Genomic DNA, 182,714 nt, shown 5'->3' with positions numbered 1-182,714 from the left:
CGGGTCGAGCGAGGTCAGCGTGTCCGGCGCGCAATCGGAGAAGATCGGCTCCACGAAGACGCTCCTCGTCGGGGATCGGACCACGATCGTCTGCGGCGCGGCCACGATCCTCGTCGAGAGCTCGGGCAAGATCACGCTGAGCGGCACCGAGATCAACATTTCTTCGTCCGGCGCCGTTTCCATTGCCGGAACGGAGATCACCCTTCGTGGCACGACCGTGGGCGTCTCTGCCTCGGGCCCCGTCGAGGTCGCGGGCGCGTCCGTCAGGGTGTCCGGTGATCCCGTCGACCTCAATTCGTGAGGGAGGGGCGTGCCATGAAGACGTGCAACAAGACGCCGCTCGCTCTTTCGACGTTTTCCAGCGTTGACCTCGAAGACGAACCCTTCCAGGTCGTCATCGCCAAGGGCGTCTTCGATATCGTGCCCGGCGCGCCGCTCGCGCTCGCGTCCACGCAGGAGGTGATCGCGCTCGACGAGGCCGTCCCTTTCAAGATCGGGACCGATATCCTCTGCCAGGCGACCGCGTACGCCCCGGGGGGTGTGCCGGTGCCCTCCTTTCGCGTCGGATGGGCTGTGGGAGCGTCCACGAGACACCATACCGTCACCGGTCCGCGCGCCCGCGTGTATACGCCGCTCCTCGGCTGGTCGCTCTCGCCGATCGTACCGGTGCGGCGGGCGCCGCTCGGCGACGCGCTCGCGCGCGAGGGCGAGGGATATCGATACCTGCGCGGCGACGAGGAGGTGATCCTCGAAAACCTGCACCCGGAGTATCCACGGCTCACGTTCCGCTTGCCGAACTTGCTCGTGGCGACGGCCCTGGTGGATCGCGTCGGCTTCCGGTATGGCAGTCCGCTCCGCCTCGATACGCTTTCCATCGACGTCGAGCGCATGCGCGCCGTCCTCGTCTGGCGCGCGAGCCCGCCCCTGTACAAAGACGGAGTGGCCCGTGTCGACCTCGCCATGCAAAGGAGGGCATCATGAGCCGCGAGCTCGCGCGCGCCTGCCCCGAGGCGGTCGTCTATTGCATCGCGCCGGACGTGTGCCTGACGCCGGCGCCGGGGGGCGGCATGGTGCCGGTCCCGTACATGATCCTCGCGCGCTTGGAGCTTGCGGAGAACACGGACCCGAAGCACCGCATCAACGGGTATCCGGCGTTCACGATGAAGAGCCGGATCCCCCACGTGGAAGGCAATGAGGCGGGGACGGGTGGCGGAGTCGTGTCCGGCGTGAACCGCGGGTATTGCCGGCCGGTCGAGCATTCGACGACCTACAAGGCCGGCGGGGAGTGGATCGTCCGCGAGGGCGATCTCTTCGCGATGAATTGCGCGGGGCCCGAGGGCGAGCCGAATACCTACGGGCGCCTGGTCATCATGAACCAGGTGGCCGCGGCGCCGAGCGTGTCCATTTCCAGGACGGAGAAGACCGTCGTGGATCAAGCGACGGGGCAGACCGTCACCGAAACGGAGGAGGTGACGCGAAACCCGATCACGGGCGCGGAGACCGTGACGCAGCAGCGGACGGTGGTCGATCCGAAGACGGGCCGCGTGGAGTCGCAACGTGTCGATATCACGACGCATCCCGACGGCCGGCGGACGTACGCGGCGAACGCGGGACTCTTCGATCCGGAGACGAAGACCTACGGGTACAAGACGACGGCGGGCGAGCTGCCGGCGGACGTGGGGGAGGTCGATCCGGAGGGTCTGTCCGTGGACGAGGATGGACGGCTCTACCTGGGCATGGCGGAGGACGAGGGGTCGTTCGTCCCGTCGAAGGCGCTTTACGGGAATGCGGAGATTTCGGATGATGACCCCGAGGTCCTGAAGGACCCGGAGGTGAAAGCGGCGCTCGAAGAGCAAGCGGCGGCGGAGGCGGAGCTCGCCGCATTGGAGCAGGAAATCACGTGGGAAGGCGTGAAGCTCGGCGTGGACGCGGCCGGGCTCATGGATCCGACGCCGGTGGCGGATCTCGCGGGCGCGGGGATGGCGCTCTTGGATGGAGATTGGGCGGGCGCCGGGCTCAGCGTGGTGTCGGCGGCGGTGCCGTTCGTCGGGGATGCGATCGCAAAACCGTTCAAGGGGACGCGGGCGGCGGCGAGGTTGGCGGCGCTTCACCAGAAGATGGTAAAGCTCGTCGGGAAGCGGGCGAAGATCGCGGATTCATTACGGAGGACGCGGCAGCGGATCAAGGAGGCGATCAAGAAGCGGAGGGCAGGCGGGGCGGGTGCGGTCGACCCGCCGAAGCCGAAGAGCCCGGGGGATGGTGGGTTTGCGCCGAAGAAGGTGGTGAATCCGGACTATACGCTGCCAACCGGGAAGAGCGGAGGGAAGCCGAGGGGGAGTCCGCATACGGTACGGCGGAACGCAAAGGAGGTCGAACAGTTGGCTTTCCGTCGCGAGCGGGAGACCGCCGATACTCTTGCCGCCAAGGGTTACGACGTGGAACAATCCCCGGCGTCGCCGCCGGGGTCGGACAAGAAACCAGACTTCAAAATCGAGGGCAGGTACTTCGATAACTACGCTCCAAACGAAGCAGAGATGATCAGAATCGCCAATGGCAAGAATCCACCAGAGGTAAAAACGCCCACCGACATGCTCTTTAGCATCCGGCGCACTATCGCAAAAAGGTCGAGAAGGCGCAGGCCGATCGGTTTACAATCAACCTGGATGACATGCCCAGCATCAGCATCTCCGACGTCAAGCAGAAGTTCGCGGATGTGCCCGTGGACGGCCTAAAGGAGATCATCGCCGTGAAGGGCGGGCAGGTTGTACACATTTTTCCCTAGGTCGACGTGCGGAGGAAGGGAATACTAGCATCATGGCCATTGAATATGATCTCATCATGTTTCGGCGAACGGGTCCACTATCGGTGAATGATGTCCGCGCCAAACTATTCGCACACCTCGGTGTGGTGACGGATGATGTCGATAAGCGCATATCGGTGCTCTACAAGGACGTCCTGACAGTTTCTGTCATTGCGACGGCAACAGACGACATGAAGGCTTTGGGATTCGCATACCCGGGCGTAAACGTCGGTTTTCGGTTGTACTGGCTGGAGGCAGACGAACCCGATCCGAATGTCGAGATGGTGCGCATCTTGGACTGGCTCCTACATAACGTGGACGCCGACGCTCATTTCAGCCATGATGTGGCGCCGGACACCGCGATACTCTTCAAGTCTGGGAAACGAATCGTGGCGCTCAAGGACAGAGACTTCTGGACAACGGGAGCCCCCTCCTTACCGTATCTCTCGCCTGGATATGAGTACCGGAAGGTGAGTCGTGGCTTCCGCCTCGATGTGAAGCTCCGCGATCCACGGGTCCATCCCCTGACCATTCGAGGAGCGCTGGTCGCTCAGTTCCAGTTCGGCCTCGACCCGGAGAACATCAACACAGCCGTGGCCGATGCCTTCAAGGTCGAGGTCTCACGGTTCACCAAAGACGCCGCGACGGGCGAGCTCGACGAGGATCCCTCGGGGGACTGGTTGAGCCTCTACTTCTACATCGACATTTTCGAATACGATCGCGCCATCGACGGCATGCTCCAAGTGGTTCGTTACGTGCTCCAGCAGAAGTACGCAGGCGATGCGAAGTTCGATGGGTTCAATGGCCCACCGCAACTGGAACGTACGGGCAGCACGCTCACGCTCCTCGACGAACCCGACTTCTGGACCCCTGCCCGCAAAGCCCTCTTCGAGCCGAAACCCTGATTCGCCCTGGAGTCAGCCGCCATGCCCGACACCTGGATCCCCCCCACCGCCGCCGACACCCCGACCCTCTACCCGCCGGAACCCGAGCCCGACGCGTCCTCGTGGCTCACGTGGATCCCCGCGCCCGAATCCTGGAACGCCGCGCCCACGATGCTCCTGCCGCCACCGAAGCTGGGGCCGCCCATTCCAATCCCGGAAGGCGTCTTCCTCATCCCGACGGAGCTCCTGCCGCCGCCGATGATGGAGCCGGCCGCGCCGCGCGAGCCCTCGGCCATCCCGCCCCCGCCGCGCGTCGGCCCGATAGCCGCATCCGCCCCCGCTCCCGCTCCCGCGTGCGCTTCCGCTTCCGCTTCCGCCTCGGTTCCGACCCCGCTTCCACTCGACCTCTTCCCCGTCGAACGCGTTGCCCGCCTCGACGCGGCGCTTGCACTCGCCCCCGAGAACGCGCCTCGCATCCTGGACACGCATCAACTCGATCCCGCCACCTGGATCGCTCTCCGCCAGCACTGCCAGACCGCCCTCCGCGCCGCCCTCCGCGATGGCGATCCCGCCCCGCTCCGCGCCTACGACGTAGCCTTCGTCGCGGAGCTGGAGCGCGTGCGCGGCCCCATCGCCGCGAGCCAGCACGCCGAGCTTGTCCAGGCCGCCGCGCGCGGCCGGCGCTCCGAAGCGTTCGCGCGCCTGGGTCTCCCCCATCTCGCTGCGCTCGCCATCGAGCGCGTCATGGTGCAACGGGCCTGCGCCACCCGTTGATATTCCAGGAACGTCGCGGTCCGCTCGATATCCTCGCCCGCGAGCGGCCCTTCGTGTGCCTTGCTATTCATCGCCGCGGACGCCCGCAATTCCCCAAAACAAGCTTCAATCGGCGGCCGCCGCGACCGCGTCGAGCAGACCCAGGACCTCGTCGGGGTGGGCCGGCTTCACGAGGTGCTCCGTGAAGCCGGCTGCCGCGGCCAGCCGGCGGTCCGACTCCTGGCCATACCCGGTCAATGCGACGAGCTCGGCCGGGCCATGCCCCGAGGCGCGCAGGCGCCGGGCGACCTCGTATCCATCCATGCCGGGCAATCCGATGTCGAGGAACACGACCTCGGGGTGCTGCTCCTCCGCTTCCGCGAGCGCGCCAAGCCCGTCGTGGACGACCCGCACGTCGTGCCCGTGCTCGCGCACGAGCTCGGCGATCATCGCCGCGGCGTCGACATTGTCATCCACCACGAGGACACGGAGCCTCCGGCCTGCAGGGGAAGGGGTTGTCGCGCCAATCCTTGCCGGGGCCGCTCGTTCGGTCGTGATGCGCGCCGGCTCTTCCGGCGCGAGGGGCAGCCACACGAAGAACGTGCTTCCCTGGCCGAGACCCGGGCTCTGCGCCTCCACCGTCCCGCCGTGCATCTCGACCAGGTGCCGCACGATGGAGAGCCCGATCCCGAGCCCACCCTGGGCCCGATCGAGCGTACGCTCTGCTTGCTCGAAGATGTGCCACACCCGATCGAGCATGTGCGGCGCGATCCCTACGCCGTCGTCGTGCACGTAGATCTCCACCTGCGCCCCGACCCTCGTGGCATGCAGGGTGATGTGCCCGCCCGGATCGGTGTATTTCGCCGCGTTCGTGAGCAGATTGACGAGGATCTGCTCCAGGCGAACGGCGTCCGCGAAGACGGTCACGGGCGCGGCTGGAAGCTCGACCGTGAGCGTGTGGTGCCGCCCCTCGATGAGCCCGCGCGTCGCGTCGACGGCGCGCGTGACCACGGTGGCGATGTCGAGCCGCTCCTTGCGCAGCTCGATTTTGCCTCGGGTCAGGCGCGAGACGTCGAGCAGGTCGTCGACGAGGCGCGCGAGGTTGTCGGTCTGGCGCTCCAGGATTTGAAGGTGCCGATCCGTCGCCGCGTTCGCTTGCCGCGCCCGGATGATGTGCAGCGCCATCCGCATCGGCGCGAGGGGGTTTCGGAGCTCGTGCGCGAGCATGGCCAGAAATTCGTCTTTGCGGCGGTCCGCCTCGGCTTGCATCTGTTCGGCCAGCTTGCGCTCGGTGATGTCCGTGCACGAGCCGATGTGGCCGAGGTAGCCCCGGTCCTCGCCGCGCCGCGGGACGCCGTAATCGAGGAACCACCGATACGAGCCGTCCACGATCCGCAGGCGATACTCGAAGTTGAAGGGCTCGTGGCGGGCCACGGCAGCCCGGAAGATCTGCCCGACGCGCGGGCGATCTTCGGGGTGGATCGGATCGAGCCAGCCCACGCCATGCGCGTCCTCCGGCGATTGCCCCGTGATCCGCTCCCAGGTCGCGTTGATGTAATGACACGCTCCGGTCGCGTCGGTCAGCCAGATGATGACCGGCGCATTGTCGGCGAGCGTGCGGAAGCGTTTCTCGCTCTCGCGCAGGCGCTCGGTCTCCTGCGCCACCTGCCGGCGCAGCCGCGACAGCTCGATCCGCGCGTCGACCCGCGCCAGCAATTCGCGCGGCGAGAAGGGTTTGACCAGGTAATCGTCGGCGCCGAACTCGGCCCCCTCCACCCGCGCCGACTCGCTCGCGCGCGCCGAGAGCATCACCACGGGCACGGTCTGCGTGCGCGGGTCGGTGCGTAGCGCGCGGACGAGGGCGAAGCCGTCCATGCCCGGCATCATCACGTCCGTGAGGATCAGATCGGGCACACGGGCGCGGGCGCGGGCGAGCGCTTCGATCCCGTCGCCGACCACCTCGACGTCGTGGTGGTGTTCGAGCAGGCGGCTGATGTAGCGCTGCATGTCGGCGTTGTCCTCGGCGAGCAGGATGTGGGCGCGGATGCCCGCGGGCGCCGGGCGCGAGGGCGGTGGGCGCTCGGTCTCGACCCGCGCGGGCGCATCGATCCAGTGCGCCGCTTCCTCCACGAACGCGGCGGCGTTCGTCGCCGAGAGCCCGAGCTCGCGCTCGACGCCAATGCGCTCGGCGGGCAGGTGCGCCGCGCCGACCGGAAGGCTGACCGTGAACGTGCTGCCCTGCCCGACCGTGCTCGTGACGGAGACCGTGCCTTTGTGAAACCCCACGAGCTCGCGGACGAGCGCGAGGCCGATGCCGGAGCCTTCGAAGGTGCGCCCGCGCGCGCGCTGCACACGATGAAACCGCTCGAAGAGCCGCGGCAGCTCCTCCTCGGCGATGCCCGTGCCGGTGTCGCGGACCGAGAGCTTCACGCAATCGCCCGCCCAGCGCAGCGAGACCTCGATCGCCCCCTCGAACGTGAATTTGAAGGCGTTCGAGATCAGGTTGAGGACGATCTTCTCCCACATCTCGCGGTCGACATAGACCGGCTCCGGGAGCGGCGGGCAATCGACGTCGTACACGAGCCCCGCGCGCTCGACGACCGAGCGGAACGTATTCGCGAGCTCCGCGGTGAGGACCGCAAGATCGGTCGGCTCGTAGGCCACCTGCAGGCGCGCCGCCTCGATCCGGGAGAAATCGAGCAATGTATTGACGAGCTTGAGCAGGCGCCGCGCATTGCGCCGAACGACCTCGATTTCGCGTCGCTGCTCGTCGGGCAGCGAGCCGTGCCCGCCGTGGAGGAGCTCCTCGACCGGGCCGAGCATCAGCGTGAGCGGCGTGCGGAACTCGTGGCTCACGTTGGAGAAGAAGCGGGTCTTGAGCTCGTCCAATCGGTTGAGTTTTTCGTTCGCGACACGTAGCTGCTCGTTTGCCTGCTGGATCTCCTGCGCGCGGTGGTAGAGCTCCGACTCCATCCGGTCCGCGCGCGTCCGCTCCTCCTCCACGATCCGGCTCTGCTCGCCGCCGAGCTTCTTCAGGAGCATGAACTCGGTCACGTCCTCGCCGCGGTGCACGACGTGCGTGACGTTTCCCTTCTCGTCGAAGACCGGGGTATTCGTCGGGCTGTAGTATCGCTCCGTGAAGCCCCCGCCCTCCGAGGCAGGCCGGCGAATGTCGTACTTCTGCACGGCCATCGTCTCGGGGACCCCCATCGCGAAGACGCGCTCGAGCGAGGCGCGGAGGTTACGGGTCCCCGTGGCGTTCGGATCGTCCGGGTTATCGGGAAAGACTTCGAACAGGTTGCGCCTGAGGATCGCCTCGCGCGAGACCAGCCTCGTGCGCAGGAAAGCGTCGCTCGCGGCGACGACGGTGAAGCTCGGGTCGACCACGAGGTAACACTCGGGCGCGGACTCGAAGAGCGCGCGAAAATCGGGCTCGCCCGCTCGGGAAGCCGTTTCCCCAGAGGCCCTCCCGCCCCTCCCGTCGGCGCCCGCTCGCGGGGGCTGCCTTCGCTCCTGGTGCTTGGATCGCGCGAACATGGTGCAGTTTCGCGACGCTCGTGATTCGTCGCTCGGCGGCCCCGTGCGCGCTGGGTACGAACATTGCGCGCGGGGCCGGCGATTCAGCCTTGTTGCATGAACCCTTCCACTTGGATCGAGGGATCCGTGGAGCCCTGGGAGAACTCGACACCCGCATGACCATCTGCCAGAGTCCCGGCGGCCGCCTGTAAGTTGGGCGGTCGTTCGGCGTTATCTTCTTCGTGAGGAGGATCTTTCGTATGCGCTTCGGTTCCGTGCTCGCGTTCGTCTTGCTCGTCCCCGCCTCGTTCGGGCTCATCGGCTGTGGTGGCTCCCATCACGGCGGCTGGGGCGCGCGCGGCGCCTCTCAGGAGGCGGTCCGTCACATCACGGTCGTCGGCCATGGCGAGGCCATGGGCAAACCCGACATCGCGCGGACGAGCCTCGGCGTCGAAGCCTCGGCGCCGACGGTCGAAGAGGCGATGAACCAGACGAGCGCGCGGATGAAGGCGATCCTCGATGCGCTGAAGAAGCTCGGGGTCGAGGACAAGGACGTCCAGACGGCGAATTTCTCGATCCAGGTCGAGCGGCCCTTCATCGACGGTCCGATGCCCGTGCCCATGCCCGAGCCGCTTCCCGCGCCCGCGCCGGTGAAGGGCGGGAAGGCCGCCGCGGCTTCGGCGCCGGCTTCGGCGCCCGTCGCGTTGCCGCCTCCGCCGGCCGTGAAATACCGGGTGAGCAACACCGTGGAAGTGACGATCCGCGACGTGTCGAAGGCGAGCCGCGTCGTGCAGGCGGCGGTCGACGCGGGGGCGAACAACGTGTGGAACGTGAGCTTCGGGATCGACGAAACGAAGGCGCTCGAAGCGACGGCGCGGGAGAAAGCGGTCGCGGACGCGAAGGCGCGCGCCGAGGTGCTGGCAAAGCTCTCGGGGGTCGAGCTCGGGCCGGTGATCAGCGTGAGCGAGGTCGTCGGGCGCGGGCCGATCGGCCCGATGCCGATGATGGCCACGGCCGAGGCGAAATGGGGCGGCGGCGGCCCGCCGCTCGCGATGGGCGAGGTGACGTATTCGACCTCGATCGAGGTCATCTTCGGCATCAAGAGGGCGCCCGAGCCGCCGCCCCCGGCCGAGTGATTTCAATCGGCGCCGCGCGGCGGACCGAGCAGGGCCCCGAGCAGAATCGCGCGACGCACGTCGCCAGGTTTTTCCAAAAGAACCGGTGACGTGCGCCGCTGGCGGCGCGGCGCGGCGGGCGCCGCTTCGAGCGTGCTCGGGATCGCGGGGAGCGCGTCTTCGAGGGAGACCGGGCGCGCGGGGATTTCTTCCAGCGATTGATATTCCACCGGCGAGCGACGGTCGGGGCGAGGGGGTGACGGCGGCGCCCTTCCCAAAAGCGCTCGCCGGTGCGCTGCGAGTTCCCTCGCGGCGCGCTCCTGCGCTTTGTGGGAGGCCCGTGCGAGGAGCGCCGGCAGCACCGGCATCATCAAAAACACGAGCACGACGAGCAGCGAGACGAGCCCCTCCACGGCCTCACCCTCGTCCTTGTCCGATCGCCGGCCTCACGTTGGAGGGCACGTCGTTCGCCACTGAATGCCGCATGGCCGTGTCCGCTTCGAGGTTCCGCATTCGATAATAATCGAAGATGCCGAGGTTGCCCGACCGGAACGCCTCGGCCATCGCGCGTGGCACGTCCGCCTCCGACTCCACGACCCGCGCGCGCATCTCCTGCTCCAGCGCCACGGCCATCGCGCGGCGCTCCTCCGCCTTCGCCTGCGCGATCTGTTTGTCCGCGTTCGCCTGGTCGATCTGGAGCTTCGCCCCGATGTTCGCGCCGACGTCGACGTCCGCGATGTCGATCGAGAGGATCTCGAACGCCGTGCCCGCGTCGAGCCCGCGCGCGAGGATGTTCTTCGAGATGTGATCGGGGTTCTCCAGCACCGCCTTGTGCGTCGCGGCCGAGCCGATCGTGCTCACCATTCCCTCGCCGACACGCGCGATGACCGTCTCCTCGCCGGCGCCGCCGACGAGCCGGTCGAGGTTCGTTCGCACCGTCACGCGCGCGATCGCGATGAGCTGGATGCCGTCCTTCGCCACCGCGGCGACCCGCGGCGTCTCGATCACCCTGGGCAACACGGACATTTTGACCGCGTCGAGCACGTCCCGCCCGGCGAGGTCGATCGCCGCGGCGCGCTTGAGCGGGAGGTGGATGTTCGCCTTGTCGGCCGAGATCAGCGCATTGACCACGCGCGTCACGTTGCCGCCCGCGAGGTAATGCGCTTCGAGGTCGTTCGTCGACACGTCGAGCCCGGCCTTCACCGCGCTGATCCGCCCATTCACGATGACGCCGGGCGGCACCCTCCGAAAGCGCATGCCCACGAGCGACGACAGCCCCACGTACGCCCCCGAGGCCCACGCCGCGATCCAGAGCGGCAGGGGGATCAGATACAGGACGACGAAGAGGCCCACGAGGACGAGGCCGACGATCCCGAGGATCCCGAGCTCCACGCCGAACATGGTCATTCACCTGTTTCTTTCTCGCCGACGCGCCGCACGACCACGTAGCTCCGCTCCACGCGAAGCACCTCGAGCGGCGTGCCGGCCGGAATGTATTCGCCCTCGGAGAGAGCATTGACCCGCGCGCCCGTGATTTCCGCGACGCCCGAAGGCCGCAGTGGCGAGGCCGCCTTGCCGAGGTCGCCGGGCAAAATCGCGTCGAGGGGCGAGGCCGGGAAGGGGAGCGCGCGTTCGGGATGCCCCGTTTCGAGGACGAGCCTGCGGCCGAAAGGCAATCGAGGGAGAAACCGCAAAAGGAGGGCGGCCCCGCCGAGCATGATCGCGAGCGCGAGGGCGACCTCGGTCGCGGCTCGCACGGCGCCCTCCGCGGTCACGCCCGGCCCGACGAAGCTCATCCCGAGCCCCGCGAGGATGGCCGCGACGCCGAGGATGCCTGCCAGGCCAAACCCCGGGATCACGAAAATCTCCAGCAAAAGGAGCGCGATTCCACCGCCCACGAGCGCGAGCTCCTCCCAGCCCACGAGCGCGAGGATCGCGTGCGACCAGAAGAACAGCGCCAGGCAAACGAGCCCGACGATGCCTGGCACGCCAAACCCGGGCGTGCGGATCTCCACGAAGAGCCCCATCAACCCGAACCCGAGCAGGAGCGAGCTGACCAAGGGCGACGTCGAGAATCGCACGAGGCTCTCGGCCCAGTTCGGCGCGAGCGTGCGAATCTCCGCGCCGGACAAACCTCGTTTCGCCAGGATCTCGTCGAGGGAGTCGGCGCGATACGACGCGGCGCCGAGCGCGAGCGCCTCCTCGGTCGTCAGCGTGAGCAGCTTGCCTTTCGCCACGACGTCCGGGATCTCCACATCGGAATCGACCATGGCCTCGAAGAGCGCAGGCGGCCGGCCGCGCGCCTCGGCCGTGGCGCGAAACTCCTTGCGTACGAACGACGTCGCCTTTTCCCCGGCGGGCTCCGTTTGCCCCTGGGGCCCGGCGACGACGGGCGCGGCGGCGCCGATCGTCGCGCCCTTGGCCATCGCGATGTCCTCGGCCGCGAGCGCGATGAGCGCGCCCGCGGAGATCGCACGCGGGTCGACGAACGCGACCGTGGGGACGCGCGCGTCGAGCAGCGCATCCCGAATGACGAGGGCCGCGTCGACACGCCCGCCGAGGGTATCGATGGGCAAGACGAGCGCGGCAGCGCCGGCCTGATCGGCCTCGCGCACGGCGCGCTGCACGTAAGGCGCGAGGCCATTGTCGATTTCACCCCGAAGGGGCGCGACGTACACGATGGGCCGCGCCGTCGCCTGGCCGCGCGCGGACGCGCCGAACAGGAGGGCCCAAAGAGCGAGCACGAGGACGCCTATGCGACGTCGAGACGAGGCGCGATTCGCCACACGAAAACCCCCACGAGAAGGCTAGGGCTCCCGGGGCGAGGCGGAAGGGGGATCTCTCAGCGCGTGGGCTCGGGAGATGCCGGGCGATCGTCCAGGTGCACGACGTCCTTCGTGGCCGCGTCGAGCCAGGTCCGCAGGCCCGTCTCGTCCGCGGGGAGGTCGTCGCCCCAGAGCCGCACCGTTCGATCCTGGCCCGTCGAGACGAGCGCCCGACTGTCGGGCGAAAAAGCGATCGATGCAACGCCGCCCGCGTGCCCGGCGAGCGGTCGATCTTCGTGGCTCTCCAGGTCCCAGATGCGGGCGCTGCCGTCGAGGCTCGCCGAGGCGATACGTTTTCCGTCGGAGGAGACGGAAATGCTCACGACGGTTTTTCCGTGCCCGCGCAGGATCTCGCGGGGTTTGCCCGTGGCCGTCTCCCAAAGCCGCACCGAGGGCTCCGAGCCGAGCGAGGCAAACGTGGCGCCGTCCGGGAAAAACACGATCTGCGTGACGCCATTGCCGCTCGCGTCGATCACCCGCCCCTGGCCGGTTGCGAGGTCCCAAAGCCCGATGGTATGGTCGGCGCTGCCCGAGGCGAGCGTCTTTCCATCCGGCGAAAATGCGACGGCGCGGACCGCGCGCTCGTAGGTGCCCAGCGTCTTTGCTTCTTTCGTAGCGAATCGATAAATGCGCACGGTCTTGTCGGCGCTGCCCGTGGCGAGGACCGCGCCGTCCGGCGAGAACGCGAGCGTCTCGACGGGTTTTTCGTGCTCGAAGAGGACCTCGGCTTGTCCAGAGGCGACGTCCCAAAGCCGGATTTTCTTGTCGGCGCCGCCGGAGGCGAGGTGTTTTCCGTCGGGCGCGATGGCGATCCGCGCGACGCGCCCCGCATGGCCGCGAAGCACCTTGGGGGGCTCGCCCGAGAGCGAGGCGATACGCACGGCGCCGTCCTCGCCAGACGAGGCGATCGCGGTTCCATTCGGAAATACCCGCAAATCGCTGACCTTGCTGCCATGCCGATCGACGATCTGCGGCGCGCCCGAGGCGAGGTCGAAGAGGCGTACCGTGCCGTCGTCCGCGGCCGAAACGACGCGTTTTCCGTCGGGGAGGAAGGCCGCGGTCGTGGCCGCGCCGTCGTGCTCGCCGACCACCCGATCGATCTGCGTGCCGAGCTCCCATACGCGCATCGTCTGGTCGAAGCCCGCGGCGGCGAGGCGCTTTCCATCCGGCGAGAACGTGACGCCGTGGAGCCCGAGCCAATCCTGGAAGCCGCCGAGCGTGCGGCGCTGGCCATTGCCGACATCCCACAAGACCACGTTGCGGTCCTGCCCCACCGCGGCGACGCGGCTGCCGTCGGGGGAGAGCGCGAGCGTCTTGATCTCGCCGCCGTACTGGCCGAGCAGCCGGGTGGCGCCGTTCGAGAGATCAGCATAACGAACCGCGCGGTCCTTCGAGCCGGAGACGAACGCGGTGCCATTCGGCAAGAACGCGAGCGCCGTGACCTCCTTCGTGTGGCCGGGGAACGTGCGGAGCGCCCCTTTCGAGGTGTTCCACAGCCGGATCGAGCCGTCGACGCCGCCCGTAACCACGAACATGCCGTCGCGCGAGACCGCGATGCTGGAGCAAACCGAGGTCTGGCCGGAGAAACTCTGGCTCTTGTCGGTCGCGACGTCCCAGACGACGAGTTTTCCCTTTTCGACGAGGACGAGCGTGCGGCCGTCCCCCGAAAAGACCGCGCCGCGGCTCAATTCGACGCCCGTGTTTTCCGCGACCCGTTTTCCCGTGCCCGCCGCGACGTTCCAGAGGAAGACGCCGTCGCCGAAGCCCTGCGAGGTGAGCCATTGGCCGTTCGCCGAGAAGCGGATGCTCGTCACCCATTGCTCGTGGCCCGCGAGGACACGCGAGGTGCCCGACGCGAGGTCCCAGATCCGCACGGATTTGTCCTTGCCGCCCGTGGCGAGGAGCTTTCCGTCGGGCGAAAACGCCGCGGTCCAGACCTCGTCGCCGTGCCCCGCGAGGACCTTGTGCGTGCCGGTTTCGAGGTCCCACACCCACACGGTTCGATCGTCGCTCGCGGTCGCGACGGTATTGCCGTCGGGCGCGAACGCGACCGCGTTGATGCCGCCGCCGTGCCCCCGGAAGACCTTTCCGATGCCACGCGCGAGCGCGTCGGCGGCGAGCGTGCGCGCGGCGGGGAAACGCGGGCTGTTCGGCGAGAGCGTCTTCAGCCAAGCGATGGCCTGGCTCGGGTCCCGCTCCATGAGGCCGCGGGCCTGCGAGATCGTGAGCTCGTCGGCGCGCTTCGTGGCCTCGGATTGCTTTTGCTGGGCTTCGAGGCGCTGCGCCTGGGCCTCGGCCTTTTGCCTTTGCGCCTCGACCTCGTTCGCCTGCGCCCGATTGCGCTCCTGGATGATGCGCGTGAGGCTCAAGATGCCGACGACCGAGAGGGCCACGACGCCCACCAGGCCCACGAGGAGCGGCGTGCGGCGGCGCTTGATGAAGCGGCGGACGATCTCGCCGCGCGAATACGTGTGTGCCGCGACGAACTGGCCCATCTGGAAGCGGCGCAGGTCGTCCGCCAACTCCTTCGCTGTCGGATATCGCTTCGACGCGTCGCGGGCCATCGCTTTCTCCACGATGGCGAGCAGGTCCTCGGGGATCCCTTTTTGCCGCTCGGCGAGCGGCACGGGCGGCGCCTCGAGGACCTTGAGGGCCACGTCGATCACGTCCCCGCCCGGGACGTCGTACGGGGCCACGCCGGAGAGCGCGCGATAGAGCAGCGCGCCGATCGCATACACGTCCGCGCGCTCATCCACGGGTTTGGCCATGGCCTGCTCCGGGGGCATGTACGCGGGCGTGCCCATGATCGCGCCGACGGACGTCAAATGCGCGCTCCTGCTGACCGATTTTTCCTCGGACGCCAGCGGCCGGGGTTTGCCGGAGAGCGGCTCGGCGAGTTCGTCGTTCAGGTCCTTCGCGAGGCCCCAATCGATGACCACGGTCTCGCCAAACCGACCGACGAGGACGTTCGCCGGCTTGAGGTCGCGATGGACGATCCGCTGGCTATGCGCATACGCCATCGCGTCGGCGACGGCGAGCAGGTGCGGGAGCAAGGCGAGGCGCTCTTCGAGCGTGTGCGCCTCGTTCATCGCGTCGCCGAGGGGTTTGCCCGTGATGAGCTTCATCGCGTAGAACGGCTCGCCCGTCGGCCAGCGGCCGGCCTCGTGCACGGGGACGATCGAGGGGTGCTGGAGGCGCGCCGTGATGATCGCCTCGTACACGAAGCGCTCGGCCTCGGCCGCGTCCGTGGAGAGCAGCTCCTTGATGGCGACCGTGCGGTCGAGCCGCGTATCACGCGCCTTCAGGATGCGACCGATCCCGCCTTCCGCGAAGACGCCGCTGACGGCGTAGGCCGTGCGCTGGACGAGCGGGAGCGACGCGGGGGTGAGCGCGGGGCGCGCCGCGGGCGGCGGAGGCGGCGGCGCGTCACGGAAGGAGGCGATCTCCGCGTCCGAGATCTCGAGCTCGTCGATGGAGGGCCTGTCGAGGGGAGGGCTTGCCGGCACGCGGGCAGACTATCCGATTTGCGTTTGGCCGGCACAGGGGAGCGGAGCGGCGTGGTCGTGCTTTTTCGTCGCGCCCGTCGATCCCGGACGTACGGGTCAGGACGGATCGGCGCGCTCCTTGAGGCTCCGGAGCGGTTGGCCGTCCATGACGCGCTGGAGGAGGACCGGCCAGTCCTTCCATTCCGTGCCGCAGAGTCGATCCATGATCGAGGACTGGAAGCTGTAATGGCCTGTCCAGCGGGCGTGATGGAGCGCGTGATAGACGAAGGGGTTCGCGCTGATGGAGCGCCACCGGATGCCCGTCACCGAGCGCGTGAGCTCCACGTTCGCGTGCCCGACGATGTTGCCGCCGATGTTGACCACGAGATAAGCGGCCCAGCCCCAGAAGCCGATCGGCGCGACGTACGACATCACGAGCGGCATCCCCGCATACCCGATCATCCAGGCGCACGACTCGACGAAGCTCATCGATTGCCCCGTGAGCGGCGTCGTCACGTGGGAGCGATGATGCCATCGGTGAAATCGCACGAGCGCGCGGTGGTGCATGGCCCGGTGCAGGAAGTAATAATACACCTGAAAGCCCGCGAGCATCACGAAGAACGTGAGGCCGTCCCGCAGGAGCGAGGTCTCGCCGAAGCGCACGAGGCCCGAGGAGAGCACGGCCGTAAACGTCGTCACGGCGACCGCGAGAAAGACGAGGTTGCCCACGAGCTCGAAGCGATACTGGCCCTGCGCGAGGGGCACGTCGAAAATGCGGCGGCGCGGGAGCAGGCGCTCGAGCGCGAACCCGATCGGGACGTTGAAGAGCGTCAAACCCAGGAAGAAGGCGAGCACGATCAAGGCCAGCTCGGGCAAGGAGGCCTGGATAAGGAGGTCGGGCATGTTCCACCCGTAGCGGCGAAAAGCTGCGCATTCAAGAGATCCCGCGGCTGGGCTCGCTCGATTCTTCCGCGCTCGCCGACGCCTCGCGCCGTCCGTCCGTTACATCCCGTGCCGTCCCGCGCGGTCCGCCCTTGGCGCCTCGATTGCACCGCGGACGCGGCATGAAGAAGCCCCGCACCCGATACGCTCCCGCTCTTCTGTTCGTCGTCCTCGGCACCGGCGTCGCGCTCGGCGCCTGCAGCCGCGAGAACCGCGCCCTGGGCGAGTCGCCCCGCGGCGACGTCGCCCGCGCCCTGCAATCGCTGGCCGACGCGCGCTGCGACCGCGCCGTGCGCTGCAACCAGATCGGCGCCGGGCAGCGCTGGTCGAGCCGCGACGCGTGTATCCAGTCCGTGCGCCAAGCCGAGCGCGAGGACATCAACCTGTACGAATGCACCGGGGGCATCGATCAGAAGGAGCTCTCGGAGTGCCTGAACGAGATCAACACGGCCCAATGTGACTCCGCCTTCGACGCCCTCGCCCAGATGGCCGCCTGTCGCTCCAGCGACATGTGCCTCCACTGAGGACGTCGTCGCCGGGGTCCGCGCTCACGAGACCACCTCGGCGAAAAATTTACCGGGCGGGTTCAAAGTTCCATGGGGGATGTGCGTCCAATCTTTGCGCGCGACGTGATGGCCGCCCTCGGCGGTGCCCGTCGATGACGTGATCCTTTGCCCTATCGGGAGGCATTCCCCCATGTCCGCCACGCGAGACAACTCCGTCCTTTTTTCGCTGAACCAGCTCCTTTCTCTGCACGAGCAGACCGTGCGCGAGGAAGAAGAGGCCGCGCAGGCGCGGATCGAGGCCGCGCGAATCGCCCGAGAAGAGGCGGCCCGGCGCGAGGCCGAGGCTCTGCAGCAAAAGGCGCAGGCCGAGGCCGAGCGGATCGCCCGGGAAGAGGCTGCCCGGCGCGAGGAGGCGGCGCGGCTCGAAGCGCTGCGGCTCGCGGAGGTGGAGCGCGCGCGGGCCGAGGTCGAGGCCCAGGCCCGCATGGAGATGATGCGCAAGGCCGACGAGCACGAGCGGGCGCTCGCAGCGCTGCGTGAGGATGAAAAGAAAAAGAAGCTGAAGCGCGCCCTGGTCTCGAGCGTGCTCGGCGCCGCGGCGCTGATCGGTAGCGGAATGGGCCTGTATTTCGGCAAGATCAAGCCGGACCAGGACGCGTCGCTGGCCAATCAGTCAGCCGAGGTCGAGGCGACGCGCGAGGAGGCGGCGCGGCTGCGCGCGAAGCTCGACGCGAATGGAAAGCGGCTCGACGAGACCGCGGCGCGCCTCGAAGAGGAGAAGCGCCGGGCGCGCGAGCTCGAAGAGGCGAAGAGCGCAGCAAACGAGGCCCCGGCGCGACCCGTGCAAAAGGGGCCGTTGCCCAAGCAGCACGAGGGCCCGAAGACGGGCGGCAAGTGCCTGCCCGGCGAGCCCGGCTGCGATCTCGACGGAAACCGCCTGTTCTAGCCGGTATTTCGCATTCCCGCGGCGATCCCGTTGATGGAGAGCAGGATGGCCCGGTCGCAGCACGCATCCCCCGCCCGCTTCCGCCGAAGCAACGCCACCTGCAAGAACGACATCGGGTCCACGTAGGGATTGCGGAGGTCGATCGACCTCTGGAGCGTGGGGTTTCCGTCGAGCAATCGTTTCACCCCGAAGAGGCGTTTGATCCACGCCACCGTGCGCGCGTGTTCGTCCTTGATGGGCGGCCAGACGGCCTTGCGGGTCGCAGGCGAGGCGAGGGCGGCATACCGGGCGGCGATCTCCATGTCGCTTTTCGCGAGCACCATTTGCACGTTGTCGAGCACGGTGCGGAAGAACGGCCACCGGTTCGTCATTTCGACGAGCAGCTCGGCGCCGCCCTCGCGCCGGGCGAACGCGTCGAGCGCGCTGCCGACGCCATACCAGCCGGGAAGGATGGCGCGGTTCTGCGTCCAGCCGAAGACCCAGGGGATCGCGCGGAGCGCTTCGAGGCCGCCGACCTTGCGTTTGCTCGGGCGTGAGCCGATCGGCAATCGCGCGATTTCGTCGACCGGGGTCGCCGTGGTGAAGAAATCGACGAAGCGAGGGTTTTCCCAGACGAGCGCGCGATAGACGCGCAGCCCCTCCTCGGCGAGCTCCTCGAAGGCCTGCGCATAACGATGCTCGTCCTCCTCGGAGGGCCGCTCCTCGGCGCCGAGGGTATGCAAGAGGGCGCCGCCGACCATGAGCTCGAGCGTGCGCAGGGCGAGCTCGGGGCGCGCATATTTGTGGTCGAGCGCCTCGCCCTGTTCGGTCGCCTTGTACCGCCCGGCCACGCTCCCCGCGGGGAGCGCCAAAATGGCTTGCTGCGCCGGCCCTCCGCCGCGCGCGACGGATTCGCCGCGGCCGTGAAACACCCGGAGCGCGATGCCCGCCTCGCGCGAGACCTTCGTCAGCTCGGATTGCGCTTTGCGGAGCGCGAACGCCGCCGCCAAGAGCCCCACCTCCTTGCCGGAATCGCTGTAGCCGACCATGACCTCCTGCACGCCGCGCGCCATGAGGTGGCGCCGATACTCGGGGTGCGCGAGCAGCGTGCGCAGAATGGTCGGCGCGGAGACGAGCGCGTCGTGCGTCTCGAAGAGCGGGACGATGTCGATCGTGACGGCCTGTTTGTCGACGTCGTACAATCCCGCGGCCCGCGCCAGCGTGAGCGCCGCGAGGAGGTCCTCCGCGCGCTGCGTCATGGAGAGGATCAACGTACGCGCCGAGCGCTCGCCATACTGGCGCTGCGCCTCGGAGAGCTTGCGAAGCGCGGCGAGCAAGCGCGCGGCGCCGGGCGTCTCCTCGCCGCCGCCCGCGAGCCACGCCGCCGCGGCCGTCGCGTCCTCCGCGGGCGCGCGGAGCTCGAGCTCAGCGATCGACAGGCCGAGGACACGCACCCGCTCGGCGAGCGCGCGCGCCCGCATCTCTCCTGCGTTCGAAGCGTTCGCCTTGTGCAAGGTGTCGGCGACGAGCAGGAGGTCGCGATGAAGCTCGTCGCTCGTGCGGTACGCGACGCCGAGCTCGGCGTGACTGCCGATCGCGCTCGCGGGAGCCCGCGCCGGCGGCGGCACGCTGCCGACCCGCGGTGCGCGCTGCCGCGCCACCTGGCGCTCGGTCTCCACGGCTTCGAGCGCCGCCGCGAGCCGCGCCTCGACGAAGCGCAGCTTGCGCCGCCACGGCTCGCCCTCGGTCTGCGCGCTCTCCTGCGCGGCCACGCCCGGCATGGCCACCGCGTCGTCCGCGAGCGATGCGCTCAGCGCCTCGGGCACGCGCACGTGCCGCGCCGACTGCGAGAGCGATCCGCCGAGCTCACGCACGGCCCCGAGCAAGCGACGCAGGCCGCGCGCGCGATACGCGCGGATCGCGTCCTCGACGACCTCGGGCGTGACGTTCGGGTTGCCGTCCATGTCGCCGCCGGGCCAGGCGTGGATCCGGAGCGGCATCGGCTGCGCGGCGAGCGGCTCGCCGTACGCACGTTCGAACGCGCGCCCGAGCTCCAGCGGCAGCTCGGGCAGGAGGTCCCAGAGGATCTCCTCGACGTACCAGAGGACGTTTTTGACCTCGTCGCCGACGGTCGGTTTTTCTCGACGCACCTCGTCGGTCTGCCAGAGGACGGTGATCTCTTCGCGGATCGCCGCGCGTGCTTCTTCTTCCTCGCGCGGGAGCAGCCGGCATCGGTCGCGCTCTTCGAGGCGCCGCGCGATGCGGTAGAGCTTTTCGAGCACCGTGCGCCGCGCTGCCTCCGTCGGATGCGCCGTGAGCGTGAGCGTGACTTCGAGCCGCGCGAGCGCCTCGCGCATGGCCTCGGCCGAGACGCCTGCCTTCTTCGCGGTGATCATCGCGGCCGCGAGTGAGCCCCGCTGCGGCGGTTCGTCCGGGTTGCTCGCGTGGGCGCGCGCGCGTCGGATGCGGTGGTGCTGCTCGGCAATGTTGACGAGGCGGAAGTACATCGCGAAGGCACGCAGCACGGGCTCGGCCTGCTCGATCGGCAGCGCTTCGAGCTGCCGCACGAGCTCCTTCTGCGCTTCGGCCCTGCCCGTGCGAGGCCCTCGACGTCTGCGGATCGAGAGCTTGCGGATCACCTCTTCCACGGAGAAGAGCGTCTCGCCCTCTTGCTCGACGAGCACTTCGCCGAGCAGGCGACCGAGGAAACGTACGTCGGAGCGGAGCGGAGCGTCGACCTCGCGGCTCATGGCGCGGAGTGTACGCCGAGCCGAAGACGAAGATGACGATGAACGGGCGAATCCGTTTTCCCCCGGGAATCCGTGCCAAACAGAGCGAACGAGTCCGGCGCGGATCGCCTTGCCGTCGAGCTTGATCGGCTCGAAGTGCTGGCGGCCGGCGCGCATGCGCGTGCGCCGCCCACGTCGATACCGGGGCGCGGGCCCCAGGGGAGGATTCCATGAAAAGGACGTTGACTCGGGTGTTGTTCGGGCTCGGGCTCTCGGCGCTCGTCGCGCCCGCCGTCGCGAAGGCGGAGACGCCGCCCGAGGTCTCTCTCCGCTCGGTCACGGCCCTCGGCACCGGATGCCCGTCAGGTTCGGTGCGGGCGATCGTCGCGAGCGACCGTCAGTACATCGCGCTCGTCGACGGCGCGCTCGCGGCCTCCGCGGGGCCCGGCGTGCCGCCCTCGGAGCAACGCGTGTTTTGCCAGGTGATCCTCGATCTCGATCACACACCCGGCTACTCGTACGCCGTGACGAACGCGTACGGATATCGCGGCTCCGCCGAGCTCGACGCGGGGGTCACCGCGACGGTCGGCGTCGAGCGGTACTTCACGGGAGAGCTCGGCGAGAACCCGGTGCAGACGACGCTGCGCGGGCCGTTCGCGGAGCGCTTCGTGGTGCGCGAGCCGGCCGACGCCGTGGGTCCGTTTTCGCCGTGCGGGGCTTCGCGGCCGCTCAACATCCGCACCGCCGTGAACGTGAGCGTGCTCGGAAACCCCGCGGGCGCGGGCCGCATCCGGCTCACGCCGGCGTGGGGCATCGAGGTCCTCCGGCTGCACTGGAGACGCTGCGGCTAGCAGGCTGCTGCCGGCGCGCCACGCGCGCGGCGCCTACTTGGCCTTCGACTTGGCCTTGATGGGCAGCCGCGCCGTGGCGAGCGTCGCGCCGCCGTCGTCGAGCACGCGCACTTCGAGCTCGCCGGTGTCGCCGGCTTGCATCGTGTTGTAGCCCCACGTGCGGAACGACCACGAAGGTTCGACGGTGAGGTCGAGCGGCGTGCGGAGCTTGCCGTTCACGAGGAAGTCGACGTGCACCTTGCGCTTGTCCTGCGAGCGGTTGCGCAGCTTGAGGTGCGCGTAGACGCGCGTCCCCGGAGGCGCGACGTCGAGCGTGTCGACGGGGTCTTTTTTCTGCACGTCGGACGTGAGCGTGAGCTGAAGCAACTCGATCGAGGCACGCTCGCTGCTCGGCTCGGCAGGCGGCGACGACGGCGTGGACGACGACGCATGCCAAGGCGTCGTGCTCTGTGCGTCCGAGGCACCTGCGTCGACGGGCGGTCCTGCGTCGGGGTTTTGCGCGACGGCGGAGCCCTCGGGACAACCCGCGAGGGTGAGCATCAGAGCGGCGAGCGTGGGGAGATGAGAAGCGCGGGTCACTGCGCGCGATCCTCGTACGGGTTGTGCAGCTCCACGGGCGCCTGCTTGCGCACGCGCAGCTTCATGTTGATGAGCTCGACGCCGAGCGAGAAGGCCATGGCGAAGTAGACGTAGCCCTTGTTGATGTGCTGGCGCATGCCCTCGGCCACGAGCAGCACGCCGATGAGCAGGAGGAAGCTCAACGCGAGGATGCGCATGCTCGGGTGACGGTTGACGAAGCGGCCGATCGCCCCGGCGAAGAGGAGCATCACGAAGACGGCGATCACCACGGCCGTGGCCATGATGCTCAGGTGCTGCGCCATGCCGACCGCGGTGATGACCGAGTCGAGCGAGAAGACGATGTCGAGCAGGACGATCTGCGCGACCGCGAAGCCGAACGAGATGTGCTTGACGGGCTTGCCGTCCTTGTCGCCCTCGACCTCCAGGCGTTCGAACATCTCGTGCGTGCTCTTCGCGATCAGGAAGAGGCCGCCGCCGAGCAGGATGAGGTCGCGCGTGGAGAACGCGTGGCCGAGGAGCGAGAAGAGATCACTCGTCAAGCTCATCACCCACGTCAGCCCGAAGAGCAGGCCGAGGCGCATGAACAGCGCGAGCGCGAGGCCGAGCGAACGCGCCGCGGGCTGCTGCTTCGCCGGCAGTTTGTTCGTCGTGAGCGTGAGGAAGACGATGTTGTCGATCCCGAGCACGACCTCGAGACCCGTGAGCGTCGCGAGGCTCGCCCAACTGTCGGCATGCTTGAAGACTTCGAGGCCGCTGCTCATGAGGCGCTCGCTCTAGCACGACCGCCGTTCGGCTGCCGAACGACCTCGTGCACAGCTCGTTCGTTCACGAACAAGCCGAAGGCGCGAGCCGCGCGCGCTCCTCGATCTCCAAGTGGAAGGCGCGGAAGATCGATTCCTCCGGCCAGGGCGGCGCACCAGCGAGCAGGCGTGTGGCCTTGTCGTTGTCACCGCGGTCGATGGCGATGACGGCGGCCGCGTACCGCATGGCCCAGAAGACGAGCGGGCTGTTCTCGCTCGCCCGTTCGAGCAGCTCGTCGTCGCCGGGTTCGCTCTGGTGCGCGAAGGCGCGGGCGAGCGCGAACGCCGCGGAGCGCAAAGCGAGGACACGATCCCGCAACACGCTCGCGCCACGCGGCAGGGGCAAACGCACGAGGCGGCGGGCTTTTTCGAGCGCGGCGTCGCGGTCGCCCTCGAACGTGAGGAGGAGCGTGTCGAGGAAGAGGCGATGCTCGATCGCCGCCTCCCACACGGGCCCTCGCTCGGCGGCGGCGAGCGCGGCGCGCGCCTTGTCGATCCAGCCGCACGCGGCGAACGCCGTGGCCGCCATGAGCGGGCCCATCGTGGCCGGATAGGGGATCCGTTCGAGCGCGCCCGCCCAGCTCCGCAGGACCGCGATCACGTCGCCCGAGCGCAGCACGCGCCGAAGCCGCCTGCGCGAGAGCCACCGGCCGAGCCACGCCGCCAGGACGATGCCGATCACGGCGCCGGCGACGAGCGGCTCGTGCAGGGCAAACCGCAGGCCCGCTGCGACGAGGGCGGCGGACGCGATGAACGCGACCCACCGGAACACCCGGCCCTCGCGCGGCTCGTCGTTGCCCGGGGACAGAAAATCCACGACGACCGTAGCGTACGGCCAGGCGTCGGGAGAGCAACCCTCGCGGGATGTCCGAGGACAAAAAGGGAAAAGGGCCCGCCACACCCGCTTCCTGCTACCGTTGCTCCCTTCCGGGCCTGGCGGGGTTCACAGTGCGCTGTCGGCGGACCCACAACGGGACGAATCCCGAACGGCCACAGTCGTACTTCATCGAAACGCGCCTGTCGAGCGCCCGACCGAAAAAAGTTCGGGGTGCGTCTCGGGCGCGGGCGCATGTCCCTGATCGCTTTGGCGCGCGGGGTCACTTTTCGTTCGCGCGAGGTCGGGGCGCGTGGTAGCCGGCGCACCGTGAATCAGCGGGCTTCCGGATCGGAGCGGTCGTCGGGGCGGCGGGTGCTCGTGCTCGGCTCGGGCGCACGAGAGCACGCCCTGGCCAGAGCGATTTCGCGGTCGAGCACGACGGCCGAGGTCGTCGTGGCGCCGGGCAATGCGGGCACCATGGACGAAGGCGGGGCGGACGCCGCGCCGATCCGTTCAATCGAGGGCGCGCGGCTCGACCCTGCGGATGTGGTCGCGCTCGCGCAGCGCGAAGCCGTGGACCTCGTGGTCGTGGGCCCCGAAGGGCCGCTCTGCGCGGGCGTCGCGGACGCGCTCGGCGCGGCGGGGATCCGGGTCTTCGGTCCGAGCGCGGAGGCTTCGCAGCTCGAAGGGTCGAAGGCGTTCATGAAGCAGTTCGCCGCGCGGCACCGGATCCCCACGGCGGACTTCGAGATCGTGACGGACATGGTCGCCGCCGAGGCGGAAATCCGGCGGCGCGGCGCGCCCGTGGTGGTGAAGGCCGACGGCCTCTGCGCGGGCAAGGGCGTCGTCGTGGCGCAGACCGAGGCGGAGGCGATCGAGGCGGCGCACGCGATGCTCGTCGAGCGTCGTTTCGGGGACGCGGGGCGCGTGGTCGTGATCGAAGAGGCCCTCGTCGGCGAGGAGGCGAGCGTCCTCGCGGTCACCGATGGCACGTCGCTGCTCGTGCTCCCCGTTGCGCGGGATCACAAGCGTGTCTTCGACGGCGACCGAGGCCCGAACACGGGCGGCATGGGCGTGTTCGCTCCGTCGCCGCACGTCGGCCCCGAGCTGCTCGCGCGGATCGAGCGGGAAATCTTGCGGCCGACGATCGACGGCATGCGCGCCGAGGGCCGGCCCTTCCGGGGCGTGCTCTTCGCGGGGCTCATGATCACCCCGGCGGGGGATCCGCTCTTGCTCGAACACAACGTCCGCTTCGGGGATCCCGAGTGCGAGGCGCTCGTCGCGCTGCTCGACGGCGACCTCGCCGCGATGTGCGCGTCGGTCGCGCACGGCAAGCTCGATCCGACGGCCGTGCGGGTCGCGCCGGGGCGGAGCGCGGTCGTCGTGGTGCTCGCGGCGGCCGGATATCCGGGCACGCCGCGCGCGGGGGACGTGATCCGCGGGCTCGACGAGGCGGCGAAGGTGCCCGGCGTGGTGGTGCATCACGCGGGCACGAAGCGGTCGGCCGAGGGGATCGTCACGGCGGGCGGGCGCGTGCTTGCCGTCACGGCTGTGGGGGCTTCGATCCTGGAAGCCCGCGAGCGCGCGTACGAGGCGGCGCGGCGCATCTCCTTTGCGGGCGGGCACTTCCGGACCGACATCGGCGCCTCGGTGATCGCCGCTGCGCGGTAGCGCTCGACCGCGCGGCGCGCCTTCGTCATGCTCCTCTCACCGGGCGCATGGTCCGGGACGAGCGGCACCGTGGACCCGATCATCGATCTCGCCGAAGGCACGGAAGAAAACACCCTCGCGATCCTGCTCGCCGACCGGATCCGGCAAAACGTCGCCCATTCCGCTCGAAAAATGCAGGACTTTCGGGCGCTTCGAGGCTCCGTGCTCGTCGTGGCGCAGGACACGACGCAGACGCTGACGATGCGCTTCGATCACGGGCGGTTGACGATCCACGACGGCACCGTGGGCATCCCCTCCGTGACTCTCTGTGGTGACGAAGCCGTCCTCCGGCGCCTCGCAAACGTCGGTCTTTCCCGCTGGTTGCGTCTGCCGAAGGTGTTCACGCGTACGCCGGAGGGCGGTGCGACCTTGTGGGACGTCGCGCGTGCGATGGCTGACGAGAAGCTCACGATGTACGGGCTCCTCTCGCATCCGCGGCTGCTCCTCTTCCTCCTCCGGGTTCTGTCCGAGGAAGGCCCGGGCCGGGCGTGGCCCGGGTTTCGGTGGGTCGGCCGGCCGGACCGAAAAGAGCCGCTTTGACGGCGTTCTACGCCATTGGTATGGCTCGAACATGGCGGTCCGACTGCGGTATCTGTCGCACGAGCTCGAAGTGCCGCTGGGCCAGTTCGTGATCGGCCGCAGCGCCGACTGCCAGCTCGCCCTCGATGATCCGCTGGTGTCACGCAGGCACGCGCTTCTCACGGTGCGCGGCGACAGCGTGACGATCGAGGACCTCGGCAGCCGCAACGGCGTGAGCCTGAACGGCACGAAGATCGAAGGACCGCAGAAGCTCGCGCACGGGGATCACATCACCATCGGCGGTCAGGAGATGGTGCTCGAGAACATCCCCGAGGAGGGCCTCTCGAGCGTGCCCGAGTCGATCGCGTTCGGCCATCCGCGCAGCGCCGCGCGCTCGGCCCGCATGCCCACCGTGGCGGGCCACGAGGGCTTCGAGACGCGCGAGGACTTCTGGAGCGACTACACGACGCCCGGCGTCGCGTCGCAGCAGAACACGTCCCCGACGCCGAGCGTGAACAGCGCGAACATCGTGGCGGCCGCGAACGTGCAGCCCGATCGGCACGTCAACGCGCTCTCGCTCATCGGGAGCGTCGCGGACAAAGCGCTCGCGATGGGCCGCGCCGAGGAGGCGGAGCGCATCCTCCTGCGCTCGCTGAACGACGTGCTGCAGAAGGCGCGCGACGGGAAAGAGCCTCCGCTCGACCTCGCGTCGACGGCCGCCATCTATGCGGCGAAGCTCGCCTCGGCGACGGGCAGGGGCCTCTGGATCGACTACATCTTCGAGCTCTACACGCGCATCGATCAGCTCGTACCGGGTACGGTCGTCGACGAGCTCTACTCCGCGGTGCGCAAGGTCAAGACGCTCGACATGGGCAAGATGCGGGCGTACACCGAGTCGTTGCGGAGCCGGTCTTCGAGCTTCGGTCCCAGCGAGCGGTTCGTGCAGCAACGAATCGAGGGCCTCGAGCGCCTCGGTGGGCTCAAGTGAGGTTCGGACATGCCGTTCAGGATCCGTTACCTCGCGCATGACCTCGAGCTCCCGTTCGGGGAGTTCGTCGTCGGGCGCGGGCCCGAGTGCCAGCTCGCGGTCGATGATCCGCTCGTGTCGCGCAAGCACGCCGCGCTCGTCGTGGGCTCGAACGGCGTCGTCGCGAAGGACCTCGGCAGCCGCAACGGCGTGCTCGTCAACGGCGTGCGCATCGAGGGTCCGCGCGAGCTCGTGCCGGGCGACAAGATCCGCATCGGCAACCAGGAGATCATCATCTACAAGACCGACGAGCCGCGCTCGAGCCCGCTCGCGGACGAGGAGCACCGCCGCGCGATGCAGACGATCGGCGGCATGCAGGTCGCCGAGATCCATGCCTCCATCGAGGCCGCGGCGATCGACTCGAAGGGCGACGTCGACATCCGGCTCGGCGGTCGATCGGAGACGTCGCGACGTTTCCAGTCGGTGCGCCTGCTCTGCGGCGTCGCGGACAAGGCGCTCGCGATGGGCCGCGCCGACGAGGCCGAGCGCATCCTCGCCTCGCTCCTGCAGGGCATCTTGAAGCGCGCCAAGACGGGCCAGCGTCCGAAGGGCGGCGTCGCCGAGTACGCCGCGCTCTACGCCGCGCGCCTCGCCGCGGCGACGACGAAGGGCTCGTGGATCGACTACGTCTTCGATCTCTACACGACGATCAGCGCGCCGCTGCCTGGCTCCGTGATCGACGAGCTCTACACGATCGTGCGCAAGGCCAAGGGCTACGACATCAAGATGATCCGCGCGTACGTCGCGGAGCTGCAGAAGATTGCGCCCCAGCTCGGTCCTGCGGAGCGCTTCCTGGTGCAGCGGGTCGAGGGCCTCGAGCGGCTCGCGTCGTCGTAGCCGTCTCCGCTTCGGGCGCGCGCGCGGCACGCTCGTCCTTCTCGACACGCGCTTCGGGCGCGGCGGTCCTCTTGCGGCTCGTGCGCATGCGTTGCCAGCCGAGGTTCTTCGCCGCTGCGCGTCGGATCGCCTCGCGCAACGCTTCATCCGCCACGTGTTCGATCTCCGCGGCGAGCACCTCGGGCAGCTTCACGGCCGGCGGCGCCGTGCGCACGTCGTTCCGCGTCGTCGCGCGTTCGGGCGGGTCCACGGGGCCCACGCGGAAGCGCAGCGACTCGACCGCGACGCCGCGCGCCTTGAGCTGCTCCAGGATCGGCTCGCACAGCATCGAGAGCTCCTGCGCCCACGTCGCGCTCGCCGCGCGCACGTGCAGCACGCCGCGCTCCAGCTTGACCGGCCGCGCGCGCGCCGCGATGCGCGAGCCGACAGCAGCCTCCCAGTCTCGTGCGCGCACCGGAGAACGCGACGCGTCCGACGGCGGCGTGATCCCGCGCTCGCGGGCGAGCACCGCGAAGAGCGGCTCTATCCCCGAACGCCCTCTTCCCCGCTTCAACGTTGCCTCTTCGCGCTGGCCTGCCTGCTACGCAGCGACGAACTCGGTACCGAAGGTGGGACTCGAACCCACAAGCCCGTGAGGACAGTGGATTTTGAATCCACCGCGTTTGCCATTCCGCCACTTCGGCTCGTCTTGGACCCGGACTCTACCCACCCTGGCGGCGATCTGCAACGCCCGAGGCGGCATCGATGGCCACGCGTCCCTCCATGCTATAGGCACCCTCGATCGTTGCCGAGGTCTCGATGAGCAAGTCGAAAGTCGCGATCCTGCGGACATCCCCCGGGACCGTCCTCGAGGACTACCACCGCTTGATGAACCTGGCGGGCTACCAGGACGTCGTCGCCAAGGACGCGGACACGGCCCTCAAGGTCAACATCTCCTGGCATTTCTTCTTTCCGGGCTCGTCCACCGTGCCCTGGCAGCTCGAGGGCGTCATCCGCGCGATGCAGCGGGATGGCTACACGAAGGATCTGATCCACGCCTGCCACAACCGCACCGTCGTGATCGATGCGCACCTCGGCGAGCGCGAGAACAAGCAGATCGACGTCGTCCAGGCCCACGGCCTGCGCAACGTCCACCTCTACGAGGGCGAAGCGTGGATCGACGTGCGCGACGCCGTCGGGGATCTGACGAAGAAGTTCCTCTGCTTGAACGAGGTCTACCCGAAGGGCTTCAGCATCCCGAAGCGCTTCCTCGGGGAGAACATCATCCACCTGCCCACGGTGAAGACGCACATCTTCACGACGACGACGGGCGCGATGAAGAACGCGTTCGGCGGCCTCTTGAACGAGCACCGCCACTGGACGCACCCGGTCATCCACGAGACGCTCGTCGATCTTCTGATGATCCAGAAGAAGATCCACCGCGGCGTCTTCGCCGTGATGGACGGGACCTTCGCCGGCGACGGCCCGGGGCCGCGCTGCATGATCCCGCACGTGAAGAACGTGATCCTCGCGTCGGCCGATCAGGTCGCGATCGACGCGGTCGCGGGCAAGCTCATGGGCTTCGACCCGCTGCGTGACCTCAAGTTCGTCCGCCTCGCGCACGACCTCGGCCTCGGCTGCGGCGACGTGCGCGACATCGAGATCGTCGGCGACGTCGATGCTTTGAACGACAAGTGGGACTTCCAGGGACCGTTCAAGGAGATGACCTTCGCCTCGCGCAACCAGCACCGGATCTACTGGGGCCCGCTGAAGAAGCCGGTCGAGTGGTCGCTGAAGACGTGGCTCGCGCCGTGGGCGTACGTCGCGTCCGTCGCGTACCACGACGCGTTCTGGTACCCGATGTACGCGCAGAAGAACGTGCAGCGCGTCCTCGCGAGCGAGTGGGGCCGCCTCTTCGCGAACTGGGGCCGCGTGCAACCCGACGCCGAGGGCCGCGGTTATCCCGACGTCGGCGAGGTCAGCCCCGAGCTCATTCGCATCGGCCTCAAGCACTTCCTCGAAGCTTTCCGCCTCATCGGCATGGCCGTCGCCGAGTCGCCCGAGCTCAAGCACCGCCGCATGCGCCAGGAGCGCGAGGCGGCGCGCAGCTCGCATCCCTGAATCAGATCAGCGGCGACCCGCCCCCGGTCGCCGCATTCCCTCCCGGCGGCCCGCCCGTCAGGTCGATCGTCTCGGCCATCGAATTCGGGCCGCCCCTGCCGCCAATCGTATCTCCACCCGCGCGACGCACGAGTTCGAACGCTTCGAGGGGCTCGCTCGTCGCTGGGTGGACGGGCACGCAATCGAACGAATCTTTCGCCACGTCGAACGCGCCTCGATTCATGAGGATCTGGTTCTTCGTGGCCGCGGCCTGGAGCATCGCCGCCGCGCGCGGCACCTCGCCGACGATCGTGTAATCGAGTCGGCCAAACGCCTTCGATCCGATCTCGCCGGACAACATGTCCCCCGTCGCCACGCCGATCGACACCCCGAGCGCGAACGGCGAATCCTGCCCGGCGCGTAATGCCAGCGTGCGGAGCTGCATTCGCACGTCGAGGCTCGCTTCGAGCGCGCGCGTCACGTGATGATCGCCCCGGAACGTCGCCATCACGGCGTCGCCGAGGAACTTGTCGACCACGCCGCCGCGGTTCGTCACGGCTGGCACGATCACCTCGAAATTCGCGTTCAGCGTCCGCACGCGCTCATTGGGCTCTTGCGACTTCGAACTCGCGTGGAAGCCCGCGACGTCGATGAACACCACCGTGCCTTGCCAGGTATCGATCGCGCCGAACGACGACGCCGACCGGAGCCTGTCGACCAGGCTCGGGCTCACGAACATGCGCAGCACGCTGTTTTCTTCGCTCGAACGGGCGTTCGTCCGGAGCTCCGTCACGTGCTTCAGCGTCTTTTCGATCGTGACCTCGAGATCCTTGAAATCGATCGGTTTGACCAGGAAATCGAACGCGCCGCGGTTCATCGCGGTGCGGATGTTGCTCATGTCGCCGTAGGCCGAGACGATGATCGTCCGCACGAGCGGGTTCACATCGCCCACGCGCGAGAGGAACGTGAGCCCATCCATGCCGGGCATGTTGATGTCGGTCAGGACGACGTCGATGTCCCCGTGCTTGCGCAGCTCTTCGAGTGCGCTCTCGCCGTTCGTCGCGAAGACGAAGGTATACACCTCTTTCTTGATCTGCTGGCGAAATCGCTGCTTGATGAGGTGCGGGACGTCGGGCTCGTCGTCGACGACGAGGATCTTCGCTGTCCCTGGCTGGTTGTGCTCGGCGAGCGCCGCGAATGCGCTGGCGAACTCCCGCGCCGAGCGAAAGCGCTTGTCCGGGTCCTTCGCCAGCGCGCGCTCGAAGAAACGATCCACCTCCGGCGTAAGCTCCTTCAAATAGGTCGAAGGCGGCGGGAACGGATCGGTGCAAATGCGCACCATCAGCATCCCCAGCCATTGCCCGGGGAACGGGTGCTGCCCCGTCAGGGCGCGGTAGGCGAGCACCGCGAGTGACCAGAGATCGCTCCGCAGATCCACGGCGCCGCAGCGGATCTGCTCGGGGCTCATGTAGAGCGGCGTCCCGACGATGCTGCCTGCGTGGGTGAGCTGAAGCTCGTCCTCCGTCGCGTCCTCTTCGCTCGTCAGCATCGAGACGACGCCGAAATCGAGGATCTTGACCGTCTCGTTGGCCTCGCCGCGCGACATGAACACGTTCGCCGGCTTGAAATCGCGGTGCACGATGCCCTTCGCGTGCGCGGCCGCGAGCCCGAGCGCCGCTTGCGTCACGATTGGCACGAGCGCGCTGAGCGGCAGACGCTCGATCCGTTCGAGCCGGCTCTCGAAGTCCTCGCCCTCCAGGAGCTCCATCACGATGTACGGCGAACCCTCGTCAATGCCGTAATCGTAAATCTGCACCACGTGCTGATTCCGGAGCTGCGCAATCGCCTTCGCTTCCCGGTCGAAGCGGGTCCGCGCGGTGGTCGAGGCCACGTGGTCCGGGGACATGAGCTTGAGGGCCACCCGCCGACGCAGATGGAGATCGAGCCCCTCCCAGATGTAGCCCATGGCCCCACGCCCGATCTGCCGCACGAGCTCGTATTTCCCGGCGATGAGGCGGTGGGACATGAGGATTTTCCCGACTCTAGCCGATGGTCCCTCGCGCCGTCAACGCGCCGTTCGTGGCTCCGTGACGGAAGGTCTGTCGTTCCTCCCGCACCAGAGGTTCGCCGCAGTGCTACGCTCGGCTCCGTGCCCGTCCTCGTCGCGCAGGAGTTAACGAAGTCGTTTGGTGAGAGGCGCATCCTCGATGGCGTCTCGCTTTCCATCCACAGCGGAGAACACGTCGGGCTCGTGGGAGCCAATGGGAGCGGCAAGAGCACGCTCGCGCGTATCCTCGCGGGCCTCGACAAGCCCGACACGGGCACGGTCGCGCAGCGGCGCGGCGCCGACGTCGCGTATCTCGCGCAGGAGCCCGCGCTCGATCCGGTGAAAACAGGCCGCGAGCTGGTCGTCGAGGGCCTCGGCCCGTGGGCCGCGGCGAAGTCGCGATACGACGCGATCTCGGCGCGTCTCGGCCACGGCGACGGGGATCAGGATGCCCTCCTCGCCGAGCAGGCGGAGGTGGCTGCGCAGATCGAGCGGCTCGGCGGCTGGGATCAGCTCCACAAGGTCGATGAGATCCTCGGCCACGTCGGCGTCACGCGCCCCGACGCGCCCACGGCCGAGCTCTCGGGCGGGGACAAACGGCGCGTCGCGCTCGCCTGTCTGCTCATCGCGCCGCCTGCGCTGCTCGTGCTCGACGAACCTTCGAACCACCTCGACACCGAGACGATCGACTGGCTCGAACGCTGGCTCGTCGAGGAGTACAAGGGCGCGCTGCTCATCGTCACGCACGATCGGTATTTGCTCGACCGCGTCGTCGATCGGACGATCGAGCTGCACCGCGGCAAGGTGTATTCGTACGAGGGCGGCTACGAGGACTACCTCGAAGCGAAGGCGGAGCGGCTCGCGCTCGAAGCGCGCACCGAGCAGAACCGGCAGAATCTGCTCCGGACCGAGCTCGAATGGCTCCGGCGCCAGCCGAAGGCGCGCACGACCAAGCAAAAGGCGCGCATCCAGCGGGCCGAGGCCGCAAAGGCGGCCACCCCCGCGCGCGCCGAGCAGACGACGAAGCTCCTGGCGGAGTCGAGTTTTACAGGGAAAACCGTCCTCGAACTACGCAAGCTCACGCTGGAGATGGCGGGCCGCACGCTCGTGAAGGATTTCGACTTCGTGCTCGCGGCCGGCGAGCGCGTGGGGATCGTGGGCCGGAACGGTACGGGGAAGACCACGCTCCTCCGGTCGATCCTGGGCGACGTCATGCCGGCACGTGGCGAGGTGGTGGTCGGGAAAAACACCCGGGTCGGGTATTTCGATCAGCACCGGAGCGGGCTCGACGAGGACAAATCGATCTACGACAACGTCGCCGCGGCGGGGAACAAGATCGAGCTCGGCGGCCAGCCGATCGAGGTCCGCTCGTTCCTCGAACGGTTCCTCTTCGACGGCCACGCGCAGCGGCAGCCCGTGAAATCGCTCTCCGGCGGCGAACGGGCGCGCGTCGTCCTGGCGAAGATGCTCTCGCAGAGCCATAGCCTGCTCATCCTGGACGAACCCACGAACGACCTCGATTTGCCCACGCTCTCGGCGCTGGAGGAGATGCTCACCGAATACGGCGGCAGCGCGCTCGTCGTGACGCACGACCGGTGGTTCCTCGATCGGGTCGCGACCTCGCTCCTCGTGTTCGAGGGCGACGGCCGCGTCGTGCGGTATGCCGGCGGGCACCAGGATTATCTCGTCCAAAAAGCGGCCGCGGAGGCGGCGAAGGAAGAGGCGACGAAGGCCGCTGCGGCCGCCGCGAAAGTGACCAGCAAGGACAAACCCGCCGCGGCGAAGCCGACCGCGCCGAAATCGAAGGGGCTCACCTGGTCCGAGCAGCGCGAGCTCGAAGGGATCATGGGCCGGATCGAGGACGCGGAGGGCGAGGTCGCGTCCCTCGAAAAGGAGCTCGCGGATCCGACGCTGTATTCGTCACGCGGGGCGGAGGTCCCGGTGCTCGGGCGGCGCCTCGACGAGGCCAAGGCCCGCGCCGCGACGTTGATTGCGCGGTGGGAAGAGCTGGAGCAAAAACAAGCCGGCGCTTAGCGGCTCACTCCTTCACGATATTGCACGTGAGCTCCTCGGAGACGAGCTCGGTGCCGCCCCTGCCCTCGCGCAGCGAGACCACGAGGATCTTGCCGTCGGGCAGCGGGAGCAGGCGCACCTCCGAGGCCAGGCTCTTGTCGTCGAGCACCGAGAAGCGCTTGCCGATCGCCTGGAACTTCTCGTCGACCGGCACGAGCTCGAGGTCGCCGCTGCCGCGCTTGCCCTCGATGAACGCGAGCCAGCGCCGCCCCTGCGTGTCGCGCAGGAAGGTCGGATCCGTCTCGGAATGGTCGTGGTGGTCCGCCTCGTCGTCGTGCCCGTGCGCGTGGTCGTGGCCCGCGTCGCCCATGTGCGTATCGATCGCGACGAGCTTCTTCGGCAGCTCGTAGCTCTTCGGCACCCGCAGCGCGCGCAGCGCGAATTGCCCCTTTTCCTTGGCCACGGACGTGACGATCACGAGATCCTCGCCGTCCTTCGTGGCGTGCGGGATCGTCGGGAAGCCCGGATAACTCGCGAGCTTGCTTTTCAGGCGCTTGTTTTTCCCGAGGATCCCCACGCGGAGCGTCGAGCTGAATCGCGTCGCGAGCAGGAGCGAGCCGTCGTCGAACGCGTGCGAGATCGGCACCTCGAACGAGGCGAGCGCGGGCGGATCTCCCTTGAGCACAATTTCGTGCAGGTGGACCTCGTTGTCCTTGTTGCCCGTGTCCACCATCAGCGTGCTCTTCCATTCGAGCGCGCCTTCGGCCTTCTCGTCCGCTTCGAGTTCGGAGCCCACGATCCACGCATGGCCGCCGCCGTCCGAGAACGTGCGGCAATCACGCAGCTCGTGATACCCTTTCTCGTCCTCGGCCTCGTCGACCTTGGCCTTCGCGTCGTCCTCGGCGTGGCCCCGCTCGTACTCGTGACCCTTCAGGAGCTTCGCCCGCTCTTCGCCGGTCGGTTTTTCCGGACGATCGAGCCAGGGCGTCCCGTCGAAATGGTTCCAGGCGTCGCTCGTATCGGCCGGGCCGCAGGCGACGCGGCGCTTTTTGTCCTTGTATTCGTCGTGGTAATCGACGAACGCGTAGACCTTCTCGCCGTCGACCTTCGACGGCGTCACGCGCATGACCTTGCGCGTCCCTTCCTCGGCCTTCGGCGGCTTCGCGAGGTGCGAGCCTTTGCCCACGGCGACCTTCACGAGCCGGCCCTCGCCCGACTTCTCGACGACGAGCACGTAGGGATCGTAGCCCATCGCCAGGCCCACGCCGTGCCGGCCTTCGCCGAGATCCACGACCGAAAGGCCCGTCAGCTTGTTCGCGCCCGAGCCCCACACCTTCTTTTCGCCAGCCTTGCACGCGGGCGGCCCCTCCGGGGGTTTGATCGGTGCGGCCGTGCTGGGCGCGGCAGCGACGGCGGGCGTGATGGATCCAGCCGAGGATGTCCCCGAGGCCGTGACAGCGGCCGAGGGGATGGGCGAGGGCGTGATGTCGCTCGACCCGCGGTCACACGCGGCGACGAGGAGGAGCGGAAGGAGCGGAAGGAGCGGGGCGACGCGGCGGAAGTCGTGCACGCGGCGATGAGAAAACGAATTGCCCCCGCCCGTCAATCTCATTCGATGCGCGGCGGCTCGTACTTGCGGTCGGGATCGAGCACCTCGGCGTACGTGCCGCCGAACCCGTCCTCGAAGATGCGCGCGAGCTGCCCGGCGATCGCCTTGCCGTCGATGAACAGCCCGACGTTTCGGCTCACCGTGAAATAGTCGCCCTCCCAGTTGCTCGTGCCGATCCAGGCGCTCTTGCCGTCGACGACCATGTATTTCGCGTGGGCCACGCGGGCGAACGGGATGAAGCCGGACGAGCTCTGCGGGATCACGAGGAACCGGATGGAGATCCCAGGCACGCGCGAAAGCTCGCGCAGCCCTTCGAGCGACGCCTCGCGTTTGCTCCAATCCGCGACGAGCAAACGCACGCGCACGCCGCGTTTTGCCGCTCTTCGGAGCGCGTCGTCGAGGTCCGGCCACGGCGTGCCGTTTCGCATCTTCGTGCGGTACGTCAGGACTTGCACGTCGAGCGTGCGCTCGGCGCCGTCGATCCGCGCGAGCAGCTCGGGAAGCTCCCACGGCACGCCCGCGGGCAGGAGATCCTTGGGGCTCGCCGTGGGCAGGATTCGCACCTCCTCGGCGCCGAACGTGAAGCGCGCGGGAATCGTGAGCGGCTTCGTCTCCGGCGACTCGGCAGCGACCTGCCCGCCGGCGATCCACCAATCCTGCGCGAACACCCTTGCGTACGCCGCGACGACCTCCGGCACGCGCACGCGTGCGCCGATTTCCTGGATGTGTTCGAGCGAGCGGTAATCCATGTTCTGGCTGCCGACGTACGCGTCCCCGTCGTCGACGACCATGTATTTCGCGTGCTGCACGCCGTCGCGCGCCCGGAGGTCCACCTTGCGGACGAGGACCCCGTGCGAGGCCAGCCGATCGACGGATTCGGGGTATCGCAGGTAAAACTTGATGTCGGCGAGGAGCCGCACGCGCACGCCGCGCGCCGCGGCCTCCTCGATCGCCGCGAGCACCGGTTCGAGTTTTCCGCCGGGCGCATTGCTGATATAAAAATGCTCGATGTCGATCGACCGCTTCGCGCCCTGGATCATCGCGAGCCACACCTCGGCGGCGTTTTGCACGTCGGGATGATCGAGCGTGGTCTCGACCGGCGGCGTTTCGACGATCTCGAGGGGCATCACCGCGGCGGATGGCTCCCCGGGCGTGGGCGCGGGCGCGGGGGTTTGCGGGGCCGGTTCGTGGGAACAGCCGGCGAGGGCGAGGAGCGAGGCGGCGAGGGGGAGGGCGAGGCGCGACATCGGAGAGCCGCGCCAGAATAGGAGGATCGAGGGCGTTCGTCGAGGTCCCGGCGTGCTTTTTCAGCGCGCCACGGCCGGCCCCTGATTGCCCGTCGCGAGCTTCTCCGCGCGGTGCACGAGGCTCACGAACTCCTGCTGATCGGATTGCGTCGTCGCGGCCTGATCGGCGAGCCGGGCGATGTCCTTCATCGACCAATCGCGCGCGTGCGGGCTCTGCCGCAGCACCTCGGCGAACGCAGCGACCGTCGCGGCGAACCGGAAATCGCGCCCCGCCGCGTCGAACGAGGCCGCGATCGCCCCCGGATCCATCTTGAACTCGCTCTCCGTCGCCGTATCGCCCGCGAGCGGCTGCTTGTGTCGGAGGCGGAGCACGATCGGCGAGGACTTCGTGTCCTTGAGGACCACGTCGTAGATCGCCGTCACCGCGTGGCCGTTGCCGATCTCGCCCGCGTCGACCTTGTCATTGCGGAAATCCTTGTCCGCGATGTCCCGGTTCTCGTAGCCGATGAGCCGGTATTCCTTCACCACCTTCGGGTCGAACTCCACCTGAATCTTCACGTCGCGCGCGATGACCTCCAGCATGCCGGAGAGCTGGTCCTGGAACACGCGCTTCGCCTGGACCTCGCTGTCGATGTACGCGTAGTTGCCGTCGCCCTTGTCGGCGAGGCGCTCCATCATCGTGTCCTTGTAATTGCCGGTCCCGAAGCCCACCGTGCTCAGCGTGATGCCCTTCTCCTTGTGGCGGCCGATCATATCGAGGATCTGCTCGTGCGACGTCGGCCCCACGTTCGCGTCGCCGTCCGAGAGCACGATGACGCGATTGACGTGGCCCTTCACCAGCGTCCGCTCGGCGAGCTTGTACGCGAGCTCGATTCCGCTCGCCATCGCGGTCGATCCCGAGGCCGAGAGGTCGTCGATCGCGCGGAAGATTTTGTCCTTCTCCTCGATTCCGGTCGGCGCGAGCACCTCGCGCACGTTGCCGGCGTAGGTGCAGAGCGCCACGGTGTCACCCTTCTTCAGCGAACTCGTCAGGAGCTTCAGGCTGCGCTTGGCGAGCGGGATCTTGTCGGCCGCTTCCATCGAGCCGCTCGTGTCGACGAGGTACACGAGGTGCACGGGCTTGCGCGCGCTCTCCGGCACGCGCTTGCCTTGCACGGCGACGCGCACGAGGTGATGGCCCTTCGTGAACGGCGACGGCGCAGCGGCGAAGTGCACCGCAAACGGCCCGCTCTTCGGCGCCTCGTAGCTGTAATCGAAGTAGTTCAAAAACTCCTCGGCGCGGATGGAGGCGAACGGAGGGAGCGTGCCCTCCATGATCTTCCGGCGCGCGATCGAATACGACGCGGTGTCGACATCAATGGCGAACGTCGAGAGCCGATCCTTCTGCGGATCGACGACCGGGTTCACGCCGTAATCCTTGTAATCCTCGGTGCCTTTCGGCTCGGGCGGCGCGACGGCGATTGGGGCGGGCTGCGGCGCCGGCTTTTGCGTGGCGACGGCGACCTTGCGCTCGGCCTCGGCCTTTTTCATGGGCTGCGTGGGCACGATCGGGGGCGGCGCGGGCGGAGGCGGCGCCATCATCGTGGGCGAAGGATTCACGGGCTGCTGCGCCATCGGTGCGGCCGCCCCGGCTGCCACGGGCGCGGCCTCGTCCGCGGCCGGCGCGTCCGTCTCGGCGGCCGTGTATTGCTGCGGGTAGGAGGACGCATCGCCGCTGACCGCCGTCGCGGTCCTCGGCTCGGCGGCGCCTCCCGACGAGGAGGGTGCGGCGCCGCAACCGGCGAGGGTCTGGGCGAGCGTGACGAGGGCGACGAGGGCGACGACGGGGCGAGAGCGCAACATGGCAGAAGTCCTCCGGGTGGCGTTTCGCCCGAGGAAACGGCGGCGCCCGGCGAACCTTACAGCCGCTCGTCGCGATCGTGCGGGAGGGTGTCCGTGGCGCCGGGGCGGCGGATCTGGGCCCCGAGGGGAGTGTGAACGAAACGACGGTGCCGCCCCTGCGCAAATCGAGCAGCCGTGGCGCAACCGAGGCCTCGATGGCCTGCGCGCGCCGACGAATGCACGTTGGCCTTCCCCTTGCAATGCGGCGGGACGAACCCTTTCGCGGAGTCAAAACGCGTGCGATCCTCGCTTGCTTTCCTTTTTCTTGCCTCGTTCCTTCCTGCCTGCTCGGGCGGCCCCGGGCCCAGCGAGCCTCCTCCGGTGGATGGTCCCGACAAACCCGACGAGGCCGTCGCCCTCGTCTGTGACCTCATGCGTGCCGCGTGCGAGCGGCAGGTCGCGTGCGGGCATCCCTTCATCAACAACACGCCGGGCGACGTCGACGCTTGCCTCGAAGCGCAACGCTGCGAAACGGTCGCCGACGTGCTCACGTCGCCCGACGTCGTGGTCGACCCTGCCGCTGTCGCGAACTGCGTCGCGGCGATCGAGGTTGCGAGCTGCGGGGCGCTCGCCGCGCAGGGCCTCGGTATCGATCCCTCTTGCGCGCATTACGTCGTCGGCACGCGCGCCGAGGGCGAGAGCTGCCGCGGCGGCACCGTCTCCGATTGCGCGGCGGGCCTCTCCTGCGCGTTCGAGGGCGACACGTGCCCAGGCACCTGCACGCGCGCGCCCGAGCGTTGCAGCGAGGGCTCGTGCGGCGCGAACGCGTTCTGCGCCTCCGACGGCACCTGCAAAGACCGCGCGGCCATCGGCGAAGCGTGTGACGAGACGCTCCTCGATTTCGAAAACCTCCGCGACGACCCTTGCGTGGCCGGCGCCCATTGCGAGGCCTTCGTCTGCGTGGCCAACCTCGACGCGGGCGCGGCGTGCGCCGGGGCGAACCTCCACGCCTGCGGCGAAGGCGCGGCCTGCCTCTGCGCAGACCCTGCGAATTGCGCGAGCGATGCTGATTATGCTTGCCGCCCCGCGCGTGCCGAGGGCGAGCCGTGCAACATGGCGCTCGATTGCAACGAGGGCCTTTACTGCAACTTCGGCGACGAAGGCCGCTGCGCGAAGCGCGGCGGACCCGGCACGGCGTGCGGGGATTCGTACGGCGCTTGCCAGCACCCGCTCACGTGCGTCGATGGAGCATGTGCCGGCGAGGAGCCGCTCATCGCCGACCTCCCACTGCTCGAAGAAGGCCAGAGCTGCGTCGAGAGCGGCGCTTGCCCGCTCGGCATGGCCTGCACCTGCGACAACGAGGGTTGCACCGAAAAACGCTGCCTGCCCGCGCCGGGCCTCGGCGCGAGCTGCCAGGAGCAAATGCTCGCGAACATCACGCCGTTCGCCTGCGCCGAGGGCCTTTGCGACCTCCTCGCCGGGTATACCTGCGTGTTGCCTGCGGCCGCCGGCGAGCCTTGCCCCGTCGACGGCCTGACCCTCGCCTGCGCCTCGCTCGTCTGCATCGGCGGCAAATGCGCCTCCGCGGAGCAGACGCGCTGCGAGGAATGACGCGCGCTGCGATTGTCGCGGAACACGTTCCGGCAAGCCGGGGGGGCGAGGCTTGCGACGCGCCTCGCCCCCTCGATCATGCCGCCTTCCCGGAGGAAGCCTTCTCCATCTCCGCGGCGAAGCGGAGCAGGCCCTCGCCCCAGCCGCCGAGGATGTACGTACGGTCGTAGAACTCCGGCACGAGCGTGTCCTTGTAGCCGGCGATCTGCACCAAGAACACCTTTACGTTCGGGTTCACGCGCTTGCGATACGTCGACACGAGCTTCGCTACGTCGATGTATTGCCCGCCCGAACCCCAGCCGTACTCGCGATACTGCGCCTTGTTCGTACCGTACAGGCCGCCGTGGCCCGCCTGCATGTCGCTCATCACGAAGATCGAGTCCCAGTGCTCCTTCATCCGGATCGCCCGGTCGAAGAAGAGCCAGATTCCATTCTCCGTCGACTGACCGATGTGCTTCGCGAGCGCCTCGGCGCGCTTCAATTGATCGAAGATCGACGCGCCCTTTCGGATCGCGAACGTCTCCAGCTCGTCCCCGAACACGCCGAGGTGACCCTCGTCCGCGCGCATCCCCGCGAGCACGCCCGTCAGGTTGCCGATCGTCGAGACCTTCATCGTGCCCATCGCGCTCGTCGCCGTCCCCTGCGCCGAGCCGCTGTTGTCCGCGAGCACCATCACGCGCCCGCGGAAATACGGCAGCTCGCCGAGCGACGTGACGAGGCACGTCTCGATCGCGTCGAGCAGCGCCCCCGACGCCTTCTCCTCCACGGCCTTGTAGGCCGAGAAGTAACGGAAGGGCAATTGCTTGCCGTCCTTCGCGCCCGCGAGCAAGGACGGGACGATCTCCTCCGCCTTGAGACCCGCCTCCAGCATGTTGCGGAGGTTGCGCAGCGTGGCCATGTGGCCCATGACCGCCATGGCCTTCTTCCACGACGTCCGATTCGACCCGCGCGCGCTCACGATCGCCTCCCACGTGCGCCCCGTGTTCTTCGCCTCGCCCTTCACGAGCTTGTGCACCGCCTCGCTCTTCGGGTGCACGAGGTTCACGACGTCCACGGTCTTCGCCGCGTGATCCTCGAGCCGGTACTTCGCGAGCCCGTACGTATCGAAGCGCGTGATCGCGTCACGCCACGCCTTCTTCAGCGCATTCGGGATCGGCTTGCCATAACGAAACATCTGATACGCCAGGCCCACCGCCGGCTCGTCCGCGCGCTTCACGATTCGCGGCGCATACTTGCGCACGAGGCCCGTCCCCTTCACGGCGCGATGGTTCGCCGCGCGCACGAGGATGACCTGCGGCGTCGTGCGGATGTGCTCGTCGTTCCGCAGCCGCGCCGCCTCTTCCAGCGTCGCCTCCGCGTCGTGGTCGAGCGCCTCGTCGATTGCGCTCTCGATGAGCTCCGCGGGCGACATCTTGCGCCACGCCTGCGGATCGACCGCGTCGAGCGTCGCGCGGAGGTAATCAACCTCCTTGTTCGAGAGCCCGCACGGGCTCGCGGCCTTCACGGGCCGCGCGTCCTTCTCGTCACGGTGATAATACATGGGCTCGCCGAAGAAGCACGTCGACGCCGCGAGGCGGAGGCGCAGGACCGGCGACGAGAGGTCGTACGAGACGCCGCCCATGAAATTCAGGTGTCCCGAGGCCGGGGGCGTCTGAACCGCCGCCTTCGCGCGAGCCTTCTCCTTCTTGATGAAGCTGAAAAACGCCATGACGAACCTACCGATTCCCCGCGCAGCACGCGCCGCGCGGATAAAAAAACACCCGAGGAGCCCGGGAGAACCATCGGCCGCGGTTTTTTTCGTGGAAATCGAAGGAACCGCTGCCTTCACTGCCCGGGGCTCGGGGGAGCGGCCCTCGCGAGGAGGGTGCTCGGCGAGGAGGCATTGCAGCGGGCGTGCCAGCGCCCCGTGGGACCTCAAAACGCAGGCGTTTTCGCGGATGGTTCGAAAATCCGGCCGCGCGGGGGCGGAACTGGCGCGTGTGACGTAGATGTTTGTATAAATAATTATCCAGGAGGAGCGCCGAGCTTTCCTTCGAGCTCGACCTCGAGGCCGCCGTACTTCGACGGCCGGAGCGTCAGGCGGTAGCCGTGCAGCTCGGCGGCGCGGTGCGTGATGTGCAGCCCGAGCCCCTGTCCGTCCGGCGCACGTGAGCGCGCCTCATTGCCGCGAAAGCCGCGCTCCGCGAGCCGCGAAAGCTCGGCCTCCGGGATGCCCGGGCCGTCGTCGACCACGCGGAGACGGAAAACGGCCTCCTTCGCGACGCGCTCCAGGATGACCGCGACGTGACCGCCGGATCGATTGTAACGAACGGCGTTGTACGTGACGTTGCTGATCGCCTGTTCGAGGAGCGTCACGTCGGCCGAGACGGTCACGGGCTCCCCGGGTACGGCCGTCTCGATCGACACCCCGAGCTGCTTCGCGATGGGCTTGTGCCGCCCGACCACCCTCTTCACGAGCGTTTCGAGATCCACCTCGCTCCGCTGGAGGTTTACGTCGGCCGCTTCGAGCCGAGCCGTCGCCGCGAGGTTGTGCACGAGCGACGCCATGTAATGGGCCTCGTCCATCGCCGAGACGAGCGCGCCGACGTCGACGGGTTTCCCCGCTGCCGCGTCCTCGCGCAGCGTCGCGAGGTGGCCTTGCAGCACCGTGAGCGGGATCATCACGTCGTGCGTCGTGTTCGCCAGGAAATGGCGGAGCGCCTGCTCGCGCTGGTCCTTTTCTTCGAGCTGCGATCGGATCTCGCGCCCCGCGGCATTGAAGGAGCGCGCGAGCACGCCGATCTCGTCGTCGCCCTCGATCAGGACGGCGTCCGCGTAGGTGGCCGAGGCCGAGCGCTGCACGGCCTCGGTGAGCTTGCGAATACGCCGTACCACGGGGCCCAGGGCGAGGAGCATCGCCGCGAAGACGGCGACCGTGGGCAGCAGCCATATGTTGGATTCGGGCAGCACCGCGCCCCACGTCGGATCCGTCGTCCCGCGGGCGAGCACGTACGCGCACGGGCCCGTGCCCCAGGGCATTCGCGCCAGGATCTCGACCGACGAGGTCGGCAAGACGTGCGACGTAATGGCGACGTCTTGCTCCTCCATGGCGCGGGCGAGCGCCTCGGGGACGGCGGGCGCATCGGGATTTTCCGAATGGAACGTTTCGTCGTACGCGTGCACGACCGCGGGCCTCGCCGCGCGGGGCCGCGGGGGCCTCGGCAGCGGCTCTCCATGCGGTGGCCCTCCGTGCGGCGGCCCTCCGTGCGGCGGCTCCCCGCGCGGCGGCTCTTCAGGCGGAGGACGATGGCTATGTGGAGGCCCCAGCGCTCGGCTCGGCCGCAGCTCGCCGCCGAACGACGAAGGCGCCGCCTCGCACGCCTCCCGCGCCACGGGCATTTGCCCAAAAACGAATTCCGTGAGGTTCTGCTCCGCGGCCCGATGCCTCGCCGACGCGTCGTACCAGAACAGCGCGAATGTCATCGGGAGCATCACCGCAATGGTGGCGACCGCGAGTCGCGCGCGGAGCTTCATTCCTCGCGCCCATCGCCCAGCCGATACCCGATTCCCCACACGGTCTCGACGAACGCGCCGCGCCCGAGCTTTTTGCGCAACCTCGATACGTGCACGTCGAGCGTCCGCTCGGTCCCGTCGCGCTCCGGATCGAGCACGCGCTCGGCGAGCGAGCTCCGCGTCATGGCCTCGCCCGGCCGCTCGGCGAGCGCCGCGAGGAACTCGAACTCGAGCCGCGTGACCTCGACGCGCTCGCCGCGCACGGAGACCTCGCGCCGCCCGCGATCGATCCGCAGCGCGCCGACCTCGACGACGTCCCCGCGCCCGAGCGTGGGCCTGCGGAGGCGCGCGCGTACGCGCTCGACGAGCTCCTCGGGCCAGAAGGGTTTCGTCATGTAGTCGTCGGCGCCGAGCCGCAGCGCGCGGACCTTGTCCGCCGTGTCGTTGCGCGCGCTGAGCACGAGCACCGGCACCTCGGAGAACACGCGCAGATCCTTGAGGATGTCCATTCCGTACGTACCGGGCAGCATCAGATCGAGCACGACGAGTTCGACGTCGGGCAAGGTCTCTCGGGACAAACGCCGCCCTTCCTTCCACCAGGTGGGCTCGTAGCCGGCGTCGCGGAGGCGCTTGACGATCTGCGCGCCGAGCTCCTGATCATCCTCGATGACGAGCACCTTTTTTCCCATGGTCCCTTTTCTGGAGCGGCGAAACGCGCGGCGCGAGCCCCATCGTAGCCGAGGACGGAACGCATGTCCCGGCACGTAAGGAAGTCGTAAGATTTCCGATCTACATACGAGTCCAGGAGGAACGCGCATGCCTCGCCACTCGAAAAAGGATCGCTCCCAGGAAACCATCACGCGCCGATCCGTTCTCCGCGGCATTGGCACGGCCCTTTGCGCCGCGCCGCTCGCGGCATTCATCGGTTGCGGAGGAACCAACGAAAACACCGGGTCCGGCGGCGCAGGCGGCAGCGGCGGCAGCGGCGGTTCGGGCGGAAGCGGCGGCAGCGGCGGCACCGGCGGCGCCGGAAACGGCGAATGGGCCACGGGCGGCACCGCCTCGATGTCCGGCGATTACGCGGACCCGTTCACCGACGACCCGGGCGCGACGTGCGCGCTCGTTTGCGCCATGACGCTCGGCCCGTGTTATGCCAAGACGATCGTCCGGAAAGACATCAGCGAGGAATCACCCGGCCTGCCGATGCGCCTCGCGCTGCGCGTCGTCGACGAGACGTGCAAGCCGATCGAGGGCGCAGAAGTCGACGTCTGGCACACAGCCGCCTCGGGCCTCTATTCGGGCGACGACTCCGTGGAGATGTGCACGGGCAACGACGCCGAGGCGCTCGCGGCCCGGTGGTTCCGCGGCGTGCAGACCACCGACGCGAACGGGCGCGTCGATTTCGATTCGTGTTTCCCGGGCTGGTATTCGAGCCGGACGATCCACATCCACTTCACGGTGCGCGTCGGCGGGGACGAATACGTCACGTCCCAGCTCTTCTTCCCGGACGAGTTGAGCGACGACATCATCGCGACGCAGCCCATTTACAAGGACCGCGGCGAGCGCGACACGACGAACGAAAACGACACGGTGATCTCGGCCGACGCCGCCGCAGATTACACGCTGCAGGCGAAGAAGATGTCGGACGGCGCGCTGCTCGCGTGGAAGACACTCGTCATTCGCTCCTCGCTCGCGGATACGTTGTGCCAGGCGCCGGGTGGAATGGGCGGCCCGGGCGGCGGACCGCCTCCGATGCCGTGACCGGCGCGCGTTCCTGAACTCGCTCGGTCGACGAGCGGCCTGCCCGCCATTCCATCGCTCGGGCCGCCTCACGCGCGGCGACCTGCTTGACACCCACCGAGAGGGGCACCCTGTTCCGTGCAGGAAAAGGAGGGTACCCTCATGATGCAGCCTCCGGAAGCGCCGATCGACACGACCCGCATAACGGTGGTCGGGCAGATCGAGGACGTCGTACGGAAAAACCGCGGCTGGTTTTACGGGCTCGGCGCCGCTTTCATGGTGCTCGGCGTTCTCTTGCTCCTCATGCCCCTGATCGCCTCCCTGGTCACGGCGCTCGTGATCGGTTTCGTCATGGTGATCGCCGGCATCTTCCAGGCGTTTCACGCGGTCAAGGCCCGTGGCTGGAGAGGCGGAGCCTGGTCGCTCGTGGGCGCGGTGCTGCTCGTGATCGCCGGCGCGCTCGTGGCAGCCTTCCCCGTCACGGGCACGCTAACGCTGACGCTCACGCTGTCGGCATTTTTCATCGCGAGCGGCCTGGTGAAGCTCATTCGGGCCGTGCAGAACCGCCATATCGCCGCCTGGGGCTGGCTCTTTTTCGACGGCATCGTCTCTCTGGCGCTCGGCGTGCTCATCTTTGCCGGCTGGCCGAGCACGGCCGCCTGGGCGCTCGGCTTGCTCGTCGGAATCGATTTGCTCCTCGGCGGGACGTCGATGATCCTGATCGGGCTCGGCGCGGGAAGCATGCGCGGACCGATCCTCACGACGCGGCCGTAACGGCGTCGGGGCACAAAGCCTCGCTCGACACATCCCCGCGGCTCGCTTGGCTTGCCGAACCCATCCCACGACGTAGTATCGTGCGGCATGGTTCCGCCTGCGGCCGAAGTGACCATTCGCCCCCTACGAATCGAGAACGAGGCCGAGCGCGCGCTCGTGCTCGCGCTCTTCGAGCGCTCGACGAGTGTCGGCTTTCCTGCCTGGTTCACGCTCCAAGAGCTCATCGCCCGCCAGCGCGAGAGCGCGGCGGCGCTGCTCGAACGGCAGGCCTTGCCCGAGCCGCCGTCGAAGACGCCGATGGGCGAGGTCGTGCTGATCGCGGAGACGGCTGGGGCGTTGATCGGCTTCGTATGGGTGAGGACGGCGGTGGACCATTTCACCCAGCAGCCGGTGGGCCACGTCGAAGACCTCGCGACGGTGCCAGGGCATGAGGGCAAGGGCGTGGGGAGCGCGCTCCTGGCTGCCACGGAGGCATGGGCGCGGGACCGCGGGCTGTCGGCGTTGACGCTCCACGTGTGGCCCGCGAACACGCGCGCCCGTGCGCTCTACGCACGGCAGGGCTTCGGTGAGGAGATGATTCGAATGCGGAAGACGCTCTGAGGCGTCCTCTATACGAAACGGCAAAGCCCGATCCCCATGGAGGGGATCGGGCAGAAAGCTCCTTCCGAGCCTTCCAAGCGCCAGGAGCGGGACTCGAACCCGCGACCTCGCCGTTGACAGCGGAGTAACCCTCGTCATCACTGCCGTCGCCGGAGAATAGCGACCAAGGTGTTTTTACGCGCTCTACCTCTGAGCTATCCTGGCTTCTATCGTCTCGTATCCGTCCATCTCACTTTGAAAAACGCTCGCTCCTCGGGAGAAAACCGGCCGCGGGGTCTTTTTCGTATCCAAAACGAAGGAACCGCGTGCCTCACTGCCCGGGAGCTTGCGCGCAAAGGGAACGAGGGGGAACCCGAACCCTTCGCGGTACCAGGAGCGGGATTCGAACCCGCGACCACGTCCTTTAATGGAAGTAACCCTGGCCATCACTGCCGTTGCCGGAGAAAACCGGCCAAGGTTTTTTTTTACGTGCTCTACCTCTGAGCTATCCTGGCGTCTTCGTGTTCCCCCTTGAAGCAGGCGCCGTGCCAAGCCGGCCAGGACCCCGCCACGGCGCGTTTGGGGCCGGATTTGGTGGTCTGTTTCGCAAAGGACGAGGAGGCGTCTGGAAAATCGACTATCTCATCGGATAAATTTTATCCCATCGGCTCGATGATCGATGCCACGCGCATGCTGGTACGCGTGGACGATGTGGTTCACGATCGCTTCGACCCCGACGTCCTTCGTCGCTTGCGTGAAGACCATGGGACCGCCGCCACGAATCGCCTTGGCGTCCCGCTCCATCACGCCAAGGTCGGCGCCCACCGCGCCCGCGAGGTCCGTCTTGTTGATGACCAGGAGGTCCGATTGGGTGATCCCGGGCCCGCCCTTGCGCGGGACCTTGTCGCCGCCGGCCACGTCGATCACGTAGATGATGTAATCGGCGAGCTCCCGGCTGAAGTTCGCCGCGAGGTTGTCACCGCCGGACTCGATGAGGAGCATCTCCGGCCGGTGCTGCGCCGAGAGCTCTTCGAGCGCGAGCAGGTTCGCGGTGATGTCCTCGCGGATCGCCGCGTGCGGGCAGCCGCCCGTCTCCACGGCGCGAATGCGATCCGAGGGCAGGGCCTTGTTCCGGATGAGAAACTCGCCGTCCTCGCGGGTAAAGATGTCGTTCGTGACGACCGCCAGGCTCATGCGTTCCCGCAGGCTCCGGCAGAGCGCGAGCACGAGCGCTGTTTTGCCGCTGCCCACCGGCCCGCCGATGCCGACCGTGAAGGCGCGCTCGTCGAAGGCGCGCGCGAGCGGCCGAGCACGCTCCTCGAAGCGCCCCGGGTGCTCCATGTGCTCGTGCGTGTGCCCGTGATCGTGCCCATGTTCGTGAGAATGGCCGTGCATGCTTCTCTCCGGAATTCAGCTCGAAAACAGACGCGAATAAAGCCGGTCCTGGTGGCCCTGGAAAAGATCGACGAGCGGCGCGGTCGTCGCGAGGTCCTCCGCCCCGCGCATTTCGTGCCGGGCGAGGACCGCGAGGACCGCGCCCGTGAGTTGGTATTGCAGCGCCTGCGCCTCCAGCGGCCCAAGGAGGCTCAAGCGCACGGCGCTGGAGACGAGGCCGCGGAGGTGCAAGAACAGAAAGAGCCGCTGCGCCTCGCCGCGCGCGAGCCCGAGCCGCGCGGCGATGGCGCCGAAGAGCGGCGCGAAATGCCCGCAGAACGATTCGTCCTCGCGCGAGCGCGCGCGAAGCTCGCGCAGGGACGCGATTCCGAACGAATGCGAGGCCGCCGCGAGCCACGCCCGTCCTTGCGCGCGGCTCGCCCGGTTCGCCACGTGGTTCGTCAGGAACGCATCCTGACGTCGATCGAGCGCGGGGAACCTCTCGGGGGCGGCGTGGGCGGCCGTGACCATCGGCAAGGCGCCGGCGCCGGCTTGCTCCAGGTTGTGCAGGAGGAATCGTTCGAGGCTCGAAGGCCCCGTGATTTCGCCGAGCTGCGCCGCCGCTTCGAGCCCGCCGGAATGCGCGAATCCCCCCGTCGGAAAGGCCGAATCGGCGAGCTGGAGCAGGAGGAGCGAGAGGGCCATGGCGAGACGATCAGAACAAGAAAAACCTTTGCGCGAGGGGTAAGACCTTCGCGGGCTCGCACGTGAGGCGCACGCCGTCCGCCGTCACCGCGTACGTCTCCGGATCCACGGTGATGCGAGGCAAGGTGTCGTTCAGCCGCATGTCCTTTTTCCCGAGCGCGCGGCACCCGCGCGCGGCCTCGATCCGTTTGCCGAGGCCATACGAGGCTGCCACGCCGGATGCGATCGACGCGCCGCTCACGAACGCGATCGAGGCTCGCCCCGGCGCGCGGCCGAAGCTCGCGAACATCGGACGCATGCGGACCGGCTGCGGCGTCGGGATCGATGCATTTGGATCGCCCATCTGCGCCCATGCGATGACGCCGCCCTTGATCACGATCTCGGGTTTGGCCCCGAAAAATGCCGGGCGCCACAGGACGAGGTCTGCAAGCTTGCCGACCTCGACCGAGCCAATGAGGTGCGAGGCGCCGTGCGCGACGGCGGGGTTGATGGTGTATTTCGCGACGTAACGGCGCACGCGGAGGTTGTCGTGGTCGCCGCGCTCGTCCGCGAGCCGCCCGCGCTGCTTGCGCATCTTGTCGGCCGTTTGCCAGGTGCGTGTGATGGACTCGCCGACCCGGCCCATCGCCTGCGAATCCGAGGAAATGATCGAGATCGCGCCCATGTCGTGCAGGATGTCTTCCGCTGCGATCGTCTCGCCGCGAATGCGCGACTCCGCGAATGCGACGTCCTCGGGGATGCTCCGGTCGAGGTGGTGACAGACCATGAGCATGTCGAGGTGCTCGTCGAGCGTGTTCACCGTGAAGGGGCGCGTGGGGTTCGTCGACGAGGGGAGCACGTTGGGCTCGCCGCAAACACGGAGAATGTCGGGCGCGTGGCCGCCGCCCGCGCCCTCGCTGTGGTACGCGTGGATCGAGCGGCCCTTGAACGATGCAATCGAATGCTCGACGGCCGCGCTCTCGTTCAGGGTGTCGGTGTGAATCGTCACCTGTACGTCGTATTGCTCGGCCACGGAGAGGCAGCAATCGATGGCCGCGGGCGTCGTGCCCCAGTCCTCATGTAGCTTGAGCCCGATCGCACCGGCCTGGATTTGCTCGTGCAGGCCTTCGGGTTTGGACGAATTGCCTTTCCCGGTGAAGCCAAAGTTGAGCGGCAGCCCGTCGGTCGCTTCCAGCATCATGCGGAGGTGGTGGGCGCCCGGGGTGCACGTCGTCGCGTTCGTCCCTGTCGCCGGGCCGGTGCCGCCGCCGATCATCGTGGTGATCCCCGAGGCGATCGCCTCGTCGCATTGCTGCGGGCAGATGAAATGGATGTGCGTGTCGACCCCGCCCGCCGTCACGATCAGCCCCTCGCCCGCGATGGCCTCGGTCGTCGGGCCAACCACCATTCCTGGCGTGACGCCGGCCATGACGTCGGGGTTGCCCGCTTTTCCGATCCCCGTGATGAGGCCGTCCTTGATGCCGATGTCGGCCTTGTAGATGCCGGTCCAGTCGACGACGACGACGTTCGTGATCACGCAATCGAGGGCATCCCGCTGGGCCGCGCCCGCGCGCTGGCCCATTCCATCCCGGAGAACCTTGCCCCCGCCGAATTTGCACTCGTCGCCGTACACCGTAAAATCTTTTTCGATCTCGATGATCAGATCGGTGTCGCCGAGCCGGACCCGGTCTCGGGTGGTCGGGCCGAAGATCTCGGCATAGGTGCGTCGGTCGATGATGCGGGACATGGCGTCCTCCGATCGAAATCGAGTCAGGGTTCGGTTTCGTGGGCGAAGCCGAGCGCGCGGACGCGCTCCATCGCGCGGGCGAGGCCATCGGGGCCGACGGGGCCGTCGGCGAGGGCATTGCCGCCGCGGATGATCCGCTCGCCGGCGATCTCCACGAGCGAGACCGTCTTCGTCTCGCCAGGCTCGAAGCGCACGGCCGTGCCCGCCGGAATGTCGAGCCGCCGGCCATAGGCTTTCTCGCGGTCGAAGCGCAGGTACGGGTTCGCCTCGATGAAATGGTAGTGGCTGCCCACCTGGATCGGGCGGTCGGCCAGGTTCGTGACACGGAGCGAGATCGAGGCGCGTCCCTCGTTCAGCACGAGCGTCCCCTCCGCGGGCAGAATTTCCCCCGGCATGGGCCCGCTCGGCGCTTCGGCGAAGAACGAACGATCGGGTACAGGGAGGAAGCTCCCGTAAAGGGCGAGGCCGAGATCGCCGTGCTCGGCCGCAATGGGGTGGTGGACCGTGACGAGCTTCGTTCCATCGGGGAACGTGCCCTCGACCTGCACTTCGGTCACGAGCTCCGGTACGCCCTCCAGGACCTGATTGCGTCCGAGCAGCTTACGTCCGAGGTCCATGAGCTCCTCGACGCGCCGCCCATCCCGAATGAATTCGAGGAGCTGCGTGGCGATGAGCGCGACGCTCTCCGGCACGTTGAGCCGCACCCCGCGGGCGAGGCGCTTCTGCGCCAGAAAGCCAGCATTGTGAAGGAGCAGCTTATCCAGCTCGCGAGGAGAGAGATGCATGGCCTCACCGGGAGCCCCCCGCCCAGCTCTCGATTACACCACATCGACGCGTCGCGTCAAGACCGTTTTTCGAGCGCTACCATTTTCTCGCCCAGGGGTCGTCGCCGAGGAGCGGGGCGAGGAAGGCAAGGGAGGTGCGGAGAAAGGCCGCGACGGCTTCCGGCTCCTCGCTCGCCACGCGCAGCACGGCGCCTCCGGGGAGGGGGCTGGCGGTCGCGAGCAGCGGGTTTCGTGCGTGATCCGGCGAGCGGAGGGGCTGGCGCGCGAGGGATTCGACGAGGGCGGCCGCGGCCGTCTCGATCCGAGGGCCGACGAGGACGGCCGTCGCGAACCCATCGAACCGCCCCATACGTTCGGCAATGTTGGATTCGGCGGTATTTTCGAGCGTGAGCGCATCGAGCACGAGGAGGCGGTTCTCCTGGACGACCTCGGTGACGGTCCGGTACGAGGTGAAGGCATACCGCTCCCCGCGCGCCGCGCGGCCCGAGACGAGGCCATCGACGAGGACGAGGGTGGCGCCGGGCGCGAGCTCGACGCGCTGGCGCTGCTGATAGACGGCGCCGGCAAAAGGACAAACCGGATCCGGGAGCAGCGCAAAAAGGGCGCTCTCGCCGACCGTCGCCGACAAGGTTTGGCAGGCCAACTTCCCGTGTTCGCTCTTGTAGACCTTCGTGGACGCCTGCGTGGCGCAGAGCGCCGACGCGCCGGGGCCGACGCGGACCTCGAGATCGATGGAGTCGCCAGCCAGCAAGCCGCCGCCGAAGGTCGCCGCATACACCCACGCGGATGCGCCGCGCGGGCGCGGGACGAGGAGCTTGAGCGGCGCGGACGCGCGCGCGGTGAGGACCGTGGACGCGGAGGCGACACGTTCGACGACGATCGATCCGGCACCGGGCACGGTGGCAGAGGCAGGCAGGATGGATTCGGGCCGGTGCATGGAGAGGACAACGATTGCACAGCGAGAGGGGCCGGGCGTCAAGGCGGGATTGCAGGCGCGCAAGGAGCAAGACGATTGCCGCACCTCGTCATCTTCCGGCGACGGGATTGACGTCCTGGGCGTGACCTGTACCATCGGCGCTCGGAGGCGATTCTGATGCAGGCGAGGCGGCTTCTGCTCAAGGACGGAGTACAAACGGAGACGGTCCGGCAGTTCGCCGCGGGAAACTGGTTCCTGTGGAACCGGATCGAGCCGCTCGACCATCAGCCGCTCGTCTACGAGTGGGCCACACCCGCGAGCGACTGCCGCATCCGATACGTGGACGATCATCGGCTCGGGCTCAAGTGGTTCGACGTGGAAGGGCCGCGGAGCGAGCACACGATCGAGGTCATCCGGCGGAGCCTCCCGGTGTACGAGCGCGCCGAGATCCTCACGCTTTGCAGCGAAGCGCGGACCGAGGCCGAGGGAATCTGGGCGGCGTACAAGCTCGCGGTGACGGCCGGGCCCACGTTCGACGCGGAGCTCTTCGGCTGCTTCGGGGATCTCGCGAATCATCGCGACGCAGGCGTGCGACGAGCGGCGATTTACGCGATGGAGCAGGCGCGATGGCGCGAATTCGCAGGGATCGCCGAGCCGATGGCGGAGGACGATCCGAACGACGACGTGCGAGCGCGGGCCGCGGCGCTCGTGCGGGCTTTGCAATGAAGTGCATTGCGCCCGGGCAGGTGGTCATCGGGGGCCCGCCGAGGCGCCCTGATCAACGGAAGAAGGCGGCCCGGAAAAACCAGGCCGTCATGGCGAAGCCTAGCACCACGATCGCTCGACGCAGTTTGTCAGGGTCGATGCGTTGCGAGAGGCGTGCCGAGAAATAGCCGCCTGCGATGGCGCCGGCCATGACGGAGAATCCGGGGACGAGCCAGAGCAGGCCCTCGCGGAGGAAAAACATCGAGGCGACGAGGTTGATCGCCACGCCGAGCCAGGCCTTCATGGCATTGAGCTCGTGCAGTGTCCCCTCGATGAAGAGGCCAAAGACGGCGAGCATGACGATGCCCATCCCAGCCCCGAAGTATCCGCCGTAGACGCTGACCAGGAATTGCAAGAAGATCCCGAGCGCTACGGGGACGCGCGCCTTTTGGCCGAGGGCGGCCTTGCGGATCCGCGCCTGGAAGGCGAGGAGGAGCGTGGCGAGGAGGACGAGGAGCGGGACGACGAAATCGAAGAGGCGCTCGGGCGTGTGCGTGAGCAGCCATGCGCCGAGGAGCGCGCCGGTGATCGTCGGGAGCGTGAGGTATCGCAAATGGGGCTTCGTGCGCGCGAGCTGGTCGCGGAAGCCGTACGCGCTCGCGAGCGAGCCGGGCCAGAGGGCGACCGCGTTCGTGGCATTCGCGGCGAGCGGAGGGACGCCGAATGCGACGAGGAGCGGGAAGGAGAGGAGGGATCCGCCGCCGGCGACGGCGTTGATCGACGAGGCCACGAAGCCCACGGCGAAGAGGGCCACGAGGGCGAGCGGGTTCTGACTGGAAAAACCGAGGTCCTGGGAGACGAGCGGCATGGGGGGCCTCGGTCCGAATCAGGTGGAGCGTCCGCTCGCGGTTTGCCAGTCGAGGCCGAAGCGGGCGAGGTATTTGCGTAATCGATCGGCGTCGTTGACCGTGGTGCGCTCCTTGCGCGATTCGGCGAAGAGCGTGCGGCCGGCCTCGCTGAGGGTGCGCGAGGCGCGGCAGACCCGTAAGACCTCTTCGAGCTGGGCGCGGTCGAATCGATCGAGCTTTGTGGAGGCCTCGGCGCCGAGGACCTCGGCGAGGATTTTGCCGCCGCCGGCGGAGCTGCCATTTGGCAGGTGAATGCGTCCGCTCGCCCAGGCGAGTTCCAATCGTTCGATCTCCTCGGCGACGTTTTCCTTCGTGATGCGGCCGCCGTGCGCGAGCGTGGCCATGCGGGTGACGCAGGCGTTGAGGTCCCGAAAATTGCCGCTCCAGAGGGCACGCGGGGAGGCAGCAAAATCGAGGAAGGCCTCGCGCGCGGCGCGGTTCATGGTGACGTTGACGCCGAGGAGGCGCGAGGCAAGCTCGAGTTCGTAATCGAGGTTCGGCTCGATGTCCTCGGGGCGCTCGCGCAGGGCCGGGAGGCGGAAGGTCCAGAGGTTGATACGGGCGTATAGGTCCTCGCGAAAATCGCCGCGCGCCGCCCGGGCCCCGAGGTCGCGGTTCGTGCCGGCGATGAGGAGGAAATCACTCTTGACCTCCTGGTCCGCGCCGACCGGATAAAACGCCTTTTGCTCGATCGCGCGGAGGAGCATGGCCTGCTCGTCGAGGCCGAGCTCGCCGATCTCATCGAGGAAGAGGAGTCCGCCATCGGCCTTGCGCAAGAGGCCCGGGCGATCGGCGACGGCGCCGGTGTACGCGCCCTTTTTATGGCCGAAGAGCGTGGCCATGGCCGCGTCGCCGCGGAGCGTGGCGCAGTTGACCGGGACGAAATCGCCCTGGATCTGGCGTCGCGCTTTCTTGAGCTCGTAAATGCGCGCGGCGAGCTGGCTCTTGCCGGCGCCCGTGGGGCCCATGAGGAGCATCGGGGCGCGCGAGGCCTTGGCGACCTCTTCGACGCGCTCGATCAGGCGATTGAACGAGGCATTCTTGGTGTCGATGCCAGCCTTGAGGAAGCTTTGGCCCTCGTGGCGCTCGCGGGAGAAGCGCGAAGCAATGCGGTCATAGCGGGAGAGGTCGAGGTCGACGATCGTGTACGCGCCCGGTCCGCCGCGGGTCTCCTTGCGGGGCGGCGAGGTCTGGATGACGCGGCCGGGGAAATAACGGGCCTCGGTCAGGAGGAAGAGGCAGATCTGCGCGACGTGGGTGCCCGTCGTGAGGTGGATAAGATAATCCTCGCGCTCGGGTTTCCACGGATAGGCGCGCGCGATGTCGTGGAGGCCGGCATAAACCTCCTCGAAATCCCAGGCGTCCTTCCAGGTGACCGCGATTCGCTCGACGATTGTGTCGGGCGAGGCGTGGCGGACGTCCTCTTCGATCTGCGTGGCGAGATCGCCGAATCTGGGCTCCGCGAGCAAGACGAGGCGGCTCACGAGCAGGTCCTCGTGCTGGCAAAGCGAGACCGTGGGCCGCCACTTCTCCCAGCGCGCTGGGCCTTTGCCCGCGTCGAGCGAGGTGCCGAGGATGCCGAACACGACGAGGGGTCGAGAGGACATGGTAAGGTCGACGACAGAATAGCACGTTCTTCGTCCCCTGTATCGGACTTTATCCAGGTGTCTATGCGCGGACGCGAAAAAGGGCCCCGGGAGCCAGGCACGCGGCGTGCTCTTCCGGTCCGCGTCCACCCGTGACGTGAAAGGCTAGGCGACCATGAAGGAGACGACGACCCACCTGACGTTCGAGACCGACGGCGTGCCCATCAAGGCCTGGACGCGCGGCGTGCCGTTCGAGAGCGAGGCGGAGACGCAGGTGCGGCGCCTGGCGAGCCTGCCGTTCCTCCACAAGTGGGTCGCCGTGATGCCCGACGTACACGCCGGGAAGGGAGCGACGGTCGGGAGCGTGATCGCGACGCGCGGCGCGATCATCCCCGCGGCGGTGGGCGTGGACATCGGCTGCGGGATGATCGCCGTCGAGACGTCGCTGACGGCGTCGCAGTTGCCTGACGATCTGAAGGGGATCCGCAGCGTGATCGAGGCGGCCGTGCCGCACGGTCGCACGAACAACGGCGGGCCCGGCGACCGCGGCGCGTGGGGCGAGGCACCCGAGCGCGTGCAGAAGGCGTGGGCAGAGCTCGCGCCGGGCTACGAGGCGATCGTGAAGGAGAACCCGTCGATCGGGCGCGGGACGTCGTTCGGGCACCTCGGGACGCTCGGGACGGGGAACCATTTCATCGAGGTCTGCCTCGATGAGCGCGACCACGTGTGGTTCATGCTGCACTCGGGTTCGCGCGGCGTGGGAAACCGCATCGGGAGCCACTTCATCGACCTCGCGAAGAAGGACATGAAGCGGTGGTTCATCAACTTGCCGGACGCGGACCTCGCCTACATCCCGGATGGGAGCGAGACGTTTGGCGCGTACTGGCGCGCGCTCGCCTGGGCGCAGGAGTTCGCGCGGACGAACCGCGCGCTGATGATGGAGGCGACGATCATGGCGGTGCGAACGTCGGGGCTTCTGCCGCCGTTCGAGCTGATGAACGAGGCGGTGAACTGCCACCACAACTACGTGTCGAAGGAGCACCACTACGGCAAGGACGTGTGGGTGACGCGCAAGGGCGCGGTGCGCGCAGGCGAGGGCGAGCTCGGGATCATCCCCGGCAGCATGGGCGCGAAGAGTTTTATCGTGCGCGGGCTCGGGAACCAGGAGTCGTTCTGCTCGTGCAGCCACGGCGCGGGTCGGAAGATGTCGCGCTCGGCGGCGAAGCGGGCGTTCTCGCTCGAGGACCACGCGCGCATGACGGCCGGGATCGAGTGCCGCAAGGACGAGGACGTGATCGACGAGACGCCCGGCGCGTACAAGTCGATCGACGATGTGATGCAAGCGCAGCGCGACCTCGTCGAGGTCGTGCGCACGCTGCGGCAAGTGGTGTGCGTGAAGGGGTGAGGCGATGCTGACGCTGGATGGAGCAACGGGCGAGGGCGGAGGGCAGATCCTGCGCTCCTCCCTGGCCTTGTCGATGGTGACGGGTCAGGCGTTCCGGGTGCACTCGATCCGCGCGAGGCGGTCGAAGCCGGGGCTCATGCGTCAGCACCTCGCGGCCGTGCGCGCGGCCGCGGAGGTGAGCGGCGCGGCGCTCGAAGGCGACGTGATCAATTCGCGCGAGCTCGTGTTCAGGCCGAGCGCCGTGAAGCACGGGTCGTATCGGTTCGCGATCGGGAGCGCGGGGAGCGCGACGCTCGTGCTGCAGACGGTGCTGCCGGCGCTGCTCGCGACGGCCGGCAGCTCGTCGCTCGTGTTCGAGGGCGGGACGCACAACCCGATGGCGCCGCCCTACGATTTCGTGGAGCGCGCGTTTTTGCCGATCGTGCGTCGCATGGGCGCGAGCATCTCGGCGCAGATCGTGTCGTACGGGTTTTACCCGGCCGGCGGGGGCCGCGTGGAGGTGACCGTGGAGGGCTGCCCGCGGCTCGCGGCTCTCGCGCTGCTCAATCGAGGCGAGGTGCGAAGGACGCAGCTTCGCGCGCTCGTGTCGCAGATCCCAGGCACGGTCGGGCTGCGCGAGGTGGACGCGTTCCTCGCGGAGGTGCCGTGGGATCGCGCGTGCGCGCGGCCCGAGGTCGTGAAGAACAGCCCGGGGCCGGGCAACGCGCTTGTGGCCGACGTGGAGAGCGAGCACGTGACGGAGATCTTCACGTCGTTCGGCGAGCGCGGAGTGCGCGCGGAGGCCGTGGCAGAGAAGCTCGCGAAGGAGGTGAAGCGATATCTCGTCGCTGGCGTGCCCGTCGGCGAGCACCTCGCCGATCAACTGCTCTTGCCGATGGCGCTCGGCGAGGGCGGGGCCTTTCGCACGCTCGCACCGTCGGGGCACACGCGGACGCAAGTCGAGGTGATCCGGACCTTCCTGGGAACGGAGGTGCGGATGGACGAGCGTGGCGCGGAGGAATGCGTGATCGAGGTCAAAGGAATGCGGCGGTAGGAGCGAGCGGGCAGGCGCTCGGGCTCGGCATGCAAGGGAACGCTCGACAACGCGGCCGACCCCGGGCATGACGGGCACGTGCTGCGTCTGCTCGTGTCCCCCCGAAGCGAGGAGCGGCTCCGGGCCGCGGAGGTTTTCCTCGGGGAGGGGAACGCCGACGCGGTCGCGCTCCTGGTGGGGCCGTCCCGCGGGGCAGCGCTCGATCTCGCGGCGCGGGTGGGTTCGTCGCGAGGCGCGATCTTCGGGCTGCATCGTCTGACGCTCGGGCAACTCGCGGCGCGCCTCGCAGCGCCGGAGCTCGCGCGGCGGAGGCTCGCGCCGGCCACGCCGCTCGGCGTGGAGGCGGTGGTGGCGCGCGCCGTGGCGAGCGCGCTCGAAGCGGGCGCGCTGGGATATTTCGCGCCAGTCGCGCGGACGCCGAGCTTCGCGAGCACGCTCGCGGCGACGCTCAGCGAGCTGCGGGTGGAGGGCGTCGGGCCGGCGGAGATCCGAGGGGACGATCCGAGGAGCCGGGATCTGCGGGAGCTCGCGCGTCGCTACGACGAGCAGCGAGAGCGAGCGCGGATCGCCGATCGCGCGGAGGTGCTCGCGGCGGCGACGGTGGCCGTGCGCGAGGCGAGCGAGATACGAAGGGCGCGGCTCGTGCTTCTCGACGTGCCGATCGCGTCGCGGCTCGAAGAGAGGTTCGTCGCGGAGCTCGTCGCCGCGGCGGAGGTCACGTTCGCGACGGCGCCGACAGGGGACGATCGCGCGGTGGAGGCGCTCGCAGCGCTCGCTTCGGAGGTCGTGACGGATCGGAGCGAGCGGTCGCATTCGTCGCTCTCGCGGCTGCATCAATACCTGTTCGCCGCCGCGGAGCTGCCGGCCGCGGAGGCGGGGGAGGACGTGTCGTTTTTCTCGGCGCCGGGCGAGGGGCGCGAGTGCGTGGAGATCACGCGTCGGATCCTCGCGGAGGCGCGGCGCGGCGTGCCGTTCGACGACATCGCGGTGTTCCTGCGCGCGCCCGACACGTACGCGGCGTTGCTCGAGAGCGCGCTGCGCCGCGCGAAGATTCCCGCGCATTTTGCGATAGGCGCCGCGCGGCCGGATCCCTCGGGACGCGCGTTCCTCGCGCTGCTCGCCTGTCGCGCCGAAGACCTCTCACCGCGGCGGTTCGCCGAGTACCTGTCGCTCGCGCCGATGCCGAAGGAGAACGTCGCGGCAGAGGCAGCGCCGCGGCCGTTGATGCCGCGGGCCGATCTTTTCGGCGCGCTGCTCGAAGGCGAGCCGACGGCGAAACGGATGCGTCGCGAGCAGGTGAGCGAGGGTGCGCGTGTGCCTGTGCGGTCCGCGCCGATCGGATGGGAGCGTCTGCTCACGAAGGCCTCGATCGTCGGGCGCAAGGAGCGCTGGGCCGAGCGGCTCGCGGCCCTCGGAAAGGCCTTCGAACGGGAGCTTGCGTTGCTCCGGCGGCGGGATCCGAGCTCGCCGCGGATCGAGACGGTGGAGCGCGAGATCGAGGCGCTCTCGGAGCTCACGCGGTTCGCGCTTCCGCTCGTCGATACGCTCGCGTCGCTGCCCGAGCACGGGAGCTGGGGTGTGTGGATCGAGGAGCTCGGCAAGCTCGCGCGGATGGCGCTGGAAGAGCCGGAGGACGTGCTCTCCGCGCTGTTCGAGCTCGCGCCGATGGCGGAGCTGCCGGCGGTGTCGTTCGACGAAGTTCGGCGCGTGCTCGAAGGCCGGCTCGGGTCCCGCGTGACGCCGCCGTCGGGGAGACGATACGGCGCGGTGTTCGTGGGGACGCCGGAGCTCGCGCGAGGTCGATCGTTCGCGGTGGTGTTCGTCCCCGGGCTTGCCGAGCGGCTGTTCCCGGAGGCGCCGCGCGAGGATCCGATCCTGCTCGACGGAGACCGGCGCGCGATCTCGAAGGCGTTGCGGACGCAGGCAGATCGGAGCCGCAATGAGCGGTTGCTTCTGCGTTTGTCCGTGGGGGCTGCGCGAGAGCGGGTGCATCTCTCGTATCCGCGCGTCGAGGTGGCGGCGGGACGGCCGCGGGTGCCTTCGTTTTATGGGCTCGACGTGCGACGCGCGACGACGGGGACGTTGCCCGATCACGACGCGCTGGAGCGAGACGCGGCGAGCGCGTCGGGCGCGCGGCTCGCGTGGCCCGCGCCCGCCGAGCCCGAGGACGCGATCGACGACGCCGAGCATGACCTCGCGATGCTGGGGCGGCTCTTGCACGGAGGCGAGGAGGCCGAGGCGGCAGGGCGCGCGCAGTACTTGCTGGATTTGAATCCGCACCTCGCGCGATCGTTGCGTACACGGTCGGCGCGCTGGGACAAACCCGTGACGCATCATGACGGCATCGTGCGCAAGACCGCGGCGACGGCGGCGGTGCTCGCGGCGAGCCGGCTGCGCGTGCGGCCGTATGCAGTGACGGCGCTCGAGAAGTTCGCGGCGTGCCCGTATCGATTCTTGCTGGCGGCGATCCACCGGCTGCCGGCGCGCGAGCGGCGCGGTTCGCCCGATAGGCTCGATCCGATCTCGCGCGGCGTGCTCTTTCACCGTGTGCAAGCCGAGACGCTCGCAAAGCTGGAGCGAGAAGGGGCGCTGCCGTTCGGCCCGGATGGTTTGTCGCGGGCCGAGGCCGTGCTCGATGAGCGGCTCGACGCGGCGGCGCGCGAGCACGAGGAGCGTACGCTGCCGCCGGTGGAGAGCGTGTTCCGCGACGAGATCGAGCGCGCGCGGGTGGAGCTTCATACGTGGCTCGCGCGCGTGGCCGAGCAGAGCTGGCTCGTCTGGCCGGTGCGGTACGACCTCGCGTTCGGGCTGCCGCCGCACGAGCACGAGGATCCACGCAGCGTGGTCGAGGCCGCGTTGATCGAGGGGCAGTACCTGCTGCACGGCGCGATCGACGTGGTCGAGCGGCATGCGGCGACAGGGCATGCACGTGTGACCGACGTGAAGACGGGGGCGAACTTCACGCGGCCGGGGCTCGTGATCGACGGCGGCGAAGTGCTGCAGCCGGTGCTCTACGGTCTCGCGTACGAGGCGGTGTGGAAGGAGCCGGTGGCGGACGCGAGTTTGTCGTTCTGTACGGCACGCGGTGGGTATGTCGAGCACGTGATCGAGCTCGACGAGTCGGCGCGCGCGAAGGCCGTCCGCGTGCTCTCGCTCGTCGACGAGGCAATCGACAAGGGGTTTTTCCCGCCTGCGCCGAGGCCGGGCGCGTGTGAGACCTGCGGCTACAGGCTCGTATGCGGGCCCCACGAGGAGAGGCGCGCGGCGCGCAAGGACGAGGACTCGCTCGACGGCGGCGCGTTGTTCACGCGGCTTCGTCTGCTCCGAGGTGAGCCGTGACCGAAGGCACGCTCGCGTTCGAGGCGCTGCAAGGCGAGGGGCTCGCCGACGCGGAGGCGCGTGCGCTCATCCGCGGCGCGCTCGGGAGCACGATGATCGTCGAGGCTGCGGCCGGCACGGGCAAGACGACCGAGCTCGTGCTCCGCATGGTCGCCGTGCTCGCGGAGGGGCGCGCGGAGATCGAGGAGATCGTCGCGGTCACGTTTACCGAAAAAGCAGCCGGCGAGCTCAAGCTCCGGCTGCGCAGCGGGATCGAGCGCGCGCGGAGGCTCGCCCCGGACGAGGCGCAACGCGCGAACTTGGAGCGATCGCTCGCGCATCTGGAAGAAGCGCGAATCAGCACGATCCACGGGTTTTGCGCGGATCTCCTGCGCGAGCGCCCCGTGGAGGCGGGCGTCGATCCGGCGTTCCGCGTGGTGACCGAGGCCGAGGCGGATCGGCGGTACGGCGAGGCGTTCCATCGGTGGCTCGAACAGATCCTCGGTCGTCCGCCCGAAGGTGTTCGACGGCTCCTGCGGCGGCGCGAGCACGGCCCCGGTCCGATCGAGAGGCTGCGCCGTGCCGGACAGGAGCTCATCGCCTGGCGACATTTCACCGCGCGCTGGCAGCGGCCTCCGTTCGAGCGGGACCACGCCGTCGACGCGATCCTCGCGGAGATGTCGGCCTTCGCCGAGGCGAGCGAGGGCGCGCTCCACGGAAACGATCCGCTACACCGCGACACCGAGCCGGCACGCGCGCTCGTCATGCGCCTGCGCGCCGAGGGCGAGCACCGCTGGGATCGCGACGAGATCGAGGCCGAGCTTTGCGCCCTCGCGCGGCAACGCGACTTCATGCGACCGCGGCGCGGCGCGGGATCCCGCTACGGAGCGCACACGACGCGGGCCGATTTGCTCGCGGCGCACGCAGCGCTCGTGGCATCGCTCGAGCGGTTCCAGCGCGCGGCCGACGGGGATCTCGCGGCGCTCTTGCAGGAAGAGCTTGGAGCGCTCGTCGCGACGTACCAGGCGCGCAAGGCCGAGGTGGGCGCGCTCGACTTCGAGGATCTGCTCGTCTGCACGCGCGACCTCGTGCGTGATCAGGGCGAGGTGCGCCGCGCGTTCCAGGAGCGGTATCGCTGCATCTTCGTCGACGAGTTCCAGGACACGGACCCGCTCCAGGCCGAGATCCTCATGCTGCTGGCGGCCGACGATCCGAGCGTCCGCGCCTATCGCGACGTGCGGCCCGTGCCCGGAAAGCTCTTCCTCGTCGGGGATCCGAAGCAGGCGATCTACCGGTTTCGTCGGGCCGATCTTTCCGTGTACGAGGAGGTCAAGGAGCTGCTCGTCCGGCGCGGCGCGCTCTTCGTGGAGCTCAGCACGAGCTTCCGATCGGTCCCCGGGATCCAAAAGCTCGTGAACGTCGCGTTCGCGCCCGTGATGGTGGGCGATCGCGAGGCGCTCTCCGCGCGGTACGTGCCGCTCCGGCCCGCGCGCAAGTCGATCGCAGAGCAGCCGTCGATCGTGTGCGTTCCCGTGCCCGAGCCGTACGGCAAGCAGCGGCTCACCTCGGCCGCCGTCGAGGAGAGTGTGCCGGCCGCGGTGGGCGCGTACCTCGACTGGCTCCTGCACGAGAGCGGCTGGAAGGTGACCGAGCGCGATCAGCCCGGCGAGCTCGTCCCCGTGGCGCCGAGGCACGTTTGCCTGGTCTTCCGCCGCTTCGAGAGCCACGGCGAGGACGTCACGCGCGCCTACGTCGAGGCCCTCGAAGCGCGCGGCATCCCGCACGTGCTCGTCGGCGGAAAGTCGTTTTACGCCCGCGAGGAGGTCGAGACCATGCTCGCGGCGCTGCGCGCGATCGAGCGCCCCGAGGACGAGCTCGCCGTCTTCGCGACGCTGCGTGGTTCGCTCTTCGCCGTCGGCGACGAGGCGCTGCTCGAATACCGGTTCACCTACGGGAAGTTGCACCCCCAACGAATCCCCGAGGCCCCGCTGCCCCCGCACCTCGCGCCGATCGCCGCCGCGCTCTCGCTCCTCGCGCGGCTCTCCGAGGGGCGAAACGCGCGGCCGATCGAGACCACGGTCACCGAGCTCTGCGACGCGACACGCGCCTGCGTGGGGTTTGCCCTGCGTCCCTCGGGCGAACGCGCGCTCGCCAACGTGCTGCACGTCGCCGAGCTCGGGCGCGCCTACGAGGCCTCCGGTGGCACGTCGTTCCGCGCGTTCGTCGAGCAACTCGAAGAGGACGCCGAGCGCGGTCGCGCGCCCGAAGCGCCGATCCTCGAAGAGGGCGGCGACGGCGTGCGGATCATGACGGCGCATCGAGCCAAGGGCCTCGAATTTCCCGTCGTGGTGCTCGCCGACGTGACCGCGCGTCTCGGCGCGCAAGCGGTGAGCCGCTACGTCGACGCCTCGCGCTCGCTCTGCGCGCTCCGCCTCGGCAGCGTCGCGCCCTGGGACCTCGTGGAGCACGAGGCGCTCGAAATGCGGCGCGACGAGGCCGAAGGCACGCGGCTCGTGTATGTGGCCGCGACGCGCGCGCGGGACCTCGTCATCGTGCCGGCCGTGGGCGACGCTCCGCAGTTCCCCGAGCAATCGTGGATCGGCCCGATCCACGCGGCGATCGCGCCTCCCTCGGGCGCGATGCCGTCCGTCGACGCGGCGCCCGGCTGCCCGCCGTTCGGCGACGATACGGTCCTGTCACGGCCGCCGGGGGTTTCACGCGGGCCGGCCACGGTTTGTCCGGGCGGATATCGTTTGTCCGGCGGTCATGACGTCGTGTGGTGGGACGTGACGCGCCTCGACCTCGCGCGTGAGCCTGCGTTCGGCGTGCGGCGCGAGGACATGCTGCGCAAGGACGCGCCCGTCGGCCGCGTGGAAGAGGATCTGGAGACGTACCGACGCTGGGTCCGGGAGCGCGCGGCCGATCGCGAGCGCGGCGCGCGTCCGCTGTACAAGGTGCAGACGGTCACGGAGCGGGCCGAGACGTCGAACGAAGCGCCTGCGCTCGACGTGCCGATCTTCGATGTCGGTCGGGAAGCGGGCCGGCCCGGGGGGGCTCGCTTCGGCGAGCTCGTGCATGCGGTGCTCGCGCAGGTCCCGCTCTCGGCCGACCGGGATGTCGTGGAGCAGGCGGCGGCGCTCGCGGCGCGGCTCTTCGGCGCGACGGAGATCGAGGAGGCGGCGGCGGTGCGCGCGGTCGTCCTCGCGCTCGCTCATCCGGTGATCGAGAGGGCGCGCGCGGCCGAGGCGCGCGGCGAATGCCGACGGGAGACGCCGCTCAGCCTGATGGCCGAGGATGGGACGCTGATCGAGGGCATCGTCGACCTCGCGTTTCGCGAGCCGAACGGATGGACCGTGGTGGATTTCAAGACCGACCGCGCGATCGACCGCGCGGGGCCCGTGTATCGGCGGCAGGTTTCGCTTTATGCGACGGCGATCGGGCGGGCGACGGGGGAGCCCTGCGTGGCTTTGCTCTTGCGGGTTTGAATCCTCTTGCGTGCGTGGAAGCCTCGCAGACGGTGATTCAACCAGACAAACCCCACGTGCGTTCGGGCTTTTTGTGACGCGTTTGCAATGGGACGTGATGGAACTTCGTCCGAGGTGTGTCTGTGAGCAGGGCTTGACGGCTCACTTACGCGCTGGTGGAGTGGTTCGATCATGCGTGACGATACGCCGAACCCCTACGAGCCCCCGAAAGAGGCGCCTCCGCAGAGATTCGAGAACTCGTGGAGCCAGAACGCAGAACTCAGCGGGGCGGATTGGGCCCTCATCGTCCTTTGTTCATGTCCCGCGGCCATCGTCGGGCTCGTCCGGGTCATCAAGGGCGAGCCCAGTGGCGCGAAAATGCTTGGGTTTTCCATTCTGTCCATGTTTGTGTGGGGGATTCTGCGCGGGTGCGTCACCGCGGCGCAGCAGACCCCGCACATGTACTGAGGTCGAGGCGGTCCGAAGCAGGCGCGCCGGCTTGACTGCGGCGTGAAGTGTCGCGGCGCGCGCTCGGCGCTCGCCGCGGCGCCTCGGGGACACTAGATTCCAGGCATGACGCCCCTCCTCAAGCGCGCGCTCGATCAGGCGGCGGTTTGGCATCGAGGACAGAAACGCAAGTACCCCGGCGTCGACGTGCCGTACGTGAGCCACCTGGCTGGCGTCGCCGTCCTCCTCGCCAAGCATGGCTTCGACGACGAAGTCATCGCAGCAGGCGCGCTGCACGACGCCATCGAGGACACCGGCGCGACAGCCGAGGACATCGCGCGTCTGTTCGGGCGCCGCGTCGCCGAGCTGGTGCTCGCCGTGACCGAGCCCGCGAAGACGTTCGCCTGGGAGGAGCGCAAACAGCGCTACCTCGAGCAATTCATGAACAACCCCTGGGACGCCCAGGCCATCACCATTGCGGACAAGATCGACAACTTCCAATCGATCGTCGTCTGCGCGGCGACCCACGGCGACCCTTGGCCCATGTTCCGCCGCGGCCGCGATACGCAGATCGCCGGCTTCCGCGCGCTGCGCGAGCGCATCGTGCGCTTGCCGTCGCACCCGTTGATCGACGAGTTCGAGCGCGCCTTCGCCGACGTCCTCGCCACTCCGGCCGGCGCCGCGCTCGAACATCGCTCGGCCTGAACGCCTGGGGTCTGTGGTATGTGCGGATCCGCTCGGGCCGCGCGAGCGTTTCGGGCGCATCTCACGAGAGGAGGAGAGCGATGAAGAAGACCCTCAGGTTTCCCCTGGCGGTGGGCCCAACTGCGCCGCCGACGGCGAGTCACCCTGACCGTCTCCTCGCATGAAACACCGAATGTTGTGGATGGGGCTCGTGGTTCTTGGGGCTTTGGCGTCCGCCTGCCGCTCGGAACCGCCTCCGCCAGCGATCGAGTATGGAGAGCCGGTCGGGCTTCGGATGGCGACGAAGCGCGGGGTGCCGGACTATGAAATTGCCGTCGCCGTCTCCAAAGGGACCGACATCGCGCCGCTCGTCCCGGCGCTCGGCGCGGCCTTGCACGCAGCGGTCGAGCTTTGCCCGGAGATCGTGCAGGCCGGGCAACGCGGTGAGATCGTGGGCGTCTCGTTCCGCGTCGAGCAGGGCGCGATCGGCAAGGTCGCGACGAAGGGCGTGGAGGCGACGTGCGTCGGGGGCGCGCTCGGTGGAAAACCCATCGCCGCGCCGGACAAACTCGCCGTGCTGGCGCAGATCCGGTTCCCGTCCGAGGCGCCCGTTCCGACGGCTCCGACGGGCACACCTTGAAGCGCAGGCGCCGGGGTGGGCGTCGCGCTTGCGCGGTCGCTGCTTTGGACGGCTGCGGCGGGGTGTTATCGCGTCGTCGGTGACGGAGCCGCGGGGGGCGGGGTCGGCTGCGTCTTCTTCGGGGGAGGCACAGGATCCTTCGGGTCGGCTTCCTTCGGCTCCTCGTCCTTTTCCGCCGGCGGCTGCGCCGTTGGATTCGTAGGGGCCTGCGCCGCGGGGGGATCCTTCGGGGCCTGCGCCGCGGTTTGCGGCTCCTTCGTCGCGGGCTGCTCCTTGCCCTGCTGCTCCATCGCCTCGTCCACCGCGGCGACGGGCGACGTTGCCGGCGCATCCGCGGGCTCTGGCGGCGGCGGCCACTGGCTCACGTAGCGCGGCGCTTCTCCCGGCCCCGACGCGTCGATCCAGGTCACCGAGCCCGTCCCCGGCGTGCGCACGTCCACGTGGACGAACGAGCTGTTCGGGTAGTAGCCACAGCCCGTGTCCGCGATCGTCTTGCAGAACGCGACGACTTCCTCGTTCGATACGCCCGCGACGCGCAGGTCGAGCGCGCGCGCGCTCTGGTGCAAGCTGCCCCGGCTCTTCGGGCGGTAGCCGCTCACGAGCGAGATCCCCTTGCCCGGGAAATGCTTCGCGATCGCCTCGACTCGCGACAGGAGCCCTGGATCGAGCAGCCGCACGTTCGGCGCGATCTCGTGGGACGCGACCGCCGGCTCCTTCTCCTTGCCTCCCTTGCCCTTGGCCGCGGCTGGTTTTTCCTGCTTCGCCGCGCGCGGGTCGGGCTTTTTCGCCTTCGGAAGCTCTGGCCGCGGCGTGCCCCAGGGCCGCGCGAGCACGCTGAGCTTCTCGCGCGCGTCGTCGAGCACCTTGCCCTTGCAGTCGACGAGCGAGAACGTCTCGCCTTCGAGGCCGTTCCGATCGATCGACACCGCCGGCGCGAAGCAGGGTGGGCGGTCCGTCTCGGCTTCGGCTTTTTTCGTGCCTTTGCGCTTCTTGCTCGGCGTCCGCGTCGATGCCTTTTTCGTGCGCGAAACGCCCGCCGCGCCCTCGGACTTCTTCGCGCTCGTGGTCTTCGTGCTGGCCGTCGTGGTCGCGCCCTCGGACTTCTTCGCGCTCGCGGCCTTCGTGCCGGCGGTCGTGGTCGCGCCCTTCTCGTGCGTGGCGGGCTTCGTGGCCGCCTCGGGCTTGGCCTTCGTCGACGCCGCCTTGTTCGCGACCTCGGCCGTCTTCGGCTCGGCCTGCACCATGCGCTTCGGCGGGGCCTTGCGTCGGTTCTTGCGTTTCTTCGGCGCAGCGGCGGTTTTTTGGGGCTCCTCGGGCGCCTTCTCCGTCTTCGCGGGCGCCTGCGCCTTCGCGGGCTCCGCCGCCTTCGGCGCCGCCTCTTCCGCGAACGCCTCGCCGAAGGCGAAGGGCGCCGCGAGCGTCAACACCGCCGCGAGCGTGGACGCAACCCTACGCCTGATCCGACCGTAACGACCGCTGACCATGTGTCGTGCTCTCCACCGACGCCCATCCGTCCATGCGCGGGACGCTGGGTACGCCGGTGTCTCGCGTTGTGTCATGGGGTAGGTGCGCGGGCCTAATTTTCTGAGGCTTCCACGGGTGCCTGTGGTAGAGGTGGGGCACCCATCGCGGCGCCACGCGCGCCTCGATGGCGCGGACGTCGCCCTCGTTCATGGCACGTCCCGTCGCTCGGACGGCGGCGGGCAGAGTCCAACCGAGGCGCCCGCGCAGTTGGCCCGCACCGGGGGAAAGGTCGGCTCGAAGCAGACGAGCGTTCTTGGAGAACCAGAGAAGGGCAACGCCGCACGGCGGGCCCGCGCGTGAGCGAGCGACTGCCAGCGAAGCACGAGCACGCCACGAGGCGCGGACGTCGAGCATGAACGTTGCCTCCGGGCTCACGAGTCCCGGGACCAAGAACCGCGAGCCCTGCGAAGCTCTCCCCCTCCGGCGGCAGCAAGGACGAATTTATGCGGCGGATGCGGAAAGACGAGACCAAGGTCTGGCACAACCCCGAGCTCGCGCCGTTTGCGCGGGCGCCGAAGGCCGGCAGCACGAGCCGGAGCGGCACGACCCCCCAGGACAGCCGCGTCGCGAAGGAGCATCGCGCCGCGCTCGAGGCGCTCTTCGCGCCGCGCCGGGAACCGGAGCCAGAAGGCAGCGGAAAGAACGGCAAGAACGGCCGCGACTCGACGCCGAAGCCGGGCCGCATCGTGCTCGCGCCGCCTCCGCAGAGTGATCCGCGCGCCACGGAGCGCCAGCGGCTCCTGTCGAAGCTCCTCGTCGCCGAGGGGCGCCCGCACATCACGAAGGCCGCGAACGAGTTCCTCGGCGCCGGCTTCACCTTCCCCGACGACCAGGACGTGCACCTGAAGCTCCTCGAGCACAGCGACGAGTCGCGCGTGCGTGAGGCGCTCTCCTCGCTCTCCTCGCTCCTCGTCGGCGAGCTGCCGAAGCGCCGCGCCGTGCTCGAGTCGCGCCTGCGCCGCATCGAGGAGTTCGCCGAGGACGAGTCCACCCGCGATGCCGCCGCCCAGCTCCGCAGGCAAGTGAGCGGCAGGCCCGATACGCAGAACCAGTCCGCCCAATGAACAAAGCCGAGTTCGAGGCCGAGCTGCGCAAGCTCTTCCAGGCCCACGAGTCCCGCACCGAAAACGAGCGCTGCGTGCAGTGCGTGAGCTGCGAGCGCTGCGTCGACTGCACGTTCTGCAAGAGCTCGAAGGCGCTCGCGCGTTGCCACTACTGCGTCGACTCGCAGCGCTGCTCGGACAGCACGCACTGCCGCAGCTCGCGCGACCTCGTGCGCTGCAACCACTGCGTCGCGTGCGAGCGCTGCACGCAGTGCTCGTACGTGGTTCGCTCCGTCGACTGCACCGAGTGCACGTACTGCTTTGGTTGCGTCGGGCTCGTTCGCAAGGACTTCCACATCCTGAACAAGCCCTACGACCGCAGCACGTACTTCGCGATCACGAGCCGCCTCACGCGCGAGCTCGGCCTCGGCTGATCGTTCGATGCGCGCCGTCGTGCAGCGCGCCCTATCCGCCCGCGTCGAAGTGAACGGCGAGGTCACGGGCCGCATCGGCCAGGGCCTCGTCGCGTTCATCGGCGCCGAGGAGGGCGACGCGCAGGCCGACCTCGACTACGTCGCGAGCAAGGTCCTCGGCCTCCGCGTCTTTCCCGACGAAAACGGCAAGATGACCCGCGCGCTCGCCGACGTCGGCGGGGGCTTGCTCGTCATCAGCCAGTTCACCGTCTTCGGCGACGTGCGCCGCGGCCTGCGCCCGAGCTTCGACGGCGCGATGGAGCCTGCTGGCGCCGAGGCGCTCTACGATCGTTTCGTCGAGGCCGCTCGCAAGAGCGGCGTCCCCGTCGAGACCGGTCGCTTCCGCGCGGACATGCGTGTCTTCGTCGAGAACGACGGACCGGTCACGATCCTCGTCGATTCGCGCCGCTTGTTCTGACCGTCTTCCCACGCGCCACGCGCGGCGGTACGTAACGGCTCACCATGCACGTGATCGTGTTCGGAGCGGGCGCGCTCGGGCGCATTTATGGCGTACGCCTCGCCGCGGCGGGCGTTCAGGTCTCGTTCGTCGTTCGGCCCTCGCGCCTTGCCGAGACGTACTCGTTCGTCGTCGAGCAGGTGAACGGGGAGAAGCGCCGCGACGTCATCGAGCAGCCGCGCCGCATCGAGCAGATCCCCGCCGACGCGACGCTCCTCCTCCTCGCGGTTCGGTTCGACCAGCTCGACCACCTTTGCCAGAACCAGGACGACGCGCTCGCCGAGGCCCTCCGCGCGGGCCCTGCCGTGCCGCTCGTCGTGCTCACGCCCGTCTTGCCGCCGCAGCTCGCTGCATTGGAGAAGGCGATCGGGCGGCGCGCCGTCAGCGCCATGCCCGGCGTCGCGGGGTACGTGGACGACGTCGATGATCGTGGCGTCGTTCGGTACTGGTCGACCGGCATCGCCTCGACGCTCCTCGACGACGACGCCTCGGGCCCCGCGCACTCGACGTCCCGCGATGCGCTCGAGGTCCTCGCGCGTCGCCTCACGAACGGTGGTTTGCCCACGCGCTTCGAGCGCGACGTCGCCTCGCTCAATGCGGCCAGCACTGTCTCGTTTTTTCCGCTCATCGCGTCGATCGACGCGGGCCGCGGCATCGACGGCGTGCTCCAGGACAAGGACCTCTTCGAGACCGCGGTCGCGGCCGCCAAGGAGTGCGAGGGCCTCGCGAAAAAGCTCGGCAAGGTCGCGCCGTGGGCGCACGTGCTCACGCGCTTCGTCGGGCCCTACACCATCAAGCCCGGCGTGGCCCTCGCGCGCCGCCTGGCGCCCGAGACCGTGCGCTTCGTCGAGCGCCACTTCGGCCCGAAGCTCCACGCGCAGCACCTCGCCATGGGCGAGAGCATCCGCGAGCTCGGCCGCGAGCAGGGCCTCGACATGCCCCAGCTCGATCACCTCATGCAGCGGCTCCGCGCGTCATGACGTGCCCGCGATGAGCGACGCGCGCCCGCGCACCTTCGCGAGCGTGAGCGCGAGCGCGAGGGCGCTCTCCATCCCGCGTGGATCGGCCTTGCCCGTGCCCGCGATGTCGTACCCCGTCCCGTGATCGACGCTCGTGCGGATCACGGGCAGGCCGAGCGTCACGTTCACCGCTTCGCCAAACCCCACGAGCTTGCAGGGGATCGTCGCCTGGTCGTGGTACATCGCGACGACCCCGTCGAAGGCCCCTGCCGCTTGCTTGCGGAACGCAGTCTCGGCGCCGAGCGGGCCCGAGAGCTGCGCGAAAAACCCATCCGCGGCGAGCCGCTCGTTCGCGTGCTCGATCCCCGGCTTGATGCTCGTCTCCTCCTCGATCCCGAGCATCCCGCCCTCGCCCGCGTGCGGGTTCAGCGCCGCGACGGCCACGCGCGGCGCCGCCATGCCGAGCGATCGGAGCAGCCGCACGAGCCAGTAACAGCTTGTCGCCACCGCGTCGGGCGTCACGGCCGCCGGGACCTCCGCGAGCGGAAGGTGCGTCGTGACGAGCGCCGTCGTGATGTTTGCCGCGCGAAACGCCATCACCACCTCGCGCGCCCCGAGCCGCGCCGCGAGGTGCTCCGTGTGTCCCGAAAAACCTTTTGCCCCGGGAGCACCACTCGTCGCGATCGCGAGCTTCGACACCGGACCGGTCACGAGCGCGGCAGCGGTGCCGTCTTGCACGAGCGAGAGCGCCTCGTTCACCCACGCGAGCTGCGCGGCGCCGGCCTTGCGATCCGGGGCGCCGGGCTGCGCGGGCGCGGCGAGCTGCGTGCTCGGCCCCCACACGCCGATCTCGCCGAGCGCGAGGGCCTCGATCTCCTGCGCGCTCGCCACGACGCGTAACCTCGACGCCGCGATCTTCCCGTCGCGCGCCGCGCGCCGCAACGTCTCCGTATCCCCGACGAGCACGCACCGCGCCTCGGCCTCGGCGTTTGCCGCCGCGTGCACCGCGACCTCGGGACCGATTCCGCTCGGACAACCCACACTCACGGCGATCGTCTGGCGCTTCATGCGAGCATCGCCCTCCGCGGCTCGACCGTGGTCCGGCTCGGCGTGTCCGGCGCTTCGAGCTTGTAGCCCGCGCCTCGCAGCGTCACGAGCGGCAGCGCGCCGCCGAGCTTCGAGCGCAGCCGCCGCACGTGGATGTCCACCGTGCGGGGCCCGCCTTCGTACCGCGGCCCCCATACCTTCACGAGCAGCTCCTCGCGCGACACGACCTTGCCGCGCTTCTCGCAGAGATACGAGAGCAACGCGAACTCTTTCGCCGTGAGCGGCACGCTGCGGCCATCGATGCACGCCTCGTGCGCCGATCGATCGACGACGAGCGCGCCGACCTTCACGCGCTCCTCCGTGGCAAACTCGCTCTTTTGCCACTCCCCCTTGCGGATACGCGCGTAAAGCTCCGCAGGCACGTACGGCGAAAGGACGAAATCGTCGAAGCCGCTCGCGGGATCCATCCGCGCGACCTGCGCCACCGAGACGGCCGCGATCGCCGGGACGCCCGTGAGCCGCGTCTCCCGCCGCAACGCGCGGAGCGCCGCCACCGCGAGATCCGGCCGCTCCGGCGTCTCCACGAGGATCGCCCGCGCCTCGTCGTCCTCGCGCTGGAAACACCGCGAGGGCTCGTCCCACAGATCGAGCGTGCGCACCGTGGCGCCGAGGCCTCGCAGCACGCTCGCCGCGCACTCTTCGCGTTCGAGCTCGGGGCCGTGCCCGACGATGACGATGAACGACGAGCGGCGCGACATCGGGCGTCGCTATAAAGCTCATGCTGCGGCGCGGCAAGCGTGCGCCTGCCGCGCTGAAACTTCAGCCGATCTTGGTGCCGCCCACGGTGATCTTGTCGATCTTGATCGTCGGGCATCCGACGCCGACGGGCACGCTCTGGCCGTCCTTGCCGCAGGTCCAGATGCCGTCGGAGATCGCGAGGTCCGTGCCGAGCATCGTGACCTTGCCGAGCACGTCGGGGCCGTTGCCGATGAGGTTCACGCCCTTCAGAGGCCGCGTGATCTTGCCGTCTTCGATCAGGTAGCTCTCGGTCAACGAGAACACGAAGTCGCCGTTCGAGATGTCGACCTGGCCGCCGCCGAACTTCTTCGCGAACACGCCGCGTTTGACGCTGCGAACGATCTCCTCCGGATCGTGCGGACCCGCGAGCAGAATGGTGTTCGTCATGCGGGGCAAGGGCGCGGCGCCGAAGCTCTCGCGCCGGCCGTTGCCCGTCGGCGCGAGCTTGTAGTGCTTGGCCGAGAGCCGGTCGTGCATGTACCCGGCGAGCGTGCCGTTCTCGATGAGCACGCTCCTGCCCGGCTCGTTGCCCTCGTCGTCGACGTTGATCGCGCCGCGCGACGAGAGCAGCGTCGCGTCGTCGACGACGGTGCAGAGCGGGCTCGCGACCGGCTCGCCGACCTTGCCGGCGTAGTTCGATGTGCCCTTCCTGTTGAAGTCGGCTTCGAGCCCGTGGCCCACGGCCTCGTGCAGGAGGATGCCGCTGTCGCCGGGGCCGAGCACTACGTTCATCTCGCCCGCCGGCGCTTCCTCGGCGTCGAGCATCGTCGTCGCTTGCCGCGCGGCTTCTCGGGCGTGCATCTCCGGCGAGAGATCGGCGAAGTAAGCTGTGAGCGTGGTTCGTCCGCCGCCGCTGCTCGATCCTTCCTGCCGTTTGCCGTCGCGCTCCGCGATCGCGCGCACGCTGAAGCGGAAGAGCGGCTGCACGTCGTGCGCCATCACGCCGTCGCTCGTCGCCAGCAGGATCTCGCGGATCTCCTCGGAGAAACTCGCCTCGGCCTTCACGATGTGCGGACCTTCGGCGAGGGCCGCGGCGCTCGCTCGTTCGAGCAGCGCGCGTTTTTCCATGCCGGGCACGTCGAGCGAAACGAGCGGCACGTCGTAGCGGTTCGGCAGCGGCCGGAACCTCGGCAGCACGTGCGTCGTGCCGCCGGAGCTCGTGGCGATCTGCGCCGCGGTCTCGGCCGCGCGCTTCATCGACTCCCACGAGAGGTCCTCGGTGTAGGCGTAGCCCGTCGCGTCGCCGCGCTGCACGCGTACGCCGACGCCCATCGACACGCCGCGCGAGGCGGCCTTGAGGATGCCTTCGTCGAAGGAGAAGCCACCGCCGGCGCGGTATTCGAAGAACAGATCGGCGTACTCGCCGCCTTTGGAGAGGGCGACGGCGAGGAGGCGTCCGCACAGGTCGGCGTCGATCTCGGTGTCTCCGCCCGGCGCGAACGGGGCACGATAGGCAGCGCTTCTGGTCATGGGCCTCCGAATGTAGAGCGCGGCCCTGGATCGGTCGAGCCGAAGCCCCGGAAATCCGGCCTTCGCGTGTGGTTTCTCGCGACCTCGGGCGCAGAAAAGTCGACGTCGCTCGGGCGAAGAGGTAACGCGTTTTTACGATGAACGGACCCCAGATCGCCCTCGTGTGGCTCCACGTGTCGGGCAACCTCGTCTGGATCGGCTCGATCCTCGCGGTTGCGTTCGCTCTCACGGCGGGCGGGACCGACCCGAAGGTTCGTGGCGCGCTGGGAGAGCGGATCTACCGGCTGCTCAGCGTGCCTGCGTTCGTGCTTTCGTTCGTGGCCGGCGTGGCGCGCCTGTTGATGGACACGCGCTACTACCTCGTCGAGCACCACTGGATGCACGGCAAGCTGCTCTTCGCGCTCGTGATCATCGGGATCCACCACGTGATCGGCGGCCGGGCGAAGAAGCTCGCGCGGGGAACTGTGCAGGACGCCGGGCCGACTGCTATGATGGCCATGATCCTCGCGGTGTCGGCGGTCATCGCCGCCTTCTTCGCGATTTTCAAGCTGCCGAACTGAAAAAGCCGGGATCGCGGCTCGCCTGAGATCGCCCGGTTTTGGTTTCGATACTCCGTTCTGACGCGACCGTGCTTGTGCGGGTCGTCGTTCCGTTAGATGATGAATCGTGGATGAGGCGGCGCGAAGCGTCGCGTCGCGTCGTCCCCGGTCGCTCTCTCGAGGAGAATCCCATCGCCGTGGCGGTCGATCGCGACAAGGTGCTCCGAGCAGCGCAGAAGTTCGTCGAAGGAAAGCGCTGGGACAAAGCGATTGCCGAGTTCCAGCGGCTCATCGCCGAAGATCCGAAGGACGTCCGGGTCCTGCTCAAGATCGGCGACTGCCACCTCAAGATCGAGCAGTACGCCGAGGCCATCGAGACGTACGAGGTCGTGGCGCGGCTCTACATCGAGCAGAAGCCGCCCGAGCCGCTCAAGGCGATCCGCGTCTACCGTCAGATCCTGGAGATCATCGACAAGCGCGCGCCGAAGCTCCTCGAACGGTTTGGCTGGGTCTTGCCGCGCCTCGCGGAGCTCTACACGCAGCTCGGCCTGACGAGCGACGCGGCCGCGACGTACGACGACATCGCGAACCGGCTGCACAAGGCGAACAAGGATCGCGAGGCGATCGAGCCGCTGAAGAAGGTCGTCGATCTCGACCCGCAAAACCCCGTGCCGCGCCTGCGCCTCGCCGAGGCGTACAGCCGCATCAAGGACACGCCGGCGGCGATCGGGCAGCTCGGACAAGCGGCGGAGGTCCTCGTCAAGATCGGCCGTCGCGACGACGCGATGAAGGTCCTCGACCGGCTGCTCGCGATCAAGCCCGACGGCAAGTACGCCAAGGTCGCGGCGAGGATGTACCTGGAGCGCGCGCAGCAAACCGACGCGATGACCGCGCTCGCGAAGCTCCAGATCTCCTTCAAGGAGAACCCGAAGGACCTCGAGACGCTCGGCCTCTTGGCGAAGGCGTTCGACAAACTCGGGCAGGGGCCGAAGGCGACCGAGGTCCTGAAGGAGGCCGCGCGCCTCGCGAAGGAAGCCAAGAAAAACGACGAGTTCAACGAGCTCGTCGACGCGCTCCTCGCGCGCGCGCCGAACGACGACGCGGTCCGGCAGCTCGCGGCGCAGCGGCCCGCGCCGCCGCGCAAGCAGGTCGAGGACGACTCGGTCATCGTCGTGGGCGACGACTACGTCGACGTCGACGATCTGCCGCCCGACTCCGAGCCGCCGATCCCGCTCCAGCCCTCGCACCACGACGACGAGGCGCTCCGCGCGCGGCAGTACATGCAGCGGGCGGAGGCGTACCGCAGCCAGTACGACTATCCCTCGGCGATCGCGATCCTGCTCGACGCCGTCGCCATGGTGCCCACCTCGCACGAGCTGCGATCGCGGCTCGTCGACGTGCTCAAGGAGGCGGGCGACGAGGAAGGCGCGATCCGCCAGATGCTGATCTTCGCGCAGCGCCTGAGCGTCGAAGGCGACGTGAAGAGGGCGGCGGAGCTGCTCGACGAGATCCTGCTCATGGATGCGTCGCAACCCGAGGCGATCCAGATGCTGCGCGCGCTCGGCTACCAGGTCGATGCGCCGCAGCCGCAGCAGGTCTACCCGCAGCAGCAAGCGTATCCGTACGCGCAGCCGCAGGGGCAGCTCGGCGCGCTCGACGATCCGTTCGCGGGCGTCCCGGCGCAGCAGCATCAGGCCTACGCGCAGCAGCCGCAGTACCCGGCGCAGCCGTACGCGCCGCCGCAGCATCCGCCTGCGCCGACGCGGAGCCAGACGGGGCACACGCTCGACGAGGACGTCCTCGAGCAGATCGATTTCTATGCCAACCAAGGCATGCTCGACGACGCGCGCGCCATGCTCGACGAGCAGCTCGCGCTCCTGCCGAACCACCCGCTCCTGCTCTACAAGCGCGCCGAGCTCGAGCAGATGGGCCGGCCTTCGTACGTGCCGGATCTGCCGGGCGGCGGCAGCGGGATCATCACGAAGAAGAGCGAGTACCCGGCCGATAACGACTTCAAAGAGATCCAGGACATGATCAATGACCTGGAGTTCGCGCCCGAGGCCGCAGCGGCGCCGCCCGAGTTCCCCGGTGTCAACGTCGAGAAGATTTTCGACGAGTTCAAGCAGGGCGTTCAGGCGCAGATCTCGGATGCGGATTCGGCCACGCATTACGATCTCGGCGTCGCCTATCGCGAGATGGGCATGTACATGGACGCAATCCATGAATTCGAGGTCGCGGCGCGGGACCCGTCCCGTGAATGCGTGTGCCGGTCGGTCATCGGGATGATCCACCTGCAGCTCGGCAACGTGGACGCGGCGATCGACGCGTTCCTGCGCGGGCTCGAGGCGCGGCAGAAGACGCGGGAACAGGAGCTCGCGCTCGCGTACGAGCTCGCGGACGCGTACGAGGCCCGGAAAAACCCGGAGCAGGCGCTCTATTACTTCAAGCGCGTCGGGCAGATCGACCCGAACTACCGAGAGCCGCGTGGCGGCGTGCAGGATCGTATTCGCCGGCTGGAGCCGAACCCGGTCCCGGCCAAGCAGGCGAAGGCGGCCGGCGCGGAGCTCCTCGGCGACGATTTCGATCTCGCGTTCGACGATCTCGTGAGCAAGGGCAAGCTCTCGTAATTCCAACCCAGCCTCATCTTCTGCGGTGTATCGTCGTCGCATGACGCGATACCGCCTTCCTTTTGCTGCGCTGCTCGTCCTGGCCGCCGCAGGCTGCGGACAACCGAGCCAAAAGCCCGCGCGCGAGGCGGGGAAGGTCGACGCGCCTGTCGCCGCCCCGACGACGGCCCCGCGCCTGCGCGCGCTCGTGGCCGGCGAGAGGCATTTCTGCGCGCTGCGCGGCGACGGTCGGGTCCTCTGCTGGGGCCATAACGAGGATTTTCAGGCGGGCAACGTCGACGACCAGGCAATCGCCACGCCGCGGCTGGTCGAGGGGATCACGGGCGCGACCCGCATTGCCGCGGGCGGCCGCGCCACGTGCGCCATCGTCGGCGACGGGTCCCTCACTTGCTGGGGCGAAGGGCGCTGGCGGGCGCCGCGCGTGGTGCCGCTGCCTGGCAAAGCGCGTGATGTGGCGCTGGGAGGCGACACGATCGTCGTCGAGGTCGAGGCAGGCCCGGGAAACAGCACGTTGTTCGGCGGCACGCTGCGCCGCATCGAGCAGCTCGTCCCGTTCCGCGATGGCCATCGGCCTCGCGCCATCAAGAGCATTTTCGTTTGTGGGCAAACCCTCCCGGCCCCGGGCGTACCAGTTTGTCGGAGCAGCATCGAGACGATCCCCGCGCCCGCGGGCGCGACCGCGATCGACGACGACGGCTGCTTCCTCGGCCCGGAAGGGCGCGCGTGCCCCGTCGAAGAAAAGCTCTACCTCGACGATTTCAGCGATGCGCCCCCGGCGTGGCGACGGCATTTCGAGGCCCGGCCGCCGCTCTTCGCCGTGGCGCATCATATGGGCAGCGAAGTCGGTTGTGGAGGTTTTCCCGATGGCCGGATTGAATGCCATGGAATCGGCGATCGAGGGCAATTCGGCGACGGTCGATTCGGCGACGGTCGGTTCGGCGAGCCCAGCGCGGCCGCGCCCGTGGCCGGCCTCGCCGACGTGGCGCAGGTCCGGCTGAGCGCCGACGTGGACAAGGACCATCCCATCGCCTGCGCGCGGACCCGCGGCGGCGCGGTCTCTTGCTGGGTCGTCGGCGAAACGGGGCCCATTGCGTTGCCGATCCAGGACGCCCTCGACATCAGCGTGAACCTCGTGCGCGTGGTCGCGCTCCGGCGCGACGGGAGCGTCGTCGAGATTCTGCTCGACCTCCACGAGGGAAACAGGCTCGTCGCGGCGCGCCGAATCCGCTCAAGGGCCCGCTCGGGAAACGTCGGTATGCGTCCCTCGTCGATTCCCCGGTCCCCGGCGCGATCACGCCGGAGGGCCAGCTCGTCCAGACCCGCTGCCCGATTCGAGGTGATACGTGCGTGTCCGCGTACGACGTGAAATCGATCCGGGCGCGCGCGGCAGGCTGGAACATGGACCGCTATTATGCGTGCGTCCTCGACGACAAGGGCGCCGTGCAATGCCAGGTGAATGACAGCGACGTGGGGATCCTCGGGGACGGTCGGGTGGCGGCAAAGGGCGCGTTCGACACGAAGACGAAGCGGTTCGTGATGGCCGAGGGCACGGCCGTGTTGCCGGGGCCCGCGGCGCAGGTCGCGGCAGCGGTGGCGCACGTCTGCGCGCGCTTGCAGACAGGCGAATTGCGCTGCTGGGGCGAGGATCTGTATGGCGCTCTCGGCAATGGCGGCCCGCGCCTGCCCCAGGGCGCGGCCGAAAACGAGCCCGCGCGCGTGAGCGCGACGCCCGTGGCGCCGGTCGGCCTCGGGAAGGTCCTCGACGTCGCCGCGAGCCGGAGCGCGACCTGCGCAGTGGACGAAGCGAATTCCGTGTGGTGCTGGGGGCAAACGAGCGTGATCCCCGCGTCGGCGACCGGTCAGACGCCCGTGCGCCTCGACCTGCCGAAGGCCACGAGCGTGGCCATGTCCCACGCAGCGATTTGTATCCTCACGCAGAATGGCGAGGTCGTCTGCCAGCGCGGGCGCGCGCCGGGCAGCCCGAAAGATCGAAAATCGTCGTTTCGACTTACGGAATGAGCTGCGCGATCGAGGTGAGGGGGCTTTCGGGTTGTCCCGAAAACCCCCCACCGGTCTTCAGACCGGATTCTCGTTCACGATGCCCTTGATGCTCGGACCGGTGTAGAAGTCCTGCACCCGGCGCATGTCGCCCTTGGCCACCGCGAAGGCCACGGCCGCGCCCGCCGCCGCGCTCGTCGCATTGCTCTGCTGGCCCGGCACGTTTTCGCCCGTCGTGGGATCGAAGCCGTCCGTGCTGCCGTCGGCCCGCACGCCGCCGAACCAGCCCGTCTTCGTGAAGCCATTGCCCATGACGTAGAGCCAGTTCGAGTTGTTCGGCGTCCCGTCGGGCCAGCCGCCGCGGTCGCGCGGGTTCTTCGGCGTATCGCCGTGCACCGTCATGACGATGTTGTCGGCGAGGTTGCGCGCCGTGCAGACCGGGTCGGGGATGGCGGCGAGGTCGTTCATGAACTCGTCGAACATCTTGCCGAGCTGAGCGACCGTGTTGCGCAGGTTGTTCATGTCATTGAACGCCCCGTGCGGGTCGTCGCGCATGGCCGGCATCATCACGCTTTGCGTGAGGCCGAGCTTGAAGGCGCGCGCCGTCGTGATGAAGGCGCGGCCAATCTCGGCGAGGCGGTTCGGCGTGCCCTGCCCGATGTTGTAGCGGGTGAGGTCGTCGGCCGACGGCGCGAGCTGCGCGGAGAGGTTTTTCCCGAGGAAGTTCGCGCTCGTCTTGCCCACGCGGAGCTGCCTCGACCACGTCGGGCGGCCGGCGGCCGCATTGAGGCCGACGAACGCCTTGTAATAGGCCTCGAAGAGCGCCGCGTCCTCCTCGACGGCGAGCGTCACGCGCGATGCTGCGCTGTCGAAGAGATCGACCATGCCGCCCGCGTTGTTCACCGTGGCGACCTGCGGCGCGCCCGGGGCGGCGCCGAAGTTCAGCGGGTTGATCGCAATGACCGGCAGGAGCGACGGGGTTTGTCGCTGAATGGCGGCGGCCGTGGCGAGCATGCTGACGCCATTGCCGAGCGTCGCGGCGGAGCCGGGCGTCGGTGTGTGCGTCTGGTTCGTCCCGGCCATGAATGCCGAGATGCGCTTGCGCTTGTCGAGGTTCCTCCAGGGGGATTGGGGCGCGTAGACGAACGGTTTGTCCGTGTCCTTCGCGTCTTCCGTCTGGCCGAACGCGTGGAAGGCGAAGTTGTCGTTGTTCGCCTTGGCGATTTGCGTGTGGGGCCAGAGGAGCTGGAACCACGCGAATCCGCCGTCGCCCGCCACGAGGTGGACCGAGCGGTTCGTCGCGGCGCACGCGTCGTCGGCCATGGCCGTGCCGGCCGAGTCCGCGATGACGTCGAGCACCTTCGCGCGATCGAGCGCGAGGACGGCGCCCATTGCGGTGGTCCAGCGCAGGAAGTTACGCCGGGCATTGCCTTGGAGGCTCTTGAGCTTGTCGTCGACCATGGTCTCCTCCGTCACTCGCACGAATGGGCTGCGGCCATCATCGTACCGACCGCAATTCGCTTGCCTTTTTCCACATCGGAGGCGCTCGTCACGACCTTGTTGCAGATCGCGACGTGCGAGTCGGTCGCGGGGCGACCCGTGATGCAGGCGATGGCGTCCCGATTGCACTGGTTGTTCGCGTCGAACATCTCGGTCCCGACGCCGCCGACCTTGCATTGGTCGACGTTCGGCAGGTTCGCGATGATCTCGGGCGCCGCTTGCACGAAGATGTCGAAGAGCTTCGCCGCGCCGGCCGCGCTCCACACGACCGCCTCGCCGACGCGGGCGTCGTAGGTCGCCGCGCCGAGCGCGCCGCCGCCGCCCTTGAAGAGCTGGCCTGCGGTGGGCACCTGCGCCGTCGCGTCGATGTTCACGCCGAGCGAGACGAGCAGGTTCTGGAGCGCCGCGTTTTGCAGCTTCTGGCACGAATGAAGGCGCGTGCGCACCTCCGGCGGGCCCTCTTCCTGGCGCTGCGCGAGGACCTCGAACGGATCCTTGAAGACGCCCTCGCCGAGGTCGCCCATGTGGCTGTGCGTGTTGTCCTCGTCGCCCGCGAAGACGCCCGGCTGGTTTTCGAAGTCCGTCGTCGGATCGTCGATGACGGGGGACGGCCGCGAGAGGTTTCCGGACGGCGGCTCCTGCACGCAGGCCGTCGCGAAGAGTCCGGCGGCGAGAGCAATCGGCGCGCCGCGGAGGAACATCGAGATGATGCGATTCATGGTCTCTCTCCTTTCTTTCCGCATGCGCCTAGAACTTGGTGAAGTCCTCGCTGAGCAGGATCGTGCGCAGCGTCTTCTTCAGGTTCATGCCATTCGCGAGGAACTCCTCGACGTAGGGCTTGAGGACCGCGGGCGGCACCGTCGCGAGGTCCGAGACGATGTCTTCCTTCGACATCGCGAAGTTGTACATGCGCGCGACGGCGCAATCGTGGACGTCCGTGTCCGCGGCCATGGCCTGGCCGAGCGCGGGCAGGTCCGCGACAGGTTCGCCGAAGCGCCAGGCCGTGCTCTCGCCATTGCGGAGCCAATGGGAGATGACCGTCTTCTGCGGATCGGGCACGGTCGGGGTCTCGACCTGGCTGTCGTTCATCCATTGCCCGTTCATGTTGAAGTTCGCGAAGAGCGGCGCGACGCGGTTCAGCGTCACGTGGCAGTTCGCGCAGACGACCGACGACGTGTCCTGGAAATTGATCGGGGCCGTCCCCACCGATTCAAAGGGCCAGGGGCCGGTGTAATCGGCGCCGTTGACCTGCCTCGGCTCCGCCGCGTATTCGGCCGGGAACTTCGTGCAAACGAAGACCTCCTGCACCCAGCGCACGCGTCGGAACGCCATGTTGCCGTAGAACTGCATCATGACGCCGGGGTTCGTGAGCACGCCGGCGTGCGTGGGGACGCCGTTGTCGCAATTGCCGTCGTTGAACGTGTTCGTCCCGCCGTCGTACGTCGGGCAGGTGTTCGTGCTGGCCGTGAAGAGGTCGGTGTACGGCTTCTCCTCGATCATCACGCGCGTCGCGAACACGGGCGCGGTGTCGCGGCTCGGCTTGTTGTCCTGGGCGCCGCCGCCCTGGCGCATCGTATCGCGCCACCATTTGATCATGCGCGAGGTGAAACGCTGATCGGCGAGCAGCGTGTCGATCTCGGCCTCGTACGCGGCGCGCTGATCGGTCGCGGTCTCGACGTTCTTGATCTGCTGGAGCGTCGGGAGGTTTCGCACGAGCTTGAGCGACGCCGTGCGCAGGGCCTCCGTGTAGCTCGTGACCCGGTCGTCGAGCACGGTCTTGTCCGGGATCGGGGGCGCCTCGGGGTCGCCGCTCGTCGTCGGGTTGCCGCTGGTGGTGTTGTCGGGGTCGCCGGTCGAATTGTCTCCCGACGGCGGCTCGAGGCCACTAGGCCCCGAGCTCGAGCACGCGCCCGCCGCGAGCGCGGCGAGCAAGGTGAGCATTCTGGTCCGCTTCATGGCCGCCTACCTTTCGTCCTCATCATTTCTCCGCTGCGATCCAGATGGATACGTTGTCGCGGAAGGTGTTGAACGCGCCGCCCTGCCCGCCGAATTTAAACGGATGCGCGGCATTCCCGCCGGGATTCGTGGTGATGAAGAGCTGACTCGCGGGCGGGTCGTTCGGGTTGACGCGATTCCTGATCTGCCCGCACGCCTTCGCCGAGTCGCTCTGGAGCGCCGTCATGTCGACCGCCGCGACGGCCTGACCATTGCCACCACCGTGGCAATTCAGGCAGGTCGTGAGCTGCTGCCGTGCATTGGCCTCGAACGAGGGGACGTCCTTGCATCCGCCCGTGGGCCCGCCGTCCCCCGCGTCGGGCGACGCCGGCTCGTATTTCTCGATGAGCTCGAACGCGAGCGAGAGCTTCGCGTCCGTCGACCAGTTCACGAGGATGAGCGTGCCGGGGCCGAGCGGGCCGGATTCGCCGACCTGGTAAATCGTGTCCACGTTCGAGAAGCTGTCGACCGGATCCGGATTCGGGTCCTTGCCGAGCGGGTGCACGACCCAGAGCGGGTGGACGATCTTCAAGCCCGTCTTCGAGGTCGGGTGCAGCTCGATGTTCGTGAGCTCGAGCGTCGTCTCGGCGAGCACGTCGGCCTGGAACGTGACGGCCATGCCCTCGAATTCGGGCCCGAGCGCGCCGAGGTAAATCGCATTGAAGCCCATGATGGGCACGAACGGCGTGATGTGCGGGCCGGCCTGCGGCGGCGGCTCCGAGAAGTTCTTCGCCTCCTGCGCGAGCCATGCCTTGACCTTCGGCAAGAGCGTCTCTTTCAGCGCCGGCGAATCGAGGTTCGTCCCGCTGTGCCCCTTGCCCGTCATTGCATACGTGAGCAAGAGGCTGTGCGTGGGGTCCGTCGAGACAATCCCGGGCCAGCTCGCGAACGATTGATAACGATCCGGCCCCGCGAGGAAGGGCGTGTCGGCGAGCCCCGCGACGTCGTGGCAAAGGCCACACGCGCTCATCAGGTCGGCCTGCATGGACTCGAAAAGGGCCCGCCCGCTGACGACAGGGAGCCCGCCGCCGTCGCTGGGGCCACCATCCTCTGCGCCGCCGCCCGTCGGTCCGGGCGCGAGGCCCGAGGGCGCCTCGACGCAGCCTGCGGAGACCGCGGAGGCCGCGACCGCGAGCGCCCCAAGTCCGATGGCAATCGCTCGAAAGTATTGCTGTTTTGGTTTCATCGTCGCAAGGATGCCCATGGGTCGAGAATGGCTGAGTCGCCGAGCGGCGAGAAGCCCCAAACGCTCTTGCACGCCCTGCGCCATCCGCTCTGCCTGTGCGTTTGCACCCGAGCCGTACGAACGAGGCCCGGAAGACGCCCTCGCGGCGAGGGGGTGGATGACAGATGCCCCAGGGTGGATCTGCGTTGAACCAGGTCGAGGGGACCAACCGGCGGCGATCTTCGGATCGCACAAAACTGGTCCCGATCGGCCCGGCGGATGTACCCGATGCGCATGAATCGGATCCTGCTCCCCGCCCTCGTATCGCTCCTCGCCATGGGCTGCGGCAAAGCCGCGGTCCGCACGCAAGCGCTCGCCCCGGAAAAGCCCGCGCCCGTCGTCACCGAGCAAAAAGAAACGGTCGCGAAGGCCGAGCCCGAGGCCGCCGAGGAGGAGCAGGCGCCTGTGGAGGGTCGTCGCGAGGTCGGCGATTACGTGGTCTATCGATTCTCGGGCAGCTTCCAGAAGGCGCCCGTGACGCTCACCGAGCGCGTCGTGGGCCGCGACAAGAATTCGCTCCTGATCGACTTCCTCCTGGAAGAAGGCAAGGAGAAGAGCGAGCTCCGCGTGCGTCTGAGCGATACGGCCGAGACGCGCGGCGAGGTGCTCTCGGTCCAGCGCATCGAAAAAGGCAAGCTCGTCGCGGCCGGCGTCGACGAATACGAGGCGCTGATGGGCAAGACGATGGTCGTCGCCGACGAGAACGAGGAAGCCCTCGGCTCGGAGCACGTGGTCGCCGTGATGGGCAACGACATGCTGCCCGCGAAGCGCACGAGCTTCCGCGTGAAGATCGGCGAAAAGAAGGCGACGCTCACCACGGTCGTGAGTGACAAATTCCCCTGGGGCGACCTCTCCGGCGAGATCGCGGCCGAGGACGGCTCGGTCATTTATCGCGCCGAGGTCTTGAACGTCGGCCACGTGGTCGAATCCAAGACGGGCAAGGAGCCCCAGGTCGCCCGCAGCGATTACGAAGACGAATGATTCGAGGGGCCGCGCCCGGCGTTACGGGCGGCCCTTTCGCGCGAGGATCTCGTCGGCGCGCTTCGCCGCCTCTTTGACGAGGTGGCCCATTTTGGAATGCTCCGGCTCGACGTCGGGGCTGAGCCCCTCCTGCCGGAGCGCCTCCGAGCAGACAGGGCCGATCGATCCAAGAAGGCCGCGCCCGAGCGCCTCCCGAACAGGGCCGTCGATCCCCTCCTCGGCCGCGACGAGCAGCGCATGCTCGACCTGCGCGCGGCTCGTGAAGAGGGCAATCGAGATTTCGCCGGTCGCGAGCCTCCGAAGTGCGCTGCGGAGCGGCGCCGTGTCCTCGGGCAAGGCGTAACGATAGACGGAGACGGGCAGGACCTCGGCGCCACGCGCGGCGAGGCCCTCGTGGAGCGCAGCGTTCGGAACGCCATACTCCTGGACCGCGACGCGCTTCCCCACGAGCAGGCCTCGTGTGTCGAGCGCGGAGAGGACCTCCCGATGGCTGTTCGGCGCGGCGACCGTGACGAAACCGGGGACGCCGAGCTCCCGAAGCGCGACGGCAGGCTTCGGCCCCCGCGCGACGACGGTCACACGGGCGAGCGCAGCGGCGAACGCAACGCGATCGAGCACGGGCGCAACGGCCTCGGCGAGGCCGCGGGTGCCGACGCCCGTCATGAGGACGAGGACGTCGATCGTGCCTGCGGCGAGGGCCTCGGCGAACGCGAGGGCGCCCTCCGGCGCGTCGAGACCGACCTCCCGGAGCGCAGGCGCGCGGACGGGCTCACCGCCGTGGCGCTCGACGAGCGAGGCCATCTCGGGCGCGCGCCGGCTCTCGAAGGAGACGACCAGGCGGCCGCCGAAGGACGCAGGACCAGGAGGCACGTGGGCCATCGTGCGCGCACAGGTCCCGCGCCGCCAGCGCTTCGTGGAACGCCGAGTCTGCGCTAGACTGGGATCGAGCAAGGAAGGTGCGCATGGACGAGAGCGCAGACGGGCTGCACGGAGCCGGCGGCGACGAGGAAGGTGCCGGGGAAGCGCTCGACACGAGGAAGGCGGAGGGGCCCGATCCGGTGATCGGCGCAGGCCTCGCGCTGTTCGGCATCTTCGTGATGGGCCTCGGGGGAGCGCGCGACCTGCACTATGTGTTCAACGCAGGGATGTTCCTCGCGGTCGGCGGGGCCGTGACGTTCGTCCTGTTCGTCGCCCTCACGGCGATGAAGCAGCGCGCGGCGCGCAGCGCGAAGAGCTAGCGGAACGACGCCCTCACGCCGAACCCCTCTCCCTCGCGGGAGAGGGGAGACGCGCGCGAAGCATCAGCCGACTTCTTCCTCGACGGCGGCGAGCTCGCTCTCGGGCACGCCGAGATCCGCGGCGACGTGGTGCAGCTCCGCGCGCTCGGCGGGCGAGAGCCTTCCATCCGCCACCGCGACCTTGGCGAGGAGCCGGATCACCTCGACGCGCTCGCGGCCGTCGCAGAGAGTCTTGAGCTCACGCACGCAGAGCGCGAGCTCTTCGTCGCGCAGCGCCGGAAGCTTGCCCTTGAGGGCGTGCGTGACGGCCTCGATCGCCTCGGGGGACAAGCCCTCGATGTGCGCGAGCAGGCCGCGGAGCGTTTGTTCTTCCCCCTCGGTGAGGCGGCCGTCCACGCCCGCGACCTTGCCGAGCAGGACGACCACCGCAGCGATGTAACGAAGGACGACGCTCTCGTCGTCAGGCAGGGCGCGGCGCAGCTCCGCGAGGAGCGCGTCCACGTTCGGATACGTGTCCCCTCGCTTGAGGCCGAGCCAGGCTAGAAGTCCCACGACAGACCAACGTACTCGGGGTGATTCTCGGGGGTCAATCCTCGGGGAGCGCCGCTTCGCCGAGCCACTCGGCGACCGGATCGTCCGTCTTCGGCGTCTTCAGGATCGTGCCGTCGGCGCCATCCTTGCGCACGACGAGCGTGCGGCGCGTCATCGTGTCCGAGTTCTCACGCGCGACGACCGTGATGACGTTCACGCCCGGCCGGAGCGGCGCATCGAACTCGAACGTCGCCTTCTTGGGGTCGGCGCCGTCGCGGTTCGACTTGTAGTAGAGCTTGCGCGAACCAACGAAGACGTAGAGGTCGAGCAAGCGCTCGCCGTCGGAGGCGGCGCCCGTGATCTTCACCTTCTCGTCGCGCGTGGCCATGGCCGAGGCGCTCACGTCGAGCGTCGGCGGCGCCTTCGAGTAGACGTCCTCGAAGGACGGCGTGACGGACGCGGCGCCGCTGCCCTGCGCTGTCTCCGCGGCGAGCACGAAGGCGAAGCGACTCGAACCGAGGTCGACCTTGTAGAAGTCGCTCACCTTGCCGGTGATCGCCACGGTCTCGCCGGGCCGCAGCTTGCCGAAGACGAGCCCGTTCGCGTCCGCCGTCGCGTACAACGTCGCGCCCTGCAGGCCGGCCTTCGCCGTGCCCGTGGCCTTCGCGATCGTGATCGGGCTGCCGACGGGGATCTTCACCTTCTCCGTGGCGACCTCGCGCAGGTCGCGATCGCCGACGGACAGGCTCAGCGTGGCTTCGGTGTCTTGCAGCTCGGGCTGCACGTCGAACGTGAAGACCACCTTGCGCACGTCGCCGGGGTTCATGTTCGAGATGTCGAACCGGCCGGCGCGCAGGAGCAGGCCCTCGCCCGAGAGGTTCGCGATGTTCGCCTGCGTCTCGAACGAGCGGCCCTTGCCGACGTTCTTCACGGTCAGGTACATCGACACGCCCTCGCCGCGCTGGATACGGCCGTCGCCGTTGCCGCTGCGGTCGTCGACGATCTGGTAGGCGTACTGGAAGAGCGGGCGCTCGAGGGCGCGGATCGTCGGGCGGAACTCGGCCGGCGTGGGCTCGAAGCCACCCGCGGCCTCGAACTTCACCTTCACGCCGTCGGCGCGGCTCAGCGCGTCCATTGGGATCTTGCAGATGCGCTTCTGGTTCGCGAGGCGCGGCTTCGTCGTGCCGACCTTGCGGCCTTCGACCTCGCACCAGCCGAGCGGCGCCTTCGAGGTCTTGCTCTGGCCGGGCGCGATCTTGCCGAAGACGAGCTCCTTGCCGTCGAGGTAGCCGCTGTCGCTCTCGGTGGAGGCGCGCAGGCGATAGATCGGCTGCTTGCCGTTGTTCTTCACCGTGACCGAGAGGTTCATGGGCTCGCCCGCCGTCACCTCGTTGTTTGCGCGGTCGGTCTCGACCTTCACTTCGAGGTCGCTCTTCGCCGGGCCCTGCGCGCCCTCGGGTGCGTCGGACCAGTCGTAGCCGAGCTTCGACAGCTCCGCGGCGACCTTGTCGAGCTCGTCCTTGCGCGCCTTCTCAATGTAGTCGCGCGAGGCGTCGATCTGCGTGTTGCGCGCGGCGCCGGGGGGCATGCGCTGCGCGAGGTCACGCGCGAAGCGGATCGGGAAGTCCACGCGGAAGTCGTCGTCGGTCTCGCCGCCACGCTCGCGCATGTCCTCGCGCTCGGTGCTCGTGAGCTGGTAGCGCACGACCTCGCGCGGCTTCGACCCGGGCTGGGCCTTGCCGTTCGTCAGGTGCGCCGAGAGATCACGCTCGCGCAGGCCGTCCTTCTGGATCGTGAGATCCATCTCGAGCTCGTCGACCGTCATCGGATCGAGCTCGATGTCGGGCGTGACGCCGACGCCCTGGATCGAGACGTCGCCGGGCGTGAGGTACTGCGCGATCGTGAGCTTGAGCGCGGCCTTCTCCGGCGTGACGTCGGGGAAGACGAGCTGCACGCTGCCCTTGCCGAACGTCGTCGAGCCGACGATGACCGCGCGATCGTGGTTCTTCAGCGCGCCCGCGACGATCTCGCTCGCGCTGGCGGAGTTGCCGTTGACGAGGACGACGATGGGGTACGTAGGCTCGGTGCCGGGGCTCTTGGCCTTCTTCTCGTCGCGGCCCTCGGAGGCGCCCACGGTGGAGACGATGACGCCGTCGGCGAGGAACTTGTCGGCGACGCGCGTGGCCTGATCGAGCAGGCCGCCCGGGTTGCCGCGCAGGTCGAGCACGAGGCCCTTCAGCGAGCCCTTGGTTCGCAGATCGTCGAGCGCGAGGTCGAGCTCCGTCGACGTCGTCGCCTGGAAGTTCTTGATGCGCACGTAGCCGATGCCCGAGGCCTCGAGCGGGCGCGACTCGATGGAGCGGACCTTGATGACCTCACGCACGAGATCGTAGGGCTTTGGCGTCTGCCAGCCTTGCTCGCCGTCACGCGTGACCCACACCGTGACCTTCGTCCCGGGGTCGCCGCGCAGGCGGCGTACGGCGTCGTCGAGCGGCATGTTGAGCGTCGACTCGTTGTTGATCTTGACGATCCGATCGTGACGCTTGATGCCCGCGCGCCCCGCCGGCGTGTCCGGCATGGGGTTGATCACGGTGAGGACCTGATCGCGGATCGAGATCACGATGCCGAGGCCGCCGAAATGGCCCGACGTGGAGAGGTTCATCTCCTTGTAGGCCTCGGGGCTCAAAAAGACCGAGTGCGGGTCGAGCGTGTGGAGCATGCCGTTGCACGCCGCGTACTCGACCTCGCGCAGATCGACCTCGGTGCCGCGCAGGTTTTTCTGGAGGAACGCGAAGACCTCGCGCAGGCGCGCCGATACGTCCCAGGGGCCCTGCACGTTGTCGATGCGGAACTTCTTCTCCGCCGTCTCGACGCGGACGGTCACCTCGTTCGGATCGTCGTTCACGACGATCACCTGGGCGACGTCACGCTGGACATAGTTCAAAGCCGAAAGAAGCATCTCTTTCGGCTTGACCCGTCCGGGCTCGACGTACTTGTCGCGGATGAGCTTGAGCGTCTCGTTGACGGCTTCGAGCCGCGTCAAATCGTAGGGCGCTTTCGTCGTGGGGCTGCCGCCCGTCACGGCGAGGGCGGGTTCGAATCCGCGCCACAGACCGCCCGCCCCGAACTGCACCGCGAAAAACGCAGCGATGGCGAACGTGGCAAACGCGATGCCGATCTTCCCGAGACGCTCGAGGATCTTCATACGATTCCCCGAGTATAGGCCTCGGGGCGTCCGCGTCGACCACGCGCTACGCGGCCGCCTCGGCCAACGCTCGGGGGCTCCGCTCGGACCAGCCGAGCGCCGCCCCCGAACCCCCCGCCTGGAAAGAAAGATCGCGGGCCGACGCGCCTACGACGTCGACTTCTCGCCGCCCTCTTCGTCCTTCTTCGGGAGCTGCTTCGGCGGGGGTTGGTCCTCGTCCTTGAGGCCCTTCTTGAAGTTTCGGATGCCCTCGCCGAGGCCCTTGCCGATGTCGGAGATGCGCCCGGCGCCGAACAAGAGCAGAGCGACGCCCAGGATGAGAAGGAGTTCGGTGATGCTCAGTCGGCCCATGGTCGTGCTCCTGCCCGGGGAAGCGTCGAGCTTCCCGCGTCCACTCCACCCGTACCATCCTCGGGCGCCTCCGGCAATGGACGCCAAGGCCGCAGGATCGCGGGTGAAGGGGACGCGGGTCGCTGGATCCGCCGTCTTCTTTCGTCATGCGCCCGGGGCGCGGCGTGATGCGAGAATTCGCGCGAACCGGGCCGCCAGGAGCGGACCGAGCAGGCCGAGCGCAGGGACGAGGCCATAAGCGAGGAGCGGGCTCCTTTCGCGTTCGAGCGCCGAAAGGACGAGGAGCGCGAGCGCCGGGCCAGAGAGGCCGACGAAAAGGGCGAGCGCGCGGCCGCGGATCGAGGAGGCGAGCACGGCGAGGCTCGTGAGCAGGGCGCTCGCCGCCGACGTCGCGCCGAGGAGCACAGCCCGCACGGGGGCGCGGAGGTTCGAGGGGCGGCCGAGGGGCAGGAGGCCGCGGACCGAGGCGCGGGCGACACGGACGGTCATGGGGCCGGTCGTCTCGTTCGAGGGCAAAGCAAGGACGAGGTCGTCGGCCACGAGGGAAGCCGTATCGGCGGAGAGCTCGATCGAGCGCGCCGCGAGCGCGGAGCCGCCGAGGAGGGAAGGGCTCATGACGAGGCGCGGGGGCTCGCCGGGCAAGCAGATCCAGGTGGCCTCGGCCATCGGGACCGTCGCGGCGTGCGGGACTTGGGGATCCCGCGCGGCTCGATCGACGCAGGCGGCGCGGCCGTCCGCGAGGAGGCGCGAGGCGAGCCGGCCGGGCGCTTCGGCTTCGAGGCCCCACGCGAGCGAGGCGAGGGCGGACAGGACGAACACGAGGAGCCAAACGGGAAGGGCCGAAGCGACAAGCGATCGCGGCGAAGCGCCCAGGGCGAAGACGGCGCGCGCCTCGCCGCGATCGACGAGCCGAGCCGCCGCGAGCGCCGCGCCGAGGGGAGGGGCGAGCACGAGGGCGACTTCGAGCGAGACGGCGAGCGCGGCGCGGGCAAACGGCAAGCCGAGCCGCGCGGGCACGCTCGGCGCGAGGAGGAGCGGCATCGAACGGACGAGGCCCGCGGCGACCGAGACCGAGGTGACGAGCGCGGCCACGAGCGCGACGTCCCGGCAGGTGGGGAGCGCGAGGAGGCGGAGCCCGGGCGGGATCGGGACGATCGAGCGGCTCATGGGTGGGACGGCTGCGGGGAGTGTACTAACGTTCCGGCTCGTGACGGACCGAGCAGCACGCAAGGAGGCCGGATGTCCGCGGTCGTGATCGTCGGCGCCCAGTGGGGGGACGAGGGAAAAGGCAAGATCGTCGACCTGTACACGGAGAGCGCGGACGTGGTCGTGCGCTTCGCCGGAGGGCCAAACGCCGGGCACACGCTCGTCGTGGGCGACGACAAGATCGTCGTGCGGCTCGTGCCGAGCGGGATTCTCCGGGCGCAGGCGCGATGCATCATGGCGCAGGGCATGGTGGTCGATCCGGCCGTGCTCGTGTCGGAGCTCGACGTACTCGAAGCGAAGGGCCACGCGACGCGCGGGCGGCTCTTCGTCTCGGACCTCGCGCACCTCATCCTGCCCTACCATCGGCTCGTCGACGGCCTGCGCGAGGCAGCCGCGACGGACGGGCAGAAGATCGGGACGACGAAGCGCGGCATCGGGCCGTGTTACGAGGACAAAGCGGCGCGGCGCGGGATCCGCGTCGGGGATCTCGCGGATCTCGACGGGCTCGCGCAGAAGCTCGCGCGGGCGGCGAGCGCGTGGGGCCCGGTGGTGCGCGAGCTCGGCGGCGAGATGCCGGAGGTGTCCGCGATGATGACGGAGCTTCGCGCGCTCGCGCCGCGGATCGTCCCGCTCCTCGCGGACACGGCGGTGCTCGCGAACGATGCGATCCAGAAGGGCGAACGCGTGATGTTCGAGGGCGCGCAGGGGACGCTGCTCGACCTGGATCACGGGACGTACCCGTTCGTGACGTCGTCGTCGGCGGTGGCGGGCGGCGCGTGTGTGGGCGCGGGCGTGGGGCCGACGCGGATCAAGCGGGTCCTCGGGATCACGAAGGGCTACGCGACGCGCGTGGGCGAGGGGCCTTTCCCGACGGAGCTCTCGGACGATGTCGGCGAGCGGCTGCGGGTCGCGGGAGGCGAGTTCGGCTCGGTGACGGGTCGGCCGCGGCGAACGGGTTGGCTCGACCTGCCGGCGCTTCGGTATGCAGCGCGGGTGAATGGGCTCGACGGGCTCGCCGTGACGAAGCTCGACGTGCTCTCGGGGCTCGACTCGATCGAGGTGTGCGTCGCGTACGACACGCCGGAGGGGCGCACGAAGGAGCTGCCGATCCGGCACGTCGGAGCGGCGAAGCCCGTGTACGAAAAGCGGCCGGGCTGGCGCGAGCCGCTCTCCCACGCGCGGACGATGAAAGAGCTGCCCCAGGCCGCGCAAGACTACGTGCGCTACCTCGAAGCCGAGATCGGCGTGCCGGTGTTCTTGGTGTCGGTGGGGCCGCGGCGGGACGAGACGATCGTCCTCAGGGACGCATTTGCTTGAAGGTCAAACGGACAGGCTCTTCATGTCGATGACGAAGCGATAACGAACGTCGCCTTTGACGGTCCGGTCGTACGCCTCGTTGACCTGCTGCATCGGGATCACCTCGACGTCGGAGGTGATCCCCTTCTCGCCGCAATAGTCGAGCATCTCCTGCGTCTCCTTGATGCCGCCGATCAAGGAGCCCGCGAGCGTCTTGCGCCCCATGACGAGGCCAAACGCCCCGATGGGGAGCGGCTTCTCCGGCGCGCCCACGAGCACGATCGTGCCGTCGCGACGGAGCAGGCCGAGGAGCGCATTGACGTCGTGCGTCGCCGAGACGGTGTCGAGGATGAAGTCGAACGACCCCGCCTGCTTTGCGAGCGCGCTCGGATCGCTGCTCACGAGGAAATGGTTCGCGCCGAGCCGGCGCGCATCGGCTTCCTTCCGCGCCGACGTGCTGATCACCGTGACCTCGGCGCCGAACGACGCGGCGAACTTCACGCCCATGTGCCCGAGTCCGCCGAGCCCGACGACGCCGACCCGCTGCCCCGCGCTCACCTTCCAGTGCCGCAGCGGCGAATAGGTCGTGATGCCCGCGCAGAGCAGAGGCGCCGCGGCCGCGGGATCGAGGCCCTCCGGGACGCGGAGCACGTAGTTCTCGTCCGTCACGATGGTGCTCGCGTACCCGCCGAACGTCGGCGTTTTGCCGTCGCGCTCGACGCCGTTGTACGTGAGGACCATCCCGCCCTCGCAGAACTGCTCGACGCCTTCTTTGCAGCTCCCACATTCGCGGCACGAATCGACGAAGCAGCCGACGCCGACCAGATCTCCCTGGCGGAACTTCGTGACGCCCTTGCCGGTCCCGGTCACGCGGCCGACGATCTCGTGGCCCGGCACCATGGGAAACGTCGAATTGCCCCACTCGCCTCGGACCTGATGAATGTCGGAATGGCAGACCCCGCAGTAGAGGATCTTGATGACGACGTCGTGGTCGCCGGGGTCACGCCGATCGAACGTGAACGGCGCGAGGCCAGACTGTGCGTTTTGCGCGGCGTAGCCCTGTGCTTTGATCATCCGTCCTGCGTACACGGAAAGCAAAGGCGCGGCAACGTCGGGGCAGGACCGTTACGTCCCCGCTTCCTCCTCGAAAAGCGCCGGGACGAACCCCTCCACCGTCGCCAGCGCTTCGAGGAGCCCCGTGCGCGGCACCGTGCTTTGGAGCCCCACCGATTGCGGCGCCGGCGCGAGCACCGTCCGGCTCGGCATCACCTGCGCCGTCGGCGCCACGGCCGCCGCCGCTGTATTCTGTGGTCCGCGCGTCGTCAGGAGGCGCGACGGCGAGACCGCCTGCGTGGGCAAGCTCCATTGACCCGAGGTCCGGCTGCGGGCCTGTTTGCTCCGCCAGTAGTCGCGCGCGCGCATGCCCGCGGCGCGCGCGTCGAGGTCCGGGATCCGCGGCCAGAAGCCGCCGTTCGCCGTGCCGAGCGAATGCGCGAGCGCCTCGTGCCGGGCTCGTACGCTCGCCGCATCCTCGCCGAGGCGGACCTCGGCGAGCGACTCGGCGAACCGCTCGAGCGCGCCGAGCAGGAGCGCGCGCTGGCCCGACACGATGATGCGCGAGGTGGCCTCCTCCCCGAGCCGACGCACCTCGCGCGGATCGCCGCGCCGGAGCGCGGTGACGTGCATGCGGCCGAGGAGACCGAGGCAAACGGCCTGCTCGTCGCCGTTCGGGCCCGAGCCCTGCTCGATGGCGCGTTCGTACGAGAGAAGCGCGTCGGCGAGGTGGCCCTCGACGAGGTGCACGTCGCCGAGGAACGCTTGCCCGAGGGCGCGGCCGAGGTTCGTGCCCACGAGCCGCGCGAGGTTCAGCGCGTTCGTGACGAGCATGCGGGCGCGGTGCAGGTGGCCGACGTGGAACTGGTGGCGGCCCGCGTAGAGCGTGCCCGTGCAGAGGTAATGGCCGCCGAGCTTGTGCTCCTCGGCGTACGCGAGGAGCTGCGCCGTGGAGCTCACGCCGAGGTCCCAATCATACCGCGCCTCGGCGAGGAGCGCGCACGCGTGCCACGCGCCGAGCAGCCGCGCAGGATCGGCGAGCTGCTCGGCGAGGTGGGCGGCGGCCTGGATCTCGCGCTCGGCGCCGTCGAGATCCCCGGTCCGGCCGAGCGCCACGCCGTAGAGGCCCTGCGCGTGGCAGAGCTCGTCGAGGTCGCCTTCGCGCTCGGCGAGCGAAGAGCCCACGGCGAGGGAGCGCGCGGCCTGCTCGACGAAGCCACGCGCGAGATCCACGCGGCCAAGGACGTTCGTCGCGGCGCACCTGTGACGTTCGAGCGCGGGCTCCTTCCCCGCCGTCGCGATCGATTGCTCGGCGTGCTTGCGCGCCTCGGCGAGCTCGCCGCGCACCTCGTGCACGCGGGCGAGCGCGGCGCCGAGCATGGCCGAGGCCGCGGGCGTGTCCGCGGTGCACCGCTCCACGAGCTTGTGCAGCTCCTCCGTGCCGCCGAGCAGGCAGCGCTGGCGCACGAGCTCGGCCGTGGCGACGAGCTGGATGCGGCGCTGCTCGGGGGAGGCGGGGAGCGTGGCGACGAGCTCGATCGCGCGGTGGAGCTTCGGGCCGGCGCCGGGATCGTTCGCGGGGCTCTCGAGGGCCGCCGTGAGGTACGCGTCCGCGGCGCTCTGGGTTTCGCCGGCGCGTTCGAGGTGGCGCGCGAGCGTGCCGGGATCGGCGCCGCGTCGTTCGAGCTGGCGAGCGATGCGCAGGTGGTGCTGGCGCAGATCTGCGCGCACCGCGCGTCGTTCGAGTTGTTCGAGCACGACGTCGTGCACGAACGAGGTGGACGTCGGTTCGTCGAGCACGAGGCATCGCGTCTCGGCCTCTTCGAGGGCGCGATCAATGCGGTCGAGCGTGAAGATCCCGAGTGCGCGGAGGTCCGAGCGCAGGAAGCTGCGGCCGAGGAGCGCGGCCACGCCGAGCACCTCGCGTGATTCGGGCATGAGGCTGTCGACGCCGCGGCGGAGCGCTTCGGTGATCGAGTCCGGGGCGCGGTAGTCGGCGAGGTTGCGCGAGCCGAGGCACAAGGTGCCGAAGGCGGTTCGACCGACGAACCCCTCGACTTCGAGGTTGCGGATCACCTGGATCCCGAAGAGCGGGTTTCCTGCGGCGAGCAGCGGCACGTGCCGCTCGAGCTCGCGCAGGATCGACTCGTCTCCGCCGCGGGCGAACTCGGCGAGCAGCCGCGCGTTCTCCTCGCGATCGAGCGGGCCGAGATCCATGAGCTCCACGCCGCGCCACGCCGCGCGTAGGGGAGGCCGCGTCGTGCCCAGCAAAAAGACCTTCGCGCCGCCGAGGGACCCCGAGAGGAATTCCAGCACCGCGAGCGTCGCCTCGTCGCCCCAGTGCAGGTCCTCGATGGCCACGAGCACGGGCAGGTCCGCGGCGATGCGCGTGACGAGCCTGCGCACGAGCTCCGCCACCCGCCGCGCCGACGAGGGCCGTAGCAGCGTTCTTCGCACGTCGGCGTCGCCGAGGCCCCGGCCGAGCTCGGGCACGAGCGCCGTGAGCAGCTCCGCGTCCTCGTCGTTGGTCGCGTCGATCGCGGCCTGCACGAGCGCGCCCGTGATGCCCTTGCGCCGCGTGGCCGCGGCGACCCGGCTCAGCGCCTCGCGCAGCGGCGAGTACGGCATGAGCGCGCTGAGCTCGCGGCAACGCGCATAAATCACCACCGCCGCGCCGTCCTGCTCCACGACGTTGAGCAGCTCCGAGACGAGCCGGCTCTTGCCGATCCCGGCGTCCCCCACGATCACCACGGGCGCTGCGGCGCGCGACGTCGTGCCGAGCACGCGCGAGGCGAGCAGCGACAGCTCGCTCTCGCGGCCCACGAAGGCCGCCTCCTCGGTGTTGTGCCGCGGCGGCATCGACGTGCGCACGCTCGGCGGCGCCCGCGTGCTCTGCGGCCCGCGCTCGACGTCCGGCTCCGCGCCGCGGAGCGTGTCGTAGTAGATCTCCTTCAGCCGCGCGCAGAGCTGCGCCGCGCTCCCCGGCCGTTGCGATGGATCCTGCGCGAGCAGCTCGTCGACGAGCGCCGCGATCGCCGGCGGCGCGCCTGGGGACGCCTCCCGCAGCGGCACCATCTCGCCGACGGTCCGGTTCATCATGATCGTCCGCTGCCCGCGCCCCTCGAAGGGCAGCTTCCCCGAGACGAGCTCGTACAGGATCGTCCCGAGCGCGTAGAGATCCATGCGCGGATCGGGCCGCGCGCGGCCGCTGCGCAGGCACTCGGGCGCCATGTAGCCCACGGTCCCCGCGGTCACGCGCGTGTCGTCCGGCTGCCAGCTCGACGTCAGCGTGGCGAGCCCGAAATCGAGCACTTTTACGCGTGGCTCGTGCGGATCGACGATCACGATGTTGCTCGGCTTGAGGTCGAGGTGCAGCACGCCGCGCGCGTGGCAGTGCGCGAGCGCCTCGGCCACCTTGCGCATGAGCCGCACCGCCTCCAGCGTGTCGAGCGCGCCGACGCGCTCGAGGTACGCGTCGAGCGTCTCACCCGCCGCGAGCTCCATCGCGAGGTAAAACCCCACGCCCTCGACGAACCCGTAGCCGTAGAGCTGGATCAACGAGGGATGATCGAGCTTGAGCAGCGCCTCGATCTCGTTCTGCTGGCTGATGAGCCGCTCGGCCGTGAGCTCGGCCGTGGTCGTCTTGAAGACCTTCAGCGCGGCGGGCACGCCCGCGTCGCTCCGCGCCCGGAACACCGCGCCGAACCCACCTTCGCCGAGGAGATCCTCGATGGTGTAGTCCTCGACCCGCGTCCCTCGCTCGAGCCAGCGGTCGCCCTCCATCACGTCGAAACCCTTCGAGGTCGTTCTTTCCGCTTCTACAGACTGCCGGAGGCGAAGCCCGAAAGATACGGCCAACGCGCGACGAATGCGTGCGCTCTCTCCGTCCAAGTTCGCTCTCGCGAGCGACCTCGTGATGCGCGTCACGCGATGAACCGGTATACTGCGGCGCGTGATCCCGAGCGTCTTCCTCGCCTCGATCGTCCTCGCGTCCCCGACGCCTCCATCGAGCGGACAAGGCGCGAGCCTCGTCGCCGCAGCCGCCGCATCGGGCCGTCCGCGCGAATGCGCTTCGACCGTCCGGCGTGGATTGTCCCGACGTCCCACGGTGTGGGAGCTCGCGCGCGCGCCGGAGCTCGGACGGTATTGCGACCTCGTCGCGCGCGCCAAGGCGCTGCTCGTCTCGGATCCGGCCGCCGCGAAGAGCGCCGCCGAGGGCGCCGAGAAGGTGCTGCCCGGCCACGCCGCCCCGCGCGTGCTCCTCGCCCGCGCGGCCCTCGCGCTCGGCAAGATCGACGATGCCGCGCGCGAGTTCGAGGCGGCGCGTACCAAGGACCCGCGCAGCGTCGAGGACCCGCCCACGATGCACGACCTCGCCGAGGTCCTCCGCCGCACGGGCAAACTCGACGACGCGCTCGCCGTCTACCGCGCGCTCGTGCCGCGCATCGACCTGCTCGGCTCGTCCGATCGCCGCGTCGCCGTGCTCCTCGAAGCCGCGCACGTCTCCATGGCCGTCGCGGCGGCCCGCGCGCCCGGCGGCGCGGCTGCGCCTGCCGAAGCATCTTCCACCGAGCCGAAGCGCGCGCCGCTCGACGAGGCCGCGGCGTACCTGCGCGAGGCGCGGCAACGTCCGCCGAGCGCGCTCTCGGGCGACGTGCTCCTCTCGCTCGTGCTCGTCCTCGATCGCAACGGGGATCGCGTGCAGGCCGACGCGGCGCTCGCCGACGCGCGTGCCTCCGGCGTGCGCCTGCGCGCGGGCGGACCGAGTTACCTCGCGGCGGTCGAGGACAAGGCTTGCCTCGAAGCGCTCGCGGCCGAGGGCGCGGCGGCCGTGAAGTCCTGGGAGACGTACCTCGCGGGCCCCGGCGGCAAGACCCCGTGGGCGGCCTCCGCGCGGGCGCGGCTCGAAGCCGCGAAGAAGGCGCCGCGCCCTGCGGGCGGGAAGGGGGGACCGTGAAACGAAGGGGGCTTCGCGCCGCGTTTGTCGCGCTCGCCGTCGCGTTCGTGATGCCCGCTCCACGCGAGGCGCTCGCTGCGCCCTCCGTGTGGACGCAGGCGCGTGATCCCGCGGCTGCGTCGCGCGTCACGCTGCTCGAAGAGGCCGATCAGTTCCTCCTCAAGCACGACCTCGCGCAGAGCGAGTCCCTGTTCGACGCGACCGGCGTCGACCTCCTGCGCATGCGGGACGTCTACCTGCTCGAAGCGCTCAAGCGGCTCGAACAAGCGGGCGGCGCGGAGAGCCCCGATCCACGCGTGCGCTTGCGCCTCGGCCACGTGCTGCGCCGGCTCGGACAGGATCGCAAGCCGCCGAACCCGGGCCGCATCGAGGAGGCGATCCGCGTGCTCCTCACCGTCGCGCACGGCAGCGCGCCGCCTGCGATCACGACCTCCGCGTGGAACGAGCTCGCGATCGCCTACGCCGTCCTCGGCAAGCGGGATCAAGAGGTCCACGCGTACGGCGAGGCGCTCGCGCACGAGCCGCTCGGCCATCACCGCGCCGTCCTCTTCGCCAACCGCGCCGAGTCGTACATGGGCATGGGCCGGCTCGACGACGCCATCCAGGGCTACCGCCAGGCGCTACGCTCGCTCCTGCCGATCGAGATGTTCCAGTACGGCGTCACGGCCCTCTGGGGCCTCGCCGTTGCCACCGATCGCGACGGCGACCTCGACGGCGCGCTCGCCTCGATCGCGCTCGCCCGCGCCTACGATCGTGACGATCGGAAGATCCACGAGCCGAGCTGGTTCTTCTCGCCGCCGCACGACGAGGCCTGGTACGACGCGCTCGGCGCCTGGAGCACGGCGCGCTCCACCGACCTCGGCGCCGTGCGCGCCGAGGCGTACACGCGTGCCATCGAGGGCTGGGAGGCGTACCTCGAACGTGCGCCGGACGACGACCGTTGGGCGCCGCTCGGCCGCGTGCGCCTCGACGCTTGCAAGAAGGAGCGGGATCGGGTCCTTTCGGCGGCGCGACGACGCTGAGATCGTACGGTCCCCCTTTACGGTGACCCAAGGACGCTCCACGCTCCACTGTCACCACGGCGGAGGGCGTTCGTTGAAGCGGGATTCGCTCTTCGAGGAGTCGGTAGTCTGGTCGGGGCGCCCCAAGGCCGTCACGTGCCCGGTGCTCTACCAGATCGCGGCGGGGATCGCGGGCGTCGTCTCGGCGATCACCACCGCGTCCGCCGTCGTCGTCGCCACGGCGCTCGGATCGAGCCCCGGCGCGCTCCTCGCGTTCGCCGCGTGGATGGCCGTGCTCGCGGTCGCGTTCGCGCTCGGCCCCAAGTGGTGGCGCAGCGAGCTCGAGTTCGTCGTCACCGAGCGCCACATCATCCTGGAGCGCGGCCGGCTCCGGCGCATGATGGATCGATCGGCGATCAGCTTCGCCCGCATCCACTGGGACCCCAAGCGGCCTGGCATCGGCGACCTCGAGCTCGTGCGTGCCGTGCCCACGGGCGCCTTGCGCCGTCGCCTCGCGATCGTCTTCACCGGCCTCATCGCGCCCGACCGCGTCTGGGCCATCGTCCGCGGCGTCACGCCCTCCACGCCGGCGGGCGACGGCCAGCGCCTCCTCGCACAGCGCCTCGACGATGGCGAGCGTGTCCTCTGGTCGGGCCATCCACCCGACGGCCTTCGCAAGTGGCTCCCGTCGAGCGGACGCGCGGCGCTCGGCCTCGCCCTCGGCATTGGCCTCTTCGTCGCCGCGATCGTCTCGTCGACCCACGCCGTGCACGCGACCCGCACCGTCGTGCGTGGCGGCCTCTCGCCCGAATCGCTCTCCTTCTTCGCGCTCGTCACCTCGCTCGCGTTGACGATCCTCCTGCTCGTCTCGGCGGGCGCGCTCGTCGTGTACGCCTCGATCGTCCGGCCTGCGCGGCTCGAAACGCGGACGCGTTACTGGGTGACGAACCGGCGGGTCCTCATCCAGCGCGGCGACGAGGAGCTGCACCTCGAACGCACGCGGATCGTCGACGTCATCGACAGCCCCGCAGCGGGCGGGCTCAACGATCTGTTCCTGGTGCTCGATGGCCCGCGCGCGCGTGCCTTTGCGTCGAGCGGCGCGTTCGGCGAGCGTGAGGCCGAGGGCCTCCAGCCGGTGCTTCGTCGCATCACGGATCCGGAGGCCGTGCGTCGGATCATCCTGCGGGCCCCGAGCGAGCCCGCGCTCCCGTCGGTGGCGTGACGGCTCAGTCCTTCACGACGAGGAACTCGACGCGCCGGTTCTTGTCGTGGCACGTGTCGGAGTCCTCCGAGCAGAGCGGCTTGCTCTGGCCGTAGCCCTTCGAGTCGATCTTCACGTTCGGCAGGCCGTGGCTGTTGAGGTACTGCGCGACGGCCTTGGCGCGCCGCTCGGACAGATCCTGGTTGTGCTCGGCCGAGCCACGCACGTCGGTGTGCCCCTCGATGCGCAGGTGCACGAGCTCCGGGTGCGCTTTGAGCAAGGCCACGAGGTCGCCGAGGACCTTCTGCGACTGCGCCTCGTTGATGTGATCGCTGTCCGTGTCGAACAGGATCTGGTGATCGATCTCCAGGTGATCACCCTTGAGGTGCGCCTCGCCCACGTCGGAGGCGGCAGCGGTTGCTGCGGTATCCGACGGCGGCGGTGTCGCGTCGCCGCCGGTCTTCAGCTCGACCTGGGCGCTGCCTCCGCCACCGCATGCGACGAGAAAGAGAAACGAAGCAACCATCGCGGACGTCATCGTTCGGCTCACGGCATCATCCTCCCTGCGCGTGGATCCTTTGAGGTCCCAAGATGTCGGCACGGGAGCACGAGCCGGGGGAGGGTGTCAATCGCCGTGTTTTCTGGCGGATAACCTGGGCAGGGACGAAGCGAGCCCGAGGAGCGACTGCGCGCAGTGCACGGCGTCGTCTGTCGCGGGCGCATGGGCGCGCAGCTCCAGCGCGCTGGCGCTCATCAGGACGAGCCAAATTCCTTTGGGGAACGAATCGACCCATTCGGCGAGGGCCTCGTTATCGAACGCGGAGCCCGCTTCGTTCTCGATCACGAGCTCGACGCCGCCGGGCGTGACCAGCGTCGGCGCCTCGCCGGGGAGGCCGTCGCGCCATTCGAAGACGGTCCGCACGGGCGTCCGCACGTTCACGCCTGCGGGCAAGCCTTTGGGGCCTTTGCCTTCGAGCGTCATCCAGTCGATGAGCTTTTCTTTTTCGAACAACCCCGCGACGAGCGCGGGCGAGCCCATACACAAGGTGACGTCGTCGGGCGCGGCGGGGGAATACAGCCGGAAGGTGGTGGGGATCTCGGCGTCCTGCTCGGCGACGAACCCGAGGGCGTCCGCGACGGCGTTCGTGCGTGTGGTGCTTCGTTCCAGCGCGCGCCGCTCCGCGCGCGGGCGCGGGATCATCCCGCTCGCCGTGACGAGCAGCAGCCCGAGGATCAGGGCGGCGAGGACGCCGAGGAGCAGGGGGAGGACGATGAGGATGGATTACGCCGAAATCGCGGCGGCGTCATCTCGAAGCGGCGGCGCGTGCGCGGCGGGCGCGTCTTCCGGGGCCTCGTCGTCCGTCACATCGACGTCTTTGCCGCTCGGCGTCGTGCGCAGGAAGCCGAGCTGCCGGAGCAGGCTGCGCTGGGTGATGGCTCGCCGCGCGATGGCGCTCCATTCGAGGTACCAGGCCCAGAGCGCCGCCTCGGCCTTCTCGAAGCTCTCGTCCTCGGCGGCGATCTTTGCGAGGTCGGGGATTGGCCCGTCGACGTTGCGGAATTTGTCGAGCAGCGCCTTGGCTTCGTCGACCACCTGCTCCGTGAGCCCGCGCTGGGCGAGGAGACTCCGCGCATCTTTCCCCGCCTGCCCGAATCCGCCGTCCCATTCGGGACGGTCGATGGTGTCGAGTCGTTCGACGAAGGTGCCGACGGAGACGATGACGGCCATGCCGTCGGTCTGGGAGAGGTTCCGGAAGACCTGCGCGTGAATCTCCGGCGCGTGCCGCTTCAGGGTGGCATCGCCGATGACGAACCATTGATTTTCCCAGGCGTCGAGGGCGCGCAGGGCGTCGGGGTCCTTATTGGGCGGCGCCTCGACGAAATCGAGCTTCGTGCGCGTCACGTTCTTGAGCAGCGTCCATCCCTCGTCGAGGTCGGCGTTCGCGAAGCCGTGCCCGGCGAGGGGGGCGGCGATCCGCGGGTTGCGGAGCGCGATGAGAAGCTTGAGGACGCGTTCGGCCTTCTGACCAATCGTGAGCTTTGCCATGTCGGAACCTCCCTATGGGGTGTGGACTTAGGCAGTTCCCGCTCGGAACGTATGTGACGGACGCGAACCCGTCGAAATGCTGCTCGCGCCGGCGAGCCCCCGGCTCCGGGAGGGGATCCCCCGCGGGGGATCGTTGACCGGAGGCGGGGGGTGGGTGCGAGGGAGCAGGGGGGTGTGAAGTGGGATACGGGGGATCGGTGTTGGGAGCAGGGGGATGACCTGCGGGAGCAGGGGGATCACTCTTGGGAGCAGGGGGGTGTGAGGTCGGATACGGGGGATCGGTGTTCGGAGGAGGGGGGTGAAAAAACGACCAAAGAATCCACGTGCGGGTCGATTCCCTAGAAAGAGGTGTCTTCGCAAAGGAACTTCACGAAGAGGGGATGATTGAATCGGCGTGGCAAAGAAACGACACGCGGCATCGTCCTCCGCCGCACCGCGCCGTAGCTTTCTCCCCGTACGTCCGCGCGATCCCGCGTCCCGGCCGAACCTCGTTTCGTGGTACTCATCACCTCGGAAGCATCCCGGGGGTTCTCATGTACGACTGGAACGACAGCGTCCCGTTCGTCGATGCATCGGGCCACGCAATTTCCCTCTCCGGTGGGCCTGTGCGACGCGACTTCGCGCGCAGGGTGCGGCCGATCAAGGTCGTCGACGAGACCCTCCGGGATGGTTTGCAGAGCGCGGCCGGCCATCAGCCCGACGCCGCGCAGAAGATCGATCTGCTCTACGCCATGGCCGCGATCGGCGTCGATGTCGTCAGCGTCGGCCTCCCCGCCGCCGGCCTCGCCAATGCCGAGGATTGTTTCCTCCTCTGCCGCGAGATCGTCCGCTCCAAGCTCGGCCTCGTCCCCACCGCCGCCGCGCGCACCGTCGTCGCCGATGTCCACGGCATCGCCCGCGCCGCCGATCGCGCCGGGATCCCCATCGAGGTCTACGCCTTCATCGGCAGCTCCCCCATTCGCCTCGCCGTCGAAGGGTGGGACACGGACTTCCTCCTCGGCGCCATCACCGCCGCCGCGCGGGAGGCCAAGGCCGCGGGCTTGCCGTTCTGTCTCGTCACCGAGGACACCACCCGCTCGAACCCCGACGTCCTCCGCAGCCTCTACAGCGCCGCCATCGACGCCGGCGCGAGCCGCATCTGCCTTTGCGACACCACCGGCCACGTCACGCCGTACGGCATCGAGGCGCTCGTCGGGTTTGCGCGACACACCCTCGACGAGCTCGGCGCGCGGCACGTCGAGCTCGACTGGCACGGGCACAACGACCGCGGCATCGGCTTGCCGAACGCGTTATGGGCCGCCGCGCGGGGCGTCGATCGCGTGCACGGCACGGGCCTCGGCGTCGGCGAGCGGGTCGGCAACACGAGCCTCGAATTGCTCGTCGAGAACCTCGGCCTCCTCGGCGCGCGCCCCCGTGTCCCCGAGGCGCGCCTCGTCGAGTACTGCGAGCTTGCTTCCCGCGCGCTCCGATATCCCATCCCCGCGGGGCATCCGATCGCCGGCGCGAACATGCGCGGCGCGCGTTTCGAGGTACGCCCCTACCGCGCGACGCCCGAAGATGCGTCTGCATCCGAGCCCTTGGAGCCCATGGAAAAACTCGTACCGATGTGCATGAAGATCGGCGGCAGCGCCGTCGCGCTCGCGGTCCCTGCGCGCAGGACGCTCCTCGAAGCGCTGCGGTACGACCTCGACCTCGTCGGCACGAAGCAGGGCTGCGACAAGGGGGATTGTGGCGCGTGTACGGTCGTCGTGGACGGCGTCGCGACCCTCTCTTGCCTCACGCTCGCGCTCGATGCGGACGGCAAGGAGGTCCGCACGGTCGAGACGCTTGAAGGCGCGCCGCACATCGACGCGCTCCTCGACGGCTTCGACAGGCTCGGCGGCGGGCAGTGCGGGTTCTGCACGCCCGGCATGCTCATGACCGCGACCGCGCTGCTCGACCGGAACACGCGGCCCACGCGCGACGAGATCAAGTGCGCGATCGCGGGCAACCTCTGCCGCTGTACGGGCTACGGGAAGATCATCGACGCGATCGAGCTGGCGGCGAAGATCCGCCGCGGCGAGGCGGAGGCGGGCGTGGGCCTGCCGGGGATCGAGAACACGCCTCCGCCTTTGCCTTCGAACAAGAGCTCGCGCGAGGGGAGGCAGGGCTAGCCATGACGGACACGCGAAAGCCGAGTGCGCTTCGAGGTCTCGTCGGCAGCCGCACGCGCACGCTGCTCGCGCCGCGCGTGACCGGGCAGGTCCGCTACACCGACGACATCCACCTGCCGCGCATGCTCTGGGGTCGGATCGTCCGCTCGCCACATCCCCATGCGCGCATCGTGCGCATCGACGCGACACGCGCGCTGGCGAAGCCCGGCGTGCTCGCGGTCATCACGGGCAAGGACATGCCCGAGCGCTTCGGCATCATCCCCTGGACGCCGGACGAGTACCCGCTCGCCCTCGACCACGCGCGCTTCGTCGGGGACGCCGTCGCCGCCGTCGCCGCGACCGACGAGCGCATCGCGCACGAGGCGGCGGAGCTCGTGGACGTCGCGTACGAGGTGCTGCCGGCCGCGACGGATCTGCAAACCGCGATCGACAAACCCGAGGTCGGGCTCGGCAAGGGCGGCAAGGACAACGTCTCGAAGGAGGTCGACCTCGCGTTCGGTGACGTCGACGCCGCGCTCGCGGAGAGCGAGGTCGTCATCGCGGGCGACTACTACTACGAGGGCAGCGCGCACGTCCCGATCGAGACCCACTGCGCCATCGCGAACCTCGACAAGAACGGCCTGCTCACGGTCTGGTCCACGACGCAGGTCCCGCACTACCTGCACCGCGAGCTCTCGCGCGTCCTGCGCGTGCCGCCCACGCGCATCCGCGTGATCCAGCCGCCCGTCGGCGGCGCCTTCGGCGGCAAGAGCGAACCCTTCTCGCTCGAGTTCTGCGCCGCCAAGCTCGCGATGGTCACGGGCCGCCCCGTGAAGTTCCTCTACACGCGCGAGGAGGAGTTTTACGCGCATCGCGGGCGGCACCCGATGCAGATCCACATGAAGGTCGGCGCGAGGCGCGACGGCAAGCTCACCGGCGTCGACGCGCGCACGTTCATCGACGGCGGCGCGTACTCCTCGTTTGGCCTCGTCACGACCTACTACTCGGGCCAGCTCCTCACGCTGCCCGCGTTCGCCGACACCTACCGCTTCCGCTCGACGCGCCTCTTCACGAACAAGCCTCCCTGCGGCCCGAAGCGTGGCCACGGCAGCGTGCAGCCGCGCTTCGCCTTCGAGGTCTCGCTCGACAAGATCGCCCGCGCGCTCGTGATCGATCCGATCGAGCTCCGCCGGAAGAACCTCGTCCCGCCGAACACGACCACGCTGAACGGCCTGCGCGTCACCTCGAACGGCATCGAGCAATGCCTCGACGCCGTGGAGAGGGCGAGCGGCTGGAAAGACCGCTTTGGCAAGATGCCCAAGGGGCGCGGGCTCGGCGTGGCCACGAGCGCGTACATCAGCGGGACGAACTACGCGATCTACCCGAACGCGATGCCGCAGAGCGCCGTGCAGCTCAAGGTCGATCGCTCGGGCGTGGTGACGGTCTTTTCAGGTCAAAGCGAGATCGGCCAGGGCTGCGACCTCATGCTCGCCGTCCTCGTCGCCGACGAGCTCGGCCTGGATCTCGGGTCGGTGCGCGTCATCTCGGGCGACACGGACCTCACGCCCGTCGACCTCGGCGCTTACTCCTCGCGCGGCACGTTCATGAACGGCAACGCGTGCCTGATGGCGGCGCGCGAGATCAAGAGCAAGCTCGTCGCCGCCGTCGCCGAGAAGCTCGACGTCGATCCGCGCAACGTGCTCGTCACGCGCGGCGCCCTCGTCGTCGTGCACGACCCGGCCCGCGGCGTCTCCGTCACCGAGGCCATCCAGCTCGCCGAGGCGAAGTTCGGCACGCTCGGCGCCGTCGGCCACTACAACACGCCGAAGCTCGGCGGCGAGTACCGCGGCGGCACCATCGGCGCCTCGCCCGCGTACTCGTTCACCGCGCACGTCGCCGAGGTCTCGGTCGACGCGCGCTCGGGGTTCGTCCGCGTCGAGAAGATCTGGGTCGCGCACGACTGCGGCAAGGCCCTCTGTCCCACGATCGTCGAGGGGCAAATGGAAGGATCGGCGTACATGGGCGCGGCCGAGGCGCTGCTCGAAGAGCACGTCATCGGACCCGACGGCCTGCACAAGGGGCCGAACCTGCTCGACTACCGCATCCCGACGAGCCTCGACGTCCCCGACCTGCACGCGCTCATCGTCGAGTCCGAGGATCAAGAGGGGCCGCTCGGCGCGAAGGAGTCGGGCGAAGGTCCGCTGCATCCGTCGATCCCGGCCATCGCGAACGCCATCTTCGACGCCGTCGGCGTACGCGTCGACAGGCTCCCTTTCTCGCCCGCGCGAGTCCTTTCGGCCCTTCGAAAGAAGCAAGCCGACGAGCAAGCCACCGCGACTGCTGCGGCGGAGTGAGGTCCTCGTGTTACCGCTGCCCGTCTTCGATCATCACAGGCCACGCACCCTCTCGGCGGCGCTCGATCTGCTCGCGCGTCTCGGCGACAAGGCCGTCGTCCTCGCGGGCGGCACCGACGTGCTGCCCAACATGAAGCACGGGCTCGTCGAGCCCGACCACGTCGTCTCCATCGCCGGCATCGACGAGCTGCGCGGCATCTCGCTCGACCGCGAGGGCGACGACGACAAGCTCGTCCTCGGCGCCGGCGCGCGCCTCGCCGAGATCGAGAGCTCGATCCTCGTGCGCCGCGTCGCGCCCGCGCTCGCCGAGGCCGCGGGCCAGGTCGGCGGACCGCACCACCGCGCCATGGGCACGCTCGGCGGCAACATCTGCCTCGACACGCGCTGCCGCTACTACAACCAGACCTACTTCTGGCGCAAATCGCTGGGCTTCTGCCTCAAGAAGGACGGCACCGTCTGCCACGTCGTGCGCGGCGGATCGCGCTGCGTCGCCGCCGCCTCGAACGACACCGCGCCCGCGCTCATCGCGCTCGACGCCGACCTCCACCTCCTCGGCCCGCGCGGCGCGCGCATCGTAGCCGCCCACGATTTCTACGTGGCCGACGGCATCAAGAACACCGTGCTCGAACCCGGCGAACTCGTCGTGCGTGTCTCGATCACGCGCCGCCCCGGTCGCCGTTCGAGCTTCGAAAAACTCCGGCGCCGGAACGCGATCGACTTCCCGCTGCTCTCGATCGCCGTCCGGCTCGACGTCTCGGGCGTGGAGACCCCGCGCGTCGACGCCGCGGACGTCGTCGTCTCGGCGCTCGGTGCTCGCCCGCGCCGCGTCCGCGCCGCTTCGAACGTCCGTCCTGGGACGCCCTTCGACGTCGCCGCGCGCGAGCTCGCCGAGGGCGCCTACGCCGAGTGCAAGCCCCTCCCGAACGTCGACGACGACACCGAGTGGCGCCGCGAGATGGTCCCCGCCCTCGTCGAGCGCGCCGTCACTCGCCTCGAAGGCTGAAGGCCGAGATCCGAGGCGCTCTGCGATCTCCCGCGCCCTCCGGGGCGTGATCCCCGCGCGCCTCCCGAATTCCTCCCTTGCGGCGCCGACGCGCGCGGACCAAGGTCCCTGTAGGTGCGCTTTCTCCCGTTCGTCCTCGTCGCCACCGGGCTGCACTTCTTCATCCCGGTCGTCGCTCGGGTCGCGCCGCGGCCGAATGGCCCGCTCCTCGCGATCTCGAGCGGCATGGCGCGGCGCATGGAGATCGACATCGAGGACGTTCCGATCGAGCCGATGCGCCCGGACGAACCTCGTTTCGAGCGTCCGCAGGACCCCGCCGTCGCGATGAACGATACGCGTCCGCGCGTGACGGACGCGGTCGATCCGCGCGTCGTGGAGCCGAACACGCAGCCGAACACCGTCGAGCCGCAGCAGGTCGAGCCCGTGCCCACGGCGATGCCTTCGGCCGCGCCGCCCGACGAGTACGGCGCGCCGCCGCCCGCGGTGCCCGGCGGGGGCCCTGGGATCCCGGGCCTCGGCGGGCCCGTGTGGGCGATGCCCGGCGTCATCCCCGAGACGGGCAAGCCGAAGCCCGCGCCCACCACGGTCGGCCCTCCGCCCGAGGTCGATCGCAAGATCGCGGGCCGCGTGATCTCCGACGTGATGCGCGAGAAGGATCGACAGCTCGGCCTGGATCTGCCAGGCGCGGGCACGATTGCGAGTGTCGTCTCCGACGTCGTGCGCGGCTCGGGCACGCCCGACGTCTCGCGCGCGACGCTCGAAGTGCGCATCGCGCCCGGCGGTCGTGTGGCGAGCGTGCGTGTCGTGCGTTCGTCGGCGGGGAACGCGGGCGACTGGAGCGCAGTCGCGGGCGCGGTGAGCGGGCGGCTCGCGAGCCGACAGTTCACGCTGCCGGAGTCGTATGCGGCGGGCGCGATCGTGATGGTCGAGGTCGTCTCGCAGCTCCAGATGCCGGACGGCAGCACGGGCGGCACGAACATCGGCAAGGGCGGGTCGAGCGATAGCCTCGGTGGCAGCGTGAGCTTCGACGTGGCGAACATCGGCGCGCGCCCCAAGCGCCACGTGCGTGCCTCCGCTAGCGCGCGCCCGGCGACCTGAGCACGCAAGTGCGCAAAATTCGCGGGCGACGCGCCGATTGGTGGGCTTGCCCCCCGGATTGTGTGCTCGTTGTGGCAAGAGCCACAAAATTCTTCGCAGAAGGGGGCTTTTCGGCGACCCGTGGGACGGGCAAGACTGCTCGCGGCGACGACCACGGGCGGTGACATCCCGCGCGGCTCGTGCGACTCTCCCCAATCTCCCGCTCATGGCGAAGGAACGAGTTTTCTCTCTCGATGCGGTCCGCACCGACGGCTGGTTCGAGCGCATCGGCGATGGGATCGGCAGCTTTCAGGCTCTCTGCGACATCGTCGGCGAGACGTTTTTCGCCTTCTCGATGATCACGGGAGCGCGCATCACCGCGCTCACGGTCGACCGCCGCAACCCCGACAACACCCTCGTGGACTTCGTCATCGCGCCTCCGGGCGACGAGGAAGAAGACAGCGAGGTCCAGCGGTTGACGCTGGCCGACTTCCGGCATCGGCTCGTCGGCGCGCTCCTCACCGAGGACGCGACGCCCGGCCCGCCGGAGCGCGACACGGACATCGAGGCGCTGCAGCTCCACATCGGCGTCCGCTACCTCCTGCTCGCGCCGCTCTTCGGCTACAGCCTGCGCAAGCTCTACGTCGACGGTCGCACGTCGAGGTTGCTCGTGCTGCGCGACGGCCTCGAGCAAACGTACGAGCTCAGCGAGTTCCGCGCGCGCATCCGAGCGCACGTGCGCGAGGAGCTCGAGCGCGCCTCGGCGGGCTCACGCTCGGCGATCGATCTGACGCGCGTGGCGGAGGCCGAGGCGGCGAGCCAGCGCAACGATTGGTCGCGCGTGGTGCAGCTCCTCGGCGCGTGGCCGGCGCCTCTCGCGATCTTCCTTCGCACGCCCGAGGGGCAAATGCTCACGAGTGATGCGCGTGCGCTCATCGCGAAGGGGCTCGGCCTCCTCGGCACGGCATGCGTCAAGCTCGGCGAAGAGCATCAAGGCGAGGAGGTCATGCGCCTCGCGGTGCAATACGCGCAGGATGGCGCAGCGGCGGCGGACATCTTCCGCCGTCTCGGGGAGGCGCAGCTCGAGAACGGGCGAGCAGGGGAGGCCATCGGCGGCCTCCGGCGCGCGGCGAGCCTCGGCGCGTCGCCCAAGCTCATCTGGCCGCTCCTGGCGAAGGCGTACGTGAAGCGGCAGCGCTACGTGGCCGCGTTCGCGTGTGTGCGGGAGGCCCGCGCGGCGGGCGTGCCCGACGCCGAGCTCATCGAGGAGATCCGCGAGATCGAGACCCGGCTCGGCACGGCGCTGACGGCGTTCCGTGGGCTCGTGTTGAGCTCCCGGAGTTGACCGGGCTCCTGGAGCCCCCATACACCCTGGCCGCCCAATTGACACCCCAGAACGCCAAAGCTACATAGCCGCGGCGATTGTGCCGAGATCGCACGGATTTCGTGTGATCTCGGAGCCTGCCAGCGCCCGCTCGTGATCGCGAGCGATCGCGAGAGAGGTCCGCACCTTCTCGGTCGGCACCAGAACCGGGTACACCACGTACCCGGAGCACCCGGAGCACCCGGAGCAAACGATGTTGTCCACCTACGTCCCCCTGTTCCTGCTCTTCATCGTGGCGGCGGTCCTCGCGGGCGCCTTGTTCACGATCAGCACCGTGCTCGGACCGAAGAACCCGACGCCGGAGAAGATGATCCCGTACGAGTGCGGGAGCGAAACGACGGGCGGCCGCTTCGTCAAGCCGAGCGTCAAGTTCTACCTCACGGCGATCCTCTTCGTGGTCTTCGACATCGAAGCGGTGCTCATCTACCCGTGGACGGTGGAGTTCAAGAACCTCGGCTGGATCGGCCTCGCGACCATGGGTTCGTTCATCCTCATGCTCGTGGTGGCGCTGCTCTACATCTGGAAGAAGGGAGCCCTCGAATGGGAGAAATGACCACTGGCGGCGCTGGCACGACGATCCAGGTCCTCGAGGGATCGGAGACCGGGTTCGCGACGACGCGCTTCGATGCGCTCTTGAACTGGGCGAGGAAGTACTCGCTGTTCCAGTACCCGTTCATCACGGCGTGCTGCGCGATGGAATTCATGGCCATGGCGAGCCCGCGCTTCGACATGGCGCGCTTCGGCGCCGAGGCGCCGCGCTTCTCGCCGCGCCAGGCGGACCTGCTCTGGGTCGTGGGCACGATCAGCCAGCGCCAGGCGCCCGCGCTCAAGCGTATCTACGAGCAGATGGCGGACCCGAAGTACGTCTTCGCGTTCGGCACGTGCGCGTCGTGCGGCGGCTTCTACGACAACTACACGACGCTCGCGGGCATCGACAAAGTCATCCCTGTCGACGTCTACGTCCCCGGCTGCCCCCCGCGCCCGGAGGCCGTGATCGATGGCCTTCTGCTGCTGCAGGACAAGATCGCGCGTGGCGACCGTACGCCCGCGATCGTCAAGCCGCGCCGCGACCCGATCGTGCAAGCGGGCAACCTCGTCAGGCTCGGCAAGAAGAGCACCGCAACATGAGCAAGCGCGTCCTCGAAATCCTGAAGAGCAAGTTCGGCGACGACATCTACGAGACCCACTCGCAGTTCGGCGACGACACGGCCGTGGTGAACCCCGAGAAATGGCGCGAGATCGCGCGGTTTCTCCGGGACGATCCCCAGTGCGCGATGAACATGTTCGTCGACCTCACCGCCGTCGACTACCTCGGCCGGCAGACGCCGCGCTTCGAGGTCGTGCTGCATCTGCGCTCGATGGAGCGAAACCATCGCATCCGGCTGAAGGCGCGCATCGGCGACGAGGACGCGAACGGCGCGGACATCGCCTCGCTCGTGCCCGTCTGGAAAGGCGCGAACTGGTTCGAGCGCGAGTGCTTCGACATGTTCGGCGTGAACTTCAAGGGCCACCCCGATCTGCGGCGGATCCTGATGTACCCCGAGTTTGTCGGGTACCCGCTTCGCAAGGATTATCCGGCGGACAAGATCCAGCCGCTCGTCGAGCTGCGCAACGTCCCCGACAAGCTGCCCCCCTTCGGCATCGACGAGGGCATGCCGTTCGGGCGACAGACCCACGACTACCCGCGGGGCGAGGAGACGAACTGAGCCATGGAACCCTTGGATCGTGATCTCGAGGAGGGCCTCCTCGAGCTGCCCAGCGAGCCGATGATGCTCAACATGGGCCCGTCCCATCCGGCGATGCACGGGACGGTGCGCATCGTGCTCGAGCTCTCGGGCGAGATGATCCAGAAGGCCGACGTGCAGATCGGCTACCTGCACCGCGGCTTCGAGAAGATGTGCGAGCGGGGCACCTGGACGCAGATCTTCCCGTACGTCGATCGCTGCAACTACGTCTCGCCGATGCTGAACAACGTGGGCTTCGCGCTCGCGGTGGAGAAGATGCTCGGCGTGACGGTGCCCGAGCGCTGCCAGTACTACCGCGTGGCGCTCGGCGAGCTCGCGCGCATCTGCGACCACATGATCTGCTCGGGCGCGATGTGCATGGAGCTCGGCGCGTTCACGCCGTTCCTCTACTTCGCTCGCGCCCGCGAGATCATCTGGGACATCTTCGAGGAGGAGACGGGCGCGCGCGTCACGCACAGCTTCGGTCGCGTGGGCGGCATGGCGAGCCCGCCGACGAAGCACTTCAAGGACATGATCCGCGCGGGCGTGCCGCGCGTGCTCCAGCTCATCAACGAGGGCGAGAAGATGCTGCTCAAGAACCGCATCTTCCTCGACCGCCTCGAAGGCGTCGGCGTGATGTCGAAGGAGGACGCGCTCGCGCTCGGGTGGACGGGCGTCGTTCTGCGCGCCTCGGGCGTGCCGTACGACGTGCGCCGCGCGCACCCGTACATGGTCTACGACCGGATGGAGTTCGACGTGCCGGTGGGCACGACGGGCGACAACTACGACCGGTTCATGTGCCGCCAGGAGGAGATCCGGCAGACGTGGCGGATCATCGAGCAGGCGCTCGATCAGATGCCGGACGAGGGCCCGATCAACATCGAGGATCCGCGGATCATCCTGCCCCCGAAGCAGGACGTCTACACGACCATCGAGGCCACCATCCAGCACTTCAAGATCGTGATGGAGGGCATCAAGGTCCCGGCGGGCGAGTGTTACTCGTACACCGAGGCGGGCAACGGCGAGCTCGGCTTCTACCTGGTCTCCGACGGCAGCGGCACGCCCTACCGCGTGCGGATCCGGCCCCCCTGCTTTGCCACCACGCAGGGCCTCGAGCAGCTCATCACGGGCCTGATGATCCCGGACGTCGTCCCGACGTTCGGTTCCCTCAACATGATCGGCGGGGAGTGCGATCACTGAGATGGCTACGATCAAGATCGACGGGCGCGAGATCCCCTTCGAGCAAGGGGAAACCATCATCAAAGCGGCGCACCGCGCCGGCATCGACATCCCCCACTACTGCTGGCATCCGGGCCTCTCCGTCGCGGCGAACTGCCGCATGTGCCTCGTCGAGGTCGCGCCGCCTCCCGGCCGCCCCGCGATGCAGCTCGACATCCTGCGCTGGGATCCGGAGAAGAAGGACTACGTCCCTGCCCGCAAGCCGAAGCTCGTCCCTGCCTGCCAGCAGGCCTGCGCGCCCGGCATGGAGGTCCTCTCCGAGGGCAGCGATCACGTCGAGGAGGCGCGCGGCGCGGTGCAGGAGCTGTTGCTCCTGAACCACCCGGTCGACTGCCCGATCTGCGATCAGGCAGGCGAGTGCCGGCTCCAGGACTACTGGCTGGAGCACCAGGGCACGGGCAAGCGCATGCAGCAGGAGGTCGTGCACAAGCCGAAGGCCGTCGATTTCGGGCCGACCATCGTCTACGACGCCGAGCGGTGCATCATCTGCACGCGTTGTGTCCGCTTCACGGCCGAGGTCGCGAAGGATCCGGTCCTCAGCGTGCGCGAGCGCGGCAACCTCAACGAGATTGTCGTCTCGCCGGGCCGCGAGCTCGACCACGACTACACGCTCATGACGGAGCACGTCTGCCCCGTCGGTGCGCTGACCTCGAAGGACTTCCGCTTCAAGGCGCGCGTGTGGTTCCTCCGCAGCGCGCGCACGGTCTGCCAGGGCTGCGCGACGGGCTGCAACGCGTACCTCGACTACGATCCGCGGTCGAACGTGCCGCATCGGCACCGCCCGCGCGACAACGAAGAGGTCAACAAGTACTGGATGTGCGACGAGGGCATGCTCTCGTACCGGCGCGCGGTCGAAGGCCGCCTCGGCACGGCGCTCGTCGGCGGCGAGGACGCGAGCCTCGAAGAGGCGCTCGCGGCGGCGAAGGATCAGCTCGCGGGCATCAAGGATGATCCGGGCCGGGTCGCCATCGTGCTCAGCGCGCAGCATTCGAACGAGGACAACTTCGCGCTCCTCAAGCTCGCGCGCACGTTCATCGGCGCGAAGGACCTCTACGTGTCGGGTCGTCCGCTCGGTCGCGGCGACAAGATCCTCATGAGCGAGGACAAGAACCCGAACACGCTCGGCGTCATGCAGCTCGCGGGCGCGCCGGCGCCGAAGCCGATCGCGGCGCTCTTCGACGCGATCAAGGCGGGCAAGTACTCGTTCGTGATCGCGCTCGGCGCCGAGATCGAGGTCGACGCGAAGGACGCCGAGAGCGCGCTGTCGAAGCTCAAGGGCGTGGTGACGATCGCCGCGCACGACGGGCCGCTCGCGCGCGCCGCGCACGTCGCGCTGCCCGCGACCGCGTGGGCCGAGGCGGACGGCACGTACGTCAACCGCCAGGGCCTCGCCCAGAAGAGCGAGCGCGCGCTCAAGCCGCGCGGCGACGCGCGTCCGGGCTGGGAGCTCGTGGCGAAGCTCGGCAAGGAGCTCGGCTACGCGATGACCGAAAAGACGCTCGCGGACGTGCGTCGGGCGATGACGCCCGAGGCGCCTCTCGCGAGCCGTGACGCGGATCGGGCCGCGAAGCCCGAGGTGAGCGCATGAGCCTCGTCGAGATCGTCCTGGCAGTCGTCAAGATCCTCATCCTGGCCCTGTTCTTCTTGAACATGGCGGCGCTCAGCACGTGGGCCGACCGCCGGCAGGGCGCGATGGTGCAGGACCGCGTCGGCCCGAACCGCGCGGTCGTGTACCTGCCGAACATGGTGGCGCGGGTCATCGTGCTCCTGCCGCCCGCGCTCTTCGGCGTGCTCGCGATCTTCTCCTCGCTCGGTCAGCTCGCGGGACGCGCGGCTGCCGAGCGGTTCACGATGAACGTGCAGCTCACGATCCTCGTGGCCTGGTTCAGCTTGCTCGTGCTCTGCGCGAAGGTGCGGAGCGGCGGCGCGATCAACCGCGCCGAGCAGATGTTCGAGGACACGGACCCGCGCTCGATCTTCTTCGCGGGCCTCGGCGTGCACGCGATCGGCCTCGTGGCCGGGCGCCTCGTGCCGCCGGCGGCGATCCCGCTCGCGGCGCAGGTCTCGGGCTTCGTGCTCGGCGGCGTCTTCCTGCTCGTCGGCCTCTACGCCACCTCGCGCGTGCCCGACGGCAAGATCCCGCTGCGTCTCGCGGGCACGCTCCACGCGCTCGCCGACTCGGTCAAGATGATCTGGAAGGAGGACTTCATCCCGAAGAACGCGGATCGCCTCCTCCACGGCCTCGCGCCGGTCCTCGCGGTCTTCTCGGCGCTCGCGGTCATGGCCGTCATTCCTTTCGGCAACGACCTCTGCTTCGCCGACGGCAACAAGAACGGCACGCTCGACCTCTCGGACCTCGGACACCTCCTCGCCACGGTCCCCGCGAGCGGCGCGTGCAACGGCTTCCGCGTGAAGCTGCAGATCATCGATCTGAACGTCGGCATCCTCTACGTCTTCGGGATCGCGGGCACGGGCATCATCGGCGCAGCGATCGCGGGCTGGGCGAGCGACAACAAGTTCGCGCTCCTCGGCGGCCTGCGCGCGTCGAGCCAGATGGTCTCGTACGAGGTCGCGATGGGCCTTTCGCTCGTCGGCCTCTTCCTCATCTACGGCAGCGTCCGGATGAGCGACATGGCCGTATGGCAGGGCCAGAACGCGTGGGGCGTCTTCGTGCAGCCGCTCGGGTTCGTCCTGTTCCTGACGGCGCTCTGCGCGGAGACGAAGCGCGTGCCCTTCGATCAGCCCGAAGGCGAGAGCGAGATCGTCGCCGGCTACTTCCTCGAGTACTCGGGGTTCAAGTGGGGCATGTTCATGACGGGCGAGTACATCGAGCTCGTCTTCTCGAGCGCGCTGCTCGTCGCGCTCTTCTTCGGCGGCTACTCACTGCCCTTCCTGCACCCGGACGGCCTCAACATCGCGTTCGGCGACACGGTGCTCTTCCAGTACAAGATGACGCACCTCGCGGTGAGCCTCATCTCGGCGATCGCGTTCTTCGGCAAGACCGTGTTCGTCACGTGGGTGCAGATCTTCTTCCGCTGGACGCTGCCGCGCTTCCGTTACGACCAGCTCATGAAGCTCGGCTGGACCAAGCTCCTGCCGCTCGCCATCGCGAACATGATGGTGACGGGCGTGGTCGTGCTCGCGCTCCGCAACGCGGGTCCGGCGGCGGATTCGTGGCTCAAGCTCCTCGCGGACATCACGCAGGGCGTCGTCGCCGTGGCCACGCTCGCTGGTTTCGTCGCGGTTGTGGTCGGGTTGCTCGAGCCGGTCGAGCGCAAGAAGTTCCTCGCCTCGTCGGCGGCGCGTTTCGCGGCGGCGATGGGCGGGGTCAAGCCGGAGCCTCAGCAGGCCTGAGAGGATCGAACGATGGCGAAGCGCACTCCGTCGAACCCGTGGACCAAGCCTGCCGGCGCGCCCGTCCAGGGCAAGGCCATCCCGCGACCGCGCCGCACGGCCGAGGTCCAGTCCTACCTGCCCGAGCTCTTCCGGGGCATGGCGATCACGATGCGTCACTTCTTCAAGAACACGAAGGAGATGATGCTCGGCCAGAAGCCCGACCCGGTGCTGGAGGCCCTCAACGAGGGCGTCACGACGATCTGCTACCCCGAGGAGAAGCGCCCCTACCCGGAGCGCTTCCGCGGGCTGCATCGCCTCACGCTCCGTGACGACGGCTCGCCGCGCTGCGTGGCGTGCCTGTGCTGCTCCACCGCTTGCCCCGCGCAGTGCATCCACATCGAGGCGGGCGAGTACGGCGAGGGCGACAAGCGTCGCGGTTACGAGCGGTTCCCGAAGACGTTCGTCATCGACGAGCTGCGCTGCATCTTCTGCGGGTTCTGCGTCGAGGCTTGTCCCTGCGACGCGATCCGCATGGACACGGGCATCCACGCGACGCCGTACGACTCGCGTGAGCAGTTCATCTACAGGAAGGACCTGCTCATGGAGTTCACCGGCCGGGACGGTTCGCGCAAGTCGGCGAACCCGCGCCACGAGCCGGGCGATCCGACGCATCCCGGTCTGTCGCGCGAGCAGATGGATCACTGATCCCGATTCGCTGACGGACAGAAGCCCCCTCTTCTTCGCGTGGCCCGCGAGGAGAGGGGGTTTTTGCTTCCTGCGGGAAAACAGGGGCGTTCGCGTTTCGGCTTGCCATAATCCGCCCGATGAGCGCCTACGGTGAGTACGAGCCGGTGATCGGGCTCGAGGTGCACGCGCAGTTGCTCACGCGGACGAAGGCGTTCTGCGGCTGTGCCACGAGCTTCGGCGACCCGCCGAACACGCACACCTGCCCCGTCTGCCTCGGCTTGCCCGGCGCGCTGCCCGTGCTCAACGCGGAGGCCGTGGCGCTCGCCGTGCGCGCCTCGCTCGCCCTCGGCTGCTCGTTGCAGACGCGGAGCGTGTTTGCCCGGAAGAACTACTTTTATCCGGACCTGCCGAAGGGCTACCAGATCAGCCAGTACGACCTGCCGCTCGCGCTCTCGGGCGTGCTCGACGTCGAGGTGGAGGGCACGCCGCGCCGCGTGGGGATCCATCGAGTCCACATGGAGGAGGACGCGGGCAAGAACCTGCACGGCGTCGGCGACGAGTCCGTCGTCGACCTGAACCGCGCGGGCACGCCGCTCATCGAGATCGTGAGCGAGCCCGATCTGCGCGCGGGCGCCGAGGCGGCCGAGTATCTCCGGCGGCTCCGCGAGGTCTTGATGTTCACGGGCGTGAACGACGGCAACCTCGAACAGGGCAGCTTCCGGTGCGACGCGAACGTGTCGATCCGCAAGGTGGGTGAGACGCGGCTCGGCACGCGTGTCGAGCTCAAGAACATCAACTCGTTCAAGTTCGTGGCCGACGCGATCGACGTGGAGATCCGGCGGCAGATCAACCTCGTCGAGCGGGGCGAGCGGGTCCGGCAGCAGACACGCGGCTACAGCGCGGAGAAGCGCGAGAGTTACCTCCTGCGCGACAAGGAGAGCGAGTCCGACTACCGCTACTTCCCCGAGCCAGACCTGCCTCCGCTCGTGCTTGCGGAGGCGTACGTCGAGTCGATCCGCAGCGCGCTGCCGGAGCTGCCCGTCGCGAAGCGCGCGCGATGGGCCCTCGAGCTCGGGCTCACGGCGTACGCGACAGGCGTGCTCGGCGGGCATCCCGCGATCGCGCGTTTCTTCGACGAGGCGCGCGCGCTTTATCCGGACGCGGTGAAGCTCGCGAACTTCGTGCAGAGCGAGGTCCTGCGCGACGTGACGACGACGGGCCTCTCGGCGAGCTTCCCGGTGACGCCTGCGCAGGTGGCCGAGATCCTGCGGCTCGTCGACGCCGGCACGATCAGCGGCAAGCAGGCGAAGGAGCTGTATGCGGCGGTCGCGGGCACGGACCACGCGCCTGCGGACGTCGTACGGGAGCGAGGCATGGCCGTGCTCGGCGATGCGTCGGCGATCGAGTCCATCGCGCGCGGCGTGATGGAGGCGAACCCGAAGCAGGTCGCCGCGTACCGCGCCGGCAAGACGGCGCTCCTCGGGTTTTTCGTCGGACAGATCATGAAGCAGACGAAGGGCAGCGCAGATCCGGCGACGGTGAACGCGGTGCTCGTGCGTCTCCTCGGCGAAGGGAGCGGGGCATGAGCGATCAGTCCCTCGTGGAGAAGGGGCGATTCGTCGGGCGCACGGCGGCGTTCGTGGGCCTCACGTTCAGCATGTACGGGATGCTCGAGCTCGACACGGCGATCTCGCCCGCGTCCGAGCGTGAAGCTGTCCTCCACGCGTGGATCCGTCGGTACGGCGAGGCCCTGCTCAAATTGTATGGGGTCCAAATGATCGCGCGGGGTCCTCACGTGGAGCGCGGCGACGTCTACCCGGGTCGTGGCGCCGGGGAGCGCGGGCGTGTGTTCGTGATGAACCACCGCTCCGGTTTGGACATCCCGATCTGTCTTGCGTACATCGAGGCCACGATCCTGAGCCGCGCCGACCTCTCGGGCTGGCCCGTCATCGGCGTGGCCGCGCGGCGCGTGGGTACGCTCTTCGTCGATCGCACGAACAAGCAGAGCGGCGCGGCCGCGATCAACGCCATGACCGCCTCGATCGAGCGAGGCCGCGCCGTGCTCGTGTACCCCGAGGGCACGACGTACGAGGGCGACGAAGTGCGACCGTTCAAGCCCGGCGCCTTCCTCGCCGCGCAACGCACGGAGGCGGAGATCGTCCCGGTGGGCCTCGCCTACGAAGGCGCGGCGGCGTCGTTCGGCTCCGAGAGCTTCGCCGATCACATGGTCCGCGTGAGCGGTGCGCCGAGGACACGCGCGGCGATCGTCGTGGGGGAGCCGATCGTCGATGTCGGCGGCGACGTTGGCGTCCTTCGCGAGCGAGTGCGCGCCGAGGTTCAATCGCTCGTCTACGCAGCGCGCCGCGCGCTCGACGTGGACGGAGAAGGCTCCTCCTGACAAGAGAGCAAGGGCCCCGCACAGTGGCGAGCGTGCACACCGATCGCTAGGCTGAGCGATCGGGGCACGATGGCGGGGGATGCATCGAAGACGGAGCGCGTCCGGGATCTTGCGCAGACCGGGGTGACGCACATCAACGACGCTCGAACGAGGCGCCGCGCCGCGTTCGTGGAGCGAGCGGCCGACGAGCTTCTGCGCGCGTCGACGCTCGAAGAGGTGCTCACGCGGGTCGTGTGGCTCGCGGTGCCAAACCTCGCGGATTACTGCACGCTCGACCTCCTCGAGCGCGGCGAGCTGCGCCGCGTCGCCGTGGCGCACGTGGACATCCGCGACGAGCAGCGGCTCTGGGACGTGTGCAGCCCGGATGGCGACGCCGAGGCCCACGAACGCGCCGCGCGCGCGGCCCTCGAAGCCGGCGAGCCGCAGACGCGGCGTGGTTCGATGCGCGTCACGAAGCTCGCCCCCCAGGGCGCGGCAACGCCTGCGCGGTCGCAAGCGACGCGTGCTCTGCGCGAGGTCGTCTACCCTTTGCGCGTCGCGAACCGCACGCACGGTGTCCTTTCGGTCGGCGTGGGGCCGTTCCGCGAGGTGATGCCGCGTGAGGAGCGCAGCCTGATCGAGGCGCTCGTTCGCATCGGCGCCTCGGCCATCGACACGGCGCTCGCGCGCTCCTCGCGCGAGCGGGCTTTCGAGGCGGCCGAGCGAGGGCTTTCGCAGATGAAGCGCCTCTCCGAGGTCACGGCGGCGCTCTCGCGCGCGGTCTCACCGAACGAGGTCGCGCGGCGCGTGGTGGAGGACGGAGCGCGTGTGCTCGGGGCTCGCGCGTGCGTGATCGCGCGCCTCTCGCCTTGCGGCGCCGAGCTCGAGATCGTCCATGCGGCGGGTTTTCCCGAGGTGATCCCTGCGCACAGCCCGCGCATCTCCATGGCCACGGAGGCGCCCGTCGCCGAGGCCGTGCGCATCAAGCAGCCGATCTGGCTCCGATCGCGCGCCGATCTCGCGGCACGTTACCCTGGCCTCCCGCTCGGCGATCTCGTGCAGGGCAGCCACGCGTGGGCCGCGGTGCCGCTCTTCGTCGACGGCCAGGTCGTCGGCAGCCTCGCGCTCTCTTTCCAGGAGCCGCGCTCCTTCGACGACGACGAGCGCTGGCTCGTCCTCTCACTCGCCCAGCATTGCGCCGACGCGCTCGATCGCGCCTCGCTCTCCGCCGGCGCTGCCGAGGAGGCGGTCCACCTCTCGCACGAGATCTTGAAGCAGATGCCCGAGGCGATCCTCGTGACCGACCTCGGCGGCACGATCCTGCGCTGGATGGGCAAGGCCACGCAGATCTTCGGCTTCACCGAGAACGAAGCCATCGGCCGCCCGGTCACGATCCTCGCGCACCCCGACACGGTCGAGCGCCTCGGCCCGCACATCCTGCGCGGCGTCCGCGATCAGGGCGCGTTCCTCGGCGAGCTCATTTGTGTTCGAAAGGATGGAACGACGGTCCCGATCGAGACCACGGCCAAGCCCGTCTTCGACAAGGAGGGCCGCGCGCGGTTCCTCGTCGGCGTTTGTCGCGACATCAGCGAGCGCAAGCGCGCCGAAGAGGAGAGGACGCGCCTCATCCGCGAGCAGATCGCGCGCGCGGAGGCCGAGGACGCGGCCCGGCGCTCGTCGTTCCTCGCCGAGGCGAGCGCGCTGCTCTCCGCGTCGCTCGACTACGAGGCCACGCTCGAAAAGATCGTGCGGCTCGTGGTGCCCACGATGGCGACGTACGCGATGCTCGACATCGCCTCCGAGGATGGAACCATGGTCACCGTCGCCGTCGCCCACGAGGATCCGACCCTGGAGCGCGACGTCCAGGATCTCCGCGGCGGTGATGCGCCTGATGGTTGGCGCGAAGGCCCTGTCGCGCGTGTGCTCGGCGGCCGCACCTCGGAGATGTACACGGACCTCAGCCTCGTGTCCCTCGAACGCATCGTGGGTTCGTCCGAGCAGGCCGCGCGGTTCGCGAAGCTCCGGGCGCGCTCGGCCATCGTCGTCCCGTTGACCGTGGGCGACACGGCGTCTGCCACGCTCTCGCTCTTCCGCGTCGGCGAGCGGTACTCGACAAAGGATCTTCCGTTCGCCGAGGAGCTCGCACATCGCGCCGCGATGGCCCTGGAGAACGCGCGCCTCTACCAGAACGCGCAGGAAGCCACGCGCTTGCGCGACGAGTTCCTCGGCACCGTCTCGCACGAGCTGCGCACGCCGCTCAATGCGGTCCTCGGCTGGACGCGCATGCTCCGCACCGCGTCCTTGAACGGCACCTCCCAGGAGCGCGCGCTCGCGACGATCGAGCGCAACGCCATGCTGCAAGCTCGCCTCGTCGAGGACCTGCTCGACGCCTCGCGCATCGTCATGGGCAAGCTACGCCTGGAGCTGCGTACGCTCGACCTCGTCGGCCCGATCAACGCCGCGATCGAGGCCGTTCGTCCCGCGGCGACGGCGAAGTCGGTCCGCCTCGAAAGCAGCCTGGAGCGCGGCGCTTGCCTCGTGGAAGGTGATCCCAGCCGCGTGCAGCAGATCGTCTGGAACCTCCTGACGAACGCGATCAAGTTCACCCCGCACGGCGGCCGTGTCGAGCTTTCGCTTGGTCGAGCGGGCCAGCATGCGCGCATCACGGTCCGCGACACGGGCGAGGGGATCCGGCCGGAGTTCCTCCCGTACGTCTTTGATCGTTTCCGTCAGGGCGACAGCACCACGACGCGCAAGCATGGCGGCCTCGGCCTCGGACTCGCGATCGTACGGCACCTCGTCGAGCTGCACGGCGGCGCGGTGCGCGCCGACAGCGCGGGCGAGGGCAAGGGCGCGATCTTCTCGGTCTTGCTCCCGCTCAGCCCGAACCCGGATCTGCTCGCGAGCCTCGACCGCTTGACCCCGCAGCCGGCCGGCCTCGAAGAACTCCCGTCGCTCGAAGGGCTACGCCTCTTGCTCGTCGACGACGAGCAGGACAGCCGCGAGATGCTGGCCGCGATGCTCCAGCAGTGCGGCGCCGTCGTGCGGTGTGTGCCCTCTGCGGCCGCGGCGTTGTCGGCGCTCGACGAGTTCCGCCCCGACGTCCTCGTCTCCGACATCGGCATGCCCGGCGAGGACGGTTATGCGCTCATCCGGCAGATCCGCGCGCTCAAGCCTGCGCGCTGGGGCGCGCTCCCCGCGGTCGCGCTCACGGCGTACGCGAGCGCCGAGGACCGCGTCCGTGTGCTCGCGGCTGGCTTCCAGATGCACGTCCCGAAGCCTGTGGACGCGGCCGAGCTTGCTGCGACGGTGGCGAGTTTGTCCCCGCGCACCACGTCACGCGACTCTGCGCCGCCCTCGATGACGACGTGAGCGATGGGCCTCTGCGCGGGCGGGCGTAGATGGGCCCGCGCGGAGGCGCTTGCGTGACGATGCGAGGGGATGTCGGGGGAGAAGGGCGGGGTGGGGCGTCGTCCGGAAGGTCGCGGCTCAGAGCGCTTCGACGGACTTCAGCAGCTCGTTCACGAACTGCACGCGCGGGCGGATCAGCTTGTCGCGCATCCCCGTCTGCCGGACCTTGATCAGGCCGTACTGGTTGCCGATGTCGTTGCCGAGCAACGCATCGTCCGTGAACGTGTAGCCGTAGTCCTGGGACTTTTCCTTCTTGGGCTCCGCGTACGCCGCGCTCGTAAAGAGGGTCGCGCCGAGGGTCGCAAGGGTCAGGATCATCATCTTTCGCATCGTCGTGCCTCCGTTCGCTCCTTCCGACACGGCGCCCTCGCGCGGCTTTGGGCCCGGATCGCGGACGGAACAATTTTCGGTTGAGCCCCGCGTAAAGCTCGGTCGAAGCTCGTATCCCTGAGGCCACGCGCCTCGCGCCCCGAGCCCCCATGAAGCGCGTCGAGTTCTTTTTCGATTTTTCGAGCCCCTTCGCGTACCTCGCCTCCACGCAGATCGAGGCCCTCACGGCGCGGAAGGGCGCCTCGCTCGTGTATCGGCCCTTCCTGCTCGGCGCGCTCTTCAAGGCGATCGGCACACCCAACGTCCCGCTCTTCGCGATGCCCGCGCCGAAGCGAAGGCTCGTGACGGCCGACCTTCATCGCTGGGCGGATCACTGGGGCGTGCCGTTCCGGTTCGCCTCGCGGTTCCCCATGAACACGGTCAAGCCCCTGCGGATGGTGCTCGCGACGCCGGAGGATCACGTCGCCGCCTTCGTGAACGCCGTGTACCGCGCGTATTGGGTCGAGGATCGCGACATCTCCGCGGACGAGGTCCTCGCCGACATCGCGGCCTCCGTGGGGCTCGACGGCGCGGCCCTCGTCGCAGCGACGACGGACGAGCGGATGAAACAGGGCCTCAAGGACGTTACAGAGCAGGCCGAGCGGATCGGCGTCTGCGGCGCGCCGAGCTTCCTCGTCGGCGACATCTTGTTTTGGGGTCAGGACCGGCTGCTCTTCGTGGAGAAGGCGCTCGATGGTTGGCGTCCCAAAGACCCGTGAAGGCCGCGGCTGCCCGGTGGAAAGTCGAGCCTCGATCGTGGGAATCCTGTAAGATGGTGGCCATGCGTGCGCGGTTTCTGTCCTCCCTCCTGACCCTCGCTGCCGCGTCGGCGGGCCTCGTGGCCACGTCGAGTGTCGCCCGCGCAGACACGAACGACGCGCCTTCGGCCGGCGAGCCGCGCGAGATCGGCGTGGGGATGTACTTCGTCGCCACGGAAGACGTGAACCTGCGCGACGCCGCGCTCAGCAAAGGCGCGCGCATCCACGTCACGCGTGTCGGCCTGCAGAAGGGCCGCGTGGCCACGGTGGACGTGGAGCTCGCGGATGGCCACGTCCTCAAGCGCGTCGCGGTCGACGCGATCCGCAAGGCGTTCGTCCTCGCCGACGAGTCCCGGGACTAGCGAGCTCGACCGCAGATCGCCCGCTGGATCCTGCGTGGATCGGGGCTCCTCGGCCGGATGTTTCACCGGGCCCGAGCACCCTGCTAGGGTGCGGCCTTCATGAGCGCCCCGCGCAAGCTCCGTGTCGCCGTGCTCTTCGGCGGTCGCTCTGCCGAGCACGAGATCTCCCTCCTTTCGGCCCGCAACGTCGTCGAGGCCCTCGACCGGGATCGCTTCGATCCCGTCCTCATCGGCATCGACAAGACGGGCCGATGGCTCTTGCAGGAAGAAGCGCTCCTCCTCGGCGCCTCGCGCGATCCGCGCCTCGCGCGCCTCAACCAGTCGGCCCCGGACGTCGCGCTCCTCGCGCATCCGAGCCCGACCGGCGACGCCGCGCTCACGGTCGGCGGCGCGGCGCAGGCGATCGACGTGGTCTTCCCCGTGCTGCACGGCCCCATGGGCGAGGATGGCTCCGTGCAGGGCTTGCTCGAGCTCGCGGGCGTGCCGTACGTCGGCTCCGGCGTGCTCGGCTCGGCCGTGGGCATGGACAAGGACGTGATGAAGCGCCTGCTCGCGCAGGACGAGCTGCCTCTCGTCCCCTACGAGACCGTGCGTCGCCTCGCGTGGGAGCGTGAGCCGAGCGAAGTCCTCGCACGCTGCGAAAGGCTCGCGCTCCCGCTCTTCGTCAAACCCGCGAACCTCGGCTCGTCGGTCGGCGTGACGAAGGTGAAGACGTATGAAGCGCTCGCCGACGCGATCAGCCTCGCGTTCGAGTACGACACCAAGATCGTCGTGGAGCAAGGCGTCGAAGGCGCGCGCGAGATCGAGTGCGCCGTCCTCGGCGACGAGGAGCCCATCGTGAGCATCCCGGGCGAGATCGTGGTCGATCACCCGGACGGGTTTTACTCGTACGCCGCCAAATACATCGACGAGCGCGGCGTCACCACGCGCGTCCCGGCCGACCTCACCGGCGCCGAGACGCGCGCCGTGCAGCTCCTCGCGCTGCGCACCTTCCGGGTCCTCGAAGCCTCCGGGCTCGCGCGGATCGACCTCTTCATGTCGAAGAGCGGCGAGGTCTACGTGAACGAGATCAACACGCTGCCCGGCTTCACCTCGATCTCGATGTACCCGAAGCTGTGGGAGGCGAGCGGCATCCCGCCGCGTGAGCTCGTCGCGCGCCTCATCGACCTCGCGCTCGGGCGGGCGGAGCGGCGTCGCAAACTGAAGACGTCGACCTGACCATGCGCGCCGTCGTTCTTCGCGAGGTCGGCGGACCAGACAAACTCGTCCTGTCCCCGAACACCCCGAACCCCGTCCCCGCGGCCGACGAGGTCCTCGTCCGCGTCCGCGCCTCGGCCGTGTGCGGCCGTGATCTCATCGATCGTCGCGGCGGCTTCCCGCTCATGAAGCTGCCGACCATCCTCGGCCACGAGTTCGCCGGCGAGCTCGAGGCCGTGGGCGACGAAGCGGCGCGCGCCGGGTTTGCCCCGGGAGATCGTGTGGCCAACCTGCACCGGCCCGCCTGCGGCGAATGCCCGCGTTGCGTGGGCGGTGAGGAGCTGCTCTGCGAGCGCGCCCATCAGAGCTTCGGCCACACGGTCGACGGCGCGTACGCCGAGCTCGTCGTCGCGCACCACCGCGCCCTCGTCAAAATCCCTGCGCCTGTGCCGTTCGAGGACGCCTCGACTCTCATGTGCACCGCGGGTGTCGCCTACCAGGCTCTCGCGTCCCGCGCGCGCCTCGTCGCGGGCGAGACCGTCGTCATCACGGGCGCGAGCGGCGGCGTGGGCACCGCGGCGATCCAGGTCGCGCGCCACCTCGGCGCCCGCGTCGTCGCCGTGACCGGCAGCCCCGCCAAGGCCGCCGCCCTAGCCGAGCTTGGCGCGCACGAGGTCCTCGTGAGCCCCGACGGCAGGTTCGAGGACGACGTCAAGACACGCCTCGGCGGCCCCGTCGACGTCGCGCTCGAGCTGACCGGCAGCGCCACGTTCGGCTCCGCCTTGAAGTCGCTCCGCCGCGGAGGCCGCCTGGTCGTCGTCGGCAACATCGACCAGGCCAAGGTCTCCATCAAGCTCGGCGCCTTGATCCTTTGGAGTCATACGATCGCCGGGTCGGCCTCCTGCACGCGGCAGGACCTCGAACGCGTGCTCGACCTCGCAGCCTCGGGCGCGCTCCGCGCCGTGATCGATCGAAAGCTCCCGCTCCGGTACGCCGCCGAGGCGCACGCCCTGCTCGAAGCACGCGCCGTCTTCGGCCGCGTCGTCCTGATCCCCTAGGCCGGCTCGATCCGCACGCCGGGCGCCGAGAGCGCGGGCTTTCGCACGGTCGCAGGGCCCAGCGCGCGCAGAATCTCCCCGTGACGCGCCTCGGGCGCCCACACGAGCACGTGCCCGCCTCCGCCTGCGCCGCACGCGCGGATCACCTCCACGCCGAGCCCTGCGAGCCGATGGCCGAGCTCCGTCGCCAGCGCGCTCGCCGAGGGCGCGCGCCGCACCTTGGCCATCGCGCTCCGGCGCATCCCCGCGAGCGCTCGTCCGAGGGATCCCTCGCGCAGCGCTGCGGCCACCTGCGTCGCGGACTCCACGAGATCCGCCACGTTCGCGAGCGCCGCCGCCGCGTCGACCTGCTCCAGCACCTCGCCTGAGACGCGACGCACGCGCGTGTCGACGAGCAAAAGCCCCGCTTCGAGCTCCGCCGCGAGCGCCTCCTCCGGCGTGACCCGCTCGATCCGCGTGCACCCCGCCTCGCCGAACGTCAGATCGAGCATCCCTCCGCATGCCGCGAAGGTCGCGTCCTGCGCGCCGCACACGATCGAGAGCCCTTCGCGCTCCATCGTCGTCGCCTCGCGCGCGAGCTCCTCCACGGCCGTCACTTCCCCCACGCTCCACCGCAACGCCGACAGCGCGGCCACCGCCGTCGACGCGCTCCCGCCGAGCCCTGCGCCGGGCGCGACATCGGTGTCGATCCGGAGCTTCACGCCGTCCGTCACGCCCGTCCGCGCGAGCGCCGCTTCCAGCAGGCGAAACGCGAGCTCACTCGACGGCGGCTCGTGGCTGCGTCGTGTCGTCGTTTCCTCCGCCACGGGCACTTCGAGCCGCACCCAACCTCGGTCGAATGGCTCCACGAGCGCGCGCACCCGCAGACCGATCGCGCTGCCCACGACGCGCCCCGGCAGGCCTTCCACGAAGGGCGGCAGATCGCTGCCGCCTCCGGCGAACGAAACACGCATCGGTGCGCTCGCGACGGCGTGCCTTTGCGGGCTGCGTGCGGAGCGGGCGTAGGGCATGGGGACGGCGCAGGTCGTCATGGGGTGCGCGCGGAGGTGCCGCCCCTCAGCGCCCAGCGCCGGCTCGGACGTCCGCGCCGCGCGGTGCAGCACGGACCGCGCCAGGAGGCTTCGGGGACGCGTGCGCACCGGGGTGACACGGCGAGCCCTCGTGCTCGGCTAGTTCAGGACCAGCGGCGTGGACGGCTCGGCCGCCTTCGCTCGCTCTTTGGCCTCGTCGAGGATCCGATCGATCAGCCGGAGCCCTGCGAGGAGCACCTTGCCCTCCTCCTGTTCACCGCCGTCTTGGGCAGCCGACGCGAACACGCGGAGCGACTGCGCATCCTTGCGGATCGTCGAGAGATCCGCGGCGCGCGCGGCCGACGCGATCTGGTCGGCCAGCTCGATCACCGTGTTCGCGTCTCCGAACTCGAAGCCCGTCTTTGCGGCGCGACTGAGCACGCCCGTGAGCTCCACCCGGTACGTCGCGAGCACGAGGAGGAAGAGCGCCTCCCGTTGCCGGAACGAGCGCAGGATCAAGTGGTGGAGGGGAAGCGCGTCATCCGGAAAGGAGCGTTCCATGCATGAAAACCCATAAGCCCAGTGCGCCCCGGTCTCAAGACCGCCGTGGACCCCGGGCATCCCGCGTACTTTGGAACACGGAACCGCCCGCGATTCGCGCCTGCCCGCGTTCTGTGCGATCCTTCGAATTCGGATCAATTTGAGCGCGTGGGACCTCGGCGTTTGCCGGGGTTTGCCGCGTACGCTACCCCCCCTGTCGACGCTTCGGCGGTGGGGAAAATCAAGCCGGATACGGAGCAGAGCAAGCGATGGCCAACGCGAAGACGAGCGGCGCCGGGGTGACCCGGCCAAACCTCAGCCCGCTCGCGAACCTCAAATACGACTTGCCTGCGGGCCTCGTCGTGTTCCTCGTAGCGCTGCCGTTGTGCCTCGGCGTCGCGCTCGCCTCGAACGCCCCGCTCTTCGCGGGACTCACGGCGGGCGTGATCGGCGGGCTCTTGATCCCGCTCATGAGCCGTTCGCCGCTCAGCGTGTGCGGGCCGGCTGCGGGCCTCACGGCGATCGTCCTCGCCGGCATCGACAAGCTCGGCACCTTCGAGAACTTCCTCGTCGCCGTGGTCCTCGGCGGGGTCTTGCAGATCGTCCTCGGCGTCGCGCGCCTCGGCACGGCCGTCTACCTCATCCCCTCGTCCGTCATCAAAGGGATGCTCGCTGCGATCGGCCTGATCCTGATCCTCAAGCAGTTCCCGCACGCCGTCGGGTACGACCTCGATCAGGAGGGCTCCGAGCAGTTCGTGGTCTCCGCGGAGGAGAACACGTTCACGATGATCCTCCACGCCTTCGGCCGTCTCGAGCGTGGCGCGCTCGTGATCAGCGCGGTCTCGATGGGCATCCTCGTCCTGTGGGAGAAGACCGAGCGGCTGCGCAAGCTCTCGTGGCTCCCTGGCGCGCTCGTCGTCGTCCTCGTCGGCACCGGGCTCAACATCCTGTTCCGCAAGACCGGCTTGCCCATCGCGCTCGAACAGACGCACCTCGTCACATTGCCCGCCTACGACGGCGTGAGCGGCGCGCTCGGCCAGCTCCGCACGCCCACCTTCGCCGCGCTCACGAACCCGCAGGTCTACGTCGTCGCGTTGACGATCGGCATCGTCGCGAGCCTCGAAACGCTGCTCAGCATCGAGGCCGTCGACAAGCTCGATCCCTGGAAGCGCAACACCCCGCTCGACCGTGAGCTCATCGCGCAGGGCATCGGCAATGCGGCGAGCGGCCTGCTCGGCGGTTTGCCCGTGACGAGCGTGATCGTCCGCTCCAGCGCCAACATCAACGCCGGCGGACGGACGCGGGCGGCGACGGTCTTCCACGGGCTCTTCTTGCTGCTCGCCGTCCTCTTCATTGGCCGGTTCCTGAACATGATCCCGCTCGCGTGCCTCGCGTCGATCCTGCTCATGACCGGCTACAAGCTGGCCAAGCCCGAGCTCTTCAAGAAGATGCACAAGCTCGGCTGGGATCAGTTCATCCCGTTCGTCTTCACCATCTCCGCCATCCTCCTCACGGACCTGCTGCGCGGCATCCTCGCGGGCATCGTCGTCGGCGTCGGCTTCGTGCTGCGCAGCCACATGCGCGCGGCCTTCACCGTCGCGAAGGAGGGCAAGAAGCGCGTGATCACGTTCAAGAAGGACGTCTCTTTCCTCAACAAGGCGACGTTCATCGGCGTGCTCAAGCGCATCCCCGACGGCTCGTCCGTCATCATCGACGGCACCCGCGCCGAGTTCATCGATCAGGACATCATCGAGGTGATCGAGGACTTCCAGCTCTCCGCGGCGCTCCGCGGCATCCACGTCGAGGTGCGCGACGTCCGCACGAAAGAGAACGCGCGCCGGGCCACGATGGCCTCGGTCTCCGAGCCGAGCCAGGCGCACGCCGAAGCGCGCACCTGACGCGCGCCGCTCCTTCCGCTGCCTGCCCGGACGGCCGAACCGGTCCACCCGAGCGACGCGCTCTCCCCCCGACAAACTCTTGCGCGGCCCGAAAGGATGGGTCAAAACGCGCGGTCGCCTCGCGGCCGAGGGACGTTTTCCGCGACATCCGCGAGGTCTGCCGTCCGTCCACCGGTCCTCCGGGCCGCGACGGATGGAAATGGAAATCGAGGGGCAAACTCCCTCCCAACCCCGCTCCGCGCGCTACGTAATCCACCGTGACCGCCAAGCAGACGACCGCGCAGCCGCTTCGCCCCGAGCCGAGCTCGGGCAACTCCCACAGCAGCCCGCAGCCGGACGGCGCGGACGAGCTCGCGATCGTTCGCGAAGAGCAAGCGCTCCTCGATCGCGTGCGCGACCACCTCGCGACGGTGAAGCCCTCGCGCCCGCCGCCCACGGAGGACTACGAGGCGCAGATGATCTCGCTGCGCGATCAGATCGCGGCGAGCCGCCTCGAAGACGTCCCTGCGCTCGTGCAGCAGATGGAGCGCATCGCGGGCGTCGCCGCGCGCCGCGCCGAGGTCGTCACCGAGCCCGTCGACCCGCGCTCGCCCTACTTCGGCCACCTTCGCCTCCGCGAGCGCGACAAGCAGGACCGCGACGTCCTCATCGGCCGCACGACGCACGTCGACGCCAAGGCCGGCGTGCGGATCGTCGACTGGCGCCACGCGCCCGTGAGCCAGCTTTATTACCGCTACGAGGAAGGCGCGGAGTACGAAGAGACCTTCGGCGACCGCGAGGTCGAGGGCAAGGTCCTCGCCCGGCGCACGGTCACCATCGAGGACGGCGAGCTCTACCGCATCGCCGCGCCGCAAGGCGTCTTCGTGCGTGTCGAGGGCGGGTATCGCCGCCTCGACAGCCGCGCCGTCGTGCTCGCGGGTGGCCAGGGCAAGGCCGTTCGCCCCGAGGACATGCGCGGCGCGCTCGGCACGGGCGCGAGCTTCGCGGCGAAGGAGGATCGGCACCTGCCCGAGATCGCCGCGCTCCTCGACCCGCGCCAGTTCGAGCTGATCTCGCGGCCCGACGCGGGCATCGTGGTCATCCAGGGCGGCGCGGGCAGCGGCAAGACGACCATCGGCGTCCACCGCATGGCCTTCCTCGCCTTCAACAACCGCTCCCGCTTCTCGGCCGACAAGATGCTCGTCATCGTCGGCAGCCCCGCGCTCCGGGCGTACATCAGCGAGGTCTTGCCTGCGCTCGGCATCGGCGAGGTCCAGGTCGAGACCTTCGCCGAGTGGGCGCGCGCTGCGCGCACGCGCGCCTTCCCGTGGCTCGAAGTGCCGGTCGAGGAGAACACGCCGAGCGCGGTCACGCGGTACAAGACGCACCCGGCGCTCCTGCGCCTGCTCGAAGAGCGCGCCGCTGCGTACGGGCAGGACCTCACGACCCGCAAGGACTCGCGCGGCATCCTCTGGTTCTGGGCCGATCTGCTCACCGACAAGGAGAGCATCGAGAAGGCGTTCATCGCGGCGAACGATCCCGAGTTCGGCCTCGACAAGGTCCGCCAGGCGTGGCGCTGGTGCGCCGAGCGTTGCCCCGCGGTCCTCGATCGCGACCCCGGCGATCGCGCCGAGCGCAAGGCTGCGCTCGCCGACGAGCCCATCGCCGACGAGCCCGAGGAAGAGCGCCTCGGCGCAGACGACAGGCCCATCGAAGAGGACGAGCGCGCGCTGCTCGATCCCGAGGACGACGCGCTCCTCTTGCGTGCCTACCAGGTCATCAAGGGCGACCTCAAGAAGGGCAAACAGCCCTACGTCTTCGAGCACCTCTTCGTCGACGAGGCGCAGGACCTCGCGCCCTTGGATCTCGCGGTCCTGCTCGGCGTCGTCTCCAAGCAGAAGTCGGTGACGCTCGCGGGCGACACCGCGCAGCGCCTCTTCATGGACTCGGGCTTCCGCGACTGGAGCCGCGTCCTCGAAGACCTCGGCCTCGACTCGGTCAACATCGAGCCTCTGCGCATCGCGTATCGCTCGACGCGTGAGGTCCTCGCGGTCGCGCGTGACATCCTCGGCCCGCTCGCCGATCCCACGCCGCCCCTCGCGCCGCGCACGGGTGCGCCTGTCGAGCACCACCATTTCCCGAGCCAAGGCGCGGCCGTCGCGTTCCTCGCGGACTCGATTCGCCCGCTCTTCACGCGCGAGCCGCGCGCCACGCTGGCGATCCTCGCGCGCCACCCCGAGCAGGCGGACGCGTACTACGAGGCGCTCAAGATGGCCGAGATCCCGAGCCTTCGCCGTGTGCGCGCATTCGACTTCCTCTTCCGGCCGGGTGTCGACGTCACCGAGATCCGGCAGGTGAAGGGCCTCGAGTACGACTATGTCGTGCTCGTCGACGTGAACCACTCGACGTACCCGGCGGATGACGAGTCGCGACACCTCCTGCACATCGGCGCGACGCGCGCGGCGCATCAGCTCTGGGTGGTCTCGACGGCCAAGCCGAGCCCGCTCGTGCCGGCGTGGCTGCTCAATGCCTGACGGGGACCCCGGAAAAACGGCCTTCCCGCGCGAAGCGTGATCGAACGGTCACGAGGGGCTTGACTCCTGCACGGACAGGAGTAGGTTCCGACCCGTCGTCGCCGCTTCGTTTGGCGAACATGACGCGCGGTGGAGCAGCCTGGTAGCTCGTCGGGCTCATAACCCGAAGGTCGTAGGTTCAAATCCTACCCGCGCAACCAGCGGAGCGTGGGGACAGCCGTAGTCGCTGTCCTCCACGCTCAGTTGTTTTGTAGAGGAAACACAATGACGCGCGGTGGAGCAGCCTGGTAGCTCGTCGGGCTCATAACCCGAAGGTCGTAGGTTCAAATCCTGCCCGCGCAACCAAGTCCGAAAACCGGAAAGCAAGGGGCCGACTCGAATGGGTCGGCCCTTTTGCTTTTGTGGCTTCGGATCTCACAGTCGACCCGGGGTTCAGACCGGTCGCGCTTGCGACAGCCCGCCCGGCCCGAGCGTCCCTTCCGCGCCGACGCAAAACGCCAGATTGCGTTTGTCATGGCCGAGCGTCAGCCGGGACCATACGGGCAGCCCCAGCGGCTCGAGCGCCTCGCGCAACACGTCCGTGAGCTCGTAACGCGCGCCCTCCGGCGGGTCGCATTTCACGAAATCGCCGAGCGCGATCCCCACCGCCCCGTCGAGCGCCCCGCTCAGGCGGAGCTGCATGATCAGCCGATCGATCCGGTAGGGCACCTCCGTCACCTCTTCCAGCACCACGATCGCCCCCCGCGCGTCGAGCGCCCACGGCGTCCCGGCCAGGCTCGCGAGCACGCACAGGTTTCCCCCGACGACCCGCCCGCGCACCTCTTCCTTCGGCCCCGCGAAATGCTGCGCCGCAATGGGCGCGACCTCATTGCCTTCCAGCATGGCCCGGATTCGCACGCGTGTCGCGTCGTCCACCTTCGTCGCGATCGTCTCCAGCATCGGCCCGTGCACGAGGTGGCCCCCGCGCGACTTCACGAGCGCCGCAAAAAGCGCTGTCGCGTCCGAGCAGCCGATCACCGGCCGCCCGTCGAGCCCCTCGGGCAGGCTCGGCAGGCAATGCACGCACCCGTAGCCGCCTCGCGCGAGCCACACCGCGTCGATTCCCTCGGCCGTCAGCGCCCACAGGAGATCCTGCGTCCGCACCTCGGCCGTGCCCGCGGTGAAATGGTGTTGTTTTTCCAGATTCGGAGCGAGAAGGACCTCGTAGCCCCAGCTCTTCACGAGCGACGCGCCGGCTGCGACGCCGGCGAGCTGCGGGATGCCTGCGGGGGCGACGACGGCGACGGTCGCGTTTCGTTTCAGCACGAGCGCATCATGCGCCGGCTCGATTGTGCGGCCAAGCCAAATGCTAAATCGAGCGACACGCGAAGATGTGCTCGACCGCGTCGACGAGCATCTGCTCCACGTACTCGTGCGTGATCTCCTTCGGCGCCGCGAAACGCAGCAGATCCATCGGCGGCGGCGCGACCACGAGGTACGCGAGCACCTCCGGGAAGTCGCGCCAGTGGATCACGCAGAAACCCACGAGATTCGTCCCGCGCGTCTTCGGCACGCCCGAGAGACCGAGGCATAACTCCATGCTCGGCTTTTCGGCGGCCTCGTCGACGGCGATCCACGGTGAATGCCCGGCGCGCTCGAGCTCCTTTTGCACGTCCAGCATCGCCGGCCGGATCACGCGCTCGCGCGCCTCATCGAATTCGCGAAGGAATCGGGCTCCGTCCGCCTCGGACTTTTCTTTTTGCCGCGTCGCATACCGCGCCGCCATGCGCTCGATCCGGAAGCGGTTCTGCTCCTTCATCGCTCGCCGACTATACACGTGGCTAGCGGCGCCGGCCATGGTCCTGATACAGTCTCGCCCGTGGACCTTCCCACTCCGCCGAATCCTGGCAGGACGACGCAGCTCGTCCTCGGCGCTGTTTTCACGGGCCTCGGTGTGCTCCTCCTCCTCGCCGGCCTCGCGCAGCTCCTCTTCTTCTGGAACGGCACGCCGCGGGGCCTCACGATCGAGCCCATCGTCCTGCCCATGGGCCTCATCCTCACGGTCGTCGGCGCGCGTTTCCTCGTCCGCGAGCTCGGCGCCCGCTGGCTCGCCAAGAACGGCCTCGACGCGCAGGCCGAGGTCCTCCGCGTCGATCACACGGGCGAGGTCGTCGATCGCCAGCAGGTCGTCTGCAAGGTCGGCCTGCGCGTGCACCTGCCCGGCCAGCCGCCGTACGACGTCTCCATTCGGTGGCTCATGGGCCCGTACGACGGCCTGCGCCTCATCCCTGGCAAATACGTGAACGTGAAGGTGAGCCCGAAGGATCGGATGCACGTCGCGCCCGCGTGAGCGCAGCACTCCGCGTCTTTCAGGGCCCGAGGCTCAGCACCGTCGGCTGGCTCGGCACGATCCGCATGCCGGGGCAATTCGTGCTGTTTTGGATCGACATGCTCGTCATCTTCGTGACGGGCATTCCGCCGACGAGCACGGTGAACGACCCGGTCACGTGACGCACCGGCCCCATCACCATCCCCGACGCCACGCCCGTCGCGATTCCGGGGTTATCGCCCACGCTCATCGTGATCGGCGTCGCCATGTTGTGCGTCGGTGTGCACATCGTGAGCACGTTCCACACCGGCGGACAGGCCATCGGCCCGAATCCCATGTTCGGATAAGGAATCGGCACCGGGGCCGGCGCGGGCGGCACGGGCGTGAGGCACACGTCCGGGAAGCCCATGTTCATGCCCATCATCTGCGTATTGACGAACATCGGACTAGCCCTCCTTTTCAGCCGAGATGCACCTGATCGGCGTTCACCTTCACGAGGTCCGTCGCCGTCACGAGCGTGTTTTCGCCCCGGAGGTGCGCATTGCCCTGCGCTGCCCAGTCGATGTGCTGCGCACGCACCTGATCGATCTCCTCGACCGTCCGGTACGAGCGCTTCACCCGCTGGCTGAATCGATCGAGCGTCGCGTCGAACGTCGACGCCAGCATCTTCACCTTGCCGAGCTCCGCCTTCACCGCGGCGCCCACCACGTCGATCCACTCCGCCGACAAACGCGCCCGCAGCGCCTTCACGGTCACCTCGGAGCCCGTCACGTTCACGGGCGCCGCGGCCACCACGTCGACGCCCTCCTGCGCCGCGATTTCCACCTTCCCGCTCGGCGTGCGCAGTTCGAGATCCCCCTCCACGGCGATCGTCGTCTTCTGCGATTCTTTCCGCTCCAGCACTGCCAGCACGAACGAATCGCCCTCCTCCTCGGTCGCCACGAGGACGCGGTCCCCCGGGGCCGGCGCGACGAGACAACTCGCGGCGCGCTTCGCGTTCACTTCGGCGAGCGCCGTGCGCACGGAAAACCCTTCCGGACCCGCCGAAACGACCTCGCCGAACTCCTGCCACACGGTCTTCGCCGCGAGCTTCCGCGCCGCGTTATGCATCGCCGTCTCCTTTCCAGATCCGCTGGTGCTTGTCTCGCCAAACTTCCGCTTCCGCCAGGTCGGCGTCGTCGCCGAGCGCGCCCGCCCGTCCCAGCGGATACCGCGCGCCCCCGTCCTTCACCCGGTGGAGCCTCGTCCTGTACATCTTCGCGCCCGAGAAATCCGCCCCCTCGATCGACGCGTGCGAAAAATCCGCATACGTGAGATCGCAATTCTTGAAGCTCGCGCCCGGGGCCTTTGCCTCGTGCCAGATCGACATCTCCAGGATCGCGTCATCAAAAGGCACGGCCGGCGCGATCACCTTCGGAAAGAGCGCCTCTTTCAGGTTCGCCCCGCGCGCGTCGACCCCTTCGAGCCGCGCCTCGAAAAAGATCGCATTCTTCGCGTCCGCCCGCGTGAGCTTTGCACCCTTCAGGTTTGCGCCCTTGAAATTGACCTGCGTGATCTTTGCCTTCTCGAAATTGCACCCTTCGAGGTTCGCGTCATTGAGCTGCGTCAGATGCAGATCCACGCCCGCGAACGAGTGCCCGGCGAGCTTCGCCTCGGTCAGCACCGTCATTTCGAGCCGTGCGCCCGCGAGCGTCACGCCCACGAGGTCCGCGCGGAAGAGGGCCGTGCGCTTGAGATTCGCGCCCGCGAGGCTCGCGCCCTTGAAGCTCGATTCGAGCAGCGACGCGCGCTCCAGGTTCGCCCCCGCGAGCGTCGCCTCGTCGAAGCAGCTCTTCGAGAAATTCGCGAGCAAGAGCGACGCCGACCCGAGCTCGGCCGCCGTGAAATCACACCCGTTCGCCGTCACGTTGACGAACTCGGCCCCGCCAAGTTTTGCCATGACGAACCGCGTGTTCATCACGGTCGCATGCCTCCACGTCGCCCCTTCGAGCACCGCGTTCGCGAAATCGCATTGCGTGAACGTCGCCTCGCGCAGGTTCGCGCCCGCGAGGTTCGCGCCGCGGAACGACGTATTCGCGAAGACCGCGCCGCGCAGGTCCGCGCCCGCGAGGTCCTTGCCGCCGAGGTCCGCGCCGTCGAAGAGTTCGCCGCTGCGGACGAGGTTCTCAAGCGTTGCCTTGTCCATCGTCCCCTCGGCTTTGCAGATATCGGAAGTGCTTCAGATTCGCGCCCTTGAAGCTCGTCTTCGTATCGCCCACCATCCGCGCCCCGTCGGCCCGGAACAGGTTCGCCTCCTCGAAATTCGCGCCCGCCACCGTGGCCCGCGCGAGCATCGCCGAGAGCAGATCGGCCCCGCGCAGATCCGCATTCGTGAGGTTCGCGCGCTCGAAGCGCGATTCGGGCGCCCGTACACCCATGAGCTTCGCGCCCGTGAGGTCCGTCTCCGAGAAATCTGCCGTATGCAAGGTCGCGGCCACGAACGTACTCCCCGCGAGCCGCGCGCCCCGTAGATTTGCCCGGGTCATGTCCGCGTCACGAAAATCGGCGTTCGTGAACCGCGTGCCCTTCTCGACCCGCACGACCCTGAGGTTCGTGAGGCTCGCGCGCCGGAAGACCGCCCCGTCCCCCTCCACGTCGAGGAACACCGATTGATCGAGCTTCGCCACCGTGAAGTTCGTCTTCGTGCAATCGACTTCGAGGAAGTTGCATTTCTCCAGCACCGAGCCGGAGAGGTCCGCCCCGGCGAGCGAGACCTTCGAGAACATGAGCTCCTCGGCCTTGCAGCCGGCGAGCTTCGTCCCTTCGAGCTTCGCCTCCGTGAAATCGGTCCGGTCGAGCGTCGCCTTTTCGAGGTTCGCCCGCGTGAGGTTCGCCCGAAAAAAGATGACGCGCGTGACGTTCGTGTTCTCCGAGAAATCGGCCTCCGTGAGGTCCGCGCAACCGAGGTTCGCCTCTTCGAGCCGCGCCCCGCGGAAGATCGCGCCCTTCGCCCGCGCGTGTGCGAGGACGGCGCGATGGAGATTCGCCTCGTCGAACCGACACCCCTCCACGTTCGCTGATTCGAAAAACGACTCCGAGAGATCGGCCTTCCGGAAATCGATGCCCGAGAGATCCACGCCCGAAAAATCACAGCCCGCGAGGCTCTCGCCATTCCGCAGCGCTTGCTCCACCTCGGCGCGGACCTTCCGCCCGTCCTCCTCGTCGAGCGGCGGCATGCCCTCCGCCCGGTGCACGGATTGCCGATATGCCTCTTTCACTTTTTGTTCGGCGAAGACGAGCTTCTCCTCGATGGAAGGATCGTGGAGCTTCTGAAAGACCTCCTCCGGCATGGGCACGCCCGTCGCCTCGCTGAGGGTCGCGAGCCCGCGCAGCGTTTCGAGCTCCTTTTGCGCGCTGAACTTGGGCGGCCCGAGCGAGCGCCGCTTCTGCCGTTCGAGGACCTCGTCCGGATCGAGCTTCGCGTCCTTGCACGATTGCCGGAACTGCTCCATCGCCTGCTTCTTGAGCGCCTCGCCCTCTTTTTTGGCAGCCTCGACCTTCTCGTCGACGGACTCCATGAAGGCGAGCACGTCGCCCTTGGGCATTTCCTCGCGCGGCGGCAGCTTTTCGGGCAACCTCGGCCCCGGATCGAGGCCCGCGGCGCGGACCTGCTCGTGGGCGCGCTGCAATTCGAGCTCCGCGCGCCGCCGCATGTTCTCTTCGAACGAGCCCTCGCGTTCGAGCAGGACCTTCGTATCGTCGCTCCCGCTCGGCTTGAGCACGCCCACGCCCTCGGGCAAGAGATCGCTGTCCTTGAGCGCGTGGAGCGCCCCGCGCTCCTTGTCGAGCCGTCGCCGCCGCACTTCCTCGTAATGCGACCGCGGCTTCGCCTCGCCCAACCGTTCGAGGCCCACCATCACCTCGTTCACTTCGAGCTCATCATCCGTCGCGACCTGGAAAATGCCACGATAGATCAGCGCGACGCGCTCGACGTGCGGGAAGATCCACACCGTATCGCAGTGCATCGGCACCTCGACGGGCGAAGGCGCGCTGCGCGTCCCGAGGAACGCCCGCGGCAAGAAGCCCGGGAGGGCCGCCTCGATCTTGGGTTTGTCGGGGTGCATGTTCTCCACGACGAACGCCTCGTCGCCGCGGAAATACCCGGGCATCCACTGGTCCTCGGGCGCCACGTTGAAGAAGAGCGGATCGAAATCCTCGGGCAGCTCCGGATACCGCGTCTTCAGCCATTTCTGGCCATAACTGCCGACGCGCTTCGAGCGCGGCTCCCACGTCAGGTCGAGCGGGCCGAAGCCCGCGGGGGGCGGCTCGTCGCCCGGCGATTTGACGAGCCGGTTCGGCCATTCCACGTTCGGCAAGGGATGCACCTTCTTGCCGGCCGCCGTGATCGGCTTTTTGCCCTTGCCCACGGAGTTTCTCGGGTCGCCCTCGCCGCCGAGCGCGTTCTCCCAGGCGATCCGCATTCTCGTGTACGGCACGGGCTCGGACGGGCCTGTCGCGCCCCACGTCCGGTCGCCGACGACGTAGAGCTTCTTGTCGATCCGGCCGAGGGCGAGCCGCACCTGCCGCGCAATCGCAGGCTCGGGGCCCGCGGCAAAACCCTCGCAGAGCACCTCGCCGCGCACCTTCGGCAATCCCTGGTCGAAGACGCTCGTGCCCTCGTCGGTGAACGTCGTGACGAGGTTTCCATCGTTGACGAGCAGGCCCGCGCCCTCGCCGCCGAATTGCAGCATGAAGGTCACGGACAGGCAGCCGCGCCCAGGCAATCCGATCGCCTGGACCCGGACGGACGGGATCAATCCTGCGGGTTTGATCGTACGCACGTGAATCTCGTCTCGGCGAGCGCGCTCAGTTGATGAGCTGGATCGCGGCGCGCGACATGAACGCCGCGCCCGTGAACACGAGCGTCGGCGTCTGGACCATGAAGACGCCGGCCGACATGAACGCGAACCCCGCCGTGGCTTCGGAGACCTTCATCGGCGTCGCGCGAAGATCGATCACGCTGGAGAACTCGGCCTTGATGCCCGTGGCGAACGTGAAATCGGCCGAGCATTTCACGTCGATGAACACGCCGACCTTCAGGTTGAACTCAGCGGCGAGCGTGAAGTTCGCGTTCGCGTTCGCGTTGAACGTGATCCCCGTGCCGTACGTGATCTCCCGCTTGTCGCTGCCGACGATCTTGAAACTCGTGCCGAGGATGTTCGTCGTCTTGTCGCCGCTGACGGAGCCCGTGTATTTGCCCTCGGTCGTGACGTTGATGTTGCCCTTGGCGAAAATGTCGACGTCGCCGTCCGAGCTCTTCAGCGTCGCTTTCCCCGTGCTCACGTACGACTGCGTGCCCGCGGTCGCCTTCATGTCGATGTTCTGGTTCGTCGTCGCCTTGAAATTGCCCCCGGTCACGCCGACGTTGAAATCGCTGTTGCCGGGCGCGGCGAGCCCCGTGCCGGCGCCGACGTTGAACGAGACGCCGCCGTCCACCGCGACGCCCATGCCGCCCCCGATGCCGATCTTCTGCCCGCCGGCCGTGATCGAGAGGTCCTGCCCCTTCGCGACCGTGATGACCTGACGATCGTTGTAGTTCTCGGTGACGAGCTTCGTGACCGTCTCGGTCTTTACGTCCTCGAACGTCTCGGTGACGGAGCCCTTGACCTTTTCGGTCTTGTTGCCGACCGGTCCGCCGTCGTGATAGCCGACCTCGATGTTCCAGTCGCCGCCCGCGTCGAGCAGGGTCGCGGCGTCGGTGTGGATGATCATCGTGTGGCCGTCGTTGGGCGACCCCATGCGCACGTACGAGTTCGTGTGCGGCGTCGACATCGTGATGCGCTGCTGTCCGGACTTGTCCTCGAGCTCGAGCCGGTTCCGCCCGCCCGTTTGAATGATGTTCTTCGTGTGATTGCCGCTCGTGACCGGGCTCGGCGTGTGCGCGTTCGGCACGACGCCCGAGATGACCGGGCGATCCGGGTCGCCGCCGAGGAAGCTGAAGACGACCTCGGTGTTCCTGCGCAACGGGAAATGGAACCCCTCCACGCCGCCGCCGTGCGGCTGCATCATGCGCACGAACGTGCTCGCCTTGCCGTCCTTCAGGTTCGTCTCGTCGAACTTGAACTTGACCGAATAACGCCCCTGATCGTCGATCTGCGCGTACTCGCTGTCGGCCGGCCCGTCCACCGTGCCATTCTCGTACCCGTAGATGCGCGGCCATTGCGTGCGCGCCTCCGGCCGGAACTGCGTGCCCTCCGGGATCGCCTCGACCTCGACGAAATACACCTCGTCGTGATCCAGATCGAGCAGTTGCTGGAACGCCGACCCGCTCGCCGCCTGGTTGCCGTGGTGGCGCGCCTCGACCGCGAGGTAACGGGCGTTGAGCGCCGCGCGCGGGTGCTCCTCGATCTCGAAGACGTGCCCGGCGCGCAGGTGCGAGCGCGTGCCGCGGGCCTGGTAGACGACCTCGCGCGCGAGCATCTCCTCGGCCCGGAGCTTCGCCAATCGCTCGCCCGCCGCGGCCGAGAAGAAGCGCTCGCCATAAAGGCTCACCTCGCCCGCGCCGTTCGACGCGACCTGCGCCGAGCCGGCGATCGTCAGGTTCGGCCGGGCATAATCATAATCCTTGAGCTTGACCAGCGACGGCAGCGTCCGGTGGCGGCTCGTGAACGCGCGGAACGAGGCCCCGGCGCTCCGGTCCTGCCCCGTCTGCGGGAAATACCGCACGGGCTTGCCGATGATGTCGTCCTCGTACGACGCCCCGTCGCTGATGACGAGCTTCTCGCCGTCCTCGTTGTGGATGAAGTAGTAAAAAATGCCCTCGCGCTCCATCCAGCGCGAGATGAAATCGAGGTCGCTCTCCCGGTACTGGCAGATGTGCTCTTCCGTCTCGTAGGATCCGAGCCGCAGCTCGTAATCGTCGCCGGAGAGGCCATTGTCTTCGAGGATCGACTCGATCACCTCGGGCAGCTTCTTCTTCGTATAGATACGGCTGTGCTTGGAGAGGCCGAGCAGCCATAACCGCGGGACGAGCACCGCGCGGACGAGCGAGCGGCCCTCGACCGCGTGCAAGAGCTCCACGCTCGCGAGGATCCCCGCGAACACGAAGGGCGGCAGCTTGTCGTCCGCCCGATCGATCACGAGCTGCGCCTTGGCCCCGATCGCGTCGCCGAGATCCAGCCCGTCGCCCTCTTCCCCTTCGAGCGACAGGAAAATTTCGAACTCGTACGTCCGCGAGATCGCCTCGACGCCGCGGAATGCGACCACACGCGTCGTGTCCGGCAGCACGCTCGACGAGATGGTGATGAGGTCGGTCAAAGCCATGGCCCGCGCTCTCCCGGGGATCCCCCCAAAGTCCTCGAAGCGGCATCGAGCGTACCATTGTCCGTCCCATCCCGGGAAGCGCGCCGCGGGCTTTGGGACCAAAAAGAGTCGTTGTAGGATGCGCCACGGCGCGAGCGCGCCCGGAGCCCGGAGGACGAGCCGTGAAGACCCTGATCAAGGACGTGGACATCGTGACCCTCGACGAAAAAGGCACGGTGATCCGGGGCGGCGCCATCGCCATCGACGGCGCGTTTCTCGTGGCCGTCGGCAAAACGCCTGAAGATTTCGCGCCCGACACGACGATCGACGGCACGAACCACGTCGCCGTACCCGGATTTTTCAACGCCCACTGCCACGCGTCGATGTCGCTCGTGCGCGGCTACGCAGAGGACCTGCCACTCGATCGATGGTTCAACGAGCGCGTCTGGGTCGCCGAGTCCGCGCTCGGCCCCGAAGAAGTGCGCGTCGGAGCGCAGCTCGCCGCGTGCGAGATGATCCGCTCGGGCACGGTCGCCTTCAATGATCACTACTTCTACATGGACCACGTCGCCGAGGTCGTGGAGGCGTCGGGGATGCGCGCGTCGCTCACGTGGTGCCAGTTCGGGACGGGCAAGGAGGTCGGCGTGGACCTCGAAGGCGCGCTCGCCTTTGCCGAGCGATGGAACGGCAAAGCAGAAGGCCGCATCCGCGCGATGCTCGGGCCCCACTCGCCCTACGTCTGCCCGCCCGCGTTCCTGCGCGAGATCGCGGCGCTCGCGAAGGAAAAAGGCCTCGGCCTGCACATTCACCTCGCCGAGAGCGGGGAGCAGGTGAGCCGCTCGCTCGCCACGCACGGCGTCACGCCCACGCGGCTGCTCGAAGACACGGGCGTGCTCGACGTGCCCACGATCGCGGCGCACGCGCTCTACCTGAGCGACGACGACGTCGCCATCCTCGCGCGGCGCGGCGCCACCGTCGCGTATTGCCCGATCACGTACATGAAGCTCGCGATGGGCCCGGGCGACGTGCCGCGCCTGCTCCGCGCGGGCGTCTCCGTCGCGCTCGGGACCGACGGGCCCGCATCGAACAACGACATGGACATGAAGGAAGCCGTCCGGTTTCTCACGCTGCTCCAGAAGCTCGCGTGCCGCGACGCGGAGGCCCTCGCGGGCGACGCCTCGCTGCGCGTGGCCACGCAGGCCGGCGCCCGCGCGATGGGTTTTCCCGAGGCGGGCGCGCTCGAAGCCGGACGCGCGGCCGATCTCGTGCTCTTCGATTTCGACAAACCACACCTCGTGCCGCGCCACGACCTCGTGGCGAACCTCGTCCACGCGGCGAAAGGCAGCGACGTGAGCCACGTCTTCGTCGCAGGCAAACTCGTGTACGCGGACGGGACGATCCTGACGCTCGATGAAGAGAAGATCCGCGCCGAGGCCGAGCGCGCGGCATTTCGCATGGTTTCCCGTGATTTGACGGTTCTCCGCGCCTACACGTCCTGACGGAGGAAGGCCGGAGCGGAATTTCGTGTTGCGCGTCTTTTGCATCGACGCGCCATCATGGAAGAAGTCAAGACGAGGCCAGCGGGCGTCATCGCGGTGGCCGTGCTGATGGCGCTCAGCGGTGTGCTCACGGTTCTCTCCAGCATCCCGGCCGTCACGGGGACGGCGTTGCCGCCTTGGGCGATCGCGCTCGATGTCGCGGTCGGGATCGCCATGTTCGCCGTCGCGTGGGGGCTCTTCATGCTGCGGGCCTGGGCGTGGGTCGTGACGCTCGGCGTCCAGGCGGTCAACGCCCTCTTCGCGATCATCGCCGTCGCGTCGGCGCCGGCCGCCTGGCCGATCTGGCTCGCCATTGCGATTGCAGCGGTGGTGATCTTTTATTTGACGCGCCGGAACGTCCGATGGGCCTTCGGGGTGGGCGCACACCCCGCCTGATCTCCTCTCCGGAGTTTCCGAAAATGACTGTCGACCCACCACGACAGGTGTACGCTCGGCTCTTCTGCGAATCGACCATCGACGTGATTGTCGATGGGGCGCCCGCAGGGAGGTCCGAATGCGCGCTTTTCATTCCCCCGCTTCCATTCCTGTTCTCCTGCTCGCCACCGCTTGTGGCTTCGCCGGTTGCGGCGCGGAGCCCGGAGATCCGACCCCGCAGACGAATTCCCTGGTCCCCGGCGGGCGGGATGGCCGTGGTCAAATATGACGCGGCGGGCTCGCACGCCTGGATGAAGTCCCTCTGCCCGAACCTCGCCGGCACCAGCGGCGAGACCGTTTCCTCCGTCGCGACGGACGCGGCGGGCAATGTGCTCGCCGTCGGCATCTCCAGCGGCACCTGTGATTTCGGCACCGGACCCATGACGGTCACGGGACTCGGCTTCGTCGTGAAGCTGGACCCCGCGGGCAATACGCTCTGGGCGCGACCCTTCACAGGGGGCACGTACGGCGGCAGCGTCGCCGTGGATGCGACGGGCAATGTCTACTCCGCGAGCTACAGCAACGCGCCCTTCGACTTCGGCGCGGGCGCGCTGACCGGCGCCGATGACGACATTGTCCTCGGGAAATTCGACACGTCGGGCAATGCGGTATGGGCGAAGAGCCTCGACGGCCCGTACGACAGCGGCGATCAGCGGCTCGGCGGCCTCGCCGTCGACACCGCCGGGAACACGATCCTCGCGGGCGCGCTCTACGGCGGTTCGATCGACTTCGGCGGCGGGCCGCTGAATGCATACCTCACGAACGGCGACGGCTTCCTCGCGAAGCTCTCGCCCTGATTGAAGGCGCGCTCAGCTCGCCGCGCCCGGCTCGCCCGAGCCCGCCCCACCTTCCTCGTTTGCCTTGGCCGCGGCCTCCGCCTCGGCCTTCTTCCGCTCCGCCTCCTCGCGCCGCTTCTGCATCGCCGCGGCTTCCGCCTCGCGCCGCTCGACCGCGTCCTGCGCGCTCCGGATCGCCGCCAGCGCCGCGCGCGCCTTGATCCGCGTCTCCTCGGCCTCACGCAGCGGATCGCTGTCGGCCACGATCCCCGCGCCCGCCGTCACCTCGAAATCCGCGCCGCGCGCGATCACCGTGCGGATCGGGATCGCGAAGTCGACCGTTCCATCCGGCAATACGTACCCGATCGCGCCGCCGTACACGCCGCGCGGGCCCGGTTCGAGCTGCCGGATGATCTGCATCGCCCGCACCTTCGGCGCGCCCGAGAGCGTGCCTGCCGGCATCGCCGCGCGCACCGCGTCGATCGGCGATTTGTCCTCCGCGAGCGTCCCTTCCACCTCGCTCACGAGGTGCATCACGTGCGAGAAGCGCTGCACCTTCATCTCGCTCGTCACCGTCACCGACCCCGGCGCGGCCACACGACCCACGTCGTTCCGCGCGAGATCCACGAGCATCACGTGCTCGGCGCGCTCCTTCGGGTCGGCCACGAGCTCGCGCTCGAGCGCCTCGTCCTCCTCCTGCGTCGCCCCGCGCTTGCGTGTCCCCGCGATCGGCCGCAGCGTCACCTTTCCGCCCGACACGCGCACCATCGTCTCCGGCGACGCGCCTGCGATCGCCATCCCCTCGGCGAACGGCGTCTCCGCGAAGTCCAGGAAGAACAGGTACGGCGAGGGCGAGAGCACCCGCAGCGCCCGGTACACGTCGAACGCATCCGCGTTCCGCATCGGCGCGCGGAACGTACGAGCGAGGACGATCTGCAGGCAATCGCCCGCCTCGATGTACTGCTTCGCCTTCGCGACCTTCGCCGCGTAGGTGTCGTCGTCGATGTTCGGCTCGGCGAACAGCGCTTCCAGCGTCGGGTCCGGCGAGGGCAGCGGATCGAGCTCGGGCCCGTGCGTCATTTCCCACGCGCACCGATCGATCGCGCCCTTCGATCGCCCTGCGATCGTGAGCATCTGCGTGAGGTTGTCGAACACGACCACCGTGCAGTCGCGCATGAGCCGCCCGCTCATGCCCTCGTTCGGCCACGGCTTGATGCCGTTCGCCACGTTCGCCGCGTCGTAGACCAGGTAGCCGACGAGCGCCTGCGAGAAGCGCGCGGCGAGGCCCTCGGCGTTCTCCAGCTCGGACGCGTCGCTGGCGAGCAGCTCGAGCGCGTTCGCGCCGGGCGGATAGGCGTGCTCGGTGCGCGCGCGGTAGCCGAGGATCGAGTAGCGCCCCCAGCGCTCGCCGGGCAGCACGGATTCGAGCAGGAATGACGAACGACCGGCGGATTGCGCCCGGAGCGCGTTGTACGCGCGGACAGGCGTGACGTGATCGGCGGCGAGGGTGCGGGTCAGGATCTGGCTCTGGCTCACGCGCGAGAGCCTACACCGAGCGAGCATGCCTTGCCGCGTGGATTCAGGCCTACGCCGTGGCCTTGCTCGGGTGTGACCGGGGCGGCATCGTTGGATCTTCCGATGCGCACCTCGCTGAAGCACCTGTTCACGTCGTCCGTGTTCGTCCTGCTCACGGCGTGTGGCGGCGCGCGCTCCTATCCGAAGGACGCGCGCACCGTCGTCGTCTCGCTCGACAAGATCGACTGCAGCGACTGCGGCGACGGGATCGTCGCGGACTTGCGCGAGCGCCCGGGCGTCTACGACGCTCGGTTCGATCGCCGCAACGCGGAGGTCGTGGTCGTGGCTTCGCCCGGCTTCGACGTCTTCACTGCGGTGCGCAAGCTCGCCGCCGAGGACGGGTTCGAGGCGATCCTCGGGGCGGGCAAGGGCCGCTACCTCGATCATGTCCCGTTCCCCGAGGGCGCGGACGTGCGCACGGTCGTGGAGGGCGGAAGGGACGTCCCGGACCTCGCGCCGCACCTCGCGAGCGGCAAGGTCACGGTCGTCGACTTCTCGGCCACGTGGTGCGGCCCGTGCCGCAAGGTGGACGAGCACATGGTGAAGGTGCTCGGCGCGCGCAAGGACGTCGCGTATCGACGGCTCGACGTGGGGGACTGGGACACGCCGCTCGCGAAGCGCTACCTCGCGAACGTGCCCCAGCTTCCGTATGTCGTCGTGTACGACAAGCGCGGCGCTGCGGTCGACCGCATCGCTGGCGTGGACCTCGCGCGGATCGACCGCGCGATCGAGAAGGGCTCTTTGCCCTAGTACTGGCCGAAGAGGTCCTGGATGCGGGACTCCAGGGCGACCGCGATCTTGTAGAGCGACGAGATCGACGCGCTCGACTCGGCGCGCTCGATCTGCGAGAGCAGCGACACGCTGAGGCCCGTGCGGCGAGCCATCTGCTTCAGCGTCAGATCCTTCTCCTTGCGGAGGTTGCGGATCGTGTCGCCGATGACGCGGTGCAGTTGCTCTTCGGGGGTGCGCGCCAGGCCCTTCTTGCGCATGACGCGGGCGAGCACCTCGCGGAACTCGTCCACGTTGAAGGGCTTCTTGATGTAGTCGACGGCGTCGAGCTTCATCGATTGCACGGCGCTCTCCAGGTTCGGGAAGCCCGTGAAGATGACGACCGCGATGTCGGTGTCGACCTTGCGGATGCGCTTGAGCACCTCGATGCCGTCGAGCTTGGGCATCATCAGATCGAGGATGATGAGGTGATACCCGCCGGTGCGGACCTCCTCCTCCACGGCCGAGGGATCCACCAGCGTCTTGACTTGGTACCCATCCCGTTCGAGCAGCGTCTGCATGTAGTCGCAGATGGCTCGGTCATCGTCCACGATCAGGATGCGAACTGCCGGAAGCTCGATTGCCACCTTGTCCTCCTATTCGCGGCCACATCGACCGGGGGTTTGGGGGCACAGCCCCCAAACGTTAAAAAAGCTCACGTCGACGCCCGAGGGGTTCCCCCGGACCGCCGGGCTTCTCCCTCGAACCCCCCCCTGGAGTCGCCGCAGGTTCGGCCTGGGGGGAGCTCTGAGCGCCCCCAGGTCTCGTCTCGATTCCAGTAGCACTTTAACACGAGCCCGTCCGCTCTGGGATCGACTTTTTTACTTGCGTTTCAAGATTTTTACAGTCAGGCGACGTCCCCGGCGGACGTGAGGGCGCCCAGGGCGATGGCACCTCGGATGAAATCTCTGCTCGTCAGGACTTGACAGAAGCGCCCGCTGCGAGCATGGTCCGCCCCCACGTCGGTGGCGAAAGCCCGCGGCGTACGGGGCGTAGCGCAGCCTGGTAGCGCACTCGGTTCGGGACCGAGGAGTCGGAGGTTCAAATCCTCTCGCCCCGACAAGACAGACACGAGACCCGAAAGCAGTCCCCGGTAGGCGCCGCCTCCCGGGGATTGTTCGTTTGTGCTCACGATCGCGCTCGACCGAGCGGTACGCCGCATGCAGGCGTGCTCACCTCTGGAGAGCGCTGTGATTGTCCACGTCAGAGCCTCGGCATCGCCGTTCGAGTACCCGGTCTGCTTCACGAGCGACGTGTTCTCGCCGATGAACCGTGACTTGCGTCACCTCATCGTTCAGCGCGAGCCCGACGTCCGTCACCGCGTCGCGGCCATCGTCGACCGGGGGGCGCTCGCTGCCCAGCCCGAGCTGAATTTGCACATCGAGCGGTATGCCCGGTGTCACACCGACGCGCTGGATCTCGTGGCTCCGCCGATCGTTCAGGGCGGAGGCGAGCGCGTGAAGGACGACGCGGCGCTTCCGTCGCGCCTGCAGGCGTACTTCCACGCCCTGGAGCTCGATCGACGCTCGATCCTGCTCGTCGTGGGCGGCGCGTCGCTGCTCGACCTCGTGGGCTTCGCCGCGTCGACGATGCAGAGCGCGCCGCGGGTCGTCCGCGTGCCCACGACGACGCTCGCGCAGGCCGGCCCCGCGGTCTTGCCGAAGAGCGCGATCAACGCGTTCGGCACGAAGGACTTCTTGTGCACGTTCCGCGCGCCCTACGCGGTCGTATGCGATCGGCGCTTCGTCGAGACGCAGAAGACGCGCGAAAAGGTCTTCGGCCTCGTCCAGGCCGTACGCGCTGCGCTCCTGTGGGACGAGGGGCTCGTCGACTGGATCGTCTCGCACGCGCACCGGCTCGTCTCGGGGGAGCGCGACGCCGTCGCGGAGCTCCTGCAGCAGAGCGCCACCTTGCACGCGAGCCTCGCGGCCACGGTGCCGAACGAGGACATCTACGGCCCCGAGGGGCCGCTCGCGTTCGGCGCGTGGGCGGCCGACCGGATCGAGCTCCACACGGAGCGCCGCATCCGCCAGGGCGAAGCGCTCGCGGTGGGCATCGCGCTCGACACGACGCTCGGCGCGCTGCACGGGACGAACACGGAGGCGGAGCGCGAGTCGATCCACCGCCTGCTCGAGCGGCTCGGGCTGCGCCTGTGGCACGACGCGCTCGGCAACGTCGATTCGGAGGGGCGGCTCTTGCTGCTCGACGGGTTGTCGGAGCGATCCTTTGGCCGGCCGCCGCATGTGCCGCTGCTGAACGGCATTGGCCATGGCGTGATTGCGCAAGAGCTACGCGAGGACCTCCTGCGCGAGGCCATCACGCGGCTCGCGTATCGGGACGCGCATCGGGCGCACGCGTTTGCATTGGCGTGAGGTGGAAAGGGGGGCGGCGGCGCTATTGCGCCTCTTCCGCCCATGCGACGGCTCTGTGGCCTTTTCCCGTGCCCGGATGCGCGTGGTGGACGCCGCGTAGGGAGCGGTACTCCTGCGGGACCGGACGCACGGGTTCGGGCGGTGGGACGGGCGTTCGGATCGGCGGCATCAGGTGGAGCGGCTCGCGACTTCGGGCATCGCCGAGGAGTTGTGTCCGCACAGCGCGACCAAGGATCTCGGCCAGAAGCGACGGGACCGCGTTTCCAACCTGCCGTTGGATGGCGCGGTCGTTCCCCTGGATGTGTACGTCATCCGGGAATGTCTGCAGGCGGCAAAGTTCGCGCATGGAGAGACGTCGGTTTGCCCAGTGGAATGGACCTGTGCCAGGCCCCGGCTGCGCCTGGATCGTCCATGAGGGCCGGTCCTTCGCGAGCTTCAGGAGAAAAGACCAGAAACGACGGCGCCAACCGAAGAGTGGCATTCCGCCGCCGCGGTCCGTGTGCCAGAGGTAGTTTTCTCCCTCGGGAATCGAAGGAAGCAGGCGCGCCCACTTCCCCCTCATCTCCAGCTCCTCGCTCGGGTCCACCCGCAAATCCCCGAGCGCATCCCATGCAGTCCGATAGGGCGGCAGAGCAAGGAGGGATGTCTGCTGTGCCGTTTCGTTCTTCGAGGCGTGAGTCGGAGATGGGAAAGAGAAAGGTTGTCCTTCGCGCGAGGCTATCAGAAATAGACGGTAGCGGAGCTGCGGGACCCCGAAATCAGCGGCGCACAGAACGCGGAAGGAGGGGATATAGTGGACCTTCTGTCGCCGGTTGATCTGCTCGATCATGTCGAGCACGAGCGTGAGGCCCTCGTTCTTCTCCGTGTACGCAAGGCCCTCGACGTTCTCCAGCACGAACGCGCGGGGAAGGGCCTCCTCGACGACACGCATGTAGGCGCCAAGCGTTCCTGCGCGTGGATCCTCAAGTCGCTTGGTGTCGCCACGCGCCCAGTATCCGGACTTCGAGAACGGTTGACATGGAGGACCCCCGATCACCAGGTCCAGCTTGCCCCGCTTCGTGCGAGCTGCGGCGAGCATGTCGCCGGTGGGCACATCGAAGATGCTCTTCTCGATGACCGGGAAGGTGCGGTTCGCGCGGAGCGTGTCGCAACAGTCGTGATCCATCTCGACGGCAACGCCCGTGCGAAACCCCGCCTCCTCGAACCCGTAGTCGAGTCCGCCAGCACCGGAGTAGAGGCTGATGAGAACCGGTTTGCGGTCCATCGGGCAGGTCGAGTACCACGCGGGTCGTCCGGCGGGTAGTCCTGTTAGCCTGCGAGATGAAGAACCTGGTGTACGTCGGCCGACCAGCGGTCGTCGATCCGTACGTTGCTCGCGAGTTTGCCCACGCAAGTTGCGTGCGGATCGAGCGTCTTGGGGAGCGCGAACTTGAATGTCCACTCCTCCGTCACCGCATGGAGGCACGCCGCGACGATGTCGAAGTCGTGCGGCGAGTAGTATCGCGAGCATGGCTCGGCCTTCGCGGCACGGGTGCGCTGAAAGTCAAGGCGAGCCAGCCCGTCCCGGGAGCGCTGTCGTAGAACGTTTTTGCATTGGATGCCGATAGGACGGCCGCCGTCGAGTCGGATGGACACGTCGACCTCACCGTCCCCAGGCACGCGATGTACGTCCGTTGCGCCTGGGAGCCTGGCAAGAACGCGGACCAAGTGCTCCTCCGCAACGGAGCCCCGCACGGCTTTTTTCACGTAGGGCGTGGACGCGATCAGGTCGAGCACCTCGGACTCGGTCATGGCGAACTCGTGAGAGAGCGTGTGTAGGCGTTCAGCCGACGGGACCGCAGACCGCGTGGCCTGACCGCCGCCTCGCGTATTGCGCGGAACGAGCAGGCGGTCACTTCTATCTGCGAGGAGGTGACGATGGCCTTGGTCTTCGCCGAGCGCCTCGCGCTCGAACAGGATGTACCGGAGGAATGCGGTAGGCTGGCCACCGGCGAGTATCTCGACGGGATCGTCTGCTCCCTGTCGTTCACGCTCCCACGCATGCCAACCGAAGCGCTCGATCGCTGCTGCGTGGGCTTCCTTGAACTCTACCGAGATGAAGAACTTGGTGGGGCTGTGCAGCACGGGATCTGCGCCCACGAAGAACCCTCGCTCGGGGTTGATACCCACGAACAGCGTCGTGTAGAGGCCGAAGGGGTCCTGCCAGAGCGGATGGAGTTCACCGTCCTTCGAGCCGTACTTTACCTGGAAACGATGCTCGTCGTCGGGCCGATTCTTCGTGAGCCTGGTGTTCGCAAGGAACGCGTAAGCGATGATGCCCATGCGCTCACCCGTTGGAAGCTCGAATGAGATTCGGAAAGGTGCAGACCGCGGCCCGCTCGTGTGGATGATACGACATCCGCACTGAGCGAGCGCATCCACCATCCATCGGAGCAGGGGTTCTCGGTCTTTGGCCCGCACCTGGTACGTGCGCGGCAGGTCGGGGGGAGTCTGCATGGGGCAAAGATAAGCTTTTGCCTCGCCGTCTGGGAACCCTCGAGCCTGCGTTCCCTGATCGTTCGTGGCGACCCGGCAGTTACGTTCGCGCTGGCTTGGTAGGGGAGGGTCGGGTGGGGCGGCGGCGCGTGGAGGGGAGCGCGCCGCCGCCCCCCTTCTTGCATCGTTCAGCCGGTGGTGGGCGTGGCCTTGGCCTTCTCGGCGTTCTTGCGACGCGTCTTCGCGGCCTTCTCGGCGATCTGCGCGTTGTACTTGATCGTCTTCTCGAATGCGTTGAGCAGCGCTTTGTCTGCGCCGCGGCGCGCCCTCGACTTCACGGTGTCGACGATCGAGGCGATGTCGTTTTCGCGCTCGTGCACCTTCTTCGCCCGTGATTCCCGGACGACCTCGAGGGCCTTGGCGAGCACGACTTCGTGGATGGCGAGCTTGTCGATCGAGCCATTGGAATCGAGCAGGCGCTGATAGACCTTCGGCAGGATGCCGGCTTCGTCACCGAGCGCCGGCACGCTGGCGGCGAGCTCTGCGAAGACCTCGGCGAGGCCATCTTGCTCGCTGCGGAGGTGGCTCATCGCGCCTGGAGGGAGGTCGACGAGGTCGGGCTCGCAATCTTTGAGGGAGAACTCGAACGGACCGGGATACGGCTTTGCAGCTACATGGGACATCGCGATACCTCTTTTGCAAGGGTTGCGGGAGAACGGGGAACGTAACCAGGGGGATTGTGTCGTCGAGGGGCGGGCGTGATTCAGCACGAATTCGACGACGGGATCGTCGGGGGAGGTCGACGAAGTCGTCGGGCTGGGCCGACGATGTCGTCGGGGGAGGTCGACGATCGCGTGGGGGTTGTCGGCGAGGTCGTTGAGGGAGGTCGACGATCGCGTGGGTGGAGCCGACGAGGTCGAGGGGGGTGGGCGGCGATTGCGTCAGGGGAGGGGACGAGGATGCTGGGCGGGTCGACGATTGCGTCGGGGGAGGGCGAGGAGGGCGTTGGGCGGGATGATGCGATCGTCGGATGGGACGGTGCATTCGCTGAGTGGCCGTGTCGATTGCGTGGGGCGGGTCGAGGAACCACCAACCGTCCTCCCAGACGCCCCCATCCCCGGCGTGAGCATGAGAGCGACATCGACAGCGACGGCCAACCGGTGGAGGCGTTTCATGACGTGCTCCCCTCTTCCTCAGGACACCGACCCCTCCACCACCCGTCGGGCGGACGGGACGAACGTTTGTCCTCGCGCTCGAACTCGAACGGAAACGTTTGTCGCGGTGCTTGACAACGGAGTTTGCCCGCGATAGGACCACCCTCGGAAGCTGGCGCGGAGCCGCTGTTGCACCACTCCCACATTCGCGACACAACTTCGCGTCAATTCCCTTGAACTGCCGGTCACTCCTTTCGTTCCCGCATCCGCGCGAACCAATCCGTACCCCTGATCTCCGGGCATTGCCGCCCGACCGCCTCTTTCAAGCACGCATCCCAGACCTCCGGGTCGACCTCGGCGTATCCCACGCCGAGCTCCCCATCGCACCAGGCCGCGGTGCTGAAGAGGTTGCTCCAGAAGAGAGCGCCCCGCATCTCGGTGCACGACGCACACCACACGGGATCCCCGCCCGTGCACCTCGTCTGCTCCGGGCAGACGCCCGCCACGCAGCCGGCCTGACACGCCTCCTCGAACGCTTCGGACACGTGCTCGCAGGGGCCATTCGTCCGGCCTCGCTCGCACATCTCGAAGACGACGCGGAGGTCGGTCTCGCAGGTGGTTGCTTGGAGCATCTCCGACTCCGCCCGGCGGGTCATCAGCCCCACGGTGACGACGATGGCGATGGCGATGGCGACGAGGGCGGCCAATGCTCGACGGCGCTTCATGACGTGCTCCCCTCTTCTCCTACGACGAACCCTACACCACCCGCGCGTGGGCAAGACGAAAATGTTTGTCCTCGGGCTTGACCGTCTCGTTTGTCCGCGGTAGGGGCGAGGGCCGGCGCGGGGCCGTGTTGGCGGTTGGCCAGGGGCAAGGCCTCGCGCCGGCTCTTTTTTGGGGGACCCAACAAAAACGTTTGTCCCGGGCTTGACATCGAAGTTTGTCCGCGGTAAGATGCGCCTCGGAAGCTGGCGCGGAGCCGTTGTCGTTCGAGCCCAGACGGGCGGCACGGCTCCGCGTCGGTTCCCGTTGGACGAACCCCCCTTGCGGATCACCCTTCTTTCCGGGTATCTTGGGGTTCGTCATGATCAACCGGGTTGCCATCGCCGTTGCATGCGCCGCCCTGACGCTCTCGGGCAACGTCGCCGCCGAGGCGCCGCCGCAGATTGCGTTCGGGCTGGATTACCAGGTCCATCTCCCGGGGCGCGGCTGTCCGAACGCGGACGAGTTTGCCCTGATCCTCGCGGGCGAGTTCGGATATCTGCTCGTTCGTGCGGACGCGGCGGCGACGCTCCGGGTGGAGACCCGGACGAACGGCAGGGGGATCGAGGCCGAGCTTTCCGCGCCAAACCCGACGGGGGAGGGGGAGTGGCGGCGGGTCGTCACGAGCCCGGACTGCCGGGAGCTCCTTTATGATGCGGCGACCCTGATCCGGATCCGGTTTGGCCCGGGCGGTTGGCCGGGGGAGGCGCCGCCGCCGTGGCTCCTTTCGCCGCCCCGGTTCGAGGTGGAGCGCCCCGAGCTGCGGATGGAGATGCCGGCGTCGTTCCTGGACGCGATGGCGGGGGAGCCGTCGGAGGCGCCGCTGACGCCGTGGGAGGGGACGGCGCCGATGTGGGCGCAGCGGGCGCCGGCCGAGGAAACGGACAAGCTGCCTTTTCAGATCGAGATGGCCCTGGGCGCCACGGTCATGCCCTACGGAATGCCGCAGGTCGCCATCGGGGGTGGGGGCCTGCTGGGCATTCGGTGGAAGAACCTCGCGTTTGGCATGGATCTTCGGGGCGTGATCACCCCCGTCGCCGGGGTCGGGGATCCAGAGCTGAAGGACGCCCGCGCGTCGCTCTTCACCGTGGGCTTCCTCCCCTGCGTCGGCGTCCGATTCCTCGACGTCTGCGGCGCGATCAACGCCTCGATCATCGGTCTCGATGCGCCGCCGCCCATCGTGGTCAGCGCATCGGACGGCTTCTCGATGGGATTTGGCGGCCGGGTTGTGGGTAGGTACCCGCTCTCGTCGCGCTTTACGCTGTTCGGCTACGGGGATGTGAGCGGGCAGCTAAGGGCCATCACGATCCGGGGCCCGCTCGACGGCGACTCCACGGACATCGTGACCCACTGGCGATCGCCATACATGCGCGTCGCGCTGGGGCTCGGCGTTGCAGTTTCTTTTATCGAATGAGGAGTATCAGAGATGCACAAGGATCGGCATGTGCTGGTCAAGCTGGGTGCGGTTCTCGTGTTTGCCGCCTGCGTGGTGGCGAGCGCTTGTGGGCAAGGGGAAGGTGTCATTGAGGTCATCGTCCCCCCCGACGGCGAGGGGGGTGAAGGGGGTAGCACCCCCGACGCCGGCACCGACGGCGGCGAGAAAGAGGACGCAGGCCCGAGTAGCAGCAACTGCGATTTTACCTGTGACGGCGACTGCGTGCCCTTCCACCCCGGCGACAGCTCCTACCCCGTCCTCGTCTGGATCGGCCCGAACGACGGCACCGCGCCGGATTGCCCCGACAACGCGCCCGTCGAGCAATTCGTCTGGTACACGGACCTCGTCCTTCCACCCAAACACTGCGGCCCGTGCTCCTGCGGTCCCTCGGACGGCACCTGTTCCCTCCCCGAGACGATCACCGCCCACGCCGCCCCCTGCACGCCGCCCGAAGGCACCGCCGCGACGCCGAATGATCCCCCCGCGGCGTGGGATGGCACCTGCGCCGCAGACCATGCCATCGCCGGGACCTCTCTTGCGGCGCGGGAACGCCCTGCGTGCAATCCGTGACGATCGGGCCGCTCGGCAAACAAGACATCGGCTGCGCCGCCCTCGACAAGACGGGCGCGACCACGACGGCCCCGCCCAAACCCTCTTGGAGCCGCATGGCCCGTGTGTGCGAGGGCAGCGCGTATGGCAAATGCGCGCCTGACGAGCATTGCGCCCCCAAGCCATCCGCCGACTTTCGGCAGTGCGTGTACCTGACGGGCCTGCACGCTTGCCCAGCCGAAGGGTACGTGGAGCAGTTCGTCCTTTACGAAGAATTCAAGGACGAACGCATTTGCACGGCCTGCACCTGCGGCGCGCCCCAGGGCAGCTCGTGTTCCTCGGAGATCTCCCTCTTCGCCGATGCGGCCTGCACCACGTCTCCTTGGATTGCCAGCGCAGGGTCGGATGGTCCGACCTGCCACGACGTCGCCTCCAAAGGCCGCGCGCTCGGCGCGAAGACGGCCGCTCCGCCCGTGTATCACGCCGGGTCCTGCGCTCCTGCGGGCGGTGACGTCGAGGGAGAGGTCGCGCTCGCAGGGCCCCGCACCCTTTGTTGTCTGGTTTGAGCGAGGTCGCCATGGACGAACGCGAATTCACGAGAGCCCTGGAGTCGCAACGGACCAAGCTGCAAGCTTGGCTCTCACGCCGGTTCCCCGCCGCCGATGTGCCCGACCTCGTGCAGGAGACGCTCCTCTCTTGCTGGAAGAAGCGCGAGGAATATGACCCTGCCAAAGAAATCGGGGGCTGGGTGCATTACCAGATGCGCACGGTGGCCTACGCCTATCAGAAGCGCGTCAGGGTACGCGAGCGGTTCGCGCTGCACCTCGACGAGGCCGATGTCGCCGCGTCCCCGTCGACCCCGGAGCGCGAAGCCTCGATACAAGAGACGGATTCGCTCCTCCACCAGATCCTCGATTCCCTGCCCACGCAGGAGCGGGAGATGGTCGCGGCGCGGTTCTTCGACGAGCTTTCGATTCGCGAAATCGCCACCTCGTTCGGCCGAACGGCGGACGCCGTCGACGCGGCCTTGCGGCGGGTCAACAAGAAGATGCGCGAGGCGCTTCAGCGCGTCGGCGTCGAGGACGCGCGGCGGGGCGTGGTGCTGCCGTTCCTCATCGAGAGGTCTGGTGGCGCGGAGGTCGAGGACGACACGCAAGGCGCGCGGCCGACGCCCGTCTCGACCTCCCTCCCGGCCGCCGCTCCGCCTGCAAGGCCCACCACGGACACATGGGGGCCATGGGCGCGCCGTTTCGCGGTCGCGGCCGGCGTCATCGCTCTTCTCCTTTTTCTGCTCTCGCGGAGGGACGCGCCCTGGGCGAACCACCTCGCGCTCGTGGTGCCCGACCTCCGGCCCGGTGGCGTGGTGCCGGTCGTGACCGAGCTCATGCAGTCGCGTCCGATGGTCGAGCCGCCGCCCTTCTGCCCCCCGTCGCCGCCGCCGCGCGCGCTCCCGTGCCCGGCGGACGACACGTACAAGAACGCAGGGCCGCGTTCGCTCGGGCGCGCCGCCGCGATCGCCCACGACCGCGGCGACAAGAAGAGCGTTGCCGAGGCGTGCCGCATGGCCGGTCCCGGCAACGTCTTCTGTCGCGAGCTCCAGAGCGTCCATCCGTAGGGCGCGCAGGCGCCGCGGGCCTCGATCCGAAAAAACACCGTGACCCGTCACGACGCGCGACGGATTTGCGTGCCTCGGGTGCAGTACGTAGCGAGCGGCGTGCGCGCGGACCGTTTCGGGCTGCAGCGCGCTTTGCTGTTGTTCGGAGAAACCACGCCTGGACGGCGGCGCCGGGTTGGCTTGCTCTTTTCTGGGCGAGCACGCCGTCCGACGCCGTCGTCCAGGCGTGGTCATTCGTCAGGTCCCATGAAAACGCGACCCCTTCCAGAACCCGACCCGCGCCTCCCGACGGAAATCATGCTCACGAGCGACGGCGGGCTCTTCGTTGCCCTTCCCGAGGAAAAGCCTGCCTCGTACGCCGGGCGCGAGATCTTCGTCGGCTACGCGCTTCGTCCGCGTGAAGTGGCCGCTCGCGGCAGGGCGGCGCTGCTCCTGTGGGGCACCGAGGTGCTTCTCGGCATTGGCAGCGACGGCCGCATTTACGTGACCGAGGAGGCGATGCCCGGGAAGGGTGGACGCAAGGTGTTTCGCGGATTCCGGGCGACCGACGAGGAGCGGGCGCATATCGTCGCGGAGCTGCATCGAATGGTATTCAATCTGGTCGGCGGCGTCCCGAGGGCGTGATCCGGCGTACGCCAAGTGCATCGTCGACTGCGAGCAGGAAAAACGATGCTAGTCATCGCTGAACGTGAATACGAATTCGTGTTCGACGACGCCCGGCCATCGGAAAAGGTATGGCTCCGCGTCGGGGCGCCCGAAGAAAAGGACGCCTCGAAATGGGTCCTCCCCTTCGAGATCATCGGTCCCGGGCAGCGTCGCATGGAGCGCGTTTTTTCCGCCGTGGATGCCGTGCAATCGCTACAGTGGGGCCTCCAGATGATCGCCCTGGAGCTCCGGTCCCTGCAAAGCAGCGCGAGGGGCAAGCTCCACTTCCTCGACGAGGAGAGCCTCGGGTTCGACCCTCTGAACATCCCGTGACCGCTCCCGTGGACAGGAGCCTCCGTCCCCGCCGCCCCCGCACCCCCGGGGCCTCTGCCTTCCGTCCGGGCGTCCAAGATCCTGCGACCGCGTTGCGCGTCGCCCCCTCACGTGATGCAATCCGCCCCGCCATGAGCGACGTCGAAAGTCGGCTGAGCAGCGCCATCTCCGCGGTCCGCTCCTACCTGGAGGCCAAGCTCCTCGGGGAGGCCGTCGTTGCCTCCGAGAAGGCGATGGAGATCGCGCACGAGCTCGGCCGAGAGCATCCGCGGTACGTCGAGGCCGCGCGCATCGCCGCCCTCGCCTACGCGCTCGACAACAACGCCGGCATGTCGGCGCGCTACCAGCGCCTCGCCATCGCCAGCGCCGAGCGACAGCCGACGTATCCGAAGGATCGGCTCGGGTCGCTGCACTTCGATCTCGCACGCGCCGAGCTCGATCGCGGCCGGCAAGAGGAGGCCTCCGCCGAGCTCGAAGCCGCCATCCCCCTGCTCTGCGAGAACCGCACGGATCGAGACGCCGAGGCGCGGCAGGCCATGTTCCTGCGCGTCGCGCTGTGCATGGTCGCGGGGGATCCGAAGGAGGAGATGGACGCGCTCGTGGGGCGCCTCGGCACGTGGCTCGAGCCCGTCTTCGAAGATCCCGAGGCGACGGCCGACACGAAGGCGCTCGCCGAGCACGACATGGTCACGGCGCTCTGCTCCTCGGCGCGGCTCAAGATCGCGCAGCGGCGCTGGGACCGGACCGAGGCGGCGTTGCTCGAAGCGTTCGAGCGCGCCGAGCGGCACATGCTCACGGCGGATCGGCCGAACCCGCACCTGCTCGGCCTCGTGAGCGAGGTCTACAAGGAGATGCGCCGCGCCTCGAAGGACGAGAGCGCGGCGATCCGCACGCGCGCCGAGTCGTTGCTCGGGCCCGCGGCCGAGCGGGCCGAGCGGCTCTTCTGGGCGCAGCTTCGCGTCGTCGTGGTGGACGCGCAGAAGAGCCTCGGCTGGTCGGAGAGGCAGATCGCGCGGCTGCTCGAACCCGCGCTGCACGAGGGGGATCTCGCGGCGGATCTGAACCGCCATCCGCTGCTGCATGGGCTCACGGAGGTGCTCGGTCGGCATGCGGCGAAGGGCACGCATCTGCGGGAGCAGGGGCCGGACGAGCTGCGCCACGTGATGCGCGGAGACAAGACGCTGGCCGCCGCGATCGACGTGATGGAGGCGGCCGGCCTTTCGGATGTTTGATGGGTGAAGCTCTCCGGCGCGCCGGGCTCGGCCTCGCGCTCGCCACGTCTCTGGCCGCCGCGCCTGCGCGCGCGGAAGCACCCCCGTCCGCGGAGCCTGCGCCGCCGGAAGCGTCCGCGCTTGCGCCCGCGGAGCCCGCGCCTGCGGAGCCTTCGCCCGAGCCGCCCCCGGAGCCGCCTCCGCCGCAGCCGATCGAGGTGACCGTCGAGGGCGACAAGGCGCCGGCTGGGTCGGTCTCGCTCAAGCGCCGGGACATCCGGGAGATGCCGGGCGTGCTCGGCGATCCGTACCGCGCGATCGAGGTGCAGCCGGGCGTGACGCCGACGGCGAGCGGATTGCCCTATTATTACATTCGCGGCGCGCCGCCCGGCAACATCGGGTTTTTCTACGACGGCGTGCGCGTGCCGCTGCTCTTTCACGTGGGCGCGGGGCCGAGCGTGATTCCAGCGCCGCTCGTTTCACGCGTGACGCTGCACATGGGCCCGTATCCGGCCGACATCGGCCGTCTCGCGGGCGCGGCGGTCGAGGCCGAGGCGGCGCCCTTTCCGAATGAATGGAAGGGCGAGGGCGCATTCCGGTTCGTGGACGTGGGCGGCGTGGTCGAGGGGCCGATCGGCGACAAGACCACGGTCCTCGTCGGCGGGCATTATGCGTTTGGCGGGCATATTCTTGCCGCGCTGATCGACAACGTCGAGTTCGGGTACGGCGATTACCAGGCCCGCGTGAGCCGCCGCGTCGGGGAGCGAGGCCGGCTCACGGCGCTCGCGTTCGGGGCGTGGGATTATCTGGCGACGACGACGACGGGCGACGCGAGCGGGGAGAAAGACGTCCTGCTCGACGCAGATTTTCACCGGCTGGATTTCCGGTACGATCATGAATTCGATTCGGGGGCGAAGCTGCGCGCGGCGGTGATGCTCGGCCTCGATCGGTCGAGGCAGGTCGGCGCGGAGAGCGCGACCAACTGGAAGATGGGGGCGCGCCTGCGCGGCTCGAAGCCGATCGGCGGGGGAAAGGCGCTCCTCCGCGGCGGGCTCGATCTGATGGTCGATCGATACGACATCGTGCACAAGGAGCCGTGCGACATCGCCCTCGAAGAATGCGCCTCGGGGCCGCTCGGCGAGCTCGACGAGGCGTTCCGCGCGCTTTTCCCGAGCCGCTGGGATACGGCTGTGGGCGCGTGGGCGGACGCGCTCGTGGTCCTCTCGGATCGGGCGACGATCACGCCCGGTCTGCGCGTCGACCATTACACGTCGATGGGGAACACGGCGCTCGCGATCGACCCGAAGATCACGGGCCGGTTCGGGGTTTCCGAGCGCGTGCGGATCGTCCCCTCGTTTGGCGTGGCCTCGCAGCTCCCCGGCTTCGCGCCCTTGCCGGCGCTGCAGATCGGGGCCATCACGGGTGGCCTCCAGCGGGCCTTGCAATCGAGCTTCGGCGCCGAGGTCAAGCTCTCGCCCATTCCGGTCGAAATCAGCGGGTCGCTCTTCCGTCAGGTGACGTTCAACCTGACGGACCCGATCGGCTCCGATCGTGGCACGAACCTCGGCACCGCCCGCTTCCTCTCGCGCAGCACGGGCGACGCATATGGGCTCGAGCTCTCGGCCCGCGGCGCATTACGCAAGGATCTGCTCTTCCTCGCCTCGTACACGCTTTCCCGGTCGACCCGCACGTCGAAGAGCGGCCTCACGACGCCCTCGGCGGTCGATCGGACACACGTCGCGCACGTGGCCTTGATGTACGACCTCGGCAAGGGCTGGAAGGCGGGCGTGCGGCACGTGTTTTACAGCGGGTTTCCCGCGCAGGAGGCGGGCAGCGGGGCCGTGGTGGAGGATCCGCCGCGGGTCCGGCCTTTTTATCGGCTCGATCTGCGGGTGTCGCGGCGGTGGAAGGTCGGCGAGACGGGGTTCGTCTCGCTCGTGCTCGACATGCAGAACGCGACGTTGAGCAAAGAGGTCTTCGACGTGACGTGTGCCCGCGGGATCTGTCAGCCGCGGCTGCTCGGGCCGATCACGATCCCGCAGCTCTCGGTGGAGGCGGGGTTCTAAAGGTATTTTGTTACGGCGGGCGGGTTCCACCAGTTGTTGTTTCGCCCGTCGTAATACGTGATGGGAGCCGCGGCGAGCTCCTCTGGGTCGACGTCGTCGAGGCAGGCCACGTTGATCGCGTAAAACGCGCCGCCGAGCTGCTCCATCGATCCGGGCCCGAACGGCGCCACGCCGCACGTCTTGCAGAAGCGGTGGTGCATGCTCTTCGAGCCGAACTGATAATCGGCGAGCGCCGATTCGTCCGTGAGCAGGCGGAACGCGTCGGGCTTCGCGATCGTGCCCCACCACCGGATCTTCGCGCAATACGTGCAATTGCACCGACCCGTGCCCGCCGAGAGGTCGATGTCCGCCTCGAAGCGGACCGCGCCGCAGTGGCAGCTCCCCTTGTAGGTCTTCTTCATTCGTCGCTCTTTCCGAAGAGCCGGTGCCGGAAGTATCCGATCTGGCTCTTCGCGATCTCTTTCACGAGATCGAGTTTGTCCACCTCGCGTGCGCTCGTCCTTCCGAGGAGCTCTCCGGATTCGTACAGTTCACGGGTCCTCGCGCGCTGGAGTTTGCCGCTCGACGTTTTCGGCAAGACGCCCGGCGCGAGCGGCACGACGTCGTCGACGGTCAGGCCCACGGTCTGCTGCACGGCCTTGCGCACGTCGGCTTCGAGCCGCTTCTTCGTGGCCTCGTCCTTCTCGCCCGTCTCGAACGCGATGACCACGCGCTCGCGATCGGAGGGGCCCTTCATCGTGCCGAACGCAATGACGTTGCCCTTGCGCACGCCCTCGACCTGGCTCGCCTCCCACTCGATGTCCTGCGGGTAGTAGTTGCGGCCGTTGACGATCACGACCTCCTTCGAGCGCCCGCAGATGTAGACCTTCCCCTCTGCGATGTACCCGAGGTCGCCCGTGCGCAAGAAGCCACCCGCGAACGAGCGCTTCGTGACCTCCGGATCGTTCCAGTAGCCTTGCATCACGCTCGGCCCGCGGATGCGCAGCTCGCCGACCTCGCGCTCGGGCAAGGGGCGCGCGCTCTCCGTGTCGTCGGGCGCGAACGTCTTGATTTCGTGCTCCTCGAAGGCCGCGCCGCACTCGACGATGCCCGAGGCGCGCGGCGAGCCTTCCGCCGCGGGTTCGGCGTGGCCCTTCGCCCAGAGCGTCTCGCCGTCGACGACGTCGGCCCGCACGCCTGTCCAGATCTTGCTGAACGAGACCGCGAGCGTCGACTCGGCCATGCCGTAGCAGCACACGAACGCGCGCTCGTCGAAGCCGATGCGGGAAAACTTCTCCGCGAAGGCGCGGAGGTTGTCGGCGCGGATGGGCTCGGCGCCGCACCCCGCGATGCGCCAGCTCGAGAGATCGAGCCCCTCCATCTCGCTCTCCTTGATGCGCTTCACCGCGAGCGCGTAGGCGAAATTGGGGCCGAACGAGATCGAGCCCTTGTACTTCGAGATCGACTCGAGCCAGCGCGCCGGGCGCTTCAGGAAGAGCAGCGGCGGCAGGAAGGTGATCTGGTTGCGGTGGTAGATCGGCGCGATCACGAAGCCGATGAGCCCCATGTCGTGGTAGAGCGGCAGCCACGAGACGCCGTGATCGACGCCGTCCTGGATGCTCAGGCCCACGGGCATGATCGCGTGCACGTTCGCGGCGAGGTTTCGGTGCGTGAGCGTCACGCCCTTCGGCCGCGCGGTCGAGCCGCTCGTGAACTGCAGGAAGCAGACGTCGTCGAGGTCGATCTTCTCGGGCCGTAGTTTGTCGCTCGCCGTGCGCACGCCCTCGACCGCCACGACCTTTTCGAGCCCGGGCGCCTGGGCCTGGATCGTGCCGAGGATCTTCTTGATCTCGCTGCTCGTGAGCAGCACACGCGCGCCGCTCTTCGCCACGATGTGCAGCGTGTTTTCGAGGTAACCCGAGAGCTTGCCGAGGCCCGTGGGCGGGTAGATCGGCACCGGGATGATGCCCGCCCGCACGGCGCCCAGGAACGCGAACACGAAATCGGCGTTGTCGGGGAGGATCAGCGCGATGCGATCGCCTTTGCGCAGGCCCATCGCCTGCATCGCGCCGCCGAAACGAGCGCTCATCCGTTCCACGTCGACGTACGAGTGGAAGGGCGCGACGTCGGGCGACTCTTCGAGGAAACGGTACCCCGTGCTGCTGCCGCTCGCCGCCGCGTCCTCGATGGCCTGCGCGACGGTGCGGGGCGGAGGCGCGCTCATCCTTGGAGCCTTCCGTCGCCTTCGAGGCGCGTGAGGACCGCAGTCGCGACGTCGCCGATCGTGTTGATCTCGCGGAGCGCCTCGTCGGGGATCGTGAGCTTGAAGGTGTCTTCGAGGTCCGCGAGCACCTCCATGACGCCGAGCGAATCGATGCCGAGGTCGGCGACGATGTGGCTCGTCTCGCTCACCTCGATCTCGGTCTGCTTGTGCTGACGGAACACCTTGAGCAGCTCTTCGTGGACGGTTTCCCGATTCCAAGTCATGGGGCGCTTCCTACTCCAATTCGTTGCCGTTCACCAGACGCCTGAGCCGATCGAAGCCCTCGACGCTGCGCGCGCCGTACCACATGAGGTCCTTGCCGTTGCAGAGGAGCACGCGGCCCGTCTTCGCGGCGGGGATGTCGAGCTTGCGGAAGACGTCGGCGTCGGCCTCCGTGAACGCATGCGGCTCGTCGGGCAAGAGGACCACCTCGGGCTGCCGCGCGACGACCTCGTCCAGCGTGACCCGTGGATATCGCGTGTCCCGGCTGCCCACGCGTTCGGGCGGGAGCGGCGCGGCTTTGCCGAGATCCGCCGCGAGCGGGTAGCGGCGCCGCCGGTCTGCGAAGATGTTTTGCGCACCAACGAGATCCATCATGTCGGAGATGAACGTCTCCTCGTGCACGGTCATGAGCGGATCCATCCAGATGGGGACGAACGCGCGGACGGGGACGCGCTCGCCGCGGTGCTTCTCGGCTTCGCGGTGCGCGTGGTAGGCCGATGCGAGGAGCGCGCGGGCCGTGTCGTCGCGTTCGAGCCCGAGCGCGAGGGCGAGGCGAGCGAGGTGCGCGATTCCGTCGGCGACGCGCCTCGGGAACGAGACGAAGACGGCGACGCCGGCCGCGTCGAGGCGCTCGATCTGCGAGCGGGTGTTCTCTTCCTGGTTCGCGATCACGAGGTCGGGTTCGAGCGCGAGGAGCTTGTCGACGTCGACGTCTTTCGTGCCGCCGACGTCCTCGATCGTCTCGACTTCGCCCTCGGGCGCGATGCAAAAGCGGGTTCTCCCGACCAGGCGGTCTTTGGCGCCGAGCCGGATGACCGAGTAGGTATCGCTCGGGACGAGCGAGACGACGCGCCTCGGCGGGGCTGTGAAAATATGACGGCGTTGTCTGTCGTCCTGGACCTTGATGATTTTCATCGGCTCGGCTCTTTAGCGCCGGCAGCGCAGATGGGGGAGGGGGGATTGTGGCTGGCGGCCGGGTTCGACCTTGCGGTACGCTCGCCCGTGGAGGTGTTTGATGAGGAACGTGCCGTCCGTGCGCGTGGGCTGGGCTGCTTTGCTTGGCGCGCTTTTGCTTGTGGGGTGCGGGGATGGCTCGGGCAGCCAGGGCGGCGCAGGCGGGCAAGGCGCGAGCGGCGGCTCGGGCGGCAGCGGCGGCGGCGGCGGCCAGGGCGGCGGCGGAGGCCCCTCCTACGCGGATCCGTACACGATCGCCGCATTCGACGACACGCGCATCACGAGCGACGGAAACCAGCCGAATTTCCAGACGGTGTTCACGGACATCGATTTCAAGGACGGCCCGTTCGCGAGCGCAAAGCTCGTCGTCGACCTCGCGAGCACCTGTTATCCGTTCGACAAGTGGGTCGACAACCCGCCGCCCGCCGGGCAGAACTGGCCGGCCGATTGCGACGCGTTCGATCGCAATTTCGACATCTCGATCGATGATCCGATGGATCCGGCGACGGAGCCGCCGGGGCTCGAGCTGATGCACGCGATCACGCCGTTCGGCGGGCCGCTGCACCTCGAAATCGACGTCACGGACGTGGCGAACGGCCTGCCGGGCGCGCACCGGATGCGCGCGCACATCACGACCTATTCGGATGGCGCGGGCATGGTCTCGGGGTCGAACGGCGGCTGGAACGTGACGGCGAAGCTCGAAATGGTGCCGGGCGCGCCGCCGCGGAACGTGCTCGCGGTCAAATCGCTCTATTACGGGTCGCAGACGACGGTGGAGGGGCCGGGCGCGCTCGACTTCGAGGCGCCCGAGGGCGCGGTGGCGGGCAAGATGGAGTTCCGCACGAGCGGGCACGGAGGCGGCAGCGCCGGGTCGGGTTGCATCGGGCCCGCCGAGGAGTTCTGCAACCGCACGCATACGGTCTCGATCGACGGCGCGGTGATCGACACGTGGAAGCCCTGGCGGACGGACTGCAAGGAGCTTTGTACGGAGACGACGCACACCTGGCCGAGCGGAAACAGTTTTACGTATTGCCTCGAAAACCCCTGCGGCGCCATTTCGAGCGTGAAGGCCCCGCGGGCGAACTGGTGCCCGGGGAGCATGACGGCGCCGAAGGTGTGGGAGACACCCGAGCTCGGAAAACCCGGGACGCATTCGTTCCAGTGGGTGATCAACACGGTCGCGTCGGGCGGGAACTGGGCCGCGAGCGCCACGTATTTCGCCTACGGACCTTGAGCCAAAAGGTGTCTCCGATGTCTCTCTGCTTTCGGGCGGCGCTGGGCCTCGTCCTCGCCGCCGCGCTCGTCGGGTGCGGCGGCGGGGGGGATCCCGCGGAGGTCAAACCCCCGGATCCGCCGCCGAAGTTCGATTATCCGCTCGACGACGTGCTCAGGCTGCACCACCTGCAGACGAAATCGACGCACAACAGCTACCACATCGAGACCGAAGGCAACACCGTCGGCGAGTGGCGCTACACGCACGCGCCGCTCGACGTGCAGCTCGGCGCGCAGGGCGTACGGCACGTCGAGCTGGATCTGCGGTACAACTTCGATCTCGAAGCGTTCGAGGTGTATCACCTGCCGGTCCTCGATGAGCAGACGACGTGCAGGAAGCTCACGGATTGCCTGCGGGTCTTGAAAGACTGGTCCGACGCGCATCGGGCGCACCACCCGATCGTCGTGCAATTCGAGATCAAGGATGCCGTGCCGGCCGACGAGGCCGGGGCGGAGACGTATTTCGCCGCCTTGCACGAGGAGATCCTCCGCGTTTGGCCGGACGATCGGATCCTCGTGCCGGACGAGGTCCAGGGCGACGCGGCCACGCTGCGGGAAGCGGTCCTCTCCAAGGGCTGGCCGACGCTCGGAGAGGTCCGCGGGCACGTGCTCTTCACGCTGGACGACGCCGGTGATGCGCGGAGAGCGTACACGAAAAACCATACGAGCCTCGCGGGCCGGATCCTCTTCGCGAACGCCTCCCCCGCGGATCCGTGGGCCGCGATCGCGATCCTCAACAACCCCCTCGGCGAGGCGTCCGTCATCGCCGAGGCGCTCGCCGCGAACATGCTCGTGCGCACGCGCGCCGACGGGGACCCGGGCGCGGTGATCGAGACGGGCAGCACGGTCGAGCGAGAAGCTGCGATCGCGAGCGGCGCGCAGTTCGTCTCGACGGACTTCCCCGCGAAGGTCCCGGCGGCCGAGTACTGGGTCGAGATCCCAGACGGCGCGCCGTCGCGATGCAACCCGGTGACGGCGCCGAGCGCGTGCAGCGCCGAGGCGATCGAGGATCCGAAATTCGTGGGACCCTGAAGCCCCTCAGCGCTCCTCGAACGACGCCACGACCTTCTCTTCGATCGCCTTCCACCCCTCGGGCCGCCGGCCCTTGCGCGCGTACCCGCGCACGATGAGCTCGCGTGAGCCCACGACGACGAAGTACGTGCGCAGCGTGAACGACTCGCCGCCGATCGGCATCTCGTGCTCGACGAGCACCGCTTTCCGCGCGCCCACGGTCTCGATCCGCGCCTTGTCGAGGCGCACCGCCTTGTCGGGCGCGGTCTTGTCCGCCGCGACGCGCATCTCCTCGACGAACGCGTCGAGCTGCTCGGCGAGCGGCGCCGGCTCCAGGTCCACCGCGATGATCTCGACGAGCACGGGAGACGCGTCGAGGTCACCGAACGTGAGCACCTGAAGGCCGTCGCGGTCCTCCTTCCCGGCCATCTTCGCGAGCGGCGCGGGCATCTCCACGGACAAACCCAGGCCCGGCAGCGACGTGCGGGTCATCGCGGGCGGGTTCTTCATCGCCCACGGTCCGCCGAGCGCCACGCCCGCGCCGATCGAGGCGAGCATCGCCGCGCCCACGATCATCGAGGCGAGCGAGAGCAACGGGCGCGGGCGGGGCTCCACGTCGCCTTCGTCGATGCGCTCCTCGACGGGCTTGAGCCCGCGGCCGAGCAGCAGCGCCGTGGCCAGAAAGCCCACGATGCCGCCGCCGAAATGCGCGAGGTAATCCACGCCGGGGAAGAAGCTGATGAGGATGTTCGGCACGAGCGGCCGCCACGCGCCTTGCTTGAGCCGCGTGATGAAGAGCGGCGGCAAGACGCCGCGCGGGAAGAGGACGATCGCGAGCACCGCCGTCATGAGGCCCCAGATCGCGCCCGACGCGCCGACGCTCCACTGCCCGCTGCCGAGCAGCGTCGTGGCGAGCGCGCCGCCGAGGCCGGAGAGGCCGTAGAGCACGAGGAAACGCCGCGAACCGAGGATCGGCTCGAGCATCACGCCGAGGCTCCAGAGCGCGACCATGTTCATCAAGAAATGCATCGGGCTCGCGTGGAGGAACGCCGAGGCGAAGATGCGCCACACGTCGCCGCTCTTCACCGCGTGCCCGCTCGTCGCGCCGAGCGCCACGAGCGCTTGCGTCGTCCCCATGCTCTGCCGCCAGAGCAACGTGAGCATGCCGAGCACTGCGCAGACCGCGATGATCCCGACCGTCACGGGGGTTCCGGCGCGCAGCCGCGACACCGCGCGACGATCGCGTTGCGCCAGGATCCGCCCCTTCACGAGCGCCTCTTCGAGCCGCTCGGGCGTCGGCGGCTCGGTCGCGCGGATCTGTTCGCTCGCGCGTTCGAGCAGCGCGAGCTTGGGCCCGGCCACGTGCGCGTACCGGCTCGCGTCGTCCACGTGGTGAAAGCCGAGCTTCGTCGCCGCCGCCTCGCTCGATGACGCGCGACGCAGCGCGTTCACGATCTCGGGACCCCCGCCGACCGCAGCGACGTGCATTGGCACCGGCGCTTGTTGCGTGGAGGCCACGATCTGCGCGAGCAGCTTCGGCAGCCGGTCCATCGCGTCACGATCCCGCGTGGGCAGGAGGAGGATCTGCGGCGGCGCGCTCGTCGTCACCACGTGGGACACGACGGGGCCGTGCTGGATGAGGCAGCTCTCCGGATCATCCGCGAAGATCGCGCCGAGGAGCCTGTCCCTGCGCACGACGCTCGGGTCTGTCGCGAGCTCCACCTCCTCGATCCTCTCCTCGGGCATCATGCGCCGCTCCTCGCCTCGCGTCGTTTCGTGGTGTCGGGGACGGCGCAGAGTTGCAGGCGTTTCGCGGAGCCGCAACGTGGCTTTACGCGTGCGGTCTTGGGGAAGGCTCGGGTAGGATGCGTGCGTCATGCCCGACTGGCTCAAGAACCTCCTGCCGATCGTGCTCTTGCTCGCGGCGATCGCCGTGGTCGTCAGCCGCTTGCCGAAGATCGACGTCGGCCACTCCGAGGCCTTCAAACGCAGGCGTTTCTTGAACTGGTTCCCCCTCGGGCTCACGTACGCGCTGCTCTACTTCGGTCGCTACAACCTCTCGGCGAACGCGTCGCTCCTGGAGAAGATCGGGCTCCTGACGAAGCAGGAGTACGGCGACATCGACGGCGTAGGCTCCATCCTTTACGGCGTGGCCTTCCTTCTCAACGGCCCGCTCACGGATCGATGGGGCGGCCGCGCGACGATCCTCATCGCGGCCGGCGGCTCGGCGCTCATGAACGCGCTGCTCGGCGTGGTCACGATGCGGGCGCAGGCGGGCCAGATGGAGCATGGGTCCGTCGTCACCGCGATGACCGTGCTCTTCGCGGCGAACATGTATTTCCAGAGCTTCGGCGCCGTCTCGATCGTCAAGGTCAATGCGCCCTGGTTCCACGTGCGCGAGCGCGGCGTGCTCGGCGGGGTCTTCGGCATCCTGATCTCGCTCGGCCTCTATTTCGCCTACGACTGGAGCCGCTTCATCGCGAAGGCCATGGGCATGACCGCGGCGTTCATGATCCCGGCGGCCCTGCTCGTCGGATTCTTGATCCTCGACGCCTTCATGATCCGCGATACGCCCGGACAAGCGGGTTTTGCCGATTTCGATACGGCCGACGCGTCGAGCGGCGACACGGGCGAGCAGGTCGGGCTCGCCGAGGTCGCGCGGAAGATGTTTTCCCAGAAGGTCATCTGGATCATCATCGCGATCGAGTTTTGCAGCGGCTTCCTCCGCAACGCCGTCATGAAATGGTACCTCGTCTTCGCCGACAAGACGGGATTCAAGGACGGGTTCGTCTCGGAGAACTGGGGCGTCTTGCTCTGCGTGGCCGGGATCCTCGGCGGCATCTTCGCGGGCCTCATCTCCGACCACGTCTTCGACTCGCGGCGCGGCCCGGTCGCGTCGGTCCTTTATGCGGGCCTGCTCGGGGGCACGGCCGTCACGCTCGTCGTGCTCGGCAGCCCCCTCACGGGCTGGGCCGTGGTTTTCATGTCGCTCTGCGTGATCGGCGTGCACGGCATGCTCTCCGGCACCGCGAGCATGGACTTCGGCGGCAAGAAGAACGCGGGCGTGGCGACGGGCATCATCGACGGATTCGTGTATCTCGGCACGGGCTTCCAGTCGCTCCTTTATGCCCGCATCCTGCCTTCGGGCGACGCCGCGAAGGATCCGGCGAGCTGGAAGCCATGGCCGATCGCCATGCTCCCGGTCGCCGTCGTGGGCTTCCTTCTCGCCACGCGCGTGTGGAACGCCAAGCCCAAGGCCGCCGCCGGGACGCCTGGGGCCGCCTCGAAAAAAGCCGAGTCCAAGCCGGAAACCGCGGCGGCTTGAGCGGATCGTGAGCGGTCGGGCCTCCGTGGGGCCGTCGCTACGGCCGGTGGACGGGTAGACACGGCCCCCGGGGGCGGGATCCTGCGAGCACCGCACTTTCGCCGAAAACGAAGCCCGGCACGGATCCTGATAGTACCGTGCCCGGAGGCTTCGTCATGCGTCTCGGTTCCGCTCTCGCTGCTCTTCTGATCGTCGTGTCCGCCGTCGGTTGCTCGAAGCGCGAGGCCCTCGTCAAAATCCCCAGCGTCGAGCCCTCCGCCGTCGTGTTGCCCGCTCCCGCGCCCGCGCCCTCGGCGCCTGGTACCGAAAAAGCGCCCGGAATGCCGGGCGACATCGATCCCAGCCTTTTTGCACACGTCCTCGTCGAGCACGGGAAGACGTACGTCGTCCTCGACGCCAGCCCGGACGTCGATCGCTGGGCCCAGGGCGCGCCGACCCTCGTCTCCGACGAATCTCCCGTCGTCACGCGCCGCGAAATCGTGCCCACCACGCTCCCGGCGTCGCTCGTCCGGCGCATCGGGACACCGGTCCGCCTCTATGGCCCTCCGGGCGCCGTGTGCGAGGGCAAGCTCGGCCCGATCAGCCTGATCAGCCGGGTGGAGCCGGAGTACAACGTGCGTCAGCAATGGAAGGGCGAGGATTACGACGGGACGCCGATCCCGCCCGCGAATGCCGAGCAGATCGCCGAGGAGGCGTGGAGCATGGCCGAGGGCGGCCGTTCGCTCGTCGCGGAACTCGGCGACGTGCAGGGCGATTGCAAGGACGCGATGTTCGCTCGGGATCGGGATTTCCCCCTGGCGCGCCCGTTTACGGTGAAGGACGCGCCGACCGCGCTCGCGACGCGCGCCGCCGCGGAGATGCGAAACCTCGCGGGGTATGCCGAGATCGACGAGGCGTACCAGGGCTCGGGCATTCAGACGCCCGACGTCCCCTGGGAGCAGCACAACGGCGCGACCCCCACCGTAAAGGTATTTTCGGGCGAGGGCGCGACGTACGTGTGGCTCGACGCCGACGCCGGCGAGGTTTGCAGCGAGTTCCGCGGGAAACTCACGGCGCTCTGGAAGCTCGAAGGCGGGTCCACCAAGGACGCCCGATTCGTGAAGCTATACGAGGGCGCGGACGACTTCCTCCCGAGCACCCTCGTCCACCTCGATCGTGACGGGTCGCCCTCGTTGCTCGGCTACCAATCGGTCCTTCGCAAGGGCCCGAGCGGCTTCGCGGTCCGCAGCGTCTCGGTCCCCTACTTCCTCTGCCCCTGCTGACGTCCGGCGAGCCTGCCCACGCCGCGCCTCCGCCCATCCTTCTCGCCCCCCGCCCGCCCTTCCCTGGCTCGTCAGCATCGCGACGGCTCCCCTCGTCAAGACCGTAACGATCCCCCGCCCCCGCTCCCGACCCCGGCGCCGTTTTCGCGGCAAAACACGTGGATCGTGGCTCCTTCGAGCTAGGTACGGTTCCTGCCTTGGTTCTGTCGGTCCTCCTCCCCCTGTCATTGACGCCGGGGGCCAGGTGTGAGACGCAACCGAGTCCCTCGGGGCGTCGGCACCGGCGGCGAGGGCGCTCGGTAGATCGTGGAGAAGCACGGCATGAAGCATCGTCTCGGGATCGTCTTTGCCCTCGGCGTGGGGCTCTTCGGGCAGGCCTCGGCGCTGGCGCAGCCGGCACCGGCCACGGGCGCGGATCAGGCCGACGCGCCCGCGCCGCCTCCCTCCCCGAACCCGGACGCGCCGCCTCCGCCTCCGCCTCCGGGGGAGCCGACCGGGACGCCCGAGCCGCCGCCGCCCGTCGCGCTCCCGCCTTATCTCACCGGCAACACCACGACTCCGCTCAACCCGCCGCCGCCTCCGCCGCCGGCCCCGGGTCAGGCGACGACGCTCACGCCGCCCGGGCCCGGCGCGGATGCGGGCGTGACGCCCAAGACGGCCCCGGCGCGCGTGCGGTGGCGCGGCACGAACTTCAACTTTGGTACGAACGCGACGACGACGGCGCTCGGGCTCGGTCGTGACAACATCGGCAGCGAGGGCGAGCAGGTCTCGATGGGCTTCGGCCTCGTGCTGAACTACTTCGTCCTCGAGCCGAAGCTCGCCGACGGCACGCCGCGCGGGTATTCGTTCCGCGTGCAGACGGCGCCCGGCTTCGACGTCGAGCTGACGAACAGCGATTTCACCTCGACGAAGCGCGAGCCGCTCTTCCGCGACCTGCCCATTCAGGGCATTTTCTCGAAGCCGCTCTGGAAGAGCGCGAACGAGGAATGGGGGCTCAGCATGGCGGCGAACGGCACCGTCCTTTTGCCGACGTCGAAGCTCTCGTACGATCGTGGGGTCTACGTGACGACCTCGCCGCGCGTGTCGCTCTTCGGGCAGATCCCGCTGCGGGGCAAGGACGCGGAGTTCTTGAAGAACTTCCTCGTCGGTGCGAGCGTGCGCTGGGATCACCAGTTCACGCGGGCGACGGTCCCGACGAACCCGGACATCCAGCGGCCGCGGCAGACGCTCCAGGGGACCGTGTCGATGTCGGACCAGCTCACGGGTGGCTCGATCGACACGAACAGCTTGCGCACCGGCGCGTTCCTCTTCTTCGATGAGAAGCTCTTCGACCACACGCTCTGGATTTTCGTGAGCGGCGGTCTCCAGTATTCGTTCCTCAACCAGCCCCAGGTGAGCGAGTGCGTGTCGATCTCGACGGGGTGCGTCGACCCGACCCGCGTCGAGAGCCCCACGACGACGCGGTACACGACGAGCTTCGGCGTTGGCGTGAGCTATTTCCCCGCCGCGGAGTGGGGTTTTTCGATCGATTACGGCAACGCCAGTACGCAGATTGGCCTCAACGGCAAGCGGCGCAATCCCTTGTATGGCCCCGACGCCACGCTCAGCGCGAGCCTCATTCTCTCGCTCGACGCCATTTACGAGCGCTTGACGGGTCCGGCGCGCGACGAGCCGTTCATCGTCTTCGGCAGCAACAAGAACACCCGCGGCGTGCCGCAGTCGGCCCGGCGCGAAGTCCTGTTTTAGTCCCGAGGGGGACGCCTCGCGTCCCCCTCTCGTCCGGGCAAAGCCCGGCCGATTCACCCCCCGAGGCGAGCTCGCTGCGCGACCTCGCAGGGCGCCTATCAGGCGCTCCCTCCTCCCGCGGTTTCTTGGCCCGTCCCCCGGCCCTCTGGCATGGGGGACGTGTCGTGACCGCCGCGCTCGCTGCCCAACCGACCCCTACGCCCCCGCCCTCCGCCGTTCCGTCCTCGCGCCGGAAGCAGCGCGCGAGCCGGCGGCTGCCCTGCAAGCTCGGCCCGTATACGCTCTTCGAGCGGATCGGCTACGGCGGCATGGCGAACGTGTATCTCGCCCGCCAGAAGACCGAGCGCGGCGGGCATCGCCTCTGCGTCATCAAGGAGGTCCTGCCCGAGCTCGCGCACGACGCGCGTATGGCGGAGATGCTCGCCGAGGAGGCCCGGATCACGAGCCTGCTCCGCCACAAAAACGTCGTCGAGGTCCACGAGATCGGGCGTGACGGCGAGAGCGTCTACCTCGCGATGGAGTACGTCGAGGGGTTCGATCTGCGCGAGCTCTTGCGTCGCGCCGCCGCGGCGAAGGTGCCCTTTCCGGTCGCATATTCGCTGATGCTCGTGGGCGACGTCCTGCGCGGCCTCGATTCCGCGCATCGATGGAAGGACGAGGCCGGCGCGCCGCTCGGGATCGTGCATCGCGACGTTTCGCCGGCGAACGTGCTCGTGAGCTTCGAGGGAGAGGTCAAGCTCTGCGATTTCGGGATCGCGCAGGCGGGCACGGTGAGCGGCGTGGACACGGCGTTCCAGGGCAAAGCCGGCTACATGAGCCCGGAGCAGGCGCGGGGCGAGGCGCTCACCGCGACCTCGGATGTCTTCGCGGTCGGCATCATTCTATGGGAGCTGCTCGCGGGGAGGCGTCTTTACAAGGCGCAGCCCGGGGAGACATTGCTTCAAGCTTCGCGCCGGGCGGAGATCCCGGAGCTGCCGAGCCGGGGTTTGCCCGAGGAGGACGAGCTCTTCGGCATCGTGCGGCGCGCGCTCGCGACGGAGACGGACGAGCGATATCCCACGGCCGCGGCGATGCTGCGTGACCTCGAAGCCTACGCCGCGAAGACGCGGATGCTGGCGAGCTCGATCCAGTTCGGCGCGTGGCTCACGCAGCATTTCGGCAAGGAAGTGATCTCCGAGCGGCGGGGGCGGCAGCGCGCGATCGAGGCGATCGAGCGCGGCCCGGTCGCGGTGATCACGCCGATCGGCAAGCGCGCGCGGCCGGCGAACGGCAATGCGGTCGAGAAAAACGCGAACCACACGCCGACGCCGCCCACGCAGCGCGTGGTGCCGCGAAAGGAATCGGTCGTGGAGGCCCCGCCGAGCGGCGTGCGGCAGACGCGGTCGCTCGATCCGGCGGAGCGGGAGAAGCGGCTCGCGAAGAAGCGGCGCAAGGCGCTGAAAGCGCAGGGGCAGAGCAGCGCGCCGGTGAAGGTCGTGCCGCGCGAGGCGTCGGAGGGCGGGTATGCCGGGGCGATTCTGCTACTCGCGGCGGCGATGGTAGCGGGGCTCGTGATGCTCCAGCTCACGGCGGGCGGCTGACGCGAATCACTCGTCGTCGGGGAACAGGTCGCGGGCCCAGTTGCCGAGGGGATCGGGCCGGCCGAGCATGGTACGCGTGTCCAAGTTGACGTCCTTGTCTCTGAGGTCGCGCCGGACCGCGATGCAATCACCGGCGCGGGCGTGCGCTGCCGCGACTCGACCTTTCTCGCAGAAATACACACGCTCCTGACAATGGCCGCAGAAGCGCACCGTCGGGTCCTCCGTCGGCGCGAGCGTCTCCCAGCGCGCCGAGCATACGAAGCTGAATCGGATGCGCGGCCGCTCGGCCCGCGCGTCGCCGCAGTTCAGGACCATGTCGCGGCGGAGCAGCCGTAGCAGGTCGTAGCTGAGCAGGCGCGAGAGCTCACCGTAACGCGCGTGGATCGCCGCATCATTCGTGGCGCGCCCGTGGAGCGCGACTTCGAGCCGCAACCACTCCGCGCGTTCGGGGTCGCGTGGATCGAGCCGCGCCGCATAGGCGAGGCGCTTCTCGTCGTCGAGCGTGCCATTCATCGCTTCGATCAGGAAGGGACGCTCTTCCTCGTCACGCAGGTAATCAAAGAGTCCACGCTGCGCTCGCGTCATGCCGCCGAGGTTATCACGATCCGCGCATGGACGGGCCCGCTCGTCCTCCTGGGTGCACGACCCCCGAAAACCTGATACCTCTCCGGCATCCATGCCCCTCCTCTGCGAGGTCGCCGTCCCCGTCCCGCTCGCTCGGGCCTTCTCCTACGAGGTCCCGCTCGCGCTCGCCGCCTCGGTTCGTCCGGGCGCGCGGGTGCTCGTCGAGTTCGGTCGAAAGAAGGTCCTCGGCGTGGTCCTCGCGACGTCCGAGGGCGCGGCGCCCGAGGGCGTGCGGCTCAAGCCCATCACGGCGGTCGTTGATCCCGAGCCGGTCCTGCCGCCGGAGCTGCTCTCGTTTTTGCGTGAGCTCTCGTCGTATTATTTCGCGCCGATCGGTGAGGTGCTCCGGCTCGCGCTGCCGGCCGTCGAGCGCGAGGACGTGCGCGTGCTCGAAGCGCAGGGCGAGCTGCCGGGCACGCTCTCGCGCGTGAAGCAGGTGGGCGGGCGCAAGATTGCGTATGCGCGGCCGACGGATGTGGTGGAGGAGCCGGGGGTGTTGCGCGGGCAGGCCGCGTCGGTGCTGGCGCTCTTGCGGTCGAACGGGGAGATGCCGATCGCGCGGCTCGAAGAGAAATTCGGCAATGCGCGGGCCGCGGTGAAAAAGCTCGCCTCGCTCGGGCTCGTGGTGACCGAGGAGCGGGAGCCGCCGCGGGATGCGTTTTTCGTGAGGCCCGAGCCACGCGACGAGCCGCCGGAGTTGAACGAGGCGCAAAGCGCAGCCGAGGCGCGCATCGAGGCGGCCCTCGCGGAAGCAAAGTCGTCGGCGTTTTTGCTTTTCGGCGTCACGGGGTCCGGGAAAACCGAGGTGTATCTGCGGGCGATCGCGGGTTGCCTCGCGCGGGGGCGGGGCGCGATCGTGATGGTGCCCGAAATCGCGCTCACGCCGCAGCTCGTGGCGCGGTTCCGGGCGCGGTTCGGCGATGATCTCGCCGTCTTGCACAGCGGTTTGTCGGAGGCGGACCGGCACGCGATGTGGAAACGCGTGCGGACGGGGGCGGTGCGCGTGGCGATCGGGGCGCGCTCCGCGATCTTCGCGCCCGTCGCGAACCTCGGGCTCATCCTCGTGGACGAGGAGCACGACGGCTCGTTCAAGCAGGAGGAGGGCGTGCGGTATCACGCCCGCGACATGGCCTTGCTGCGGGCGCACCGCGCCGCGGCCGTCGCCGTGCTCGGATCGGCGACGCCCTCGCTCGAATCGGTGCACCTCGTGCGCCAGGGCAAGCTTACCGAATTGCGCCTGCCCGATCGCGCGCACCGGGAGGCGACGTTGCCCGAGGTGACGACCGTCGATCTGCGGCGGATCGGGCCGGGGGCGACGGGGAACAAGCTCATTTCGTTGCCGCTCCACCGCGCCATCGAAAAGACGCTCGCGGCGGGGGAGCAGGTGATCCTGTTCCTCAATCGTCGCGGGTTCGCGCCGAGCGTCGTGTGCGAGTCGTGCGGGCACGTGGCGACGTGCCTCGCTTGCTCGGTGGCGCTCACGTTCCACCGGGCGCGGGGCGGGCGCATGCGGTGCCATTATTGCGACTGGGAAGGGCCGATGCCCGCGGCGTGCTCGGAATGCAGGGCGCCCTCGCTCGCGCTCGAAGGGCTCGGGACCGAGCGGCTGGAGGAGACGATCGCGGAGGCGTTCCCCACGGCGCGCGTCGCGCGGCTCGACCGGGACGTGGCCGACGGCGCGAAGGCGGAGGCGATCCTCGCAAAAATGAGGGCCGGCGAGATCGACGTGCTCGTGGGCACGCAAATGGTCACGAAGGGGCACGACCTCGGCAACGTGACGCTCGTCGGCGTGCTCAATGCGGACGCGGCGCTCTCGCTCCCGGATTTTCGGGCATCGGAGCGTGGGTTTCAGCTCCTCGTGCAGGTCGCGGGGCGCGCGGGGAGGCGGGATCGTCCGGGCCGGGTGATCATCCAGACGCGAAACCCCGAGCAGCCTGCGGTGCAATTCGCGAAGCGGCACGACGTGAACGCGTTCCTGGAGCACGAGCTCGCCGATCGGGCGGAGGTCGGGTATCCGCCCTTCTCGCGATTGTCGCTCTTCCGGGTCGACGCGCTCGACGAGGAGGCGGCGCGGCGCGCGGCGGGCGTGATCGCGGCGCACGCGAAGACCTCGCCGGAAGGACAATCGCGCGTGGTCGAGGTCCTCGGCCCCGCGGCGGCGCCGCTCGCGCGCCTGCGAGGCCGGTATCGATTCCGTGTTCTTTTGCGCTCCAAGGATCGCCGCGCGCTCCGGGCCGCGACCGCGGTGGCGGCGGCGGCGATCCCGGAGCTCGATCGGCGCGTCCGGGTCGTGGTGGACGTCGATCCCGTGGCGATGCTCTGATCAGGGTTTTCCGCCGCCCGCCTTCGCGTCCTCCTCGATGACGAGGTCACGCACGGCGTCGTCGAGTTCGGCGCGGGCGATGGCCGCGTCGTCGCTGCGCTGGGTGATCTTCACGGCCAGCTCGTCGCCGGCCTTCGTCACGCTTTCGAGCCGTTCGAGCAGCATCTTGCGGAGCTTGTCGGCCTGGGGTGTCTTTTCGATCGCCTTCACGTTCTCGCGGAGCTCCACGGCGCGATCGGTCGCCTCCTGCCGCTTTTCGCGCAATCGACCGAGCTCGTCGCTCGCGGCGCCGAGGGCGCGGCGGAGCTCGACGATGCGGGCCATTCGTTTCTGCGTGCCCTCGGGGAGCGCCGAGCCTTTCAGGTAGAGCGCGAGCCGCTCGCCGTCGGCCGTGAGGACGAGCCATTGCCGCTCGACGGGGCGCGCCTCCTCGATGGCGATTTTCGTCGGCTTGTGCGGCGTGAGCGCGACGCGGATGAGGTAAGCGTCGGGGGTCTTTTCGGTGCCCTCGGGCAGCACGACCGGCTCGTAGCCGAATGTCCTCGGGTGCCGGAGCACGAGCGTGTTCGGCACGTTGTGGCCGGGCTCGATGTCGTAGGTGGTCACGAGCCGCTGCCGGTCCGTGACACGCAGGACGCCGCGCGCGAGGGCCACGATGCGCACGGGTTCGTCGAGCGAGATCCGGGCTTGCGAGACGCGCGTCGAATCGTCGATGGCGTAGGGAATGGTCGAGCGTTCGCCCGGGAGCAGGCGCGTGATCACGCCCTCGCCGACGAACGTGCCACCCGAAAAAATCGAGACCGAGCCGGGTTGCAGGCCGATGTCGCTCTTGTTTTCGATCTCGGCCGCGCGGAAAGGATGCGTCGAGCTTTGCGGCGCCGCGGGGTCGGGGCGATAGAGGAGCACGTCGTCGCCGTTCATCGGACGATTGATGAGCGTGATCAGCGCCGACGACTTTTTCGCGAGGGTGACGGGATTCGCGATCTCGTACCGATAACTCCCGCTCGAAGCGTCGATGCGACCCGCGCCCTCGGGCACGCGCGCGAGGGATTGCGGCGTGATGGTCGTGGTCGTCGGCGCGCGGAACTTCGGATCCTCGCGCGGGCCCTGCTCGGCGATGTGGAACGCGACGCGCCGGTTCTTCGCGCGCCCGGGCTCCGTCGCATTGCTGTCGACGGGCCGGTCGGCCGCATAGGAGCGCATCGAGAGCCGGGACGAGGACACGCCCCGCTTGACGAGCGCGGCGCGAATGGCCGAGGCGCGGCGCGCCGAGAGCTCGGTCGGGTTTTGCTCGTCGGTCGAGGTGTGGCCCTCGATTTCGAGGAGCATGATCGACGGGTTTTGCTGGAGCACCTGCGCGACTTCGTCGAGGATCGGCAGGCTCGCCGGCTTCACGGCGTCCGAGCCCTTGTCGAAGAAGAGCTGCGCGAGGATCTTGATCTCTCTCAGGGCCAAGGTGACGTGCGAGGGGCAGCCGGCGCGCGCGGGATCGGTATGCACGGTGCCGCGCTCGTTGGGACAAGCGTCCTCGCGATCGGGGACGCCGTCCGCGTCCGTGTCGCGGGCGGCGACGTTCTCGGCGAGGACGGGGCCCACGACGCCGCCCTGCGGGCCGTAAATGCCCTTGAGCTCGGGACGCTCGATCATCGTGGGCGAGCGGAGATCGGAGCTGTACGAGAGCGGCGCGCCCGTGGCGAGCGTGACGCGCACGTCGTTCCAGTCCTCGTCGCCCACGTTGTCGATGAGCGCCCAGGCTTGCAGGAGCGCGCGGCGGTCCTTTTGCTCCTTCGTCGGGAGAATGATGCGATACGTGGCTTTCCAGGCGGCCGTGGGGACGGCGTACGCAATGGAGACGGGGCGCGACGGGCGCGGGGAGAAGACGAGCTCGAGCTCGGTCGCCTCCTCGGGCGAGGCGCCGCGGCCCGATCGCGGCAAATGCGCGCTGACGGTCGAGGGCGTCTCGTTCGGGCCGAGCCCCTCCTCGACGACGACCACGCTCTTCAGGACGTCGTCGACTTCCCGCTCGCGGAACCGGAGCGCGAGTTTGTCAGAGGACATCTCCCCGGTGCGCTCGAAGTAGCCGAGGCCATTCTGGTAGAGGACGACATGGCGTAAGCGCAGGCCCTTCGAGGGGCCGTGGGCGAGCGGCGTGGTGCAGGCGGAGAGAAGGAGAAGAGGGGCGAACAGGAGCGCCCGTAATGACAGCGAGGGAGCGCGCATGGGCCGGAAGCCTACTACGAATTCGAAGTCTTTCGGGATCAAAAGACGGTTTTCAAACGGAGCGGCCCGCCCTATAACCGCCCGGCTCATGCAGGATCCGCTGCCTCCCGCCGTGCTCGTCTCCCTGCGCTCCCGGCGTGAAGCTCTGCTGGAAGAGGCGCGCCGGGACCTCGAAGGCTCTGCTCAGCGAGGAGAGACGAACGCCCCCGGTTCGAGCCTCGTGGTCGGGTCGTGCTCACGGGCCTCGGGCCGTCCGCGGCCCACACGCTGGTGGAGCTCCATTGGGAGCTCGGCAGCATCACGACGAAAGCGACATTGCGGGATGGGCTCGCGGCGGCGCGGAAGCTCGCGCGAGCAGGGTGCTGTAAACTTGCTGCGCGCCCTGGATCGTCGCGAGGACCCGAGCGCCCCAGCACCGAAATCACCCGCCGCGCCTTCCCCGCCTCGCCCAGGTGGAGGAGGTCTCGCCGCTCACGCACCGCGTGTGGAGCGACGGCATCACGCCGAGGCGCTGCAGGCTGCGGCATGCACGCAATGATGGCAAGCGCCAGCAGATGTCGGGCTTGGCCCTGTTCCCCGAACGGCTCTACCGAAGCGAATCTGCCTGTTCGTCGGTGAAACCGGCGCTTCGCGCCGACGAAATCCCTATGGCATGCGCCATGCAATCGCTCATGGCAAGCGGCACCCGCCGCAAGAAAGGATGCTTGTCATGTTGAACAAGTCACGCATTGCAGCCGCCTGCCTCCTCTTTGGCATCGTGCTCTCGACGGGATGCCTCATGCAGAGCGACCCTCCTCTCGACAGCGACGAGGCCGCGAACGCGGCGCTTCTCCCCGCTGCGTCGGAGATGCGGATGGACGAACCCGAGGAGGCGCGTACCCCTGCCGCCTCGGAGGCAGGACCGGGTGATGATGATGATACGGGGAAAGGCTGCTTCGATCCCGTATGCTATCGGGACTGCCAGAACAGTTGCTTGGGCTGCCCCGGCTGCCAGAGCGAATGCAGCGCTGCGTGCTGGAATTTCTGCTGCTAGGTGGCTGGTGTTGATCGCGAGCCCATCGACGACGGTCGATGGCCGCTCCTGTTCCCATGGCCGCCACGGTGCATATCGGACAGGCCACCTGACGGCTTATAACGGTTCGGTTCATCTTCTGTT

149 protein-coding genes, 6 tRNA genes, 1 other RNA gene and 2 pseudogenes are annotated in these 182,714 nt (G+C 68.7%); 88 read left to right on the top strand and 70 right to left on the bottom strand.

What is annotated here, in order from left to right:
- From E8A74_RS19320 to E8A74_RS19300, 5 genes and pseudogenes are all read left to right on the top strand, one after another.
- Nucleotides 1-301, top strand: a pseudogene (locus E8A74_RS19320) (hypothetical protein); the annotation flags it as partial.
- Between the two features lie 14 nt (nucleotides 302-315).
- Nucleotides 316-981, top strand: coding sequence for a DUF2169 domain-containing protein (locus E8A74_RS19315; RefSeq protein WP_136930500.1), 666 nt, complete (start codon nucleotides 316-318; stop codon nucleotides 979-981).
- Nucleotides 978-2,732: a PAAR-like domain-containing protein gene (locus tag E8A74_RS19310; RefSeq protein WP_136930499.1), complete on the top strand. Its 1,755-nt coding sequence runs from the start codon at nucleotides 978-980 to the stop codon at nucleotides 2,730-2,732. Before E8A74_RS19315 ends, E8A74_RS19310 begins: the two co-directional genes overlap by 4 nt.
- An 82-nt stretch (nucleotides 2,733-2,814) precedes the next feature.
- Nucleotides 2,815-3,705 carry a hypothetical protein gene (locus E8A74_RS19305; RefSeq protein WP_136930498.1) on the top strand — a complete coding sequence of 297 codons (891 nt, stop codon included), beginning with the start codon at nucleotides 2,815-2,817 and terminating at the stop codon, nucleotides 3,703-3,705.
- A gap of 21 nt (nucleotides 3,706-3,726) precedes the next feature.
- The gene (locus tag E8A74_RS19300; protein ID WP_136930497.1) at nucleotides 3,727-4,458 is read left to right on the top strand and encodes a hypothetical protein; all 732 of its coding nucleotides are present in this window, start codon (nucleotides 3,727-3,729) and stop codon (nucleotides 4,456-4,458) included.
- A gap of 105 nt (nucleotides 4,459-4,563) precedes the next feature.
- On the opposite strand, the gene E8A74_RS19295 is transcribed toward E8A74_RS19300, so the two are convergent.
- On the bottom strand, nucleotides 4,564-7,974 hold the full coding sequence (locus tag E8A74_RS19295) for an ATP-binding protein (protein WP_136930496.1): 3,411 nt from the start codon (nucleotides 7,972-7,974) through the stop codon (nucleotides 4,564-4,566).
- 239 nt (nucleotides 7,975-8,213) lie between these two features.
- Here E8A74_RS19295 and E8A74_RS19290 point away from each other — a divergent pair, with 239 nt between their 5' ends.
- A complete protein-coding gene (locus E8A74_RS19290; RefSeq protein ID WP_136930495.1) occupies nucleotides 8,214-9,089 on the top strand; it encodes an SIMPL domain-containing protein in 876 nt (291 codons plus the stop codon).
- 2 nt (nucleotides 9,090-9,091) lie between these two features.
- Here the strand turns inward: E8A74_RS19290 and E8A74_RS19285 are convergent, their stop codons facing one another.
- The 5 genes from E8A74_RS19285 to E8A74_RS19265 all read right to left on the bottom strand — a co-directional run bounded on the left by E8A74_RS19285 (nucleotide 9,092) and on the right by E8A74_RS19265 (nucleotide 16,281).
- Complete coding sequence (locus tag E8A74_RS19285) at nucleotides 9,092-9,481, bottom strand: hypothetical protein (protein ID WP_136930494.1); 390 nt, start codon at nucleotides 9,479-9,481, stop codon at nucleotides 9,092-9,094.
- A 4-nt stretch (nucleotides 9,482-9,485) separates the two neighbouring features.
- Nucleotides 9,486-10,475: a flotillin-like protein FloA gene (gene floA / locus E8A74_RS19280; RefSeq protein ID WP_269749879.1), complete on the bottom strand. Its 990-nt coding sequence runs from the start codon at nucleotides 10,473-10,475 to the stop codon at nucleotides 9,486-9,488.
- Nucleotides 10,472-11,812, bottom strand: coding sequence for an NfeD family protein (locus E8A74_RS19275; protein WP_170229222.1), 1,341 nt, complete (start codon nucleotides 11,810-11,812; stop codon nucleotides 10,472-10,474). The genes floA and E8A74_RS19275 overlap by 4 nt, the downstream gene beginning before the upstream one ends.
- 98 nt (nucleotides 11,813-11,910) lie before the next feature.
- A complete protein-coding gene (locus E8A74_RS19270) occupies nucleotides 11,911-15,399 on the bottom strand; it encodes a WD40 repeat domain-containing serine/threonine protein kinase (RefSeq protein ID WP_136930492.1) in 3,489 nt (1,162 codons plus the stop codon).
- Between the two features lie 96 nt (nucleotides 15,400-15,495).
- Nucleotides 15,496-16,281, bottom strand: a complete 786-nt coding sequence (locus E8A74_RS19265) for a sterol desaturase family protein (RefSeq protein ID WP_136930491.1) — start codon at nucleotides 16,279-16,281, stop codon at nucleotides 15,496-15,498.
- Between the two features lie 161 nt (nucleotides 16,282-16,442).
- Between E8A74_RS19265 and E8A74_RS19260 the strand changes: the two genes are divergently transcribed.
- Together E8A74_RS19260 and E8A74_RS19255 are read left to right on the top strand one after the other, a co-directional pair.
- Nucleotides 16,443-16,844, top strand: a complete 402-nt coding sequence (locus E8A74_RS19260) for a DUF6184 family natural product biosynthesis lipoprotein (protein ID WP_136930490.1) — start codon at nucleotides 16,443-16,445, stop codon at nucleotides 16,842-16,844.
- A gap of 172 nt (nucleotides 16,845-17,016) precedes the next feature.
- Nucleotides 17,017-17,772, top strand: a complete 756-nt coding sequence (locus E8A74_RS19255; RefSeq protein ID WP_136930489.1) for a hypothetical protein — start codon at nucleotides 17,017-17,019, stop codon at nucleotides 17,770-17,772.
- Here E8A74_RS19255 and E8A74_RS19250 read toward each other — a convergent pair.
- Entirely contained in the window at nucleotides 17,769-20,501 is a 2,733-nt protein-coding gene (locus E8A74_RS19250) for a phosphoenolpyruvate carboxylase (protein ID WP_136930488.1), read from the bottom strand. The two genes, E8A74_RS19255 and E8A74_RS19250, sit on opposite strands and share 4 nt — an antisense overlap.
- Nucleotides 20,502-20,710: 209 nt before the next feature.
- On the opposite strand from E8A74_RS19250, the gene E8A74_RS19245 reads away from it, so the two are divergent.
- Nucleotides 20,711-21,331, top strand: coding sequence for a DUF4360 domain-containing protein (locus E8A74_RS19245; RefSeq protein ID WP_136930487.1), 621 nt, complete (start codon nucleotides 20,711-20,713; stop codon nucleotides 21,329-21,331).
- Between the two features lie 33 nt (nucleotides 21,332-21,364).
- Here the strand turns inward: E8A74_RS19245 and E8A74_RS19240 are convergent, their stop codons facing one another.
- The 4 genes from E8A74_RS19240 to ffs form a co-directional block, all read right to left on the bottom strand.
- Nucleotides 21,365-21,910 carry a hypothetical protein gene (locus E8A74_RS19240; protein WP_136930486.1) on the bottom strand — a complete coding sequence of 182 codons (546 nt, stop codon included), beginning with the start codon at nucleotides 21,908-21,910 and terminating at the stop codon, nucleotides 21,365-21,367.
- Nucleotides 21,907-22,671, bottom strand: coding sequence for a TerC family protein (locus E8A74_RS19235; RefSeq protein ID WP_136930485.1), 765 nt, complete (start codon nucleotides 22,669-22,671; stop codon nucleotides 21,907-21,909). Before E8A74_RS19235 ends, E8A74_RS19240 begins: the two co-directional genes overlap by 4 nt.
- A gap of 64 nt (nucleotides 22,672-22,735) precedes the next feature.
- Nucleotides 22,736-23,527, bottom strand: coding sequence for a hypothetical protein (locus tag E8A74_RS19230; protein ID WP_136930484.1), 792 nt, complete (start codon nucleotides 23,525-23,527; stop codon nucleotides 22,736-22,738).
- Nucleotides 23,528-23,592: 65 nt separating this feature from the next.
- An RNA gene (gene ffs / locus E8A74_RS19225) (signal recognition particle sRNA small type) lies at nucleotides 23,593-23,680 on the bottom strand.
- Nucleotides 23,681-23,854: 174 nt separating this feature from the next.
- On the opposite strand from ffs, the gene purD reads away from it, so the two are divergent.
- The 4 genes from purD to E8A74_RS19205 are packed head-to-tail and all read left to right on the top strand — an operon-like array spanning nucleotide 23,855 to nucleotide 27,620.
- Nucleotides 23,855-25,198, top strand: a complete 1,344-nt coding sequence (purD, locus tag E8A74_RS19220) for a phosphoribosylamine--glycine ligase (protein WP_232379650.1) — start codon at nucleotides 23,855-23,857, stop codon at nucleotides 25,196-25,198.
- Nucleotides 25,199-25,225: 27 nt separating this feature from the next.
- Nucleotides 25,226-25,777 carry a hypothetical protein gene (locus E8A74_RS19215; protein WP_211365395.1) on the top strand — a complete coding sequence of 184 codons (552 nt, stop codon included), beginning with the start codon at nucleotides 25,226-25,228 and terminating at the stop codon, nucleotides 25,775-25,777.
- 31 nt (nucleotides 25,778-25,808) lie between these two features.
- Complete coding sequence (locus E8A74_RS19210; RefSeq protein ID WP_136930482.1) at nucleotides 25,809-26,744, top strand: FHA domain-containing protein; 936 nt, start codon at nucleotides 25,809-25,811, stop codon at nucleotides 26,742-26,744.
- A 9-nt stretch (nucleotides 26,745-26,753) separates the two neighbouring features.
- The gene (locus tag E8A74_RS19205; RefSeq protein WP_136930481.1) at nucleotides 26,754-27,620 is read left to right on the top strand and encodes an FHA domain-containing protein; all 867 of its coding nucleotides are present in this window, start codon (nucleotides 26,754-26,756) and stop codon (nucleotides 27,618-27,620) included.
- On the opposite strand, the gene E8A74_RS19200 is transcribed toward E8A74_RS19205, so the two are convergent.
- Both E8A74_RS19200 and E8A74_RS19195 read right to left on the bottom strand, forming a co-directional pair.
- Nucleotides 27,505-28,173 (bottom strand): DciA family protein, encoded by a 669-nt coding sequence (locus tag E8A74_RS19200; RefSeq protein ID WP_136930480.1) that lies wholly within the window; start codon nucleotides 28,171-28,173, stop codon nucleotides 27,505-27,507. The genes E8A74_RS19205 and E8A74_RS19200 overlap by 116 nt on opposite strands.
- A gap of 47 nt (nucleotides 28,174-28,220) precedes the next feature.
- A tRNA-Leu gene (locus E8A74_RS19195) sits at nucleotides 28,221-28,303 on the bottom strand.
- A gap of 115 nt (nucleotides 28,304-28,418) precedes the next feature.
- On the opposite strand from E8A74_RS19195, the gene E8A74_RS19190 reads away from it, so the two are divergent.
- Nucleotides 28,419-29,720, top strand: coding sequence for a DUF362 domain-containing protein (locus E8A74_RS19190; RefSeq protein WP_136930479.1), 1,302 nt, complete (start codon nucleotides 28,419-28,421; stop codon nucleotides 29,718-29,720).
- 1 nt (nucleotide 29,721) lies between these two features.
- Here the strand turns inward: E8A74_RS19190 and E8A74_RS19185 are convergent, their stop codons facing one another.
- Nucleotides 29,722-31,725, bottom strand: a complete 2,004-nt coding sequence (locus E8A74_RS19185; protein WP_136930478.1) for a protein kinase domain-containing protein — start codon at nucleotides 31,723-31,725, stop codon at nucleotides 29,722-29,724.
- A 123-nt stretch (nucleotides 31,726-31,848) separates the two neighbouring features.
- On the opposite strand from E8A74_RS19185, the gene E8A74_RS19180 reads away from it, so the two are divergent.
- Nucleotides 31,849-33,780: an ABC-F family ATP-binding cassette domain-containing protein gene (locus tag E8A74_RS19180; protein ID WP_136930477.1), complete on the top strand. Its 1,932-nt coding sequence runs from the start codon at nucleotides 31,849-31,851 to the stop codon at nucleotides 33,778-33,780.
- A gap of 4 nt (nucleotides 33,781-33,784) precedes the next feature.
- Here E8A74_RS19180 and E8A74_RS19175 read toward each other — a convergent pair whose 3' ends face one another.
- From E8A74_RS19175 to E8A74_RS19165, 3 genes are read right to left on the bottom strand one after another with little or no spacing between them, the layout of a single operon-like run.
- The gene (locus E8A74_RS19175; RefSeq protein WP_136930476.1) at nucleotides 33,785-35,371 is read right to left on the bottom strand and encodes a hypothetical protein; all 1,587 of its coding nucleotides are present in this window, start codon (nucleotides 35,369-35,371) and stop codon (nucleotides 33,785-33,787) included.
- Entirely contained in the window at nucleotides 35,368-36,615 is a 1,248-nt protein-coding gene (locus E8A74_RS19170; protein WP_136930475.1) for a phospholipase D-like domain-containing protein, read from the bottom strand. Before E8A74_RS19170 ends, E8A74_RS19175 begins: the two co-directional genes overlap by 4 nt.
- 60 nt (nucleotides 36,616-36,675) lie before the next feature.
- On the bottom strand, nucleotides 36,676-38,457 hold the full coding sequence (locus E8A74_RS19165; RefSeq protein ID WP_136930474.1) for a vWA domain-containing protein: 1,782 nt from the start codon (nucleotides 38,455-38,457) through the stop codon (nucleotides 36,676-36,678).
- Nucleotides 38,458-38,817: 360 nt separating this feature from the next.
- Here E8A74_RS19165 and E8A74_RS19160 point away from each other — a divergent pair, with 360 nt between their 5' ends.
- Complete coding sequence (locus E8A74_RS19160) at nucleotides 38,818-40,047, top strand: hypothetical protein (protein ID WP_136930473.1); 1,230 nt, start codon at nucleotides 38,818-38,820, stop codon at nucleotides 40,045-40,047.
- 76 nt (nucleotides 40,048-40,123) lie between these two features.
- On the opposite strand, the gene E8A74_RS19155 is transcribed toward E8A74_RS19160, so the two are convergent.
- The 3 genes from E8A74_RS19155 to E8A74_RS19145 all read right to left on the bottom strand — a co-directional run bounded on the left by E8A74_RS19155 (nucleotide 40,124) and on the right by E8A74_RS19145 (nucleotide 44,228).
- The gene (locus E8A74_RS19155) at nucleotides 40,124-41,755 is read right to left on the bottom strand and encodes a TROVE domain-containing protein (protein WP_136930472.1); all 1,632 of its coding nucleotides are present in this window, start codon (nucleotides 41,753-41,755) and stop codon (nucleotides 40,124-40,126) included.
- A 296-nt stretch (nucleotides 41,756-42,051) separates the two neighbouring features.
- A complete protein-coding gene (locus tag E8A74_RS19150; RefSeq protein ID WP_136930471.1) occupies nucleotides 42,052-43,560 on the bottom strand; it encodes a sensor histidine kinase in 1,509 nt (502 codons plus the stop codon).
- A complete protein-coding gene (locus E8A74_RS19145; RefSeq protein WP_136930470.1) occupies nucleotides 43,557-44,228 on the bottom strand; it encodes a response regulator transcription factor in 672 nt (223 codons plus the stop codon). Before E8A74_RS19145 ends, E8A74_RS19150 begins: the two co-directional genes overlap by 4 nt.
- 127 nt (nucleotides 44,229-44,355) lie before the next feature.
- Between E8A74_RS19145 and E8A74_RS19140 the strand changes: the two genes are divergently transcribed.
- From E8A74_RS19140 to E8A74_RS19130, 3 genes are all read left to right on the top strand, one after another.
- Nucleotides 44,356-45,300 carry a dioxygenase family protein gene (locus tag E8A74_RS19140; RefSeq protein WP_136930469.1) on the top strand — a complete coding sequence of 315 codons (945 nt, stop codon included), beginning with the start codon at nucleotides 44,356-44,358 and terminating at the stop codon, nucleotides 45,298-45,300.
- Nucleotides 45,301-45,441: 141 nt separating this feature from the next.
- Complete coding sequence (locus tag E8A74_RS19135; RefSeq protein ID WP_136930468.1) at nucleotides 45,442-46,053, top strand: HdeD family acid-resistance protein; 612 nt, start codon at nucleotides 45,442-45,444, stop codon at nucleotides 46,051-46,053.
- 87 nt (nucleotides 46,054-46,140) lie between these two features.
- Entirely contained in the window at nucleotides 46,141-46,653 is a 513-nt protein-coding gene (locus tag E8A74_RS19130) for a GNAT family N-acetyltransferase (protein WP_136930467.1), read from the top strand.
- Nucleotides 46,654-46,731: 78 nt separating this feature from the next.
- Here the strand turns inward: E8A74_RS19130 and E8A74_RS52430 are convergent.
- From E8A74_RS52430 to E8A74_RS52420, 7 genes are all read right to left on the bottom strand, one after another.
- Nucleotides 46,732-46,857: transfer RNA gene (locus E8A74_RS52430), tRNA-OTHER, on the bottom strand.
- A gap of 163 nt (nucleotides 46,858-47,020) precedes the next feature.
- A tRNA-OTHER gene (locus E8A74_RS52425) sits at nucleotides 47,021-47,147 on the bottom strand.
- 127 nt (nucleotides 47,148-47,274) lie between these two features.
- Nucleotides 47,275-48,027, bottom strand: a complete 753-nt coding sequence (ureG, locus tag E8A74_RS19120; protein WP_136930466.1) for an urease accessory protein UreG — start codon at nucleotides 48,025-48,027, stop codon at nucleotides 47,275-47,277.
- A 15-nt stretch (nucleotides 48,028-48,042) separates the two neighbouring features.
- On the bottom strand, nucleotides 48,043-48,711 hold the full coding sequence (locus E8A74_RS19115; protein ID WP_136930465.1) for an urease accessory protein UreF: 669 nt from the start codon (nucleotides 48,709-48,711) through the stop codon (nucleotides 48,043-48,045).
- A 10-nt stretch (nucleotides 48,712-48,721) separates the two neighbouring features.
- Nucleotides 48,722-50,437: an urease subunit alpha gene (gene ureC, locus E8A74_RS19110; RefSeq protein WP_136930464.1), complete on the bottom strand. Its 1,716-nt coding sequence runs from the start codon at nucleotides 50,435-50,437 to the stop codon at nucleotides 48,722-48,724.
- 23 nt (nucleotides 50,438-50,460) lie between these two features.
- Nucleotides 50,461-51,222 (bottom strand): urease subunit beta, encoded by a 762-nt coding sequence (locus E8A74_RS19105; RefSeq protein ID WP_136930463.1) that lies wholly within the window; start codon nucleotides 51,220-51,222, stop codon nucleotides 50,461-50,463.
- A gap of 76 nt (nucleotides 51,223-51,298) precedes the next feature.
- A complete protein-coding gene (locus tag E8A74_RS52420) occupies nucleotides 51,299-52,159 on the bottom strand; it encodes an urease accessory protein UreD (RefSeq protein ID WP_170229221.1) in 861 nt (286 codons plus the stop codon).
- Nucleotides 52,160-52,315: 156 nt separating this feature from the next.
- On the opposite strand from E8A74_RS52420, the gene E8A74_RS52415 reads away from it, so the two are divergent.
- Entirely contained in the window at nucleotides 52,316-52,864 is a 549-nt protein-coding gene (locus E8A74_RS52415; protein WP_170229220.1) for a hypothetical protein, read from the top strand.
- Between the two features lie 52 nt (nucleotides 52,865-52,916).
- Here the strand turns inward: E8A74_RS52415 and E8A74_RS19095 are convergent, their stop codons facing one another.
- Both E8A74_RS19095 and rtcR read right to left on the bottom strand, forming a co-directional pair.
- Complete coding sequence (locus tag E8A74_RS19095) at nucleotides 52,917-53,711, bottom strand: sulfite exporter TauE/SafE family protein (protein ID WP_136930461.1); 795 nt, start codon at nucleotides 53,709-53,711, stop codon at nucleotides 52,917-52,919.
- An 18-nt stretch (nucleotides 53,712-53,729) separates the two neighbouring features.
- A complete protein-coding gene (gene rtcR, locus E8A74_RS19090; RefSeq protein ID WP_136930460.1) occupies nucleotides 53,730-55,358 on the bottom strand; it encodes an RNA repair transcriptional activator RtcR in 1,629 nt (542 codons plus the stop codon).
- A 154-nt stretch (nucleotides 55,359-55,512) separates the two neighbouring features.
- Here rtcR and E8A74_RS19085 point away from each other — a divergent pair, with 154 nt between their 5' ends.
- The 7 genes from E8A74_RS19085 to E8A74_RS19055 all read left to right on the top strand — a co-directional run bounded on the left by E8A74_RS19085 (nucleotide 55,513) and on the right by E8A74_RS19055 (nucleotide 66,328).
- Nucleotides 55,513-56,742, top strand: a complete 1,230-nt coding sequence (locus tag E8A74_RS19085; RefSeq protein WP_136930459.1) for an RtcB family protein — start codon at nucleotides 55,513-55,515, stop codon at nucleotides 56,740-56,742.
- A 4-nt stretch (nucleotides 56,743-56,746) separates the two neighbouring features.
- Nucleotides 56,747-57,775 carry an RNA 3'-terminal phosphate cyclase gene (gene rtcA, locus E8A74_RS19080; protein WP_136930458.1) on the top strand — a complete coding sequence of 343 codons (1,029 nt, stop codon included), beginning with the start codon at nucleotides 56,747-56,749 and terminating at the stop codon, nucleotides 57,773-57,775.
- A gap of 93 nt (nucleotides 57,776-57,868) precedes the next feature.
- Nucleotides 57,869-61,114, top strand: coding sequence for a PD-(D/E)XK nuclease family protein (locus tag E8A74_RS19075; protein WP_136930457.1), 3,246 nt, complete (start codon nucleotides 57,869-57,871; stop codon nucleotides 61,112-61,114).
- On the top strand, nucleotides 61,111-64,578 hold the full coding sequence (locus E8A74_RS19070) for a UvrD-helicase domain-containing protein (protein WP_232379649.1): 3,468 nt from the start codon (nucleotides 61,111-61,113) through the stop codon (nucleotides 64,576-64,578). The genes E8A74_RS19075 and E8A74_RS19070 overlap by 4 nt, the downstream gene beginning before the upstream one ends.
- A gap of 171 nt (nucleotides 64,579-64,749) precedes the next feature.
- Entirely contained in the window at nucleotides 64,750-65,025 is a 276-nt protein-coding gene (locus tag E8A74_RS19065) for a hypothetical protein (protein WP_136930456.1), read from the top strand.
- Between the two features lie 105 nt (nucleotides 65,026-65,130).
- Nucleotides 65,131-65,709 (top strand): HD domain-containing protein, encoded by a 579-nt coding sequence (locus tag E8A74_RS19060; RefSeq protein ID WP_136930455.1) that lies wholly within the window; start codon nucleotides 65,131-65,133, stop codon nucleotides 65,707-65,709.
- A gap of 274 nt (nucleotides 65,710-65,983) precedes the next feature.
- The gene (locus tag E8A74_RS19055; RefSeq protein ID WP_136930454.1) at nucleotides 65,984-66,328 is read left to right on the top strand and encodes a hypothetical protein; all 345 of its coding nucleotides are present in this window, start codon (nucleotides 65,984-65,986) and stop codon (nucleotides 66,326-66,328) included.
- 65 nt (nucleotides 66,329-66,393) lie between these two features.
- On the opposite strand, the gene E8A74_RS19050 is transcribed toward E8A74_RS19055, so the two are convergent.
- The gene (locus tag E8A74_RS19050) at nucleotides 66,394-67,812 is read right to left on the bottom strand and encodes a YcbK family protein (RefSeq protein WP_136930453.1); all 1,419 of its coding nucleotides are present in this window, start codon (nucleotides 67,810-67,812) and stop codon (nucleotides 66,394-66,396) included.
- 492 nt (nucleotides 67,813-68,304) lie between these two features.
- Between E8A74_RS19050 and E8A74_RS19045 the strand changes: the two genes are divergently transcribed.
- Genes E8A74_RS19045 through E8A74_RS19030 form a run of 4 tightly spaced genes read left to right on the top strand, consistent with a single transcriptional unit; the run spans nucleotide 68,305 to nucleotide 70,805 of the window.
- Nucleotides 68,305-68,916 (top strand): hypothetical protein, encoded by a 612-nt coding sequence (locus tag E8A74_RS19045; RefSeq protein ID WP_136930452.1) that lies wholly within the window; start codon nucleotides 68,305-68,307, stop codon nucleotides 68,914-68,916.
- On the top strand, nucleotides 68,913-69,329 hold the full coding sequence (locus E8A74_RS19040) for a hypothetical protein (protein ID WP_136930451.1): 417 nt from the start codon (nucleotides 68,913-68,915) through the stop codon (nucleotides 69,327-69,329). Before E8A74_RS19045 ends, E8A74_RS19040 begins: the two co-directional genes overlap by 4 nt.
- Before the next feature lie 7 nt (nucleotides 69,330-69,336).
- Nucleotides 69,337-69,786, top strand: coding sequence for a D-aminoacyl-tRNA deacylase (dtd, locus tag E8A74_RS19035; RefSeq protein WP_136930450.1), 450 nt, complete (start codon nucleotides 69,337-69,339; stop codon nucleotides 69,784-69,786).
- Between the two features lie 44 nt (nucleotides 69,787-69,830).
- A complete protein-coding gene (locus tag E8A74_RS19030; protein WP_136930449.1) occupies nucleotides 69,831-70,805 on the top strand; it encodes a ketopantoate reductase family protein in 975 nt (324 codons plus the stop codon).
- On the opposite strand, the gene pdxA is transcribed toward E8A74_RS19030, so the two are convergent.
- The 3 genes from pdxA to E8A74_RS19015 all read right to left on the bottom strand — a co-directional run bounded on the left by pdxA (nucleotide 70,800) and on the right by E8A74_RS19015 (nucleotide 74,099).
- Nucleotides 70,800-71,852 (bottom strand): 4-hydroxythreonine-4-phosphate dehydrogenase PdxA, encoded by a 1,053-nt coding sequence (pdxA, locus tag E8A74_RS19025; RefSeq protein ID WP_232379648.1) that lies wholly within the window; start codon nucleotides 71,850-71,852, stop codon nucleotides 70,800-70,802. The genes E8A74_RS19030 and pdxA overlap by 6 nt on opposite strands.
- On the bottom strand, nucleotides 71,849-72,589 hold the full coding sequence (locus tag E8A74_RS54835; RefSeq protein WP_136930447.1) for a winged helix-turn-helix transcriptional regulator: 741 nt from the start codon (nucleotides 72,587-72,589) through the stop codon (nucleotides 71,849-71,851). The genes pdxA and E8A74_RS54835 overlap by 4 nt, the downstream gene beginning before the upstream one ends.
- 61 nt (nucleotides 72,590-72,650) lie before the next feature.
- Nucleotides 72,651-74,099: a TldD/PmbA family protein gene (locus E8A74_RS19015; protein WP_136930446.1), complete on the bottom strand. Its 1,449-nt coding sequence runs from the start codon at nucleotides 74,097-74,099 to the stop codon at nucleotides 72,651-72,653.
- 137 nt (nucleotides 74,100-74,236) lie between these two features.
- Between E8A74_RS19015 and E8A74_RS19010 the strand changes: the two genes are divergently transcribed.
- The 4 genes from E8A74_RS19010 to E8A74_RS18995 all read left to right on the top strand — a co-directional run bounded on the left by E8A74_RS19010 (nucleotide 74,237) and on the right by E8A74_RS18995 (nucleotide 79,284).
- Nucleotides 74,237-74,659 carry a CopD family protein gene (locus E8A74_RS19010; RefSeq protein WP_136930445.1) on the top strand — a complete coding sequence of 141 codons (423 nt, stop codon included), beginning with the start codon at nucleotides 74,237-74,239 and terminating at the stop codon, nucleotides 74,657-74,659.
- A 176-nt stretch (nucleotides 74,660-74,835) separates the two neighbouring features.
- Entirely contained in the window at nucleotides 74,836-77,265 is a 2,430-nt protein-coding gene (locus E8A74_RS19005) for a tetratricopeptide repeat protein (protein ID WP_136930444.1), read from the top strand.
- Between the two features lie 40 nt (nucleotides 77,266-77,305).
- Complete coding sequence (locus E8A74_RS19000) at nucleotides 77,306-78,631, top strand: RCC1 domain-containing protein (RefSeq protein WP_136930443.1); 1,326 nt, start codon at nucleotides 77,306-77,308, stop codon at nucleotides 78,629-78,631.
- Complete coding sequence (locus tag E8A74_RS18995; protein WP_136930442.1) at nucleotides 78,613-79,284, top strand: RCC1 domain-containing protein; 672 nt, start codon at nucleotides 78,613-78,615, stop codon at nucleotides 79,282-79,284. The genes E8A74_RS19000 and E8A74_RS18995 overlap by 19 nt, the downstream gene beginning before the upstream one ends.
- A gap of 57 nt (nucleotides 79,285-79,341) precedes the next feature.
- On the opposite strand, the gene E8A74_RS18990 is transcribed toward E8A74_RS18995, so the two are convergent.
- The 4 genes from E8A74_RS18990 to E8A74_RS18975 are packed head-to-tail and all read right to left on the bottom strand — an operon-like array spanning nucleotide 79,342 to nucleotide 83,944.
- Nucleotides 79,342-80,724 carry a hypothetical protein gene (locus tag E8A74_RS18990; RefSeq protein ID WP_136930441.1) on the bottom strand — a complete coding sequence of 461 codons (1,383 nt, stop codon included), beginning with the start codon at nucleotides 80,722-80,724 and terminating at the stop codon, nucleotides 79,342-79,344.
- An 11-nt stretch (nucleotides 80,725-80,735) separates the two neighbouring features.
- Complete coding sequence (locus E8A74_RS18985) at nucleotides 80,736-81,482, bottom strand: hypothetical protein (protein WP_136930440.1); 747 nt, start codon at nucleotides 81,480-81,482, stop codon at nucleotides 80,736-80,738.
- A gap of 28 nt (nucleotides 81,483-81,510) precedes the next feature.
- Nucleotides 81,511-82,719: a DUF1549 domain-containing protein gene (locus E8A74_RS18980; RefSeq protein ID WP_136930439.1), complete on the bottom strand. Its 1,209-nt coding sequence runs from the start codon at nucleotides 82,717-82,719 to the stop codon at nucleotides 81,511-81,513.
- A 22-nt stretch (nucleotides 82,720-82,741) separates the two neighbouring features.
- The gene (locus tag E8A74_RS18975) at nucleotides 82,742-83,944 is read right to left on the bottom strand and encodes a hypothetical protein (protein WP_136930438.1); all 1,203 of its coding nucleotides are present in this window, start codon (nucleotides 83,942-83,944) and stop codon (nucleotides 82,742-82,744) included.
- A gap of 273 nt (nucleotides 83,945-84,217) precedes the next feature.
- Here E8A74_RS18975 and E8A74_RS18970 point away from each other — a divergent pair, with 273 nt between their 5' ends.
- Nucleotides 84,218-84,964: a hypothetical protein gene (locus E8A74_RS18970; protein WP_136930437.1), complete on the top strand. Its 747-nt coding sequence runs from the start codon at nucleotides 84,218-84,220 to the stop codon at nucleotides 84,962-84,964.
- A gap of 21 nt (nucleotides 84,965-84,985) precedes the next feature.
- Here E8A74_RS18970 and E8A74_RS18965 read toward each other — a convergent pair whose 3' ends face one another.
- Complete coding sequence (locus E8A74_RS18965; protein WP_232379647.1) at nucleotides 84,986-85,834, bottom strand: uroporphyrinogen-III synthase; 849 nt, start codon at nucleotides 85,832-85,834, stop codon at nucleotides 84,986-84,988.
- Nucleotides 85,835-85,926: 92 nt separating this feature from the next.
- Here E8A74_RS18965 and E8A74_RS18960 point away from each other — a divergent pair, with 92 nt between their 5' ends.
- Complete coding sequence (locus E8A74_RS18960) at nucleotides 85,927-86,202, top strand: hypothetical protein (protein WP_136930436.1); 276 nt, start codon at nucleotides 85,927-85,929, stop codon at nucleotides 86,200-86,202.
- 63 nt (nucleotides 86,203-86,265) lie between these two features.
- Here the strand turns inward: E8A74_RS18960 and E8A74_RS18955 are convergent, their stop codons facing one another.
- From E8A74_RS18955 to E8A74_RS18940, 4 genes are all read right to left on the bottom strand, one after another.
- Nucleotides 86,266-86,754, bottom strand: coding sequence for a tellurite resistance TerB family protein (locus tag E8A74_RS18955; RefSeq protein ID WP_136930435.1), 489 nt, complete (start codon nucleotides 86,752-86,754; stop codon nucleotides 86,266-86,268).
- Nucleotides 86,755-86,788: 34 nt separating this feature from the next.
- Complete coding sequence (locus E8A74_RS18950) at nucleotides 86,789-89,938, bottom strand: MXAN_5808 family serine peptidase (RefSeq protein WP_136930434.1); 3,150 nt, start codon at nucleotides 89,936-89,938, stop codon at nucleotides 86,789-86,791.
- A gap of 147 nt (nucleotides 89,939-90,085) precedes the next feature.
- Complete coding sequence (gene tatA, locus E8A74_RS18945; RefSeq protein ID WP_136930433.1) at nucleotides 90,086-90,289, bottom strand: twin-arginine translocase TatA/TatE family subunit; 204 nt, start codon at nucleotides 90,287-90,289, stop codon at nucleotides 90,086-90,088.
- Nucleotides 90,290-90,433: 144 nt separating this feature from the next.
- A complete protein-coding gene (locus tag E8A74_RS18940; RefSeq protein ID WP_136930432.1) occupies nucleotides 90,434-91,456 on the bottom strand; it encodes a hypothetical protein in 1,023 nt (340 codons plus the stop codon).
- A 72-nt stretch (nucleotides 91,457-91,528) separates the two neighbouring features.
- On the opposite strand from E8A74_RS18940, the gene E8A74_RS18935 reads away from it, so the two are divergent.
- Nucleotides 91,529-92,812 carry an adenylosuccinate synthase gene (locus E8A74_RS18935; protein ID WP_136930431.1) on the top strand — a complete coding sequence of 428 codons (1,284 nt, stop codon included), beginning with the start codon at nucleotides 91,529-91,531 and terminating at the stop codon, nucleotides 92,810-92,812.
- A 3-nt stretch (nucleotides 92,813-92,815) separates the two neighbouring features.
- On the opposite strand, the gene E8A74_RS18930 is transcribed toward E8A74_RS18935, so the two are convergent.
- Both E8A74_RS18930 and E8A74_RS18925 read right to left on the bottom strand, forming a co-directional pair.
- On the bottom strand, nucleotides 92,816-93,865 hold the full coding sequence (locus E8A74_RS18930) for an NAD(P)-dependent alcohol dehydrogenase (protein ID WP_136930430.1): 1,050 nt from the start codon (nucleotides 93,863-93,865) through the stop codon (nucleotides 92,816-92,818).
- Between the two features lie 51 nt (nucleotides 93,866-93,916).
- A complete protein-coding gene (locus E8A74_RS18925) occupies nucleotides 93,917-97,627 on the bottom strand; it encodes a serine/threonine-protein kinase (protein ID WP_232379651.1) in 3,711 nt (1,236 codons plus the stop codon).
- Nucleotides 97,628-97,796: 169 nt separating this feature from the next.
- Between E8A74_RS18925 and E8A74_RS18920 the strand changes: the two genes are divergently transcribed.
- From E8A74_RS18920 to E8A74_RS18910, 3 genes are all read left to right on the top strand, one after another.
- Complete coding sequence (locus tag E8A74_RS18920; protein WP_136930428.1) at nucleotides 97,797-98,801, top strand: tetratricopeptide repeat protein; 1,005 nt, start codon at nucleotides 97,797-97,799, stop codon at nucleotides 98,799-98,801.
- The gene (locus E8A74_RS18915) at nucleotides 98,798-99,823 is read left to right on the top strand and encodes a tetratricopeptide repeat protein (RefSeq protein ID WP_136930427.1); all 1,026 of its coding nucleotides are present in this window, start codon (nucleotides 98,798-98,800) and stop codon (nucleotides 99,821-99,823) included. Before E8A74_RS18920 ends, E8A74_RS18915 begins: the two co-directional genes overlap by 4 nt.
- A 73-nt stretch (nucleotides 99,824-99,896) precedes the next feature.
- Nucleotides 99,897-101,024 carry a hypothetical protein gene (locus E8A74_RS18910; protein ID WP_136930426.1) on the top strand — a complete coding sequence of 376 codons (1,128 nt, stop codon included), beginning with the start codon at nucleotides 99,897-99,899 and terminating at the stop codon, nucleotides 101,022-101,024.
- Nucleotides 101,025-101,028: 4 nt separating this feature from the next.
- On the opposite strand, the gene E8A74_RS18905 is transcribed toward E8A74_RS18910, so the two are convergent.
- From E8A74_RS18905 to E8A74_RS18895, 3 genes are all read right to left on the bottom strand, one after another.
- A complete protein-coding gene (locus E8A74_RS18905) occupies nucleotides 101,029-101,553 on the bottom strand; it encodes an OmpA family protein (RefSeq protein ID WP_136930425.1) in 525 nt (174 codons plus the stop codon).
- A gap of 75 nt (nucleotides 101,554-101,628) precedes the next feature.
- Entirely contained in the window at nucleotides 101,629-102,204 is a 576-nt protein-coding gene (locus tag E8A74_RS18900) for a hypothetical protein (RefSeq protein WP_136930424.1), read from the bottom strand.
- Between the two features lie 81 nt (nucleotides 102,205-102,285).
- On the bottom strand, nucleotides 102,286-103,050 hold the full coding sequence (locus E8A74_RS18895; RefSeq protein WP_136930423.1) for a hypothetical protein: 765 nt from the start codon (nucleotides 103,048-103,050) through the stop codon (nucleotides 102,286-102,288).
- Nucleotides 103,051-103,430: 380 nt separating this feature from the next.
- Here E8A74_RS18895 and E8A74_RS56030 point away from each other — a divergent pair.
- The 16 genes and pseudogenes from E8A74_RS56030 to E8A74_RS18815 all read left to right on the top strand — a co-directional run.
- Nucleotides 103,431-104,468, top strand: a pseudogene (locus E8A74_RS56030) (hypothetical protein); the annotation flags it as partial.
- A gap of 168 nt (nucleotides 104,469-104,636) precedes the next feature.
- Nucleotides 104,637-105,203, top strand: coding sequence for a (2Fe-2S)-binding protein (locus tag E8A74_RS56025; RefSeq protein WP_136930506.1), 567 nt, complete (start codon nucleotides 104,637-104,639; stop codon nucleotides 105,201-105,203).
- A gap of 2 nt (nucleotides 105,204-105,205) precedes the next feature.
- Nucleotides 105,206-107,536 carry a xanthine dehydrogenase family protein molybdopterin-binding subunit gene (locus E8A74_RS18880; protein ID WP_136930422.1) on the top strand — a complete coding sequence of 777 codons (2,331 nt, stop codon included), beginning with the start codon at nucleotides 105,206-105,208 and terminating at the stop codon, nucleotides 107,534-107,536.
- Nucleotides 107,537-107,543: 7 nt separating this feature from the next.
- Entirely contained in the window at nucleotides 107,544-108,539 is a 996-nt protein-coding gene (locus tag E8A74_RS18875; RefSeq protein WP_136930421.1) for an FAD binding domain-containing protein, read from the top strand.
- A gap of 114 nt (nucleotides 108,540-108,653) precedes the next feature.
- Nucleotides 108,654-109,637, top strand: a complete 984-nt coding sequence (locus E8A74_RS18870; protein WP_136930420.1) for a hypothetical protein — start codon at nucleotides 108,654-108,656, stop codon at nucleotides 109,635-109,637.
- Nucleotides 109,638-109,842: 205 nt separating this feature from the next.
- The gene (locus E8A74_RS18865) at nucleotides 109,843-110,961 is read left to right on the top strand and encodes a tetratricopeptide repeat protein (RefSeq protein ID WP_136930419.1); all 1,119 of its coding nucleotides are present in this window, start codon (nucleotides 109,843-109,845) and stop codon (nucleotides 110,959-110,961) included.
- Between the two features lie 232 nt (nucleotides 110,962-111,193).
- Nucleotides 111,194-111,553: an NADH-quinone oxidoreductase subunit A gene (locus tag E8A74_RS18860; RefSeq protein ID WP_232379645.1), complete on the top strand. Its 360-nt coding sequence runs from the start codon at nucleotides 111,194-111,196 to the stop codon at nucleotides 111,551-111,553.
- Entirely contained in the window at nucleotides 111,550-112,128 is a 579-nt protein-coding gene (locus tag E8A74_RS18855; protein WP_136930504.1) for an NADH-quinone oxidoreductase subunit B, read from the top strand. Before E8A74_RS18860 ends, E8A74_RS18855 begins: the two co-directional genes overlap by 4 nt.
- A complete protein-coding gene (locus E8A74_RS18850) occupies nucleotides 112,125-112,706 on the top strand; it encodes an NADH-quinone oxidoreductase subunit C (protein ID WP_136930418.1) in 582 nt (193 codons plus the stop codon). Before E8A74_RS18855 ends, E8A74_RS18850 begins: the two co-directional genes overlap by 4 nt.
- Before the next feature lie 3 nt (nucleotides 112,707-112,709).
- The gene (locus tag E8A74_RS18845) at nucleotides 112,710-113,924 is read left to right on the top strand and encodes an NADH-quinone oxidoreductase subunit D (RefSeq protein WP_136930417.1); all 1,215 of its coding nucleotides are present in this window, start codon (nucleotides 112,710-112,712) and stop codon (nucleotides 113,922-113,924) included.
- Between the two features lies 1 nt (nucleotide 113,925).
- Nucleotides 113,926-115,551 carry an NADH-quinone oxidoreductase subunit G gene (locus tag E8A74_RS18840; RefSeq protein ID WP_136930416.1) on the top strand — a complete coding sequence of 542 codons (1,626 nt, stop codon included), beginning with the start codon at nucleotides 113,926-113,928 and terminating at the stop codon, nucleotides 115,549-115,551.
- Nucleotides 115,548-117,317, top strand: coding sequence for a complex I subunit 1/NuoH family protein (locus E8A74_RS18835; protein WP_136930415.1), 1,770 nt, complete (start codon nucleotides 115,548-115,550; stop codon nucleotides 117,315-117,317). The genes E8A74_RS18840 and E8A74_RS18835 overlap by 4 nt, the downstream gene beginning before the upstream one ends.
- A 12-nt stretch (nucleotides 117,318-117,329) precedes the next feature.
- Nucleotides 117,330-118,004: a NuoI/complex I 23 kDa subunit family protein gene (locus E8A74_RS18830; protein WP_136930414.1), complete on the top strand. Its 675-nt coding sequence runs from the start codon at nucleotides 117,330-117,332 to the stop codon at nucleotides 118,002-118,004.
- Between the two features lie 119 nt (nucleotides 118,005-118,123).
- Entirely contained in the window at nucleotides 118,124-119,572 is a 1,449-nt protein-coding gene (gene gatB / locus E8A74_RS18825; protein ID WP_136930413.1) for an Asp-tRNA(Asn)/Glu-tRNA(Gln) amidotransferase subunit GatB, read from the top strand.
- Nucleotides 119,569-120,384, top strand: coding sequence for a lysophospholipid acyltransferase family protein (locus E8A74_RS18820; protein WP_136930412.1), 816 nt, complete (start codon nucleotides 119,569-119,571; stop codon nucleotides 120,382-120,384). The genes gatB and E8A74_RS18820 overlap by 4 nt, the downstream gene beginning before the upstream one ends.
- A gap of 69 nt (nucleotides 120,385-120,453) precedes the next feature.
- On the top strand, nucleotides 120,454-123,735 hold the full coding sequence (locus E8A74_RS18815; RefSeq protein WP_136930411.1) for a GAF domain-containing protein: 3,282 nt from the start codon (nucleotides 120,454-120,456) through the stop codon (nucleotides 123,733-123,735).
- A gap of 117 nt (nucleotides 123,736-123,852) precedes the next feature.
- Here the strand turns inward: E8A74_RS18815 and E8A74_RS18810 are convergent, their stop codons facing one another.
- Nucleotides 123,853-124,104, bottom strand: coding sequence for a hypothetical protein (locus tag E8A74_RS18810; RefSeq protein WP_136930410.1), 252 nt, complete (start codon nucleotides 124,102-124,104; stop codon nucleotides 123,853-123,855).
- A gap of 149 nt (nucleotides 124,105-124,253) precedes the next feature.
- On the opposite strand from E8A74_RS18810, the gene E8A74_RS18805 reads away from it, so the two are divergent.
- The 4 genes from E8A74_RS18805 (at nucleotide 124,254) to E8A74_RS18790 (ending at nucleotide 127,518) form a co-directional block, all read left to right on the top strand.
- On the top strand, nucleotides 124,254-124,862 hold the full coding sequence (locus tag E8A74_RS18805) for a 2-hydroxychromene-2-carboxylate isomerase (protein ID WP_136930409.1): 609 nt from the start codon (nucleotides 124,254-124,256) through the stop codon (nucleotides 124,860-124,862).
- Between the two features lie 62 nt (nucleotides 124,863-124,924).
- A complete protein-coding gene (locus tag E8A74_RS18800; protein ID WP_136930408.1) occupies nucleotides 124,925-125,263 on the top strand; it encodes a hypothetical protein in 339 nt (112 codons plus the stop codon).
- Nucleotides 125,264-125,362: 99 nt separating this feature from the next.
- The gene (locus E8A74_RS18795) at nucleotides 125,363-126,481 is read left to right on the top strand and encodes a D-alanine--D-alanine ligase family protein (RefSeq protein WP_136930407.1); all 1,119 of its coding nucleotides are present in this window, start codon (nucleotides 125,363-125,365) and stop codon (nucleotides 126,479-126,481) included.
- Nucleotides 126,482-126,483: 2 nt separating this feature from the next.
- Nucleotides 126,484-127,518, top strand: coding sequence for a zinc-binding dehydrogenase (locus E8A74_RS18790; protein WP_136930406.1), 1,035 nt, complete (start codon nucleotides 126,484-126,486; stop codon nucleotides 127,516-127,518).
- Here E8A74_RS18790 and E8A74_RS18785 read toward each other — a convergent pair.
- Together E8A74_RS18785 and E8A74_RS18780 are read right to left on the bottom strand one after the other, a co-directional pair.
- Nucleotides 127,515-128,471, bottom strand: a complete 957-nt coding sequence (locus tag E8A74_RS18785; RefSeq protein ID WP_232379643.1) for a GHMP family kinase ATP-binding protein — start codon at nucleotides 128,469-128,471, stop codon at nucleotides 127,515-127,517. The two genes, E8A74_RS18790 and E8A74_RS18785, sit on opposite strands and share 4 nt — an antisense overlap.
- Nucleotides 128,472-128,687: 216 nt before the next feature.
- Complete coding sequence (locus E8A74_RS18780; RefSeq protein ID WP_136930404.1) at nucleotides 128,688-129,089, bottom strand: hypothetical protein; 402 nt, start codon at nucleotides 129,087-129,089, stop codon at nucleotides 128,688-128,690.
- A 248-nt stretch (nucleotides 129,090-129,337) separates the two neighbouring features.
- Between E8A74_RS18780 and E8A74_RS18775 the strand changes: the two genes are divergently transcribed.
- The 4 genes from E8A74_RS18775 to E8A74_RS18760 all read left to right on the top strand — a co-directional run bounded on the left by E8A74_RS18775 (nucleotide 129,338) and on the right by E8A74_RS18760 (nucleotide 133,824).
- The gene (locus tag E8A74_RS18775; protein ID WP_136930403.1) at nucleotides 129,338-130,966 is read left to right on the top strand and encodes a SulP family inorganic anion transporter; all 1,629 of its coding nucleotides are present in this window, start codon (nucleotides 129,338-129,340) and stop codon (nucleotides 130,964-130,966) included.
- Between the two features lie 257 nt (nucleotides 130,967-131,223).
- Nucleotides 131,224-133,479 carry an ATP-binding domain-containing protein gene (locus E8A74_RS18770; protein WP_136930402.1) on the top strand — a complete coding sequence of 752 codons (2,256 nt, stop codon included), beginning with the start codon at nucleotides 131,224-131,226 and terminating at the stop codon, nucleotides 133,477-133,479.
- 123 nt (nucleotides 133,480-133,602) lie between these two features.
- Nucleotides 133,603-133,679 (top strand) — tRNA-Met (locus tag E8A74_RS18765).
- Between the two features lie 68 nt (nucleotides 133,680-133,747).
- Nucleotides 133,748-133,824 (top strand) — tRNA-Met (locus tag E8A74_RS18760).
- A gap of 87 nt (nucleotides 133,825-133,911) precedes the next feature.
- On the opposite strand, the gene E8A74_RS18755 is transcribed toward E8A74_RS18760, so the two are convergent.
- Together E8A74_RS18755 and E8A74_RS18750 are read right to left on the bottom strand one after the other, a co-directional pair.
- Entirely contained in the window at nucleotides 133,912-134,784 is an 873-nt protein-coding gene (locus E8A74_RS18755) for a S66 peptidase family protein (protein ID WP_136930401.1), read from the bottom strand.
- A gap of 43 nt (nucleotides 134,785-134,827) precedes the next feature.
- On the bottom strand, nucleotides 134,828-135,277 hold the full coding sequence (locus E8A74_RS18750; protein WP_136930400.1) for a hypothetical protein: 450 nt from the start codon (nucleotides 135,275-135,277) through the stop codon (nucleotides 134,828-134,830).
- Between the two features lie 60 nt (nucleotides 135,278-135,337).
- Between E8A74_RS18750 and E8A74_RS18745 the strand changes: the two genes are divergently transcribed.
- Nucleotides 135,338-135,808, top strand: coding sequence for a hypothetical protein (locus E8A74_RS18745; protein ID WP_136930399.1), 471 nt, complete (start codon nucleotides 135,338-135,340; stop codon nucleotides 135,806-135,808).
- Nucleotides 135,809-135,827: 19 nt separating this feature from the next.
- Here E8A74_RS18745 and E8A74_RS18740 read toward each other — a convergent pair whose 3' ends face one another.
- The 5 genes from E8A74_RS18740 to E8A74_RS18720 are packed head-to-tail and all read right to left on the bottom strand — an operon-like array spanning nucleotide 135,828 to nucleotide 143,089.
- Nucleotides 135,828-136,229: a DUF4150 domain-containing protein gene (locus E8A74_RS18740; protein ID WP_136930398.1), complete on the bottom strand. Its 402-nt coding sequence runs from the start codon at nucleotides 136,227-136,229 to the stop codon at nucleotides 135,828-135,830.
- Between the two features lie 17 nt (nucleotides 136,230-136,246).
- On the bottom strand, nucleotides 136,247-136,897 hold the full coding sequence (locus E8A74_RS18735) for a DUF3540 domain-containing protein (RefSeq protein ID WP_136930397.1): 651 nt from the start codon (nucleotides 136,895-136,897) through the stop codon (nucleotides 136,247-136,249).
- Nucleotides 136,890-137,972: a pentapeptide repeat-containing protein gene (locus tag E8A74_RS18730; RefSeq protein WP_136930396.1), complete on the bottom strand. Its 1,083-nt coding sequence runs from the start codon at nucleotides 137,970-137,972 to the stop codon at nucleotides 136,890-136,892. The genes E8A74_RS18735 and E8A74_RS18730 overlap by 8 nt, the downstream gene beginning before the upstream one ends.
- Nucleotides 137,953-140,607, bottom strand: coding sequence for a DUF2169 family type VI secretion system accessory protein (locus tag E8A74_RS18725; protein WP_136930395.1), 2,655 nt, complete (start codon nucleotides 140,605-140,607; stop codon nucleotides 137,953-137,955). Before E8A74_RS18725 ends, E8A74_RS18730 begins: the two co-directional genes overlap by 20 nt.
- Nucleotides 140,608-140,632: 25 nt before the next feature.
- Nucleotides 140,633-143,089: a type VI secretion system Vgr family protein gene (locus tag E8A74_RS18720; RefSeq protein WP_232379642.1), complete on the bottom strand. Its 2,457-nt coding sequence runs from the start codon at nucleotides 143,087-143,089 to the stop codon at nucleotides 140,633-140,635.
- 161 nt (nucleotides 143,090-143,250) lie between these two features.
- On the opposite strand from E8A74_RS18720, the gene E8A74_RS18715 reads away from it, so the two are divergent.
- From E8A74_RS18715 to E8A74_RS18705, 3 genes are all read left to right on the top strand, one after another.
- Nucleotides 143,251-144,567, top strand: coding sequence for an amidohydrolase (locus E8A74_RS18715; protein WP_136930394.1), 1,317 nt, complete (start codon nucleotides 143,251-143,253; stop codon nucleotides 144,565-144,567).
- A 57-nt stretch (nucleotides 144,568-144,624) separates the two neighbouring features.
- Nucleotides 144,625-145,002, top strand: a complete 378-nt coding sequence (locus E8A74_RS18710; protein WP_136930393.1) for a hypothetical protein — start codon at nucleotides 144,625-144,627, stop codon at nucleotides 145,000-145,002.
- Between the two features lie 248 nt (nucleotides 145,003-145,250).
- Nucleotides 145,251-145,838: an NHL repeat-containing protein gene (locus E8A74_RS18705; protein WP_136930392.1), complete on the top strand. Its 588-nt coding sequence runs from the start codon at nucleotides 145,251-145,253 to the stop codon at nucleotides 145,836-145,838.
- A 12-nt stretch (nucleotides 145,839-145,850) separates the two neighbouring features.
- Here the strand turns inward: E8A74_RS18705 and E8A74_RS18700 are convergent, their stop codons facing one another.
- Nucleotides 145,851-147,353 (bottom strand): anthranilate synthase component I family protein, encoded by a 1,503-nt coding sequence (locus tag E8A74_RS18700; protein ID WP_211365393.1) that lies wholly within the window; start codon nucleotides 147,351-147,353, stop codon nucleotides 145,851-145,853.
- Between the two features lie 102 nt (nucleotides 147,354-147,455).
- Between E8A74_RS18700 and E8A74_RS18695 the strand changes: the two genes are divergently transcribed.
- Nucleotides 147,456-148,142, top strand: a complete 687-nt coding sequence (locus tag E8A74_RS18695; RefSeq protein ID WP_136930391.1) for a thioredoxin family protein — start codon at nucleotides 147,456-147,458, stop codon at nucleotides 148,140-148,142.
- Here E8A74_RS18695 and E8A74_RS18690 read toward each other — a convergent pair.
- On the bottom strand, nucleotides 148,139-148,747 hold the full coding sequence (locus E8A74_RS18690; RefSeq protein ID WP_136930390.1) for a response regulator: 609 nt from the start codon (nucleotides 148,745-148,747) through the stop codon (nucleotides 148,139-148,141). The two genes, E8A74_RS18695 and E8A74_RS18690, sit on opposite strands and share 4 nt — an antisense overlap.
- 399 nt (nucleotides 148,748-149,146) lie before the next feature.
- Here E8A74_RS18690 and E8A74_RS18685 point away from each other — a divergent pair.
- Nucleotides 149,147-149,220 (top strand) — tRNA-Pro (locus tag E8A74_RS18685).
- A 130-nt stretch (nucleotides 149,221-149,350) separates the two neighbouring features.
- The gene (locus E8A74_RS18680) at nucleotides 149,351-150,532 is read left to right on the top strand and encodes a 3-dehydroquinate synthase family protein (protein WP_170229219.1); all 1,182 of its coding nucleotides are present in this window, start codon (nucleotides 149,351-149,353) and stop codon (nucleotides 150,530-150,532) included.
- 22 nt (nucleotides 150,533-150,554) lie between these two features.
- Here the strand turns inward: E8A74_RS18680 and E8A74_RS18675 are convergent, their stop codons facing one another.
- The 4 genes from E8A74_RS18675 to E8A74_RS18660 all read right to left on the bottom strand — a co-directional run bounded on the left by E8A74_RS18675 (nucleotide 150,555) and on the right by E8A74_RS18660 (nucleotide 154,886).
- Nucleotides 150,555-151,796, bottom strand: a complete 1,242-nt coding sequence (locus E8A74_RS18675; RefSeq protein ID WP_136930388.1) for a DNA cytosine methyltransferase — start codon at nucleotides 151,794-151,796, stop codon at nucleotides 150,555-150,557.
- Between the two features lie 44 nt (nucleotides 151,797-151,840).
- Entirely contained in the window at nucleotides 151,841-152,854 is a 1,014-nt protein-coding gene (locus E8A74_RS18670) for a hypothetical protein (protein ID WP_136930387.1), read from the bottom strand.
- 341 nt (nucleotides 152,855-153,195) lie between these two features.
- Nucleotides 153,196-153,690 carry a hypothetical protein gene (locus tag E8A74_RS18665; protein WP_136930386.1) on the bottom strand — a complete coding sequence of 165 codons (495 nt, stop codon included), beginning with the start codon at nucleotides 153,688-153,690 and terminating at the stop codon, nucleotides 153,196-153,198.
- Nucleotides 153,691-154,406: 716 nt separating this feature from the next.
- Nucleotides 154,407-154,886 (bottom strand): hypothetical protein, encoded by a 480-nt coding sequence (locus E8A74_RS18660; protein WP_136930385.1) that lies wholly within the window; start codon nucleotides 154,884-154,886, stop codon nucleotides 154,407-154,409.
- A 359-nt stretch (nucleotides 154,887-155,245) separates the two neighbouring features.
- Between E8A74_RS18660 and E8A74_RS18655 the strand changes: the two genes are divergently transcribed.
- The 8 genes from E8A74_RS18655 to E8A74_RS18620 all read left to right on the top strand — a co-directional run bounded on the left by E8A74_RS18655 (nucleotide 155,246) and on the right by E8A74_RS18620 (nucleotide 162,777).
- Nucleotides 155,246-156,337, top strand: coding sequence for a hypothetical protein (locus tag E8A74_RS18655; protein WP_136930384.1), 1,092 nt, complete (start codon nucleotides 155,246-155,248; stop codon nucleotides 156,335-156,337).
- A gap of 12 nt (nucleotides 156,338-156,349) precedes the next feature.
- Nucleotides 156,350-156,928 (top strand): hypothetical protein, encoded by a 579-nt coding sequence (locus tag E8A74_RS18650; protein ID WP_136930383.1) that lies wholly within the window; start codon nucleotides 156,350-156,352, stop codon nucleotides 156,926-156,928.
- The gene (locus tag E8A74_RS18645; RefSeq protein ID WP_136930382.1) at nucleotides 156,916-157,473 is read left to right on the top strand and encodes a hypothetical protein; all 558 of its coding nucleotides are present in this window, start codon (nucleotides 156,916-156,918) and stop codon (nucleotides 157,471-157,473) included. Before E8A74_RS18650 ends, E8A74_RS18645 begins: the two co-directional genes overlap by 13 nt.
- Before the next feature lie 11 nt (nucleotides 157,474-157,484).
- Nucleotides 157,485-158,522, top strand: a complete 1,038-nt coding sequence (locus E8A74_RS18640; protein ID WP_136930381.1) for an RNA polymerase sigma factor — start codon at nucleotides 157,485-157,487, stop codon at nucleotides 158,520-158,522.
- A gap of 297 nt (nucleotides 158,523-158,819) precedes the next feature.
- On the top strand, nucleotides 158,820-159,146 hold the full coding sequence (locus E8A74_RS18635; RefSeq protein ID WP_170229218.1) for a hypothetical protein: 327 nt from the start codon (nucleotides 158,820-158,822) through the stop codon (nucleotides 159,144-159,146).
- 45 nt (nucleotides 159,147-159,191) lie between these two features.
- Entirely contained in the window at nucleotides 159,192-159,500 is a 309-nt protein-coding gene (locus E8A74_RS18630) for a DUF6968 family protein (RefSeq protein ID WP_136930379.1), read from the top strand.
- A 131-nt stretch (nucleotides 159,501-159,631) separates the two neighbouring features.
- On the top strand, nucleotides 159,632-160,732 hold the full coding sequence (locus E8A74_RS18625; RefSeq protein WP_136930378.1) for a hypothetical protein: 1,101 nt from the start codon (nucleotides 159,632-159,634) through the stop codon (nucleotides 160,730-160,732).
- A complete protein-coding gene (locus E8A74_RS18620; RefSeq protein ID WP_232379641.1) occupies nucleotides 160,732-162,777 on the top strand; it encodes a TonB-dependent receptor plug domain-containing protein in 2,046 nt (681 codons plus the stop codon). The genes E8A74_RS18625 and E8A74_RS18620 overlap by 1 nt, the downstream gene beginning before the upstream one ends.
- Here the strand turns inward: E8A74_RS18620 and E8A74_RS18615 are convergent.
- The 4 genes from E8A74_RS18615 to E8A74_RS18600 are packed head-to-tail and all read right to left on the bottom strand — an operon-like array spanning nucleotide 162,774 to nucleotide 166,156.
- Complete coding sequence (locus tag E8A74_RS18615) at nucleotides 162,774-163,178, bottom strand: GFA family protein (RefSeq protein ID WP_136930377.1); 405 nt, start codon at nucleotides 163,176-163,178, stop codon at nucleotides 162,774-162,776. The genes E8A74_RS18620 and E8A74_RS18615 overlap by 4 nt on opposite strands.
- Complete coding sequence (locus E8A74_RS18610; RefSeq protein WP_136930376.1) at nucleotides 163,175-164,980, bottom strand: fatty acyl-AMP ligase; 1,806 nt, start codon at nucleotides 164,978-164,980, stop codon at nucleotides 163,175-163,177. The genes E8A74_RS18615 and E8A74_RS18610 overlap by 4 nt, the downstream gene beginning before the upstream one ends.
- Nucleotides 164,977-165,243, bottom strand: coding sequence for an acyl carrier protein (locus E8A74_RS18605; protein ID WP_136930375.1), 267 nt, complete (start codon nucleotides 165,241-165,243; stop codon nucleotides 164,977-164,979). The genes E8A74_RS18610 and E8A74_RS18605 overlap by 4 nt, the downstream gene beginning before the upstream one ends.
- Nucleotides 165,244-165,253: 10 nt before the next feature.
- Nucleotides 165,254-166,156: an ABC transporter substrate-binding protein gene (locus E8A74_RS18600; RefSeq protein WP_136930374.1), complete on the bottom strand. Its 903-nt coding sequence runs from the start codon at nucleotides 166,154-166,156 to the stop codon at nucleotides 165,254-165,256.
- 100 nt (nucleotides 166,157-166,256) lie between these two features.
- Here E8A74_RS18600 and E8A74_RS18595 point away from each other — a divergent pair, with 100 nt between their 5' ends.
- Entirely contained in the window at nucleotides 166,257-167,429 is a 1,173-nt protein-coding gene (locus tag E8A74_RS18595; RefSeq protein ID WP_136930373.1) for a peptide-N-glycosidase F-related protein, read from the top strand.
- Nucleotides 167,430-167,446: 17 nt separating this feature from the next.
- Nucleotides 167,447-168,499 carry a Ca2+-dependent phosphoinositide-specific phospholipase C gene (locus E8A74_RS18590; RefSeq protein ID WP_136930372.1) on the top strand — a complete coding sequence of 351 codons (1,053 nt, stop codon included), beginning with the start codon at nucleotides 167,447-167,449 and terminating at the stop codon, nucleotides 168,497-168,499.
- Nucleotides 168,500-168,505: 6 nt separating this feature from the next.
- On the opposite strand, the gene E8A74_RS18585 is transcribed toward E8A74_RS18590, so the two are convergent.
- On the bottom strand, nucleotides 168,506-170,227 hold the full coding sequence (locus E8A74_RS18585; protein ID WP_170229217.1) for a rhomboid family intramembrane serine protease: 1,722 nt from the start codon (nucleotides 170,225-170,227) through the stop codon (nucleotides 168,506-168,508).
- A gap of 127 nt (nucleotides 170,228-170,354) precedes the next feature.
- Between E8A74_RS18585 and E8A74_RS18580 the strand changes: the two genes are divergently transcribed.
- The 4 genes from E8A74_RS18580 to E8A74_RS18565 all read left to right on the top strand — a co-directional run bounded on the left by E8A74_RS18580 (nucleotide 170,355) and on the right by E8A74_RS18565 (nucleotide 176,391).
- Nucleotides 170,355-171,803, top strand: a complete 1,449-nt coding sequence (locus E8A74_RS18580) for an MFS transporter (RefSeq protein ID WP_136930370.1) — start codon at nucleotides 170,355-170,357, stop codon at nucleotides 171,801-171,803.
- Nucleotides 171,804-171,997: 194 nt separating this feature from the next.
- A complete protein-coding gene (locus tag E8A74_RS18575) occupies nucleotides 171,998-173,065 on the top strand; it encodes a hypothetical protein (RefSeq protein WP_170229216.1) in 1,068 nt (355 codons plus the stop codon).
- 321 nt (nucleotides 173,066-173,386) lie between these two features.
- Nucleotides 173,387-174,811: a hypothetical protein gene (locus E8A74_RS18570; protein WP_136930368.1), complete on the top strand. Its 1,425-nt coding sequence runs from the start codon at nucleotides 173,387-173,389 to the stop codon at nucleotides 174,809-174,811.
- 164 nt (nucleotides 174,812-174,975) lie between these two features.
- Nucleotides 174,976-176,391 carry a serine/threonine-protein kinase gene (locus E8A74_RS18565; RefSeq protein WP_136930367.1) on the top strand — a complete coding sequence of 472 codons (1,416 nt, stop codon included), beginning with the start codon at nucleotides 174,976-174,978 and terminating at the stop codon, nucleotides 176,389-176,391.
- A gap of 6 nt (nucleotides 176,392-176,397) precedes the next feature.
- Here E8A74_RS18565 and E8A74_RS18560 read toward each other — a convergent pair whose 3' ends face one another.
- Nucleotides 176,398-176,976 (bottom strand): hypothetical protein, encoded by a 579-nt coding sequence (locus tag E8A74_RS18560; RefSeq protein WP_136930366.1) that lies wholly within the window; start codon nucleotides 176,974-176,976, stop codon nucleotides 176,398-176,400.
- 91 nt (nucleotides 176,977-177,067) lie between these two features.
- On the opposite strand from E8A74_RS18560, the gene priA reads away from it, so the two are divergent.
- Nucleotides 177,068-179,338, top strand: a complete 2,271-nt coding sequence (gene priA, locus E8A74_RS18555) for a replication restart helicase PriA (protein WP_136930365.1) — start codon at nucleotides 177,068-177,070, stop codon at nucleotides 179,336-179,338.
- Here the strand turns inward: priA and E8A74_RS18550 are convergent, their stop codons facing one another.
- Nucleotides 179,339-181,558, bottom strand: coding sequence for an OmpA family protein (locus E8A74_RS18550; RefSeq protein WP_170229215.1), 2,220 nt, complete (start codon nucleotides 181,556-181,558; stop codon nucleotides 179,339-179,341).
- A 709-nt stretch (nucleotides 181,559-182,267) separates the two neighbouring features.
- On the opposite strand from E8A74_RS18550, the gene E8A74_RS18545 reads away from it, so the two are divergent.
- Nucleotides 182,268-182,591 carry a hypothetical protein gene (locus tag E8A74_RS18545; protein ID WP_136930363.1) on the top strand — a complete coding sequence of 108 codons (324 nt, stop codon included), beginning with the start codon at nucleotides 182,268-182,270 and terminating at the stop codon, nucleotides 182,589-182,591.
- The last annotated feature ends 123 nt before the right edge of the window (nucleotides 182,592-182,714 follow it).

This window comes from Polyangium fumosum, from assembly GCF_005144585.1.
Classification (GTDB): domain Bacteria; phylum Myxococcota_A; class Polyangia; order Polyangiales; family Polyangiaceae; genus Polyangium; species Polyangium fumosum.
The sequence above is the reverse complement of the archived record's forward strand: the minus strand, read 5'-3'. Positions and strand labels throughout refer to the sequence as shown.

Coding starts and splice junctions, on each gene's coding strand:
- E8A74_RS19215 (WP_211365395.1), top strand. CDS start 25,226: ATGCTCCTCTCACCGGGCGCATGGTCCGGGACGAGCGGCACCGTGGAC.
- E8A74_RS18990 (WP_136930441.1), bottom strand. CDS start 80,724: ATGGTCGACGACAAGCTCAAGAGCCTCCAAGGCAATGCCCGGCGTAAC.
- E8A74_RS18975 (WP_136930438.1), bottom strand. CDS start 83,944: ATGAAACCAAAACAGCAATACTTTCGAGCGATTGCCATCGGACTTGGG.
- E8A74_RS18840 (WP_136930416.1), top strand. CDS start 113,926: ATGGCTACGATCAAGATCGACGGGCGCGAGATCCCCTTCGAGCAAGGG.
- E8A74_RS19245 (WP_136930487.1), top strand. CDS start 20,711: ATGAAAAGGACGTTGACTCGGGTGTTGTTCGGGCTCGGGCTCTCGGCG.
- E8A74_RS18605 (WP_136930375.1), bottom strand. CDS start 165,243: ATGACTTGGAATCGGGAAACCGTCCACGAAGAGCTGCTCAAGGTGTTC.
- E8A74_RS18695 (WP_136930391.1), top strand. CDS start 147,456: ATGCGCACCTCGCTGAAGCACCTGTTCACGTCGTCCGTGTTCGTCCTG.
- E8A74_RS19095 (WP_136930461.1), bottom strand. CDS start 53,711: ATGCCGCTCGTCTCCCAGGACCTCGGTTTTTCCAGTCAGAACCCGCTC.
- E8A74_RS19000 (WP_136930443.1), top strand. CDS start 77,306: ATGACGCGATACCGCCTTCCTTTTGCTGCGCTGCTCGTCCTGGCCGCC.
- E8A74_RS52420 (WP_170229221.1), bottom strand. CDS start 52,159: ATGCACCGGCCCGAATCCATCCTGCCTGCCTCTGCCACCGTGCCCGGT.
- E8A74_RS18740 (WP_136930398.1), bottom strand. CDS start 136,229: ATGTTCGTCAATACGCAGATGATGGGCATGAACATGGGCTTCCCGGAC.
- E8A74_RS18735 (WP_136930397.1), bottom strand. CDS start 136,897: ATGCATAACGCGGCGCGGAAGCTCGCGGCGAAGACCGTGTGGCAGGAG.
- E8A74_RS54835 (WP_136930447.1), bottom strand. CDS start 72,589: ATGTCGCGCCGCTCGTCGTTCATCGTCATCGTCGGGCACGGCCCCGAG.
- E8A74_RS19205 (WP_136930481.1), top strand. CDS start 26,754: ATGCCGTTCAGGATCCGTTACCTCGCGCATGACCTCGAGCTCCCGTTC.
- E8A74_RS18550 (WP_170229215.1), bottom strand. CDS start 181,558: ATGCGCGCTCCCTCGCTGTCATTACGGGCGCTCCTGTTCGCCCCTCTT.
- E8A74_RS18880 (WP_136930422.1), top strand. CDS start 105,206: ATGACGGACACGCGAAAGCCGAGTGCGCTTCGAGGTCTCGTCGGCAGC.
- E8A74_RS18855 (WP_136930504.1), top strand. CDS start 111,550: ATGACCACTGGCGGCGCTGGCACGACGATCCAGGTCCTCGAGGGATCG.
- E8A74_RS18805 (WP_136930409.1), top strand. CDS start 124,254: ATGAAGCGCGTCGAGTTCTTTTTCGATTTTTCGAGCCCCTTCGCGTAC.
- E8A74_RS18620 (WP_232379641.1), top strand. CDS start 160,732: ATGGGTGAAGCTCTCCGGCGCGCCGGGCTCGGCCTCGCGCTCGCCACG.
- E8A74_RS18710 (WP_136930393.1), top strand. CDS start 144,625: ATGGAAGAAGTCAAGACGAGGCCAGCGGGCGTCATCGCGGTGGCCGTG.
- E8A74_RS18935 (WP_136930431.1), top strand. CDS start 91,529: ATGTCCGCGGTCGTGATCGTCGGCGCCCAGTGGGGGGACGAGGGAAAA.
- E8A74_RS18655 (WP_136930384.1), top strand. CDS start 155,246: ATGATCAACCGGGTTGCCATCGCCGTTGCATGCGCCGCCCTGACGCTC.
- E8A74_RS18795 (WP_136930407.1), top strand. CDS start 125,363: ATGAGCGCCCCGCGCAAGCTCCGTGTCGCCGTGCTCTTCGGCGGTCGC.
- E8A74_RS19040 (WP_136930451.1), top strand. CDS start 68,913: ATGAACAAAGCCGAGTTCGAGGCCGAGCTGCGCAAGCTCTTCCAGGCC.
- E8A74_RS19130 (WP_136930467.1), top strand. CDS start 46,141: ATGGTTCCGCCTGCGGCCGAAGTGACCATTCGCCCCCTACGAATCGAG.
- E8A74_RS19010 (WP_136930445.1), top strand. CDS start 74,237: ATGAACGGACCCCAGATCGCCCTCGTGTGGCTCCACGTGTCGGGCAAC.
- E8A74_RS19065 (WP_136930456.1), top strand. CDS start 64,750: ATGCGTGACGATACGCCGAACCCCTACGAGCCCCCGAAAGAGGCGCCT.
- E8A74_RS56025 (WP_136930506.1), top strand. CDS start 104,637: ATGGAAAAACTCGTACCGATGTGCATGAAGATCGGCGGCAGCGCCGTC.
- E8A74_RS18580 (WP_136930370.1), top strand. CDS start 170,355: ATGCCCGACTGGCTCAAGAACCTCCTGCCGATCGTGCTCTTGCTCGCG.
- E8A74_RS19060 (WP_136930455.1), top strand. CDS start 65,131: ATGACGCCCCTCCTCAAGCGCGCGCTCGATCAGGCGGCGGTTTGGCAT.
- rtcA (WP_136930458.1), top strand. CDS start 56,747: ATGCTGACGCTGGATGGAGCAACGGGCGAGGGCGGAGGGCAGATCCTG.
- E8A74_RS18985 (WP_136930440.1), bottom strand. CDS start 81,482: ATGAATCGCATCATCTCGATGTTCCTCCGCGGCGCGCCGATTGCTCTC.
- E8A74_RS19290 (WP_136930495.1), top strand. CDS start 8,214: ATGCGCTTCGGTTCCGTGCTCGCGTTCGTCTTGCTCGTCCCCGCCTCG.
- E8A74_RS18830 (WP_136930414.1), top strand. CDS start 117,330: ATGGCGAAGCGCACTCCGTCGAACCCGTGGACCAAGCCTGCCGGCGCG.
- E8A74_RS18590 (WP_136930372.1), top strand. CDS start 167,447: ATGTCTCTCTGCTTTCGGGCGGCGCTGGGCCTCGTCCTCGCCGCCGCG.
- E8A74_RS18900 (WP_136930424.1), bottom strand. CDS start 102,204: ATGATCCCGCGCCCGCGCGCGGAGCGGCGCGCGCTGGAACGAAGCACC.
- E8A74_RS19135 (WP_136930468.1), top strand. CDS start 45,442: ATGATGCAGCCTCCGGAAGCGCCGATCGACACGACCCGCATAACGGTG.
- E8A74_RS19165 (WP_136930474.1), bottom strand. CDS start 38,457: ATGTTGCGCTCTCGCCCCGTCGTCGCCCTCGTCGCCCTCGTCACGCTC.
- E8A74_RS19015 (WP_136930446.1), bottom strand. CDS start 74,099: ATGACCAGAAGCGCTGCCTATCGTGCCCCGTTCGCGCCGGGCGGAGAC.
- E8A74_RS19310 (WP_136930499.1), top strand. CDS start 978: ATGAGCCGCGAGCTCGCGCGCGCCTGCCCCGAGGCGGTCGTCTATTGC.
- E8A74_RS18570 (WP_136930368.1), top strand. CDS start 173,387: ATGAAGCATCGTCTCGGGATCGTCTTTGCCCTCGGCGTGGGGCTCTTC.
- ureG (WP_136930466.1), bottom strand. CDS start 48,027: ATGCACGGCCATTCTCACGAACATGGGCACGATCACGGGCACACGCAC.
- priA (WP_136930365.1), top strand. CDS start 177,068: ATGCCCCTCCTCTGCGAGGTCGCCGTCCCCGTCCCGCTCGCTCGGGCC.
- E8A74_RS19085 (WP_136930459.1), top strand. CDS start 55,513: ATGAAGGAGACGACGACCCACCTGACGTTCGAGACCGACGGCGTGCCC.
- E8A74_RS19175 (WP_136930476.1), bottom strand. CDS start 35,371: ATGAGATTGACGGGCGGGGGCAATTCGTTTTCTCATCGCCGCGTGCAC.
- E8A74_RS19155 (WP_136930472.1), bottom strand. CDS start 41,755: ATGGCGTTTTTCAGCTTCATCAAGAAGGAGAAGGCTCGCGCGAAGGCG.
- E8A74_RS19170 (WP_136930475.1), bottom strand. CDS start 36,615: ATGTCGCGCCTCGCCCTCCCCCTCGCCGCCTCGCTCCTCGCCCTCGCC.
- E8A74_RS18705 (WP_136930392.1), top strand. CDS start 145,251: ATGGCCGTGGTCAAATATGACGCGGCGGGCTCGCACGCCTGGATGAAG.
- E8A74_RS19145 (WP_136930470.1), bottom strand. CDS start 44,228: ATGGGAAAAAAGGTGCTCGTCATCGAGGATGATCAGGAGCTCGGCGCG.
- E8A74_RS18595 (WP_136930373.1), top strand. CDS start 166,257: ATGAGGAACGTGCCGTCCGTGCGCGTGGGCTGGGCTGCTTTGCTTGGC.
- E8A74_RS18970 (WP_136930437.1), top strand. CDS start 84,218: ATGAATCGGATCCTGCTCCCCGCCCTCGTATCGCTCCTCGCCATGGGC.
- E8A74_RS19185 (WP_136930478.1), bottom strand. CDS start 31,725: ATGTCCCACCGCCTCATCGCCGGGAAATACGAGCTCGTGCGGCAGATC.
- E8A74_RS18640 (WP_136930381.1), top strand. CDS start 157,485: ATGGACGAACGCGAATTCACGAGAGCCCTGGAGTCGCAACGGACCAAG.
- E8A74_RS18625 (WP_136930378.1), top strand. CDS start 159,632: ATGAGCGACGTCGAAAGTCGGCTGAGCAGCGCCATCTCCGCGGTCCGC.
- E8A74_RS18665 (WP_136930386.1), bottom strand. CDS start 153,690: ATGTCCCATGTAGCTGCAAAGCCGTATCCCGGTCCGTTCGAGTTCTCC.
- E8A74_RS18860 (WP_232379645.1), top strand. CDS start 111,194: ATGTTGTCCACCTACGTCCCCCTGTTCCTGCTCTTCATCGTGGCGGCG.
- E8A74_RS18780 (WP_136930404.1), bottom strand. CDS start 129,089: ATGGAACGCTCCTTTCCGGATGACGCGCTTCCCCTCCACCACTTGATC.
- E8A74_RS18845 (WP_136930417.1), top strand. CDS start 112,710: ATGGAACCCTTGGATCGTGATCTCGAGGAGGGCCTCCTCGAGCTGCCC.
- E8A74_RS18810 (WP_136930410.1), bottom strand. CDS start 124,104: ATGCGAAAGATGATGATCCTGACCCTTGCGACCCTCGGCGCGACCCTC.
- E8A74_RS18895 (WP_136930423.1), bottom strand. CDS start 103,050: ATGGCAAAGCTCACGATTGGTCAGAAGGCCGAACGCGTCCTCAAGCTT.
- rtcR (WP_136930460.1), bottom strand. CDS start 55,358: ATGTCCTCTCGACCCCTCGTCGTGTTCGGCATCCTCGGCACCTCGCTC.
- E8A74_RS18980 (WP_136930439.1), bottom strand. CDS start 82,719: ATGAAGCGGACCAGAATGCTCACCTTGCTCGCCGCGCTCGCGGCGGGC.
- E8A74_RS19055 (WP_136930454.1), top strand. CDS start 65,984: ATGGCGACGAAGCGCGGGGTGCCGGACTATGAAATTGCCGTCGCCGTC.
- E8A74_RS18820 (WP_136930412.1), top strand. CDS start 119,569: ATGAGCGATCAGTCCCTCGTGGAGAAGGGGCGATTCGTCGGGCGCACG.
- pdxA (WP_232379648.1), bottom strand. CDS start 71,852: ATGAAGCGCCAGACGATCGCCGTGAGTGTGGGTTGTCCGAGCGGAATC.
- E8A74_RS18670 (WP_136930387.1), bottom strand. CDS start 152,854: ATGGGCATCATCGCTTACGCGTTCCTTGCGAACACCAGGCTCACGAAG.
- E8A74_RS18635 (WP_170229218.1), top strand. CDS start 158,820: ATGCTCACGAGCGACGGCGGGCTCTTCGTTGCCCTTCCCGAGGAAAAG.
- E8A74_RS18790 (WP_136930406.1), top strand. CDS start 126,484: ATGCGCGCCGTCGTTCTTCGCGAGGTCGGCGGACCAGACAAACTCGTC.
- E8A74_RS18650 (WP_136930383.1), top strand. CDS start 156,350: ATGCACAAGGATCGGCATGTGCTGGTCAAGCTGGGTGCGGTTCTCGTG.
- E8A74_RS18660 (WP_136930385.1), bottom strand. CDS start 154,886: ATGAAGCGCCGTCGAGCATTGGCCGCCCTCGTCGCCATCGCCATCGCC.
- E8A74_RS18865 (WP_136930419.1), top strand. CDS start 109,843: ATGGCGAAGGAACGAGTTTTCTCTCTCGATGCGGTCCGCACCGACGGC.
- E8A74_RS18815 (WP_136930411.1), top strand. CDS start 120,454: ATGGCGGGGGATGCATCGAAGACGGAGCGCGTCCGGGATCTTGCGCAG.
- E8A74_RS19115 (WP_136930465.1), bottom strand. CDS start 48,711: ATGGCCCTCTCGCTCCTCCTGCTCCAGCTCGCCGATTCGGCCTTTCCG.
- E8A74_RS19250 (WP_136930488.1), bottom strand. CDS start 20,501: ATGAGCCGCGAGGTCGACGCTCCGCTCCGCTCCGACGTACGTTTCCTC.
- E8A74_RS18775 (WP_136930403.1), top strand. CDS start 129,338: ATGGCCAACGCGAAGACGAGCGGCGCCGGGGTGACCCGGCCAAACCTC.
- E8A74_RS19265 (WP_136930491.1), bottom strand. CDS start 16,281: ATGCCCGACCTCCTTATCCAGGCCTCCTTGCCCGAGCTGGCCTTGATC.
- E8A74_RS18610 (WP_136930376.1), bottom strand. CDS start 164,980: ATGAGCGCGCCTCCGCCCCGCACCGTCGCGCAGGCCATCGAGGACGCG.
- E8A74_RS19315 (WP_136930500.1), top strand. CDS start 316: ATGAAGACGTGCAACAAGACGCCGCTCGCTCTTTCGACGTTTTCCAGC.
- E8A74_RS52415 (WP_170229220.1), top strand. CDS start 52,316: ATGCAGGCGAGGCGGCTTCTGCTCAAGGACGGAGTACAAACGGAGACG.
- E8A74_RS19045 (WP_136930452.1), top strand. CDS start 68,305: ATGCGGAAAGACGAGACCAAGGTCTGGCACAACCCCGAGCTCGCGCCG.
- E8A74_RS19300 (WP_136930497.1), top strand. CDS start 3,727: ATGCCCGACACCTGGATCCCCCCCACCGCCGCCGACACCCCGACCCTC.
- E8A74_RS19150 (WP_136930471.1), bottom strand. CDS start 43,560: ATGAAGCTCCGCGCGCGACTCGCGGTCGCCACCATTGCGGTGATGCTC.
- E8A74_RS19140 (WP_136930469.1), top strand. CDS start 44,356: ATGCCTCGCCACTCGAAAAAGGATCGCTCCCAGGAAACCATCACGCGC.
- floA (WP_269749879.1), bottom strand. CDS start 10,475: ATGACCATGTTCGGCGTGGAGCTCGGGATCCTCGGGATCGTCGGCCTC.
- E8A74_RS18675 (WP_136930388.1), bottom strand. CDS start 151,796: ATGGACCGCAAACCGGTTCTCATCAGCCTCTACTCCGGTGCTGGCGGA.
- E8A74_RS18960 (WP_136930436.1), top strand. CDS start 85,927: ATGGACGAGAGCGCAGACGGGCTGCACGGAGCCGGCGGCGACGAGGAA.
- tatA (WP_136930433.1), bottom strand. CDS start 90,289: ATGGGCCGACTGAGCATCACCGAACTCCTTCTCATCCTGGGCGTCGCT.
- E8A74_RS19190 (WP_136930479.1), top strand. CDS start 28,419: ATGAGCAAGTCGAAAGTCGCGATCCTGCGGACATCCCCCGGGACCGTC.
- E8A74_RS18750 (WP_136930400.1), bottom strand. CDS start 135,277: ATGAAGGAGCAGAACCGCTTCCGGATCGAGCGCATGGCGGCGCGGTAT.
- ureC (WP_136930464.1), bottom strand. CDS start 50,437: ATGTCCCGCATCATCGACCGACGCACCTATGCCGAGATCTTCGGCCCG.
- dtd (WP_136930450.1), top strand. CDS start 69,337: ATGCGCGCCGTCGTGCAGCGCGCCCTATCCGCCCGCGTCGAAGTGAAC.
- E8A74_RS19295 (WP_136930496.1), bottom strand. CDS start 7,974: ATGTTCGCGCGATCCAAGCACCAGGAGCGAAGGCAGCCCCCGCGAGCG.
- E8A74_RS19235 (WP_136930485.1), bottom strand. CDS start 22,671: ATGAGCAGCGGCCTCGAAGTCTTCAAGCATGCCGACAGTTGGGCGAGC.
- E8A74_RS18950 (WP_136930434.1), bottom strand. CDS start 89,938: ATGAAGATCCTCGAGCGTCTCGGGAAGATCGGCATCGCGTTTGCCACG.
- E8A74_RS18630 (WP_136930379.1), top strand. CDS start 159,192: ATGCTAGTCATCGCTGAACGTGAATACGAATTCGTGTTCGACGACGCC.
- E8A74_RS18850 (WP_136930418.1), top strand. CDS start 112,125: ATGAGCAAGCGCGTCCTCGAAATCCTGAAGAGCAAGTTCGGCGACGAC.
- E8A74_RS18585 (WP_170229217.1), bottom strand. CDS start 170,227: ATGATGCCCGAGGAGAGGATCGAGGAGGTGGAGCTCGCGACAGACCCG.
- E8A74_RS18545 (WP_136930363.1), top strand. CDS start 182,268: ATGTTGAACAAGTCACGCATTGCAGCCGCCTGCCTCCTCTTTGGCATC.
- E8A74_RS18785 (WP_232379643.1), bottom strand. CDS start 128,471: ATGCGTGTTTCGTTCGCCGGAGGCGGCAGCGATCTGCCGCCCTTCGTG.
- E8A74_RS18560 (WP_136930366.1), bottom strand. CDS start 176,976: ATGACGCGAGCGCAGCGTGGACTCTTTGATTACCTGCGTGACGAGGAA.
- E8A74_RS19255 (WP_136930489.1), top strand. CDS start 17,017: ATGTCCGCCACGCGAGACAACTCCGTCCTTTTTTCGCTGAACCAGCTC.
- E8A74_RS18800 (WP_136930408.1), top strand. CDS start 124,925: ATGCGTGCGCGGTTTCTGTCCTCCCTCCTGACCCTCGCTGCCGCGTCG.
- E8A74_RS19050 (WP_136930453.1), bottom strand. CDS start 67,812: ATGGTCAGCGGTCGTTACGGTCGGATCAGGCGTAGGGTTGCGTCCACG.
- E8A74_RS18720 (WP_232379642.1), bottom strand. CDS start 143,089: ATGGCTTTGACCGACCTCATCACCATCTCGTCGAGCGTGCTGCCGGAC.
- E8A74_RS19260 (WP_136930490.1), top strand. CDS start 16,443: ATGAAGAAGCCCCGCACCCGATACGCTCCCGCTCTTCTGTTCGTCGTC.
- E8A74_RS18730 (WP_136930396.1), bottom strand. CDS start 137,972: ATGGACAAGGCAACGCTTGAGAACCTCGTCCGCAGCGGCGAACTCTTC.
- E8A74_RS18930 (WP_136930430.1), bottom strand. CDS start 93,865: ATGATCAAAGCACAGGGCTACGCCGCGCAAAACGCACAGTCTGGCCTC.
- E8A74_RS19305 (WP_136930498.1), top strand. CDS start 2,815: ATGGCCATTGAATATGATCTCATCATGTTTCGGCGAACGGGTCCACTA.
- E8A74_RS18940 (WP_136930432.1), bottom strand. CDS start 91,456: ATGAGCCGCTCGATCGTCCCGATCCCGCCCGGGCTCCGCCTCCTCGCG.
- E8A74_RS19105 (WP_136930463.1), bottom strand. CDS start 51,222: ATGCATCTCTCTCCTCGCGAGCTGGATAAGCTGCTCCTTCACAATGCT.
- E8A74_RS18600 (WP_136930374.1), bottom strand. CDS start 166,156: ATGAAAATCATCAAGGTCCAGGACGACAGACAACGCCGTCATATTTTC.
- E8A74_RS18615 (WP_136930377.1), bottom strand. CDS start 163,178: ATGAAGAAGACCTACAAGGGGAGCTGCCACTGCGGCGCGGTCCGCTTC.
- E8A74_RS19210 (WP_136930482.1), top strand. CDS start 25,809: ATGGCGGTCCGACTGCGGTATCTGTCGCACGAGCTCGAAGTGCCGCTG.
- E8A74_RS18925 (WP_232379651.1), bottom strand. CDS start 97,627: ATGGAGGGCGACCGCTGGCTCGAGCGAGGGACGCGGGTCGAGGACTAC.
- gatB (WP_136930413.1), top strand. CDS start 118,124: ATGAGCGCCTACGGTGAGTACGAGCCGGTGATCGGGCTCGAGGTGCAC.
- E8A74_RS18835 (WP_136930415.1), top strand. CDS start 115,548: ATGAGCCTCGTCGAGATCGTCCTGGCAGTCGTCAAGATCCTCATCCTG.
- E8A74_RS19030 (WP_136930449.1), top strand. CDS start 69,831: ATGCACGTGATCGTGTTCGGAGCGGGCGCGCTCGGGCGCATTTATGGC.